Genomic DNA, 223,060 nt, shown 5'->3' on the forward strand with positions numbered 1-223,060 from the left:
CCTGATATTCGTGGATGTTCATGGGAAGACCGCCGCGATCGCTGGGAGAAGTTGGTCGCGCTTATAGGCGTGGCCCCTTCGCAGGTGCAACCATGCGCCGCGTTTGCCCACGACCGTCAGCCCGGACAGTACGACATCATGACGTTGCCGTGGCGCAAATCACCGATTGCGCCGCGATGGCTCGCCGAAAGACCGGTCGAAATCGGCGGGACCGGGCCGGCTGTGACGCTGGCGGCCCGCGCGGGACTCAATCCACCCAGTCGCGCTTCAGCGTCCGCGACGCGCCGATCAGCAGGAAGGCCGCCAGCAGATAGAAGCCCATGCCCGTATAGATGGCCCAGCGCAGGCTCTCGTCTCCGAAACGGGGCGCCAGAAGATCGCTCATCCAGCCGAAATAGAAGAAGCCGACGGCGATCCCGAGCAGATTGTTGAACAGGAGAAAGATGGCCGAGGCGGTCGACCGCATCGGAGCCGGGGCGATATGCTGGATCGACGCCGTAATGGGTCCCAGCCACGCCAGATTCAGCCCTGTCGGAACCAGGAAGATCAGGAAGGCCAGGATCAGCTGCTGGGCGTTCGACCCACCGCCCGGCAGGAACAGGCCGATCAGCCAGGGCGAGTTCATCGCCAGGATGAAGCAGGGTGCCGATATCAGGAACGCGATCGCCGGCGTCAGGGGATAGGCCCCCTTGCCACGCTTGCCCAGCTTGTCTGCGATCATTCCCCCGCCCCAGATGCCGAGGATGCCGCCGATCAGGGCGATCCCCGCATAGTACCAGCTGGTCTGGGTCAGGGTGAGGCCGAAGCTGCGCATGAAGAACAGCGGCAGCCAGCCGGCCACGCCGTAGCCGCACACGGAGGACGAGGCCGCGCCCAGGGCCAGCAGCCAGAAACTGGGCTTGCGCAGCACCACCGACGCGGTCGCGCGCGCGATCCAGAACGAGATGCCGATGACCCCGGCCAGGAGGCCTCCGAAGGCCAGAATGAGGGGGTTGCCGATGGCGACGCCGCCGAACCGGTCGAGGGCCGCCAGTGCGAGGCAGCCCGCGCCGAGCCCGAGCAGGATCAGCGAAGCGGTCTTGCCCACACCCTCCGACGCGATGACCGCAGGCGCGGCCAGCTCGGCCTCGGTGGGCGCTGCACGCGCCGCATCGGTGCCTCCGCGAACGGGGTCCTTGATCGTCAGGCGCAGGATCGGTGCGATCAGCAGACCCAGCAGGCCGACGACGATGAACGCCGTGCGCCAGCCGTAGCTCGCGGCCAGAAGTCCGCCGACCAGTGTTCCCGCCGCCGTGCCCAGGGGAATACCGAAGGCAAATCCGGCCAGGGCCCGGGCCCGCTGATGGGGTGGGAAATAATCTGCGACCAGGGAATAGGCTGGTGCCACGCCGCCCGCCTCGCCCACGCCGACGCCCATCCGGAACAGGAACAGCTGTCCGAAAGACCCCGCCACGCCACACAGGGCGGTAAATCCGGACCAGACTGCCAGGGCACCGGTCATGATCCATACCCGGCTGGTCCTGTCAGCGAGCGCGGCGAGCGGAATGGCCAGGGTCGAATACACGGACGCGAAGGCGATGCCGCCCAGAAGGCCGAATTGGCTGTCCGACAGGCCGAACTCCGCTTTCAGCGGCGCAGCGAGGATGCCGATGATCTGCCGATCCAGGAAGTTCAGCATGTAAACAAGGACAAGGATGGCCAGCACATAGTAGCGGTAGCCGGCCTTCGCCGGGACGGCAGCGGTTGCGTCGGTCATGGGTTTCCTCGTGGACTCGTCGTTCCTTGATCCGGACCGTAGTCGTCCGGATCAGGGCTGCAAAGAAAAAGGGCGGCGGCCCGTCAGAACCGCCGCCCCATCTCACCTCAGCCGATCAGGCTCTAGTACCGGACCGTGATCTGTGCCGAATAGGTCCGCGGCGGGCCGTAGAAGGCCGTGATCGAGTTGTTGAAGGTGGCTCCGGCGAAGTTGTAGCCGCCGACCTTGTACTGCTCGTCCGTCAGGTTCTTGCCGTATACGCCGACCTGATAGTGGCCGCTGGGCGCGGTCCAGATCGCCGCCACATCCACCAGCGTATAGGCGTCCTGGTCCAGGATGGGATCGGGCGCATCGAACAGATGGTAGTCCGAACGGTAGGACAGCGACGGCGTGACACTGAGCTCGCCTCCCGCCAGCTGGCCCGACCAGGTCACGCCCCAGAAGGCCGACCATTCGGGCGAGTTCTGGGGCTCGCGGGTGTTCGAGATGTCGACCGGCGTGCCCGTGACGAGGGTGATGAACTCGTCGAACTCGTTCTTCAGATAGCCGATCGAAACGTTCGAGGTGATGTTGTCGGTCAGAATGGCCCGACCTTCGAACTCGAAGCCATAGATGGTCGAGGCACCGGCGTTGTCGACCACCGAGGCGACGCCGACGGCGGGCAGGGTCGCGACCTGCTGGGTCGTGATCTGCTGGTCCTGGAAGTCGGAGTAGAAGGCCGCCGAGGAGAAGGACAGGCGACGGTCGAAGGCGCTGCCCTTCAGGCCGATTTCATAGGTGGTGACGGTTTCGGGATCGTAGCCATTGACGGTCTGGGGAACCAGGGCCGCGTCGCCCCGCATGTCCCAGCCACCGGACTTGAAGCCCTGGCCCACCGACGCATAGCCGGTCACGGCCTCGGAGAAGTCGTAGGACAGGCTGGCGCGAGGCGTGAACTTCTCGAACGTTTCTTCCGCCACATAGTTGGTTCGCGTGGCGAAGATGGCGCGCGGTGTGCCTCCGGTCAGGGGCGAGCGGGCGGCCCCCAGATAGAAGAAGCGCTGAACGCCCGCATCCTTGTCGTCGCGCGTGTAGCGCCCGCCGATCGAGGCGTGCAGACGGTCGGAGATGTCGTAGCTGAAATCCGCGAAGGCCGAGAAGGACTTGGTGTTCACATAACCCGAGGCGGCGATCACCAGGCCGAGGTTGCCCGCGATCGTGTCGAACGTGCCCGAGGACTCCCCGTCCAGGTAGTACAGCCCGGCGACGCCGGACCAGTTGTCGCCCTGGAACAGGGCCTGCAGTTCCTGGGTGAACTGGTTGTCGGCATAGATGGCCGGAACGTCCAGGAACGGCTGGGGCGTTCCATCGAAGTCGATGACGGTGGCGGTATCGCCGCTGCGCCAGGCGCTGATCGACTTCAGGGTCAGCATGTCGTTGACGACATATTCGGCCGTCAGCGAGGTGCCTTCGGTCTCGACCGACTGGTCGCCGCGGATGCCGGCGTTGGTGTCGTAGATGCTGGCCGGGGGCGTGAAGCCTCCCGTTGTGGAGTTGACCTCGCGGTGGCCGTGACGCGGGTTGGAATCGTCGACCACCCGGTCATAGGCCAGGCGCACGAACAGCTGGTCGCTGGGCGTCCATTCCGCGCTGGCGCGGAAGGCGGTGACGTCCTTGTCGTACTGGTCCTCGCCGGTGAACAGGTTGGTTCCGTAGCCGTCGCGATCGTATTTGGCGAAGGCGAAACCGGCCGCCAGGGTCTCGCCCAGCGGGCTCGAGGCCTGGATCAGGGCGTCGCGCTGGTTGTAGCTGCCGACCGTCCCGCGCGCCATCAGGGTGGGCTCGTCGCCAAGGCGCCGTGTCACATATTTGATCGCCCCGCCGATGGTGTTCCGGCCATAGAGGGTGCCCTGGGGTCCGCGGAGGACCTCGATCCGGTCGATGTCGAAGATGTCGAGCACGGCACCCTGCGGCCGCGCGACATAGACGTCGTCGACATACAGGCCGACGCCGGGCTCGAAGCCCCAGAGCGGATCCTGCTGGCCGACGCCACGGATGAAGCTGATCAGGGTGGAGTTCGAGCCGCGTGCGATCTGCACCGTGGCATTGGGCGTCTGCTGCTGCAGCGCCGTGATGTCGGTCGCCCCCGTGCGCTCCAGCTGCTCGGACGTCAGTGCAGTGACCGCGACCGGCACGTCCTTGAGCTGTTCGTCACGACGTCGCGCGGTGACGACGATGTCGTCCAGCGTCGCCTGTTCATCCTGCGGCGCGGCGTCCTGCGCCATGGCCATCGACGACGCGGCGCTCCAAGCCGCCCCGGCCAGCAGCACGCTCTTCATGAGTCTGTTCATGTGAAACCCCATCCTGTTGTTCGTTTCCAGCCGTCCGACGCCTTTATTCAGCGTTCGATGATTTTCGTGAACGTGACGACCTTTCCCCCCGGTGTCAAACGGCGGCGCCTGGCCAGGAGAAAGTCGGAGGGCGGCTGTGGCGCCGTTGCACCGGGGCCGCGTGCGTGGCTAGCTTGCGTCGATGACCAAGCTGGACCTTCCTGACCCGTCGCCCGCCGCGCCAGCCCGGCGAGGACGACCGCCCAAGATCAGGGCCCAGGCGGAGGGCGGCGATACACGCGAAGCCATTCTGGACGCGGCCGAGGACCTGTTTTCCAAGCACGGTTTCTACGGTGTCACCATCCGGGAGGTCGCGCGCGAAGCGGGGGTGGATACCGCCCTCGTCCACTACTATTTCGGGGCGAAACGCGGCCTGTTCGACGCGGTCTTTCTGCGCAGGGCGGAGGTCTGGAACGACGAGCGCGTGGCGGCGATCAACCGCTACGCCCTCGCGAACGCCGGGTCGATGACGCTGGAAGGTCTGCTGCGGGCCTTCCTCGACCCGCCGTTTCAGTGGTCGCTGAAGGGTGGGCCGGGCTGGAAACACTATGCGGCCCTGGTGGCCCAGACCAATGCCAATCCGACCTTCGGCGGCGAGACGATGGCGCGGTATTTCGATCCCGCGATCCGCCGGTTGATCGAGCTGATCCGCACCCTGCTGCCCGAGGCACGCGAGGTCGATCTCTACTGGGCCTGGCACAATCTGTCGGGGGCCCTGACCCTGACCCTGGGCGAGACGGGGCGGCTGGACCGTCTGTCGGACGGACTGTGCCGCTCCGGCGATCTGGACACCGCCTGCGACTATATGGTGCGGTTCGGGGCGGCAGGCTTCCGGGCGGTTTGCCAGAAGGTCTAGAGCGCTGTCGGCCGGTGCTGTTTTCAGCCCAGGAAGACCCGCCACATCAGCCGGCCCGGGAAGAAGGTGAACATGCCCGCGATCAGCAGGGCCCCGACGAACAGCCCGGTCATCCGACTGCGATGCGCGGCGATATTGTGGGACCGCGCGGCCTGGAGCGCCATCGGCAGGATGATGAGGGTCCAGCCGGTCAACAGATGGATCCACGAAAATCCGCCGTGATTGATGTCGCGGATGAAGATCGAACTGATCGCCACGGTCGCCATGGCGATGGCCCAGGTCCAGCCCAGCGTCCGGTGCAGGGTGTTGCCTTTGACGCCCGCCAGCAGAACGACCCCGATCACCAGGGCCGCCGTCGCCGCCGCAATATGAACCTGCAGCACCGGGGCCTGATCGGCCAGCAGGGCCCAGTCGGGCGCATGAAGCCGCACCGGCAGGCCCCAGCCCGGCGCGAGCACGAACAGGAACCCGCCCAGCACGGCCGCAGCGATCAGGGGCGGGACGACCGTCAGGCTTCTGCGAAGCGGGCCCTGGGTCGGGATCAGGTGGGTCATGGCGAGGTCCTTGCGGGTTCGAGCCACCGTTCAGCATCACCGCCGAACGGGCCAGCGCCGCTTCGCGGCCGACCACGCCGCCTTCGCCAACGGACGCGCCCTATCGCAGGGTGAAGGCCGTCCGCGCACCCCGGGCTGGTACGTCGATCGCGGCGGCGTCGAACGGCGGTGGGCCAAATCTGCCCCGCGCGTCGTTGGAGAAACCATAGGCCTCCCTCGGCACCCCGATGGGCCACAGGGTCAGGTCGCCGTTGCCGTCCGTGTCGTGAAAGGCCGCCACCGCATAGCGGCCCGGCGCCAGCCCCGGAATGACGACCGGGGTCACGGCCCCCGTCCGCGGCACGGTCCGAGTCGCGACCGGTCCCTCGCCCCGTCGGAATGAGGCAGCGTCGCGATAGACGGCCACGGCGATCGAGCCGCCCGAGCCGCGCGAGGCGATCTCCAGCGTCAGGTCGGACGCCAGGGCCAGAGTCGCCAGGGCAGGGGTCGCCAGGGCCGTGACGATCCCCGCGATTGCCAACTTCATCGAAACGCCTTTTGGTGATCTGCGAACGCCCCGACCCCAGATGCCATTCGCCGGAGCCGCCCGTCCAGTCATGACCGCCACCTTGCCACAGCCTGCGGCCCGTCCCGGCCGTTCGCCGACCGTGACCCTGGCGCGGGGTCTGGGCCTGGCGGCGGCCGCGGGCGTCGTTCTGGCCCTGACCGGTGCTTTCGGCACGGTGGAGGCGCCGTTGTGGCTGCGGCTCGTCTACTGGGTGCCTGTGATGCTGGCGGGTGCGAGCTGGGGGCATGTCTGTTCGCGGCTGATCGAGCGCTGGATCGACATGGACGAGCGGCCGTGGCTGACCGTCGTGGGTCTGACCGCGCTGATCAGCGGGCCGGTCACCCTGATGGTCTGGTCGGCGACGGGCCTGATCTTCGAGCAGCGTCTTTATGCGCTGGCCGCCTTGCCGCTGTCGTTCGGACCTGTCGTTACGATCACGGCGGTGATGAGCGCCCTCAACGTCTTCCTCGGCAGGGCCCAGCCGGTCCAGACCCATGCGGCCCCGACCGGCACCGCGCCTGCCCGCTTCCCCGACCGGCTGCCGATCAAGCTGCGCGGAGCCGCAATCCGTGCAGTCCAGGCCGAGGACCACTATCTGCGGATCCACACCGACCGGGGTTCCGACCTGATCCTGATGCGGCTGTCGGATGCGCTGGAGGAGCTGGAGGGGCTGGAGGGGGCCCAGACCCACCGCAGCTGGTGGGTCGCCCGGGACGCCGTGCGCGACATCTCCAGGGGCGACGGCCGCGCAACCCTGACGCTGGAAGGCGGCCTGATCGCACCGGTCAGCCGTCGCTATGCAAGGGCCCTGAGGGAAGCGGGCTGGTACTGACCTTGCGGGTGATCCCTGCGCCGCGGTGGCGCGCGGCCTGGCCCGTCACCCCCGCCACGCCCCGTGAAAGCCGGCCGGAAGGGCCACGTCGGCCCGCCAGGTCGCGACCGGGCCATCCTCGACGCGGGCGACATCGAACACATGCAGCTCGGTCACGCCTTCCGCCAGATTGATCGAGGGCGCGACCAGCCAGGCATCGCGCTCGGCCGTGGTGCCGGGTTTGGGCACGAAGACGGCCTCTTCCATGATCTGGGTGTCGTCAAAGTTGAAGCCGTGGCTTCGGCCGGTCCTCCAGTCCTGGATCGCCAATCCGTTCGGCAGGGGTCGGCCTCCGCGTTCGCCCGCCACATGGACGGTCAGGTCCCGGGCCAGACCGGCCCGGCGCGGATCGCCCCTGGGGAACTCCGCCGCCTGCCCGGATGACGCCATCCCGGCCCGGCCGTCAGCATGCAGGGTCACCAGTTTCAGGATGCTGGGCTGGCCGGGAACCGTGCCGCGCCCGGCGACCAGGACCCGCGCGCCCTCGACCGCGAAGGTATTGTCGACATTGGCCGCGACGTCGAAGCGGATCGTCCCGTCCGCCTCTTCCCAGCCGTCGCCCAGGTGGAAGAACGAAAAGGTCTCCAGTTCGAACAGACGGGTCCGGCTCAGGTCCGCCTTGTCGACGACCAGGACCTGGGTGCCGAGCTCGGGCTTCCAGGCGAACTGGGTCAGGAACGGCATGCCCCGGTGGTCGAACACCCAGGGCTGCAGCACGAAGATCAGCGACCGCTCCGTCGCGGTGAAGTCGTGCAGATAGCTGGCCCGCGGCAGGGTCACGACCTGGGCGTCGATCAGGCTGCCGTCGCGGTTCAGGTGCCAGACGATGGCCTGTTCGCCATGGGTGCCGACGTTCCAGATGGTGCCGTCGGGGGCGAAACGGGGGTGGGCCTGGAAGGGCATGCTCTTCAGGTCGGGCCGCAGGGTGACGAAGTTTTCGGTGGCCAGGGTCGAGGCATCCATCGCCAGGGGCGCGCCTCCCTCCCACAGAGCCCAGACCTTGTCGCCCGTGACCATCACGGCAGTGTTGGCGGCGTTGGCGTCGTCGTTGGAGCCGACGCGGGCGCGCGCATCGCCGGGGGTGCCGAAGCCCGGGGTGACGACCGCATCCAGTTCGGTCTCCGTCCGGCGCTTGGGCGTATCGGCGAATCGGGCCGCCAGGGTCACGCCACCGTGGCTGAGGGTGAACGACCGCATCAGGCCGTCGCCGTCGAACCAGTGGGTGGCCGACCCGCCGGGCCTGCGGAACTTGCCCGGACCGTTGCGGAACAGGGTCCCCTCCAGCCCCGCCGGTGCCCGGCCGTGGACCAGCCGCATGGCGCGGGGCGTGACGTCGGCCTCCAGATCAGCCGTGGCCAGGGCCCAGGGCGCGGCGACGTCCCGGGCGATTGCGGCACGGACCATTTCGGGCGTGGCGACAGCGGCTGACAGGGCGGCAGCACCCATCAGGACGTGGCGGCGGGAGGGGGTCATGGCGGGTCTCATGTGAATGCGTTGGAACAATCCGGGCTCAGGCAGCGAGCCACCGCGTGGCGAGCGGTAGCCCGCAAACAAGGTCTTGGCTCAGGCAGCGAGCCACCGCGTGGCGAGCGGTAGCCCGCAAACCTTCTCAGCGAATGCTGATCGTCTGGGCGGTCTCGCCCGCCACGGCGAAGTGCGCGCGGTCCCAGCTGGCGGGGCCCATGTTGCCGACGGCGTTGTTGGAGAAGGCGAAGGGTTCGGTGGGCATGCCAAAGGGATTGGTGTCCATCCGGCCGTTGCCGTTCACATCGTGGAAGGCCTTCACCCCATAGTCGCCGTCGGCCAAACCCTCGAAGGTCACCGAGCGCTCGCCGCCGGCCACGTCGATGCGGGCGGCGCGGACGGGCTGGCCGCCGCCATAGGTCGCCTCGTCGTAGAGGGCAACCATCACTGCGCCGGTGTCTGACCCGGTTTCGAAGGTCAGGCTGACCGACGCGTCCGTGCCGGGTTCGACGGCGAAGGCAGGGGCTGCGGACAGGGTCAGGACGGCGATCAGGGTAGCGGTGCGGACCATGGTGCGTGCTTTCGTGTACTGGAAGGTCCGACCACCGGGCCTTCGATACCCGGACCGTCGGCGACCCGATCGCCTGTGGCTATCGGGTTTGCACCGTTGGCCGCCGCGCCTTCGCCAGTGGCCGCGCGTGGTCGTCCGCGATGCGCGAATGGACAGGTTCGGGGGGGGCGTCGCCAACGAACACTTTCCGCATCGGGATCCGGGGCGCATGATCGAGCGATCATGCCAGGAGATTGATCCCATGACCCGGTCTGCGCAGAAAATTGGTCTCGCCCTCTCCCTGACCCTGGCGGCCTCGGCCTGTGCCAGTGCGGACGGACACCCCAACCGGTACGATAGCGATCTCGCCCGGCTGGAGGCTGACTGCAGGGCGCGCGGCGGCATCCTGACACCGAGCGAGTTCGGCGGTCAGACCGGCCGTCCGCAGACGGACTACGTCTGCAAGATCATTGACGCCGGCACACGGCTGCGGAACTGAACGTCGGACCGGCCTCCTGTTTGACCGCGTTGCCGCACCGGTTCAGAACCCGCCTGTCCAGCGGGAGGATGCGTGACCAAACCCATCGACAGCGTGGCCATTGTCGGTGGGGGCTTTTCCGGTGCCATGCTGGCGGCCCGGCTTGCCGAGCGTGGAACGGCCTCGACCCTGATCAACCGCACAGCCGATTTCGGACTGGGCGTCGCCTATTCGACCCCCTTCGACGGCCACCTGTTGAACGTGCGGTCGGGACGGATGAGCGCCATCGCCGACCGACCGGACGATTTCGTCGTCTGGCTGAAGGCGACCCACCCCGCGCTGGCCGATCCGGACGGATTCGCGCCGCGCCGGATTTACGGCCTCTATGTTCAGGCGCGACTGGCGGCGGTCGAGGCCGCCCATCCTGACCTGATCCGACGCCTCGTCGGTCAGGTGATTGCGGTGGAGACGGCCGGCGTGCGCCTGGGGGACGGATCTCTCATCCCGGCTCGTGCCGTGGTGCTGGCGACGGGCAATCCCGCGCCCCGCACGGCCGGGTCCGGCTCTTCCCGGCGCATCCTCTCTGACCCATGGGCCCCGGCCGCGCTGGAGCGGATCGACGTCGACGACGATGTCATCATCGTCGGAACAGGTCTGACGATGGTCGACATGCTGCTGATGCTGGAAGGGCGCGGCTGGCACGGCCGGGCCATGGCGCTGTCCCGACGCGGCCTGATGCCCCGGGCGCACGGGGAGCGTCCCGACCCGCCGCTCCAGCCGACACGGACCCTGCTGACCGCGCCCCTGTCGGAACGCCTGAAGGCCGCCCGCGCCCTCGCTCGCGATCACGGCTGGCGCGAACTGATGGAGGGTCTGCGTCCCATCACCGCCGATCTGTGGGTTCTGGCCGACGTCGCGACCCGCCGACGCATCGTTCGACACCTGCGTCCCTTCTGGGACGTGCATCGCCATCGGCTGGCGACCGTGATCGGCCAGGCTATGGAGCGGATGCGGTCCGAAGGCCGGCTTTCGCTCTTCACCGGCCGGGTTCACGCGATCACCGCAGACGATCAGGGCGTCCGGCTGGAGTGGCGCCACCGGCGCGGCGAGGCTGCCCCGCTCAGCGCATCCTGGCTGATTGACTGCACCGGCCCCGGTCACGCCGCCGACGCTGATCCCTTGACGGCCCCGCTGATCGCCAGCGGACGGGCGCGACTGGATCCGTTACGGCTGGGCCTCGACCTCGATCCGCTCGGCCGTGTGCTTGATCGTGAAGGCCAGCCTGATCCTTCCCTGTTCGTGCTCGGCCCGCCCGCGCGCGCCGCCTTCTGGGAGACGATCGCTGTGCCGGATATCCGAAAGCGGATCGATCAGGTGACGGGCGCGCTGATATCCCAGAGTCTGATCGGCTGAAGCGGACACGCTTCGCCATTACGCCAATGCCGTGACTCAGCCTCCGATCATGCCCGGGCGCCCAAGGCGCTTCAGAATCTGCTCGCGGTAGGACCGGCTGACAATGACGTCCGCGCCGCTGATCATCGTCAGCCGCCAGGCGCCGTCCGCCAGCGGAAGGACCTCTCTGGCCCTTGCCAGATTGACGATGGTCGACCGGTGACAGCGGGCGAAGACGTTGGGATCCAGCCGCTCCTCGAGCGCGCTCAGGGTTTCACGGATCAAGCCTTCCCGATCCGACCAGTGCACAACCACATAGTTGGCCGCAGAGGCGAAGCGCTCGACGTCGTTTGGGTCGAGCGTGAAGCGCCGCCGCCCAACGGCAACGAGCAACCGCACCGGCTCTGGCCCCGTGCCTGCTTTCGACGCGACCTTCGCGGCCGCGAGCGCGGACCGAAGATGTTCGATCTCTCGGCGCGCCCTGAATGAGCGGTCACGATGCGTGGCCGCCAGACCGACAAGCGTGACGGCGGTCGACAGAAGCAGGGCGACCGGCGCATGAGCGATCGCGCGGGCGCCCCAGTCATCGAAGGCCAGTGACCGGTCTGCAAACTGCAAGCCGACCGCTGATGACCAGAGGGAGCCGCTGGCTGCCGCCAGCAGGGTCGACACGGACAAGGCCAGAAGGCCCCTCGGCCCGGGCCCGAGGGTGCGCAGGATGAACCAGACGAGCAAACCGGTCGGCAGCCAGACGAAAAAGGATGCGCCGCTCCAGAGCAGCGACCGGATCAGGCCCACCGGATCGTCGGATGGCGGGTCCTGGCGAATGAACCACGCCGCCGACACGATCGTCGCGAAATAGGCGTAGATCACAAACCCCAACGTCCAGACCCGCGTCGGAACAGATGCAAGCCTGTTCGTCAGGCCCTGGAAGCAGGAGCCCGATGCTTGACGACGAGGGTGATGATCCATGCGATCGCCAGGGGTTGAAATACGAGGGTCGGCCAGAGCTGACTCCATGGCGGCGCAAGGGCAGTCAGAAAATTCCCGGAGAAGGCGCTCAGCACCGCGCCGTAGGCGCTGAGCATCTTGGCCAGATGCTCATACAGCCACAGGTTCGTCGAGAATGGCCAGTCTGTCGGGCGCAGGAAGCGCCAGAGATCCCAACCGCCATAGGCCAGAGCGGCGTAAACCAGAGCCCACGAGACGGCCGGTGGTCCATCCGCATGTCCCCTCAGGAGCCGGACGAGGACCGAGAGTCCAATCAGAAGCACACCGGCGGTGACGAGCCAGTCCAGCCATCCGGCGCGATCTTCCGGGCGAAGGTCCGGGCGCTTGCGGCCGAGAACCCGCAGGCCCGAGAACAGGGTGATCGTCGCGGTGGCTGAAAGGGCGGCGAAGTAGGTCCGAAAGTGCAGGGCGGTCATGACCCATGCGCAGGCAAGCAGCGCCGCCATGAAAAAAGCAAAGAGCTTGCCGCCCAGACGATGAAGGCGACTACCCTTTCGGGTCAGCAGCGGAAGCAATCCCACCGCCACAGCGACCAGTCCGGTCCCGATATGAATGAACAGAGTTGTCTTGAAGAGCTCGGTCATGAACCGGTTGATCCCCGATTTCGGCTCGGGGCGTCACGCACAAGGGGACGAAGTCCAGCCTCGCGTGACGAGTTGCAGCCAGGCTATCCCGCCGCCTTCACCGCCGCTGCCACGTCGGCGACCACGCGCCGGACCAAGGCCCCGTCGTCGCCCTCGGCCATCACGCGAATCAGTTTTTCGGTGCCCGACGGCCGGACCAGCAGCCGTCCGACCCCGGTCAGGGCCGCCTCGCCCTCGGCGATCGCCGCCTTCACGCCTGCGGTCTCGAGTGGCTTGCCCCCCGTGAAACGCACATTCTGAAGCAGCTGGGGCACCGGCTCGAACTGGCGGGCCAGTTCGCTCATCGGCTTGCCGCTCTCGACCAGCACGGCCAGGACCTGCAGCGCCGCCATCAGCCCGTCACCGGTCGTGGCATGGTCGTGCAGGATCAGATGGCCGGACTGCTCGCCGCCCAGGTTGAACCCGCCCGCCCGCATCCGTTCCATCACATAGCGGTCGCCCACGCTGGTGCGTTCCAGTGTCAGGCCATCGGCCTTCAGCGCGCGCTCCAGACCCAGGTTGGACATGACGGTCGCCACAACGCCGCCGCCTTTCAGAACGCCGCGCCGCGCCCAGTCGCGGCCGATCAGGGCCATGATCTGGTCCCCGTCCACCACCTTGCCGTTCTCGTCGCAGATGATCAGCCGGTCGGCGTCACCGTCCAGCGCGATGCCGATGTCGGCGCGGTACTGTTTGACCGCCGCCGCCAGGGTCTCGGGGTGGGTCGAGCCGCACTCCGCATTGATGTTGGTCCCGTTGGGCGACACGCCGACGGCGCAGACCTCGGCCCCGAGTTCGAACAGGGTCGTGGGCGCGACACGGTATCCGGCCCCATTGGCGCAATCGACGGCGATGCGCAGGCCCGACAGCGACAGGTGGCGGGGAAAGGCGGCCTTGGCGATCTCGATATAGCGCGGCGGGGCGTCGTCGATCCGCTTGACCCGACCCAGTCGACTGGACGGTGCCAGGCCTTCGTCCAGACCGGCATCCATCATCGCCTCGATCTTCAGCTCGATCTCGTCCGACAGCTTGTAGCCGTCCGGGCCGAACAGCTTGATTCCGTTGTCGGCGTAATCGTTGTGCGAGGCAGAGATCATGACGCCCAGATCGGCCCGCATCGACCGGGTCATCATGGCCACGCCCGGCGTCGGTATGGGGCCGAAGGTCCGTACATCCATCCCGACCGAGGCGAATCCGGCGACCAGGGCGGGCTCGATCATATAGCCGGACAGACGCGTGTCCTTGCCGATCACGACCAGATGCCGACGGTCGTCGCCCGACATGAACAGCTTGCCCGCCGCCAGGCCGACGCGCAGCGCGATCTCGGCCGTCATCGGGCTGGTGTTGGCGCGCCCGCGAATGCCGTCGGTGCCGAAATATTTGCGCTCGCCCATCGTCAGCTCCCGGCCGAAATCATCCGAAACGCCTTTTTAGGTGATGACGTCCCAAGCCCGTCCTAGAGCAGGATATCGACGCCGTCATCCTTGGGCGGGGCGGACCACGGAGACCCCCTATGTGCGGCATCATCGGCGTAACCGGCACAGGCCCGGCCGTTCCCCGTCTGATCGACAGCCTGAAGCGGCTGGAATACCGCGGCTACGACTCGGCCGGGATCGCGGCCATGGTCGACGGGCGGATCGAACGCCGCCGCGCCAGGGGCAAGATCCGTGAGCTGGAAGCGGTTCTGGCCGCCGAACCGCTGAACGCCACCATCGGCATCGGCCACACCCGCTGGGCCACCCACGGCGCGCCGACCACGCCCAATGCCCACCCGCACAAGGCTGGCCGCGTCGCCCTGGTCCATAACGGCATCATCGAGAATTTCGCCGAACTGAAGGCCGAGCTGACCGCGGGGGGCCGCGTCTTCGAGAGCCAGACCGACACCGAGGTCGTCGCCCACCTGCTGGATCACGAACTGGAGACCGGCAAGTCGCCGCTGGACGCCTTCAAGGCCACGCTGGACCGGCTGACGGGTGCCTATGCCCTGGCCGTTCTGATTGAGGGCGAGGACGCGCTGATCCTGGGCGCGCGCAAGGGCAGTCCCCTGGTGGTCGGCTGGGGCGAGGGCGAGATGTATCTGGGCTCCGACGCCCTGGCGGTCGGGCCGTTCACCCAGAAGATCAGCTATCTGGAAGAGGGCGATTTCGTCGCCGTGACGCGCGCGGGCGCGACCATGTTCGACGCATCCGGAACGCCCGTGGACCGGCCGGTGGTTCAGGTCTCCGCCTCCTCGGCCATGGTCGAGAAGGGCGCCTATCGCCACTTCATGGAAAAGGAGATCCATGAACAGCCCGACAGCGTCCAGCACACCCTGTCCCACTATCTCGACCTGGTGACCGGCAAGGCCAGGGTTCAGACGCTGGAGGCCGGGGCGATCGACTTCGCCCGGATCGACCGGATCCAGATCGTCGCCTGCGGCACCGCCTTCTATGCCGGGCAGATCGGTCGCTATGCCTTCGAGAAGATCGCGGGCCTGCCCTGCGACGTCGAGATCGCGTCGGAGTTTCGCTATCGTTCGCCAGCCATCACGCCGGGGACGCTCGCCGTCGCGGTCAGCCAGTCGGGCGAGACCGCAGACACCCTGGCCTCCCTGACCTGGTGCAAGGCGCAGGGGCTCAAGACCGCCGCCGTGGTCAATGTCCATTCCTCGTCCATGGCCCGCGAGGCCGATGTTCTCTGGCCGACCCATGCGGGTCCGGAGATCGGCGTCGCCTCGACCAAGGCCTTCACTGCCCAGGTCTCGGCCCTGCTGGCGCTTGCGGTGGCCGCCGGCGTCGCCCGCGGCAGGGTCGACGGACAATCCGAAGGCGAGCTGGTCAAGGCCCTGTTCGAGGCCCCCCGGCTGATTGCCGAGGCGCTGCAGATGGATGCCGACATCCGCGCCGTCGCCCACGACCTGTCCAGGGCGACCGACGTCCTGTTCCTCGGCCGGGGGGCGATGTTCCCCCTGGCCATGGAAGGCGCGCTGAAGCTGAAGGAGATCAGCTACATCCACGCGGAGGGCTATGCCGCCGGGGAGCTGAAGCACGGCCCGATCGCCCTGATCGACGAGGAAACCCCCACCATCGCCCTGGCCCCGCTGGACGATGTGTTCGAAAAGACCGCATCGAACCTGCAGGAGGTCGCCGCGCGCGGGGGTCCGGTCATCATGATCGCGCCGCGCACCGCGCCCGATCCGCACGGCGCCGGCATTCGTCGCATCCATGCGCCCGACTGCCACCCGCTGATCGCGCCGCTGGTCTATGCCGTGCCGGTGCAGCTGCTGGCCTACTACACCGCTGTCCACAAGGGCACCGACGTCGACCAGCCCCGCAACCTGGCCAAGTCGGTGACGGTGGAATGACCCCAAACGGGGAGGAGACGAACGCGCGCGACATGCGTTAGGCTGCCCTGTGCCGTCAGGGGAGTCCCATGAGTTCATCGTCGTCCCGCGTCCGCAAGGCCGTCCTGCCCGTCGCCGGTCTGGGCACCCGCGTCCTGCCCGCCGCCAAGACGACGCCCAAGAACATGCTGAATGTGTTCGACCGGCCGATCCTGTCGCACATCGTCGAGGAAGCGCGCGCCTCCGGCATCGAGCACATCATCTTCGTCGTCGGGCGCGGCCAGGGTTCGATCGAGGACTATTTCGACCATGCCTACGAGATGGAGGCGATCCTGAAGGCCAAGGGCAAGGCCGACATCCTGGCCCAGGTGGTCGCCGACCTGCCGAAGCCCGGAGAGATGAGCTTCGTGCGCCAGATGGCCCCCCTCGGTCTCGGCCACGCCGTCTTCTGTGCCCGGGACCTGATCGGCGACGAGCCGTTCGCGGTCATGCTGCCCGACATGCTGATGATGGCCGACACGCCCGCCCTCAAACAGGCCATCGACGCCCATGAGACGACCGGCGGCAATGTCGTCGTCGTCGAGCAGGCCCCCGAAGGCGAGACCCACAAATACGGCATCGTGGCGCTGGACGGTCAGCAGGGCCGCCTGAATCGCATGACCGGCATGGTCGAGAAGCCGCCGCTCGGCACCGAGCCGTCGAACCTGTTCATCTCGGGTCGCTACGTCCTGACGCCCGACATCTTCCCGCTGCTGGCCGACCAGCAGACAGGGGCTGGCGGCGAAATCCAGCTGACCGACGCCATGGCGCGGCTGATGAAGGTCAGGGATTTCCACGCCCTGGAGTATGAGGGCGCGACCTATGATTGCGGCGATCCCGTCGGACTGCTGCGGGCGAACGTCGCCTATGGCCTGAAGCATGGCTCGCTCGGCGAGGCCGCGCGGGCAGCGGTGGCGTCGCTGCTGCAGGGTTCCGCCTCCCCGTAAAGGGCCGGGAGAGACAGTCGCGCTTTGCCAGCCCCTGCGCATCGGCTACGCATAGCCCAACGAACACAAGGGGAAGCGGGCGGATGAAGGTTCTGGTTCTGGGCGGGGATGGATTCTGCGGCTGGCCGACGGCGCTGCATCTGTCGGCGCGGGGCTGGGACGTGGTCATCGTCGACAACCTGAGCCGCCGCGACATCGACGTGGAACTGGGGGTCCAGTCCCTGACCCCGATCGGCACGATCCAGGACCGGATCACCGCGTGGAAAGAGGTTTCCGGCCGCGAGATCGGGTTCGCGAACCTGACCGTCGGCAAGGATTTCGACGGCCTTGTGTCCCTGATTCGTGCCGAGAAGCCCGACAGCGTCGTCCATTTCGCCGAGCAGCGCGCCGCCCCCTATTCGATGAAGTCGGCGCGTCACAAGCTCTACACCGTCGACAACAATATCAACGCCACCAACCACCTGCTGGCCGCTATCGTCGAGAGCGGGCTGGACGTGCATCTGGCGCATCTCGGGACCATGGGGGTCTATGGCTATACGACCGCCGGCCTGCGCATTCCCGAGGGCTATCTGACCGTCACCGTCCAGACGGATTTCGGCCCGACCGAGCAGGAGATCCTGTTCCCGCCCAATCCGGGCAGCATCTATCACATGACCAAGACCCAGGACGCCCTGCTGTTCCAGTTCTACGCTAGGAACGACGCCCTGCGGATCACCGACCTTCATCAGGGCATCGTCTGGGGGGCGCAGACCGAAGAGACCCGGCTGGACGAGCGGCTGATCAACCGGTTCGACTATGACGGCGACTACGGCACCGTCCTGAACCGGTTCCTGATGCAGGGGGCGCTCGGCTATCCGCTGACGGTCCACGGCACGGGGGGCCAGACGCGGGCCTTCATCCACATTCAGGACACGGTGCGCTGCGTCGAGCTGGCGCTGAACAACCCGCCGAAGTCGGGCGAACGGGTCAAGATTCTGAACCAGATGACCGAGAGCCGCCGCGTGCGCGACCTGGCCGTCCTGGTCGCCGACATGACCGGGGCCGAGATCCACAACGTCGCCAATCCCCGTCAGGAGGCCGACGAGAACGAGCTGGTGGTGGCCAACGACCAGTTCCGCGACCTGGGCCTGAAGCCCATCACCCTGGCCGAGGGGCTGATGGCGGATGTGACCGACATCGCCCGCCGCTATGCCGACCGGGCCGACCGTTCGAAGATTCCCTGCGTCTCCGCCTGGAACGGCGCACGGGCCGAAGCGATCAGGGCAGTGCCCGCCGATCCCGGCGCGGCAGCGAAGGCCGCGTTCCGGCCTGACCCCATCCGGACCCGGGTCGTCGGCTGACCCGGTCCATGACGACGCCGTCCCTGCTCATCTTCGGTGCGGGCTATCTCGGCGTCGCTGCCGCGCGCGAGGCCGGGCGGCGCGGGATGACGGCCCTTGCCACCTCGCGCGATGCCGACCGCCGCGCCGCGCTGGAAACGGGGGGCCTGCAGGCGGTCGATCCGCAGGACGGGGCGGCGATGCAGGCGGCCGTGGCGCAGGCGTCTGCCATCCTCATCACCGCGCCGCCGGATGGGCGCGGCTGTCCCGGCCTGCGGGCCCTGTCGCCCGCCCTCGGTGCCAGCGGGGCCTATCCGGACTGGATCGGCTATGTCTCGTCCACCGCCGTCTATGGCGACCGCGCGGGCGGCTGGGTGTTCGAGGACGACGCCCTGAATGCCGCCAGTCTGGAGGGTGCCCGCCGCGTCCGGGCCGAGGCCGACTGGCTGGACGCGGGGCGGGGCATGGGGCTGACGGTGCAGATCTTCCGCCTGCCGGGCATCTATGGGCCGGGACGTTCAGTGGTGGACCGGCTGCGCGACGGCTCTGCCCGGATCGTCAGAAAGCCCGGCCAGATCTTCAACCGGATCCATGTCGACGACGCCGTGGCGGGAATGTTCGCCTCCATCGCCCGCCCGCGCCCGGGGGCCGCCTACAATCTGTGTGACGACGAACCCTCGCCCGCCGACGAGGTCATGAGCTGGGCCGCCGAGCGCATGGGCCTGCCCGGTCCGCTCGAGGTCGACTGGACCGATCCCTCGGTGTCGGACGCGATGCGGCGGTTTTACCTCGACAGCAAACGCATCTCGAACGCCCGGGCCAAGGCGGAACTGGGCTGGCGACCGCTGTATCCGACGTGGCGCGAGGGGCTGGAGGCTCAGCTCGCACCCACCGCGCCCCAGACCTTGGTGCGCTAGGAGAGGCGACCGTACTTTTCGATCTGCGCGTCTACATGGTCGTAAAGGTCCGGATGCATCTTGTAGATGGACTCGGTAACTCGACCGATCTCCGCCACAGCCATTCCCATTTGCGACTTTAGCGTGCTGGCTTCGTCTTCAGGCGCGTGGGCTTCGACCATTGTCGCGACCTCCCCGAGTTCCCGGGAAGCCCGAAAACAGGCATTGAGGACGAGAACCGCAAATCCCTTATCCATAGACCCTCATCCTGGCCTAGAACGGCAGCAGGTTCCGCTGCCGCGAATAGGCCATGGTCCCCACATTCGCACCCAGCCGCAGGCCGACGCCGGTGCGGACCGGAGCCAGGACGATGCCGTCGGCGCGCTGGTAGTTCACACCCACGCCGCCCACCAGATAGGCCGAGCCCTCGACCCCCGGATAGCGGCGGTAGATCGCGTCGGGTGCATAGAGGCCATAGACCAGGGTGAAGACCCGGGAGGCATTGCCGCCGATGTCCCAGCCGATCGAGATGCCCTGCCAGAACACCTCCTGGGAAGCGGACAGGTCCTTCATGTGCAGGGCGCCCCGGCCATAACGCAGGCCGACGCCGGCGGCCCCGGCCCCTTCCTCGCCCGCGATATAGGCGGTCGGGCGGTCGCCCTGATCGGCGAAGATCTTCTCGATGGCGGCCCCCATGGCCTCGGCCGCGATGCCCAGTTCGCGCGAGCCGGCCGCGACCAGTTCGTCGGCGGTATAGGCCGGAGCATTGGCGTCAGAGGCGATGGGGTACTGGGGCTCGGCCGGGGTATTGGCCTGGGGCGCGGTGGCGCAGGCGCCCAGTCCAAGGGGGAGCGCGGTCATGGCCGTCGCGGCGAAACCGGTCTGGATCAATTGGCGGCGGTGCATGGTGGTGTCCCCGAAAGCTGTTCGCCCGCGACGCGGGCGAGGCCCGCAGGGTCGCTGGGTTTTGCGGCAGACTTGCGGCCTCAAGGTTAACCAGACCTTACCTCAGTGCCGGTCGGTTTTCGCCGTCAGCCAGTCCATCAGGGCCAGCAGAACGCCCGAGACCACGAAGGTCAGGTGGATGATGACGCCCCACATCATGGCCGTCTCGTCCATCGCATGGCCGGGCTTGCCGATATTCATGAAGGTCTTCAGCAACTGGATGCCCGAGATCGCCACGATGGAGGCGATCAGCTTCATCTTCAGCCCCGAGAAGTCGACCGTGCCCATCCACGGCGGGCGATCCGCCTCACCGTCCAGATCCAGCTTGGAGACGAAGTTCTCGTAACCAGAGAACATCACGATCAGCAGCAGATTTCCGGCCAGCGACATGTCCACCAGCGTCAGGACGGCCAGGATGGCGTCGTTCGAATCCATCCGCTCGCCGATCACGAAGGCCTTCGGCACATAGTAGAACAGCTCGGTCATGAAGACCGCCAGAAGCATGGCCAGCGCCAGCACCAGCCCGACGTAGAAGGGGGCCATCAGCCAGCGCGACTGGAACAGAAGGCGCTCGAACGCCGTCTCTATGCGTGGCTTCAGCCCCATGTCCTATCCCCTCAGACGCGCGCCGATCTTTTCGGCCGCCGTCACGATCCGGGTCGAGAGTGCCTCGATATCCGCGTCGGTCAAGGTGGCCTCGCGCGGCTGGATGACGACCTCCAGGCCAACGGACTTCGACCCGTCCGCCACGCCCGGTCCACGATAGACGTCGAACACCCGCACCTCGGCGATCAGCGTCTTGTCCGCGCCCTGGACCGCCCGCACCAGATCGCCCGCTGCCCGATCGTCGGCGACGACGAAGGCGAAGTCGCGGGTGAGCGGCATCAGATTGGGCAGGTCGGCATTGCCGCGCGCCTTGGTCGGCTTCGCCTTGGGCTCGGGGATCGCGTCCAGAACGATCTCGAACGCCAGCATCGGGCCCTCGGCGTCCAGCGCCTTGAGCACGCGGGGGTGCACCGCGCCGAACTCGGCAATCACGGTCTTGGGCCCCAGTTGCAGCCGCGCCGACCGGCCCGGATGCCACCAGTCCCGGTTGGAGCCCTGGACCAGCTGGAGCGATCCGACCGGCGCACCGATGGCTTCGAGCACGCCCGTCAGGTCGCCCTTGAGCCCGAACAGGGTCTCCTCGCCCGGACCGGCCCAGTGACGGGCGGCGCGGGCAGAGACCAGGCCTGCGATGACGGTCCGCTGATCGCCCGGCTGATCTCCGGGATAGATCGGCCCGATCTCGAACAGGGTGACGTCGGCATGGCCCCGCGCGGCATTGCGCGCCGCCGCCTGGATCAGGTTCGGCAGGACCGAGGGCCGCATGCAGTCCAGATCGGACGCGATGGGGTTGTCGACGACCAGCCGCTCGTCGCCGCCACCGAACAGGGCGGCGATGTCCCGGCGCGTGAACGACCAGGTGACGGCCTCGGCATAGCCCAGCGCCGCCAGCGCACGCCGGGCGATCCGGACGCGGGTCTGGCGCGGGTTCAGAACGCCCTTCGACGGCGAGCCCTGATCGGGCAGGGGCGTGGAGGGCAGGTGCTGGAAGCCGTGGATGCGGGTGACCTCCTCGACCAGATCGGCCTTGCCCCCCACGTCGCGCCGCCACGACGGCGGGGTCACGATCCAGGGCCCGGCCGCACCGTCGGGGGCGGCCTGAACGAGGAAGCCGAGCTGACCCAGGATGGTGCCGATCCGGTCCTCGGACAGATCCATGCCCGACAGCTGTTTCACATAGGCGGGGTCGAAGGCGAAGGGGGTCGGGCTGGCAGGGGGCTCGCCGACGAAGACGATCCCGGACGGCTCGCCGCCGCACAGGTCCAGGATCAGCCGCGTCGCCAGCTCCAGTCCCGGCGTGACCGAGACCGGATCGACGCCGCGCGCGAAACGGTACTGGGCATCGGAGTTGATCGTCAGGCTGCGCCCCGTCTGGGCCGTGATCAGAGGATCGAACCAGGCGCTTTCCAGGAAGACGTCGGTGGTCTCGTCCGAGCATCCGGTCGATTCGCCGCCCATGACGCCACCCAGGCCGATGATGCGTTGTCCATCCGTATCAGCGACGACGCACATCTCGCTCGTGGCCCGATAAGTCATGCCATTCAGAGCAAGAAAAGATTCTTTGTGCCGCGTCGCGCCACCAGTCTCGCCTGCTTCGTTCACGAACGGCATTGGCTCAGTCATTCTGCCAGCCCGCACGACAATCTCGGTGCCCACAAGCTTCGCCACATCATAGACGTGCAGCGGCCGGGCGCGGTCGTAGGCGATCAGATTGGTGACATCGACCAGCCGGTTGATCGAGCGCAGGCCGATGGCCTGAAGCCGGGTCTGCAGCCAGGCCGGGGACGGCCCGTTCGATACGCCCCGGATCACGCGACCGGCAAACACCGGGCACATCTCCGGCGCGTCCAGCCGCACCGAGATGGGGCAGGGGAAGGCCCCGCGCACCACGGCGATGTCGAAATGCTTCAGGGTGCCCAGACCTGTCGCCGCCAGATCGCGTGCGATGCCCGTGACCCCCAGCCAGTCCGGCCGGTTGGGAGTGACCTCGAAGTCGATGACCGGCTCGGCCCCGAACAGCCTCGCCACCGGCGTGCCAACCGGGATCTCCGGGGGCAGTTCCTGGATGCCATCGCTCTCGTCGGCCAGCTGAAGCTCGGAGGCCGAACACAGCATGCCGTTCGACACCACGCCGCGTACCGGCTTCTCGACCAGGGTGACGCCCAGACCGGGGACGTAGGCCCCGATCGGCGCATAGATGGTGGTCAGGCCCGCGCGCGCGTTCGGGGCACCGCAGACGATTTCCTTGATCCCGTCGACGGTCTCGACCTGGCAGACCTGTAGACGATCGGCGTTCGGGTGGCGCTCGGCCGACACGATCCTGGCCACGGTGAACGGGGCGAGGGCGACGGTCGGATCGGCGACGTGCTCGACCTCCAGCCCGGCCATGGTCATGGCCTCGGCCACCTCGGCAGCGGAGGCGGTCGTGTCGAGATGATCCTTCAGCCAGGAGAGGGTGAACTTCATCGGGCGGCCAGTTCCGCCAGACCGGGCTCACCGAGACCTTTCAGAAAAACGTCCATGAACTCGTCACTGCCGGTGAAGCCGATGGCGTGAAAGCGGCACTCGATGAAGCGGCTGTTGCGGACCGGAATCACGCCGATCACCTGTTTGGGGCCGACGGGTTTGAGCAGCAGGTTGCGGACGTCTCCGCCATGAGGCCCCATGTTGCACCCCTGAAACTCCACCCCGCCGGCAGCAAGCAGAACCGCCGGGCCGGCAATGTCGCAACGCGTGAAGGTCTTGCCTTCGATCACCGACTTGCCGGCTTCGGAAACATGCTGGAACAGCACCGACAGCGGCAGGTGCATGTCGGTGTAAATCGCGAGCATCGCGAGGTTCGCGGGATGTGGGATCGGCGTCAGCATATCGAGGATCTCAGCTCAGGCCAGAAGCGGGGTTGGGGGCCGAAAAGGCGGAAAATCCATAGTGGGCCAGCCAGCGGACATCGGCCTCGAACATGGGGCGCAGGTCCGGCACGCCGTATTTGAGCATGGCCATCCGGTCCACACCCATGCCGAAGGCAAAGCCCTGCCACTGGTCCGGGTCGATGCCGCAGCTTTGCAGCACATGGGGATGCACCATCCCGCAGCCGAGAATCTCCAGCCAGTCGTTGCCCTCGTTCAGCACCAGCCTGCCGCCCGACCGGTCGCAGCGGATGTCCATCTCGGCCGACGGCTCGGTGAAGGGGAAATGGTGCGGGCGGAAGCGCGCATGGATACCGTCCAGTTCGAAGAAGCGCGCGACAAAGGTCTCCAGCGTCGTCTTCAGGTGACCCATATGGATGTCCTTGCCGATCACCAGACCCTCGATCTGGTGGAACATGGGCGTATGGGTCGCGTCGGAATCCTTCCGGAAAGTCCGGCCCGGCGCGACGATGCGGATCGGCGGCGACTGGCTCATCATGGTCCGGACCTGCACCGGGCTGGTGTGGGTGCGCAGCACCTTGCGCTCGCCCGTTTCCGGGTCGGGCCTGAGGAAGAAGGTGTCGTGGGTCTCGCGTGCCGGGTGTTTGGGCGGAAAGTTCAGGGCGGTGAAATTGTGGAAGTCGTCCTCGATGTCGGGCCCTTCGGCCACCGCGAACCCCATCTCGGCGAACAGGGCGATCATCTCGTCCATCACCTGCATGGTCGGATGGACCCCACCCTTGCGGCGCGGGCGGGCGGGCAGGGTCAGGTCGATGCGTTCGGCCGACAGACGCGCATCCAGCTCTGCGGCCTCAAGTTCGGCCTTCCTGGCCGCGATGGCCGAGGTCACCCGGTCGCGCAGGCCGTTGATCACGGGCCCCTGTTCGCGCCGCTCGTCGGGGCTCATCGCGCCCATGCCCTTCAGCAGGACGGAGATCGTCCCCGTCTTGCCGAGCGCCGCGACACGCACGGCCTCGACCTCGGCGACGGTGCTCGCGCCGCCGATGGCATTGTTCAGGTCGAGTTCGAGGCTGGCGAGGTCGGTCATCGTTCGGATCGTCTAGCGGCTGCGGCCCGAAGGGGAAAGTGGGCCGCCCGGATGCAGCCGGTCACGCAACGAAAAAGGGCCGGCGCAGTGCGCCGACCCTTCCGAATCTGTCGCCAGATCATCCGTGAGGACTATTCGGCGGCCTTCAGTTGACCCGCCGATTCCTTGCCGGTGCGGCGATCTTTTTCGACTTCGTACGAGACCTTCTGGCCTTCGTTCAGGCCGTTCATGCCCGCGCCTTCAACGGCGGAAACGTGAACGAACACGTCCTTGCCGCCGTCCGAGGGCTCGATGAAGCCGTAGCCCTTGGTGGAGTTGTACCATTTGACAGTGCCGGTAGCCATTTTAAGGACCTCCGTTAGCAGTTTGCATCAGGCAAGAGCGCCTGAAGCCTGTCGGGTCTGAATGGGATCGGCCAGAAACTCGGTGCGTTCGCAAAGAGAGAGGGGCGTTACGCAGAGAGATCGACGGCCCTCCTATGGACCGAAACGCCCCTGTGCACAACCTGAGTCTCGACCACACCGGAATCAGGCCGGGACCGGACCCTCCTCGTCCGGGTCTTCCAGGCTCGCGTCGGTGGGACCCGAGGCGGCGTCATCGCCCTCCGGCGCGACATAGTGGGCCACGCACAGCTTGCGCAGCGCCGACGTCAGGGAGCCACCGTAAAGCCGGTCCTGAACCCGCTCGTGCCCTTCCTGCTGCAGCCGGGTCTTGATGTCCCCCACGGTGCGGCACTCCCCGCTGCGGGCCAGTTCGTAGGCGCGTTCGAGGGTCGTCGGTCGAAAGTTGTTGCTCATCAACCCTAGATAGGGACGTCCGGCCCGATAAGCGAGGCGCTCAGCCTCGCGGCGACTTTCGACGCAGGACACGCCCTGCCGTCGCCATCTGCCGACGGGTGAAGGCGACGACCTCGCGGCTGGCCTGGGGCGCACCGACCGTGTCGGCCATGGTGGCACCCCGCGCGCCGATGTCCGCGCCGCCGTGGATGGTCGTGTCGATTGCGGTCTGGTGCTCGATCTCGGCGTTCAGCTTGGCCCCCATCAGGACCACCTGGACCGACAGCCAGACCCACAGCAGGAAGCCCATGGCGGTCGCCAGCGGGCCATAGGAGTCCATCCGGACGAAGGTCGTCAGATACCAGCTGAAGGCAAAGGAGATGAAGACGCTGACGCTGGCGGCAAACACCGCGCCCGGCACAAGCCAGCGGATGCGTGCCCGGGTCCGGCTCGGCCCGAACCGGTACATGGCCACCAGCGTCAGCACATAGAGGGCGAACAGCAGCGGCCAGCGCAGCGGGGTCAGTCGCTCCCAGTCGTCGGCCAGACCGAAAAGACCCAGAAAGATCGGCACCCCCACGACCAGGGCGGCACTGAGAAGAACCGCCGCCAGCCCGGACAGGGTGAAGGCGAAGCACAGCAGATTATACTGGATGAAGTCGCGCTTCTCGACCTCGTGGTAGGCGACGTTGATGCCGTGGAACAGCGTCTTGATGCCGTTGTTCGCCGTCCACAGCGACAGGGCGAGGGTCCAGATCAGGGTAAAGGTCAGCGATCCGGTCGACCCGGCCGCCAGCCGCGTCATCTCCTGACCCAGGAAGCCCGCGACGTTGGCGGGCAGGAAGGAATACAGAAAGGCGATGCGCGCCGGGGCGTCGGCGGGGTCTGCGAACAGGCCGTAGACGGTGACGAAGGCCGCAAGGGTCGGGAACAGCGACAACAGCATCAGGAAGGTCACCCCGCCCGCCACGAAGCCGACCTGATCGCTGAAATAGCCATTGGCGACCCGCCAGCCGATGTCGATCCATCCCTTGCGGGGAATATGGGCCGGGCGGCGCGCCAGGCGACCGCGCCCGGGGTGGATGGCGTCCAGGGCCTCCGGCGTCGGCGCTTCCGGCAGGGCCGGTACCGGTCGCTGCGGACGCAGTTCCAGACCGAACCTGTGGCTCTGGGTATAGATCAGATGCGCGGCGCCGGCGCCGGCCACGAGCCCGCCTGCGACAGCCCCGACGAACTTCCAGACAGGCGACAGAGAACGGCGGGGCGAAGGGATCATCGGTGCGGTCAACGGTTCAGGGCCCGGGGACGTTCCGGCCGGGCCACCTTGCCTGAAATCATCGGCTGGGGCACTGACCGGGCGTGGCCTCTCCTGATTTCGCGACCATCGCCGCCCTGTACCGCCACCCGGTCAAGGGCTTCACGCCCGAACCGCTGGGAGAGGCGTCGCTGGGCGCGGGCCGGGCCTTTCCCGGCGACCGGTTGCGCGCCGTCGAGATCGGTCCCTCGGGGTTCGATCCCGCTTCGCCGGACCACATTTCGAAGATGCGGTTCACGGTCCTGGCGCGCCTGCCCGGGATCGCCCGGGTGCGGACGCGGTGGGACGAGGCGACCGACACCCTGACCGTGTCGGCCCCGGATGCGACCGACCTGACCGTGCGGCTGGGTCTGGCCGGGGACGACCGCAGACTGGAGGCCTGGCTGACCGATTTTCTGGGCGAGCAGGCGACGGCACCCTTGCGTCTGCTGGACGGAGCCGGACACAGGTTCATGGACGATCCGGCCGGGGCGGTGTCGGTGCTGAATCTGGCCAGCGTGCGAGATCTGTCCCGGCGGCTGGGGGAAGAGGTCGATCCCCTGCGGTTCCGGGCCAATGTCTGGGTCGAGGGCTGGCCCGCCTGGGTCGAGAACGACTGGACCGGCCGCGATCTGGTGTTGGGCGAGGCGCGGCTGAGGGTGGTCAAGCCGATCGTCCGCTGCGTCGCGGCCCACGCGAACCCCGACACCGGAATCCGCGACATCGACGTGGTTTCCGCACTGCACGACCTTTATGGCCACCGCTGGTGTGGCCTCTATCTCTCGGTCGAGGCGGGCGGCGTATTGCGCCCCGGTGACCGCGCGGAGCTGATCTGAATGACCGATACCCCGACCCTCGTCTCCGCCTGGAAGGCCGCGCAGGGCGAGCTGAAGACCGCCCGCATCGACAGTCCGGCCATCGACGCCCGTCTGTTGCTGGAGGCCGCATCGGGTGCGTCGCGTCTCGAGATCCTGACCGACCCGCACCGGCCGCTGACGCCCGACCAGCAGACGACCCTGGCGGGCTATCTCGAGCGTCGCCTGAGACGCGAGCCCGTGTCCCGCATCCTGGGGCGCAAGGGCTTCTGGAAGATCATGCTGAACGTCACGCCGGACGTCCTCAGCCCCAGACCGGACACCGAGACCATTCTGGACGTCGCCATGCTGGCCTTCGAGCCGGCCCAGGCGTTCAATGCGATCGACCTTGGCACCGGCTCCGGCGCGATCCTGCTGGCGGTCCTGTCCGAGCGCCCCGGCGCCCGGGGGGTCGGCACCGACATTTCGTCGGAGGCCCTGGCCGTGGCCCGCGAGAACGCGGCCAACCTGGGCCTCGACGGTCGCGCCACGTTTCTGCGCACCGAATGGGCCGCCGGCTTCGGCGACGCCAGTTTCGACCTGGTCGTGTCCAATCCGCCCTACATCCCGTCCGGCGACATCCCCGGCCTGGATCCCGAGGTCCGCGACCACGATCCGCTTCTGGCCCTGGATGGCGGTCCTGACGGGCTGCAGGCCTATCGCGACCTGGCCCCCGAGATTGCCCGCATCCTCAAGCCCGGCGGCCTGTTCGCCGTCGAGATTGGCTGGGATCAGGGACCGCAGGTCAAGGCCCTGTTCGAGGCGGCGGGCCTGACGAACGTGAAGGTGGTCAAGGATCTGGGCGACCGCCACCGGGTCGTCACCAATGGCCCGGACCCCCGCACGACTCCGATCCGGACGTCTTGAGCCAGTTCGCACAAAACCCCTTCCAAACCCTCGCGTGCCGCGCTAAGTCCTGTATCGTCTCCCTCTCAACCGCATCTCGCCGGGCCGTCTTTCAAGGTCCTGTGACGCTCGGCCGGGAAGCGCGTGAAGGTCGTCGGTTTACAGCCGTCTGCGGACCACGACGGGCGACGAAAGTCCTTCCGATTACATCGCTGCCGGGATTGGCCCCCAGCGAACCGGAACCACGAACCCCGGCCTGAATCCCTCGCCTTTTGCGCAGGGCCACGCCGAACCAGCACGGTAAGCCTCTATGCGAGATTTCAAGGGCATGAAGCGCCAGCGCGGCCGCAACCGGAAACCCGGTGGCGGCGGTGGCAATGCCAATGCGGCCAACCCGAACCGCTCCTGGGACTCGCAAGGCCCCGAGAACATCAAGGTCCGTGGCAATGCCCAGACCGTCTACGAACGCTACCAGCAGCTGGCGCGCGACGCGGGATCGTCGGGCGACCGGGTTCTGGCCGAAAACTACCTGCAGCACGCCGAGCATTATTTCCGCGTCCTGCGCGCCCTTCAGCCCCAGCGGCCCGTCAGCGAGATCGCGGCGCGTGAGCTGTCCAACCAGGGCTATGACATCGATTTCGAGGACGAGACCGGGGCCCAGGCAGCGGCCTTCCTCGCCGCCCAGCAGGCGGCCGATCGCATCCAGCAGCAGAGCGACGCCCGCGACGCCGAGGCCGCGCAGGGTTCCCAGCAGCCGCGCGAACCGCGCGAATGGACGCCGCGCCCGCCGCGCGACAACACGGGCCGTGACGGTCAGGACCGCGAACAGAATCAGAACCGCGAGTGGACGCCGCGTCCCCCTCGCGAGACCCGTGACAATCAGGACGGCGGACAACCCCGTGCCGAGGGCGAACAGGGCGAGGGCGGACGCCGCGAGACCCGCCGCGAGCGCTGGGAGCGTCGCCGCGAGGAACGCAACCGTCGCTACGAAGCCGAAGGCGGGACGCCCGACACCCGGACCTATGAGGAGGCCGAGGGCCATCGCAGCGACAATGGTCGGGACAACGGCGACCGCACCGAAAGCGTTCGCGAAAGCGGCTCGGATGCGATCGCCTCGACCGCCCCGATCGCCTACACCCCGCCGGCCGAATCCGCGCCTGTCGCCGCCGAGCGTCCCGCCCGTCGCACGCGGACGCCGCGCGCCGAGGCGGATACGGACACCGCCGGGGCCCTGCCCGGCTTCCTGACCCGGCCCTCCGCGCCCGCGCCTGCTGCGGCCGACGAGGCGGCTCCGAAGCGCCGCGCGCCCCGCAAGAAACCCGACGGTCCCGCCGACACCGAATAGGGTCGGAAAAACCCTCACCCCTGACGCGGAGGCGGGCTTCACGCCCCGTCCCCGACGCCAGGACGGCCGCGTCCATACAGATCGGTCCACCGATTGCCGGGCGGGATCGAAAGACCCGTTGATGCCGCAGCGCGTGGCTAACCGACCCGCTGGAGCCCGGCGACGAAGAAGCCGTCCAGCCCGCCCTGTTCCGGCCAGAAGGACGGCAGGATCCGCAGCCATCCTTCGGGCGTCAGCGCCTCGTCCGGCGCGCCGACGGCGGCGGGATCGGCCGGGACGGTGCGGAACGCCGGGTTGCGGCGCAGGAAGGCGATGATCTGCGTCTCGCCTTCCTCACGTTCCAGCGAGCAGACGCAATAGACCAGACGACCGCCCGGTCTGAGCCGCAGGGCGGCGGCATCCAGCAGTCGATGCTGTACATCGGCCAGTTTGGCGACCTCGGCGGGCCGGGTGGCCCGAAGCACTTCCGGATTGCGCCGCAGGGTGCCGGTCGCCGTGCAGGGCGCATCCAGCAGAACGGCGTCGAAGGTGCGGATGTCGTCCCAGGCCTCGGCGGCCGTGACGACGATCTCGGCCGACAGCCCGGTCCGTTCCAGATTCTGTCGCAGACGACGCAGACGGGCCTCGGAGCGGTCCAGCGCCACTACCGCCGCGCCGGAGGCGGCCAGTTGCAGGGTCTTGCCGCCCGGGGCCGCGCACATGTCCAGCGCCGTCTCGCCGGCTCTGGTGGCCAGGAGCCGGGCGGGAATCGCCGCTGCCGCGTCCTGGATCCACCAGCCGCCGGCTTCATATCCGGGCCAGGTCGAGACATCGCCGCGAACGCCGGACCGGACCGTGCCGCCCGGCAGGACCGTGGCCGCCAGGGCCCCGGCCAGCGCCCCCGCGTCCTCGCCGGGCTTCAGGCTCAGGTCAGTCGGCGGTTCTTCGCGCGCGGCCAGGGCGATCGCGGCCAGCGTTGCGGGCCCATAGGCCTGACGCCAGCGCGCGGCGATCCAGTCGGGCAGGTTGGATTCGGCTGTCGTCATGCCGGGGCCCTCGCGCTCGACGCCGCGCAGCACAGCGTTGACCAGGGCCTTGTAGGGCCGGGTCCTGGCATCGCGCTCAGCCAGCTTCACGGCCGTGGAGACCGCCGCGAAGGCGGGCGTGCCCAGAACCAGCGTCTGGGCCAGCGACACCCGCAGCAGGGTCCGTACGGCCTCGGGCGGCGACTTCTTCAGGCGATGGTTCAGGATGTGATCGATCTCTCCCAGCCGGCGCAATGCCGCCATGGCGACCGCACGCGCGAAGGCCCGGTCGGGTCCCGGCAGGGCCGCGACGGCCGGCAGGGACATGGCCTCGTCGAGGCCGTTTCGCCGTTCCAGCGCCGCGTTCAGCAGGATGCCGGCGGCGATCCGCGCCTCGACGCCGATGTCGGCGGCACCGTCCGGTTCGGCCGGTCGCTGGATCGGTTCTCGCCTTGGCCCGCGCGCCTTGTCGGCCATGCGCCGACCCCGTGCCCCGGAATCCTTGCCCCGCGGCGAGCCCCCGCTCAAACCGACACCGTCATACGGAGACCTGCGCGCCCAGTTCGACCACGCGGCCGGGCGGGATGTGGAAGAAATCGGTCGGATTGGCCGCGTTGCGCATCAGGAAGATGTAGAGCTTGTCCTGCCACAGCGGCATGCCCTGCGACGCCGACGGCACCACCGAGCGACGGCCCAGGAAGAAGCTGGTCGACATGATGTCGAACTTCAGCCCCTGCTTGCGACACAGGCCGAGAGCGCGGGGCACCTGCGGGCTTTCCATGAAGCCGAAGCTCAGGGTGATCTTCTTGAAGTCGTCGTTGATGGGTTCCATCGTGACGCGCTCCTTGTCGGGCACACGCGGCCGGTCGGTGGTCCGCACCGTCAGGATGATGTTCTTCTCGTGCAGCACCTTGTTGTGCTTGAGGTTGTGCATCAGGGCGACGGGGGCGACATCCGGGTCGCTGGTCAGGAAGATGGCCGTGCCCGGCGCGCGGTGGGGCGGACGGGCCCGGAGCATCTCGATCAGATCGACCAGCGGCAGACTGTCCTTCTTGGCCTTGGCCGACAGGATCTGCGATCCCCGCGTCCAGGTCCACATGATCAGCACCAGGATCGCGCCCAGGACCAGGGGCAGCCAGGCCCCGTCCGGAATCTTCAGCAGGTTGGAGGTCAGGAATACCGTATCGATGAAGCCGAACGGGATCAGGGCCGCAAGGGTGGCCCAGATCGACCAGCCCCATTTCCGCGTGATGACGGAATAGGCCATCAGGGTATTGATCAGCATCACGCCGGTGACCGCCACGCCATAGGCGGCCGTCAGGTTGTGCGAGCTCTGGAACACGAACAGCAGGGACAGGACCCCGAGCATCAGGAAGGTGTTGACGGCCGGAACGAAGATCTGGCCGGCCTGGGTCTCCGAGGTGAAGCGAATATCGATCCGGGGCAGCAGGCCCAGCTGCACGGCCTGTTGCGTCACCGAGAAGGCCCCCGTGATCACCGCTTGCGAGGCGATCACGGTCGCGGCCGTGGCCAGCCCCAGCATGGGCCAGTAGGCAAAGTGGGGCACCATGGACCAGAACGGATTCTCGGCCGCGCCCGGATTGTCGAGGATGAGCGCGCCCTGGCCGAGGTAGTTCAGCGTGAGGCAGGGCAGGACGAAGCACAGCCATCCGGTCCGGATCGGCGCCTTCCCGAAATGACCCATGTCGGCATACAGCGCCTCGGCTCCCGTGACGGCCAGAAAGACGCTGCCGAGGATGATGAAGCCCAGGAAACCGTCGTTCAGCAGCAGCATCATCCCGTAGTGCGGCGAGAGGGCCCGCAGGATCGAGATGTCGTCGAAGATGTGGTAAAGGCCCAGGGCCCCGAGCGCGAGGAACCACACGGCCGTGATCGGCCCGAAATACCTGGCCAGGCCCGCCGTGCCCCGCGACTGGGCCAGGAACAGGCCAATCAGAATGGCGGCCGAGATCGGCACGATGAACGCATCCAGCCGCGTCCCGACGCCCGGCGCATCCTTGACCCCCTCGATCGCCGACAGGACCGAAATGGCCGGCGTGATGATGCCGTCGCCATAGAACAGGGCTGCGCCGCAGACACCGAGCGCGAAGATCCATGCGCTACGCCGCCCCACGGCGTGGGTCGCCAGCGCCATCAGGGCCAGCGTTCCCCCTTCGCCCTTGTTGTCCGCGCGCATCAGGAACAGGACGTATTTGAACGTCACCACGATCATCAGCGCCCAGAAGGCCAGCGACACCACGCCGATGATGGCCAGTTCGCCGCCGACGCCGGACCGGGCATGCGCGATCGCCTCCCGCAGGGCGTAGAGCGGGCTGGTGCCGATGTCGCCAAAGACCACGCCGATCGCGCCGATGGTCAGGGCCCAGAACCCGGCCTTGCCGTGCGCCGAGCCGACCGCGGGCGCGGGTGTGCCGTCGATGGATGTGGTGAGCGAGGCGGGGGAAGCGCCGTCGCCGGGGGATGCGTCCCCTGCCATGAAAATCCTCCGGGCACCGCATCTGGCGGACCCATCAAAGCGGAGCGCCTTTAGGCTCATTGCGCGGGGGTTTCAATCGCGCGGCTGCGGTTTCGGTTGAACCGTGTTCGCGCGGGCCGAAAGCGACATTTGTGATTCGCGGCCCGGGTGCCTACCTTCCGGGCTGGAACACACATAAATGTCAGACAGCCAACGCTTCCCCGTCGCCGCCCACGCCCTGGCCTATCTGGCCCACAAGGGCGCGTACGACCCCGCGCACGCGGCACCCAGTGCGGTCCTGGCCGCCTCGGTCCCGACGAATCCCGTGGTCATTCGCCGCGTCACGGCGCTTCTGGCCAAGGCCGGCCTGATCGCGACCCGCCCGGGTGCGTCCGGCGGTTCGTGGCTGCTGCTGCGCCCCGAGGACATCCGGCTGGATGTGGTTCTGAAGGCTGTCAACGGATGCGCCCACCTTGGTTCGGCGCCGGCCGGAGCGAAGGGCTGTCCTGTGGGCGAACACATTCCCCGTCAGGTCGGCAAGGTGCTGACCCTGGCCGATCAGGCGGCATCGGAGGCGCTCAGCCGCATCACCATTGCCGATCTGCTGGCCGAGAACGCGCCGGCGCTCGACGGCGTCGCCGTCCACGGTGCCTGTGCCGGGGCGGTCCGCGCCGGCTCCCGGGTGACGGCCTGAACCCGACGGTGCGACGCCGCATCCTCATCACCGGCGCCTCCGCCGGGATCGGTGCCGCCCTGGCCCGCGTCTATGCGGAGACGGGCTGGGACCTGATCCTGACCGCGCGCCGGGAAGCGGTCCTGTCGACACTCGCCGACCAGATCAGAGCCGACCACGGGATCGATGTCGTCGTCATCCCGGACGATCTGGCCGATCCGGAGGCGCCCCGGCGGTTGGTCCGGGCCATTGCGGCCCGCGGCCTCACGGTCGATGGCCTGATCAACAATGCCGGCTTTTCGCGCACGACCGGGTTTCTGGCGACCGACCCTGCCCGGCACGCGGCCATGGTGCAGGTCATGCTGTCGGCACCGGTCGCCCTGTCGCGGCTCCTCCTGCCGGGCATGGTCGAGCGCGGGTTCGGGCGGATCATCAACGTCGCCTCCCTGGCCGGTCAGATGCCCGCGACCGGGGGCGATACCCTGTACGGTCCGATCAAGAGCTTTCTGATCAAGGCCTCCCAGGGGCTGTGGCTGGAGACGCGGGGCACCGGCGTCCACGTCACCGCCCTGTGCCCCGGCTACACCCTGACCGAGTTCCACGACGTCAATGGCTCGCGGGAACAGGTGTCGTCGGCCTATCCGGCCTGGATGTGGCAGACGGCGGACCACGTCGCCCGGGTCGCCCATGCGGCCTGCGAGGCCGACCGACCGCGCGTGACGCCGGGCCTGATGAACAATGTCCTCGCGGCCCTGGGCAAGCTGCTGCCGGACGGTCTGGCGCTGCGGATGGTCGCCGGGCACGCGCGGCGGCTGAAGCGGATTTGACCCGCGTCGCTTGAGCCCGACCGCAAATCAGGCGCTAGGATAGACCGATGTCGAGCCCTGAACGCACGTTCGGACTGATCGGAACCGGCGGGTTCGCGCGCGAGGTCATGCCGGTGGCCCGCGGCTTCCTCAGGCACCACCCGGACCTGGGCATCGAGCCCGGCCGGATCGTCTTCGTTGATCGTGAGGGCGGCGCGCCGGTCGACGGTATCCCGGTGCTGTCCGAGGCCGAGTTCCTGGCCCTGGATGGTGACCGTCACTTCACCCTCGCCGTCGGCGACGGCGCGGTGCGCCAGGCGATTGCGGAGCGGCTGGAGGCCTTTGGCTGCCATCCCCTGTCGATCCGCGCGGACAATGTCCTGCTGCCCGACGACCTGGACTGCGGCCCCGGCGCGGTGTTCCAGCCCTTCAGCATGGTCACGGCCGATGCGCGGATCGGGCGTCAGTTCCAGTGCAACCTCTACAGCTATGTCGCTCATGACTGCGTGGTCGGCGACTATGTCACCCTCGCGCCGCGCGTCAGTCTGAACGGCAATGTGGTGGTCGAGGACTTCGTCTATATCGGCACCGGGGCCGTGATCCGTCAGGGCACGCCGGAGCGGCCTCTGGTGCTGGGGCGTGGCTGTGTCATCGGCATGGGGGCGGTGGTGACGAAGGATGTGGCGCCGGGTGTCACGGTCGTCGGCAGCCCCGCCCGTCCACTGGAGGCGAAATGAACGAGAGAGTCTTCTTCATCGCCGAGGCGGGGGTGAACCACAACGGCGACCTCGATCTGGCCCTGCGCCTTGTCGAGATCGCCCACCGGGCCGGGGCCGACGCGGTCAAGTTCCAGACCTTCACGACGGACAAGGTAATCGCCGTCGACGCGCCCCTGGCCGACTATCAGAAGGCCAATGCCGGTGCACCCACGGCGGTCGAGATGCTGAAGGGGTTCGAACTGCCGCATGCCGACTTCGCGCGCATTGCCGACCACTGCCGCGCTGTCGGCATCGAATTCATGTCCTCGCCCTTCGATCTCGACAGCGCCGCCTTTCTGGCCGGGATCGGCATGACGAAGTTCAAGCTGGCCTCCGGCGAGATCACCAACGCCCCGTTCGTGCGCGGCGTGGCCCGGCTGGCGGCCGAGGCGGGCGGGTCGGTCATTCTGTCGACCGGCATGAGCACCCTGGACGAGGTGGCGGAGGCGGTGGGCTGGATCGAGGGCGAGGGGTGCCGCGACCTGACCATCCTGCACTGCGTCTCCAACTACCCGGCTCCGGCCAGGGACGCCAACCTGCGGGCCATGGACACCCTGGCCCAGGCCTTCGGTCATCCGGTCGGCTGGTCCGACCATACCCTGGGCGATGCCGTGTCGCTGGCCGCCGTCGCGCGCGGGGCGCGGGTGGTCGAGAAGCATTTCACCCTCGACAACGCCCTGGCCGGCCCCGACCACGCCATGTCGATGGACCCGGACGGCCTGGCCCGTCTGATCGCCGGCATCCGCGCGGTAGAGGCCTCACTGGGCGACGGCATCAAGCGGCCGGTGGAGGCCGAGCGCGAGATCATGACCGTGGCCCGCCGCAGCCTGTTCGCCGCGCGCGACATCGCGGCGGGGGCCGTAGTGACCGAAGCCGACCTGATCGCGCTCAGGCCCGGTGACGGGATTTCCCCTGCGCGCAGGGGCGAGGTCCTCGGGCGCAAGGCGACAACAGCGATCTCCGGCGGAACCCGGATCGCCCTGACCGACCTGGGTTAGCCCTTCGACCTAATGCCCGCCGGTCGGATACGGGGCCGTCACCCCCGTGGCGAACATGCCGGGCAGGGCCTCGCCCAGACCCGCCAGGATGAACTGGATCGCCAGGGCGCACAGGATCAGGCCCAGAACGCGCACGATGATGGCCATGCCGACATCGCCCAGGACCCGGCTGATCGGCGCCGTGGCCGAGAAGGTCACGAAGGTCGCAAAGGCCGCCGCCCCGATCGCCAGCATGCCCGCGACCGTTCCGGCATAACCCAGCTTCTGCGCCTCGCCCGCCTGGATGATGATGGTGGAGATCGCTCCCGGCCCGATCAGCAGCGGCATGGCGAAGGGCACGATCAACCGCTTGAACCGCCGCTGCGCATAGCCGCGCACATCCTTGGCGTCGGCGGCCGCGTCGGCGTCCGCGAACATGGTCAGGAAGTCGCCGCGCGTCATGTCCAGGCCCAGCAACAGCAACAGGATCCCGCCCGCGATCCGGAACGCCGCCAGCGATATGCCGAAGAACTGCAGCAGCCACAGGCCGGTGAAGAAGAAGAAGGCGAGGAAGACGGCGATGAAGACGCAGATCAGGGCCGAGACCGACAGTCGCTGGCGCGCGCTTGCCCCCGTCGTCGCGGCGGCGAAGATCGGGATGTTGCCGATCGGATCGACCAGGGCGAACAGGGCCACGAACAGGTTGACCCCCAGATCGAGCGCGTTCATTCCCTGTCCCTCAGCCCATCAAGAATCGCCGGTCGCCCGACGCGAACCCTCGCGCCCCGTCTAGCCGGTCATGTGGAGCCCGTCGATGACCTCGCCTCTCCTGTCCGACCCGCGCCTGATCGTCGGGCTTGATCTGCCCTCGGTCGAGGCGGCCGGCGCCCTGGTCGATCAGCTCGGCGACGGCGTGAGTTTCTACAAGGTCGGGCTGACCCTGCTGGCGCGCCCCGGCGGCGTCGCATTTGCCCACGGCCTGCGGGCCAGGGGCAAACAGGTGTTCCAGGACTGGAAGCTGCACGACATCGGCGCCCAGGTGGAAGGCGCTGCGCGCTCGGTGGCCGAGGGCGGCTGCGACCTGCTGACCGTCCACGCCGAGCCGCAGGTGATGCGGGCCGCCGTCAAGGGACGCGGCGGACTGGCGACGAAGATCCTGGCCGTCACCGTCATGACCAGCCTTTCGGACGAGGACCTGAAGGAGATCGGCTATTCCGCCTGCGCCCGAGATCTGGTCGAGGCCCGCGTCCGTCAGGCTCTTGATTGCGGCGTCGACGGTGTCGTCTCCAGCCCTCTGGAAGCTGACCGGGTGCGCCAGATCGCGACCGGGGCGGGCCGTCCCGACTTCCTGATCGTCACGCCGGGCGTTCGCCCCGCCGGAGCCGACGTCGGTGACCAGCAGCGCGTGGCCACACCCGCTACCGCCCTGCGCGCCGGGGCCACCCATCTGGTGGTCGCCCGGCCCGTCATCGCGGCCTCCGACCCCGTCAGGGCCGCTGCCGCCATCGTCGCCGAGATGGCCGGAGTGGCCTAACCCCGCTCGCCCGGTTCCTGCCGATAGGGCAGGCTGACCCCGTCGTCGCCGGGGGGCAGGTCGCCGGAGTATCCCGCAGGTGCCTGAATATAGACGGGGGCCTGATCGATCACCCGGGGTGCCTGGACCGGGGCTTCATGGCCGCTGCCATAGGTTTGACCGTCGTAGCGTTCGTAGCCCCCGGACGAATAGCCCTGCTGCACATAACCCCGGCCTTCCACGCCGGCCTGATAGTCGTGATTGCGATACTCGACCGACTCCTGCGGGACGGCGTAATAGGGCTGGGCCACATAGCGCGGGCCCCCGCAGCGGCAGTCGCTCCGGCCATGCGGATCGCGATCCGAATACCGGTTCCCGCGATCGTAGCCGCCGATGTGGCTGTCGCAGCTGACGTAGCACGACGGCGGAGGCGGAGGCGGCGCGCCGCACGATCCGCACTGGTCCGTGGTCACATAGCGCCGTCCGAACCCGCGCACGGCATAGCCGAACGGACGACTGGGGCCATAGCCGGGACCATGAACGACCACCGCGCCGACGCTGCCGCCATAGCCCAGCGAATCCCAGCCGCCATAGCCGCTGCCCGAAACGAACGCGCCACCATATCCGCCGCCGCCCCGGATCGCGCCGACATCATAGCCGCGCGCATTGATGACCGCCCCCGTGCCGGCGTACGAACCGGCATAGGCCCCGGCGTTGGCGTTCACATTGACGTTGACGTTGGTGTTGACGTTCCCGCCACCGTATCCCGGGTGGTGACCGCCATAGCCCCCGCCGGGGTGACCCCCGCCGCCGCAGCCGCTCATGCAGCCGCCGCCCCCCGGGTAGCCGCCGCCGGGTGGTCCGCCGTGTTCACCCGCCGCGGCGGACCCGGCCAGCAGCGTAACGGCGGCGAATGTCGAGATCAGAAAGGGTTTCACTGGGCGAGACTCCACGCATGACGTGCAGCCTAGAGCGACAGATCGCGCTTCGGTTCCGGATGCGCCTGAGGCGGGAGGTATGCTTTCCAAACGTGGTAAAACTCCCCTCCCCGGCGTGAAGCCGATACCGGGTCCCGCCGGAGGAGCGCTCGACGGTTGTCGGCGGCACCCCCCGTCGCTACGACAGTCCGGCTCCTTTCAGAGGCTTGCTGATCCATGCCCGACCAGACCGACAAACAGACCTTTTCCGATCAGGAGGCCCTGGATTTCCACCGGCTGCCCCTGCCGGGCAAGGTCTCCATGGCTCCGATCAAGCCGATGGCGACCCAGCGCGACCTGTCGCTGGCCTATTCGCCGGGCGTCGCGGTGCCGGTGCGCGCCATCGCCGACAATCCGGACCTGGCCTACGACTATACGTCCAAGGGCAATCTGGTCGCCGTGATCTCGAACGGCACCGCCATCCTGGGCCTGGGCAATCTGGGCCATATGGCGTCCAAGCCGGTGATGGAGGGCAAGGCCGTCCTGTTCAAGCGGTTCGCCGACGTCGACAGCTTCGATGTCGAGGTCAAGACCACCGACCCGGACGAGTTCATCACCGTGGTCAAGAACATCGGCGACACCTGGGGCGGCATCAATCTGGAGGATATCAAATCCCCCGAATGTTTCGTGATCGAGAGCGAGCTTCAGGACCTGCTGGACATTCCGGTCTTTCACGACGACCAGCACGGCACGGCCATCATCTCGACCGCGGGCCTGATCAACGCCTGTCACATCACCGGGCGCCGGTTCGAGGATGTGAAGATGGTCCTGGTGGGTGCCGGCGCTGCCGGCCTGTCGTCCCTGAGCCTGATGAAATCCCTGGGCGTCAGGCCCGAGAACGCCACGGTCGTCGATCTGCACGGCGTGATCTACCGCGGGCGGACCGAGGGCATGGACCAGTGGAAGTCGGTCCACGCGATCGACACCGAAAAGCGCACCCTGGCCGAGGCCATGGTCGGTGCCGATGTGGTGCTGGGTCTGTCGGCCAAGGGGGCGATCACGCCCGCGATGGTCGCCTCCATGGCACCCCGGCCGATCATCTTCGCCATGGCCAATCCGGATCCCGAGATCACTCCGGAACAGGTCCTGGCCGTGCGCAGGGACGCCATCATCGCCACCGGCCGCTCGGACTATGTGAACCAGGTCAATAACGTCCTGGCCTTCCCCTATCTGTTCCGCGGCGCACTCGACGTGCGCGCCCGACGGATCAATCACGAGATGAAGATCGCCTGCGCCCACGCCCTGGCCCAGCTGGCGCGCGAGGACGTGCCGGACGAGGTCGCGGTGGCCTATCGGGGGCGCAAGCTGAAGTTCGGGCCGGACTACATCATCCCGACGCCCTTCGATCCGCGTCTGATCTGGTACATCCCTCCGTTCGTCGCCCAGGCCGCCATGGACACAGGGGTTTCCCGCGTCCCGATCGACGACATGGACGAGTACCGCGCCCGGCTGCGCGAACGGGTCGATCCCTCCGCCGCCCTGATGCAGAAGATTTCGTCGGCCGTGCGCGCTGCCCCGAACAAGAGGGTCGTGTTCGCGGAAGGCGAGGAATCGACCGTCATCCGCGCCGCCTGGGCCTTCAAGCAGGCCGAGCTCGGCACACCGATCCTGCTGGGCCGCGAGGACCTGATCCGCAAGAACGCCGCCGAGGCCGGGCTCGACTTCGACGCCATGGGGATCGAGATCGTCAATGCCCGCGTGTCGGAGATGAACGACGCCTACACCGACTGGCTGTATGAAAAGCTGCAGCGCCGGGGCTATCTGCGGCGCGACGTGCAGCGGATGATCAATCAGGACCGCAACTATTTCGCCGCCGCCATGGTCGCGCGGGGGCAGGCGGACGCAGTGGTCACGGGCACGACCCGCAACTTCAACATGGTGCTGAAGGAGATTCGTCGCGTCCTCGACGTGAAGGACAGCCTGATCGGACTGTCCATCGTCCTGGCCAAGGGGCGAACCATCTTCGTGGCCGACACCTCGATCCACGAGCTGCCGGACGCCCACGAACTGGCCGACATCGCCATCCAGGCGGCGGCGACGGTCCGCAAGCTGGGCCGCACGCCGCGTGTAGCCTTCCTGTCCTATTCCACCTTCGGCAACCCCCCCGGAGAACGCGGCGACAACGTCCGCGCCGCCATCCGCATTCTGGACGCCAAGGGGGTGGACTTTGAATATGAGGGCGAAATGCCGCCCGACCTGGCCCTGGATCCGGGCCAGCGGGCCAACTATCCGTTCATGCGGCTGAGCCGGGACGCCAATGTGCTGGTCATGCCGGCGCTCCATTCCGCCGCCATCTCGACCCAGCTGGTCCAGGCCCTGGGTGGTGCGACCGTGATCGGGCCGCTGCTGGTCGGGCTGGAGAAGTCGGTTCAGATCGTCTCGCTGGGAGCTTCGGTCTCGGAGATCATCACCGCCGCGACCTTCGCGGCCTATGAGGAGGCCGTCAGCGTCGCCTTCGAACCCGACGACACGGTCGAGGCCCCGCATCCCAGCAAGGCGGCCGAACGCTCGATGGCCGCCACCGCAGTGCCGCCGACGGTCTGACCGATCAGGCGGGGTGACGCGTCAGGCGGTCGCCGGGTCGGCCGGATCCCTGGTCTTGCGGTGGTGATTGAGCAGCAGCCAGCACAGCAGCACGGCCGGGATGCCGACCGCCGCCGTGCCCGCAAAGAACAGGGCGTAGGCCTCCATCAGGGACCGTCCGGGTTCCAGGCTTTCCACCACCACGCCCGAGAACCCCTTCAGGAACTTTCCGAGCAGGGCATAGAAGGAGCTGAGCAGGGCGTACTGGGTGGCCGTGTAGCCGATGCTGGTCAGACTGGCCATGTAGGCGACCAGGGCCGCGCCTGCGAAGCCTTCCGAGAAGTTCTCGACGAACAGGACGCCTCCGAAGACAGGCGTCGACAGGCCGACCACCGCCATGAGGGTGTAGCCGAGGTTGGACAGCGGGCCGATCAGGGCACCCAGCAGCAAGGTCTTGCCGAAGCCGAACCGCACCGCGAACAGCCCGCCCGCCGCAATGCCGAGGAAGGCCGCGATCAGGCCGACGCTCAACCGCATCGCGCCGATCGTCGGCTTGTCCAGACCGAGGTCGGTATAGAAGGGTCCGACCATCGGCCCCATGACGAAGTCGGGCAGTCGATACAGGCTGATCGCCGCCAGCATAAGAAAGGCCACGGCGCCGTGTGTCTTCAGGAAGGTCAGGAAGGGGCCGACGATGGCGTCGAACAGTCCGCGTGGACTCAGCAGGGAGACCTGACCGGTGACCTCGGCCAGGGTGCGGCGGTCCACGGGTTCCTTGGCGAACAGCGTGGCAATGATGGCCAGACTCATCGCCGCGCCCCACACTGCATAGGCCCCGTTCCATCCCAGCCAGGCCGCGAAGAACAGGATCAGGGCATTGCCTGCGAGGATCGCGAAACGATAACCGAGCTGGAAGGCCGATGTCAGCAGGGCCTGATCCTCGTCGCCGTCGGCGCTTTCGATGCGCCAGGCGTCCACGACGATGTCCTGCGTGGCGGAGGCGAAGGCCGTGACGAGGGCCGCGATGCCCAGTGCGGTCAGTCCACCCTCGGGGCCGATGATCGCCATGCCGATCAGGGACAGGCCGACGACGATCTGTGAGAGCAGCATCCAGCCCCGCCGCCGTCCGAACCGGCCGAGGAACGGCACGTCGAACCGGTCGATCACCGGGGCCCACAGGAACTTCATCGAATAGGCCAGCCCGACCCATGAGATGAAGCCAATGGCGGCCAGTTCGGCTCCGCCTTCGCGCAGCCACAGGCTGAGCGTTGCGCCCGTCAGCAGAAAGGGAAGGCCGGAACCGAAGCCGATCACCAGGGCGATGAGCACCCGGCCGCGGCCCAGGGCCTTGAACACCTCCATCGCGCCGGCCGCCGTCTTCGGCGCGGGCGTATCGTTCGCTGGCGTGTCTTGCGTCATGAGGATCGGCGTCTCCGGCGGACGCCCCCCCGGCGTCGCTATCCAGCCGCGACCTTGGCGCGGAAGTCTCCGGTCGTCCAGCGCACCAAAGCTGACCGCAACGCCTCGAGCTCCAACGGCTTGACGAGGTGGTCGTCCATCCCGGCCTCCAGACAGACCTTGCGGTCCTCGGCGAAGGCGTTGGCGGTCAGGGCGACGATGGGCGTGCGGTCGCCCGAGGCGCGGATTTCGCGGGTGGCGGCGGGGCCGTCCATGACCGGCATCCGCATGTCCATGAAGACGAGATCGTACCGGGCACGTTTCATCGCCGCGACGGCTTCGCTGCCCGTGGCGGCGGTCTCGACGACACAGCCCTCGCGCCGCAGCAAGGTTCTGGCCAGAAGCGCGCCAACCGGATTGTCCTCCGCCAGCAGCACCCGGGTTCCGGCGAACCGGACGGGCAGGACCCGGTCGTCCTCTGGGGCCGCGAGGCGCGGGGCACCGGGCAGGGCCTCCGCCTGATGCGCGGCCAGGACCCGTTCGACGAGCGATGCACGGCGCAGGGGCTTGATCAGGTAGCCGGCGAAACCCATCCCGCGATAGCGGACGATCAGCTCGCGCTCGGATGGTTTCAGCAGGATGATGCCGCGCCCGCCCTCGGGCAGGGCCGCCAGCGCCTGGCCGGTCTTCAGGGTCTCGGCATGATCGACCAGGGTCACGGGCGCCAGGTCGCCGGTCGGCCAGGGCGAGCCGCCGCTGGCCACGATCTGGGCCTCTGCGGCCTCACGGACGAATGCGTCGGGACTGCGCACCGCGACCAGGAGTCCGTCCAGCGGCCGGGCGCGAGGCTCGGCATCGGGGGCCGCCTCGAAGGCCGCCTCGAACCGGAAGCGCGAGCCCGGCACCGCGCCGGCGTCGGGCCGATCCTCGACGGTGACGGTCCCGCCCATGGCCCGCGCCAGTTTCTGCACCACCGCCAGACCCAGCCCGGCCCCGCCATGGCGCGTGGCATCGGAGGCATCGACGTGGCCGAATTCCTCGAAGATGCGCGCCCGGGCCTCGGCCGGAATGCCCGGCCCCGTGTCGTCGACGATGAAGGCCAGCACCGGCCGGGCGTCGGTCCCCCCCGCCCGTTCGACGGCGATGCGGACACCGCCGGCGTCGCTGAACTTGACCGCGTTTCCGGCCAGGTTGAACAGGACCTGACGCAGTCGACCCTCGTCGGCCAGGACGTCGGTCGCGTCGGTGCCGACCGACCACACGATTTCCAGCCCCTTTTCGTGGGCGCGAGGGCTCAGCAGTTCCGCGACCCCGCGCACCAGGCCTTCGGGATCGACGGGCGCGAGATCGAATTCCAGCTTGCCGGCTTCCAGCCGGGCATAGTCCAGCAGGTCGTTGACGAGGCCCAGCAGGTGCTCGGCCGAATCCCGGGCGGCCTCGGCATAGGCGCGCTGTGCGCCGTCCAGTCGGGTGCGTGTCAGCAGGCCCAGCATGCCGATGACGCCGTTCAGCGGCGTGCGCATCTCGTGGCTCATCAGTCGCAGGAAGGGATCCGCCCCACCCAGATTCGTCACCGGGGTCGTGTCCGCTGCCGTGCTCGCCCTGGTTCGCCGCGCCATGCCCGCCTCCGCTGGGTCGGAGAGTGGGCGAAAGGGGTTAACGACGGCCTATCAGCTACCAGGCGGGAATTGCGGCCTGTCCGCCCCCCTGCCGCTCGAAGTCGCCCTGGGCGCCGACGGTGGATCGGCGATAGATCAGGGCTTCGGCGATGTGGCGACGGAGGACTCCGGTCGCGCCTTCCAGATCGGCGATGGTCCGGGCCAGCCGCAGGGTCCGGGTCCAGCCGCGCGCGGTCAGCCCCCCGGCCTCGCCCGCCCGCATCAGCAGGGCGCGACCGGCCGCGTCCGGCGTGGCGAATCGCTCCAGCACCTCGCCCGAGGACCGGGCGTTCAGGGCCTGCATCGGGTCCAGTCCCGCCTCCCGCACCCGATCCTCCTGCATGGCGCGGGCGACGGCGACGCGGGCCGCTGCCTCGGCGGTACCCTCCGCCGGGCTGGGCAGGGCCATGTCGGCGGCGGTTACGGGCGGAGTCTCGATCGTCAGGTCGATGCGGTCGAACATCGGGCCCGAGATGCGGTTCTGATAGTCGCGCTGGCACCGGGGGGCCTTGCCGCACGCCCCCTTGCCCGCGCCGCCGAGGCCACAGCGGCAGGGATTCATGGCCGCCACCAGCTGGAACCGCGCCGGATAGCGGACATGGGCATTGGCGCGGGCCACGACGATCTCGCCGGTTTCCAGCGGCGCGCGCAGACTGTCGAGCGCCTGGGCCGAATATTCGGGCAGTTCATCCAGGAACAGCACGCCATTGTGCGCCAGCGACGCCTCGCCCGGCTTGGCGCGCAGGCCTCCGCCGGTCAGGGCGGCCATGGAGGCGGAATGGTGGGGGCTGCGGAACGGCCGCTCGCGCGTCAGGGCTCCGCGCTCGATCAGCCCGGCGACCGACCAGACCATGGAGGTTTCCAGCAGTTCCGTCGGCGTCAGCGGCGGCAGCAGGCCGGGCAGGCGCTGGGCCATCATCGACTTGCCCGATCCGGGCGGCCCGACGAACAGCAGATTGTGGCCCCCGGCGGCGGCGACTTCCAGAGCCCGCTTGGCGCTTTCCTGACCCTTGACCTCGCGCAGGTCCGGTATCGCGGTTCCCGACCGCACCGGCCCCGGCTCGGGGGCCCGCAGGATGGTCGTGCCCTTGAAATGGTTGATCAGACCGATCAGCGAACGGGGGGCCAGGATCGAGACGTCGCCCGCCCATGCCGCCTCCGACCCGTTCGCCTCGGGGCAGATCAGGCCCAGCCCCATGGCCGAGGCGGCGACCGCGGCCGGCAATGTGCCGCCCACCGGCTGGATCCGTCCGTCGAGGCCCAGCTCCCCCAGGGCCGCCCAGCCCTGCAGCGCATCGGGCTGGATCACGCCGAGCGCGGCCAGCAGGGCCAGGGCGATCGGCAGGTCGAAATGACTGCCTTCCTTGGGCAGGTCGGCGGGGGCCAGATTGGCGATGATCCGCTTCGCCGGCAGCGCCAGGCCGATGCCGGCGAACGCCCCGCGCACCCGCTCGCGGCTTTCGGCCACCGCCTTGTCCGGCAGGCCGACGATGGAGAAGACGGTCGGACCGTCCGAGCCGACCAGCTGCACCTCCGCGCTGACACGCCGCGCCTCGACCCCCTCGAACGCCACCGTCGCGATACTCGCCAGCATGTCCCGCCCCATGGTTCACGGGGAACAAAACACAAACAAACTCAGGTTGCAAAATCGGCGACATGCCCGTCTGACGCGCGTCAGCCGTGCGGGATACGCTTTGCCTCGATCACGTCCCACAGGATCGCCGCCGCATCGATGCCGGTGAAGTCCTTCAGCTGCACCGCACCGGTCGGCGAGGTCACATTGATCTCGGTCAGATAGTCGCCGATCACGTCGATGCCGACGAACAGCAGGCCCTTTTCCTTCAGCACCGGCCCGACGATGGCGCAGATTTCCAGATCGCGCGGCGTCAGCTCGACCGGCGCGGCCGTGCCCCCGACCCGCAGGTTGGAGCGCACCTGGCCGTCGGCGGGCACGCGGTTGATCGCCCCGACCGGCTCGCCGTCGATCAGGATGATCCGCTTGTCGCCCTTTGACACAGCGGGGATGAATTTCTGGATCACCAGGGGATCCCGCGATCCGGCCATGTGGATCTCGACAAGGGCCTCGAGATTCGGATCATCCGCCTTCAGCCGCACCACGCCCGACCCGGCCGCGCCGTGCAGGGGCTTCAGAACCACGTCGCCGTGGCGTTCGTGGAAGTCGACCAGGGCGACCGGGTCCGCGCTGATCAGCGTCGGCGGCTGGACGCCGTCGAAATGGGTGGCGAACAGTTTTTCGGGTGCGGAGCGGACCTCGGCCGGGTCGTTGACCACCAGGGTGCGCGGGTGGACCGTTTCCAGCAGATAGGTGGCGGTGACATAGGCCATGTCGAACGGCGGGTCCTGACGCATCAGGATCACATCGACGTCGCGGCCCAGGTCCAGCTTCACCTCCGGTCCGAACGAAACGTGATCCCCGTGGACCTGGCGGATCGTCACCGGCCGGGCGCGGCACGACAGGCTGCCGTCCTCCAGCGCCAGGGTGCGGAAGTCATGGACCCACAGCGCATGGCCACGCTGCTGCGCCTCCATCATCAGAAAGAAGGTGGTGTCCGAGGCGATGTTGACCCCTTCGATGGGGTCCATCTGAACAGCGACGCGCAGCATGTGAATGTCCTTCGTCGATCAGTCGACGGCCGGCATGGTGCCGGCGTTGATGGCGATGCGGCCGATCAGGCCCTTGACGATCAGGTCCAGCGGCTGGCCCTCGCGATAGTCGGCGGCGGCCACGAAATTCACCCGGTCCTCGGAAATCAGGCTGTAGATCTTCTTCTGGTCCTTCTCGGAATTCCGGGGATCATAGACCGCGATCGAATAGCCGCCCTTGGTATGCATCATCTTCATGGTCGGGACATCGGTGTCCCCGTCGCCCAGGAAGATCATCCGCTCGAACGGCACGGCCCGGTCGTCGTCGGGCACGAACTTGTTGATCCGCTCGTGGTCCCAGTGGTTCAGCACCCCCTTGTTTATGCGGAACAGATACTGGGTCTTGGTCGTGTAGTTGACGCCGACGGCCGGCCAGATCGCCACCCCGTGGTCGTCATAGGCGAATTTGGACGCGAACACGTGGTGGAAGGCGTCGCGGATCGGACAGCCCTCGATCATCTCCTCCAGCCCGGCCGAGATGATGTAGTGGTCGATATCCAGGCCGTATCTGGCGCCCACCGCATCGATCCGCTCGAACCAGCCGGGGCCGGTCAGGTCGGATTTCAGCCCGTCGAACAGTTTCACGTCCTCGCCGTGCTCGCGCAGGGTCTTTCTGGTGATCGGCGTGCCGTTCTCGCGGGCCCGCTGCAGCATCAGCTGCATGTACATCAGGATGTTGTCGCCATCGGCCGACCGGGTCAGCCGGTCCGCCTCGACCCAGAAATCGCCGATCCCCATGCCCACCGAGGGGATGAAGGTCACCTCCTGCATATTCCCACGCGCCAGAGTGCCGTCGAAATCGTAGATCAGGGCGGTCTTGAGCAGGTCGGCCATGATGGCCTCCGAATGGCAACAGGCAGCAGGCAGTAGGCAAGAGCGTCGTCGGGCTCAAGCCCCGATGCATCGGCCGTGGCCTCTACGGCCTGTTGTCTCAACCCAGGGCCAGCTCCGGCACCACCGCCGTCCCCGTCGCCTCCAGCGGCAGGTGCAGGATGAAGGCGGCGCCCTTGCCGGGTTCGGACTCCACCTCGGCCCAGCCGCCGTGCAGTTCGACCAGGGCCTTGACCAGGGCCAGGCCGACACCGGGACCGCCGCGCTCGCGCTTGACGAACCGGTCGAAGACCAGGGCCTGGAGGTGATAGGGGATGCCCCGCCCGGTGTCCTCGACCCTAAGGCGGACCTCGGTGCCGTTCAGTTCGGCCTTCAGCATGACCGTCCCGCCCTCGGACACGGATCGCGTCGCGTTTTCGAGCAGGTGATCCACGGCCTGCATCAGACGCCGCGCGTCCGCCCGCACCGGCGGCAGATCGTTCGGGACCATGGCCCTCAGCGTCGCGCCGCGCCCCTCGATCCGCGGGCGGTGGCGTTCCACGGCCTCGGCGAACAGGTCGCGGATGCGCACGTCACCGAGCGACAGCTCCATCTCCCCGGCGTCGATCTGGGCCATGTCCAGCACGTCGTCGATCGAGCGGGCCAGTTGCCCGGCCGCGATGCGGATGGCTCCCGCATGCTGGCGGCTGCGTTCGGGCAGGTCGCCCAGGCTTTCCAGCAGTTCGGAATAGCCGACGATGGTCGTCAGGGGGGTCCGCAGCTCATAGCTGACCGAGCCGACGAACTCGCGCTTCAGCGCCTGACTTTCCTTCAGGGCCGCCTCGCGCTGGGCCAGGGCCTGTTCCAGCTCGCGCCGGGCGGTGACGTCGGAAAAGGCCACCAAAGTCGCGCCGTCGGGAAGGGGCCGGGTCTGCCAGGCGGCGATCCGGCCATCGGTGGTGCGGCCCTCGCCCTGCACCGCCACGCGGCTTTCCGGATCGGGATCGGCGACCCGCGCCTTCAGCCCCAGCCACAGGGCGGCGTCGGGCAGGGCGACCTTGCACAGTTCGGCGACGGCGTCGAAATCGCCCGCCGCCTCCAGCCGCTCGGCGGACACGGACCAGAAGGTCTCGAACGCCTCGTTGTGCAGGCGCAGGCGGCCGTCGGACCCGAACACGGCCACGGCGTCGTTCAGCTTGTCCAGCGTCGCGGTCTGGACCTGCAGCTGGGCATTGAAGCGGCTGCGCAGGGACAGCTCGCCGGTGATGTCGGAGAAGATCAGCAGGATGCCGCCCAGCGGGTGCGGCTGTCGCACCACGCGCAGGGTCCGTCCGTCCGGCAGGGACCAGCTGTCGTCCGGGGCCGCTTCGGCCGCGCCATAGAATTCCAGCTCCCGGGCCTTCCATCCGGCGTAGTCGATGACCTCGGGCAGCATGCGGCGCTGGCGCAACCGGTCCAGCAGTTCGCCGTGCGTCGGCCGCTCGTTCAGCCAGGCGGGGTCGAGGTTGAACAGGGTCTGGAAGGCGGTGTTGTGAAAGGCGAGCTTCCGCGATGGGCCAAAGATGGCCACCGCATCGGCCAGGTGGTTCAGCGTCTCGTCATGCGCCGTGACGTGGCGGCGCAGGGTGTCGCGTGTCTCCTCGGCCTCGGTCATGTCGATGGCGAAGACCAGCACGGGCCCGCCCACGCCGCCCAGTGGCTCGGCCATGATCTTCCAGGCGCGCCTGCGGCTGTCGCCCGCGGTCCAGCGAAAGCCTTCCTGACGCGCGCCCACGCGGGATGCCTCGGCCGCCAGCTGGTCGGCCCCCCGGTCGAACACGGCGCCCGCCTCGCGGGCCTCCTCCAGGGACGGCGCGCGGACCTCGGTCAGCCAGGCGCGATTGGCCCAGACCAGCTGCCCCTGACCGTCCACCACCCAGGTCGGGGACGGCGAGGCGTCGGCGATCAGACCGGCCCCGAGCCCGCCCGGAGCCTCGCCGGACGTCAGGTCGGACCGATCGGACGCGGGCAGCTGCGACAGACCGATCCAGGCCTCGCCACCGAACGGCCGTCCCTCGATGCGCCAGTCCCCGTCGCGCAGGTCAAAGGGCTGACCCTCGTCCAGCAGCAGGCGAACGGCGTCCGTATGACGTGCGTTCAGGCTTTCGGCCAGGTCCACGGCCGGATCGCCGGTCTCCGCTGCGGCCAGGGCGGTGCGCGCCGACTGGATGTGCGCTGCGTCGCCCACCACGACCGGCATGGCATCGTGCACCAGGCTCAGACGCACATCGCCGAACGCGGCCAGGGCCGCGTCCCGCGTGACGGCGCCGGTCTCGGCCGACCGCAGGCCATGTTCAATGATGGATTGCCTGCGCGTCAGGACGCGTTTCAGCCGCCAGGCCCAGGCGATGAGGGCCAACGCCAGTCCCGCCGCTCCGGCCGTCGCCACAAAGGCGATCTCGGCTCCGTCCATGCCCGTTCACCCGCCGATTCGATTCGCCAGCATAGCCTGATTTCCCCGATTGCGCGGAAGGTCTGCCGGACCGATATCCGCAGCATGCCACAGACCACTGCATCTGCCGAATGGACCGACCGCCTGGCCCCGTCGCTGGACGATTTCGCTGCCCTGGCGCGAGCCGCCTTCGACGCCCTGCCCGAGCCGTTCCGGTCGGCAGCGGGCGAGGTGGTGCTGCGGATCGACGATTTCGCGGACGAGGAGACCCTGGCCTCGGTCGGGGTCGAGGATCCCTTCGAACTGACTGGCCTGTACCACGGCGTCGATATCGGTCGGCGCGAAGGGCTGGGACCGGCGGTGGAGCCGTCGCGGGTGTTCCTGTACCGCCGCCACATCCTGGACGAGTGGTGCGAGCGGGGCGACATCGGTCTGTCGGACCTGATCGCCCACGTCCTGATCCACGAAATCGGTCACCATTTCGGACTGTCCGACGACGACATCCACGCCATCGAAGACGACGACTAGGCGTTCAGGCAGGGGCCCCGGGCCCCGGGCGAAGCGCCTATTCGATCGATCGTACCTCGACCGGCAGGCCGAGGCTGTCCAGCTGCGGCCGCACCACCGACGCGTCGCCCACCACGACCCAGACGAAGTGGTCGGGCTGGATGACCGCGCGAGCGGCTTCGTCCATCCGGGCGGCCGTCAGCGCGCGGGTGCGGCTGGCCAGGGTCGCCTGATAGTCGTCCGGACGGCCGTACAGGGCGTTGGAGCGCAGGGCGCCCAGAATCTGGGCCGAGGTCTCGAATCCACCGGCCAGCGATCGGGTGTTGCCGTTGATGGTCCGCTCCAGTTCGTTCGGCTGGACGCCCTCTGTCTCCAGGAACCGGTCGTACTGGGCGATCAGGGCCGCGATCGACTCCCCGGTCCGGTTGGCCTGAACCGGAGCGTTGACGATGTAGGGCACGCGGTGTTCCAGCGCATTGACACTTCCGCGTACGCCATAGGACCAGCCCTTGGTCTCGCGCAGGTCGAAGTTGATCCGTGACAGGAAGTCCGACCCCAGCGTCACATTCGCCGCGTTCAGGGCCAGCAGGTCATCCGTACCGGACACGGGCAGGACCGCCCCGCCATAGATCAGCGACTGCGGTGACTGCGGCCGGTCGATCAGGACGATGCGGTTCGTGGGCGTCGGAACGGCGGCGTCGGCGAAGGCCTTGGTCCCCCTGGGAGTCGAGGGCGCGCGCCAGTCGCCGAAGGCGGCCTCCAGCTGCGGCGTCACCTGCGACAGCGGCAGGTCCGACACGACAAAGAGGGTCGCATTGTCCGGTCTGACCCAGGCCGCGTGCGTCGCCACCAGGTCCGCACGGGTCAGGGCGGTGATCGTCGCGACGTCGCCCGTGCCGGTGAAGGACCGGCCATAGGGGCTGGTCTCCCCGTAGATCAGCGGCGGCAGGGCGCGGGCGGCGATTGCGTTCGGATTGGTCTTTTCGCTCGCGAGGCCCGCCAGACGCGACGCGCGGATGCGCTCGATCTCCGACGCCGTGAAGGCCGGATTCCGGACCACATCGGCCAGCAGAGTCAGCGACGGCGTCAGGTTGGCGGTCACGACCGACAGGTCGGCGCTCGTCCGGTCCATCGAGGCCCCGACGTTGATCGAGGCACCCAGACGCTCCTCTTCCTCGGCCAGCTGGTTGGAGCTGCGGGTCGTCGTGCCCTCGTCCAGCAGATCCAGCATCATGGCCTGGGCACCCAGGCGATCGGCGGGGTCGGCGGCATAGCCGGCGTCGAACTCCACGGCGACGCGGGTCACGGGAACGGTGTCGACCCGGGCGTAGACGACCTTGACGCCGTTCGACAGGGTCGCGCGCTCGACGGCCGGAAACTCCAGGTCGGGCACCTGGCCGATGGCCGGCATCGGATCGCGGGCGACGCGCTGGAGTTCGGCGGCCGGGACCGGGGTCGCGTCCGACGGGGCGGCGGCCTCCTCATAGGCCTCGCGCTCGCCGGGAGCGATGGTCATGTCGAAGACCGGACGGGTCAGCCAGCGCTGCATGGCGGCAGTGACCTGGGCCGGGGTGACGGAGGCGTATTCGGCCAGCTCCTTCTTGTAGTCGTCCGGATCGCCCGCATACAGCTGGCCCTCGGCGAGCACATTGGCCTTTCCGTTGACCTGTTCCAGGCTCTGGATCCGCTGGGAGACATAGCGGGTGGCGACGCGCGCCACTTCTTCCTCGGTCGGCCCCTGGGCGATGAAGTCGGCGACGATGGCGTCCAGGCGCCGGCTCACCTCGGTGGCGTCCTGGCCCGGCTTCACGTCGACCGAGATGTCGAAGATGCCAATGCGGTGGAAGTCCGACAGGGACGAGGACACCGCTACGGCCGTCTGCTCCTGGCGGACCAGAAGGTTGTCGAGGCGCGAGGACGCGAGGCCGCCCAGCACCTGGGCGCCGACCGACAGCGGCACGGCGTCGTCGCTCAGCAGACCGGGTACGGCCCAGCTGCGCGTCAGGCGGGTGTTGGCGACCCGGTCATGCATGACCTCGACGATCGGCGCGGCCAGGGTCGGCACGTCGGCCTCGGCCGGGGTGTTCACCGGGCCCCGCGGGATGGCGCCGAAATATTTCTCCATCAGGGGACGGGCGGTCGCTTCGGTGATGTCGCCCGACAGGACGACGATGGCATTGTTCGGGCCATAGTTCTCGCGGAACCAGTTCCGCACCGTCTCAAGGCTGGCGGCGTCCAGGTCGGCCATCGAGCCGATGGTCGAGTGGCGATAGGGATGGCCTTCGGGGAAGAGGGCTTCCAGCTGGGCGTATTCGAACAGGCCATAGGGCTGGTTATCGCCCTGACGCTTCTCGTTCTGCACCACACCGCGCTGCAGATCGAGCACCTCCTGACCGACCTCGCCGAGCAGATAGCCCATGCGGTCACTCTCAAGGAACAGGGCCTGCTCCAGCGCCGGCGTCGGCACGGTCTGGAAATAGTTGGTCCGGTCGAACCAGGTCGTGCCGTTGAGGTTCGACGGGCCAAGGTTACGCATCCGGCCCAGATAGGAGCCCGGGGCGTTTTCCGATCCACCGAACATCAGGTGCTCGAACAGATGGGCGAAGCCGGTCGAGCCGGCCGGCTCGTCCTTGGAGCCCACGTTGTACCAGACCGACACGGCCACCACCGGGGCCTTGTGATCTTCGTGCACGATGACCGTCAGGCCATTGTCGAGCGTGAACCGTGTCCATGGAATATCGACCTCTGACACCAGTTCAGCCACGGGCGCGGCCTGCAGCGGTGCCGCCTGGACCGATCCCGCGACTGCCGAAGCCGTGGCAGAACCTTCCGATCCGGCAGCGACCGCAGGTACGGCCGGGGCGATCACAGCCATGATGGCAGCCAGCGAGACGAGGCGAAGACGCATGGAAACAGTCCTGTTTTACGGGTGGGCCAGACCTTAGCGACGGCGCGCGGTCTGGCAATCGCGGCCGGCCAAACATGGACAAAGAGTCACAAAGGTCCGGGTGGCCGCCGCCCGACGCGCGGGTGATCGAATCCGGCCGACGCGCGTTGCCGGATTGGCGGTGGGACGGGACGGACGATGAAGGTCGGCTAAAGGAAGCTGTAGGGGTCCACATCGACCGTGACCCGGACCGACCCCGGCACCTTCACCCGCGCCAGCCAGGCCCGCAGGAAGCCCTGCAGGTCGACGTCCCGGTCCGCCCGCACCAGCAGCCGCTTTCTCCGCCGCCCGCGGATCAGGCCCAGCGGCGCATCGGCCGGGCCATAGACTTCCAGCCGCTCGGCATTGGGGATGGCGGCGGCCAGATCGGCGGCGACCTTCTCGACCGCCATCGCATCGACCCCGGACAGGATCAGCGCCGCCAGACGCCCGTGCGGCGGCAGGGTCGCGGCCTCCCGTTCGGCCATTTCTGCCTCGACGAAGGCGTCCCGGTCGCCTGCCGCCAGGGCCATCAGGACCGGATGCTCCGGCGTCCAGGTCTGCAGGATGGCGCGGCCGGGCCTGTCCGCCCGCCCGGCCCGGCCGGTGGCCTGGGTCAACAGTTGATAGGTTCGCTCCGCCGCCCTGAGATCCCCGCCGCGCAGGCCCAGATCCGCATCCACGACCCCTACGAGCGTCAGCCGCGGAAAATTGTGCCCCTTGGCCGCCGCCTGGGTCGCCACCAGGATGTCGATCTCGCCGTCCGTCATCCGCTGGATCAGGGCGCGGGCGGATCTGGCGTCCGGAACGGTGTCGGAGCTGAAGACGGCTGTTCGCGCCTCGGGGAACAGCTGGCGAACCTCTTCCTCGACCCGTTCGACGCCCGGTCCGACCGACACCAGTGTGTCCTCGGCCCCGCAGGACGGGCAGAACCGGGGTCGGGCCATGGTGAAGCCGGTCAGGTGGCAGACCAGCCGCCCGGTATAGCGATGCTCGACCAGCCAGCTGTCGGTATCGGGCGAGGTCATCCGGTGCCCGCATGCCCGGCACAGAACGACCGGCGCATAGCCCCGCCGGTTCAGGAAGAGCAGGGTCTGCTCCCCCGCCATGAGGGTCCGGGCGATCGCCTCGCGAAGGGGCTGGGACAGCCAGGTCCGGGGGTCGGGCGGGCACTGGCGCAGGTCCAGCAGCTGGATGTCCGGCAGCACCGCCGCCCCGTGCCGGCTGGACAGCTTCAGCCAGCCATAGCGGCCGGCCTGCGCGTTCCACAGGGTCTCCAGCGACGGCGTGGCCGAGGCCAGGACCACCACCGCCCCCTCGATCCGCGCCCGCGCCACCGCCAGGTCGCGCCCGTGATAGACCAGACCGTCCTCCTGCTTGAAGGACCCGTCGTGCTCCTCGTCGACGACGACCAGGCTGAGGTTGGGGAAGGGCAGGAACAGCGCCGACCGGGCCCCGACGACGATGCTGCATCGGCCCGACACCACCGCCTCCCACACCCGTCGGCGACGCGGCGGGGCGACGCCCGAATGCCATTCGGCCGGGGTCGCGCCGAACCGGGCCGTGATCCGGGCGATCAGGTCCTGGGTCAGGGCGATCTCGGGCAGCAGGATCAACACCTGGGCCGACGGATCCGCGGCCAGGGTCCGGGCCACGGCCTCCAGATAGGCCTCGGTCTTGCCCGAACCCGTGACCCCGTCCAGCAGGAAGGGCCGGAATCCGCCGGCCCGGGTCGCGGCCGCGATCGCATCCGCCGCCGCCGCCTGATCCGCGTTCAGCCTCGCCGGGGCATGGGCCGGGTCGGGCGGGTCGAAGGCGGCATCGGCTGCGATCTCGATGATCTCCAGCACGCCCTCGTCGATCAGCCCCTTGACCACGGCCGACGACACGCCTGCCAGCCGCGCCAGATCCGGGCCCGGCATCGCAGCCTCGCCCAGGGCCTCCAGCACCGCCGTCCGCCCGGCCGTCGGTCGGGCGGGCCGTCGGTCCCCCACACGCCGCACGCGCCGCTCGGGCCGGGGACGCGGCGCGCGCAGCCCCTTCAGCGCCGTCGCCGCCATCTCGCCTGGCGGGCTCAGCGTCCAGCGCGCGGCCCATTCGACGAAATCCAGCGTGCCGGCCGGCAGGGGCGGATCGTCCAGCCGGGTCTCGACTGCCTTCAGCCGTCGGTTCGACCCGGTCGTCTCGCGCACCTCGGTGACGATGCCCCGCATCAGGCGCGGCCCCAGAGGCACCGCGACCTGGTCGCCCCGCGACAGCGTCATCGCCCCGGGCACCTCATAGTCGAAGGCCTCGTGCACCGGCAGGGGAATGAGGACGGAGGCGACTTTCACAGGCCGGTCCTGTCGGCTAGAACCCGCCGCATGAAACTCTTTCTCGACACCGCCGACGTTGCCGTCATCAAGGACCTGCTGCCCACCGGCATGGTGGACGGGGTCACCACCAATCCCTCGCTGATCGCCCGATCCGGTCGCAACATCGCCGAGGTCATCGCCGAGATCTGCGCCCTCGTCGAGGGGCCGATCAGCGCCGAGGCGGTCGCCACCGATTTCGAGACCATGGTCAAGGAAGGCGACCGGCTGGCCGCCATCGCGCCCAACGTCGTCGTCAAACTGCCCCTGACGTGGGACGGCCTGCGCGCCGCGCGCAACTTCGCCGACAAGGGCATCCGGACCAATGTCACCCTGTGTTTCTCCGTCGCCCAGGCCCTGCTGGCGGCCAAGGCCGGCGCGACCTTCGTCTCGCCCTTCGTCGGACGGCTGGACGACCACGGGTCGAATGGAATCGAACTGCTGGAAGACATCCGCGTCCTTTACGACACTCACGGCTTCGAGACGGAAATTCTCGCCGCCTCCCTGCGTCATCCGGGTCACGTTTCGGCCGCCGCCATCGCCGGGGCCGATGCCGCGACCCTGCCGGCAGACACTTTCAAGGCCCTGGTCAAGCACCCGTTAACCGACAAGGGGCTTGATGCCTTCCTCGCCGACTGGGGCAAGACGGGACAGTCGATCCTGTGAACGCGTCCGGTGCCCCGGACAGGAGTGCCGAGTGACGTCCGAGGACAAGACCGCCGACCTGTTCGCACAGCCTGAGGGCCTCCACTGGCCGGAGGTCCGCGCCTGGCTGCAGGCCAACCCCCAGACCCTGGCCGACGACCGCTCCCTGCTGGAAGAGATCGGGCTGAAGCCCCATGGCCGGAATGTCGTGGAATTCGGCCGCGCGGCCCTGACCAGGCTGGAAGCAGCCGCCGAGCGCGAGGCGGATGCCAGGAAACGCATCGAATCCATCGCCCGGGCCAATTTCGCCGCCCAGACCCAGACCCATGTCGCGGCCCTGGACCTGCTGGAATCCCGCAATCATTCCGACCTCGCCCGCCGCCTGGATGCGGCCGCCCAGGGCCGGTTCGGCCTGTCGGGTGCCGCGATCGCGGTCGAAAAGCCCGGCAGCGCCCCGTTTGGCTGGAAACTGCTGGAGGTCGGCGGCGTCGACAGTCTGCTGGGCGACCACGGCCTGACCTGGCTGGGGCCGATGTTCGAGGGGCTGGACCTGTTCGGACCATCGTCCGCCGACATTCGCTCGGTCGCCCTGATCCGCATGGCCCCGCATCTGGGCGGCGAGCGCAACGATCAGGCCCGCCACGCGATCTGTGCCTTCGGATCGCCCGAGGACGAGGGCTTCACCCCCGGCATGGGTTGCGAACTGGTCGCCTTCATCGCCCGGGTCGTCGAACGCACGGCCGAGCGATGGCCGATCCTGAACTGACCGCCTCCGAAGCGCTCGCCGCCTGGCTGGAGCATCTGGCGCACGAGCGGCGGCTCTCGCCCCGCACCCTGGAAGCCTATGGTCACATCGCCCGCCAGTATCTGGCCTTCCTCGAACGCCACCGGGGCGAAGCCCAGCGCCTGTCCGACCTCGGCACCGTCACGGCCGCCGAGCTCCGCGCCCATCTGGCCGAGCGCCGGTCCGGCAATCACCCCTTGAACGCCCGCTCGCTCAGCCAGACCCTGTCGGCGATCCGCACCTTCCATGTCTTCCTAGACCGCCGTTGCGACACGCCGGCCCCGCAACTGGCCCTGGTGCGCGGCCCCCGGGTCAAGGCGAGCCTGCCGCGTCCGGTGAGTGCCGATCAGGCACGCGGCATGCTGGCCGAACCCGGCCTCGATCCCGATGCGGAGCCGTGGGAGGCCTTGCGCGACACGGCCGTCCTGTCGCTGCTCTACGGCTGCGGCCTGCGGATTTCGGAGGCGCTAAGCCTGACCCGGGCCGATGCGCCCCTGCCCGAAACGCTTCGCATCACCGGCAAGGGCGGAAAGACCCGGCTGGTCCCGGTCCTGCCTGCCGTGCGGTCGGCCGTCGATGCGGCCCTGGCTGCCCAGCCCTTCCCGCTGGAGCCTTCGGACGCCCTGTTCCGCGCCCGTCGCGGCGGTCCGCTCAGCGCCCGCCATGTCCAGGCGACGGTCCAGACGCTGCGCGGCCGCCTCGGCCTGCCGGCGTCCGCGACCCCGCACGCCCTGCGCCACAGCTTCGCCACCCATCTGCTGGGGGCCGGGGCCGACCTTCGCTCGATCCAGGAACTGCTGGGCCACGCCAGCCTGTCGACGACCCAGAAATACACCGCCGTCGACGCCGCCCACCTGCTGGGGGCCTATGCGGCAGCGCATCCGAGGGCCTAGGGGCGGGGCGTGAGCCTCTGAAGCGGCGCAGGATCGCGGCCCGACTCTCGGCCCACAGCGTTCGCGCCGCCGATGCGGTAGTTCACGATGATCGGCGCGGGACAGCCGTCAATATATCGATCCAGTAGACGATAGAGGCCGACGCGTGGGCTCCCGTCGCGCCATCTCAGATCCTGACCGGGCACGATCGGGTCATTGGTTCGCAAGACCGACGATTCACAGGCTGACTGGGTCAAGCCGATCATCGGCATAGCAGCCGAGCCTCGGGGAGCGGCGGGCGCTGGCGGAGCCGTGGGAACCGCCAGCTGCGGCGCGGTGGCGAAAAGGAGAAGCATCGAAAGCATCGGAACCTCCATCCAGAAGGTCACTCTACACTGATCGACTGCAATCCGAAACTCACCCCTACGCCTGCATTGTCCAGCCCTCGACGCCCATGGCCGCCTGTTTGACGGCTTCGGAGCGGGTCGGGTGGGCGTGGCTGGTGCGGGCGAGGTCTTCGGAGGCCCCGCCGAAGGCCATGGCGACACAGGCCTCGCCGATCATCTCGCCGGCCTGCGGTCCCATGATGTGGACCCCCAGGATGCGGTCGGTCGCGGCGTCGGCCAGGACCTTGGCATAGCCGTCGGTTTCGTGATTGATCTTGGCGCGACTGTTGGCGGTGAACGGGAATTTGCCAGACTTGTAGGCGACGCCGTCGGCCTTCAGCTGGTCCTCGGTCCTGCCGACCCAGGCCACCTCGGGGAAGGTATAGACCACGCTCGGCACCAGATTGTAGTCCACGTGGCCTGCCTTGCCCGCGATCAGTTCGATGGCGGCGACGGCGTCTTCTTCCGCCTTGTGGGCCAGCATCGGGCCGGTGGTGACGTCGCCGATCACCCAGACTCCCTCGGCCACCTTGAAGTGGTCGCCGACGATGACGCCGCGCTTGTCGGTCTCGACGCCGACCGTCTCCAGCCCCAGCCCCGCCGTGTAGGGGCGACGGCCAATGGCGACCAGGACGACGTCGCCGGTCAGGGTCTCGGCCGCGCCGCCGGCGGCCGGCTCGACGGTCAGTTCCACGCCGGTGTCGGTCACCTTCGATCCGGTGACCTTCGACCCCAGCTTGAAGGTCATGCCCTGTTTCGTCAGGGCGCGCTGGAAGGCGGTGGCCAGGTCGGAGTCCATGCCCGGGGTGATGCGCGGCAGGTATTCGACGACGGTGACCTCGGCCCCCAGGCGACGCCAGACCGATCCCAGCTCCAGGCCGATGATCCCCGCCCCGACCACGATCAGCTTCTTCGGCACGGCGGGAAGGGACAGGGCCCCGGTGGAATCCACGACCTTGCCCTCGACGAAGTCGACGCCGGGCAGGGGCGTGGGCTCCGAGCCCGTGGCGATGACGATGTCCCTGGCCTTCAGGATCGTCTTCGTCCCGTCGGCGGCCTCGACCTCGACCGTGCCGGGTCCGGCGATCCGGCCCTTGCCCTTGATCCAGTTGGCCTTGTTCTTCTTGAACAGGAATTCGATGCCCTTGGTCAGGGCGGTCACGCTCTCGCTTTTCTGCTTCATCATCACCGGCAGGTTCAGCGTCGGCGTCACCTCGATGCCGATGCCCGCGAAATCCTTCGACGCCGACTCGAACAGTTCCGAGGCATGCAGCAGGGCCTTGGACGGCATGCAGCCGACGTTCAGGCAGGTCCCGCCCAGCGTCTCGCGCATTTCGACGCAGGCCACCTTCATCCCCAGCTGCCCGGCCCGGATCGCGGCGTTGTAGCCCCCGGGGCCACCCCCGATGATCACGACGTCATAGGATGCAGGAGCGGATGGGGCGGGGGCGGCGTCGGTCATGGAAACCTCTGGGTCGTGCGCGGTCGGGGAAAGCGCCGCTGTCGTAGCGGCTGGCCCGTCAGAATCAACAGACGTATCGGTTGAGGATCCCGATATGGGGACGGTCCGTCCCGGCCGCGAGGCCCGTTCAGGCGGCGAGCTGTCCCGGACCCCGGCGTCGTACCCTCCGGCGCGAGAGGACAACGATCATGACCCCGACCACCAGCAGGGTGCCCAGGATCAGCCAGGTCGGATCGACCGGCAGACCGGTGGGGGCCACGGCCTCGGCCGAGCGCTGCGCCATCTCGCTCCCGGCCGAATAGCTGTCGGCCGGGAGCGAGGCGTTCTGCGATCTGCCCGACCGGTCGATGGCCAGCCTCAGCACCGCATCGGCGACAAAGCCCAGGAAATAGGCCAGGGCGGCACGCGGGTTGCCCGAACCGAGCAGCAGCGCCGCGACGACATAGAGCAGGACGGCCCCGATCCACAGGGCCGCCTGGGGAATGCCGCCACCTCCCTCGACCATGGCGCCCGCGCGCTCTATGGCGACGGCGATGGGCGCGCCCTCGAGAAAAGGCGACAGGAAGGGCCAGGCCAGCCAGCCGGCATAGCCGATCACGGCCAGCATCAGAGCGAAGCGAAAGACCTTCATGGGGACCTGCCGTCCGTGAAAGGAAAGGGGGACCCCGGTGCGATCAGGCCCAGACGGGCGGCCGGGTCCAGATGTGGGTCAGGGCCGCGCCCTTTTGGCCGCGCCACACGCCCATGGCCAGGATGCAGAGGCCGACGGCGAGGAGCGCCGCCAGGACCAGAGGCGTGGTTTCGACCAGCACGCCGAACGGCCGCAGGGTCACATCGGCACGGGCCGCAATGTCCAGGGCGGACGGCAGAGGCTGTCCCGCACCTGTCCCCGCGAGCCGAAGCGTGATCTCTCCGAGGAACCCTGCAAAGTACAGGCCTGGTGCCCAGTTCAGGCGCGCCGCCGTCGCGATCCCGCCGAGGCCATACAGCAGGATGGTCGCCATAAACAGGCCGGCGAAGGTCAGTCCCATTGGCGACTCGCCCTGCGCCAGGTTGGCCCAGACCTTCATCGGTGGAGTCCCCGCCGACAGGGCCTCGACCAGCGGCAGCCCCAGCCAGGCCGCATAGGCCAGCACAAGCGCACCCAGACAAATCCTCAGTCCCCAAACCATAAAGCGCCCCCGCTACAGATCAGGGTTAACGCCTTAGCACGAACAGCGGTGTCTGGGCGACTCGATCAGGCAGCGGAATCTTCGACCCGTTGCACGCCGACCACGCCGGGCAGCGTCAGCACGGCCTCCGCCCCCTCACCGTCAACCCCGGTCAGGCTGAGCGTGCCGCCCCACTGGCGGGCGAAGGCATGGGCCTGGGCGAGGCCAAGGCCCTGCGCCCCCACGCGGGTGGTGAAGAAGGGCTCCAGCGCGCGCTGGGCGGTCGCCGCGGTCAGCCCCGGCCCGGTATCGCGCACCGACAGGCGCACTTCGCCGTCCAGGGACTCCAGCCGCACCGCGATCGATCCCGCCCCGTCCATGGCCTCGACCGCATTGCGGACCAGCCCCGCCAGCGTCGCATCGAAGGCGACCGGGTCCAGCAGAACGGGTGTTTCCACCCCGGGGGACTCGATCATCAGGTCGATTCCGGGGCCCACGAGTGTCCGCAGCCGGGTCTCGAGCCCGCGCACCAGGACACAGACATCCAGCACCCGCCCCTGGGCGTACTCGCCCGCCGAGAAGGCCGACAGGCGGCGGGTCAGGGCCTCGCCCCTCTGTCCCGCGATCAGCGCGGCCTTGCCCAGGCGACGCACCCGGGCGGGATCGTCTGCGGTCTTCAGCATCATGTCGAGCGCGCTGGTCATCACGGCCAGCAGTGCATTGAAGTCCTGGGCCACGCCGCCGGTCAGGCGACCGACGCTCTCCAGCCGATGCGCCGCCTCGTTACGGTCGGCGATCTCGGCCCGGGCCCGCGCCTCGGCGGCGACGGCCTCCTCGCGCGCGGCCTGCAAGTCCGCCTGAACCTGTTCCAACATGCGGGCCAGCTCCGCCTCCCGCGCGACCGCGGCGGCCTCGGCCGCCCGGGCCAGGGCCACGCCATCGACCTCATCCCCGGCAGGCGGCGTTTCCGCCGCGATGACCGGCACCTCCACCTCGGGGGCGGGGATCGGCGTGCCCGCCAGCAGCAGGGCGTCTGTCGACCCGCCCGTCTCGGACAGCGGCAGGATTTGCCACGACACGCCATGCGCGCCGCCCAGCCGCGATTCGATCGGATCGGCCTCGCCGGGCGTGGTGGCCAGTGCGGCCCGCAGGGTCTGGCGACCTTCCACCCGCTCGGTCTCGTCCAGGAAATGATCGGCGAAGTCCTTGCCGATCACGCCGGCGTCCCGGCCGAACAGGGACAGGGCCATGGGGTTCGCCTCGCGGATCACGCCGTTGGCGGCCACGACCACCAGGGCGCTGGACGCCGCCTCGAACACGCGCCGGGTCAGGTCGTCGGCGTCACGGGCGACGGGCGCGGCCTCGGCCGGCAGGGCCTCGGGCGTCGTCAGCCCTTCGGTCTCGACGATGGCGGCGGTGGAGCCGATGATCTGCCCCAGCGCATCCTCGATCGGCATGGCGGTGACCGAGACCAGCATCTTCCGCCGCGTCGCCGGATTGGCCAGGATGTGCTGGAACCCCTTGACCGTCTGGCCCCGCAGCGCCCGCGCGCTGGGCAGCAGATCCGGCGGCACCGGACGGCCGTCGGGATAGGTGATGCCCCAGGTCGCCGAATGGAACCGCAGCCCGATCAGCTCGGCGTCACGGCGTCCCATCAACTGGTGCGCGGCGCGGTTGGCGAAGACGAACTTGCCCCCGCGATCGGTCTGGACGAGGGCCACGGGGATGGCGTTCAGGGTCTCGTACAGGCGGGTCTCGGCCGCCTCGCGGGCCTTCGAAACGGCATCCAGCTCGTCGGCGGTCGAGACGTGTCGGGTCCTGTGGGTGAAGGCAAAGATCAGGGACGTCACGGCCAGGACGGAGGTCACGGCCGCCAGCAGGCCCAGCACCAATATCCAGTTGACCTCGCCTTCCAGAAACATCCCGCGTCATCCCATTCTGGCACTGAAAAAGCGCCTGTGACGCGAACCTCGCAAGGCCCGGGCCGAACCTGCGGTTAGGCCGGACCCGGCTCCTGGTCCAGTCGCAACTGCGCGATCAATCCCGCAAGCATGCACGAAAAAGGGGACCGATGTCGCCACCGGTCCCCCCGTTTCGTCAGCCTCCGGATCAGAAGCTGAAGCGGACGCCTGCGTCGAAGCGGCGGCCGAACCGCTCCCACTCGATCGTGTACTGGCTTTCGCGCGAATAGCGGCGGCCCGGGGTGTTGGTCAGGTTGGAGGCGTCGAAATAGACCTCCAGATTGTCGTTGACCGCATAGCGGACCGAGGCGTCCATCTCGTCGTCGGTGGCCCAGAAAGTGTTCCCGCCGTCGACGGGGTCGCCGATGGCATCAAGCCACTCTGTGCGCTCGCGATAGTTCACCCGCGCCGACAGGCCGTACTTCTCATAGTATAGACCGATGTTGTAGATCAGGTCCGACGTGTTGGGCAGCGACACCTTGCTGCCGTCAGGTTTTTCGGCTTCGGACTCGTTCAGCGTGACGTTGGTGTTGATCCCGAACCCGCCCATCCAGTCGGGCAGGCCCAGCTGTTCGGTATAGGGTTCCAACTGGAGCTGCAGCGCGCCCTCGATGCCGTAAATATAGCCTTCGCCGCCGTTGATCAGCGTGGTGATGTTGTAGTCGGAGCGGACCTGGCCGCCGAAGTCCAGGGTGTCGGTCCCGACCTGGCGCGTGAAGGAGAACAGGACGTCGTCGACCTTCTTGTAGAAGGCACCCAGCGATACGAAGCCCTGAGGCTGGATGTACCATTCGTAGTAGGCGTCCACGCCGTAGGCACGCTCCGGCGTGGCGTCGGGGTTGCCGCCCGAGATGGTCCTGTTCTGGTCGTTGATCGTCAGGTTGGGCCGCAGCTGGTCGTAGTCGGGGCGCGCCGCTCCCGTCGTGAACGACAGGCGCAGCTTCTGGTCTTCGGTCAGGTCGTAGTTGATGTGCAGGCTGGGATAGACCAGCGTCTGCTCCGTCTGCGTCTCGACCGGCGTGAGGACGGCCGCCCCACCTGTTGGGGGTGTGATCGAGGCGTTGGCACGCCCGGTATTGGTGATCCGCTCCACGCGGGCACCAGCCAGGATCGAGCCCCAGTCATAGCCCAGGCGGACCATGCCATAGGCGGCCGCGACCTCTTCCTCGACGTTGTAGAAGTTGGTGCGGACGGGTTCGTAAGTGGCACCGGCAGCCACCACCCGGTTGATCTGGTCGCGCATCGCCTGGATGTCGAAATAGCGGAAGGTGTAGCCCAGCGGGATCTTGCCCTTGAAGGGGAGGTCCAGCGAGACCGGGACGTAGGTGCGCGAGACGTTGGCCGCCGTGAGGATGGCATTCTCACCCGTGTTCGAGGTGCGCAGCAACAGCTGGCTCTCGTTGGATTCCTTGGTGCGCTGATCGTACTGGCCGCCGAAGGTGAAGGTGGCCTCGGCCCCCATCAGGCTGAACTCGCGGCGGGCGTCGAAGCGGGCGGTATAGGCCTCGGTCTCGTCGATGGCCTTCAACGAGGTCAGCTGCGTCAGGTCGTGCACGAAGTCGTCGATGTTGGTGACGCGGTCGCCCCTGGAATAGAGCGTCGCCGCCCCTGTGCCGGTCACCAGGGTACGATAAAGCTGGATGTTGTGCAGGTCGACGTCGGTGAAGTTGTAGCCGATCGTGACGCGCTGGGCGCGGGCCGACGGGCTCTCATAGCGCGCCTCGCCGACCACCGACCGGTCATCAACAGAACGGGTGAAGTTGGCGCGCCAGTCCAGGTTCCAGCCGCCCAGTTCGTGTTCGCCGCCCAGGGTGGTGGTGAAGATCGACTGTTCATAGGCCCGCAGGGTGGCGCGCTGGTTCAGGTCGATGCCATAGACCGTGCCGACCAGCGAGGTATTGCCGATGCAGGTGTCGGCATAGCCGGTGTTGCTGACGCTGCCGGTCGGCGTCACCGTGCAGGGCGCGGCGGCCGAGCGCGGCGGCACTGAGGCATCCGACTGGCGGTCGTCGGTGTCGAACAGGAAGTTGTCGCGGGCCTCGTCATCCTGGAAGGTCGTAAAGATGGACTCCAGGAAGAGGCGGTTGGTGTCGTTCGGAGCCCAGTCGATCCGGCCGGTGCGCGAATAGTTGGTGCGCGTCAGGCGGTACAGCTTGTTCTCGGTCTCGCGGGCCCACAGCCGGTTTCCGGGCGCAGGCGTGTAGCCGGCACCGCCGGGCTGGACGTCCTGACCGACGGTCTCCCAGTCGATCTCGTAGTTGTCGGTGACCATGTTGCGCTCGTAGTACGAACCCGAGGCCAGGATGCCGATCTCGCCGATGCCGGTGTCGTACCGGTTCGACACGACCAGCTGACCTTCGTATTCGTTGCGATCGCCCAGCTGAACGATGCCCGCGCCCGCCTTGCCCGCCACGCGGAAGCCGGAATAGTCGAAGGCCGAGCGGGTGATGATGTTGATGTTGCCGGCGATGGTCTCGCCGTTCAGGTCCGGCGTCACCGCCTTGTTGACGACGATCTGCGAGGCGATGGCCGAGGGCAGGCTGTCATAGCGGGTGTCGCGGCCCTCGGGGCTGACGATGCCGATCCCGTTGATCGACAGGGTGGTCCAGTTCTTGGGCGCGCCGCGCAGCGAGATGTAGCGGGGCTGGCCCTGGTCGCTCTCGACCGCCGCGCCCGGCACCCGGGCGATGGCCTGGGCCACGTTCTGGTCGGGCAGACGACCGACGGCGTCCGACGCCACCACACTGACCAGGCTGTCGGAGTTGCGCTGGACACTCAGCGCGGCGGCTTCGGATTCCGCGATCGGGCGGCGACCGACGACGACGATCTCGTCGACCTGGTCCGACGGCGCATCCTGTGCGGCGGCCACGCCGGCGAACATGAACGGTGAAACGGCTGCTCCCAGCAGCAGGAAGGATTTGCGCATGATGATATCCCCATGGCGTCCGCATTCCCGGTCCGCCTTGCAAAAGCCGTTAAACGCCGACGGCAAAGCCGGCTTGACGGTTTTGCGACGGGGAAACCGCAGGTTTGCATGGGTTTTCCGAAGATCCATCCTGACCCGGATAAATCCGGATAACGCGGGTTGGCGATCGGCTTGACGCGCCCCGGCAAGGCATGGTCTCGACGTGCGCCGTCCTGTCCGGAGCCTCCCGATGTCCCGTTCGCTGTTCCGCCTGACCTGCCTTCTGGTGCCCCTGGCGCTGTCGGGCTGCGCGACGCACGAGGTCGATTATCGCGGCGAGGGTGACGGTGTCGTCGGCGCGGGTGCCACAGTCCATGCCGTCGTCGAGACGCCGTCCGTCGGCGAACCCGGTCAGGATGCCGCCGATGATCCGGTCATCTGGGCCGGCCCCCGCCCGGTCACAATCATGGGAACCCCGACGCCGGGTATCGTCGTCGGAACGGACAAGAAGGCGGGCCTCTATGCCTACGGTCTCGACGGCGCGATCCTGCAGTTTCTGCCCGAGGGCCTGCTGAACAACGTCGACGCGGTCGAGGGGCTGAGCATCGACGGTCGCCCGCAGCTGTTGCTGGGGGCCAGCGACCGGACACCGGGCAGGACCGGCGTATCGCTGTATCTGTTCGACCCGGCCGGAACGGGCCAGAACGGCATCCGCCCCTGGGGGGCCATCGCCACCGATGTGGTCGAACCCTACGGCTTCTGTTTCGCGCGCATCGGCACCGAGGTCCACGCCATCCTGGTCGGCCACGAGGGCGAGGTGCGCCAGTTCGTGGTGACCGCCGACGCCCGGGGACGCCCGGTCTCGCGCGAGGTGCGCCGGTTCGAAATCGGCTCGATCTCCGAAGGCTGCGCGGCCGACCCCGCCACCGACTCCCTGTATCTGGCCGAGGAAAATGTCGGCGTGTGGCGTTACGGCCTCGGTGCGACCTCGGGCGATGCCCGCACCCTTATCCAGCCGATCGCGCCCGGCATTCTGGTCGCCGACGCCGAGGGCCTGACCACGATCACCGATGGCGACGCACGCTATCTGATCGGGTCCAGTCAGGGGGATTCGACCTTCCCCGTCTGGCGCATCGACGGCGCCGCCCCGGCCTGGGTCGGGCGGTTCGTGGTCCGGGACGGCACGATCGACGGCGTCACCGGCACGGACGGTCTGGCGGCCTGGAGTGGAGCCATCGGTCCCTTCCCCCATGGCCTCGTCGTGGTCCAGGACGACGTCAATGACGTCGGCAACCAGAACTTCAAATATATCGACTGGCGCGACATCAAGGCGGCGCTCGCCATCGATTGATCCGGCGCGCCCGGCCGCTAGTCTGCCCGGATGCAGGATCAGAACGGCCCCGGCGATTCGGACGATGACGGCGGCGGTTTCGACGCCGACGACTGGTCGCGCCTGGTGCCCTTCACCGGCCGCGTCGCCACGCTGGACGATGTCCAGACCCGGCGCGCGGTCTTCGCGCTGGGCGACAGCCAGGACCCTTCGGTCCTCGACATGGACCTGCCCCAGCCGGTGATCTGGTGGGACGAAGACGGCGAACAGGGCGCGGTCGCGGTCCAGGCCGAGGTCCACGCCGGGGCCTTCGGCGAACCGATGGAAGTCCTCGGCCTGATCCTGCCCGACGGCGACGCCGTGGTCGCCCTGCTGGACGACGTCGACCTCGTCGATGACACCGACCCGCACTGGCGCCGACTGGTGGACGAGGCGATCGATCCGGACGCGGCAGGAGAGGACTGAACGTTCCCTTGTGCGCCCTTGTCATCCCGGAAATCGCGCCAGCGATGATCCGGGACGACACAATGCCTTTTCGACGCTCCCGGAAGACGCGGAGCGGCTATCCGGGATGTTCAATCTCTGCGATCCAGCGTCCCGGCGCTCCGCTTCGCTTCGGCCGGGATGACAAGAACCAGGCCCAGAAATGAAAAAACCCGGTCTCGCGACCGGGCCTCTTCAATCGACTGGAGCGGGCGAAGAGATTCGAACTCTCGACCCCAACCTTGGCAAGGTTGTGCTCTACCACTGAGCTACGCCCGCACTTCAGCCGGAGGCGGGCCTATAGCGGAGAGGCCGGACCTCTCGCAAGACCCAACCCGCACAATTCCTCGCGCTCAAGCAGCGAGCGACCGTGTCGCGAGCGTAGCGCGGCGCGAAGCGCATCCGCGCGTCAGCGCGGCGCCATGCGAATTGCTCCATCAAGCCTTACGCATTCGCCGTTGATGTAGACGTTGCGGGCCAGCTCCAGCACCAGCGACGCATAGTCCGACGGCTTGCCGAGGCGGCTGGGGAAGGGGATCTGGGCGGCCAGGGCGTCCTGGATCTTCTGGTCCATGCCGGCCATCATCGGCGTCCACATGATGCCGGGCAGGATGGTGTTCACCCGGATGCCTTCCTGCGCCAGGTCGCGGGCGATCGGCAGGGTCATGGCATAGACGCCGCCCTTGGACGCCGAATAGGCCGCCTGGCCGACCTGTCCGTCCTGGGCCGCGACCGAGGCGGTGTTGACGATCAGGCCGCGCTCGCCGTCCTCCATCTTGTCCAGGGTGACCATGCCCAGGGCCGACTGGCTCAGCACCCGGAAGGTGCCGAACAGATTGACCCGCACGGTGCGCTCGAAGCTGGCCATGTCGTGGGCGCGGACTTCGCCCGTGTCCTTCTTGCGCGACACCGTCTTCTGGCCGGTGGCGATGCCGGCGCAGTTGACCAGCAGCCGCTCCTGACCGTTCGCGGCCCGAGCCTTGTCGAAGGCGGCCGCCACAGAGGCGTCGTCGGTCACGTCTACCGCGCAGAAGACGCCACCGATCTCGGCGGCGATGGCTTCGCCCCGCTCGGCATTCAGGTCGAACAGGGCGACCCTGGCCCCCGTCGCCGCGATGGCCCGCGCCGTGCCCTCGCCCAGGCCGCTGGCCCCACCGGTGACCACCGCGGCGATGCTGCTGTCGAGTTTCATGGCGTTCGTCCCTATATTCCGTTGAACTCTGGAAAATCGGGGGGATTTAGCCGCCATGACCACAAACGCCAAACCGGCATCGGGCCCGATCTCGCCCGAAGACGCCATCGATCCCTCCAGGGCCCTGCTGCCGGCCGTGCAGCGCGTCAACGAGGTGCGGGTCAGGGCGGGTTTCTGGCCCAAGGTCGGGCGCGTCGCCGCCCGCATCCCCTTCGCCAACCAGATGATCAGCGTCTATTACGCCGCCCGCGACCCGGAGACGCCGCTGGCCGCCAAGGGCGTGATGATGGGGGCGCTGGCCTATTTCGTCCTGCCGCTGGACGCCATTCCCGACATTCTGGCGGGGATCGGCTTCACCGACGATGCCGCCGTCATCACCGCCGTGATCGCCACCCTGGGGGCCAATATCCGCAAACGCCACCGCGAGGCCGCCGAGCGGGCCCTGGAGCGGCTGCGGCGTTGATCCTCCCCCGCCGGGGCAGGATCAGTAACGCCGGTCACCCTCCCGCGACTGCGGCCCCAGCGCGGTGTTGGACCTCAGCCACCCGACGATCGACAACCGGTCCCTGGCGGCGAAAGACGCCACCTGCGTCACCGCATGGCGGGTGGGCACGACGAACAGGTTCAGCGCATTGAACGCCGGCACCCAGCCATGCTCGATATGGCCGTCCTCGCCATAGAAGACCAGGTTCCCGCCCCAGTCGGCCCGCCAGTCGCGGCTGAAGTTCAGCACATAGCCGTACAGCCGGTTCTTGCCCGGCGAGACGTCGTTGTGACTGGTCAGGACATGGCCGGGCCGATAGCGCGAGGCCTGGGCGTCGGCCAGATCGATCCGGTCGTCTCCGGTGACGGTGCGGACGAAGGCGATGAAGGTCTCGCTGTTCAGCCAGTCCAGAACCGCATCGGCCGCGTCGCCCCGGGTCACCTCCAGCTCGCGCTCGGCGGTCAGGCGACGGGTGTCGAAGATGTATTGCGTCAGGGGGCTGGAGCCGTCCACGGCCGCCTCGTCCAGCCAGGCCTGCTTGGCGGGGTCCTCTGCGACGCGCCCGTCCAGCGGCAGTTCGAGATAGGTGCCGCCCGCCGCCACCGTCGTCTTCCAGCGTCGTTCGGCCGCCAGCACCGCCTCGATCGCATCGGCGGCCTCTGTCACCAGGATGCCGGGGATATGCAGCCTCTGCCCGCCCGCCTGAAAGGCCCGGGCCAGTGCGGTGGCGTCCAGTCCGGGCGACAGGCGCAGCGACGTCATCGGTCGTCCCCCGGCGGCGGGGTCGTCCGCCACCAGCCGGTGATCGAATAGCGCGGCAGGCCCGCGAACGGGGCCACCATCGACACCGCATGGCTCTGCGGCACCCTGAACACGTTCAGCGTCCCCGCACCGGGCAGGAAGGTCTCGCTGACCTCGCCATTCTCCAGGAACATCAGCAGCCCGCCCCACTCCGCCCGCCAGTCCGGCGACAGGTTCAGCACATAGGCATACAGCCGCCCGGCATCGACATGCTCGTCGGTGTGCCGGTTCAGGAAATGGCCGGGCAGATACCGCGTCGCCTGGGCGTCGACATAGGCGATCCGGTCGTCTCCGGTCAGCGTCCGCGCGAACTCCAGAAACGGCCCGGTGTTGAACCAGGCATGCAGGTCATACAGTGCCTGCGGGATCGCCAGACCCAGGCTTCGCGCCTGACCCAGTCTCAGCCGGTCGAACAGGAACTGGAAGCCCTCCGTAGCCTCTTCGTGCGCCAGGGCGATCAGCCGGGCCTGTTCGTGCAGGGGCTCGGCCTCGAACATCGCGACGGGGACGTCGGCGTTGTAGGGATTGTGCATGGCCCGCATCCAGACCATCGCCGGATCGGTCACCGCCTCATGGAGGCCCCCGACGCCGGCCTGAAACAGGCCGGGAAGGCGCACGCGCGAGCGCGCGGCCAGTCGCTCCCGCGCCGCGGCCATATCCAGACGGGGCGACAGCACGGTCACGATTCCACGGTCACCACGATCTTGCCCATGGCAGTGCGGTCCGACAGCGCCTGGATCGCCTCGTGCGCGCGCTCCAGCGGGAAGGTGCGCGACACCCGCGGCTTGATCCTGCCTTCGGACCAGAACCGCATCAGGTCGGCCATATTGGCCGCGTGCCCGGCCGGATCGCGCGCGACGGCCGCGCCCCAGAACACCCCGATCACCGACACCGATTTCAACAGGGTCAGGTTCAGCGGAAACGACGGGATCCCTGCCGGAAAGCCGACGACCAGATAGCGCCCGTTCCAGTCCATCGACCGCAATGCCGGTTCGGCATAGTCGCCGCCGACCGCGTCATAGACGACGTCGGGCCCGTCGCGGCCCGAGGCCAGCTTCAGCTCGCCCGACAGTTCCTTCTGCGCGGCCTTGTCCATCGCTCCTGACGGATAGATCAGCCCGTTGTCGGCCCCCAGGTCGAGGGCGAACTGGACCTTGTCGTTGGTCGAGGCGGCGGCCGTCACCAGGGCCCCCATGGCCTTGCCCAGCTCGACCGCGGCGGCCCCCACGCCCCCGGCCGCGCCCAGCACCAGCAGACGCTCGCCCGGCTGCAGCTTCGCCCGGTCCTTCAGCGCGTAATAGGAGGTGCCATAGGTCAGGACCAGGCCCGCCGCCTCCTCGAACGACATGGTGTCCGGCATCCGGATCAGGCTGTCGGCCCGGACAGCGATCCGCTCGACCAGGCCGCCCCAGCCCGGCACGGCGATGACCCGGTCGCCCTTGAACACGCCCTTGACGCCCTCGCCGACGGCCTCGACCACACCCGCGACCTCGCCGCCGGGCGAGAAGGGACGTTCGGGACGGAACTGGTATTTGTCCTCGATGATCAGTGTGTCGGGGAAGTTGATGCCGACCGCCTTGACCTCGATCACCACCTCGCCCGCCTTGGGCGTGGGATCGAGAACCTCCTCCACGACGAGGGACGAAGGACCACCGACGGTCTTGGACAGGACTGCGCGCATTCTTGGGTCTCGTTTGGCTTGGCGGGACCGATGCGCGTTCGCGCGACTTCGGGCCCGCCTGTCAGGATGGTTCTTGGCGTCGCGTGAGGCTAAAGAGCGCCACGCCCGATTGAAAGAGGCGACCGTATCAGGAGACGCCCATGCCCGGACCCGCCCTCATCCTGCACGGTGGTGCCGGGGCCCGTCAGGGACGCGACTACGGTGCCGAGACCGCCCATATGCGACAGGTCGTCCAGGCCATGGCCGTTCGGCTGGCGGCCGGCGCGGCGGCGCTGGACGTCGTGGTCGAGGCGATCGTGAGGCTGGAGGATTCGGGCCTTTACGTCGCCGGCCGCGGGGCCTCGCCCAACCTGGCAGGGGAATACGAGCTGGACGCCAGCCTGATGGACGGCCCGACCCGCCGCGCCGGGGCCGTCGCCGCCTTTCAGGGCTATCGCAACCCGGTCCGGGCCGCGCGCGCGGTCATGGACCACAGCCCCCACGTCCTGCTGGCCGGGTCGGGAGCCTCTGCCTTCGCCGCCGAACAGGGGCTGGACCCCATCGACGACCCCGACACCTGGTTCACCCGGGCCGGACAGGGCGAGGACAACCATCCTCCCGGCCAGGGTCGGACCGGCGCCCTGGCCCACGGCACGGTCGGCTGCTGCGTGCTGGACAGCGAGGGTCGTCTGGCGGCGGGCACCTCGACCGGCGGCGTGTTCGGCAAGCTGCCGGGACGGGTCGGAGACACGCCCATCCCCGGCGCGGGCGTCTGGGCGACCGACCGGGTCGCGGTCTCCTGCACGGGCCAGGGCGAGTATTTCATCCGCACCAACGCTGCCGCCGGCGTCGACTGGCGCGTCGCATCGGGCCAGTCCCTGGCCGAGGCCACGGCTGCGACCATCGCCGAAATCGGCACCCTGGGCGGCGACGGCGGACTGATCGCGCTGGACGCCGAAGGCCACCGCGCCGACCCCTTCAACAGCCAGGGCATGAAGCGCGCCTGGCTGACGCCGGACGGCGAGGTGGGCGTGGATGTGTTCGGCAAATAGCGCGCGATCTGCCCTCCCCTGGGGGGTGAGGAGACGGCTTGTGTCCGCTCCGCCGCCCCGAGTTGTCCGCGCTCGCCCCGAATTCCCCAACCCATTCAGCACCCATCGTGATTAATGGGCCCGCGAGCGCGCCTGCATCCCGAACCCGTCTATCCTTCTTGCGTCCCGTCGCGAGGGGAAGGCGTCCTGGGCCCAGGACCCGGACGCGCGGCGGGGCGCGATCGAGCGGGACTGTCCATGGGCGCAAAACCGTGGAGCCCGGAGGGCCCTGTCACCCTCCGCCCGTCGCGGGCTTAGTCCGGAAAGGGTCTAACGGCGCAAAGCGCAGGGGACTGAAGACCCCCGGCAGGCCGAGGATGCCCGTCCCCGGACGCTCGCGTGAACCGGTCGCGGCGGAGCCCCGGGCGCAAGCCGAAAACACACACACGCTCCCTACGGCGAAAGCACGGGGGCACATCGGTTCCGGGCGACCGCTCGGGCTCCACCGTCTTCCCCGACCCGTTCACAGCGGAAGAGCGATGACGCATGGGCGATGATCCGCCCACATTACACCGCTGTAACTTACACGGCTCGCCAGCCCTGATACGGTCGTTCCGCATTCCTCCGGAGCCCGCTCATGAAGTCCCGCCTGCTGTCGGCCGTCGCCGCCCTCGCCCTGCTGTCCGCCGCGCCCGTGATGGCCCAGGCGCCCGCCGCCCCGCCCGCCAGTGTCGAGGTGCCGCCGCTGGGCTTCGTCAAGCGCACCCTGCCCAACGGCATGGACGTCTATACCGCGCGCGACACCTCGACCTCGAACGTGACGGTCCAGGTCTGGTACCGCGTCGGCTCCAAGGACGACCCCCAGGCCCGCTCCGGCTTCGCCCACCTGTTCGAACACCTGATGTTCAAGGCGACCAAGGATTTTCCCGACGAGACCTTCGACCGCCTGACCGAGGACGTGGGCGGCAATAACAACGCCTTCACCTCGGACGACGTCACCGCCTATCACGAGACCATTCCCGCCAATCACCTCGAGCGCCTGATCTTCGCCGAGGCCAGCCGTCTGGGCTCGCTGGTGGTCAATGAGGATGTGTTCGAGAGCGAGCGCGACGTCGTCAAGGAGGAGTACCGTCAGGGTGTCCTGGCCCAGCCCTACGGTCGCCTGTTCAGCCTGTTCGTGCCGGCCACCATCTATCAGGACAGCCCCTATCGCCGCTCGACCATCGGCTCGATCGAGGATCTGGATGCCGCGACGATCGAGGACGTGCGCCGCTTCCACGCCACCTACTACCGGCCGGACAACGCCTTCCTGATCGTGGCCGGAAACTTCGACCAGGCACAGCTGGACGGCTGGATCGACCGGTATCTGGCCCCCATCCCCAACCCGAACCGCCCGCTGCCGGCCAACAATGTGGTGGAGCCCGAGCCGACCGGCCCGCGCGAGGTCACCTTCCACGCCCCGAACGTGGCCCTGCCGGCCGTGGTCCTGGCCTGGCCGACCGTGGCCTACCGCGACGCCGACCGCATTCCCCTGACCGTGCTGGACGGTATCCTGTCCACGGGCGAAAGCTCGCGCCTGTACCGCTCGCTGGTCTATGAGCAGCAGCTGGCCGCCCAGGCCTCCTCCAGTCCCGACTTCGCCCAGCAGGCCGGCTATCTGGCCGCCTTTGCCATCATGGCCGGGGGCAAGACGCCCGACGAAGGCATCGCCGCCCTGCGCGCCGAGGTCGCCCGTTTCCGCGACGAACCGGTCACCGACGCCGAGCTGGCCGAGGCCAAGAACGAGCTGGTGGCCGATGCGCTCCGCAGCCGCGAGACCATCGACGACCGCGCCAACGTCCTCGGCTTCGCCCTGATCCAGACCAATGACGCCACCGTCGCCGACCGCGAGATCGCCGAGATCCAGGCCGTCACCGCCGCCGACATCCAGCGCGTCGCCCGCCGCTACCTGACCGACCAGCGCGGCGTCACGATCCGCTATCTGAACGCCGACGACGCCAATCCGGTCACGGAACAGGTCACCGACGTCACCGCCCCGGTCCAGATCGCCGACCTCGCCCCCGTCGGCGAGGTTCTGACCCTGCTGCCGGAAGCCGAGCGCGCGCCCCTGCCGGAGATCGCGGCCGCGGTCTCGCCGACCACCCCGCCGGTCGCCGACTTCCGCCTCGACAACGGCCTGCGCGTGCTGGTGGTCGAAAAGGAAGGCCTGCCGCTGGTCTCGGCACGTCTCGGCTTCGACGCCGGTCAGGCGGACGAGGCGCCGGGCAAGGCGGGTGTCGCCTCCATGACCGCCGCCCTGCTGACCCAGGGCACCACGACCCGCACCGCTCCGGAAATCGCCACCGAGATCGAACAGCTGGGAGCCTCGGTCGGCGCGGGCGCGGGTGCGGACTTCTCGAACGTCTATGCCAATGCGCCCGCCAACGTCTTCCCCCGGGCCGTCGCCCTGATGGCCGACCTGGTCCGCAATCCGACCTTCGCCGAGGAGGAACTGGACCGTCAGCGGACCCAGACGCTCGACGCCCTGCGCATCGCCCTGACCACGCCCGGACAGGTCGCGGCCCAGGCCGCCGCCCGCGTCGTCTACGGCGAGGCACCCTATGGCGCGCCGGCCTCGGGCACCCTGACGACCCTGCCCGCCATCACCCGAGCCGACGTCGCCGCCTTCCACGCCGCCCGCTATCGTCCGTCCGGGGCGACCCTGGTCCTCTCCGGCGATATCGACGAGGCCGAGGCCCGCGCCCTCGCCCAGTCGGCCTTCGGTGACTGGACCGCGCCTGCGACGGTGGCACCGGCCGCGACCGCCCCGGCCGGTGAGCCCCGCCCCACCCGCATCGTGGTCATCGACCAGCCCGGGGCCGGTCAGGCCGCCGTCACCGTGGCCCTGCGCGGGGTGTCGCGCACCGACGCCGACTATTTCCCCCTGACGCTGGGCAACACCCTGCTGGGTGGCAGCTTCACCTCGCGCCTGAATCAGGAAATCCGCATCAAGCGCGGCCTGAGCTACGGCACGCGGTCCGGGCTGGGCGTGCGTCGCGACGACGGCCTGTTCACCGCCAGCGCCCAGACCCGCAATGACGCCGCCGCCGAGGTCGCCGACCTGATCCTGGCCGAGGTCACCCGCCTGTCCACGACCCGGCCGACCGCTTCGGAGATCACCACCCGTCAGGCCATCCTGACCGGGGCCTTCGGCAGTTCGCTGGAAACCGTGGACGGCCTGGGCGGACTGGTCGCGAACCTGGCCCTCTACGACCTGCCGATGAGCGAGCTGGCCGCCTATGTCGGCAACGTCGAGGCCGTGGACGGGGCGGCGGTTCAGGCCGCCTTCGCCGAACACCTGCCCGTCGACCGGGCCAGTCTGGTGATCGTCGGCGATGCGGCTCAGTTCATCGACGCCCTGCGTGCCAGACACCCCGACGTCGAGGTCATCCCCCTGTCCGACCTCAATCTGGACAGCGCCGCGCTGAAATAGCCCCGGCCACGCGACAACCGGATCACCGTCCCGATCTGGTTGTCGCGGCCGTTCTGGCCTAAACGGGCGGGCTGATCCTCCTTGAACAAGAGCCCCGACATGGCCGACGGCAGCCCGATCTCGACGCAGACCTTCCGCTGGGACGACCCGTTCGACATGGCGTCGCGCCTGACGGACGACGAACGCGCCATCCAGGACGCGGCCCGGTCCTATGCCCGCGAGAAACTGCTGCCCCGCGTCGTCGCCGCCTTCCGCGACGAGACCTTCGACCGCGCCATCATGACCGAGATGGGCGAGATGGGGTTCCTCGGGGCCATGCTGCCCGAACAGTACGGCGGTTCCGGCGTCAGCCATGTCGCCTATGGCCTGATCGCCCGCGAGATCGAGGCGGTCGACTCAGGCTACCGCTCGGCCATGTCGGTGCAGTCGTCGCTGGCCATGTATCCGATCTACGCCTTCGGCAACGAGGAACAGAAGATGCGCTTCCTGCCCCGGATGGCGGCGGGCGAGCTGATCGGCTGTTTCGGCCTGACGGAGGCCGACGGCGGCTCCGACCCGGCCTCGATGAAGACGAAGGCCGTCGCGGTCGAGGGCGGCTATCGCCTGAACGGCGGCAAATACTGGATCACCAACTCGCCCATCGCCGACCTGGCCATCGTCTGGGCGAAACTGGATGACGTCATCCGCGGCTTCATCGTCGAGCGCGGCTTTGAGGGCTTCACCACCGGCAAGATCGGCGACAAGCTGTCCTTGCGCGCCTCCATCACCGGCGACATCGGCCTGAACGACGTCTTTGTGCCCGAAGCCAACCTGCTGCCCGGCGTGAAGGGTTTGCGCGGGCCGTTCTCCTGCCTGAACAAGGCCCGCTACGGCATCGCCTGGGGGGCCATGGGCGCCGCCGAGTTCTGCTTCCACGCCACCCGCGACTATGTCGGCTCGCGATCGCTCTTCGGCCGCCCGCTGTCGTCGCGCCAGCTGGTGCAGAAGAAGCTGGCCGACATGCAGACCGAGATCTTCCTGGGCTTCGAGGGGGCCTATGCGCTCGGCCGCCTGCTCGACACCGGAGCCTTCGTGCCCGAAGCCATTTCGCTGATGAAGCGCAACAACTGCGGCAAGGCCCTCGCCATCGCCCGCGAGGCCCGTGACATGCACGGCGGCGCCGGCATCACCGGCGAGCTCCACGTGATGCGCCACGCGATGAACCTCGAGACGGTCAACACCTACGAAGGGGCGCATGACGTGCATGCCCTGATCCTGGGGCGGGCGATCACGGGGGAGAGCGCGTTTTAGGAATGCAGAGGATCGCGGTTTTCAGGCGGAGAATATCTCGATGCCGATCAGGCGTCCTTCGACGTCAAAGTCGAGGTTGACGTCGAGACCATCGTAGCCTTTCACAACCTGATAGAGAGGAACGGTTTTCGCTACGCATCCGAACGAACCTGATCCTGGATGATCGGGCAGATAGACGTAAGACATATTGGAGGCCATGTCCGCCTCAAGCTTAACTAATCCCATCCCAACCAGTCCTCTGTCAGCTGCCGATCGCGCTCTACCCCTCGCACCCCGTCGTGCGCTGGTTCCAGGTGATACCGGCGATCTTCCAGACGCCGTCGCGGCGGATCAGGTCGAAATGGTCGGAGCCGCAGTGGACGACCCGGCCGTCGAGCTTGAAGACATAGGGGCCCCAGACCATGGCGATGTCGCCGTCGATGGCGATGATCGGATCGGTCAGGATTTCCTCGAACCGCTCAGGGCCCGGCTGAAGCCCTTCGGCAAAGGCCTCGGCGGCGAGGGTCTGAATTACAGAGGTGCCGTCCGGGCGCTCGACCGCCACGATCATCCGTGCCTCCGGGGCCAGATGCGGGGCCAGCAGACTTCCGTCGCGAGCGGCGAGCGCGGCGAAGATGCCGTCGATCGGCACCATGACCGCCGCCGCCTCGGGCGAGGCCGGATCGACCTGGGTCGGCGTCTGGACCGCGAGTGCGGCCAACAGGGCGAGCATGGACATGAGAAAGCCTCCCGATCGGCGCGGGGCCTCGCGCCGGACCTGACGCTATCACGCCGCCCGATGGCGACAAGCCGGGTCGCCCGGCGCGACGCCGTCAGGGCTGTGGCCGGTCCCGGGTCGGGGACGAGCCGGTATTGACCTGGGGCACATACAGGCCGGTCACCGCGCGGGTGACGAAACCGACCGGCTGGGTCCGGGGCCCGAACGACAGGCAGGGGTCCGGCGATGGAATGTCCCGCACGGCCCGGTCGGGCTGCGAGATGGTGTCGCCGATCTCGTCGCCCAGCGGCTCGGCCATCTGCAGGGCATCGCCGATGCGCGACAGGGACGGGGCGTCGGTGCCGACCGTATTGGCGTTGCGGGCCCAGGCCAGGGCCGCGACCTGGGTCCCGTCCGGCCCGATCAACTCGCTCTCGACCGCCAGCCCGCCCGTCGTGCCCGGAACCCGGAACGTGCCCGGCCCGGGGATCAGCAGATTGGCCACGGCCGCGACGCCCGAACCGACCGTCCCCGTCGGGCGCACATCCACCACCCCGGTCCTCAGCCGCGCCACGCCCTGGGCCCCGGGGGTCAGGGTGAACCGCTCGCTGACCTCATAGCAGATCTGGCGATCGACCTCCCGCAGCAGCTGGACGCGTTCCTCGTCGGTCAGGGCGCTGCCGGCCGTGCCCACGAACCGGCTGGGCTCCAGATGCACCCGGTCGATCGCCGCGACCGCCGCATCGTCCCGCCGCTGGCGGATCGAGGCGCGGATCGTATCCTCGCGGGTGACCAGCCCGTCATAGCCGCCCAGGAACCCGGCATCGGCGACCGGGGCGGTCTGGCAGGCGGCGAGGCCGAGACCGGCGAGGAGGAGAAGGGCGGCCTGGCGCATATGGAACCTCTGCAATGGTCTCTCCCAACGCGGACACGACCCGGGCGTTGCGGTCAGGAACGATCATTCCATGCGCCGTTGTGATTCCGCATCAGACTTCTATCCTGAAAGCCGGCATGGGGGACGGACAGATGACCACGGTCGGGATCGACACAATGGCAGAGGCGGATCCGTTCGCCGCCCTGGCCGAGGTCTTCGCCGGTCGTCGCGCCCTGCTGCTGGAAGACGACCCGGCGCTGGCCGACCACGTCGCCGACCGCCTGCTGAAGGCCGGGTTCGAGATCGTTGATCGCGTCGATGCGGGCGAGGCGGCCTTGCAGATGGCAGGGACGCATCCCTACGACGTCCTGATCCTGGATCGGATGACCAATGGCCTGGACGGGCTGGAGACGCTGAAACGCCTGCGGACCGGGGCCGGTCCGTCCAGCGATGCGCCCGCCCTGATGCTCACGGCCCTGACGGGCGAGCGCCAGCGGGTCGAGGGTCTGCTGGGCGGTGCCGACGACTATCTGTCCAAGCCCATCGGCGACGAGGAGCTTCTGGCCCGCGTGGCATCCCAGCTGCGCCGCGTCGCGCGCCGGGCCAAACCCGCCAACACCGACCTCATCAACGGGCCATTCCGCCTGTCGCCCGGCGCCCGGACGTTGAAGCTGACGGTCGAGGGGACCGAGCGGCTGATCGATCTGTCGCCGCTGGAGTTCGCCATCGTGTCCGAACTGATGACCGCGCGCGGCCAGCCGGTGACCAAGACCATGCTGTGGGACCGGTGCTGGATCGAATGGACCTTCCTGCCCGACAATTTCGTCAACATCATCGACGCGCGGATCAGTGCCCTGCGTCGCCGGTTGAAGGAACAGGCCCCCGAACTGGGCGAGGACCTGCATCCCCTGATCGTCTCGGCCCGCAGCCAGAGTCTGATCTTCCGCGACCTCGACGCGGGTTGAGGGGCTTGAGCCCACCGGCCGTTCCATGGACGCTTCCGGCCGGTTGGCGGCGCTGGCTGGCCGAACGCACCTCGACCCAGCTGGCGGCCACCCTGGCCATCATGGCGGTCGTCGCCCTGACCGGGTCCCTGCTGATCACCGGGCAGGCCGCGCGGCTGGACCAGCGCCAGCAGGCGGCCCTGGCGGCCCTGGCCGACTTTGCCGCCATCGCCGTGAAACTGCCGCCGGACGCCGGCGCGGAAGAGATGACGGAATCGGACGCCGCCTACTGGTCCGCCTTCCTCAGCGCCTTTCAGGACGGGCCCAGCCGCGAATCCATCACCCTGGAGGAAACCTGTCGCACGGGCCGGGGCGGTGCGGGGGTGCGCTTCATCCGCGCGCCCGTCGGCAAGCCGGCCGGTCTGGCGGCGCTGGAGACCGCCCGCACCTATCGCCTGTCGCGGCTCGGGCCCGGCGTCTATCGGGTGCGGCTGGCCCCGGGTCAGCTCTGCCCGGCCCGCGCCATCGAGGCGGTGATCGTCAAGCGGCCCGTCGGCGCGCTGCAGGTCATCGTCGGCCGGGTGGTGGATCCGGCGGGTGTCGCCTGGCGCTGGGCCGTCCTGTCGGTCGCCCTGACCGGAGCGCTGATCCTGGTGTCGGGGCTCGCGGCCGCGACCTTTGCCCGGCGGCGACTGACCAGCGCGATCGCCCAGGTCAGCCTGGCCCTGGACCGGGCCGCGGTGGGCGATTTCTCGCGGCGGGCCCCCGATGTGGCGGTCGCGCCCGAGATGACCGCCCTGTCGACCCAGGTGAACCGGACGCTTGACCGGCTGGAGGAACTGCTGACCTGGCTGCGGGATTCGGCCGACCAGCTGGCGCATGACTTCCGCACGCCGCTCGCCCGCGCCTCGCTGCGCCTCGATCGGCTGATGGAGGCCGACGATCCGGCCGAGCGCGCCCGGCTGGGCGAGGAGGCCAAGCAGGATCTGGCCGACATCACCCGCGCCATGAACGAGGCCATGGCCCTGCGCGACGGCGAGGCCTGGCTGTTCGAGGACGTCCGGCTGGACGTGCTGGCCGAGGCCTGCGTGGAGCTTTACCAGCCCATCGCCGATATCCGCGGCATCCATATCGTGGCCGGGGGTGAGCCGGTCTCCGTCCTGGGCGTCCGCTCCCTGTTGCAGCGGGCTGTGGCCAATCTGGTCGATAACGCGGTCAAATTCTCGCCCGAGGGCGGCACCGTCACCCTGCGGGCCTATGCGGACGAGGCGGAGGTGGCCATCTCCATCGCCGACCAGGGCCCGGGCATGTCCGGTCCCGAGCCGGCACGGGTCGAGGGGACCGACAGCCACGGCATGGGCCTTGCCTTCGTGCGCGCCATCCTGCGCCGCCACGGCGGCAGGATGACGATTGATGACGCCGCGCCGGGGGCCATCGTCACCGCGCATTTCCCGCGCTAGTCTGTCCGGGACATCAGGGGATGAACCAATGAAACGTGCGGCATTTCTGGCGGGAACGGCGATCGCTCTCACCCTGTTCGGCGCAGGCGCGGCCTCGGCCCAGAGCGGGCCGTCCAGCCTGCCTTTCGACGCCCGGCGTGGCGTCTTCACCTTTGCGGCGGGGCTTGAGCGTTCGCTGCCCGCCGTGGTGCAGGTCACCACGCTTGGCGTCTCCGCCGGTCCGACGACCGGCGAGACCGAGCCCACACCGACCGGCAGTGGATCGGGCGTCATCATCGACGCGGCGGCCGGCATCATCGTTACCAACAACCATGTCATCGAGGGGGGGCAGAAGTTCCGCGTCGACATGACCGACGGCCGGCTGGTCGACGCGGTCCTGCTGGGGGCCGACAAGGCGACGGACGTGGCCGTGCTGCAGATCCAGGCCACCGGCCTTTCGCAGGTCGAGACGGTCGATTCCGACACCCTGCGCACCGGCGACCTGGCCTTTGCCGTCGGCTATCCGCTGGGCCTTGACCAGACCCTGACCATGGGCGTGATCTCGGGGCTCGGGCGTTCGGGCATGGGCGATGCGGTCGAGGACTATATCCAGACCGACGCGGCGGTGAACTCGGGCAACTCGGGCGGGCCGCTGCTGGACAGCCGGGGCCGACTGATCGGCATCAACACCTCGATCCTTTCGGGCGACATGGGTGGCGGCAACGACGGCATCGCCTTCGCCGTGCCGACCCGTATCCTGATGTTCGTGGTCGACCAGATCCGCGCCAACGGATCGGTCACGCGCGGCGTGATCGGCGCGACGCTCGGCTCCCTGACGGCCGAGCGCGCAGTCGAACGGGGTCTGGGCTTCGTGCGCGGGGCCATTGTCGAGGATGTGGTCCCCGGATCGCCCGCCGACCGCGCCGGTCTGCGGACCGGCGACGTCATCACCCGCATCCAGAACCGCCCGGTCGCCAATGCCGGCTCGGTCCAGGCGACGGTCGGCATCGCGCCTCCGGGCACGGCGCTGACCCTGGTCTATCTGCGCGACGGCCAGAGCACGACGGCCCAGATGACCGTCGAGACCGAGTCCACCGCCGCCGTGCAACTGGGCTCCAGCGCGCTGCAGGCCTATGGCGCCAACATCCGGGCGCTGACGGCTGCTGATGGCAAGGGCGACGAGCCCGGCCTGATCGTCGTGGCGGTTGAGGGTGGATCGCCTGCCGCCCAGCAGGACCTGCGCGCAGGCGATGTGATCACGGCGGTCGCGGGCGAGAGCGTCACATCCCTGGCCGATCTGGCCGCAGCCCTGGGCAACAGCGGGGCTCTGACCGTTCGCCGCGATGGCGAGGTCGTGGAGCTGTCGATCACGCCCGGCAGCTGATCCTTCGGTCTGCCGATACGGAAACGCCGGGGTCGTCGCCCCGGCGTCTTTCGTTTCTGGCCGGGCTCCGGGCAGCAAAACGCCCGCCGTGCCATTCGGGGGGAGGGGCGGCAGGGCGGGCGTCTCGCTCTGGAGGAAGCGTCGGCCCGTCGGAGCCCATAAACTGGAGTCATCCAGGGGGGCTGGGGGGGCTGTTCAGGATCCGGGACGCTTCCGAACTCCGTCAGGCCGACGGTCTGTATCTCGCGGCCTGATCTGTCCACTGATGGACCGAAACGGGGCCATTTCGTGTCGGGCGATCTTTTCCGGCCTGCGGTCCGCTGGCGTTCGTCGGGCGTGCGCCTAGATTGATCCTCATGAGCGCCGATGTCACCCCTTTCGATCCGTCCCCGTCCGGATCCGTCTTCTTCGAGCGGCGCGAGCTGGACCTGATCCTGCGGGTCTACGGCCGCATGGTCGCCCAGGCCGAATGGCGCGACTATGCCATGGTCGGCGGCAGGGAGGCGGCCGAGTTCGCCGTCTTCCGCCGCTCGGGCGACGCCCCCGCCTATCGCATCGAGAAACGCCCGTCGTTGCAGACGCGACAGGGCCAGTGGTCGGTCATCGGCGAGGGCGGCGTGGTGCTGAAGCGCGGCCGCGAGCTGGCCCAGGTGCTGCGCGTCTTCGACAGCCGCAAGTTTCAGGTGGTCGAATAGAAAAGGCCCCGCCGTTTCCAGCGGGGCCTCCTGTCATCTGTGCCGGAGCGATGCGATCAGCGACGGCCGCCAAACAGGGCGAGCATGAACTGGAACATGTTGATGAAGTCCAGATACAGGCTGAGCGCGCCGTAGCTGGTGGCGACGCTCATCCGGGTGCGGTCGCCGCCCAGGGCGTAGTAGGTCATCTTCAGCCGCTGCGTGTCATAGGCCGTCAAGCCCGCGAACAGCAGGACCCCGACGGCCGAAATGATCATCTGCATTGGCCCGCTGTTCAGGAACATGTTCACGACAGAGGCGATGATCAGGCCGATCACGCCGATGATCAGGAAGCTGCCGATGCCCGACAGGTCCCGCTTGGTCGTATAGCCCCAGAGGCTCAGGGCCCCAAAGGCCGCGGCGGTGACCAGGAAGGTCGAGACGATCGACGTGGACGTGTACAGCAGCACCACGCTGCCCATCGAGGCACCGATCAAGGCCACGACGAGCCAGTAGATGGCGCTGGCCGCGCCCGACGTCGGATTCCGCATGACGAAGCCCGAGACCAGCAAGACGGCCAGGGGCGAGAAGGCCACGATCATCCCCAGTATGGTAAAGCCTGTGACCCGCGTCACGCCGTCGGGGAACAGCTGCGTGGCGTACAGCAGGTCGCGCACCGGCGGGAACGATCCGGTCACATAGGCCAGGGCCGCCGATACCAGCAGCCCCAGGGCAACCTTGTTATAGACCCCCAGCATGAAGCTGCGCAGGCCGGTATCCACGGCCATGTCGGCCGGGGCATTCACCGGGGTCGAAAAACCGTTTCTGAAGTCGCTCATCGCGAGATCAATCTCCAATGGGCCGGAGGAAAAGTCTCCGGCGACTGCAGAGAATATCGGGTGTCCTCCGCTTTCTTGCAAGCGGCTCGCAGCAGGATCGGTTCCGACCTTTCGCCGCAGGGCCGACGCCGATAGGCTGGCCCCATGCTGCGCCTGTTCACCGCCCTGCCCATCCCCTTCGACGTGGCCGAAACCCTGGGCCGCCGACAGGCTGGCCTGCCGGGCGCCCGATGGCGCAGCGCCGAACAGCTCCACATCACCCTGGCCTTCTATGGCGAGGTCGAGGAACGCCGCGCCGACGACCTGGCCGCCGAACTGGCCCGTATCCCGCCGGGGGCGTTCGAGATCGAACTGAAGGGCGTGGGAGCGTTCGGCGATGCGCACCGCAGCCATACCCTGTGGGCCGGGGTGGAGCCATGCGAGCGGCTGACCGTCCTGGCCGGGCGCTGCAAGGCGGCGGCCGAGCGGGCGGGGGTCAGGATGGAGCCCCGGCTTTATCGCCCCCACCTGACCCTGGCCTATCTGAAGACACAGACCAATCCCGACCGGATCGGGGCCTGGATCACTGGCCACAACCTGCTGCATTCGCCGCCGATCCGGATCGACCGCTTCGGCCTTTATTCCAGTCTTCTGTCCGATGGCGGCAGCCACTATGAGCTGGAACGGGAGTATCCGCTGTGACTGCCCGCGACATCGGCCCCGTGATCGAGACCGGACGCCTGATCCTGCGACCGCCGATCGTCGAGGATTTTCCGCGCTGGGCCGAATTCCAGGCCGACCCCGAGACCAACCGGTTCCTGGGCGGGGTCCAGCCGCCGCCCCAGACCTGGCGCACCCTGATGGCCGTCATCGGCCAGTGGGCCGCGACGGGCGAGGCCATGTTTTCGGTGATCGAGAAGGACAGTGGCCTGTGGATGGGCCGGATCGGACCGCTGCACCCCTATGGCTGGCCTGGCACCGAGGTGGGCTGGAGCCTGCATCCCGATGCGCGGGGGCGTGGCTATGCGGTGGAGGCGGCGGTGGCGAGCATGGACTATGCGATCGATGTTCTTGGCTGGACGGACGTGATCCACTGTATAGCACCCGAGAACCTGGCCTCGGTGCGGGTGGCCCGGACGCTGGGGTCCGTCAATCGAGGGCCGGGTCGACTGCCCGAGCCGATGCAGGACGAACCCGTCGACCTTTGGGGTCAGAGCGCCGACGAATGGCGCGCGAACCGCAAGCGCTTCCGGGTCTGAGCAACTATCGTCCATCGCCATCGTATCTTCGCGGACAATGCCGATCACCGGAGAGCCCATGACCGCCGCCCGACCGCTCGCCCTCGCCGCCGCCGCCCTGCTGGCCAGCGCCCTGCCAGCCGCAGCCCAGGCCACGAATGTGGACCTGGACCGGTTCGACGGCCGCTGGTTCGAGATCGCGCGCAATGACAACGGACTGCAGCGCGACTGCAGTCGCGCCCAGATCGACTTCGACCCCGCGACCCGGGCCAGCCGCTATTCCATCCTGGTCATCTGCACGCGGCGCGGGACGGGCCGCGTCGAGACCCTGCGGGCCCATGCCTCGGTGACCGATCCGGCCACCAATGCCAGGTTCCGGTTCAGTCTGACGGGTCTGCTGAGCTTCGGTGGGCTGGCGTCGCAGCACTACTGGATCTGGGATCACGCACCCGACTACAGCTGGGCCATCATGGGCCTGCCGAACAAGTCCAGCTGGTGGATCTGGCACCGGACCCAGACGCCCTCCGCCTCCGTCCGGACCGCGACCCTGGCCCGTGCCCGGGCGCTCGGCTTCGACACCTCGGGCGTCGTGCAGACCGGGGTCTGACGCCCGGCGGCGTCTCCAGCGCCGGGGCGAAGCCATGGTTTTCGACCCGCCCGGGCGGATTTGAACCGGTCCTTGCCGCGCTTGCGGACGGAACTTAACCGGAACATAGTGCGGCCATGCCCGCAGCCGCTCATCTGGAACTCGTATTCAGCCGTCCCGAAACGACGCTGGGCGTGACGCGCGGAGCCGGCCGGCTGCTGGCGGACCTTGGCTATGCGCCGCTTCTGGAAGTCTGTCTGCCCAACGGGCGGCGTGCCGACGTCATGGCCCTGGGCCGCAAGGGCGACATCGTGATCGTCGAGGTGAAATCCGGGCTCGACGACTATCGCGTCGACCGCAAATGGCCCGAATACGCGCCCTTCTGCGACGCCTTCTATTTCGCTGTCGCGCCGGAGTTTCCCGACGGTGTCCTGCCGGACGCGCCGGGCCTGATCGTGGCCGACGGCTTCGGCGGGGCGGTGGTGCGCGAGGCACCCGTCAGTGCCCTGGCTCCGGCCCGGCGCAAGGCCCTGACCATCGCCTTCGGCCGTCTGGCCGCGATGCGGACCCTGAAGCCCTAACGCGGTGCGCGCTTGGCCAGGATGCGCTGAAGGGTGCGGCGATGCATGCCCAGGCGACGCGCGGTCTCCGAGACATTGTGGTCGCACAGCTCATAGACCCGCTGGATATGCTCCCAGCGCACCCGGTCGGCGCTCATGGGATTGTCCGGCGGCTCAGGCGCATCGCCGGTGGCCAGCAATGCCTTGACCACGTCGTCGGCGTCGGCCGGCTTCGACAGATAGTCGACGGCCCCGGCCTTGACGGCTGCGACCGCCGTGGCGATCGCGCCATAGCCGGTCAGCATGACGATGCGGGAATCGGCGCGGCGATCGCGGATGGCCTCGACCACCTTCAGCCCGTTGCCGTCCTCCAGCCTCATGTCCAGCACGGCGAAGGCCGGCTGGGTCGTCTTCAGCGCCTCGGTGGCTTCCGAGACCGAGCCGACGGTCGTCACCTCGAAGCCGCGCGACTCCAGCGCCCTGCCAAGGCGCGTGCGCAAGGCCTGATCGTCGTCCAGCAGCATCAGCGAGCGATCCGCCAGACCGGCGATGCGCTCCTCGATATTGGGTGTGGTGGCGGTGGCTGTGGTCGGCATGACGGCGGTCTCCCTGCTGTCGAGATCGGTTGCCGCACCGCTTGCGTCAAGCGGTGCGGCGTTGGGTCGCTTGTCGGGGTCGGGTCTCAGGTCGGCACGGCCTCCAGCGCCTTGCGCGGCCACCGCACGGTGACCCGCGCGCCCCGGTTCGCGCCCGGCCCCCCGTCGCCATGGCTGACCACGACCTGGCCGCCCGTCCGCTCCAGCAGGGTCCGGGCAATGAAGAAGCCCAGCCCCATGCCGCCCTGGCTGGGAATGGCGTCCAGAACCGTCGCTGCCGTCCGGCCCTTCTTGCCCGGCCGCGTGGCTCCGGCCGCGGCGGCCAGCTGGGTCGCCAGCACCTGGCGCGCCTTGCCGTGCGGACGGCTGGTGACATACGGCTCCCCCAGCCGGGGCAGGATGTCGGCGGCGAAGCCCGGCCCGTCGTCCAGCACCTCGATCGTGATCCACTGCACATCGGCCGTGCCCAGCACCCGCACCCGGGTGGCGGCGAAGTCGGCGGCGTTCTCGACGATGGCCGAAAGCCCGTGGATGACTTCGGCCAGGCGGCGGACGTGGGGTGCGGCCATGCCCGTGGGCGTGCGGACCTCGACCGAGATGTCCAGGTCGAAGCCCAGGTGCGGCTCCACCACCTCGGACAGCAGGGCCTTGAGCCCCACTTCGGTGTAGAGCTCGTCCCCGTCCTCGGGCCGTTGCGACAGGCGTTTCAGGATCTCGCGACACCGGTCGGCCTGCAGCAGCATCAGTCGCGCATCTTCCGCGATGGGACCGTCGGGGGCCGCCGCGCGCAGCAGCTCCTTGGCCACGATCTGGATGGTCGCCAGCGGCGTGCCCAGTTCGTGGGCGGCCGCGGCGGCCAGTCCGCCCAGCGCCGCCAGCCTCTGCTCGCGCTGCAGAACGTCCTGGGTCGTGGCCAGGGCCAGTTCCAGCTTCTCGGCCTCGGCGGCGACCCGCCAGGCATAGGCGGCCGTAAAGACCACGCCCGTGATGAGGGCCAGCCCGACCCCGAACCGATACAGCGGGGGCAGGTCCAGTTCGGTCCCCGATACCCAGGGCAGGGGCATGGACCAGAAGAACAGGGCGGTGGTCGAGACGAACACCATCAGACCCAGCAAGAGCGCCTGCCGCCCCGGCAGGGACGCCGCCGCCACGGTCACGGGCGCCACCAGCAGCAGGCAGAACGGATTCTCCAGCCCGCCGGTGAAGGCCAGCAGCGCCGTCAGCTGCAGGATGTCGAACCCCAGATGGATCGCGGTCTGGCGACCGTCGGGCAGGCGGCTGTCGGTCTGGCGCAGGCGCGACATGGCCGACAGATTCACCAGGGCGCTGATCCCGATGACGCTCAGCACCTGCCAGACCGGCAGGGGGAAATGCAGCATCATGACCAGGACGATGACCGTCGCGGTCTGACCCGCGATGGCCAGCCAGCGCAGGATGATCAGGGTGCGAAGGCTCAGGCCGCGCGCACGGCGGGGCAGGTCGCGCCAGCCCGGCACGACCGCGCCCTGCGACGTGTTGGCGGCAAAGGACGGGCTGGCTTCGCTCTGGTTCACGACGGGTCTATAGACCGTCTCCACCCCGATGTCGGCCCCGTCCCATGGAGACACGATGCCACGCCGTTCCGTCCTGCTGTTCGCCGGTGCCTGTATCGCCATTGCCGTGGCGCTCGCGGCCGTGACCGTGGTCGTCGTGACCGGCCGCGAACAGGCGGCGGCGGTCGCGGAAGGGACCGGCACCGGACAGGCCAGCGTCGGTGGTCCGTTCCAGCTGGTGAACCAGGACGGCCAGAGCGTCGATCAGACCCTGCTGGACGGACGGTGGAGCCTGGTTTTCTTCGGCTTCACCTACTGCCCCGACTTCTGCCCCACCACGCTCCAGGCCCTGGCGGCGACCAAGGCCCGGCTGGGCGCGGCCGCCGACGATGTTCAGATCGTCTTCATCTCCGTCGATCCGGCGCGCGATACGCCCGCGGCCCTGAAAGCGTATCTGGCCACCGACGGCTTTCCGAAGGGCGTCATCGGTCTGACCGGCAGCGAAGCCCAGGTCAAATCCGCCGCCGACGCCTACCGCGCCTATTTCCAGAGGGTCGGGACGGGGCCTGACTATACGATGAACCACTCCCTGACCGTGTATCTGATCGGCCCGGACGGCCAATACCGATCCGCCCTGGCCCATGACCTGGGACCCGAGCGTTCGGCACAGCTGATCCAGCGGGTCATGGCGCGGGGGTGAACGCCCCCCGCTTCCTTCAGGGCGGACTGTAAATCCTTTTGCAGTGCAGCGCGTTCTATGGTGCGATGCCCGTCTCGGCGGGGGCCGATCACAGGATTCCATGCTCTACGCACTTCACGAGCTCGCCTATTCCTCGGCGCAGCCTTTCCGCATCGGGGCGCAGATGGCGCGCCGGTTCTGGACCTCACCACTGAATCCGGCCGCCGACACCGCCATCGGCCGCACGGCCTATGCCTCGGCCGAGCTGTTCGAAAGCGTCACGCGCCGCTACGGCAAGCCCGCCTGGGGTCTGGAGGTCGTCACCATCAACAACCGGCCCGTGCGCACGACGGAACAGGTCGTCTGGAAAAGCCCCTGGGTCCGGCTGTTGCGTTTCGCGCGCAACATCGGCGATCTCAAGCGGGCGGGAAAGCCGTCTGCGGCCCCCAGCGTCCTGATCGTCGCGCCCCTGTCCGGTCACTACGCGACCCTTCTGCGCGGCACAGTCGAGACCTTCCTTCAGGACCACGACGTCTATGTCACCGACTGGGTCAATGCCCGTCAGGTGCCGATGCTGGAGGGCCGGTTCGACTTCCACGACTACATCGACCACGTCCGGACCATGCTGGCCGAGATCGGCCCGCGCGCCCATGTCGTGGGTGTCTGTCAGCCCGGACCGCCGGTGCTGGCCGCCGCCGCCATCATGGCGGCCGAGGACGATCCCAACCGCCCCGCCTCCATGACCTTCATGGGGTCCCCGATCGATGCAAGGCTGTCGCCGACGGCGACGAACCAGCTGGCGGAGGCGAGGCCCTTCGCCTGGTTCCAGTCCAACATGATCCACACCGTGCCCTGGCCCTATCCGGGCTTCGGGCGCGAGGTCTATCCGGGCTTCGTCCAGCTCTACAGCTTCATGTCGATGAACGAGGCGCGCCACACCGACGCCCACTGGGAGTATTTCCGCGACCTGGTCGCCGGCGATGGCGACGGCGTCGAGAAGCACGAGCAATTCTACGACGAATATCTGTCGGTGCTGGATCTGACCGAGGAGTTCTATCTCCAGACCATCGACATCGTCTTCCAGTCGCACCTCCTGCCGCGCGGCCTGCTGGAGCATCGCGGCGTGCCGGTCGACCTGACCCGGATCACCGACATCGGCCTGATGACGGTCGAGGGCGAGAAGGACGACATCTCGGGCGTCGGCCAGACCCAGGCCGCCCATACCCTGTGTACCGGCATCCCCGACGAGCGCCGGGTGCTTTACGTCCAGCCGGGTGTGGGTCACTACGGCGTCTTCAACGGGCGTCGATTCCGCGAGGAAATCTACACCCGCACCCGGGACTTCATCGCCGCCAATGAAAAGCTTTCAGCCGTACCGGGCCGGTCAGAGGCTGCCGCTTGAGGCCGGGGTCGCGCTCAGGCTGAGCGTCAATCCCCGCGCCCGGCGTATCTCGATCCGCATCGATGCCCGGGCCGGTGAGGCGGTCGCCGTGGCCCCCTCCGAGCGCCGCCTGCCCGACGCGGTCGCCTTCGCCCGTTCCAGGTCTGACTGGATCGCCGAACGCCTTGCGGCTCGCTCGGCGGGGACGGCTCTGGTCCCTGGCGCCACCATTCCGTTTCGCGGCGGCACGGCCGTGCTGGAGGCCACGGGCGGCGCCGGGGCTGCGCGTCTGATCGAAGGCCCGGACGGCGTTCGCATCGCGTCGGGCGGCGAAGGCGAGGCCTTCGCCCGCCGCGTGGTGAATCTGTTGAAGCGGCTGGCTCGTGACGCCCTGACCGTGCGGACGCAGGTCCACCTGAATGCTCTCGGCCAACGCCCGGTCACGCTGGGCATCAACGACCCGACGTCACGATGGGGCTCATGCAGTCCGATGACGCGCTCGATCCGCTATTCCTGGCGCGTGGTCATGGCCCCGCCTGCGGTGCTGGACTATCTGGCCGCCCACGAGGTCGCCCATCTGGTCCACGCCGACCACAGCCCGGCCTACTGGGCCGTTGTGCACCGGCTGGTCGGCGACCACCGCCCGTTCCGCGCCTGGCTGCGTCAGCACGGGGCCGACCTGCACGCGGTGGGGCGGTAGAGCGTTAGAAGAACAGCGGGTTGTCCGGCTTCTCCGGCGGCAGTTCCGGTTCCGGTCGCTGGTCCGGCGGGTCGTCGCGGCGGGGCTCGGACCGGGTGTCGCGCCGGTCTTCGGTCGGTTTCTCGGGTTGATAGGGCTCGCCCTGGTTCGGGTCGACGGGATCAATGGCGGTGCCGTCGCCGAACGGATCCTCGACCGCACCCATCAGGTCGCCGATCGGATCCGGCGCGACCCAGCCTTCGGGCATCGGCGGACCGTTGGGGATCGGCTGCACTTTCAGGCGGGGCAGGGCGGCCTCCATGAAGGCCTTCCAGATGGCGGCGGGCGCGGCCCCGCCGGTGACGCCGCGCATCGCCGTATTGTCGTCCTTGCCGACCCAGACGGCGGCCACGAAGCCGCCAGTATAGCCGACGAACCAGGCGTCCTTGTAGTCGGACGTGGTGCCCGTCTTGCCGGCCAGGTCGCGGCCGGAAATCTGCACCGCGCGCGCCGTGCCGCCCGTGACCACGCCGCGCATCATCTGGTTCATATAGTAGAGCGACGGGTTGTTGATGGCCTGACCGGCGGCGGCATCGCGGGCCGCGCGCTGATAGATGACCCGGCCCTGGGGCGTGCGGATGCGGCTGATGCCATAGGCTTCCACCCGGCGTCCCCCGTTGGCGAAGGCGTCATAGGCCGTGGCCATGTCGATGGGCGAGACCTCGACCGCCCCCAGCGCCATGGCCGGTTCCAGCCCGATGCGCGAGCTGATGCCCAGCCGGCGCGCCGCACGGGCCACGCTGTCGCGCCCGATCTGGTCGGCGACATAGGCGGCCACGGTGTTGATCGACTGGGCCATGGCATTGGCCATGGTCGTGTCGCCGATGAAGGTGCCGGAATAGTTGCGCGGGCTCCAGTTGCCGATGCGCACGGGCTCGTCGACCACCGGCGTCTGGGGCGTATATCCGGCCTCCATCGCCGCCAGATAGACGAAGGGCTTGAAGGCCGAACCGGCCTGGCGGCGGGCGTCGACCGCGCGGTTGAACTGGCTGTCGGCATAGGAGGCCCCGCCGATCATGGCGCGGACGCGTCCGTCGCCGTCCAGCGCCACCAGGGCGGCCTGCTGCACCCCGCGCGAGGCGTCCCGCTCCAGGATGCGATGCACGGCCCGCTCGGCCGAGGTCTGCAGCGTCAGGTCCAGGGTGGTCTCGACCACCATGTCCTCGGTCGGTTCACCGACCAGGCCGCGGATCTCCTTGTCCAGCCAGTCGATGAAATACTGGGCGTGCTGGCTGGCGAGGGTGCGGGACACGCGCACAGGCTCCAGCACCGCCAACGCCCGTTGTTCGGGCGTGATGACGCCGGTCGCTTCCATCTGGTCCAGCACCACGGTCGCCCGCACCGCGGCCCGCTCCTTCTCCGACACCGGCGAATAGCGGGACGGGGCCTTCAGCAGCCCGGCCAGCAATGCCGCCTCGCCGACGGTCAGGTCCTTGGCCGACTTGTCGAAATACCGCTGCGATGCCGCCTCGATGCCATAGGCCCCCGCGCCGAAATAGACCCTGTTCAGATAGAGGGCGAGGATCTCCTTCTTGGTGAACTTCAGCTCCAGCCAGACCGCCAGCATCAGCTCCTGCACCTTGCGGCGCATGTTCTGGTCGGGCGTCAGGAACAGGTTCTTGGCCAGCTGCTGGGTCAGGGTCGAGCCACCCTGGACGACCCGCCCGGCCCGCATGTTGCGCGCCATGGCCCGCATCATGCCGATGGGATCGAAACCGGGGTGGTAATAGAAGCGCCGGTCCTCGATGGCGATGAAGGCGGCGGGGACGTAGTCGGGCAGGGCCTCCAGGTCCGCGGGCGGTGCCTGCTGCGATCCACGCGTGGCGATCAGGGCACCGTTGCGGTCCAGATAGGTGATCGAGGGCTGGCGATCGACATCGTACAGGGCCGAGGTGTCGGGCAGGCCGCGCGCGAAGACGGCGAAGAAGACGACCAGGAAGATCAGCCCCCAGACCGCCAGGACCGAAGTCCAGTAGAAAAAGCGCTGCAACGGCGTGCGCTGTGCCCCGCCGCCGCTCGTGTTTCTCGCCCCGAAACCCGGACCCGCCATCAATTTCCTCGAGCTGATCCCGCTGTCATAGCCGGTCGCGCGGCCTACGGGAACGCCGTTCGCGTGAACGACGCATGAAGGCCTCACGCCACCGTGATCGCGCTTTCGGTTGAAACGATGGCGAGGAGGTTAACGGCCCGTCAGGTCACTCCGCGACGAAGGCATCCAGCTCGGCATAGAAGGCTGTGGCCTGGTCCAGCATGATGAAGTGGGCACTGTCGTCGATGCGCTTGAGCTCCACGCCCTGCAGGCTGGCGAAGGCCCCCTGATAGATGGCGTCGGTGAACTCGGTCGTCATGCGGGCGTCGTTGAACTTCACATACAGGACCTCGGTCGGAACCGTGATCCGGGCCAGTTCGGGCGTCAGGTCGGTCACGATCAGCTCGCGGTAGGCGGCCGAGGACACCTTCTGGTCGCTGGCGGCCGTGTCGGCCAGCACGGCCGGGCGCGCCTGTTCATTGTTCACCATGCCGGTGACCATGGTCGCGGCCGCGGCCTGGTAGGCGTCCGGGGGGCTGTTGGCCATGCCGGCATAGACCTGATCCGCGATCGGCGTGACGCTTTCGACCGTTGCGCCCGGCCCGCCGAACATCGCGCCCATGAAGGGCACCATGTCCACGACCATCAGCTTTCCCACGGCGTCGGGATGGCGCGCGGCCAGCATCATGCCGATCGTGCCGCCCATGGAGTGTCCGACGACGACGGGATGGTCCAGGTCGTTCTCGGCGATATAGCGGGCGATCTCCTCGGCGACGGGCGCGGCCACCGGGCCCTCGGCATTGCCTTCGGCCGGAGCGCCGGCGAAGCCCTGGATGTGGATGCGATGGATGCGCCAGCCCTCGCCCTGCGGGGCCTGGGCCAGATGATCCACGGTGCCCTGCCAGATTTCGGGCGAGGAGCTGAGGCCGGGGATCAGGATGATCTCGCGCACGCCCGGCCCGGGCTCGCCGTCGACGCGGACATGCAGGCGGTCGGATTCGAACGCCGCGTGGTGGTGGCCGTGGTCAGCGGCGTGTTCCCCGTGTCCGTCCTGGGCCCGGACGTCGCCGACGAGCCCGAAATTGGCCATCAGACCGAGGGCGGCGATGACGCCGGTGAGGATCTGGCTGTTCATGATGCGTGTTTTCCCGAGCCGGACCATCCGGCCATCTGGTCCCTGCGCGTAACAGGTCGTGCGATTGGATGCGGATGGCAAGAGCGATCCTCGTTCCTGTCGCGATGGGCCGGTCCTTTCGCACGACGTCGCTGGAGGATGACGAAAGGATGAGGGGGCTCTAGGATCGCTCCCATGCCCGCAGACAGCGCCCCGATCCCGTCCCCCGAGGCCAAGGCCCCGCCCGCCGCCTTCGGCAAGGGGTTCGTGCTCGATACCTGGTATTTCGTCGCCCTGTCGCGCGATGTCGCCGTGGCCTCGCTGAAGCGGTATGAGCTGCTGGGCGAGCCGGTGCTGGTGGGTCGCCGTCGCGACGGCGCGGTCTATGCGATGCGCGACATCTGCCCCCACCGGGCCGCGCCCCTTTCCGCCGGCCGGCTGGTCCAGAAGGCCGGAGAGCCCGAGACCGTCGAATGCCCCTATCACGGCTGGCGGTTCGGTACCGACGGGGTCTGCGCGGCGATCCCGTCGCTGGTGGACGATCAGCCCTATGAGGCCGGGCGCATCCGGGTCCGGTCCTATCCGGTGGCCGAGAGCCAGGGGATGGTGTTCGTCTATGTTCGATCCGACCCGCGCTCGGACGCCGCGCCCGACCACGCCCCGCCGGTCTTCCCCGGCGTGGTCGGCGGCGAGGCGAAACTGGTCGAGTGGATGGATTTCGACAGCCATATCGACCACGCGGTCGTCGGCCTGATGGACCCCGCCCACGGCCCCTATGTGCATCAGCAGTGGTGGTGGCGGTCCAAGCATTCGATGCACGAGAAGGCCAAGGCCTTCGAGCCGCGCGATCTGGGCTTTGCCATGGTGCGTCACGCCCCGTCGTCGAACTCGCGGGCCTACAGGATCCTGGGCGGCGCGCCGGCGACCGAGATCACCTTCCGCCTGCCCGGCTATCGCTGGGAGCATATCCAGGTGGGCGAAAAGCAGGTCCTGGCCCTGACCTGTCTGACGCCGGTGACGGAGACCAGGACCCGGATCACCCAGATCTTCTGGTCCGACCACTGGGTGTTCAGCCTGGCCAAACCCTTCCTGCGCATGGGCGTCGTCGCCTTCCTGAAACAGGACGGCGGCATGGTGAACCTGCAGAACGAGGGCCTGCGCTACGATCCGGCCCTGATCTGGATCGATGACGCCGACCGGCAGGCGAAATGGTACCAGCAGCTCAAGCGCGAATGGCAGAAAAGCCGCGCCGAGGGGCGCGACTTTTCAAACCCGGTCCAGCCGGCGGTGCTGAGGTGGAAGAGTTGATCCAAGGCGTGGCGAGTGGCGAGTGGTCAGTGATGAGAGGCCGAAGCCATGGCATGGTTCACCCGGAAGTTTGGGGTCTTGGACGCCTCACGAGATGCGCCATCGCTCGCCACTCGCCACTCGTGACTTCTACTTGGTGCTGACGCCGGCCAGCAGGGTGTCGACCTGGCGGCCGATGTGGTCGGCCAGCTGCTCGACCGACCAGCCGTCGTAGGCCGCGCGGCGATAGTTCGACAGATAGGCGTCCCAGGTCAGCTCGGTCAGCAGGGCGACGTCCGCATCCTGCTTAAGTTCGCCCGCGCCGATGCCCGCGCGCAGGATGTCGCTGATGACCGCGGTCAGCCCCCCGGTCGCCGCGCGCTGGCGCGTCTCGGCTGCGATCGGCTGGAACCAGGACCGGGCCACGATGGCCTGGAACAGCGGCAGCTGGTCGATGGAGCCGTGGTAGCCGGCCGACAGGGCGTTCACCAGACGGTTGCGCGTCGTCCCGTCCCCGGCGCCGTTCTTCATCACCTCGGCCAGACCGGCCATGTCCTCGGTCAGGACGGCCTCGAACAGTTCGGCCTTGTCCTGGAAGTTGGCAAAGACGGCACCCGTCGACATCCCGGCTCCCCGGGCGATGTCGCGGATGGTGGCGGGCTCATAGCCGCGCTCTGCGAACAGGCCGCGGGCGGCGTCCAGCACCTTCTGGCGGGTTCGCACCTTGGCGGCCTGGCGGCGGTTGATCCGGGGCTGGCCTTGGGTTTCGGCGGCGGGGGACAGGGCTGTCGACGCGGACTCACGCATGAACACGGTTACTCTGAATGACGCCCGCGATTGCGGTGCGGAACAAGGGACGGAAGGGCTGCAACCGGGTCTGCACGGCCCGACAACGGACGCAGCACGAAGACCCAGCCAAGGCTGAGCCCTGGAGGGGAGCGGCCGTTTTCATCACGGAACGATGACCAAATTGGGTCGTGTTTTGGGTTAAGGGCGCAGGCTGGCGCGCAGGGCCCGCGTCGGACGGTCGCGCCGGTCCTTGGGCGCGGCGGCCTGGAAGATGGCACGGAAGGCGTCGCGCCGCTCGTGGATCGAGGCCAGGACCAGCCCCATCGGCACACCCAGATCGACCAGCAGGTTCTCGGCCAGCTGCAGGCTGGCCTCGGTCGTCTCGGGCACGGCGTCCGTGACGCCGAGCGCATAGAGCCTGGCCGCATGGCGATCGTCACGGGCGCGGGCGATGATGATCAGATCGTCGCGCAGGCCTCGGGCCGCCATGACGACCTCGTCGACCTTGCCCGGCGCGTCCATGGTCACGACCAGGGCGCGCGCCGTGTCGATCCCGCACAGTGACAGCATTTCGGGCCGCCCCGCATCGCCATAGGAGACATCGAAGCCATCCCTGCGCCCGGCGGCGACCGCGGTGGGATCCGTATCGAGCGCAATGAACGTCTGGTCGTGCCGGCCCAGCATTTCGGCCACCAGACGCCCGACCCGTCCGAATCCGACGATCAGCACGTCGCCCGACCGTGCCTCCGGCTCCGGCAGGGGGGGCACGGGGCCGGGCACGGCGACGCGCGCCAGCCTCTGGCCCAACATGGCCATCAGCGGCACGGTGAACATGGACAGGGTGGCCGAGACCAGGACCCCTTGCGTGAACGCGCGCGCCGCGATCCCCTCCACCATGCCGGTGGTCAGGATGACGAAGGCGAACTCGCCCGCCGGACCCAGCACCAGCGCCGTCTCGATCGCGGCGCGCATCGACAGGCCCCAGGCTCTTGCCAGGCCGAAGATCAGCCCCGCCTTGATCGTGGTCAGCGCCAGGGCCAGACCGAACACGCCCAGCGGATCGGCCGCCACGGCATCGAGATCCAGCCCGATGCCGACCCCGACGAAGAAGACCCCCAGCAGCAGGCCCTTGAACGGCTCGATATTGATCTCGATCTCGCGGCGGTACTCGGTCTCGGCCAGCAGGATTCCGGCGATCAGGGCCCCCAGACTCATCGACAGGCCCGCAGCCTGGGCCGCCACGCCCGCGCCGATGACGACCAGCAGGCACAGGGCGACGAACAGCTCCTGGCCCCCGCCCTTGGTCTTCCGGCGGCTCTTTGCGACCGACCGGAACAGCGGGCGCAGACCCAGCCGGCCGATCACGACGATCAGGGCCAGACCGATGGCGGCGGGGGCCAGGGTCAGCAGGGCGGGCCCCAGGACCGACAGCGTCATCTCGCCGCCACCGGCCGCCAGGGCCGCGAGGACCGTCACGGTGATCAGGATCGGTGCCACGGCCAGGTCCTGCGCCAGCAGGGCCGAAAAGGTGGCACGCCCGACGACACCCTTCATCCGCCCCCGCTCGGCCATGACCGGCAGGACGACGGCCGTCGATGACAGCGCCAGCCCCATGCCCAGCACGGCCGCCGAGGCCAGCGACTGGCCCATCGCCATGAAGGTGGCACCCAGCACGACGGTGCAGACCCCGACCTGCATCAGGCCGAAACCGAAGACGAGCCGTCGCATCGCCTTCAGCCGTTCCCACGAAAGCTCCAGCCCGATCATGAACAGCAGGAAGGCGACGCCCAGTTCGGACAGCTGCGACAACTGATCGGCGTCGTCGATGGTCAGCCAGGCCAGCCAGGGGATCAGGGGTGCCAGCCGCCCCAGCCCGTCTGGCCCCAGCAACACACCGGCGGCCAGGAATCCCAGCACCGGGCTGATCTTCCAGCGGCTGAACAGGGGCACGACGATGCCCGCCGCCGCCAGGAAGACGACCAGATCCTTGTATTCGCCGCCGCCGTGTCCGCCCGTCATCCGCACTCCTCGCCGATAGGGACGAGTCTAGACCAGCCGCAGCCTCCACGGGCACGACTTTCATTAACTTTTTTTAAGACGACAGGTTGCGGCCCGGGCGTAGGGTCCTGCCCAGTCGCCGTCCACGGCGCTTGTCCGCCGACGGAAAATCCAGGAAATCCCATGAACAGACTTCTGATCGGTGCCGCTGTCGGCGCACTGCTTCTTCCCGCGTCCACCGTGCTGGCACAGGAGCACACCTGCGTGGATGAAAGCTGCACCGTCATGTCCCTGTTCCAGGACGTCCCGGCTGTCGAGGGTGCGACGGGCTATCAGGGCATCGCGGCACCGAAATACGGCACCTGGGGCTTCGACACGGCGGGCATGGACACCTCGATCGCGCCCGGCGACAGCTTCATGCGCTATGCCAATGGCGCGGCGCTGGATCGTCTGGTCATTCCGTCGGACCGCACCAGCTACGGCTCCTTCGCCCTGCTGCGCGAGCTGTCGGACAACCGCCTGAAGGTGATGATCGAGGGCCTGGCCGCCCGCACGGATCTGGTCACCGGCTCCGACGAACAGAAGATCGCCGACGCCTACCGCTCCTATATGGACACCGACCGGATCGAGCAGCTGGATGCCCAGCCGCTGCAACCCTATCTGGCCGCGATCCGTGCCGCCGACACGCGCGAGAAGCTGGCCGCCTACATGGGCGGTACCAACGGCCGACTGGGGGCCTCGATCTTCGGCACCGGCATCACCACCGACCAGAAGGCGCCCGACCGCTACGTTGTCTCGACGGGACAGGCGGGCCTCGGCCTGCCGAACCGCGACTACTATCTGTCGCCGCTCTATGCGGACAAGAAAGAGAAGTATCAGGTCTATGTGGCCCGGATGCTGGAAATGGTTGGCTGGGAAAACCCGACCGACGCCGCCGCTGCCATCGTCGCGATGGAGACCCGGATTGCCGAGGCCCACTGGACCCCGATCGAAAACCGCAACCGCGACCGGACCTACAACGAATACACCATTCAGCGGCTGGTCGACGAAGCCCCCGGTTTCGACTGGGTCGGCTACTACACCGCTGCCCGGCTGGGCGACGTGCCACGCCTCATCGTCCGCCAGAACACGGCCCTGCCCAGGATCGCCGCCATCTATGCCGAAACGCCGGTCGAGACCCTGCAGGCCTGGGAAGCCTTCCATACTGTCGACGAGGCCGCGCCGCGCCTGTCGCGCCGGTTCTCGGATGCCCAGTGGGAGTTCCGCTCCCGTGACCTGTCGGGTCAGCCGGAACAGCGCAGCCGCGAGAAACGCGGCATCAGCTTCGCCGAGGGGGCGCTGGGCGAGGCCGTCGGCCGCCAGTATGTCGCCGACTACTTCCCGGCCGAATCCAAGGCCAAGATGGAGCAGCTGGTCGCCAACCTGCGGCTGGCCCTGGGCCAACGGATCGACAACCTGACCTGGATGAGCGACGCCACCAAGGCCCAGGCGCACGACAAGCTGGACAAGTTCACCGTCAAGATCGGCTATCCCGACCGCTGGCGCGACTATTCCGACCTCGAAATCCGCGCCGACGACCTGTTCGGCAATGGCGAGCGGGCCGGGCTGTTCCAGTGGAATTACCAGCTGAACCGCCTGAATCAGCCGGTCGACAAGGCCGAATGGGGCATGACGCCCCAGACGGTGAACGCCTATTACAACTCCACCAACAATGAGATCGTCTTCCCCGCTGCGATCCTGCAGCCGCCGTTCTTCGATCCCGATGCGGACCCGGCCGTGAACTATGGCGGCATCGGCGGTGTCATCGGCCACGAGATCGGCCACGGTTTTGACGACCAGGGCTCCAAGTCCGACGGCAACGGCGTGCTGCGCAGCTGGTGGACGGCCGAGGACCGGGCTAATTTCGATGCCCTGACCACGCGGCTGGGGGCCCAGTACGACCAGTTCGAACCGTTGCCGGGCTATCATGTCCAGGGCGGCCTCACGATGGGCGAGAACATCGGCGATGCCGCCGGCACGGCCGTGGGGCTCGAGGCCTATCACCTGTCGCTGGCCGGGGCCGAGGCTCCCGTCATCGACGGCTTCACCGGCGATCAGCGCTTCTTCCTGGGGTGGGCGCAGGTCTGGCAGTCCAAATCGCGCGAGGACGCCCTGAAGCAGCAGGTCGCCACCGACCCGCACAGCCCGGCCGAGTTCCGGGTCATCGGCCCGCTGCGGAACGTCGATGCCTGGTACACGGCCTTCGACGTCCAGCCCGGCACCCGCTACTATCTGACGCCCGCCGAGCGCGTTCACCTCTGGTAGGCTGAAAAAACGGCTTGTCGTCCCATCGCCACCCGGCGGTGGGGCGCCAAGGCCCGCTGGAGACCCTGTTTCCGAAACCCCGTCTTAAGACGACTGTGCCAACATGGGACTATGCCAGAGGTCTCTGAAGGCGTCGTTCGTCGCCGCATCAGCCAGCAGGAACTCGACGCGATCTGCGCCCGGCACGACCGGCTGTGGCAGGCGCGGCCCGGCGGGGCGCGCGCGGTCTTCGCCTGGATGGACCTGTCGGGACTGAACCTGAAGGGCCGCAATCTCGCCGACGCCGACTTCTCCGCCGCCTGCCTGATCGGGGCCGACCTGACCGGCGCGCGGCTGGACAACGGAACCTTTTTCGGCGCGGACATGCAGGACGCGATCTTCGTCGACGCCTCGCTGCGCCGGGCGGATCTGCGCGGGGCCTGTCTGCGCGGGGCCAACCTCTCCGGCGCGGACCTGTTCGAGGCCGACCTGCGCGAGGGGGCCATCGCCTCGGCCAGCAAGACCGACGGCTTCCGCATCGTGGAGGCGCAAGGGCGCAATATCACCCAGGCCCAGGGTGTCAGCCTGGTGGGTGCCAACCTGCAGCGATCCCGGCTGTCCGGCATCGCGGCCCAGTCGGCTGACTTTTCCGACGCCATCATGAAGGACTGCAAGCTGGTCCGCGCCAACCTGAAACAGGCCTGCTTCCGGGGGGCCGATCTGGCGGGTGCCGACATGTCGGGTGCGGACCTGACCGGTGCGGACATGCGCGACGCGGTGCTGGTGGGTGTGAACTCGTCGATGTGGCGGACCGACCGGGCCAATCTGGAAGGGGCCCTGACCGACAACCGCTCCGCCGGAGAACCGGTCGCACAGCTGCCTGCGGCCGAGATGCTGCATGAACACGCCATCTGGTGCGAGAGCGGTGGCGTCGAGGGTCAGCCTTCGGTCTTCGACCATGTCGATCTGCGAGGCCTCGGCTCGATCACAGGCCTGAACCTGACGGCCCTCTCGGCGCGGGGCGCGGTCTTCTACGGACTGAACATGGAGGGTGTGCAGCTTCAGGGCGCGCATCTGGAAGGGGCCGATCTGCGCTCCACCAATCTGAAGCGCGCCGATCTGCGCGGGGCCCGCCTGAGCGGCGCGCGTCTGAACGGGGCGGACCTGCGCGAGGCACAGCTGGGGCCCCTGATGATCGGGCCGGACCGCCTGCTGCCCGCAGACCTGACCGGGGCGACCCTGCGCTCTGCCGATCTGACGGGCGCGGACCTGCGGCGTGCCGTCCTGGTCGGGGCCGATCTGACGCGGGCCAGCCTGCACGGAGCCCAGACCCGCCATGCGGTCCTGACCGACGCCGTGCTGGCGGGGGTCAGGGGTTATGAACGCCAGGCCGAAACGACATAGGCATCATGCGCACACGTCCTGGCCGCCGATACGTCGCCCGGATCGCCGCAACGCTGGACAGGGCGGCCCCGTAAAGGACCGCCCCATCGCCTGCGAAAGCCGAAACCGTCAGGCCGTCTTGCTCTCGATCAGTCCCGTCGAATCCTTCGTCGCGATCTCGATGCGCCGGGGCTTCAGCGCCTCGGGGAGTTCGCGCTTCAGTCCGATGGACAAAAGGCCGTTGTCGAGCCCCGCCTCTGTCACGACGACATAGTCTGCCAGCTGGAAACGGCGCTCGAAGTCACGCTCGGCCAGGCCGCGATGCAGATACGTCCGCTCGGTCGTATCGTCGTTGGCCGTCTTGCGACCGGCGACGGTCAGCAGGTTTTCCTTGACCTCGATGTTCAGCTCGTCGGGCTTGAAGCCGGCGACGGCGATCTCGATCCGATAGGCGTTCTCGCCCGTCGTCTCGATGTTGTAGGGCGGCCAGCCGGTTTCCTGACTGGTGCGCGCGGCGCTTTCCAGCAGGCCCGCCAGACGGTCGAAGCCCACGGCGGAACGATAGAGGGGGGTGAAGTCGATGGTACGCATGTCGATCTCCTGATCATCAGCAAGATGGAACCGGCCCGCGTTTTGCCCGGGTCGGCGGTGGGGATCAGTCCGTCCGGCCCCCGTGGGGCACCGAATGGCCTGCGAGAGCCCGGTGACCGGCACTCTCGAAAAGGAAGGTTGGGATCGCGTCCTGCGACGTCAAGGGGCGGGTGATGGCGCGATCGTCACTTGTTCGACCCCTGCCTCAAACTATGGTGCCGCCTGAAATCCATGCCCACCCGGAGACGCCCATGCGCCGCCTGACGCTGTCCCTCGCAGCCCTCGTCCTGATGACGGGCTCCGCAGCCGCCCAGACCCTGCCGACGCCGGGTGAGACGGCAGCCCAGCGCGTGGCGCGGCGCGAGGCCATGCAGCCCCCCGTGCTCCGGGAGGATGAACAGCTTCAGGCCGCGATCGGATCCGACACCCGCCCCGCCGCGGACGTGGCCCGCGACGCCTTTCGGCATCCCTACGAGACCCTGACCTTCTGGGGCCTGACGCCCGGCATGAGCATCGTCGAGATCGAGCCGGGTCGCGGCGGCTGGTGGAGCGCCATCCTGCGGCCCTATGCGGCGGCGACCGGTGGCACCTACACGGCGGTCAATCGGCCGCTGGAGGGCATGGGCGTGGCCGACGGCACGGCCGACCTGATCGTGGTGGCGCGCGCCTTCCACAACTGGCAGCGCTCGACCCCCGCGCGGACCGGCCCCTATCTGGAGGCCTTCTTCAGGGCGCTGAAGCCCGGCGGCATCCTCGCCGTCGAGCAGCACCGCGCCGACGAGGGCCTGAATGCCGCCGTCACCGCTCCCACCGGCTATGTCTCCGAAAGCTACGTCATCCAGGCCGCGCAGGCGGCCGGCTTCGTGCTGGAGGCCCGCAGCGAGCTGAACGCCAATCCGAGGGACAATCACGATCATCCCTATGGCGTCTGGAGCCTGCCGCCGACCCGCGTCAGCGCCCCGCGCGAGGGGGTCGCGACGGATCGCGCCACGCCCCTGACCGAGGCGGAACGTGCGGCGCTCGATGCCATCGGCGAGAGCGATCGCATGACCCTGCGGTTCCGCAAGCCGGGCTGATCGGGCCGGGTTTCGCCAGCGACGCTCAAGGCTTTGACGCGCCTGACGAAGCCCTCTAATCCAGCGGCTTCCGGGACGTTTCGTACCCGGGGGGGCGGCAGGACGCGGATAGTTGATGCAGGATCGGAGGACGCCTCGATCATCGGCCGTATCGCGTCGCGCGATGCTGTCCGGCGTGGGTGTCGTCGCCGTCCTGGGTATGGCCGCCTGCGGCCGGAAGACGGAAACCAAAGCCGATCCCGAAGCCCCGTCCGGCCCACCCGAAGGGTCGCTGGAATGGGCCATCGCCGGGCCCTGGCGCGCAGCCGACCGGTCCCGCGACCCCTGGCGCCATCCGCTGGAGACCCTGCGCTTCTTCGGCCTGCAGCCGGACATGACGGTGGTCGAGTTCTGGCCCGGCAGTGGCTGGTACACCGAGATCCTTGCCCCTTATCTGCACAAGGGGAAGGGTGAATACTATGCCGCCGGCTTCGCGACCGGGCCGGGGGCCGATCCGGCGCAGATCGCCCTGAACGCCAATTTCGAGCGCCGCTTCAGTGCCGACGAGCGTCTGTACGGGGAGATAAAGTTCAGCCAGTTCGGCGCGACGACCGGACCGGTCTGCCCGACGGGCGAGGCGGACATGGTCCTGTTCATGCGCAACATCCACGCCTGGATGGCCGCCGGCATTGCGGAAAAGGCCTTCGCCGACGCCCATGCCGCCCTGCGACCGGGCGGCACGCTGGGCGTCGAACAGCACCGCCTGGCCCCGGACCAGGATCAGGACCCGGCCGCCGCCAACGGCTATGTCCAGGAAGCCTTCGTCAAGCAGCTGGCCGCCGAGGCCGGGTTCATCTTCGTGGCTTCGTCAGAGATCAACGCCAATGACGACGACACCAAGGATCATCCCTTCGGCGTCGAGACCCTGCCGCCCCGTCTGGCGACCTCCCCCCCCCGGCACCCCGCCCGATCCGACGTTCGACAGCGCCCGATATCGCGAGATCGGCGAAAGCGATCGCATGACCTTGAAGTTCAGGAAGCCAGAGTGAACCGCGCCGCCGCCTTTGCCGCCAATGCCCCGCTCATGGGGGTTCCGGGTGCCGCCGCCCCGCCCGGGGGCGAGGGCGACTGGTTCCGCGGGGCCGGGGGTCTGCGCCTGCGCGCCGCCTTCTGGATCCCGTCCGCCCTCGTCGCCCCCCGACCGCGTGGCACGGTCATCCTCAGCCCCGGCCGGACCGAGCCGATCGAGAAATATTTCGAGGTCATCGGCAATTTTCTGGCGCGCGGCTGGTGCGTTCTGGCTCACGACTGGCGGGGCCAGGGTCTGTCTGCCCGCCTGCTGCCGGATCGCCTGAAAGGCCACGCCCGGGCGGTCGAGGAATTCCTCGACGACTATTCGCGCCTGCTGGACGCGTTCGAGACGCGGGCCCCCAAGCCATGGATCGCCGTCGGCCATTCGATGGGTGGCACGCTGAACCTGCTGAGCCTGCAGGCGGGCGAGAACCGCTGCGCCGGCGCGATTCTGTCCAGCCCCATGCTGCGCATCAAGACCGGCAAGCGGTCGATGTGGTCGGTCAAGCTGGCGGTGCGCTGGAACGTGCGTCACGGCAAGGCCGGCGACTTCGTGCTGGACGACCCGGACGATCCCTTCGACCACACCTTCGAAAAGGACGCCCTGACCTCCGACGAGGGCCGATACGAGATGTGGCGACAGCAGCTCTATGCCTGCCCGCACCTGGCCGTCGGGGGCCCCACCTGGGGCTGGCTGGCTTTCGGCATCGACGCGGGCGAACGCGCGCTGAAGCCCAAGGCGCTGAAATCGGTGACAATTCCCTGCACCATCGTCCAGTCGGGCGAGGACGACCGGGTCTGGAAACAGACCAACCGCTGGGCCGCCAAGCGTCTGGGTCGCGGGCGCTATGTCGAGGTGGCCGGGGCGAAGCACGAGGTCATCATGGAGACCGACGACCACCGCGCCATCTTCCTGCGCGAGTTCGACGCCATGGCGGATTATGTGTCGCCCGTGAACGACCTGGCCCCCGTGCCGACGGACTGATCGCTACTGCGCGCCCCGGCGGAATGCGACCAGGGCCTGATCGCGCACGCGCGGGTCGCCGACGGCGATGATCCGGCCGTCGCCGCTGACCGGCTCGCCCGCCCAGTTGGTGACCTCGCCGCCCGCCGCCTCGACCACGGGGATCAGGGCCGACCAGTCCCAGACCTTCAGGCCCGTCTCGGCCACCATGTCGATCCGCCCCATGGCCAGCATCGCATAGGCATAGGCGTCGCAGCCGTAGCGGGCCAGGCGCGCGGCCGCCATCACCTGGGTCCAGGCCCCCAGTTCGGGCGCGGTGAAGATTTCCGGCGCGGTCGTGGCGATCACCGCATCGGTCAGCCGCTCGCAGGGCCGCACGCGGATCGGCCGGGTCTGGCCCCGGCTCATCAGCACGGCGCCCGAGGGTCCCCCCAGAAACAATTCGCCGATGTACGGCTGGGAGATGGCGCCGACCTTCGGTCGTCCACCGACCCGGAGTGCAATCAGGGTCGTCCACATCGGCAGGCCCGCGATGAAGGCCCGCGTGCCGTCGATGGGGTCCAGGATCCAGACGTGTTCCGCGTCCGGTCGGTCCTCGCCGTATTCCTCGCCGATGACCCCATGGTCGGGGTACCGGGCTGCGATCATCGTGCGGATCGCGGCTTCCGCCTCCCTGTCCGCCTGGGTGACCGGATCGAAGGCACCCGGGCCCGCCTTGTTCTCCTCGGCATAGTCGCCGCGAAAGTAGGGCAGGGTCACACGGGCGGCCCCGGCGGCCAGCTCGACGGCAAAGGATTCAAACTCGGTCATGGGAAGTGGCGAGTGGCGAGTGGTGAGTGGTGAGTCAAGCTCGACCCTTCACCGTTCGTTGCCCATCTCGTCACTGACCACTCGCCACTCGCCACTCGTCAGGACGCGACCGCGTCCCCTTCCGAGTGCAGCGACTTGGCCAGGTCCAGCAGCCGACGGCGCGGGCGTTCGCCCAGCTGATAGTAGGCCTGGATCAGGTCGAGGGTCTCCTTGCGTGAAAACATCTCCCCGCCATTGGCGCTGGCGGTCTCCCTGCGCTCCATGGCCTCGGCCAGACCGTCGTAGAAATAGCTGATCGGCGTCTCCAGCGCCTCGGACAGCTGCCACAGGCGCGCGGCCGAGATACGGTTCGCCCCGCATTCGTATTTCTGGATCTGCTGGAAGCGGATGCCGACCTGGATGGCCAGCTGTTGCTGGGTCAACCCCAGCAGGCGACGACGGCGGCGCAGACGGCGCCCCAGGTGAAGATCGATATCGGTGGCCATTGCCCAGTCCCCTTCTTCTCGCGGGCTGTGCCAAAGCGGCACGGCTCGTCCGGGATGCCGCAATCACCATGCCGCCTTCGCGTGACGGGCGAGCGACCGTTCAGAGCCGGAAGGCCGACATTCGGCAGTGCGACGCAACCAGCGATGTCGCAGCGCATTATCAGCCCACCTCTGCTTTGGAAGGATATGGAACATGGGTCTCGGAATCATCGGCTGGATCGTCATCGGCATCGTGGCCGGCTGGCTGGCCGAAAAAGTCATGGGTCGTAATCACGGCCTCGTCACCAACCTGATCGTCGGCGTGGTCGGGGCGCTGCTCGGCGGCTGGATTGCCGGCAACCTGCTGGGCATCCCGGTCGGCGGCTTCAATCTGGTGACCCTGCTGGTCGCGTTCGGCGGCGCCGTCCTGCTGCTGTTCCTGCTGGGTCTGGTCAAGCGTCGCGCCTGATCCCCTCCGCTACGATCATCGACGAAAGGGCGGCCCGCGCGGGCCGCCCTTTTTCGTGCTCGTTGCGCCCCTGTAGCGAACCCTCGTGGGGCGGACCTTCCCGCCCGACAGGGGCCCGGGCCTACAGCATCGCCGGAATGACGCGGTCCGGCGGTCGGTGGCCGTTCTGGAAGGTCATCACGTTCAGGATCACGCGGTCGCCCATGTCCTGACGCGCCTCCAGCGTCGCCGATCCCAGATGGGGCAACAGCACGACATCGGGCCGTCCGATCAGGCCCGGGTGGATCGCCGGTTCGTTCTCATAGACGTCCAGTCCGACGCCGGAGAGGGCGCGCCGCGCCACCGCCTCGGCCAGGGCCGCCTCGTCGATCAGTTCGCCCCGCGCCGTATTCACCAGGATGGCATGCGGCTGCAGCAGGCCCAGTCGCCGGCCCGACAGCAGGTGATGGGTGTCTTTCGTCGCCGGGCAGTTCAGCGAAATCACATCCATGCGCGACAGCATCTGGTCCAGATCGTCCCAGTAGGTCGCGCCCAGTTCCTCCTCGATCCGGGGGCTGACGGGCTTGCGGTTGTGATAGTGGACCTGCAGTCCGAACGCCCGCGCGCGCCGGGCCAGGGCCTGGCCGATCCGGCCCATGCCGACGATTCCCAGCCGCTTGCCCCACAGCTTGCGCCCGCACATCCAGGTCGGGGTCCAACCCTCGAACCGCCCTTCGGCCACCACCTGGGCACCCTCGACGATGCGGCGGCTGACGGCCAGGATCAGACTCATGGCCAGATCGGCGGTATCCTCCGTCAGGACGCCGGGCGTGTTGGTGACGATGATCTGGCGGGCGACGGCCGCGTCGATGTCGATGTGATCCACGCCCGCGCCGAAGTTGGCGATCATCTTCAGCCGGTCGCCCGCCCCGGCGATCAGGCCGGCGTCGATCTCGTCGGTGATGGTGGGCACCAGGACATCGGCGCGCTGCACCGCCGCTTCCAGCGCCGCGCGGTCGAAGGGAATGTCCTTCAGGTTCAGCTCGGCGTCGAACAGCTCGCGCATGCGGGTCTCGACCGCGTCCGGCAATCTTCTGGTTAAGACGACCTTAAGCCGGGCGTTGGACATAGGAGCCTTGGGTTTTCAATGGGCGACCGCGCCGGTCTGCCCGCCTGCGACGGGTCTCCACCGGTGTCTAGCAAGTCTCGCGGCCACGTCCAAAGCCTCTCGCGCCGGATCGGAGGCCTCGTGGCCGTCGTCGCCTGTGCCGTTCTGGCCGGCGCGGGCGCGACCATGCCGGACGGACGCCCCACGCCCACGGGGCTGGAGGTCCCGCGCTGGGTCTCGCTGAAGTCCACTCACGTCCGCGCCCGCCAGGGTCCGGGGCTCGACTACCGCATCCTGTGGGAATACCGCGCCGCGGGCCTGCCGGTCCAGGTGATCGCCGAAACGCGCGAGTGGCGAAAGATATGCGATCCCGAACACGGCGTCGCCTGGATCAACCGCAGCGTCGCCTCCGGCCGACGCGGGGCCTTCAATGGCAGCGATGTCGAGGTGGCGGTGCATGCCGCTCGCAACGCCCGGTCGCCCGTACGCGCCCGTTTCAGCCCCCGCTCTGTCGTCGCCCTGGACGAGTGCCGGGATGGCTGGTGCCGCGTCCGGGCGCACAAGCTCAAGGGCTGGCTGCCCCAGGGGTCCGTCTTCGGCACCCAGCCGACGGCCCAGTGCGACGCGCGCCGTGGGGCGGGCGAGGCAGGGTAGCGCCCCGAACTTTCTCCGCCCCGCGAAGGGCAGGGAGAGTGCCGTAGTGGTTGAGCCCTCCATCGTGCTCGTGTAACCCCGGCGCAACACACCGGAGCGGCCACGCCTTGAACACTTCGCAATACCCGTCGTCCTTCGACCACGCCGCCCTGCTGGCTTCGGGCCGGGGGGAGCTGTTCGGGCCGGGCAATGCCCAGCTGCCGGCCCCGCCCATGCTGATGTTCGACCGGATCACCGAGATCAACGGCGATGGCGGCGAGCATGGCAAGGGCTATGTCGAGGCCGAGCTGGATATCCATCCCGACCTCTGGTTCTTCGCCTGCCACTTCATCAATGACCCGGTCATGCCCGGTTGCCTGGGTCTGGACGCCATGTGGCAGCTGGTCGGCTTCTATCTCGGCTGGATCGGCGGACCGGGCCGGGGCCGGGCGCTGGGCGTGGGCGAGGTCAAGTTCACCGGCCAGGTCACGCCGGACATCCGGAAGGTGACCTACAAGATCACGCTCAAACGGGTCATCAACCGTCGTCTGGTCATGGGAATCGCCGACGGGGTGATGGAAGCCGACGGCGTGCCTATCTATACGGCGACCGACATGCGCGTCGGTCTGTTCCAGGCGGGCGAAAAGCCCGTCGACGCCTGAAACCAAACCAATACCGCGGTCAACGCGGAGCCTTAGGTCAGAGAAGGAAACTGCATGCGGCGTGTCGTCGTCACGGGTCTGGGTATCGTCTCCTCCATCGGCACGGGCCGGGATGAGGTCACGGCGTCGCTGCGCACAGCACGATCGGGTGTGGTCGCTGCCCCGGATCATATCCAGCACGGCTTCCGCTCCCAGGTCTGGGCCCCGCCGTCGCTGGGCGCCACCGCCGAGGACTGGGCACCGCTGGTGGACCGTCGCGCCGCGCGCTTCCTCGCCAACGGCACGGCCTGGGGTCACATCGCCTTCGAGGAGGCGCTCAGGGACTCCGGCATGACGCCGGAAGAGATCCGGGACGACCGCATCGGCCTGATCGTGGGCGAAGGCGGGCCCTCGACCCAGGTCATTCTTCAGGCCGCCCAGACCACGATCGAAAAGGGCGCGCCCAAGCGGATCGGACCCTTCGCCGTGCCCAAGGCCATGGCGTCCGGCCCCTCGGCGGTCCTGTCGACCTGGTTCCAGATGCGCGGCGTCAACTATTCGATCTCCTCGGCCTGCGCGACCTCGGCCCACTGCATCGGCGCGGGGGCCGAACAGATCCAGTGGGGCAAGCAGGACGTGGTCTTCGCCGGTGGTGTCGAGGACATCGACTGGTCCATGTCCAACATGTTCGACGCCATGGGTGCCATGTCGTCCGACTTCAATGCGACGCCCTCGGTGGCCTCCAGGGCCTATGACGTCGCCCGCGACGGCTTCGTCATCGCCGGCGGTGCCGGGATCGTGGTGCTGGAAGAGTACGAGCGGGCCGTCGCCCGCGGTGCCCGGATCTATGCCGAGGTCGTCGGCTATGGCGCCAATGCCGATGGCTACGACATGGTCGCGCCCTCGGGCGAGGGGGCCGAGCGCTGCATGAAGATCGCCATGGCCCAGGCCGGAGGCCGCAGGATCGACTATCTGAACCCCCACGGCACCTCGACGCCGGTCGGGGACAGCAAGGAGATGGGCGCCGTCCGCAACGTCTTCGGCACCGACATGCCGCTGATCTCCTCGACCAAGTCCCTGACGGGCCACAGCCTCGGCGCGGCGGGCGCTCAGGAAGCGATCTATTCGCTGCTGATGCTCGACAACGGCTTCGCCGCCGAAAGCGCCCACATCGAAAACCTCGATCCGGAGTTCGAGGGGATGCCGATCCTGCGCGAACGCAAGGACGTCGAACTGACCACCGTCATGTCCAACAGCTTCGGCTTCGGCGGCACCAACGGGACGGTGATCTTCTCCAAGGTGTGAGCCGGTGAGGGCATAATCCCTCACCCTTTCGCGCAAGTCTGATCGCCTGGGGCTCTCAGGCGCTCAAGCCCTCTCCCTGCGGGAGAGGGTTCTCGTTGATCGGCCCCCCTGCTAGGTGGGCCAAAGAGGAGACACACGATGGCCACCGAATCCGCCTGGAACATGCCCGCGGGCGAACTCATGAAGGGCAAGAAGGGCCTGATCATGGGGGTGGCCAACGCCAACTCCATCGCCTGGGGTATTGCCTCCCAGCTGGCGGCCCAGGGGGCGGAGCTGGCCTTCACCTATATGGGCGAGGGGCTGGAGCGTCGCGTGCGACCCCTGGCGGAAAGCGTGGGCGCCAAACTGCTGATCCAGGCCGACGTCACCGACGACGCCTCGATGGACGCGGCCTTCGCGGCCCTGGAGGCCGAATTCGGCACGATCGACTTCGTCGTCCACTCCGTCGCCTTCGCCAACAAGGACGAGCTGAAGGGCTCCTTCATCGACAATACCAGCCGCGACAGCTTCCTGCTGGCCATGAACATCAGCTGCTTCAGCTTCGTCGATGTGGCGCGTCGGGCGTCGAAGATCATGCCCAACGGCGGGTCGATGGTCACCATGACCTATCTCGGTTCGGAACGGGCCATCCCGAACTACAACACCATGGGCGTGGCCAAGGCGGCGTTGGAGGCCGCGACCCGCTACATCGCCCGCGACCTGGGTCCCCGGGGCATCCGCGTCAACGCCATCTCGGCCGGGGCCATGCGGACGCTTTCTCTGGCCGGAATCTCGGGCGGCCGGGGCATGATTGCCCAGGGCCGCGCGATGTCGGCCATGAAGGAGGACACCTCGATGGAGGGCGTCGCCGGCGCCGCCCTGTGGCTGTGCTCGGACCTCGGCTTCTCGACCACCGGCGAGGTCGTCCACGTCGACGCCGGCTTCCACATGATGGGGCTGGCGGGGGACGAGGAGGGGTGATGCGCGACACTTGCGAGATCAAGGCGTTCAAGCAATGGCACTCGATCACCCTTGAAGCGGCGCTGACGACCTACGCTCGACGAGAATTCCGCTGTCCTGAGTGCCAAGGTCAGATTCGCGCTCACAAGGAGGGGTCGTCTGGCGTCCCCCGCGCACATTTCGAACACCTGGTCGCAAATCCGGGGTGTTCTCTGGGTAACTGCTTTAGCGGCACCCCGGCGAGACATCTTCGCCCGCTGGCTTGAGACCTGATGATCCAGGACAGGGTGGGGATCGTCGGTCCCCGGACCACCATCCATGTCATGCGCCGACCTGACGGCCGCAAGAGCAGGGACTCTTGCCGGCTGCTGTGAGCCGTCAGACTTCGTCGGCTTGCCCGACCTGCACAAGCGGGGCCATATCGGGCGTCAGCAACGCGGAGGTGCCGGATGGCCCACAAGTTCGAAATCTACAAGGACAAGGCCGGCGAGTTCCGCGTCCGGTTCAAGTACAATTCCGAGGTGATCTTCTCGACCGAGGGCTATTCCGACAAATCGGGTGCCAAACGCGCGATCGAGTCGATCAAGAAGCACGTCGGCGACGCAGAGACCGAAGAGGTCTAGTCCGGCTCGCGCTCGCCGACCTCGTTCGGGCGGATGGCCAGCAGCCAGCCGTCCGACAGGTGCAGTTCCGGCGTTGCGGCCCGGGTGAACGGCAGGAACCAGGTCGGCCCGCCCGCAGCGGGTGCGATCTCCAGCATGTCGTCGGCCCCGAAATTCTGTACTGCCTTCACCGTGCCCAGAACGACGCCGTCGGGATCGCGGGCCTCCACCCCGATCAGGTCTGCCAGATAGAATTCGTCCTCGTCCGGGGCCGGAAACCGCTCGCGCGGGACGTGGAGCTTGAGGTTCCGCAGCGCATCGGCCTCCTCCCTGGTGGCGACCTCCTTCACCCGGCCGACGATGCCGTCCTTCGTCGGCCGGGCCGACAGGACGGTCAGGGCGTGCGACCCGTCGGCGCGCAGCAGGGGACCATAGGCCGTCAGAGCCAGAGGGTCGGCCGTATAGGCCGTGATCTTGACCTCGCCCTTCACGCCGAAGCCGCCCGCGACATGGCCGACAAGGATGAGTTTGGCCGTCATCGTCCCCTCTCCCGGAGGGAGAGGGCTTGAGCGCCCCAGAGCGCAGCGATCGGACTCGCGCGAAAGGGTGAGGGGTTAAGGTGGGGGCCGGTCAGACCGTAACCCCTCACCCGACCGCGCAAGGACGACGGGCTGAGCCTGCCGTGCGCGGTCTCCCTCTCCCGCCGGGAGAGGGAGATCACGCTTAAGCCTCGGTCTTTTCTTCCTCGGCAGCGCCTTCGGCCGGAGCCTCTTCAGTGGCCGGGGCCTCCTCAGCCGGAGCGGCTTCGGCCGCAGCCTCGGCGGGAGCCTCTTCAGCGGCGGCTTCCTCGGCAGGGGCCTCTTCGACCGGCGGTGCGTTCCTGGCGGCTTCGGCGGCCGCGGCCGCTTCTTCCCGGGCGCGTTCGGCGGCTTCGGCAGCCTCGATCTTGGCGGCGGCTTCGGCCTCGGCGCGGTCGGCTTCGCGCTGGGCGCGTTCGGCCGAGCGTTCCTGGGCCTTCTTGCCCGGGGTGCCCTTGTTCGGGTTGTTGCCCTGGGTCCACTTGACCTTGCCGGCCAGGGCTTCGTCCTGGCTCAGGAAGCGGGCAACGCGGTCGGTCGGCTGGGCACCCTTGCCGAGCCATTCCGAGATGCGCTCCGCCTTGAGCGTCACGCGGGGCTTGTCGCCATCCTTGGGCAGCATCGGGTTGTAGGTGCCGACGCGCTCCAGGAACTTGCCGTCGCGCGGCGAATGCGAGTCCGCGACGACGATATAGTAGTAGGGGCGCTTCTTGGTGCCGCCACGGGCCAGACGAATCTTCAGCATGTCAGTCTTCTTTCAGGGAGATCAGTTGGGTTTCTTGGGAAGGCCGGGCAGGCCCGGAAGGCCCCCCGGCAGTGATCCGCCGCCCAGGCCGGAAAGCCGGTCCTGAAGGGCCTTGATTTCGTCCTCGGACGGCTCGGGCATCCGCCCGCCGCCGAGGGATTTGAGGCGCGAGATGTCGGGACCGCCGATGCCGCCCATACCCCCGCCCCCGCCGGGCATTCCGGGCATACCGCCCATCATCGCCGCCATCTTCTGCAGATTGCCGCGCCCGCCCCTCGACAGGGACTTGACCATATCGGCCATCTGGCGGTGCTGCTTGAGCAACCGGTTGATGTCCTGGACCTCGACACCGGCGCCGGCCGCGACGCGCTTCTTGCGGCTGGCGTTCAGCAGGTCGGGCTTCCTGCGCTCGGCCTTGGTCATCGAAGAGATGATGGCTTCCTGGCGCAGGATCATCCGGTCGTCGATGTTCTGCTCGGCCATCTGGGCCTTCATCTTCGCCACGCCGGGCAGCATGCCCATGATGCCCTGAAGGCCGCCCATCTTCTTCATCTGCTGCAGCTGGGCCGCCAGGTCGTTCAGGTCGAACTGTCCCTTGGCCAGCTTTTTGGCCATGGCCTCGGCCTTGGCCTGGTCCAGTTCCGTCGCGGCCTTCTCGACCAGGGCGACGATGTCCCCCTGACCCAGGATCCGGCCAGCGACGCGGCGGGCGTCGAACACCTCCAGCGCGTCGACCTTCTCGCCCGACCCCATGTATTTGATCGGCAGGCCGGTGACCGCCCGCATCGACAGCATGGCCCCGCCGCGCCCGTCGCCGTCGGCCCGGGTCAGGATCAGGCCGGTCAGGGGCAGGCGTTCATGGAAGGCCCTGGCGGTGCGGACCGCATCCTGGCCGGTCAGGCTGTCGGCGACCAGAAGGGTCTCGACCGGACTGGCGATGGCGGCGACCTCGGCCACCTCGTTCATCAGGCCTTCGTCGAGGGTGATGCGGCCTGCGGTGTCGAGGATCAGGACGTCGAAGCCCTGAAGCTTCGCCGAGGTCAGGGCCCGCCGCGCGATCTGGACCGCGCTCTCGCCCGCCACGATCGGCAGGACCGCGACCTCGATCTGTTTGCCCAGCTGCGCCAGCTGTTCCATGGCCGCCGGACGCCGCGTGTCCAGCGAGGCCATCATGACCTTCTTGCGATCGAACTTCGTCAGCCGCAGCGCCAGCTTGGCGGAGGTGGTGGTCTTGCCCGACCCCTGCAGGCCGGCCATCAGCAGGACGGCGGGCGGGGTGGCGTTCAGGTTGAGCGGGGTCGGCTCCTCGCCGCCCAGCATCTCGACCAGGCCGTCATAGACGATCTTGATGACCTGGTCGGCGGGGCGGACCGAACGGATGACCTCTTCGCCCGTGGCCTTTTCCGTAGCGAAGGCGATGAAGTCCTTGACGACCGGCAGGGCGACGTCGGCCTCCAGCAGGGCCACGCGCACTTCGCGCATTGCCTCTGAGACGTCCTTTTCGGACAGGGCACCGCGGCCGGTGATCCGGTCGAAAACGCCTGTCAGCCGCTCGTTCAGAGCCTCGAACATAAACACCTCATTGGGGCGGGTGACGCGGCTCCATACGACAACGGCCCCTGGCGACGATCACGTCGGCAGGGGGTTCTCGCCATCCTCGTCCGGTCGAAACCGGGGTCGTGATGGTGGAGACGCGAGGTTCACTTGCGCCGGAAGCGCGGGCTTATGCACGATGTTCCTCCTGTGGGCAACACGCAGCTTTGGCTTGAGGTCTCGGTGAATTTGACGGGTGACGCCTGCCGCACGGATGCCTAATGATTAACGGGAACGAATGGGGGGCAAAATGTCACTACAGGACGCATGGTTAGCGGCGCTGGATAACCTGATTGCCGCCGCTCACCACCTGAAGGAGCAGCGTGGGAAGCCCGGCGAACCTGCTGCTCTCCACGAAATGAAAGAGGCCCAAAACGTCTTCGACGAAATATCGGGACTGCTGTGATGCTCATAGCCGTTGTTATCATAGGTTTTAGTGTTCTGATTTTTCAGCTAGAGGCCCTACGTGTACTACTAGTTGATGTCGTAAAAAATCTTAGAATGATAAATATTCGTGATGAGGGTGCTGATTACCATATTTCGACAGAAGAGCTCGCTGAAATGAGCATTAAACAAGATGCAGGTCTATATTAGACGGCCTCGTGTTTACCTAACGACGCTCGATCCAGTAGTTCGGCTACAAACCCGTTCAGACTCTTGCCTTCCCGCGCCGCCGCGGCGGCCGCCCTCCGATGCACCTCCGGCGCGACCCGGACCGAGAAGGTGCCCGAGAAGGGCTTGTCCGGCGTCTTGCCACGCTCGCGGCACCAGTCGAGGTAGTCGGCGATCGTATCGGCGAAGGCTGTCTTCAGCTCGTCCGGCGTCCGCCCCTGGAAGGTCAGAACATCGCGGGTATTGATCACCTCGCCGTGGAACAGACCGGCAGCCTCGTCCAGTTCGACGGTCGCCAGATAGCCGTCATGGGTCATGGTCGTCATCGTTTGGCATCGGGCGCATGGCCCGCCTCCGTCAGAAACCGGCGCACGGATTTCAATGCGCCCTTGTCCGTCTCCTTCTGCGGATGCGGACGGTGAAAGACGGCATCGACGGCGTTCAGGCTGACCCGAACCCGGGAGCCCCGGCCCTCGCTGATCGTGCCGCCCGCCGCCGAGAACAAAGCCTCCACGTCCGACCACGCGACATTGGCCCGCACCGGATCGGCGAAGATAGCGTCCAGCGTTCTGGCATGTTTGCCTTTCACGGAAACATGATACCGAATTTTGATACCAGATCAAATCACGCTTCATGGCTCGCCTGAAGGTCGGTGTTCCATCAGTGTGGGTCCAGCCTCCCCGCTGCCCGAGATGACCATGCCCGTGTCCAACGTCCCCGTCGCTGACGATCGCCTGCGCGAGGAGGTTCGCCTGCTCGGCGGACTGCTGGGCGAGGTGATCCGCGACGAGGGGGGACAGGACCTCTACGACCGGATCGAGGCGGTGCGTGTGGCTTCCGTCGGCTATCACCGGCACGCGGGCGCGCGCGGCTCGGCGGAGCTGGAGCGGCTGCTGTCGGACCTGTCGCTGGACGATGCGGTGGGGCTGGCCCACGGGTTCGCGGTCTTCTCCCTGCTGGCCAATGTGGCCGAGGACCGGGCCGGCAAGCGCCGCGCCCGCAGCCAGACGGCCGAGGGGGCGCGGCCCGATACGCCCGAGGGGGCGCTGGCCCGGCTGGCGGAGGCTGGGCGGTCCGTCGAGGACGCGCGGGCCCTGCTGTCGGAGGCCCTGATCTCCCCGGTCCTGACCGCCCACCCGTCGGAGGTGCGAAGGAAAAGCGTCATCGACCGGATCGCCACCGTGTCTGACCTGCTGGATGCCTGCGACCGCGATGACCTGTCGTGCGCGCCCGATGTCCTGATCTCGGGTCTGCGTCGACAGACGGTGATCCTGTGGGCGACCCGGCTGGTGCGCACGACCGGCCTGGTGGTGCAGGACGAGATCGACACGGTGGTGTCTTTCCTCGAACGCGTCTTCCTGAAGGTCGCGCCGGAACAGCTGATCGACTGGCGCAGGCGTCTGAAGGCGCCGGACCTCAAGCCCTTCATCCGCATCGGGGCCTGGGTCGGCGGGGACCGGGACGGCAATCCCAATGTCGACGCCGCCGCCCTGCGCGCCGCCTTCGCCACGCCGGCCAAGGCGGTGCTGCGCCACTATCTGGAGGCGGTGAACGCCCTGGGGGCCGAGCTCAGCCTGTCCGGTTCGCTCGCCACCATCAGTCCGGCGCTGCAGGCGTTGGCGGCCGGGTCCGGGGACGCCTCTCCCCACCGCGCCGACGAACCCTATCGCCGCGCCCTCAGTCAGATCTATGCCCGGCTGTCGGCGACCCATCCGATCCTGACCGGAGAGACCGCGCCGCGCCCCGCTCTGTTCAACGCGCCCCCCTATGATGGACCAGAGGCCTTCCGCGCCGATCTGGCGGTCCTGCAGGACAGTCTGGTGGCCAGCCACGGCGCGGTCTTCGCCGACGACGGCCTGTCGCGCCTGATCGCCACGGTCGATGTTTTCGGATTTCACATGGCGACGCTCGATCTGCGCCAGAATTCAGACGTCCATGCGCGAGTCGTTTCCCATCTTCTGCGCGTGGCCGGTGTCTGCCCCGACTATGCCGCGCTGGATGAGGAGAGCCGCATCGCCCTGCTGTCGGCCGAGCTGGCCGCGCCGCGCCTGCTGTTCAGTCCCTATGAGGCCTACGACCCCGAGGTGCTGAAGGAACGCGCCATCCTGCAGGCGGCGGCGGAGGCGATTGGCACCTTCGGACCCCAGGCGATCCGCACCCATATCGTGTCCAAGACCGACGCGGCCTCCGACCTGCTGGAGGTCTATCTGCTGCTGAAGGAAGTCGGCCTGTATCGCCACGACGACCCGGCCGCCTGCCCGATCCAGGCCGCGCCCCTGTTCGAGACCATCGACGACCTGCGCGCCGCCCGGCCGACCCTGACCCGCCTGCTGCAGGAACCTTCGGCCCTCGCCGTGGCCCGTGCGCGGGGCGTGCAGGAGGTGATGATCGGCTATTCGGATTCCAACAAGGACGGGTCCTATCTGACCTCGACCTGGGAACTGCACGAGGCGTCGCGGGCGCTGCTCGGCGTGACCCGGACGGTCGGCGTGCGGTTACAGCTGTTCCACGGGCGCGGCGGGGCCGTGGGCCGGGGCGGCGGGTCCAGCTTCGCGGGCGTCATCTCGCAGCCCACGGGCACGGTCGCGGGCCGGATCCGCATCACCGAACAGGGCGAGGTGATCGCCAACAAATACGGCGAGCCCGACGTGGCGCGGCGAAACCTGGATGCCCTGACGGCCGGGACCCTGATCGCCTCACTCGCCCCGCCGCCGGACGAGGCGATGACCGCGAAACACGGGGCGACGGCCTCGGCCCTCTCGATCGCCTCAATGGCGGCCTACCGGGCCCTGGTCTATGAGACGCCGGGCTTCGTCGACTATTTCCGCGCCGCCACCCCGATCAACGAGATCGCCGGGCTGAAGATCGGTTCGCGGCCCACGTCGCGGACCGCCTCCACCGCCATCGAGGATCTGCGCGCCATTCCCTGGGTGCTGAGCTGGAGCCAGAGCCGCGTCATGCTGCCCGGCTGGTTCGGCTTCGGCTCGGCCGTGCAGGGCCAGGACATGGAAGAGCTGCGCGCCATGGCGACCGACTGGCCCTTCTTCCGCACCCTGCTCCAGAACATGGAGATGATCATGGCCAAGTCCGACATAACCATCGCCCGCCGCTATGCCGGACTGGTTCCGGACCCGGCGCTGGCGGCTTCGATCTTCGGGGCCCTGAAGGCCGAATGGGACCGGACGCGTGATGCGGTCCTGGCCATCAGCGGACAGACGGAGCTTCTGGGCGGACAGCCCGAGCTCGACCGTCTGATCCGTCTGCGGATGCCCTATGTCGAGCCGTTGAACCACGTCCAGATCGAGCTGATCCGCCGGCGGCGCTCGGGCGACGACGACCCCCGCGTGCGTGAAGGCATCCTGCTGACCATCAACGGCGTGGCCGCGGGCCTGCGGAACAGCGGTTAGGCCGGTCGCCGCGCCCGCAGCGCCTGGACGATCGTGCCGTCATCCAGCCAGTCGAGGTCGCCACCGACGGGCACGCCGCGGGCCAGGGACGTGACTTCGACCCCGTCGCCCGCGACCCGCTCGGCCAGATAGTGGGCGGTGGTCTGCCCATCGACCGTGGCGGGCAGGGCCAGCACGACCTCGCGCACCTCGCCGCCCTTCACCCGCCCGACCAGTTCGGCGACCCGGAGCGCATCGGGGCCGACGCCGTCCAGCGCCGACAGCAGCCCGCCCAGCACATGGTATTTGCCGCGGAAGGCGCCCGACCGCTCCATGGCCCACAGCGACCCCGCCTCCTCGACCACGCAGATCAGCCCGTTGTCGCGCGATCCGTCCGAACAGATCGAGCAGGGGTCGCGGGTGTCGGGCGTACCGCAGATGGAGCAGGACACGACCTTGGCCGCCGTCTCGGCCAGGGATGCGGCCAGGGGCTCCAGCAGCTGTTCGCGCTTCTTCAGCAGGGCCAGGGCGGCGCGGCGGGCCGAGCGGGGACCCAGCCCCGGCAGCCTGGCCAGGAGCGCGATCAGCCGCTCGATCTCGGGTCCCGCCGATGCCGCCAAGTCAGAACAGCTTGGGCATGCCGGGAATGTTCATGCCCGCCATGGGGCCGGCCGCCTCGCGCATCAGGTCGGTATTGACGGTGTCCAGCCTGCGCCTGGCGTCGGCATGGGCGGCGACGATCAGGTCGGCGAGGATTTCGGTCTCGCCCGGTACCATCAGACTGTCGTCGATCTTCACGCCGGTGAGCTCGCCCGCGCCTTTCAGCGCGATCGTCACCAGACCGCCGCCGGAGCTGCCCTCGGCGGTGGTTTCGGCCATCTTCGCCTGGGCGTCCTGCAGCTTCTGCTGCATCGCCTGGGCCTGCTGCATCAGTTGGTTAAGGTCTTTCATGGCCACAGGATAGGCCGGGACGCGACGTCGCGACAGGGGGGAAGGACCCCGATGCTGTGATTTGCCCGCTTGCACCGACGAACGGGGTGCCTATTTTCGCAACTGCAATCGTTGCTATTTGCCCCGGGACCCATCTTGATGACCTACGATCCTTCCACCCGCGATGTGGCGCTGGACGATACCGCCCTGGCCCAGCTGTTCACCGAAGCCCGGACGCGCAACGACTTCAGCGACCGGCCGGTCCCGGAGGCGCTGCTGCGCCGCCTGTACGATCTGACCCGGTTCGGACCGACCGCCGTCAACTCCACCCCGGCGCGGTTCCTGTTCCTGACGTCGGTCGAGGCGCGTCAGCGGCTCGCGCCCTTCATGAGCGGCAACAACCGCGAGAAGACCCTGAAGGCGCCGGTCAACGTCATCATCGGCATGGACACCCGGTTCCATGAGACACTGCCCAGACTGTTTCCCCATGCGCCCGGTGCCAGGGACTGGTTCGCCGATGAGGCGGCGCGCAGGGAATCGGCCTTCCGCAATTCGTCGCTTCAGGGCGGCTATTTCATGATCGCCGCGCGCGCCCTCGGTCTGGACGTCGGTCCGATGTCGGGCTTTGACGCAGCGGAGGTCAAGGCCGCGTTTTTCGCCGGCACCAGCGTGGAGCCGAACTTCATTCTCAACCTGGGCTATGGCACCGACGAGAACCTGTTCCCCCGCTCGCCGCGCCTGGACTTCGAGGAGGCGGCGCAGATCCTGTAGGGCCCTATTCGTCTTCGTCCGCGTCGTCGGGAATGCTGGGCATCTCGACGGCGGGAGCCAGGGTCTTGATTTCGCCGACGACGGCGCCGGGGAAGGCCTCCATCACCGCGCGGACGAAGGGATCGGCCTCGACCTCGGCGCGCAGGGCGACGGTGGCCTTCCTTTCCTGTTCGATCAGGGTCTCGCCGCCGCCCTGACCGTTGGCGACCACGAACCACTGGCGGCCGGTCCAGTCCTTCAGCCGCGACGACAGGCGGGTGGCGAGGTTGGCCGGGGCCCCGTCGACGGGCTCGTAGGTCAGGGCACCCGGCTTGAACGACACGGGACGCACATAGCGCTGCACATCCATCTGCAGGGCGATCTCGCGCTTCTCGCCGATCAGCGCGACCACGGCCTCGAAGGTCTGCGGGTCCGGCAGGGCGGGCTGGGCCGCCGCTCTCGGGGCCATCCGGGCCGACGCACCGCCGCCGCCGCGCGGTCCACCGGCGCCGGTGCCGCCACCTGGCCCGCCGGACAGCGGCTCGCCCGACTGCAGGCGCTTCAGCGCCTCCTCCGGCCCGGGCAGGTCGGCGGCATAGGCCAGCCGCACGATGGCCATCTCGACCGCATCGGCGGGGCTGGGCGCGCGGCGAACCTCGTCCAGCGCCTTGAGCAGCATCGACCAGGTCCGCGACAGCGTCCCGGCCGAGACCTGGGAGCCCATGGCCGCCAGTCGCTGGGCCTGATCGTTGGGCAGGCGGGTCGCGTTCGGCCCCAGCATCTTGGCGACCGCGGCTGCGTGGCAGTGTTCCAGCAGGTCGTTGGTCACCTGCACGGGGTCCGCCCCGAAGCCGTAGAGCGTGCGGAAGGTCTCCAGCGCCTCGGGTGTCCGCCCGGCCATGATCTGTTCGAACAGGGCGATGGTCTGGCTGCGGTCGGCCAGCCCCAGCATGTCGCGGACCGTGTCGGTGGCGACGGTCTCGCCGCGCTCGCCCTGAACCAGCGCCTGATCCAGCAGGGACAGGCCGTCGCGGACCGAACCCTCGGCGGCGCGGGCGATCAGGGCCAGGGCGTCGTCCTCGACCTTCATACCCTCCCGGGTGGCGATCCGGCCGAGGTGCTCGACGAGGATTTCCGGCTCGACGCGACGCAGGTCGAACCGCTGGCAGCGGGACAGGATGGTCACCGGCACCTTGCGGATCTCGGTGGTGGCAAAGATGAATTTGGCGTGGGGCGGCGGCTCTTCGAGCGTCTTCAGCAGGGCGTTGAAGGCCTGGTTCGACAGCATGTGCACTTCGTCGAGCACATAGACCTTGTAGCGGGCCTCGACCGGCGCATAGCGGACGGACTCCAGGATGTCGCGGATGTCGTTGACGCCCGTGTGGCTGGCGGCGTCCAGCTCCATCACGTCCATGTGCTGGCCGGCCATGATCGCCGCGTCGTGGCGGCCGTGGGCGGTCAGCTCCAGCGAAGGCCGGTCGATGACCTCGGTCTCGTTGTTCAGGGCCCGGGCCAGCAGGCGGGCGGTGGTCGTCTTGCCGACGCCCCGGACGCCAGTCAGCATGAAGGCGTGGGCGATCCGGCCGGTGGCGAAGGCATTGGTCAGGGTGCGCACCATCGCCTCCTGACCGATCAGGTCCTCGAAGGTGCGCGGCCGGTATTTGCGGGCCAGGACGGTGTAGGCCTCACCATCGTTCCGGTGCGCGTCGTCGGCGACCCCAACGGGCGGGACGGCGGCGGGTGCGACAGTCGGCCCGGCCGCCGGCGCACCGAACATGTCGTCGGTGTTCTCGTCGCGCTCATGCTTTTCGGATTCCGGGGCGTCGTCCTCCGCCCAGGGCGGATCGCCGGAATCAAGGTCGACGTCGGTCATCCGGCGACGTTACCGCGACTACGCCCCTTGATGCGACTCCGATCGAAAGAACATTCACAGAGCCGCGGCCAGGCCGACCCGCTTCATCGGATTCACGATGGAGGTCCTCCGGTGGATCGAGCCACAGGCGCGACCGGGGCCGGTGGAGGGGCCCTGTGGTCAGCTGTTGCCCTCTGGGCCGGGCTGGGAGGCGGGGGCCATCTCGGGGGCCGGCGTCTCGTCGTCGGTGCGCGCGGCCAGGGCCTTCAGGGCGGGGCTGATCCAGGCGACGGCAACGGCCCCGGCAAGCAGCAGCGCATTGCCGGCGAACGGGGCGAACTCCCGCCATTCGTACAGCGCGACGCCGGCCACGGGGGGCCCGAGGAAACTGAGGCCCGCCAGCGACATCATCAGCCCCGCCACCGCGCCCTGCTCATGGGGTCCCACGGCCAGCGACGATCCGGCGGTGAAGCCCGGGCGCGCGAAGCCGACGCCCATCGAAACGACCGCATAGCCGACAACCACCCCGAAATAGCCCGGCGAGGCGATGCTCAGCAGATTGCCGCCCAGCGCCAGGGCCGCGCCCCAGCGCATCAGTTCGGGTGGACGCAGCTTCAGCAGCGGGATCAGACCCCACTGGACCATGAGGGTGGCCGTCGCTCCGGCGAACATAGCCAGGGCGATGAAGGGCTGGGCCGCGCGCGCGTCCAGCCCGGTCGTCGCCATCTCGTCGATGATGTGGAACCCCAGCACGGAGATATTGACCGCCTGCGCGCCCGTCACCAGCAGGCCGAACAGCAGGAAGTCGCGCACCCGCGGATCGCGCCACAGGCCCTTGCCGACATCGCTTCGCTGGCCGCTCGGCGACGGGATGCGGACGACGTCTCCGGACGGCAGGAACCGCATGACGATCACCAACACGATCAGGCCGAACAGGGCGAAGACGTACATCGGCCCGGCCAGTCCGACGAGCGGCAGGATGAACAGGGGTGACAGGACCGGCCCCAGCACCGTGCCCAGTCCCTGGGCCGAGGCCAGCAGGGACATCGCCTGGGTCCGCTCCGCCGGTCCGGTCCGGTCGGCGACATAGGCCTGGGACGCGATCGGCGCGGCCGATCCGAACACGCCATAGACGGTGCGCGCGGTGGCCATCAGGGCAAAGGCGATGATCGGCCCCAGCCACCCCTCGATGCCGGAGGTGGCGGCCAGACCGAAGCCGGTCATCGACACCACGAAGCCGCTCATGCCGATGACGATGACCCGCTTGCGTCCCAGCGTATCCGACAGCCGCGCCCAGAACGGCGAGGTGAAGGTCCACATCAGGGCCGAGATGGCGAAGGCCCCGGCGACCAGGGTGTCCGACAGGTGAAACTGCCGTCCGATCGCGGGAAGGACCGACTGCAGCCCCATGTTCCCCGCCGCAGCGATCAGGCTGACGATGAACAGGATCATGAAGGCGGGGGATCTGGGGGACATCGGATCGGCATAGCGCCGACCCGGCCCAAGGTCACGGCCCTGGCGATCCGGTCCGAAAGCCGCGAGACACGGACGGCCCGGCGATGCAGTGTCGGCTGGACGGAACCCCGGGAGACGACATGGCCACCCTCCACATCGAACGAACCCTTCATGCCCCGGCGGACAAGGTCTGGGACGCCCTTCGGGATTTCGGTGCCCTGCATACGAAGACAGCGCCGGGCTTCATTCTGGACACGGTCGTGGAGGGCGACGTGCGGACCGTGACGTTCAACGGTGGGCTGGTCCTGCGCGAACGGCTGATCGCCATCGACGATGAGCACCGCAGGATCGTCTACAGCATCCTTGCCGACACGTTCGAACACCACAGCGCGTCCAACACCGTCGTGCCCGAGGGCGAGGACCGGTGCCGCTTCATCTGGGTCGTGGACTTCCTGCCGGACGGTCCGAAGGAGCGTATAACCGCCATGATGAACGCCGGAATCGACGCCATACAGGCCTCGATGGAACGAGACCCGGCCGCCTGATCGGCTCAGTCGTCGCCGACGACCGTCAGCGTCGGCTTCAGCCGTCGCCCGTCATCCAGACCCAGCCGCGCCTTGACCTCGAACAGGTCCGCCCCGGCCGGCACGATCAACAGGGCCTTGGGGTTGGCGGCGTTGATGGCCACGACGGCATTCCGGGGACAGATGTCGAAACAGCCGGTCTGGATCACGGCCAGTTCGGCCTTGCGTCCCTTGCCGTCGCCGGGCCGGAGGTATTTCTTCAGCGCCTTTTTCAGGGTCTTGTCGCCGTCGGGGCCAAAGCCGCCGTCCAGCTTCTTCTGGCATTTCTTGCAGACCAGGACGACGTCACGCCATTTCGTCTTTGCGGTCTTGATGGCCATGGGCGCTACATCGGTCGCGGGGTAGCCGAACGCAAGGCGCTTGCGTCGTCGCGATCCCTGACCCCATCATCTGCCGGCCCTTTCCGGAGACCGCCGATGATCCGCCCCGCCCTTCTGGCCGCCGCCCTGACGCTGGCTGCCTCGCCCGCCCTGGCCCAGTCCGGCCCCGTCAGCGCCGCAGAGGTCGCCACGGCGGCCGAGGGTGTCCGGGCCGAGGTCGTCGCCTGGCGTCGCGACCTGCACCAGCATCCGGAACTGGGCCTCGCCGAGACGCGCACAGCCGCCTTCGTCGCCGAACGCCTGCGCGCCATGGGCATCGAGGTCCGCGAGGGCGTCGGCCGCACGGGCGTCGTCGGCGTGCTTCGCGGCACCGGGACCGGGCCACAGCATGTCGTTGCCCTGCGCGCCGACATGGACGCCCTGCCGGTGCTGGAGGCGACGGGTCTTCCGTTCGCCTCGACCGCGACCGGCACCTATCAGGGCGCGACCGTGCCGGTGGCCCATGCCTGCGGCCACGACGCCCACGTCGCCATGCTGCTGGGGGCCGCCGAGGTTCTGAGCGGGATGAAGGACCGGTTCAGCGGCACCGTCGTCTTCCTGTTCCAGCCGGCGGAAGAAGGCGTGCCGCCGGGCGAGCCCCTGGGCGGGGCGCGGCTGATGATCGAGGCGGGCGCGCTGGCGGATCCGAAAGTCGAGGCGATCTTCGGCCTGCACGTCGTGCCCGGTGTCCCGGGGACGATCTTCTATCGGCCGCAGGGCTTCATGGCGGCCTCGGACCGGGTCGACATCGTCCTGCACGGTCGCCAGACGCACGGGGCCTGGCCCTGGCGTGGCGTCGACGTGATCGCGGTCACGGCGAATGTGATCCAGACCATCAACACCCTGACGGCCCGCACCATCGACCCGACCACCACCCCGACGGTCTTCACCATCGCCACGATCGACGCCGGCGTCCGCTACAACATCATCCCCGAGGAGGCGACGATGGCGGGCACGCTGCGCACCTTCAACATCGCCCAGAGGGACGCCCTGGTCGCCCGCGCCGAGGCCGCGGTCGATCACATCGCCGAAGCCTATGGTGCAACGGCCGATTTCTCGGTGCGCCAGAACGCGGCCCTGGTGTTCAACGACGAGGCCCTGTCGGCCTGGCTGGCCCCGGTCCTGACCGAGGCGGCGGGCGAGGGCAAGGTCAATCCGGCCTCTCCGCCCACGACGGTGGCCGAGGATTTCTCGTATTTCCAGGGCGAGGTGCCAGGGGTCTTCTACCACCTGGGGGCCACGCCGGACGGCGTCGACCCGGCCACCGCCGCGCCCAATCACTCACCCCAGTTCGACGTCAACGAGGCCGTCCTGCCGGTCGGGGTCCGCGCCCACGTCCTCAGCGCGCTGCGGTTCCTGGAACGGCCCTGAGGAATGAGGCGTCAGGCGCGCTCGAACACGGTCTCGATGACCCGGCGATAGGCGGCCGTCAGGGCCACCAACTCGGCGACCGGCACCCGCTCGTCGATCTGGTGCATGGTCTGGCCGACCAGTCCCAGCTCCAGCACCGGGCACATCGCCCGGATGAAGCGCGCGTCGGACGTTCCCCCCGTCGTCGAGGCCTCGGGCCGGAGGCCGGTCGAGGCCTCGACCGCGTCCTGCACCGCCGTCACGAACGGGCCATGCGGCGTCAGGAAGGCCTCGCCCGAACACATATGTTCCAGGGTGATCTGAAGCCCCGTTTCAGCCTGGACCCGCCCCGCCTCCCGGTTCAGCCAGTCGATCAGGCCGTCGCCGGTCTGGGCGGGGTTGAAGCGGATGTTCAGCCGGGCCTTCGCTTCGGCCGGGATCACGTTCGTCGCCGGATTGCCGATGTCGATGGTGGTGATCTCGAGGTTCGACGGCTGGAAGGCCTCGTAACCCTCATCGAGGACGTGCGCGTCCAGCGCCGCCAGAAGCCGCACCAGCACGGGGGCCGGATTGGCCGCGCGGGCGGGGTAGGCGACGTGGCCCTGTTTGCCGTGGACCGTGATCCAGCTGTTCAGGGAGCCGCGCCGTCCGATCTTGATCATGTCGCCCAGCAGCATCTGCGAGGACGGCTCGCCGACCACGCAGGCGTCGATGACCTCTCCTTCGGCCATCAGCGCCTCGACGACCCTTTTGGTCCCGTGAAGCGCCGGGCCTTCCTCGTCGCCGGTGATCAGGAAGGACAGGGACCCGGCCGGTTCGCCCCCGTCTTCGGCCCTGGCGGCCAGGATCTGGGACACCGCCGCGACCCAGGCGGCGATCCCGCCCTTCATGTCCACCGCGCCCCGGCCGTAGAGCAGGCCGTCCCTGACCTCGGCCTCGAACGGACCGGACGACCAGGCCGTTGCCTCGCCCGTGGGGACGACGTCGGTGTGGCCGGCGAAACAGAGGTTCGGCGAGGCCGTGCCCCGGCGGGCATACAGGTTCTCGATCCGGGCATCGGTCGCGGCCCCGGTCGAACCTTCGAACGCCATGCGCCGGCAGGTGAAGCCCAGATCGGTCAGCACCCGCTCCAGCGTGTCCATCGCGCCCGCATCGACCGGCGTCACCGACGGCCGCCGGATCAGACGCTGCGTCAGTTCGACAGGATCGATCACGGGAGTTGATGCGCCGCTCATGCGGTCATGCTTTAGGGGGACTTCGCCGCCACGAGAAGTGCATGCCCAGGATCGACATCGACGCAGCCCCCGAACGCAACGGGACCGCCTATCCGCCGCCTTTCGACGCGCCGTGCCGGGATCGCCGACGCCGGCGGCTGGGCAATGCCGTCGGCCTGACACAGTTCGGCGTCAACCGGCTGGTTCTGGCCCCGGGCTGCTGGTCGTCCCAGCGGCATTGGCACACGGCCGAGGACGAGTTCGTCTGGGTCGTATCGGGCGAGGTCGTGCTGATCGAGAATGGGGGCGAGGTCGTCCTGAAGGCGGGCGACTGCGCGGGCTTTGCCAAGGGCGTGGCCAACGGGCATCACCTGGTCAATCGCTCCGACGAACCCGCCGTGGTCCTTGAGGTGGGCGGCCGGAACCCCGAACAGGATGCGGTCGACTATCCCGATATCGACCTGATGATCGCAGGAGATGGCGACACCGCCTATCGCCACAAGGATGGAACGCCCTATGAAACTCCGTCCGGACGCGTGAAGTGACCGACGCACCCGAGGCTCACGGCACCAATCCGTGGGCGATCAACGATTTCCGGCTGATCTGGCTGGGGCGGATCGCCGCCGTCCTGGCCATCCAGATCCAGTCCTCCGCCCTGTTGTGGCAGGTCTATGAGATCGCACGCCGGGACCATCCGATCGCGGAGGCCAGCCTGTATCTGGGTCTCGTCGGTCTGGCCCAGTTCATACCGCTGCTGGCCCTGACCCTGCCGGCGGGCGAGATGGCCGACCGGCGCGATCGCAAGCGCACCGTCGTCCTTGCCATCGTCGCCGAAGGGGTCTGCGCCCTGTCCTTCCTGGCCATGGCGATCCACGGCAGCCCGCCGCTGTGGGGCCTGTTGCTGGTGGCCTTCGGGTTCGGGGCCTCGCGGGCGTTTCTGGCCCCGGCCAGCCAGGCCTTCCTGCCCATGGTCGTCGGCCGGGCCGCCCTGCCGCGCGCCATCGCCGCCCAGTCCATCGCCTTCCAGACCGGGGCCATCGCCGGTCCGGCCCTGGGCGGGGTCATCGTCGGCCTGTCGGTGCCCCTGGCCTACGCGTCTTCGCTGACCCTGTTCTTCCTGGGGCTCGCCTGCTTTGTAATGATCCGCACCAGCGGCAAGCCCTCGCCGATCGAGGGGGGCGTGGGGCGGTGGCAGGCGGTCAAGGACGGCCTGAGATACGTCTGGGACACCAAGATCGTGCTGGGGGCCATCTCGCTGGACCTGATCGTGGTCCTGTTCGCTGGCGTGGCCCTGCTGACCCCCATCTTCGCACGCGACATCCTGCATGTCGGCCCCGAGGGGTTCGGCCTGCTGCGGGCCTCGTTCGGCGGCGGCGCCTTCCTGATGGCGCTGGTGCTGGCCCGCTATCCCCTTCCGGGCAAGGGCGGGGTGCTGATGTTCGCCTCCGTTGCCGTGTTCGGCCTGTGCACCGTCGTGTTCGGCCTGTCGAAGATCGTCTGGATCAGCGCGGCGGCCCTGTTTATCGGCGGCGCGGCCGACATGATCAGCGTCAACATCCGCCAGACCCTGATCCAGCTGTCGACGCCCGATCACATGCGCGGGCGGGTGTCGTCGGTGTCGATGCTGTTCATCGGTGCCTCGAACGAACTGGGCGAGGCCTATTCCGGGCTGATGGTGCGCGTCCTCGGACCCATCGGTGCGGCGGTCTTCGGCGGCGTCGGGGCCCTGACCGCGACCGGGCTTTGGGCGAGGCTGTTCCCGGACCTCAGGAAGGCCGACAAGCTGGTGTGAAGAGAGGCAGTAGGCAGTAGGCAGTAGGGAATAGGGATTAGGGACTGGTGGGCTGCGGCTCAGGCAAACTTCCACTGCCTACTGCCTACTGCCTGCCGTCCCCAATCATCCCCACACCCTGAAGTGCTTCGACAGCTTCAGACCCTGCCTTTGATAGTGGCTGCCGCCCTCGCCATACAGCCGGGTCGGCCGTTCGGTCAGGGGCTCATAGACCAGGCGGGCGACGATCTGGCCGTGTTCCAGCAGGAAGGGGGTGTCGTGGGTGCGGACCTCCAGCACCCCCTTGGACCCCGCCCCGTGCGCCTCGTCGGTGCCGAAGCCGGGGTCGAAGAAGCCGGCGTAGTGGACGCGGAACTCGCCCACGCTGGGGTCGATCGGCGTCATCTCGGCCGCCTGCGTGACCGGGATCTCCACCGCCTCGTTGGAGGCGAGGATGTAGAACTCGCCCGGATCCAGCAGCAGTTCGCCCCGGCGCAGGGTCAGGGGCTCCCAGAAGTCCTTCGGGTCATGACCGTCGATCCGGTCCAGATCGACGACGCCCGCGTGGCGACGGCCCCGGAAGCCGACGATGTCGCCGCCCTGCAGATCGACGCCGACGCTGCGGGTTTCCAGCTTCGGGGGCTCGCCGGCCTTCAGCCGCAGCTGGTTCAGCCGCGTGCCGGGGCGGACCAGGATGGAGAAGGTCTGGGGCGCGATCTCGAGATACAGAGGCCCTTCGTAGCCCTCGTCCACATCGTCGAACGAGCCGCCGCGATCGGTCAGCAGCCGCACGAAGACATCGACCCGGCCGGTCGAGGACTTCGGATTGGCGCGGGCGATCAGACCACGGGGCAGGCTGAGCCGTTCCTGCAGCTCGGCGATGTAGACGCAGCCCTTTTCCAGAACATAGCCCCCCGACAGGTCGATCGAATGCATCGACACGTCCGCGATCCGGTCAGCGACCAGCCTTTGTCCAGGCAGGAAGGAGGCCCGAACCCGCCAGGCCCGCGCGGACAGGCGCAGGTCCAGACTGGCGGGCTGGACCTGATCGGCGTCGAACGGGGTCGCCGAGGTGATCGCGCCCGTGGCGATCAGGGTCTCGATGGACTGGCAGGGCAGGATGCCGGGAACGGAAGATTCGAAGGTCATGCTGAACGCCATACACAGGGATGGTGCCGGACGCACCTCCGGCCGGGCGCGCTGACGCCCGCGCCGTGGTCGCTTGCCGCTTGAGCGTGCTTGAATCGGCCGCAGGGCCGGGCGACGATGCGCTCATGTACGATACCCGACCCTATGAAGCCGAAACCGATGGCGTGATCGTGCGGGTCCGACCCAGCTATCTGGCCGGACAGTCCGATCCTGACGAGGGACGCTGGGTCTGGGCCTATCAGGTCGAGATCGAGAACCGGGGCCCCGAGGCCGTGCAGCTGATGGCCCGGCGCTGGATCATCACCGATGCGACAGGCCATGTGGAAACCGTCCGCGGTCCCGGCGTGGTGGGCGAGCAGCCGCTGATCGGCCCGGGCGACAGCTATTCCTACGCCTCGGGTTGCCCCTTGCCGACGCCGTCGGGAACGATGGAGGGGGCCTATGTGATGACCGACGCGACGGGCCGTGAGTTCGAGGCCACCATCCCCGCCTTCAGCCTGGACGTGCCGGGCGGCCGGGTGCTGAACTAGAAAATCCTCACCCGGAGCGAAGCGAACGGGGGAGGGGGACCGCGAAGCGGTGGAGGGGGCCACCTCAGACACGCTGCGTGGTCCGCCCCCTCCACCCCCGCGCAAGGGCGCGGCGGTCCCCCTCCCCCGCTGCGCGGTTGAGGATCAAGAGGTGTGGGGCTGCGTCAACCCGGATAACCGCAGCCCCGTCCCCGCCTTCGCGGGGATGACAATCGACCGGTCGCGCTCAAGCAGCGAAGCGCCGCGCGCGTAGCGGTAGCGCCCTTTAGATGTAACGCCGCAGACTGCGGGCCAGCTCTTCCTTGCCGCCGCGCTTCATCTGCGGCTGATAGGCGACGCGGGCGTGTTCCTGGCAATAGACGCCTTCCGAGGCGCGACGGCCGCAGAAGCTGAACTCGGTCGAGGACGGATCGCCGATCGGCCATTTGCACATGTGCGCCCCCAGGGTCATCACCGTGGCGGTGCCGGGCATCTCGGCGACGGCGGGCAGGCTGGGCGCCGTCGCGACGGGACGCGGGGCCGGCTGGGCGGCCTCGATCCGGCCCGCCTCGAGGCGTCGGGGTGCCGACGGCTGTGCGGGCGGCGTGGTCCGCGTGCGGGCGGGGCGGAAGGTCGTGGTGCGGGCGGGCTGGGACGGTGTCGCGCGACCCGACAGACCCAGGCGGTGCACCTTGCCGATCACGGCGTTGCGGGTGACGCCGCCGCCCAGCTGCTTGGCGATCTGCGAGGCCGACTGGCCTTCCAGCCACAGCTTCTTCAGTGCGCCGACGCGATCTTCGGTCCAGCCTGCGGTCATGACACCCTCCGGGTCGAGCGATTCAAGATGTGGCGCCTGAAGCCCCCCTCGGGTTTCGACAGCCACAACTAATCGTAAACGACCCGTTAACGGACGCAAGATGTGCGAATCACTCCGTCCACAGAAACCACATCTTGAATCGGCGTTCGGCGAAAGGGTCGATCAGAGGCGACCGCCGGAGATGTGACCCTGACGTCTTCCGATCGCCGGGGCGCGTCGGCTGGATGGCGACGTCAGTTCCGGCTTGTGCCGGGTTTAGCGGGCCGAGATGCGGATCAGCTGGCCGTTGTCCTCGTCGGTGATGGCCCAGACGGCACCGTCCGCCGCTACGGCCAGGTCGCGGATGCGCTTGCCGAAGTCCGCGATCAGCCGCTCCTCGCCCACCACCCGGTCGCCGTCCAGCACCAGACGGGTGATGGACTTGCCGCCCAGGCCCGCGATCAGAAGATCGCCGTCCCAGCCGGGGAACATCGCCCCGGAATAGAAGGTCTGGCCCCCCGGCGCGATGACGGGATCCCAGTAATAGACCGGCTGCTCCAGCCCCTGCCGCGCCGTGATGCCGTCGTTGATGGGGCCGCCCGCATATTCGATCCCATAGGCGATGACCGGCCAGCCATAGTTCCTGCCCGCCTCCGGCCGGTTCAGCTCATCGCCGCCGCGCGTGCCGTGTTCGATGGTCCAGACGTGGCCGGTGCCGGGCTGGACCGCCACGCCCTGGACGTTGCGGTGACCCAGGGACCAGATTTCGGGCCGCGCCCCGGCCGTGTTCACAAAGGGATTGTCGGCCGGCACCGAGCCGTCGGCATTGATGCGGATGACCTTGCCCATGTGCGAACCCAGGTCCTGGGCCTGGGGGCGCATCGGTCTGTCCGAGCGCTCGCCCAGGGTGACGAACAGGTGGCCGGCCGGATCGAAGGCCAGGGAGGATCCGAAATGCTTGTCGCCGTCATAGGTGGGCAGCGCCCGGAAGATGACACGGACATCGCCCACCGAGGTGCCGTCGTCCGACAGCCGCCCGCGCGCGACCGAGGTCGCATTGCCGCCCTCGCGCGGCTCCGCATAGCTCCAGAAGATGGTCCGGTCGGTCGTGAACGACGGCGACAGGACGACGTCCAGCAGGCCGCCCTGGCCGCGCGCATCGACGACGGGCAGGCCGGTGATCGGTGCCCCGACCTCGCCCCCGGCGGTGATGATCCGCAAGCGGCCCGGCCGCTCTGTGACCAGCCAGCGGCCGTCCGGCAGCAGGGCCAGGCCCCAGGGATGGGACAGGCCGGAGGCCACGACCGTGGTCGTCAGGGCCTGTTCGGTGCGCACGCCGGCCGCGCGGGTCTGGCCCTCGAAGGCCGGAGTCTGGCTCGCGCCGTTGGCAGGGCGGGTCTCCACCGGGGCTCCGGCGGCCGGGGTCCGGGACTGGCCGCTGGCCTGACAGGCGGCGGTGAGCACGAGGATGGACGTCGAGGCGGCGAGCAGAAGCGGGCGCATGGTGATCTCCGGGTCGGTCTATGCGGTCAGTCTCTGCCCCGAACGGCGCGCAAGCTCCAGCGTTCCGACCGCCTGCCGTGCCGCGTCGCGCTGTCGCGGCGGCGACGGACGGAATGGCGACTTGAACCGCGCGGGCCTGAACGATATAGGCACGCCTCTCGCGCGCGGCCCCGGCCGCCCGCGCTCTGCCCCACGGGCCAGAGGCTGGGTAGCTCAGATGGTTAGAGCGGTGGATTCATAACCCACAGGTCGGCGGTTCGATCCCGCCTCCAGCCACCATTTTTTATTATCAATAACAACAAGTTAAAGAGCTGCGGCCGTATACCAAGCTCGAACCGGCCCCCAACATTTGGAGCCGCCGGGCGTTGTTGAAGTCAGCACGCGCGTCCCGACGGGCCATCGCTTCGATGATGCGTAGAAGGGCGGGTTCCAGGTCATCGGTGAGGGGTTCAGAGAGGACTGCATCGAAGGCCATGGCCGAGGTCTAGACCGGCGGGGTGAATAGACCGTGCGCGCGACGATTTCGCATAACACGCGATGTGCGAGGCATGATTCACGGAAAATACCGGCTTTCCGGTGCTCTGTGGACTCTGAGTTGAAAGCCTGTTTGGTTTCCGCCGGAGTGGGGAAACATTACTTATGGCGGCATCAGCCTCAGAGCGGCGCGTATATCAGTGGCACATTGCCTTATCGACGAAACCTAGCGAGGCCGCAGTCAAGGTTACGCAGAGCATGGATGACGTGATCGGCATCCTGGAGTCAGAGTGGACCGCTAGGCGGGCGCGAGTCCTGGTCGCCAAGGGATCAAACCGGTTCGTTGAAGCCGATGACCAAGAGGCCGACCCGAAAAATCAGATCTACATTGCCGACATGGGCCGTGACCCAACGACCGGAACGGCGACGCTTCTTATCAACCGAGGAGATCCCGACGCCCTCGGGCCGGCGTATATCGAGATCGCGCCAAATGCCGTTGCCGGGAAAATTCGATCCACCACGGCGACGGCCAACGAAACGCCAGGATGGTCTGCTCACCTGGTTTTGTCACTAACGCCTAAAGGCGGTGTCTACCGAGCGTGCTTCGAGCAGATGCCGAAAGTCTCCAGCTCGCTCGTCGAGACCGCCCTTAACCGCATCATCGCCCAAGCGATCAAGGGCAATCCCCACTACGCTTTTGAACACGTCACGAAAGCGAAAGGGCGATCCAAGCTTTCGCGAAAGCCATACGCGCCGATCTTGTCAGCGGAGCGGGTGCCGACTGAGAATGCGTCAGATGACCTAAAAAATGCTGAGCTGTCTCAAGTCACCTTCACCCGCAAGTTGACACAATACAGCGGCGTCGGGTCGGCCGAGATCATCGAGTATATGGAAGAGAAACTCGTCATTCACACCAAGCCAGTCGGTGAAGATCAGATGATCCGGGGCCTGAAAAACCTTTTAAATCAGGCGAAAGATGAGGGTTTTAGTAAAGTCACATTTGGTATTCATAAACTGCCGGGCGGCGCGACCAGCAACCCGACGCTCGACCTTGATATGGAAGATGCACTAGAGAAGCTTTATGTACGTGCGAAGCGTCTTAGTGAATTCGGAGAAGTGCTTCTTTCTTGCTATCCGAAGATAAATTTCGCGATCCAGTCTAAGATGATTGAAGTTGTTGCCTCTCCGGGTAACTGGTAGATCATTCAAATGATGATATGGGCATTCAGGCAACTTGCAACGCCGTGCAACTATCTCCGGATACGTCACGGCGAAGATGTGTTTCGATCGAAGCTCGTTTACGACCTAATACTGCCCGGCCTTCTAGCCGGCGGCACGCTCGCCGTGGCGTTGATTTGCGACATGCCGCTTTCGGTTCTTGAGGATAAGGAACTCTTTGGGGCGATGTCCGGCCTCTTGGCAATTCTAATCGGCTTTTACATGGCCGCTCTAGCGGCCGTATCAACGTTTGATCGCGCCGGTATCGACAACAAGCTGGAAGGGCACGACGCCCTGCTGTCGGTGAGGCGGACAGACGGAAGGGGGCGAGTCGATAAGAAGCTGTCCTATCGCCAGTTCATATCCTACCTGTTTGGCTACGCTTCGTTCCTATCGTTCATCATCTATGTGGCGCTGTTTCTTGGGAAAAGCGTCTGGTCTAAAATGGAAGCGGCGGTGCGCCAAATTCGTTTCGGCCCGGAAGTGATGGTCTACGGAATCGAGCCGCTGAGCTTCTATCTGACGGCGTTTTTCATGTGGCAGCTGTTCCTTGTGTCGTTGCTCGGGATCTATTTTCTCGCCGAGCGTATCCAAGAGTTACACGAAACCTAGTTACCCGGAGGCCGGGCAGCCGCCCGTGCGCATGGGCGGTAAACGTTACGACGCTAGGATGAAGTGGAGCGCCGGTTCGGAAAGGTCAGTCCCTGACATTAGGCACTGATCTTCATGATCGGGTCTACATTGGGGACCCGTTCGATCCCGCCTCCAGCCACCACCGTTTCCCCATCCCGACCGTCCCGCAACCTTCGCCATGAGAGGGCGTTCGGGTTGAAGGTTCCAGGATCATCCCAAAGGGGTTCGCCATGTCCATTCGTCTGTCCGCCCTGTTCGTCGTCCCCGCCGCCATCCTGGCGCTAGGTGCCGCCGCCTGCTCGCCCGCCGAACAGGAACAGACCGAAGCCCGGGACGATGCGGCCGGGGACAGGGCCGGGGCCACGGCCGGGAAGGCGGGATCGGCGCTGAAGGAAGAGGCGTCCCAGGTCGGGTCGGCCATCGCGGCCGGTGCCTCCGAAGCCGCCCAGGAGGTCGACGAGGCCACCGATTCGCTGGCCCGAAAGGCCGACGCGCAGAAGGCCGAGACCGCCCGCGATACCCAAGGCAACGCGACGCCGAACTAGTTGGAGTCAGCAATCGGCGGCTCAAGCAGCGAGCCGCCGCGCGGCGAGCGTTAGCCGCCCTCCTGCAGCACCGCGTCGATCAGGGCCCGCGCTTCCGGGCTCGACCAGTCCGCCTCGCCCGCGAAGGCCGCGCGGATCCGCCCCTGACGGTCCAGCAGGATCGTCTGGGGCATCTTGCCCCTGCCCGGAAACTCGAACGGCAGCTGGAATTTCGGGTCGCTGTAGAAGGGCAGGGGGTCGTGGACGTCGATGAAACTCTTCGCATCGGCCAGGGCATCCGCCCCGACGTCGACATTGATCGGCAGAACGACAAGATCGCGGTCCGGATAGGCCGAGGCCAAGGTCGCCAGGGTCGGCATCTCGGTCCGGCACGGCGCGCACCACATGGCCCACAGATTGACCAGCACCACCTTGCCCCGGAAGTCGGCGAAACGGGCATCGGTGCCATCGCGGGTCTGGAAGACATAGTCGGGCGCCGTTTCGAGCGTCGCGGGCGTCTCCAGCGCGGTCAGCGGTCCGGTCGCGAACCGGGCCAGTTCGCTCTTTTCTGCGACGACCGGCCCGGACGCTTTGAAAGGACCGGCCTTCATCGCATATAGGGTGCCGATCGTCCCGCCCGCGAGGACGCCCGCGATCGCAGCCGCGATCAAAACGACCTTCAACGAGCCGCCCATGCCTCAGTCCCCTGCGCCGACGCCCGATGCGGGCGAGACGGCCACGCCGCAATCCGGCCAGACCCTATGGGGTGGACGCTTTTCCGCCAAGCCCGCCGACATCATGCAGGCGATCAACGTCTCCATCGGCGTCGATCAGCGCCTGTGGGCACAGGATCTCGCAGGATCGCGGGCGCATTGCCGCATGCTGATCGCCCGGGGGATCGTCACGGCCGGCGACGGCGCGGCCATCCTGTCCGGCCTCGACACCATCCAGGCCGAGATCGAGGCCGGGACCTTTCCCTTCCGCGACGAATACGAGGACATCCACCTGAACGTGGAGGCCCGGCTGTCCGAGTTGATCGGCGAACCGTCGGGGCGGCTGCATACCGCCCGCAGCCGCAATGACCAGGTCGCGCTGGATTTCCGCCTGTGGGTCCGCGATGCCTGCGACCGCACCGTCACGCAACTGACCGCGCTGCAGCAGGCCCTGCTGGAGCGGGCTGAACAACATGCGGGCGACCTGATGCCCGGCTTCACCCATCTGCAGACCGCACAGCCGGTGACCCTGGGTCATCACCTGATGGCCTATGTCGAGATGTTCGGACGCGACGCGGGCCGGTTCGCCGACGCGCGCGTCCGGATGAACGAAAGCCCGCTGGGGGCCGCCGCCCTGGCCGGTTCACCCTTCCCCATCGACCGCCATGCGACGGCGTCCGCGCTCGGCTTCGACCGGCCGATGGGCAATTCGCTCGACGCCGTGTCCGACCGGGATTTCGCACTGGAGACGTTGGCGGCCGCCTCAATCACGGCCGGCCACCTGTCGCGGTTCGCCGAGGAGATCGTGGTCTGGATGACGCCGATGTTCGGCTTTGCGTCCCTGCCCGACGACCTGACGACCGGCTCCTCGATCATGCCGCAGAAGCGCAACCCCGACGCCGCCGAACTGGTGCGCGCCAAGACCGGCCGCATCCTGGGATCGTTCGTCGCCCTGTCGACCGTGATGAAAGGCCTGCCGCTGGCCTATTCGAAGGATATGCAGGAGGACAAGCCGCCGGTGTTTGAGGCCATGGACGCGCTGGACCTGGCCCTGACGGCCATGACGGCGATGGTGACGGCGTTCCGGCCGAATGCCGTCCGGATGGCCGAGGCGGCGGGCTGGGGCTTTTCGACCGCCACCGACCTGGCCGACTGGCTGGTGCGCGAGGCCGACCTGCCGTTCCGCCAGGCGCACCATGTCACCGGTGCGGCGGTCAAGCGGGCGGAGGCTCTGGGCGTGGGTCTGGCGCAACTGCCGCTGAAAGAACTGCAGACCCTGCATCCCTCCATCACCGAAGAGGTTTACAAGGTGCTGACCCCTGAGGCTTCCTGCGCCAGTCGCCAGAGTTTCGGGGGCACCGCGCCGGAACAGGTCCGTGCGCGCATCGCCGAGTGGAAAGAGCGTCTCGCATGAAAAAGCTGATCGTCGCGGGCGCGCTCGCCCTGACCGCCCTCGCCGCCGCGGGCTGCGGCCGGATGGCGGACCTGCAAACGCCCGCGCCACGCGAGACCGAACGCGCGCCGCGCGACGCCCGGGCCCCCGACCTGCCCGATCCCGCGACCGTCAACCGCCCCTCCAGCCAGATCCCGATCGACGGCGGACCGTCGAACCCGTTCGGCTCGCCCGCCGCCGGGCGCGACCCGCAGTAGGCCGGCCGGCACCTTGGATCATTTCCAGCCGCGGGACGGCACCCTTCACGCCGAAGACGTGCCGCTCGACGCCCTCGCGGCCGAGGTCGGGACGCCCGCCTATGTCTATTCGACCGCGACCCTGAGCCGGCACTATGGCGTGCTGAGGGATGCCGTCGCCGCCCATCCGGCCGCGTTCGGCGACGCCCTGATCGCCTTTGCGGTCAAGGCCAACGCCAATCTGTCGGTGCTGGCGACCCTGGCGAGGCTGGGCTCGGGGGCGGATACGGTGTCGGAGGGCGAGATCCGCCGCGCCCTGCGGGCAGGCATTCCGGCCGGAAAGATCATCTTCTCCGGCGTCGGCAAGACCGATGCCGAACTGGCCTTTGCGCTGGACGTCGGGGTGCGCCAGATCAATGTCGAGAGCCCGGCCGAGCTGGATCGCCTGATTGCAGTGGCGGCCGAGAAGGGGCGCGTTCCCGACATCGCCATCCGCGTGAACCCCAAGATCGGGGCGGGCGGTCATGCCAAGATCACCACCGGCGGCGAGGGCGACAAGTTCGGCATTCCGGCCGACGAGGCCCTGGCCCTGTATGCCCGCGCCGCCGCCAGCCCGCATGTGACCCCCGTCGGTCTGGCCTGCCACATCGGCAGCCAGATCATCGACCTGTCTCCGCTGGAGGCCGCCTTTCGCCTGCTGCGCGACATGACCCTGACCCTGCGCGGACAGGGCCTGTCGGTCACCCGGCTGGACCTCGGCGGCGGTCTGGGCGTGCCCTATTCCGGTGGGGCTGTGACGGCGTCCGTCGCCGACTATGCGGCCATGGCGGCGGGGGTGCTGGACGGGCTGGAGGTCGAGGCGGCCTTCGAGCCGGGCCGTCTGCTGGCCGCCAATGCCGGGGTGCTGCTGGCCCGGGTCATCCAGGTGACCGAACGGGCGGACGGGCGACGGTTCCTGGTGCTGGACGCCGCGATGAACGACCTGGTCCGGCCCGCCATGTACGACGCCTTCCACGAGGTGAAGCCCGTCACGCCGCGCGACGGCGACATCATTGCCTACGACATCGTCGGCCCCGTCTGCGAGACCGGCGACACCTTCGCGCGGGGCCGCGACCTGCCTCCGCTCCAGGCCGGCGACCTGGTCGTATTCACCGGGGCCGGGGCCTATGGGGCGGTCATGTCCAGCGAATACAACAGCCGCCCTCTGGTGCCGGAGGTGCTGGTCGACGAGGCTCGCTGGGCGGTGGTGCGCGGACGGCCGACCTATGATGAGATGTTGACGCGGGAAACGGTGGCAGGCTGGCTGTAGCCCGCCTCTTTCGTCATTCCGGGCGCAGCGCAGCGGAGACCCGGAACCCGGCGGCGCGCGATAGCGCGAACCTGTCACGCACACGGCTCGCTGAACCCTTTCGCCTGCGCTGCGCTACGGCGCCGCCGTGTTCCGGGTCTGCGGGTCGCTGCGCTCGCCTTCGCCCGGAATGACGACGTTGGAGTTACCCCAAAAACCTTGTCACCGCGGCCAGGAACCGGCCCGGCTGGTCGATCATGACCATGTGCTCGGCCCCCTCGATGCGCTCGAAGCGGGCGGGGCGGGGCAGGTTGCGGTAGCCGGCCTGGAACAGGCCGTCCAGATGCGACCGGGGTGAACGGTCGTCGGGGCTCCAGCCGTAGACGACGGTGACGGGGGCCATGATGTCGGGCAGGCGGTTCCTCAGATCGGTGGTCATGACCTCGTACAGGCCTTGGGCCAGGACCTGGCGGTCGCCGCCCTGCCAGCCGACGGCGGAGAAGACACTGTCCGACGCCCCGCCCAACTGGTCGCCCAGCGCCGTGCCCTGGGCGCGCAGGGCCTCGTCGCCGAGGAACAGCAGGGCCTGATAGGCGATCCGCGCGATCGGCTCGACGTCGCCGACGGTGGCTCCGGGGCTGATCAGGGAGGGGAAGAAGGGCGTGGCGTCCACCACCATGACCCGGCCGACGGCCCCGCCTCGCCGGTCCCGCCCGGCATCGGCCGCGGCCCGCAGCGCCACCAGGCCGCCCATGGAGTGGCCGATGATGGCCGGTCGGTCCAGCCGCGCCTCGGCGATATAGCGGCGCAACTCGGACGCGACCGGCCCGACCAGGGCCCCAGTGGTGTTGGCCCCGGACGGCACGTCGCCGAAGCCCCGGATCGACACGATATGGACGCGGTGGTTGTCGTCCAGCCGGTCCGCCGTGCGCCTCCAGACCGCGCCGGTCGAGGCCAGCCCGGGAATCAGGATCACGTCGGGGCCTCTGCCCTGAACGGTCACCACGATCCGGTCGGAGGTGAACGGCCGGGATGGTGCCTGGGCCTGGGCCGCCGCCAGACCGGGCAGGGTCAGCAGGGCGAGGATCAGCAGGAGGAAACGGCGCATGTCGAACCCCTGAACGGCCATCGCGGCATTTGGTTGGCACCCTTGAAATCCGCGTCGCACAGGCGTGAAGTGCCCGCAAAGATCTCGGGAGAGGATGCGATGAGAACGCTCGATCGTTTCAGGATTCTGGCCGCCATGGGCGGCATGGTGGTTATGGCGGGGTCTGCCGCCGCGCAGGACGCACCGGCTCCGCAGGCGGAGACGGTTGAAGCCCCGCCCGCGCCTGCGCCCACGGGTCCCGACTGGTGGATATTCTCGCGGTCCGACCAGCGTGGCTATCTGATTGACGTGAACAGCATCGTCCGGACCGGCGACGAACTGACCGTCAGGATCGCGCGGGTCCCGCGCCAGGGTGATCCGTCCGACTACAGCCACACCGAGGATGTGTTCGGCATCCGGTGCACCGCGCGCGAGACGCATGTCGATACGTCGATGGATGTGTTCGAGGACGGCGCGCCGACCGAGCCCTATGCCACGGGCGAGCCGTGGGAGGCCGTTCGGCCGGACTCGCTGGACGAAGGGGCCCTGACGATCGCCTGCGATGACCGTCGCCCGCCCGGTCCGTCCTACCCCGACATCAAGGCCTGGATCGACGCCGGTCGACCCTGAGGCCTGACGAAAGACGGCCCCGGACTCGCGTCCGGGGCCGTCTTCGTCTCAGGCGTGGAGCGGGATCAGGCGGCGGCCTTCGCCCCGGCGAACCTGCCGTAGAAGGTCTCACCCTTCGCAGCCATGTCGCGCAGCAGCTGGGGGACGCGGAACCGGTCGCCGTAGCGCTCGGCATAGACGTCGGCCTGGGCCACAAAGGCCTTCAGCCCGATCTGGTCGATCATGGTGATGGGGCCGCCGGTCCAGGGCGCGAAGCCCCAGGCCAGGATGGCGCCGACGTCGGCCTCGCGCGGGTCGTCGATGACGCCCTCGGCCCAGCATTTGGCGACCTCGACGGCCTGGCGGTACAGCAGGCGGCGCTTCTGGTCCTCGATCAGCTCGGGCGTCGAGTCGTTGATGGTGACGGTCGCCAGATCCGAAAGGCCCGACCACAGTTTCTTGGGCTTCACGTCATAGTCGTAGAAGCCCTTGCCGTTCTTGCGGCCATAGCGACCCAGGTCCTCGACCATCTTGCGGACGATCTCGTGGCCCTCGATCGGCACATAGGCGTCGCCGAGGTCCAGCGCCGTCTGCTTGGCGATCTTGACCGACAGGTCCAGCGCGACGTCGTCGTGCATCTCCAGCGGGCCGCGCGGCATGCCGGTCATCCGGCCCAGGTTGTCGATCAGGGCAGGGGCGTAGCCCTCCTCCAGCATCGCCAGCCCCTCGGCCACATAGGTGCCAAAGCAGCGCGAGGTGTAGAAGCCGCGGCCGTCGTTGACGACGATCGGCGTCTTCTTGATCTTGATGATGTAGTCCAGCGCCTTGGCGATCGCGGCCGGGCCGGTCTTTTCGCCCAGGATGATCTCGACCAGCATCATCTTGTCGACGGGCGAGAAGAAGTGAATGCCGATGAAGTCCTCGGGCCGCACGCTGGCCTCAGCCAGACCGGTGATCGGCAGGGTCGAGGTGTTCGATCCGAAGACCGCGCCGGGGGCCAGCTGGGCCTCGGCCCGCTTCGTCACATCGGCCTTGATCTCGCGGTTCTCGAACACCGCCTCGATGACCAGGTCCGAGCCCTTGATCTGGTCGTAATCGGTGGTGGCGACGACGGAGGCCAGCAGGGCATCATACTTGTCCTGGGTCAGCTGACCGCGCGACAGGCGCTTCTTCAGCAGGTCCTCGACATGGGCCTTGCCCTTGTCGGCGCTCTCCTGATCGCGGTCGATCAGGATGGTCTGGATGCCCGCGAGCGCCTGCACATAGGCGATGCCCGCACCCATCATGCCGGCCCCGATGACGGTGACCTTCTTCGGGTCGGAGGCGGGGATGCCGGCGGGACGCACGGCCCCCTTGTCCAGCTCCTGCTTGGACAGGAACAGCGACCGGATCATGCCCTGTGCCTGGGGCGTCATCAGGGTCTTGATGAAATAGCGGGTCTCGATCCGCAGGGCCGCGTCCATCGGCACCTGGATGCCTTCATAGACCGCCTTCATCAGATTGGTGACGGCCGGATAGTTGCCGTACGACTGCTTCCTGATCATCGCATTGCCGACCAGGAAGTTCTGGATGCCGGCCGGGTGATAGGGGCCGCCGCCGGGCTGTTTGAACGACTTGTCGTCCCACGGCTGGACGGCCTTTCCGCCCCCCTTGATCCAGGCCTTGGCGGCCTCGACCTCGGTACCTGCCGGGACTACCTCATGCACGACGCCTGCGCCCTTTGCGTCGTTCGGACGCCAGGACGAGCCCGAGCTCATCGCCGTCATCGCCGCCTGGACGCCGATCAGGCGGGTCAGGCGCTGGGTGCCGCCGCCACCGGGGAACAGGCCGACCTTGATCTCAGGCAGGCCCAGCTGGATCTTCGGACTGTCACCGACCACGCGGTAGTGGCAGGCCAGGGCGACCTCCAGCCCGCCGCCCAGCGCCAGGCCGTTGATCGCGGCCGCCACCGGCTTGCCGCAGGTCTCCAGCGCACGCAGCGAACTGTTCATCTTCCAGCCGGCGTCGAAGGCGGCCTGCAGATCGCCCGAGCCGGACAGCATGCCCGACGCCATGTCGCCCAGGTCCGCCCCGGCGCAGAAGCCCGAGGCCTTGCCCGAGGTGATGACCGCGCCCTTGATGGCGTCATCGGTCCTGATGCGCTCGACCAGGGCCGGCAGCTCATCCATGACCTTGCCGGTCAGGGTGTTCATCGACCGCCCCGGCACGTCGAAGGTGATCAGGGCGATGCCGTCGGCGTCGACGTCGATCTTGAAGTTTTCCATGCTCAGTTCCCTCAGACGCGTTCGATGACGGTGGCGGTGCCCATGCCGCCGCCGATGCACAGGGTGATCAGGGCGGTCTCCTTGCCGGAGCGTTCCAGCTCGTCCAGCGCGATGCCCGTGATCATGGCGCCGGTCGCGCCCAGGGGGTGGCCCATGGAGATGCCGCCGCCGTTCACGTTCATCTTGTCGTGCGGGATGTCCAGCGCCTGCATGTAGCGCAGGACGACGGCGGCGAAGGCCTCGTTCAGCTCCCACACGTCGATGTCGGCGACGGTCATGCCCAGCTTGCCCAGCAGCTTCTTGGTCACGAACTCGGGACCGGTCAGCATGATCGAGGGTTCGGAGCCGATCGAGGCGGCACCCTTGATGCGGGCGCGGGGCTTCAGGCCCAGGGCCTTGCCGGCCTCCAGCGACCCGATGAGCACCCCGGCCGACCCGTCGACGATGCCGGACGAATTGCCCGGCGTGTGGACGTGGTTGACGCGCTCGACCTCGGGGTAGCGCTGGTTGATCACGGCGTCGAAGGCCATCTCGCCCATCATGGCGAAGGAGGGGTTCAGCCCGCCCAGCGACTGCATGTCGGTGTTCGGACGGATGGTCTCGTCGCGGTCCAGCTGGACCAGACCCAGCTGATTCTTCACCGGCACGACCGATTTCGAGAAGTTTCCGGCGGCCCAGGCGGCGGCGGCACGCTTGTGGCTTTCCATCGAATAGGCGTCAACGTCGTCGCGGCTGAAGCCGTATTTCGAGGCGATCATGTCGGCCGAGACGCCCTGGGGCACGAAATAGGTCGGGAAGGCGCTGGACGGATCGACCGGCCAGGCCCCGCCGTCCGAGCCCATCGGCACGCGGCTCATGGCCTCGACGCCGCCGCCGACGGCGAAATCGGCCTCGCCGGACTTCACCTTGGCGGCCGCCATGTTCACGGCTTCCAGCCCCGAGGCGCAGAAGCGGTTGATCTGGACACCGGCCACCGTCTGGGCCCAGCCCGCCGACAGGACCGCCGTGCGGGCGATGTCCGCGCCCTGTTCGCCCACCGGCGAGACGCAGCCCAGGATGACGTCGTCGACCTTCGACGTGTCCAGCCCGTTCCTGTCGCGCAGGGCTTCCAGCACCTGGGTCGCCAGGCTGAGGCCGGTGATCTCGTGCAGAGACCCGTCCTTCTTGCCCTTGCCGCGCGGGGTCCGCACGGCGTCGTAGATATAGGCCTCAGTCATCGGGAGGTTTCCTTTTCAAGTCCCTGTCGTCTGGCGCGCGGCGCTTCGCGACCTGAGGGACGGAGGACGGTTTCGACGCTGGGCGTCACAAACCCTACGTTTACGTCAACGTCAAGATAAGAGTTGGTAAAGCGGGCCGGGAACGGCGACGCTTCGGAGGGATTTTACCGCCATGAAACGACGAGCCCTGACCGCCTGCATCGGGGCGCTGATCCTGCCCGCCATGGCGGCCTGCGCCCCGTCCGGTCCATCCTCGGGGCCGCTCTGGATCCAGCCGGCCTCGGAGCAGGCGCGGGTGCTGACCCCGACGCCTCCGGTCGACGATTCGGTGCCGTCGGACGAGATCGAGCGCCGGTTGCTGGCCGCGCAGAATGCCGAGCGCGCCCGGGTCGGTGCGCCGCCCCTGATCTGGAGCGAGACTCTGGAAGCCGAGGCGGACGACTGGGCCAGGACTCTGATCGAGACGGGTCGGTTCGCGCACGACCCGCGACCTCATGGCCACGGCGAGAACCTGTGGACGGGCTGGGGCGGTCGGGTCTTCACGCCCGAGGACATGGTCGGTGACTGGATCAGGGAGCGCGCGGACTATCGCCCGGGCGTCTTTCCGGACGTCAGCCGGACCGGGGACTGGGTCGCCGTCGGTCATTACACCCAGCTGATCTGGAGCGGCACGACCCATGTCGGCTGTGCGGTCGAGACGCGGGCTGACCAGTCCCTCCTGGCCTGCCGCTACGCTCCGCCCGGAAACGTCGACGGCCTGAGGCCCTGAGCGCGGACCAAACACGCAAAAAGGCCGACGGACCTCGCGGTCCGTCGGCCTGATGCTATGGGGGCGACGATCAGGCGGCCGAGGCCTGCATCGCCTCGGCATTGACGGCGGCGTCGGCGATCGCGGTCAGATCCTCGTCGGTCTGCGACTCTTCCTGCAGGGTCTCGTCCAGCAGGGCGGCTGCATCGTCGAGGCCGAGCACCAGGGCCCAGCGCTTCAGCGTGCCGTAGCGGGTGATCTCATAGTGTTCGACCGCCTGGGCCGCTGCCAGCAGGCCGGCGTCGAGGGCGGGCGTGTCCTTGTACTCCTCCGCAATCTCGTCGCCCTCGGCCAGAATGCCCTCAATGGCGTCGCAGGTCTTGCCGCGCGCCGGCTTGCCGATGATGTCGAACACCTGCTGCAGGCGTTCGATCTGGCCTTCCGTCTGGCCGATGTGCTTCTCGAACGCCGCCTTCAGCTCGGGCGACCGGGCCGCGCGCTGCATCTTGGGCAGGGCCTTCAGGATCTTGCGCTCGGCGTAATAGATGTCCTTGAGCGTGTCGTGGAAAAGGGTGTCGAGGGTCTTGTTGGCCATCAGGAGGCTCCGTTGCTGCGAGCCACTAGAAGCCGCGCCGGGCACGGCGGTTCCTGTGTCGGCCAGGCGACTCCGTCAGGCACCCTGCTTTTCGTAGAGCGCATCCAGGCGGGGTTTCAGCATCCGGTAGCATTCGCAGGCCGCCGCCTCGAGGCCGGGCCGGTCGATGATGCGGATGATGCCCCGGTTGTAGGAGACGAGCTTTCGCCGCTTCAGCTGCGAGGCCGCCTCGCTGACGGTCGAGCGGCGGGCCCCGATCAGCCGGGCCAGCTCCTCCTGACGAAAGGTCATGACGTCGCGGGGCGACAGGTCGTCGGCCGTCAGGAACCAGCGGGCGATGCGGTCGGGCACGGCGTGCCCGGCGTTGCAGGCCGCGGCGTGGGCGGCCTGGGCCTGATAGAGGTCGGTCAGGGCCAGCAGCCGCGCCATGAGGCTGGGTCGCACGGCGGCGAGCGCGCGGAACGCCGGGGCGCTGGCCACCCAGGCCTCGCCCGAGGCGCGGCAGACGATCTCCCACCCGCAGGTCAGATTGGCCATGAAGGGGGCCAGACCCGTCAGGCCCTCGCTGCCGATCACGGCGGTCTCGATCGCGCTGCCGTCCGAAAACCGGACCAGATTGGCGAACTGGGCGTCGATCGGGAAATGGACCTGATCGACCGGCGCGCCCTGGTCCACGACGATCTGGTCCACCGCGACCGACACGCGGCGCAGAAGGGGGTGAAGGGCAGTGGCATCCCCGGCGGCAAGGCCGGCGATGAAACGGTTTTCGACAGGGTCTGACATCGCACCGCAACGCTTGAACCGCCGCTGCGATCCCTGTGTGCGCCACCGGGCACAGTCTGGCCGAACACCGTGCTAGTTCACGGTCTGTTCAGGAGCCCGCCATTGCCGACCTATTTCTGTTTCATCGAGCGCGACATCATCGGCACGACGCACATGGAGGCGCTCGATGCCGACAGCGAGGACGAGGCGCGGGCCGAGGCCGAGGCCCTGCTGCAGACCCATGCCAGCGGCATCGCGGCCCACATCCTGCTCGACGACGTCCGCATCGCCACCCTCCGCCGACTGGCGCCGGACCGTGGCTGACTAGCGGAGATCGGGCGGCGTCGCTTCCCCGGTCAGGATGCGGATGGCGTCCTCGATCGATACGACCGTCTGGGCCTGCGACCCCAGCCGTCGGATGGCGACCTCGCCCTTTTCGGCCTCGTTCCGGCCGACCACGGCGATGACCGGCACCTTGCCGACCGAGTGCTCGCGCACCTTGTAGCCGACCTTCTCGTTGCGCAGGTCGGTCTCGACGCGAAGCCCCGCCGCCTTGAACTTCGCGGCGACCTCATGGGCATAGTCGTCGGCGTCCGAGGTGATGGTCGCCACCACCGCCTGCACCGGCGCGAGCCACAGCGGGAAGGCCCCGGCGTAGTTCTCGATCATGATGCCGATGAACCGTTCGAACGAGCCCAGGATCGCCCGGTGCAGCATGACCGGCCGGTGCTTCTGGCCATCCTCGCCGACGTACTCCGCATTCAGCCGTTCGGGCAGGACGTAGTCGAGCTGCAGGGTGCCGCAGGTCCATTCCCGGCCGATGGCGTCCTTGACCACGAAATCCAGCTTGGGCGCATAGAAGGCCCCGTCGCCCTCGGCGATGACCGGATCGACCCCGGCCAGGCGCGCGGCCTCGCCCAGCATGCCCTCGGCCTTGTCCCAGAATTCATCGGACCCGGCGCGGACTTCGGGTCGGGTGGCCAGGTTGATGTAGGCCGTCTGCATGCCGAGGTCGGCATGGACGATCCGGGTCAGCTCGATGAACCGGCGCGTCTCTTCCACGATCTGGTCCTCGCGGCAGAAGATGTGGGCGTCGTCCTGGGTGAAGCCGCGCACCCGCATCAGCCCGTGCAGGGCCCCCGACGGCTCATAGCGGTGACAGGCCCCGAACTCGGCCATGCGCAGCGGCAGTTCGCGGTAGGACCGCTGGCCGATGCCGAAGATCTGGACGTGGCCTGGACAGTTCATCGGCTTCAGGCTGAGGGTCTCGCCCTCCACCGTCTCGCAGACGAACATATTGGGCCGGTATTTCTCCCAGTGGCCCGAGGCCTCCCAGAATTTGCGGTCCAGCACCTGGGGCGTCTTGACCTCGACATAGCCGGCGGCATCCAGACGGCGGCGCATATAGGCCTCGATGACCTGCCACAGCACCCAGCCCTTGGGGTGCCAGAAGACCATGCCCCGGCCCTCTTCCTGCATGTGGAAGAGCTCCATCTGGCGCCCGATCTTCCGGTGATCCCGTTTTTCGGCCTCCTCGATGCGCAGCAGATAGGCGTCCAGGTCCTCCTTCGTGGCCCAGGCGGTGCCATAGATGCGCTGCAGTTGCTCGCGGCTGGAATCGCCCCGCCAATAGGCCCCTGCCAGCTTGGTCAGCCTGAAGGCCTTGCCCACCGACCGGGTCGAGGGGAAGTGCGGGCCCCGGCACAGGTCGATCCAGTCGCCCTGCCTGTACAGGGTGATGGTCTGGTCGTCCGGCAGGTCGCGGATCAGCTCGGCCTTGAACTTCTCGCCCCGGGCCTCGAAAAAAAGGATCGCCTCGTCCCGGTCCCAGACCTCGCGCTCGAACCGGGCGTCGCGGTCCACGATCTTTGACATCTCCTTTTCGATGGCGGCGAAGTCGTCGGTCGAGAAGGGCGTCTCGCGGTAGAAGTCGTAATAGAATCCGTCCTCGATCGCCGGGCCGATCGTAACCTGGGTGCCGGGGAACAGCGTCTGCACCGCCTCGGCCAGGACGTGTGCCGTGTCGTGGCGGATGGTGTAGAGCGCCTCCGGGTCGTCGCGCATGATCAGGCGGAACGATCCGCCCGTTTCCAGAACCCGGTTCAGGTCGCGCTGCTCGCCGTTCAGCTCGGCCAGAACGGCCTTTTTGGCCAGTGAAGGCGAGATGGCGTGGGCCACGTCGCGCGCGGTCGATCCGGCCGGATACTCACGCGTCGCGCCGTCGGGAAAGGTCAGCTGGATCATCGGTCTTCAGTCTCAAGGGGCGGAACCGGGTCATATCCCGAACCGCCGAAGGGGTGGCATTTACAGAGCCGACGCAGGGTCAGCCACCCCCCCTTTCGCAGGCCGTGCTGGATCAGGGCGTCCCGGCCATAGTCCGAACAGGTGGGCAGGAACCGGCACGACTGGCCAAAGAAGGGGCTGAGCGTCAGCTTGTAGCCGCGATGGGCCGCGCGCACGCCGCGTTCGTAGAGGGTCGTCTGCGTCATCCGGTCAGGCCGCGCCTGCCAGCCCGGCGCGGGCGGCGAGCGCCTGGTTCACCGCATCGAGCGTCGCCTCGAGCGCGACCATCGTGGAGGCGTGGCGCGCGGGATAGTCGGCCACCTGCCTGAGGACGCGCAGCCCGTCGAACCGGCCTTCGGGCCCGTCGCCGCCGGATTTCAGCATGGACAGCATGGCGTCCCGGGCCGATCGCAGGTCGTCGGTCGTGGCTCCCAGAACGACCTCACCGACCACACCCGCCGCCGCCTGGCCCAGGGCGCAGGCCTTTACGTCCTGGGCGAAATCCGCAACCCGGCCGTCGGCGTCAAGAACGACATCGACCGTCGCCCTTGACCCGCAAAGCCTCGCCACCCGCTCGCCCGTGCCTTCCGGCGCTGCAAGCCTTCCGGCGTGCGGCAGGTTCGCCGCCAGCGTCAGGATGCGCGCGCTGTAGAGATCGTCGATCATGGGTCCAAGATAGGCGGCGGGCGGTTCCGGGAGAAGTCGCTCATTCGGCCCGGCGTCAGAAACCGTGCATTTGTCACAGAGGGGATTGCCGGTTAGCGTTCATCCTTCCCCGTCACTTCTGTCTTCAAACCGCCAAGGAATATCCATGCGACTGTCCCTGCTCGCCGCCGTTTCCGCCCTTGCCCTGACGGCGGTGGCGCCCGACGCGTTCGCCGCGCCGATGGCGGTGGTCCAGACCGCCCAGTATTCCGACGCGCAGCTTCAGGCCTTCGGTACGGCCATGACCGCCGTCCGCGCCGCGGCACCGACCGACGGCAGCGCCCCCAATGCCGAACAGCAGGCCGCCATGGCCGCGGCCGTGTCGTCGTCCGGCATGGACATCACCGCCTTCAACGCCCTGGCCACGGCGGTGTCGACCGACGAGGTGCTGCAGGCCCGTCTGGCCGTCCTGGCCACCCCTGAATCGCCCGCCGGCTCCGTCGCCGCCTCCGTGACGGACGCCGAGGTGGCCCAGTTCGGTGCGGCGATGGTTCAGGTTCGCGCCGCGGCCCCGACCGACGGTTCCGCTCCCACGCCCGAGCAGCAGGCGGCGATGGCTTCGGCGGTTTCGGCTTCGGGGCTGGCCCTGGATCGCTTCAACGCCATCGCCCAGGCGGTCTCGTCCGACGAGCGTCTGCGCGCCCGTCTGGAACTGGCGGCCGTTCAGGCCGACTGACGCCTACCGGGCCTGCAACGAGGACCAGGTCCGGGCCAGAGCCGGCGAGGCGTCGTCCGTCGCCCGGCCCGGCTGGGGACGGCTCTGGTTCTGCAGCCATCGCAGGTTCCGCTCGGCGGCTTCCGGAGGAAGCTCGCGCCGGATGATCTGCTCGGCCTCGCCGGTCTTGCCCTGCAGGCCCAGCACCATGGCCAGATTCAGCCGCATCTTCTGGGTGGCGGCCGGCTGGGCCACGGCGCGGCGCAACAGCGGCTCCGCCCCCGGCGCGTCACCGTTCGTGGCCAGGGCCATGGCGGCATTGGTCAGGACTTCCGGATTGTCGGGCGACAGGGCCAGGGCTGCATTCCAGGCCTCCTGCGCATCGGCCGTGCGGCTGACCTGCTGATAGGCCACCCCCAGCAGCGACAGCGGCCGCCAGTCGCCGGGTGCCTCGGTCCGGGCCCGTTCCAGGGGGGCGATACCGTAGAAGGCCTGGCCTCGCGCGATCTGGGCCCGACCGATCTCCAGCATCGCCTCCAGGTTCCGGGGCTGGGTGACGAGCACCTGTTCGCCGATCGCGGCCGCCTGTTCGAACTGTCCCAGCTGCCGCAGCGCCTCGGCCAGACGCACGCCGGCCACCGGATCGGCCGGATTGACCTCCATCTCGCGCGACCAGAAGACCGAACGGGCCAGCGGATCGAGACGGGCATAGGCGGCACGCTCTTCGGCCGACGCGGGCCGGGGCGGGGTGGCCGTGGTCTCGGCACCGGAGGCCTGCGCGGCAGCGCGGGTGGCGACCGATCCCCCGCCGATGCAGGTCAGGATGACGAAAGCGGCAGACGCTATGGCCCGGTGGCGTGACATGAGGCGATCCTATCGGACGTCGACACACCCAGAATCGCCCCTTCCTCTCAAGCATTGGTTAACGTTCGGGTCCGGTCGAGGCCTGCGGGCCGGGCCTGACTTTTCGGGCCCGCGCTCTGGTGCTGCGGGATGCATCCGCTAGCATCGCGGCATGTCCCCAAATGCCACTGATCCCATCGTGTCCCCTCAGGCACCCGAGGCTGCCGGCGCAACGCCCGTGCGTTTCGTCGGTCCGTCCGGGACGGTCGCTCCGGAGGCGCGCGCCTGGGCAGAGCGACTGGGCTTCAAGGGCAAGCCGGGACAGGTCGTCGTCGTGCCCGGTGCCGATGGCGAGGTGGATCATATCATCGTCGGCGCGGGCAAGACCTTCGATCCCGTGAGCGCCCGCGCCCTGTCGGCCAGACTGCCGGCGGGACTGTATCGGCTGGAGGGCGAGCCGGAGGACCAGAAGGTCGCGGCGCTGGCCTTCCTGCTCGGCCTCTACCGGTTCGATCGGTACAGGTCGCGCAAGGACGAGGATCCCGTGCGGCTGGTCGCCCCCGACGGGTTCGATGTGGAGGATGCGACCCGGATCGCCGCCGCCTGCGCCCTGACCCGCGAGATGGTCGATACCCCCGCGGCCGACATGGGTCCGCTGCAGATGGAGACCATCGCCCGCGAGATCGCAGAGGCGCACGGGGCCTCGATCTCGGTCGTGACCGGCGATGCCCTGCTGGAGGAAAACTACCCCGCCATTCACGCGGTGGGCCGGGCCGCCGCCCCGCATCGCGCGCCCCGCATCATCGAGATCGGCTGGAATCTGGACCGCACCGACCGACCGCTGGTCGCCCTGGTCGGAAAGGGCGTCGCCTTCGATTCGGGCGGGCTGGACATCAAGTCCGCCACGGGGATGCGCAATATGAAGAAGGACATGGGCGGGGCGGCCCACGTCCTGGCGCTCGCAAGGCTGGTCATGCAGGCGGGGCTGGACGTGCGGCTGGTCGTGCTGGTGGCGGCGGTCGAGAACGCCATATCCGCCGACGCCTTTCGGCCGGGGGACGTGCTGAACAGCCGCAAGGGTCTGACCATCGAGATCGGCAATACCGATGCGGAGGGGCGTCTGATCCTGGCCGATGCCCTGACCCGGGCCGGCGAGCATCAGCCGGACCTGACGCTGGACTTCGCCACCCTGACCGGGGCCGCGCGCGTGGCCCTGGGGCCGGAACTGCCGCCCCTCTACACCGATGACGAGGCCCTGGCCGCCGACCTGCTCGCGGCCGCCAGCACTGTGCGCGACCCCCTCTGGCGGATGCCGCTATGGCCCGGCTACCGCGCGGCGATCGACAGCGACATCGCCGATGTCCGGAACGATTCGGCCAGCTGGGCCCAGGGCGGTTCGATCACCGCCGCCCTGTTCCTGCAGAAATTCGCCCCCACCACCGGAGCCTGGGCCCATCTGGACGTCTTTGCCTGGAACAGCCGTAATCGCCCCGGCCACCCCGAAGGCGGCGAGGCGCAGGGTCTGCGCGCCGCCTATGCGATGCTGAAGGCGCGATACGCCGGTTGAACCGACCCCGCCGGGTCGTCGATCAGCCAGCGATTCCGAACGCCATTAACGGGACTTTCGCCTTCGTCCGGCAGAAGGGGGGACCAATGTCAGGGCCTTCGCGTTTGACCGACCCCGTTTTTCCCTTCGATCCGGCGACGACGCTGGCCCGGTCCGATCTGGCTGCGCTGGCGCTGGAAGGCCGCGTCCGGGCCGAGGCCTATCGTGCGACCGAGCCGATGCGCTGCATTCAGGCCGTCGCCGATATCCAGGCCGATGCCTCTCCCGCATCCGCGCGGATCGACCAGCTGCTGTTCGGCGAGATCTTCGATGCCCTGGAGCGCCGGGGAGGGCGCGTCTGGGGTCAGGCGCGCAGGGACGGGACTGTCGGCTGGATCGACGGTGCGGCCCTGGTCGCCCATGTCGGCCTGCCGACCCGCCGCATCGCCTCGGTGCAGGCCAGCCTGCCGCTGAATGCCCTGGGAAACGACGACGTCCTGCCCTGTGAAGACAGTGTCCAGATCGGCGCGTTCGACAGCGAGCCCGTTGACGTTGCCGAACAGCTGATCGGCGTGCCCCACAGCCTGGGGGCCCGTTCGTCGATGTCGACCGACTGCTCGGGGCTGGTGCAACAGGCCCTGCTCGCCTGTGGCCTGGCAGGGCCGCGCCGCGCGCACGAACAGGCCGGGCTTGGTCGTGACGTATCGCGGAGAGAGGCCCGGCGCGGCGATATTGTCGTGTGGCTGAACCCGCAGCCGGGCCAGAGCTGGACCGGGCATTCCGCCTTCATGCTGGACGGCGCCCGGGTGCTTCATGCGACCGGCTACCATGGCGCGGTGGTGGTTGAGGCGTTCGACGACGCCGATGCCCGCTACCTGGGAGACGGCTTCCAGCCGGCCATCTTCCGTCGGCTGAACCCCTGATACGCAAACAGGCGGCCCGAAGGCCGCCTGCCGAGGTCGTCGGACCGTCCTTGCGTCAGGCGGCCGGTGCGGCCTCTGCGACGGGCGCGGTTGCATCCGCGGCCGGAGCCGCCGCTGCGTCGGCCGGAGCGGCACCCTCGACGGGCGCGACCCCTTCGGCCGGAGCCGCAGCACCCGGCTGACGGGTGGGATCGGGTGCCGGAATGGCATAGCCGGGCGAGCCCTGGCTGCGCAGATAGGCGATCAGGTTCACGCGGGCGGCGGTATCACGCAGACCGGCGAAGGACATCTTGGTGCCGGGCACATATTTGGCCGGTGCCGTGATGAAGTGATCCAGGGCGTCCAGCGACCAGGTCGCGTCCACCGAGGTGTGGCCCTTCATCGCGTCGGAATAGGCAAAGCCCGCATGGCTGGCGACGGGCCGGCCCACGACGCCCCACAGGTTCGGACCGGTGCCGTTCGCTCCGCCCGAGGCCACGTTGTGACAGCCCTGACAGCGCGCGAAGGCAGCCTCGCCGGCGGCCAGATCGGCGACCGGCAGCAGGGTGCCCCAATCCGGCGGCAGCTCGGCCTCCTCGGCGGCACCGCCTTCGACCTCTTCCGGCGCATTGACGGCGTAGCCGGCCTTTTCCGGGGCCTTGGTGGTGTAGACCGCCTGCGAGACCTGCTGGACCATCAGGATGGCCAGCGCCGTCCCCAGGCCCGCACCGAAAATCTTGTTCAACTTCAGATCGCCGCTCATCGCGTCGTCGCATCCCGTCTTCTAGAGGCCCTGTGCCGTGCGGCAGCGGGCGAATTTCTTGCGTGGGGGTCTCTGACACGCTAGCGCCGCCTTCGCAACCGGCCCGGACCCTGTTCGCGGGTGTCGGTGCGTCGCAGTCAGGAAATGCTTCGATGACGCCTCTGATCCTCATTCCCACGCGGATGGCCGCCACGCGCCTGCCGGGCAAGCCTCTGGCGGACATCGGCGGCAAGGCGATGATCGTGCGGGCCTGGGAGAAGGCGATGGAGTCCGGCCTGCCCGTCGCCGTGGCCGCGGGCGACCCGGAGATCGTCGCCGCGATCGAGGCCGTCGGCGGTCGCGCGGTCCTGACCGATCCTGAACTGCCCAGCGGTTCGGACCGGGTGCTGGCGGCGCTGGAGACGCTGGATCCGGAGGGCCAGCATGATGCGGTCATCAACCTGCAGGGCGACATGCCCTTTGCCGATCCGGGGATCGCCATGGCCTGTGCGGCCCTGCTGCACGGCGAGCCGTCCTGCGACATCGCGACCCTGGTCGCGCCCGAAAGCGATCCGTCGGACCGGACCAATGTCGATGTGGTCAAGGCCGTCCTGGCGATCAAGGAGGGGGAGCGGCACGGGCGGGCGCTCTATTTCACCCGCTCCATCCTGTACGGCGACGCGCCCGTGTGGCGTCACATCGGCGTCTATGGCTATCGCCGCGAGGCGCTGAAGCGGTTCTGCGCCGCCCCGCCCTCGCCGCTGGAGACGCGCGAGAAACTGGAACAGCTCCGGGCGCTGGAGATGGGGCTGTCGATCTGGGCGGCCGTGATCGGGGAGGCACCCATCTCGGTCGACAATCCGGCGGACCTGGAGGCGGCGCGGCGGTTGATTTGAGGCCATGCATTCTCCCTCCCCCTCGGGGGAGGGTCGTCGATGCGAAGCAGCGACGGGGTGGGGGCGGCCGGCGATCCAGACGCGGACGCGTGCAGCCTTGGCTTGCCGCCCCCACCCGGCCTCGCTGCGCTCAGCCACCCTCCCCCAAGTGGGAGGGAGACGCCTGTTCCCCCTCCACCCAGTGCTCCAGAAGCGTCCGGGCAATCGCGAACCTGGGTGGCGCCTTCACTTCATGGGCACCCGCCAGAATCGCCCTCGCCTCATCCCGCGTGAACCACCGCACCTCTTCCAGCTCGGTCTGGTCCGGCGTGGCGTCGTCGTCACTGACGTCCGCGATCAGGCCGATCATCAGCTGCGACGGAAACGGCCAGGGCTGGCTGGAGTGATAGCGGACGGCCGTCACCGTCAGGCCCGCCTCCTCCTGGATCTCGCGCGCACAGGCCTCCTCGATCGTCTCGCCCGGCTCCAGGAAGCCCGCCAGGGCCGACATCCGCCCCGTGGGCCAGGTCGCCTGGCGGCCCAGCAGGCAGCGATCGCCGAACACCGGCAGCATGATCGTCACCGGATCGACGCGGGGGAAATGCTCGGCGGTGCAGGCCGGGCAGATGCGCTTCCAGCCCCCGCAGGCCGTCCGTGTCTCATGCCCGCAGTTGGCGCAGAAGCCATGCCTGCGATGCCAGTCGAACAGCGACTTGGCCCCGCCCGCGATGGCGGCATCGCTGGCCGACAGTACCGCCGCCGCCTCGCGCATCTCTGTAAAGCTGCCCAGGCCCCGCACCGGTCCCGTCGCCGGATCGGCCGCGCCGCCGAACTCGATCGCGAAACAGGGCGCGCCCCTCCACAGGCCCAGGAACAGCTCGCGGTCCCCGTCGCGGATCATGTCGCGCGCATGGGTCAGAGCCAGCCAGGCCAGGCGCGGGCCGTCGGCATGATCCTCCAGCAGCGGCTGTCCGTTCCAGAAGATGCAGGCCAGGGACTCGGGGCTCGCCGCCTGTTCGGCCAGCCAGTCGGGGCTGTTCCTCTGGTCGCCCGCGCGATCCAGCGGGTTTCCGGCGAAGGTGTTCAGGACGGGGAGGACCATGGCTGCTTCCTAGCCGGGATCGCCCGGCCTTGGGAGGGGTGGCTTGATCTCCGTGCGATGAGTCGCGATATAGGCCTCGGAGATCGCGGGCGAAGGCTTCGCCAACCTGGTCAGGGCCGGAAGGCAGCAGCCACAACGAATTCCCCTTCGGGTCGCGGTCTCCACCTCTCCCTCTTTGGTGCGCTAACGCTCGCAACGCGGTCGCTCGCTGCTTGAGCGCGGGCTTGTGCGCTACCGGTCGACCCGCGGAGCCTCGCTGCCTGACCGCGCGGTCGTGCGTCGAACGGCCCGGCTTGCGTTCGGGCCGGTCGCTTGCGACATCGGAGCCATGAACTTCAAGGTCGAAAAACGCGTCGGCGTCCGCGCCACGTCGGAGCGCCTCTGGGACGTCATCGCCGATTTCCCGGGCTGGAACGCCTGGAACCCGGTCGAGACGGATGTGTCCGGCACCTTGGCCTTTGGCGGCTCCATCGCCCTCAGCGAGGCCATCCCCGGCCTGCCGCCCCGCCAGTATGCGGCCCGCATCGGCGACTGGCAGCCCAACGGCCGGCTGGTCTGGACGGAGCGGCGTGGCTTCCTGTTCAACGTGCTGCGCTATTACGAGATCGAGCAGCTGGAGCCCGGCAGTTGCATCCTGTCCAACGGCTTCATCTTCTCCGGCTTCCGGGGCGAGGGCTTTTACGAAAAGCATCGCAAGACCCTGCGCGCCGTCTGCGAGACGATCAGCGAGGCCCTGAGGGTCACGGCCGAGTCCTGACGCCTGATCGTTCGCGACGGACCCGCTGAATGGGCCGGCCGAACGCATGAATCCTGCGTTTGCCTGTCTGTGGCCTCGCGATCGGGCGGCGTTTACTTGGCGGCCGGTGCGGTTGCGCTGGCGGCGCTCTTGTTGGCCTTCATCGTGTCCGAGATGTTGATGAACGCAGGCCCCAGGATCACGACGAACAGCACCGGCAGGAAGAAGACGATCATCGGTACGGTCAGCTGGGCGGGCAGGGCCGCCGCCTTCTTCTCCGCCGCCGACATACGCAGATCCCGGTTTTCCTTGGCCATGGTGCGCAGGGCCGTGCCCAGCGGGGTGCCGTATTGCTCGGCCTGGATCATGGCGGTGGAGACGGATCGCACGCCCGGGTGGTTGGTCCTCTTGGACAGCCCCTCATAGGCCATGCGCCGGTCGGGCAGATAGCTCAGCTCGGCCGACAGCAGGGCCAGTTCCTCCGCCAGTTCCACCGAGGTGGTGCCGATTTCGTGGCTGACCTTGATGATGGCGGCCTCGATCGACATCCCGGCCTCGACGCAGATCAGCAGCAGGTCGAGCGCATCGGGAAAGGCCTGCATGATCGACTGCTGGCGCTTGGCGATGCGGTTCTTCAGGAAGATGTTGGGACCGTAGAAGCCCGCCACGGTCGCGAACATGACGATGCCCAGACGGACGGTCACCGACAGGCCGAAGTCGTCCAGCACGAAGACATAGAGAATGGCCGCAAACATGAAGACGAACGGCGCGGCGAAACGGAAGAAGTAGAAGGTCGTCAGGGGCCGCGGTCCGCGAAGCCCCGCCTGAATCATCTGCTCGGCGACCTGGGGGTCTTCCAGAAGCTTGACCAGGTTCAGACGGTCGACGACCCGCTTCTTGAACCCGTCGTCGGTGTGCCGCAGGCCGCTCTGGCCGCTGGCGATGGCCTGGCGTGAGCGCCGCTTCAGCTCGTCGCGCCGCGCCGAGACCGCCTGCATCCGCTTGTTCAGATCGACGCCGCCGCCCAGCGAGCTGAGCAGGGTCAGAATGGTGGCGAAGACAAGCACGCCGACGACGATGCTGATCAGCGTCCGGGGCTCGACGATCGCGCGCAGGAATTCCTCCATGTCGCCCTCCGCCTAGAACTTGAACGAGATCATTTGCTTCATCACCAGTATCCCCAACCCCATCCACATGCCCGCACCCAGCAGCATCACGTGGCCACGGAAATCGGTGAACATCAGCCCCATGTAGGCGGGTGACGTCAGACCGACGAGGATCATGATCACCGGGGGCAGGGAGCCGATGATGCCGGCCGAGGCGATCGCTTCGGACGACAGGGCCTTGATCTTCTCGCCCATCATCCGGCGCGCGCGCAACACGGTAGTCAGGTTGGACAGGGCCTCGCCCAGGTTGCCGCCGGTCTTCTGCTGGATGGCGATGACGATCGAGAAGAACCGTAGCTCCGGGGTGGGAACCCGGTCGTACATCTTGTCCAGCGCCTGACCCAGGGTCAGGCCGACCCCCAGGCCCTCGACCAGAATCTTGAACTCCGGTCCCACGGGCGACGGGCTCTCGCGCGCGATGATCTTGAAGCAGTCGTGAACAGGCAGGCCCGACTGGATGCCGCGCACGATGATGTCCACGGCGTTGGCGAATTCCATGGAGAATTTCTTCAGCCGACTCTTGCCGATGAAGCCCACGACCCAGCGCGGAAAGCCGAGGCCAACGACTACGGCGATGCCCAGGGCGACCAGAACGTTCAGGCCCAGGAACAGGGGGACCAGGAAGGCGACGGCAGCCAGGCACCCGCTGATGATCCAGAAGGTCCGGATACTCAGGCTCATGCCGGCGTGCTTCAGCTTCGCCTTCATTGTCATGCGCGCCTTGCGCTCCCTGCGCTCGGCCTCCTTGAGCTGAAGCTCGATGACCTTGCGTCGGGCTTCCGGCGTGCTTGCCTCCGCCTTCGCCGCCTTGGCACGGGCGGTCTGGTTGCCGCCGGACGTGAATCCTTCCGCGCGCTTGATGGCCTTGTCACTGGAGTTGTCTTCACCGACAAACACCCAGCCCAGACCGCCGATGGTGACGAAGGCGAGAACCGCCGCGAGGATCGCCAGCATCGTCCCTACTCCGCCGCGTCGAGGGCTTCGGCCAGCTCGCGTTCCAGTCCGTAATAGCGGGCGCGGTCCCAGAAGCGGGGGCGGGCGATGCCGGTCGAGCGATGGCGGCCGACGATCTTGCCGTTCTCGTCCTCGCCGGTGATGTCGTAGATGAACAGGTCCTGGGTCACGATCACATCGCCTTCCAGACCCACTACCTCGGTGATGTGGGTGATCCGGCGCGAGCCGTCGCGCAGACGGGCAGCCTGAATGATCACATCGACCGAGCCGACGATCATTTCGCGGATCGTCCGCGAGGGCAGGCCGTAGCCGCCCATGGTGATCATCGACTCCATCCGGCTGATGGCTTCGCGCGGGCTGTTGGCGTGCAGGGTGCCCATAGAGCCGTCGTGGCCGGTATTCATGGCCTGCAGCAGGTCGAAGGCCTCGGGTCCGCGGACTTCGCCGACGATGATCCGTTCGGGGCGCATCCGCAGGCAGTTCTTCACCAGATCCCGCATGGTGATCGTGCCCTGGCCTTCCAGGTTGGGCGGGCGGGTTTCCAGGCGCACCACGTGCGGCTGCTGCAGCTGCAGTTCAGCCGCGTCCTCGCAGGTAATGACGCGCTCGGTCGGGTCGATGAAGGCGGTCAGGGTGTTCAGCAGGGTCGTCTTGCCGGAGCCGGTACCGCCCGAGATGACGATATTGCAGCGGCAGGCACCGATGACGCCCAGGACGCGGGCCCCTTCCGGGCTGATGGAGGCGTACTCCACCAGGTTCTTCATCGTCAGCTTGTCTTTCTTGAACTTCCGGATCGTCAGGGTCGCGCCGTCGATGGCCAGGGGCGGGGCGATGACGTTGACGCGGCTGCCGTCGGGCAGGCGGGCGTCGCAGATCGGGGAGCTTTCGTCCACGCGGCGGCCGACCTGGCTCACGATCCGCTGGCAGATGTTCATGAGCTGGGCGTTGTCGCGGAAGCGAACGTTGGTCAGCTGGACCTTTCCGTTCACCTCGATGAAGACCCGGCCCGCGCCGTTGACCATGATGTCGGCGATGTCGTCGCGGCTCAGCAGGGGCTCCAGGGGGCCGTAGCCGAGGACGTCGTTGACGATGTCCTGAACCAGGTGCTCCTGCTCGGCCACCGACATGGAGACGTTCTTGATCGCCACCAGTTCGGCGACGATGTCGCGAATTTCTTCCGACGCCGCCCTGGTGTCCAGCTGCGCCAGCTGGGCCAGGTCGATGGTGTTCATCAGCGCGTTGAAGATCGTCGTCTTCGTGGCGTGGTAGTAGTCGCTCTGTTCACGGACGATCTCTGTGATCGCCTGAGCCTTCTTCAACTGCTCGAAGCCGGGGGTGGCCTTGGGACCGGGTCCGGTGTTCGGCGGCGGTGCGGCGGCGGCCTTGGGGCGCTGGGCCAGCGCATCCAGCCGGTCAGCACCCGGCGTCGGGGCATCGGCCGGCTGCCCGCTGGCGTGAGCGAAGCCTCCCGCGGGGGCCGCGTTCTCGGTGGAATAGGCAAATGCCTGGGTCTGTTGCCCCTGGGCGGGCTGTGGCGGTGTGCCGGCGTCAACGGCCGGTGCAGGTGCGGAAGCCGGGCGCGGGGCCGCCTCCACGCCGCCGGGTTGTCCTGTACGCTTGCCGAACACGCTTCAGGTCTTCTTCTTGAACAGGCCGGAGAACATCGACTTGCCTTCGCCCCTGCCCTTGCCGGGCGCGGCCAGCATGGGCAGTTCGCGACGCGAGACGATCTGGGCCAGGGTCTGGAAGGCCTCGGCGGACTTCGACTTGGCTCCGGCGTCCAGGACCATCTGACCGTTGTTGGCGGCCGCGCCGAACAGCTTGGGGTCGAACGGGATCGACAGGCAGGGATGGATGCCCAGGGCGGCCCCGAAATCCTTGGCGGGAATCTCCGGGCGGCCCGGCACGCCGACCTGGTTCAGCACCAGGCGAGGGGGCGCATCGTTCGGACGGCCCGAACGGATCAGATCGATCATGTTCTTGGCATTGCGCAGGGACGCCAGATCGGGCGTGGCGACCACCACGACCTCGTCGGCCGAGATCAGGGTCTTGCGCATCCAGCCGGACCACAGGTGGGGCAGGTCCAGCACGACGAACGGCGCTGTCCCCCGGATCTGGGTCGTGACCTCCTCGAAGGCGTCGGCGGCGATTTCCCAGTCGGTGTCCAGGGTCGCCGGGGCGGCGAAAAGGCTCAGCTTGTCGGTGCAGCGGACCATCATCCGGTCCAGCAGGACGGGATCCAGCCGGTCGGGTTGTCCGAGGGCGTCGGCCACCCCGCTCAGCGGGTCCTGATTGAAGTCGAGCCCTGCCGTGCCGAAGGGCAGGTCGTAGTCGACGATGACGGTGTTGGCCCCGATCTTTTCGGACATCGCATAGGCGGTGTTGTGGGCGACCGAGGACGATCCCGCCCCGCCGCGCGCGCCGACGAAGGCGATGGAACGGCCGACGAAGGGCTGGGCCGGATCGGAAAACAGTCCGCCGATGGCCGCGATCAGCTGCAGTGGCTGAATCGGGGCGACCATGTATTCGCTGACGCCGCGCTTCATCAGCTCGCGGAACAGGATGATGTCGTTGGTGGCCCCGATGACGACGACCTTGGTGCCGGCATCGCAGCACTCGGCCAGGCGATCGACCTGCCAGAGCAGGGTCTGCGGATCCTGCAGGCATTCGACGATGATCAGCGGCGGCGTCGGCTCCTGGCCGTAGGCCTCGACAGCGGCGGGAATGCCGCCGATGCGGATCTGCGTCGTGGCGCGCGACATGCGCCGGTCCTGGCCGGCGCGCGCCGCGGCGGCCAGCGTGTCCTGGCGTTCCCCGAACACATGGATGGCGATGCGCGGAACGTTGACTTCGGCGGCCATGGCAGCGGGCCCGGGGGCCATCGCCGCAGAGGCTCCTGCCACGAGGTCGCCCACCGGATTGTAGCTTGTCGTCGGCATGCCGGCATGACCGGCGGCCATCGGAGCGCCCGGGTGCGCCACCACCATGCCGGTGGCCGGTTTCGGCACCATGCCGGGGGGCATTGCAAACTGATGCTGCTGCCTCGGATCGCCGCTCATGGCAGGGTTCCCCGCGACGAAGTCCAGGTCGGCATCGAAGTCTTCCTCGATTCCGTCGAAAGCGCGTGGAGCGAAGGCGTTACTCATGATCGCTCAGTCCACCGCGGTCGAGATTTGGGCCTGGGTCAGGAGCGTTTCGCGCTCGGCGGCGGTCGGTGCGCCTTGACGATAGTGATCGAGTACCACCGCCCGGCGCCCCGCATCGGCCGGCGTCATGGCGCGTGGCTGAACGATATCGCGCGGATTGGCGATCTGGGCGGCCAGATTGGCGTTCACCGCACATCCGAAATTGCCGTAGCCCGCGTTCGACCCGGTCCGCGTCAGGTTGGTCCAGTTGGTCCCGCACCGCGGCACGACGGCCCGGACCGCATCGAAGCCGACAAGAACGGGCGCGCGCGGGTCGGGGGCGACATAGGTCACGACCTGGACCTGATATGAAGACACACCGGTTGCTTCCAGCGCGCCCTTGATCCGCCAGGCCATCTCGCCGGCGACCGGATCATCGCCAGAGGGGGCTTCTATCCGAAGGACCGGGGCACCCTCGGCATGGAAGCGACCGGCGATGTCCTGCAGGGCCAAGGTCTGATTGGCCGAAAGCCCGGTCTCGTGCACGGCCAGCGCGATGCGCTCGATTCCCGGCTCGACCTGCAGGCTGTAGCGCGAGGTCGGGGTCAGGGGTGCCGCGTCGAGACCCTCGGCGGGCAGGCCGACACAGCCAGTCAGGATCAGGGCGCCGGCAGCGACGATAACGGAACGGATCATGGGCGCGCTCACTCGATCACATAGCCGACGGGGCCCTGCCATCCGGCCGAGGCGGCGTCGGTCGGGGAGGGAGAGCCATAGGCCTGGTTCAACTGGCCAAAGAAGATGGTCTGGGCGTCGGTCGCGATCCGCAGGCCGTCCGCAGGCGTCTGCATCCGGTCCGGCGAGGTCGGGCTGACGATGTAGGGCTCCACGATCACGACGAGTTCGGTCTCGCCCGACAGATAGTCGCGCGAACGGAACAGCTGGCCCAGCACCGGCAGCCCCCCCAGGCCGGGCAGGGAATCGATCGCCTGGCGCGTCGACTCCTGCAGAAGACCGGCGATCATCATGGATCCGCCCGAGGGGATCTCGACCGTGTTCTGGACCCGGCGGACGTTCAGCCCCGCGATGTTCAGCGCCGACGGCGTGCCAGCCGCCAGCGTGATGCCGCCAGTCTGTGTGAGTTCGGAAACCTCGGCAGAGATCTGCAAGCTGATGCGGCCCTCGGACAGGACGACGGGGCGAAAGGCGAGGCTGACGCCATAGGGCTTGAACTCGATGGTGACGTTGCCGTCGCGGTCGCGGCCCGTCGGGACCGGATACTCGCCGCCGGCCAGGAAGCTGGCGCTCTCGCCATTGACGGAGGTCAGGTTGGGCTCGGCCAGGGTGCGGATCAGGCCGACCCGCTCGAACGCCTTGATCATCGCATTGCCGCGGTTCAGCTCGTTGGAACCCGGACCCGTTCCAGGCTGGGCCGTATCCCAGTTCACCGCATCCTCGGGGCCGTTGACGACGTACGGGCAAAGCGAATCGGCTGGATAGCCGGGGCCGCAGGGCATCTGGAGCTGGAAATTCCGGGTTGTGTCGCGTGACACGCCCGCGCTGATGCCGCCGAGCAGGCTGCCGTTGACGCCGAAGCTGGGGACCTGGCTCAGCAGGAACTGGGTATCGCCGACCTGGCCGAGCGCGGCCGCGGTATCGAAGCCCAGCTGTTTGATGGCATTGCGCTGCACCTCGATGACACGGACCTTCAGCGTGACCTGATCGGATCCGGCGATGGCCAGCATGTTCAGCACCTTCTCCGGCGAGGAGACGAAGGCGCGCGCGACCTGGGCGACCTGGTCGGACTGGGCCGTGCTGGTCACCAGACCGGTCAGGACGATGCTGTCGTTGACGGCTTCGGCGTGGACCTGGGCCCCCGGCGCAACACGGCTGAGGGTGTCCTGAAGGGCCATGACCCCGGCATCCACGCGGACCCGCAGGGTCAGGATGGAGCGCCCGGCGGCATCAAGGAAGACGGCGTCCGTCTCGCCCGGCGCGATGCCGATGATGGTGATGCGGCGCGGAGAATGCACATTGGCCTCGGCCACGGCCGGGTTGGACACGATCACGTCCCGCGCATCGGCGGGCAGATCAACGGCAAAGGACGTCCCGCGCGGCAGGGTGACCAGGCGCGGACCGGATCCGGCGGCGACGGTCTGGGTGCTCCCATGGTCCTGGGCCAGCACGCCCGAGGGCAGGGTCGCAGGTGCCGCGGCCATCAGGGCAGCGGTGGCCAGGGCGACGACGCGGTTCAGGGTCGAGATCATCGGGCGCGCGCTCATGGGACGTTGACCACCTGGGGCTCTCCGCCGCGGAAGACGCGGATCGCTCTCGATCGTTCGGGGCCGCCGGGTGGCGGGCCGACACGCCCGGACGGCCCGGATGTGTCCGCATAGGAGCGGAGTACCAGCGACAGGGTCCCGGCCGCCTTGGCCAAGGCCACGACCTCGGCGTCCTGGGGGGCGACCTCGAGGGTGGCGGTCGCGCCGACGACGGCCTGCTGATCGTCGCCCGCCCGTGTGGACTGGTCGATGGCCAGGACCTTGACGTTCTGCATCACGATGCGGCTGGCGAATTTGGCGCGGCCCTCGTCTTCGTTTCCGCCCTGTTGTTCGACGGTGACGATCACGTCGACCCGATCGCCAGGCAGGATGAAACCGCCCGCCGCGCTCTCGACCGAGACGCCGATGGCCATGGCGCGCATGCCGGGTTCCAGATAGGCCGCCATGTAGCCGCTGTCGCCGGCGCGCACGATCTTGCGTCCGACGATGGGTTCTCCGGCCAGAATGGGTTCACGTACGACCGAGCCGAAATAGTCGGCCTTGGCCCCGCCGGTCGCCAGATCGTTGGCTGCGCGCGAGACCCGGGCCACGGCGCTTTCGGCCGTCGTGCCGGTCGGTGCCGTCGTTGCCGCATCGCCTTCAGCAGCGGCGGCGGCCGCTGGAACCGGTACGGAGCCGTCGGTGATGAAGGCGGGGTTGACCTCGTCGACCGGCCAGTCCTTCCACTCCAGATCGGCCTCGACCAGACGCTGTCCTGGCGCGAGATCCCGCGCAGCGACCAGGACCTTGGCCATGGGGCGGGATGGTGCCGGCGCGGCGGTCGCCATGGCGGTCGGAGCGCCGGAAGGAGAGCCCATGGCACGCACCACGAACGCCAGACCGATGGCGGACACGGCAGCGATACAGATGACGGCGATGCGGGCGGGTTTCATCCAGGGTCTCCGGCGCGGACCCCGAACGCGATCCGAAACGCGGGAGGCCTGCCGTTAACGACCATGCCCGGCTGAGGTTAACGCGGAGCTAAGCCCGGGGACGGGCTAGCCTGCCGCGAACATCAGCAGCAGGGGGCTGGACGGGAAGGCCGCCAGCGCGCCGGCGCAGATGGCGACGCCATAGGGCAGGTCACCTTTCGGTGCCATCAGGGTCGCCACCCAGCCCGGGGTTGCGCCCGCGGGAAGGATGAGTGACTTGCGCGCGGCGATCAGGACCATGCACAGCAGTCCGCCGAACAATCCCGTATACAGCAGGAACATGCCGGCTCCGCCCAGGCCCAGCCAGAGGCATGTCGCCGCCATCAATTTGGCGTCGCCACCGCCGATGATCCGGCCGGCGAACAGACCCATCCCGGCGAGCAGGGCACCGACCGCCACGGCGACGTTCACGCCCACCTCGGTCGGTGACAGGCCCACGGCGAAGGCCGACGGGAAGAACCCCAGAATCAGCAGACCCGAAATCCAGTTCGGAATCTTCATGGTCGTCAGATCCGACAGACCCGCGACGATCACGAGGGCGGGCAGGACGCTGAGCAGCAGGAGGGTGAGATTGTCCATGACCGTCACACTAGCGACGTCGGGTTAAGCCACGGTTTCCGGCGCGGCGAGCGAAACCCGAAAAGACGAAGGGCCGGAGCGGTTTCCCGCTCCGGCCCCAGGCTACAAGACCGTTTTGATCCGGTCTTACTTCGGCATCGCGTTGGAGACCTTGGTGAAGGTCCCGGTGATCCGGGTGCCGAGCGCAGTGACCGCGCCGATGATGGCGACGGCGATCAGAGCAGCGATCAGGCCGTATTCGATGGCCGTGGCGCCCGATTCGTCTTGAGCGAACTTGGTGATGAACTTGGTCATGATAGTCTTTCCTTTTGCAAAATCTGTTAAGCGAGCGGTACTGGCTGGAGGCTCCGGTCGCCCGCTTAACCCCCAAACACAGGAGCATAATGCCCCCCACCGGTTAAGGGCTGGTCAGAAGGCGTGGTTACGCGAATGTTTACTGTAAAAAATACGCCGGGAGACATCAGGAGCCGGTTTCTGGCGTTTTCTACTATATAGTATCGGTCTCGATGCCTTTGAGTTCTTTACGTATGTTAACCAATATGACTCAAGTCCTGACAAAGAAGATCGGTTTCAGACTTTCTTGAGATTTTCAGGCCATCGTGCGTCCGCGACGCCCCTGCTCGCGTCGATCTTCGGAGTGCCGTCCATGGCAGGTCGTCCAGTTTTCCCCGCCCTACGCCCGGCTGCTGTGGTCGCCGGCGTCATGTGCCTGTTCGCTGCGGGTGTTGCCCACGCGCAGTCCCTGAATGTCGAGATCGACCGATCGGCGCGCGTGGCGCTGCGCGGGTCGGCGTCCTCTGTCATCGTCGGCAACCCCGAGATCGCAGATGTGACGGTGGTCGACGCCAACACCCTGTTCGTGACGGGCAAGGGCTATGGCGTGACCGAGGTCGTCGCCGTCGATGGGCTGGGCCGCACGATCTATCAGGGCGAGGTCGTGGTCACGGGCGGCTCGACCGGATCGATTCGCGTCTGGCGCGGGGCACAGGCGACGGAGATGGCCTGCGCCGCCTCCTGTTCGGCCAGCATTCGCAACGCCGCCGCCCCGGCCACCGGCGCTTCGGCCAACACGGCTGCGCCTGCCGTTCCCCCGATCACCCCCTGACGGCCATGCGGCTCTGCTCGCTGACATCTGTGCGAAGGACCGACGGTCGGCGCCCTCCGCGTTCGGGGGCAGCGGCGGTCGAGTTCGCCATGGTTGCCCTGCCGTTCTTCTTCCTGATCTTTGCCGTGATGCAACTGGGTCTGCTGTTCGTCATTGATGCCATGCTCGAAAACGCGACGCTTCAGGCCGGCCGTCTGATCCGGACGGGACAGGCCACGACCCGAAATCTCAGCCCTGCACAGTTCAAGACCGAGCTGTGTTCGAAGATGAGCGTGTTCTCGAGCGACTGTGCGGACAACGCCACGGTCGAGGTCCGGGAAATCGCCCAATTCCGCAACCAGACGCTGCCCGACCCGGTCGTCAACGGCCAACTGCCCTCGGCACCGCCCTATACCAACGGCAGGACCAGCAGCCTGATCCTGATCCGCGTCTGGTACAAACAGCCCCTGATCGCGCCCACGATGTTCCAGGCCATGTCGAGGCTGTCGTCCGGCGAGACCATACTGTCGGCCACCACGGCCTTCCGCAGCGAGCCCTACTGATGCCCGCATTGAAGATGTTTATCGGCAGGTTCTGGCACGACCAGAGGGGCGTGTCGGCGGTCGAGTTCGCCCTGATCGCGCCGGTCATGATCACCCTCTATTTCGGCAGCGCGGAGTTCTGTCAGGGCTATATGGCGCAGCGGCGCATGGACCATGCGACCTCCCAGGTGGCCGACATCACCTCCCAGGGCGGCGTGATCACCCGGGACGAACTCGACGACACCTTTGCCCTCGCTCATCTGATCATGTCACCCTTTCCGACGGCACCGCTGAAGATGCGGGTGTCCGGCGTGACCCGAAATTCCAACGGGGTGGCCAAGGTCGACTGGAGCCGGGGGTCCGGCATGGGCGCTCGGGGCACAGGCGCGGTCGTCACCGTCCCGGCCGGTATGATCGCCAATGGTGAAAGCGTGATCCTGAGCGAGGCGACCTACGACTATGCATCGCCGCTCGGCTATCTGCTGCCCGACGCGGTCCGGTTCCGCCGGACCTTCTACCTGCGGCCCCGTCTGGTGGACACGGTAACCTGCAGCAACTGCTGATCGGTCAGGGGCCGATCAGAGCGCGTCGGATCGCCAGGATCTTGGTGTCCGTTTCGGCACATTCCGCATCGGGATCGCTGTCCGCGACGATCCCGGCACCGGCCAGGGTCCGGAACCGCCAACCCTCCGCGTCCCGCCAGAACGATGCGGTCCGGATCAGCACCGAGGCCGTCATCCGGGCCCGGTCGTCGAGCAGGAACAGGGATCCGCACCAGGGACCGCGAGGCGGTTCGTGGTCGGCGATAACCTTCATCGCCTGATGTTTCGGTGCGCCCGTGATCGACCCGGGGGGGAAGGTGGCCTCCAGAATGTTGGCCGGGCCGACGCCGTCGGAGGCCGTCGACACGACGGTCGAGACGAGGTGGTGCACGGTCGCGAAGCTCTCCAGCATCAGCAATCGCTCCACGACGACCGAGCCGGGCTCGGAGACCCGCGCCAGATCGTTGCGCATCAGATCGACGATCATCAGGTTCTCGGCCCGGTCCTTGGCGCTGGCCACCAGGTCGGCCGCGTTGGTGGCATCCTGATCGGGATCAACGTCCCGCGCCCGTGTTCCCTTGATGGGTCGGGTTTCGAGGCGACGGTCTGCGGGATCGAAGGTCAGGAACAGCTCCGGCGAGTTGGAGACCAGGACCCGATCCCCCAGCCGCCAGAAGGCCCCGTACGGTGCGGCCCCTTGCGCCAGCCGCAGGAAGACGTCGAAGGGATCGGCGTCGTCACGCAAACGGCCGCCCCAGGCGCGCGCGATATTGGCCTGGAACATTTCTCCGGCCGCGATCCGGGCCACGACGTCGGTGACGGCAGACGTATAGGCTGCCTCCGACGTCTCGCCGTTGAATTGCACGGCCGGCGCTGAAGGTCGCGTGGCGGCCTTGCTCCGGGCGATCCACCCGGCCGCGCGCCTTGCCTGGGCTTCCGCGTCGGGGCCCGTGCCGATGGCCTGGATGGTCAGGCTGGGATGATGAAACCGGAGCAGGGCCGGATAGCGGGCCAGCATCAGGTCGGGCCAGTCTCCGGCCGCTGCCGCCCGGGGGCCTGTCGCAGGCCGGGCACCGGCATCGTAGGCGGCCAGGCCAACGACCTGGCGTTCAAGGCCGGCCTGCCGAAGCGCGATAAACGGGTCGCGGGGGTCGACCGGGCCGACCTGGATGACATCGGGGTCCGCACCTACCCACGATACGCGCCCGTTCGGCCCGCCGTCCGACAGCAGACACAGGGCCCCCTCCTGCCCGGCGATCCCGGCCGCGACCTCCAGCGGGGGTGTCCACGGCAGGGCCAGGGTGACGCGGTCCGGGCTCACGCCGCCAGCCGTTCCTGAATCCGGGCCCGCAAACTGTCGTCCACGCCCAGCGCCTGTTCGAGATAGGCGTCGATCGAGCCATGACGCGCCTTGATCGACCCGATCGCAGCATCCAGATAGGCCTCTTCCACCCCCATGAAGGCTACCACGGCGTCGTGCGAGGCCGTGCGGCCGGTGAAGCCCTTCAGCTGTTCCGCGATGGCCGGGGCGCGACCGGCAAGGTCCACGGCCACATTGGTCAGCAGATAGTCCTCGATCAGGTCGTCGCGGCTGACGCCCAGCAGGTGGTGGGTCAGGGCGGCCAGCATGCCCGTCCGATCCTTGCCGGCGGCACAGTGGATCAGGACCGGCCGATCCGACTCGCCCAGAGCGCGGAAATAGCGGGCGAACAGGTCGATGTGGGCGGGAGCGAAGGGCAGTTCGCGATAGGTCTCCGTCATGAACCGACGGCCCGACTCGGGCGTCAGGTCGGCGGTCTTCAGGAAGGTGATGTGCGGTGCCTCCCCCGCCTCGTCCAGATCGCTCTCGAACACCTGACCCGAGAAGCCCGCCGGGCGTCTGGAGGGCTGGCGCCGCCGTTCGACCGGCCGGCGCAGATCCACCACCGTGCCGATGTCCAGAGCCGCGAGCCGCGCCAGATCCGCCTCCGAGACCGAGGCCTGGTGCGCCGAGCGAAACAATTGCCCGGTCTTCAGTGTCCGGCCCGCGGCGGTGTCATAGCCGCCGTAGTCGCGGAAGTTGTCGAGCGCGTCAAAGACATGAATGCGGGAGGTCATGGCCTCCCTATAGAACGGGCGCGGGCGCGTGCGACAGGGGGCCTAACCGCGCGGTGTCACCAGGCCGGCCATGGCATCCAGATAGGCGACGAAGGCCTTTCGCCCGTCCTCGGTCATCGCGGCTTCGGTCAGGGGCTTTCGTCCAACGAACCGCTTTGTCACCAGGACGAAGCCGGCTTCCTCGAGCTTGCGCAAATGGACCGACAGATTGCCGTCCGTGGTCTGGAGGCGGGCCTTGAGCGTGCCGAAGTCGGCGCTCTCGACACCGGACAGGGCCGCCATGATGCCGAGGCGGACCCGTCCGTGGATAACGTCGTCGATCCGGCCGATGTCGAAATCGTCCGCCATGCTCAGGACCGGTTCGCGGCGCGCATCAGGATGAAGCCGGGCAGGGCCATCAGGCCGAACAGGCAGGCAGAATAGGCGAGGTATTGTGCCGACATTCCGGCCATGAGCGCCAGAACGGGAGCGGCGACAAAGCAGGCGATGGTCAGGACCATCAGCGGACGGGACTTCTGCAGTGTTGCCGTCACCGCCCAGCCCAGGCCGTAGAAGGCCATGATGGCAGACGGAATGATGCTCAGCAGCATGTCGATCCCGCCGTTCTCCATGCGCGACCCTATGACGGCCAGAGATGTGAACAGGGCGAAGATGCCCCAGCCCACGGCGCTCCAGACAGCATTGGCACCCCGGCTGGCCGTCGTGCGGACCCCCCCGATACCGCGTAACCGAAGGGAAACGACCGTGACGACAATCAGGAACAGCGCCGTGGCACCCAGCCAGAGGACATTGAAGATCGTCGGCGCGACACTCAAAAGGCCGCTGGCGACGGACCAGTGCAGCAGGCTGGCGGTGCCATAGATCAGGCCTGCCGCCATCAGGATCGCAGCGCCCTTCATGGGGCCACGTCCACCCTCTTCGGCCAGCTGGCGCATCCAGGCGATATCGGCGGTGTCGTCGCGTGTGTCGGTCATCGGTCGGCTCCAATCTGTGGAGATACCAATGCCTCATAGACTTTGCAATGTAAAGTGCTTTTCCAGAAGCGACTTCACACGGGCTGCGGGATGGCTAAACCGGAAGGATGATCCCGACCTATCATCGCATCGCCTACGAGGGTTTCGCGGTCGCAAACCCGGTCGAGCTGGACCGCGTCCTGGCCCTTCTGGCGCAGGCCAGGCTGCCGTCGGGGGCCGTAGCGCTCGATATCGGCGCGGGTGCGGGCGGGGTCTCGGTGGCCATGGCGACCGCCCATGATCTGACGGTTCATGCCATCGAGCGTGATCCGGCCATGGCGCGCATGATCGCGGACCGCGTCGCGGCCGCCAGTCTGGCGGACCGGGTGCAGGTCGTCGTCGAGAATTCCGCGACCTCTCTGGACCGACTGTCGCCGGTCGATCTGATCGTCGCGCTGGGCACGACCGAGGCCGCGGGCCAGGGCGTGCGCGATCCCCGGGGAATTCTCTCCGGTCTGACCCGCCATCTGCGCACGCCGGGATACATCCTGTGGGGCGACCTGTTCTGGAAGGGCGACCCGCCTGCGCCCTTGCGTCAGATCATCGGCCTGATCGGCGACTATGCCACCGACGAGGGATGGCGCGCGGCGGGCCGGGACGCCGGCCTGGACTGTGTCGCCAGCGAGGTCTCGTCAGACGCGGCCTGGGACGCCTTCTTTGGCGGAGCGGATTCGAAGGTCCGCGCCTGGTTGGCGGCGCATCCTGAGGCCCCGGAAGTGGAAGGCATCCGCGCCCGCGCCGATCAGATACGGACGACCTTCGACTTCGGACGTCCGTATCTGGGCTTTGGCCTGTATCTGTTTCGCAAGGGTGACTGACAGGCTCACCGGCACCGAGGGCGCGACGGGCCGATCGCCAGCGCCGCCTTAACGGAAGGGCGGCTCGTCAAAGGCGCGAAGCTTGCGGGAATGCAGGCTGGAGCCTTCCTTGCGCAGCAGGTCGATGGCCTGAATGCCGATCTGCAGGTGCTCGGAGATCGACCCTTCATAGAACCGGTTCGCCTGACCCGGCAGCTTGATCTCGCCGTGCAGGGGCTTGTCGGAGACGCACAGCAGCGTGCCGTAGGGAACGCGGAACCGGTACCCCTGGGCGGCGATCGTGGCGCTTTCCATATCGATGGCCACAGCGCGCGACTGGTTGAAGCGCCGCGCGGACTTGGAATAGCGCAATTCCCAGTTCCGGTCGTCGGTGGTCACCACCGTGCCCGTCCGCAGGCGGCGCTTGACCTCTTCGCCCGGCGCGCCCGAGACCAGCTTGGCGGCGTCATACAGGGCGCGCTGGACCTCGGCGATCGAGGGGATCGGAATGTCCGGCGGCAGCACCGCGTCCAGCACATGGTCGTCCCGCAGATAGGCGTGGGCCAGGACATAGTCGCCGATGGTCTGCGAGGGTCGCAGGCCGCCGCAGTGTCCGATCATCATCCAGGCATGGGGTCGGGTGACGGCCAGGTGATCGCAGATCGTCTTGGCGTTGGATGGGCCGACCCCGATGTTGACCAGGGTGATTCCCTCGTGGCCCGGCGCGGTCAGGTGATAGGCGGGCATCTGGTGCTTCTTCCAGGCCGCGTCCATCACCGCCTCGGCGTCCGCCGTTTCGCGCGTGACCACCACGCCGCCGGCGCAGGACAGGGTCTCATAGATACTGCCGGGGTCCTTCAGCTGGTCGCAGGCCCAGCGGACGAAATCGTCGACATAGCGATTGTAGTTGGTGAACAGCACATAGGACTGGACATGCTCGACCGGCGTGCCGGTGTAGTGCCTCAACCGCGCCAGCGAGAAGTCGGTCCGCAGTCCGTCGAACTGCGACAGGGGAAAGTCCTGGTCCAGGGCAAACAGGCCGTCGGAAATCTCATCACCGATATGGGCGAGATCGGTGGTCGGGAAGTAGCGCGCGATCGCCGCCGTCTGCGACGGGTCCAGCACGACGTCCGAGCCGTCCAGCACATAGGGGAAGGGGATTTCCTGCTCCGACGGACCGACCTCGAACGTGGCCTCATAGTCCTCCTGCAGCAGGGTCAGCTGCTCCATCAGATAGGGGCGGAACAGGTCCGGCCGGGTGACGGTGGTGGAATAGATGCCCTGTCGCGACATCCGGGCATAGGACCGGATCGGCAGATGGCTCGGGCGGTCGCCGAACCAGCTGACCTTCAGCGAAGGATAGGAAAACAGGCCCCTGGCGCGGGCTTCGGGGTCCGCGCGCTCGCCCGTGGCGAGGAAAGTCCGCACGGCCTCGCGCAGCGCAGTGACGGATCGGGAGTAGAGGGTTTCGAGGCGATCCAGCGCCTCGGGCGCCGAAAGCGCCCCGGTCATATGTTCTGTCATGACCTCCTCTAGCGGACGATCGTGGCGTTGGCGAGACAGCTGAGCTTGAAGGGGGCTACCGCTCGCGACGCGGTCGCTCGCTGCTTGAGCCCGGCCTGTGGGGGGCTACCGCTCGGCTCACGGAGCCTCGCTGCTTGAGCCCGGCTTGCGACCGGATCAGCCGAGCTCGCGATGGAAGAACGCGCTGACGTCGGCCAGGACAGGGGCCTTCCTGCGAAACAGCGGTGCGAAGGTCGCGATCAGGTCGGCGTGGTTCAGGCCGGGATAGAGTTTCGCCTCGCTGCGTCCGCCCAGCTGGCGCATCCTCGCATCCAGCAGGATGGTGTCCTCGTCATGCACGACGACGTCGGCCGTCCCGTGACCCAGCCAGAGCGGCGGCGCGTCCGCGCGGGCATAGGTCAGGGGCTGGGTCTGACGCGGGTCGGGCCACTGGCCGAAGGCGTTGATCGATGCGGGCACGTCGAACGGCAGGAAGTCATAGGGCCCCGCCAGCCCGGCCGCGGCCTTGATCAGATCCGGCCGGCCGATTTCCGCCAGATAGCGGGCATCCAGCGTGATCATCATCGCCAGATGCGCCCCCGCCGAATGGCCCAGCACGCCCAGGCGGGCCGGGTCGCCGCCCCAGGTCGCCGCCACGTCCGCGACTTTCGCGGTCGCGGCGGCCGCGTCCTCGACGAAGGTCGGAAAATGGACCTGGGGCACCAGTCTGTAGTCGGGCAGGGCCACGACAAAACCTTGGGCCGCCAGGGCCTGGGCCGCCCAGCCATAGACCTCCTTCGATCCCGAATCCCATCCGCCACCATAGAACAGGACCAGGACGGGCAGCCGCTCGCCGGTCGAAGCCGTCGGCGCAAAGACGTCGAACGTCTGGCGCGGGTCCTCTCCATAGGCGACATCGCGGGCGACGCGACGCACGCCGGGATCGCGGGGGGCCACCGCGTTCAATACCGCCAGCGGGCTGCAGGCCGCGGCCACGGAGGCAAGGAGTGCACCGAGCGCGGGAACGAGAAGGCCTCTGCGGGTCATGGGTCTCTGCGGTTCGGGAAAGCGTTGCCTTCAGATACGCGCAAACGCGGGATTTGGCTCATTGAAGCGGCTACAACCGGATCAGCGTGCGTTGGCGATCAGGGAGCCCCAGTTCGCGTCCCCTGCCAGACCAGGATCGACGAAGGCGAACAGGGCCTCTACCAGAGCCACGACCGCGCCCGGCAGCGCCGTCGTCGGGTTCGTCCGTTTCAGGATCCCGGCTCCGGCGGCCGTCTTCGGTCGCGCCATTGCCCGATTCGCACGCCGGCCGGCGGCAGCGCGCGCACGCGGACGTCCTGCCAGATTGCCGGCAAATTCAGGGGTCTGGTCAAAACGGGCGCTCCACGCTCGTGCTCAACGCACACATGCGCGAGAGGGCCCCAACCTATCCCTGGGCGCTCCGGATGGCCGCGGCCCCGGCGGGCGGCGCGATCACCACGGCGAACAGGACATAGGCGGTCAGAAGCGCGAGCGCCGCCATCGGGCTGACGCCCGCCGCCGCCCGGTCCAGCGCACCGGACCCGAATACGACCGGCGGGATGAAAAGCGGCAGGACGACGACCGCGATCAGCAACCCTCCCCGTCTGGCCCCAAGCGCGAGGGCGGCCCCGAGCGCGCCGGTGAAGGCGAATCCCAGACCCCCGATCAGAGCCGACACGGCCGTCAGCGGTGCCAGTTCGATCGACTGGCCCAGGGCCAGGGCGGCGATGGGCGCGGTCAGGGCCAGCGGCAGCCCCGTGGCCAGCCACTGGCTGAGCGCCTTGACCGCGAATACGACCTCCAGCGGCACCGGCCCGGTCGCCAGGAGGTCCAGCGCCCCGTCATCCAGATCGCGCTCGAACAGCCGTTCGAGCGACAGCAGGCTCGAGAGGGCCAATGCCAGCCAGGCGATGCCCGCCGCGACCGGCCTCAGCACCGCCGGATCGCCGCCCGCCGCGAGGGGGACGACCGTCGTCAGACAGGCGAAGAAGCCACAGGCCAGCAAGGGCCCGCCGCCACCGCCCCAGGCCAGGGCGAGCTCGCGCCGGAACAGGACGCCGACGGCCTTCACGCCCGAGCCCCCAGATCGAAGCCCCGCGTCGGGATCGGCAGGGGGTCGTGCACCGCCGCGACGATCAGACCGCCGCCCGCCAGATGCCGGGCCATCATCGCACCGACGACCTCGCGCCATCCGGCATCCAGCGGCGACAGCGGCTCGTCCAGAAGCCAGAGCGCTCGGGGCGATCCGATCAGGCGGGCCAGAGCCAGCCGGCGCCGCTGGCCTGCAGACAGCTTGCGCACCTCCAGATCCAGCAGGGGCTTCAGCCTCAGGGTTTCGATGGCGTCGTCGATGCCGTCGTGGCTGCGACCCAGCCATCGAGACTGGAACATCAGTTCATCGCGAGCGACGCGGCCGCTCTTCAGCCCGTCGAGGTGGCCCAGCATGTGGACCTCGTGCGCCCGGGCCTCGGAGGCTTCGATCGCGTTGGCATCGGCATCGGAAAAGGCGATCGTGCCCGCTTCCGGTCTTATGAATCCCGCGATGGCCCGCAGCAGGCTCGTCTTGCCCGCCCCGTTCGCACCCGTGAGGGCGATCGCGTCGCCTGCCTTCAGGCCCAGGTCCAGGCCCCTGAACAGGGTCCGTTCGCCGCGCGTCAGGGTCAGGCCGGAAATTGTCAGGCCCGCGATCATTGGGCAGCTCTCTTGCGATCCGTTCTCAATGTCCCTTCGGCCATCGTGGATACATGGACGAGTTCGCCGGCCACGTTTATAGCCAGCGTCGCCGCAGCAGGCTGTCGCCGCGCGCGCCGGGGACCTGTGCGCCCCGTCGTTTGCCGCGAGACGGCGCGACCGAATCTTCGGGCGGCTTTGACCAGAGGAAAACTCCCATGCCGTCAGTCGACAGCCTTTCCACCCGCCGGGACCTTACCGTCGGGCGCAAGAAATACGCCTATTACAGCCTTCCGGCCGCGCAGGAAGCCGGTCTGTCTGGCATCGACCGCCTGCCGCGTTCGATGAAGGTGCTGCTGGAGAACCTGCTGCGCAACGAGGACGGGGTTTCCGTCACCGAGGCCGACCTGAAGGCCGTCGCCGCCTGGATCGAGAACAAGGGCTCGGTCGAGCACGAGATCGCCTTCCGCCCGGCGCGCGTCCTGATGCAGGATTTCACCGGCGTGCCCGCGGTGGTCGATCTGGCCGCCATGCGCGACGCGATGGCAAAGCTCGGGGCCGATGCCGCCAAGATCAATCCGCTGGTGCCTGTCGACCTGGTGATCGACCACTCGGTCATGGTCGATAATTTCGGGACCCCGAAGGCGTTCGGCCAGAACGTCGAGCGTGAGTACGAGCGCAATATCGAGCGCTACAAATTCCTGCGCTGGGGCTCGTCGGCCTTCAACAACTTCCGCGTCGTGCCCCCCGGCACCGGCATCTGCCACCAGGTGAACCTCGAGAACCTGGCCCAGACCGTCTGGACCGCGCCCGAAGGCAAGGCGACCGTCGCCTACCCGGACACCGTGGTCGGCACCGATTCGCACACCACCATGATCAACGGCCTGGCCGTTCTGGGCTGGGGCGTCGGCGGCATCGAGGCGGAGGCGGCCATGCTGGGTCAGCCGATCCCGATGCTGATCCCCGAGGTCATCGGCTTCAGGCTGTCGGGCGCCATGCCGGAAGGCACGACGGCGACCGACCTGGTGCTGACCGTCACCCAGATGCTGCGCAAGAAGGGTGTCGTCGGCAAGTTCGTGGAGTTCTTCGGTCCGGCCCTGCCGAACATGACGATCGAGGATCAGGCGACCATCGCCAACATGGCCCCCGAATACGGCGCCACCTGCGGCTTCTTCCCCGTCTCGGCCGCCACGATCGGCTATCTGACCGCCACGGGCCGCGACAAGGCGCGCGTCGCCCTGGTCGAGGCCTATGCCAAGGCCCAGGGGCTGTGGATCGACGAGACGAGCGAAGACCCCGTCTTCTCCGATGTTCTGGAACTGGACATCTCGACCGTCGTCCCGTCGCTGGCCGGACCCAAGCGTCCCCAGGACAAGGTCGAACTGACCGCCGCCGCGCCGTCGTTCGAAACGGCGCTCGGTGACGTCTTCAACCGCGCCACCGATGCCGCGCGCTTCCCGGTCGCGGGGCAGTCGTTCGACATCGGCGACGGCGATGTCGTCATCGCCGCGATCACCTCGTGCACCAACACCTCCAACCCGTCGGTGCTGATCGCCGCCGGCCTGGTGGCGCAGAAGGCCAACAAGCTGGGTCTGAAGACCAAGCCGTGGGTCAAGACCTCGCTGGCGCCGGGCTCCCAGGTCGTCACCGACTATCTGACCGCTGCCGGCCTGCAGAAGGAACTGGATGCGCTCGGCTTCAACCTGGTCGGCTACGGCTGCACCACCTGCATCGGTAACTCGGGCCCGCTGGACCCGGCGATCAGCCAGACCATCAACGACAATGCGATCGTCGCCACCTCGGTCCTGTCGGGCAACCGGAACTTCGAAGGTCGCGTGAACCCCGACGTCCAGGCCAACTACCTGGCCTCGCCGCCCTTGGTCGTGGCCTATGCCCTGGCCGGCTCGATGCGGATCGACATCACCACCCAGCCGATCGGTCAGGACAAGAAGGGCAAGGACGTCTTCCTGAAGGACGTCTGGCCGACGACCGCCGAAATCGCCGCCATCCAGAAGAAGGCCGTCACCTCGGCCATGTTCGCCAAACGCTATGCCGACGTCTTCAAGGGCGACGCGCACTGGCAGGGGATCGCCGTCGAGGGCGGCCAGACCTATGAGTGGGACGCCGCTTCCACCTATGTCGCCAACCCGCCCTATTTCGAGGGCCTGTCGATGGAGCCCGCGCCTGTCACCGACATCGTCGAGGGTCGCGTACTGGCGATCTTCGGCGACTCGATCACGACCGACCACATCTCCCCGGCCGGTTCGATCAAGAAGACCTCTCCCGCCGGCCAGTATCTGACCAACCGGGGCGTCGAAGCCGAGGAGTTCAACTCCTACGGCGCGCGTCGCGGCCACCACGAGGTGATGATGCGCGGCACCTTCGCCAACATCCGCATCAGGAACCGCATCACCCCGGATATCGAAGGCGGGGTGACCAAACACTTCCCGTCAGGGGACACCATGTCGATCTATGACGCCGCCATGCGGTATCAGTCGGAAGGTCGCCCGCTGGTCGTCTTCGCCGGCAAGGAATACGGCACGGGCTCGTCGCGCGACTGGGCGGCCAAGGGCACCCGCCTGCTGGGCGTCCGCGCTGTCATCGCCGAGAGCTACGAGCGCATCCACCGCTCGAACCTGGTCGGAATGGGCGTCGTGCCGCTGCAGTTCAAGGCGGACGGCTGGTCCAAGCTGGGCCTGACCGGCGAGGAGATCGTCACCATTCGCGGCCTGTCCGACGTCAACGTCGGTCGCCTGCGTCCGCGTCAGGACTTGTGGGTCGAGCTGTTCCGTCCGTCGGACGGCAAGATGGCCCGCTTCCCGGTCCGCTGCCGCATCGATAACCAGACCGAGCTGGACTACTTCAGGGCCGGCGGCGTGATGCCGTACGTGCTGCGGAACCTGGCGGGCTGATCTCCCGACAACCGGAACAAGGGTCGGCTGCGCAAGCGCCGGCCCCTTTTTCTTGTCCTCAGGCCAGCCGCATGGCCTCGGCCAGCAACCGCGCCTCTGCGGCACGACTGGACCCCGAGCGCCAGGCCACGACGATCTCGCGCCGGGGGGCCTCGGCGGCGAAGTGACGGGTCACGACCCCCTTATCGTCCGCAAGCCCCGCCCGCACGGCCATGGCCGGCAGGAAGGACACCCCAAGTCCCGACGACACCATCTGTACCAGGGTATGAAGCGAGGTCGCGGCGAAGACGTCCTCGCCTCTGGGAGCCTCCATATCGATTCCGGCCAAGGCCTGGTCGCGCAGGCAATGTCCGTCCTCCAGCAGGATCAGATCTTCCGACCTCAGCGCCCCGGGCTCGATGTCCCCGGGCCGGGCGAGCGGATGCCCGACCGGTGCGACGGCCAGGATTTCGTCATCGCCGATCCGGGCGTGCTCGATGCCGGGCGCGTCATAGGGCAGGGCGATGACAGCGCAATCCAGCTGCCCCGCCTTCAGCCCCGCGATCAATCGTGGCGTCAGATCCTCGCGGATGAACAGGCGCAAGCCCGGATAGTCGGCCTTCAGACCGGGCAGGGTGGCCGGCAGCAGGAAGGGCGCGACGGTGGGAATGATTCCCATGCGTAGCCGGCCCGACAGGGGACGTCCGGCATTGCGCGCGGCCTCGACCAGGTCTTCGGTGCGGGCCAGGACGTCTTCGGCCCGCCGACAGGCCTCGGCCCCGACCGCCGTCAGCTGGACATTGCCCCGGGTCCGTTCGACGACCGGCGCGCCGAGCACTCGTTCCAGCTCCTGCACGCCGGACGACAGGGCCGGCTGGCTGACGCGGGCCGCCTCCGCCGCGCGACTGAACGATCCGTGCTCGGACAGGAGCTTCAGATACTGCAGCTGGCGCAGGGTAGGGAGCATAGGCGCGACCTCTCTGTGTCATAGATATTATCTATGATCAGTCGGCCTTCTATCCATTGACTTTGTGCAGCGCAACAGCCATTTCGCACCTGCGGTCAGTCCTCCCCGGCGACCGCCTCACGACATTCGATTTCATCCGGAAGGGATACAACCATGCTCGGCGTCGGCGAACATCTGCCTGAATTCAAGGTCATCGGCGTAAAGCCCGGCTTCAACAGCCATGAAGAAAACGGCGTCTCGGCCTTCGAGCCCGTCACCAACGCCTCGTTCGAGGGCAAGTGGAAGGTCATCTTCTTCTATCCGAAGGACTTCACCTTCGTCTGCCCGACGGAAATCGCCGAGTTCGCCTCGCTGGCGCGCGACTTCGAGGATCGCGACACCGTCGTCCTCGGTGGCTCGACCGACAATGAATTCGTCAAGCTGGCCTGGCGCCGTGACCACGCCGACCTGTCGAAGCTGCCGATCTGGCAGTTCGCCGACAATGGCGGCAAGCTGGCGCGCGCCCTGGGCATCCTGGACGAGGTCGAGGGCGTCGCGCTGCGCGCCACCTTCGTGGTCGATCCGCACAATGTGATCCAGCACGTCTATGTCACCAACCTGAACGTGGGCCGCGCGCCGGCCGACACCCTGCGGGTCGTCGATGCGCTGCAGACCGACGAGCTGTGCGCCTGCAACCGCCCCGTCGGCGGCGAGACGCTCGCGGCGTAAGCTGTCGCGGCCGAGACGCAACCAAGGGCGGCGGCGGTGATCCGCCGCCGCCCTTTTCTTTCCGCTTTCCGTGATCCGGCTCAAGCAGCGAGCGCCCGCGGCGCGAGCGATAGCCGTCGCTTTCCGAAGGAAAAACACAATGTCGATCGACGCCCTGCGCGACCTGATGCCCGCCTATGCCAGGGACATCTCGCTGAACCTTTCGTCGCTGGCCTCCGAAACCGTGCTGAACGACCAGCAGAAGTGGGGCTGCTTCCTGGCCTCGGCCCATGCGGTGGGCGTCGCTCCGGTCGTCCGCGCCATCGAGGCCGCCGCCGCCGAAAAGCTGTCGCCCGAAGCCATCAGCGCGGCCAAGGCGGCCGCCGCCATCATGGGCATGAACAACATCTACTACCGTTCGCTGCACCTGATGAAGAACCAGGAGTACACGACGCTGCCGGCCCGGCTGCGGATGAACATCCTGGCCAATCCAGGCGTGGAGAAGATGGATTTCGAACTGTGGTCGACGGCCGTCAGCGCCATCAACGGCTGCGGGGCCTGCCTGGACGCCCATGAGAGCGAACTGCGCAAGCATGGTGTGCCGGCCCAACAGGTCCAGACGGCGCTCCGCATCGGCGCGGTCGTCCATGCCGCCAGCCGGATCGCGGCTTCGGAGACCGCGCTTCAGGGCTGAGGCGGCGCGCCGTATTCGATCTGATGGATCAGGCGGGCGAACGCCTGGTCCATCACGGCGTTCACGTCATCGGCCATCGCGCCGAGGCCGGGTCCCTCGACCACGAAGTCGATGCTGACCTGGCGGCCGCTGTTTCCGGGCTCCGAGCCAAAGGTCAGCTCGGCCTTCGTCGCTTTCCCGTGCAGGGGACCGAGCGGGGCGTTCATGACGACCCTTTCGGCCGCGATGTCCGTCACGACGGCATGCTGGAACACCGTGCCGTCAGCCAGTTGCTCGCACCAGCAGCCGCCATCCTTGAACGTCAAGGACAGGTTGGTGCCCTGCCCGCTGTAGGTGTGCGCCGGGTCCCACCACGCCGGCAGGTTCGAGACGGCGATCACCACCTCCTCCGGTGTTGTCTCCACGCCGACGGCGAAGCGCAGGGTAAAGGAATCAGCGGAGCGTGAGATCACCTCGGCGGAGGCTGGCGTGGCCAGGGCCATGGCAACCGAGGCCATAAGGGCGGTCATGCGGATCATCGGGCGTCCTCCCGATCCCATCCGGCGACGGGAACGCCGATCCGTCAAGTCAGGCCGCCTCGAAACTCAGCGGTGCACCCCAGAACTGGCTGACGCGGTCCGACTGCGGGCCGGTCTTGCCGGTGGTCAGGAAGGTGCGTCGCCCGCCGTCGCCGAGGGCGTATTCGGGGTGGCGATCAAAATACCGCTCCAGCGCATCGGCGACCGCACTGGGCTGGTGGATCAATGTCGTGGTGTCGGGCAGGGCGGCGGCAAACAGGTCGGCCACGATCTCGTAGTGGGTACACCCCAGGATGGCCGTATCGGGGTGGCGACCGATCCGGCGACGCAGGGCGTCGACATGGTCGGCCACCACGACGCGCAGCTCCTCGGTCGGGGCCCCCAGTTCGATCAGCCCGGCCAGGCCGGGGCAGGGTTCGGAGAAGACGGCCAGGTCCTCGCGCCGCTTGTCGATCTCGATCTCGTAGACACGGCTGATAGCGGTGGCGGCCGTGCAGAAGACGCCGGTGATGTCGATGGCCTCGACCTTGTCCCCGAGACGTTCCGCCTCATAGGTCCAGGGCAGGCCGGTCGCCGCCTCGATCGTGGGTACGATGATGCCCAGCACATTGACCGGACGCCGGTGCCGTCTGGCGGCCTCGCCCACCCAGGTCTGCTGCAGGCGACGCAGGGCGACGGCCGATGCCGTATTGCAGGCCAGGACGACGACGCTGGCCCCGGCCTCGAACAGGCGCTCGCAGCCGCTGCGGGTGATCTCGACGATCTCCTCGCCGCTTCTGGATCCGATCGGCGCATTGGCCTGATCCGCCAGATAGACGAGGTCGCGCCCGGGAAAACGCCGGGTCAGTTCCCTGTGGACGGTCAGACCGCCCACACCGCTGTCGAATACGCCTATAGCCATGGGAGCGGCGTTTAAACCGCGCTTGCCTTGTCGTCCAACGCGATTACAGCCTGTTCAGGTGACGGTCAGGTGGCCAGAGCCTAGACTGTGATCCACGCCGGCAACGATGAACAGGAAATCCGCATGCACAGACGCCAGGTACTTATCGGAGGCGCGAGCCTGATGGCCCTTTCCGGATGCGCCACCGCAGGGTCGGGCGCGGGCGAAGCCGGCGCCATGACCCCCGCGCAGGAGGCCGAGATCGCCCGCGCCATCCTGCCCGCCCAGACTCCGCGCGCCGAACTGTTGCAGCCGTGGACGGGCCGCTATGACGGCACACCGCCGTGGGACAAGGTCACGCCCGCCGGGCTGCGCGAGGCGATCCTTGAGGGCATCGAGCTTCAGCGCGCCGATATCGCGGCGATCGCGAACAATTCCGATCCGGCCGGCTTCTACAATGTGATCGTTCCCTTGGAACTGACGGGCGAACCGCTGGACCGGGCGACCAACCTCTATGGCGTGATGACCTCCAATATCGGCGGCGAGGCGTGGGATGCGCTCGACACCGAGATCTCGCCGATGCTGTCGGCCGCCTATGACGAGATCACCTTCAACGACGCCCTGTTCCAGCGGATCAAGGCCGTCGCCGACAATCCCGAAGGTCTGAGCCCGCAGCAGCGCCGGCTCGCCGAACGCCGCCGCGATGCCTTCATCCGCTCCGGAGCCAATCTGGACGCGGCCGGCAAGGCCGAACTGGGCCGGATCAACACCGCCCTGTCCGGGGCCTTCACCCGCTTTGGCCAGAAGGTCGTGGCCGACGAGAATGCCTGGACGGTGATCCCGACCGCAGCCGGGGTCGCGGGCCTGCCCGAATCGAACAAGGCCGCCGCCGCCTCGGCGGCCCGCGCCCGGAACATCGACGGCTGGATCATCATGAACACGCGGTCCAGCGTGGACCCGTTCCTGACCTTCGCCGACGACCGGGCCGCGCGCGAGCAGGTCTGGAAGAGGTTCGTCAATCGCGGCGACAACGGCGACGCCAACGACACCAATGCCACGATCGCCGAGATCGTTCGCCTGCGCGACCAGCGGGCCAGGCTCCTGGGCTACCGCAACCACGCGGAATGGCGGATGCAGGACACCATGGCCCGGACCCCGGCCGCCGCCAAGAACCTGATGGACCGTGTCTGGGCCCCGGCCAGGGCACGGGTGGCCGAAGAGGTCGCCGACATGCGCGCCATCGCGGGCTTCGACATCGAGCCGTGGGACTATCTGTATTTCGCCGAGAAGGTGCGGAAGGCCAAATACGATCTCGATCAGAACGAGCTGAAGCCTTATTTCGAACTGAACGCGGTCCGCGCCGGATCCTTTTACATGGCCGAGCGCCTCTATGGCTTCACCTTCACCAGACTGCCCAAGGGCCCGGTGCCGATCTTCGAGCCGGACGTCGTCACCTACGAGGTGCACGACAAGGCCTCGGGCCGTCTGATCGGCCTGTACTACACCGACGACTATGCCCGCGCGGGCAAGCGGTCGGGGGCCTGGATGACGACCTATCGGTCGTTCTCGCAGCTCACGGGATCGAAGGTCATCCTGGCCTCGAACAACAACAACTTCACCAAACCCGAGCCGGGCGAGCCGGTGCTGCTGTCGCTCGACGACGCGGAGACGATGTTCCACGAGTTCGGCCATGCCCTGCACTATCTGTCGTCGGTGGTGACCTATCCGTCCTACGGCGAGACGCCCCGCGACTTCGTCGAGTATCCGTCACAGGTGCACGAGCACTGGGTGCTCAGCCGACCGATCCTGGACGGCTATCTGAAGCACTACCAGACGGGCGCGGCCATGCCCCAGGCCCTGGTCGACAAGATCCAGGCCGCGGCCACCTTCAACCAGGGCTATGCCACCGTCAGCTATCTGTCGTCGGCCATCGTCGACATGGACCTGCATACGCAGGCGACGCCGCCGACCGACATCGATGCGTTCGAAAAGGCCTCGCTGGCCCGGATCGGCATGCCGAAGGAGATCGTGATGCGGCACCGCCTGCCGCAGTTCAATCACCTGTTCACGTCGGATGCCTATTCGGCCGGCTACTACAGCTACCTGTGGTCCGAGACGATGGACGCCGACACCTGGGCCTATTTCGAGGACTCCGGCGACGTGTTCAACCCGGATATCGCCGGACGCTTCAAGTCGATCATGCTGGCGCCCGGCAACACGAGCGACCGCGCCGACGCCTATCGCCAGTTCCGCGGCCGCGACGTCGATGTGACCGCCCTGCTGAAGGTGCGGGGCTTCCCGGTCAGCTGAAGCATGATCGCGTGAGCCGGAACCGCGAGCCGGTTCCGGCCCGATGCCGGCCGGCGCGGTTCAGGCCGCGTCGGCCGCTTCGGTGGCGACGGTGCAGGGACGTGCGTGCTCGACCAGGGCCGCCATCAGGGCTCGGGGATCGACAGGTTTTGCAACGTGGCCCTGCATGCCGGCGTCCCGGCATTGCCGGATCTGTTCGGGCAGGACGTTGGCGGTCAGGGCGACGATCGGCGTATCGTGCCCCGCCCGCCCGGAGGCGCGGATGGCGCGGCTCGCGGTGGGGCCGTCCATGACGGGCATCTGCATGTCCATCAGGATCAGATCGTAGGGGCGGGCCGCCGCGGCCGCCACGGCTTCCTCGCCGTTTTCCACCATGTCCAGCGACACGTCGAAGGACGACAGAAGCGCCTTGATCAGGGTGCGGTTGGCGGCATTGTCCTCGGCCAGAAGAATTCGCAGCGGGCGGTCAAGGTCGCCCTCATCCGCCTCGGTCATGGCTGTCATCCCGGCTGAAGCGAAGGGGAAAGCCGCTCGGAACCAGAAGGTCGAGCCCGTCTTCCCGTCGCTGCGCGCGCCGATTTCACCGCCCATGATCTCCATCAGGCGACGCGAGATCGCCAGGCCCAGACCCGTACCGCCGAACCGGCGCGACACCGACCCGTCCGCCTGGGTGAAGCGCTCGAACATCTGCTCGATCTGGTCCGGTGCCAGACCCAGCCCGGTGTCCGCCACCGAGGCCGACAGCACGGCCGTGCCCTCGTCATCCGTCTCGATGGACAGGATCAGCCGGACGCTGCCCTTTTCCGTGAACTTCACGGCGTTGCTCAGAAGGTTCAGCAGAACCTGCCGCAATCGGGTCACATCGCCCACCAGCCGGGCGTCCCCCGCCACACCGTCGCACAGGGTTTCGCAGGTCAGGACCAGTCCCTTGGCCTCGGCCTGGCCGCGCAGCAGGGCCGTCGCGCCTTCCGCAAGGGCCGCCGCCGAGAACGGCGCCAGATCCAGCGTCAGCGCACCGGCTTCCAGCTTGGAGAAATCCAGAATGTCGTTCACGACCGTCAGCAGGGTCTCGCCCGCACTGCGGATCAGATCCAGATAGCCCCGATCGCTCGCCGACAGATCGCCGCTCGCGCCGATGAGGCGCGAGAACCCCAGGATGCTGGTCAGGGGCGTGCGCAGTTCGTGGCTCATGTTGGCCAGGAACTCGCTTTTCGCCTGGGAGGCGGCTTCGGCCTCGGCCTGCGCCGCCCGCAGCGCGGCCTCGGTTTCCTTGCGTGCCCCGATGTCGCGAACGACGTCGACGATCTCGGTCAGTTCGCCCGCACCGTTCAGAACCAGACGGGGGTTGGCCTCGAGCCAGACCAGACGGCCGTCCTTGTGGCGAGCCTGGTATTCATAGCCTTCCGGGCTGATCAGTTCCTGACGCCGTATCCGGTCCTGCAGCAGGCTGCGGATTCGCACGACATGGTCCCTCGGCACGAGGTCCGAAGGGGCCATGCCGACCATTTCCGCCGGTGAGTAGCCCAGAACGGCGCGGGATGCAGGCGAGGCATAGGTGATGCCGGACTTCAGTCCGGTGCGGACCACCATGTCCGATGTGTGCTCGGCCACGAAGCGGAAGGCCCGCTCGGCATCGAACAGCGCCGCGTCGTCGACCTGATCGGTGATGTCGGTGACCATGCCGACCACCCAGCGTTGACCGGCCTCGTCGGGCGGCTGGCGTTGGGCCCAGTTGACGACGTGCCTGCATTCACCGGTCGGCCGGATGATGCGATAGCGCATGCGGAACGGCTCATCCGAGCTGAACATCTTGGGCCAGCTGCGGGCCACGATATTCGTGTCGTCGGGATGATAGCGGTGGAAGATTTCCTGGGGCTTGGGCACCCCGAGGGCGGGGTCCAGACCGAAGATGTCGAACATCGACGGGGACCACCAGGTCGTTCTGGCGTCCAGCACCCGCCACCAGCCGACACCCGACCGCTTCAGCGCCGTCAGCCCGATCGCGTTTGCCTCGATGTCCGGATCGTCGTGCATCAATGTTTACCGTAGCCAAGGTGTTCACCATACCCACGAAGGCCTTCCAATGGATGAACGGCGGTCGACGGGCGCGTTTGACAGGTCATTCGTCGGCAGGCTTTTCCGGACTGGCGACTCCGGCTAGGAACGGAGCATGAACATGCTTGCTCTCGGACTGACGACCCTTTGTGTCGTGCTCGCCGCCGGAATGATGTGGGCCTGGCTTGGCTGGCAGAAGGCGAAGGGCGCGCTGACAATGGCGGTCGAGCGGGCGGAGCTGATCGACAAGAGCCGCGAGACGATGGGCGATCTGCTACGCGCCCAGGCGGCGCAGTCGGCCCAGACGATCGCGGACCAGATGGTGACCCGCGCCACCGAAACCTTTCAGGCCCAGGACCGGGTCGCCCGGGAACGGATGGAGGCGCAGCTCAAGCCGGTGGCCGAGACCCTGGCCAAATTCGAGACCCAGGTCGCCGCGTTGGAAAAGGCCCGGGCCGAGGAGACCGGCACGCTGAAGGAACAGCTTTCGGCCCTGATGATCGCCTCTACCGCCACCCGCGACGAGGCGAAACGCCTGACCGAGGTTCTGCGCGGCAACACCGGCCGTCGCGGCCGATGGGGCGAACAGACCTGCCGCAATGTGCTGGAAGCGGCGGGCATGGCGGGTCGCTTCGACTTCGACGAACAGTCGTCCAGCGCCAATGACGAGGGTCGCCAGATGCGGCCGGACTTCCTTGTGCGACTGCCCGGCGGGGGATTGTTCGTCATCGACGCCAAGGTCCCCCTGGCCTTTCCCGATGCGTCCGAGCCGGACGACGAGGCGCGCGACGCGGCCATGTCGGCGCGCAATGCGGCCAGCATCAAGAGCCATGTGCGCGATCTGGCGGCCAAGGCCTATCAGGACCAGTTCAAACCCAGCCCCGACTTCGTCGCCCTGTTCGTGCCGTCCGACGCCTTCCTGTCGGCGGCCCTGGACCGGGAGCCCGAGCTGATGACCGATGCGATGGCGCGCCGCGTCATCATCGTCACGCCCTCGACCCTGTTCGCCCTGTGCAAGGCCGTCGCCTATGGCTGGCGGGCCGAGGAACAGTCGAAGAACGCCGACGAGGTCGCGAAACTGGGCAAGGACCTCTACAAGCGGCTGTCGGTCATGGGCGGCCACGTCTTCGGGATGGGGCGGGCGCTTGAGCAGGCGGTCGGCAAATACAACCAGTTCGTCGGCTCGCTGGAGAGCCAGGTCATGGTCTCGGCCAAGCGGTTCGAGGACCTGCAGGTCGACCACGAGGGCAAGGACCTGCCCGCTCTGACCGCGATCGATCATTCGCCGCGCCCGGTGACCCGGCCCGAACTGGTCCATGAAAGGTCCAGCCCGGACTGATTGACGCGCCGCCGGCTTGCTGACAAGGTCGCTTGACAACACCGGATGATGGTGTAAAACACCCTTGTCAAAAAGACGGGGTTGATTGTCATGTCAATGGAGATGCGGGTGTCGGAACATCCCTTGCGCCGGTACGGCGCGCTCATGGCCACCTGCATGGTCGCTGGCGGGATCGCGGGCGGCGTATCCGCCGTGTTCGGCGATCGGTCGAGTGCGGGGCCCGTCATCGTGGCTGCCTCGGTCGGCCTGGCGATGGCCGCCGTGCTCTGGATCTGCGCCCGGTGGTGGCGTGGTCTGGATGAGGCGGCCCAGGAAGCGCACAAATGGGCCTGGTGGTGGGGCTCCACCTTCGGTCTGGCCATCGGCACGGTGGCGTTGTTCACCCTGGCCTACGGGACGCCGGATGCGCTGACGGCGGCACCCGACGACCTGCTGCTCGGCGGGGCGGCCCTGATCGGCCTCACCCAGACGCTCGGCTACGGCATCGCCTGGGCCGTCTGGTGGCTTCGGCGGCGGTGATCCGATGAACAATCGTCTCAAGGTTCTGCGCGCCGAGCGAAACTGGAGCCAGGCCGATCTGGCCGCGGCCCTCGGTGTCTCGCGCCAGACCGTCAATGCGCTGGAGACCGGTCGCTATGACCCCTCCCTGCCGCTCGCCTTCAGGATCGCCCGGGTTTTTGAACAACCCATTGAATCCATCTTTTCGGACGCAGGAGCCTCGACATGATGTCCCGTTCTGAAGCCACCAATCAGCCGATGGTCGTCAGGATCCTCGGCATCCTGGCCCTCGGTGCCATCGGCGCCCTGACCGGGTTCGGTTTTGCCAGTATCGTCGAGGTCGAGCAGGGGGCGTCCTGGGCCGACAGCCTGGCGCTGGCCATGGCCGTCGCCCTGCTGGCCATCGCCGTCCTGAGCTCCCTGACCCTGATACTGCGGCCATCGACCGTCCCCAAGGGCTGCGGCATCCTTCAGATCATCGTCTTCCTGCTGGCCGGTGTGATGTTCCTTGCGCCCATCTATGGGCCGACCTGGATGAAGGCCGATGTCGTCTTCGGGGGTATCGTCGTGCTCCTGGTGGTCCAGAGCGTCGCCAATCTGATGCTGTGGCGTGCGGCCGACGAGATGCTGCGTCAGATCATGGCCGAAACCAGCGCCATGGCCTTCTGGGCCCTGCAGACCGCCCTGTTCCTCTATGCGGCCGCCGAGCGTCTCGGTCTGGTGGATACCATCAGCGGCTGGGGCCTGACCGGCATCCTGATGGCGGTCTATCTGGTCGCCTCGATCGTGGCCGCTGCCCGTCGCGGCATCCACTGAGCCGCACGCCCGCCTTCGCTGCCTTCCCCTGTCTCCACCCTGATCGAAAGGATCGGACCATGACGCTCGCCTCCCACATCAAGACCGCCATCGGCCGGATCGCCCGCCTGGCGACCGGCACGGCCCTGGGCCTCGGCCTGACCGCCAGCCTGCTCGGATCGCCCGGCCAGGCGTTTGCGCAAGCCGCGGCCCCCGCCGCCCAAGCCACCGTTGCTCCAGCCTCCGGACAGGGTCCGGCGCTGTGGGTGGTCCGCGACGCGGATTCCACCCTCTATCTGTTCGGCACGGTCCACGTCCTGCGGCCGGAAACCCCGTGGGGCACAGCGAGGGTCGACGCGGCCTTCGACAGCGCCGATCGCGTCATTCTTGAGATCTCCAATCCCGACGACCAGACGGCGATCCAGCCCCTGATCCAGCAGTATGGCCTCTCGCCCGCCCGGCCCCTGTCCAGCCTGCTGACCCCCGCCGAGATCGCCCAACTGGATGCGGCGGCCGGGACCATCGGGGCGACGGCGGCCCAGCTCGACCCCCTGCGGCCCTGGCTGGTCGGTCTCACCCTGTCGGTGGCCCCCTTGGTCAAGGCCGGCTACGATCCCCAGTCGGGCGTCGAGCTGATCCTGAAGGCGCGCGCCGAGGCCGCGGGCAAGCCGGTGTCCGGCTTCGAGACCATCGACAGGCAGATCTCCATCCTGGCCGGCCTGTCGGAGGAGACCCAGCTGGCCTTCCTGCGCGCCACTCTGGAGGAAGTCGAGAACGCCACGGCCGAGCTGGACGCCCTGGTCGGTGCCTGGTCGGTCGGGGACGTGGCCTCGATCGAGCGCCTGGGTGTCACCGAGATGCGCGACCAGTCCGAGGAAATCTACCAGGCCCTGCTGGTGCAGCGGAACACCGACTGGGCCGGTCAGATCCAGACCCTGCTCGAAGGGTCCGGCACGGTCTTCATCGCGGTCGGCAGCGCCCACCTGGCGGGCGACGACAGCGTCCAGTCCATCCTGGAACAGCGCGGCGTGGAAGTGACCCGCGAATAGGTCGCATCCATCCAGCCCACATCGACGAAGGCCCGGCCACCGCGCCGGGCCTTTTCGTGCGGGTTGCGTTCAACGGTTGAGCCCACCACCCATTGCTGACATTCAGCCTGAACCCTATCGTCGCCCCACAGTGCAGGCGAGGCTGGAATGACTGAGGGCGGACCATTTACCGGCAGGCTTCTCCCCGGCGAGCACATCGTGTGGTCGGGCCGTCCGGCAACTGGACTTCTGTTTACGCCGCGAGATGCGTTTCTGGTCCCGTTCAGCCTGCTCTGGTGCGGGTTCGTGATTTTTTGGATCATCGGTGTGCTGGCCAGCGGAGGAGGCCCATTCGCGCTCGTCGGGGTGGCGTTCCTTGCGTTCGGGCTGTTCTTCTCCGCGGGTCGTTTCGCGCTCGACGCGACCTTAAGAGGCAACACCACATATGCCCTGACCGACAGGCGCATTCTGATCTCGCGCACAGGTCCATTTTCCAGTTTCAAGGCCCTCACCCTGGACCGTCTTCCCGAAGCGGAAATCAGTGAACGCTCCGATGGACGTGGCACTGTGAGATTTGGCCAGCAACAAAGCTTGATGGGTTTTGGGCAGCCGGGCCTTTCGATCTGGACACCCGCACTGGATCCAACACCGCAGTTCCTTGCCATTGCCGATGCGAGGAAGGTTTTCGATCTTGTCCAGCAGGCCGTGGGGCGCGACCGCTAACCATCCAAAGGCAGTTGGCCGTTCTGGACCCGCAGCCATCGTTGATGCTTCAAGCTGTCGTGAACGTAGCCTCGTCGCAAAAGATGCGGACCACCAGGCCGTTGACGAAGCGGACGTCCAAACCCAGCGGCTTCTGCACCCGGGCCAGCTCCGCCGACAAAATGCACAGCCAATCACACTCCTCATCGAAGTAGGCGATTTCGATGCCCTCGTCGTTGAGAGGTGCAGCGATGGCGTTGAGGTCATTGAAAGCGAGCTTCACGTTGCCCGTGCAGGCGAGCATCACTCTTGACGGCAGGGTGTCGGGGCGGATCGCGTGTTTGTTCTGGGTGAAAGTCAGCTTGACCTCCTTCCCGCCAGGATCAGTACCAAAGTTTTCGAGACTCCAGTCCAAGCAAACCAGCCTGGATAAGCCCAACGTCCTGGAAAACAGATCAGGTGGAGCGGGCGGCGGGAATCGAACCCGCACGAAAAGCTTGGGAAGCTTTCAGGCTACCACTACATCACGCCCGCGGAAGCCGGGGCAAACTAGCGCAATACGTCCGGCGCTCAAGCCGAAAGGCGATCGCTGTGTCCTGGCCAGCCCGCCTGAATGACAAAAGGACCGCTCCCTTTCGGAAGCGGCCCTCTCGTTTCAGCGAAAGGTACCGGACCTAGAAGCGCAGCGAAGCCTCGATGCCGAAGGTGCGCGGCGCGTTGAAGTTGCCGTAGTCGCCCATGACATTGCCGATGTTGCCGTTGGTCAGGCTGGTGGTCGGCGCCGCAGGCAGGCTGTTCGAAGGATCGCGGCGGTACACGTACTGTTCGTTGAACAGGTTGCGACCCCACAGAGCGACCGTCAGGCCCTCGGTTTCACCGACCTGGATGTCGGCGAGGGCGATGCGGCCGTTGAAGATCAGCGATTCATCGGCCTTGGTGCCGAACTGGTCGAACGCCTGGGTGGCCTCCGCGTAGTTGCCGTCGAAGTGAAGACGCAGGTTCGCGGCACCGTTGAACACCGGCTTTTCGTAGTCGATCGAGGCGCTGCCGGCGTTGCGCGGCGTGAACACGATGTAGAACTGTTGATTGACCGGCGCGGCGCAGGTGGTCACGGGCGGCGTGCCCGCGGTGACGCAGTTGGTGATCGGAACCAGCGGGATCTCCGTGTCCGTATAGGCATAGGAGGCGTTGAGCGTCAGACCGTCGATCGGGCGCAGGGTGAACTCTGCTTCCAGACCGCGAATGGTCGTGGTTCCGGGCGCGTTGATCGTGACCAGGTTGTTGAAGCTGCCGGTCGCGGTGAACTGGATCGACGAAATGTCGACCTGGCTGTCCTCGCGGTCCATGGCGTAGGCCGCCACGTTCAGGCGGGCGCGGTGATCCAGGAAGTCGCCCTTGAAGCCGGCTTCGTAGGAAACCACGTCCTCGGGGCCGAAGGCCTGGTAGTTGGCCGTCCGCGAGCTGGCACCGCCCGAGCGATAGCCGGTGGCGTATTTGGCGTAGACGTGGACGTCTTCGCTCAGGTCATAGGCGACGGTCGCGGTGGGGTTGAAGCGCTCCCAGGTCTCGTCCAGCGGCTTGTAGCCATTGGCCGTCGCGGCTGCCGTGTTGGTGGCGTAGTTGATGTTGCGCGAGAACGTCAGCGCGCCTTCCTTGGTGTCCCGGGTAAAGCGTCCGCCGGCGGTCAGGTGCAGGGCGTCCGACACGTTCCAGGTGACCTGGCCGTAGGCGGCGTAGCTGGTCGATTCGACTTCCGAGGCGCGGTCGATCGAGCGGCAGCCGGGCTGCGAGCCGAAACCACCCGAGCCGATGCACGAGTCCAGAACGACGTAGGAGTAGCCCGAGGTCTGACCCGCCGTGGTGTAGCCGGTGATGGCCATGGAGTTCGGCGTCGCCGCATCGTCGTTGACGTTTTCCTTGAAGTAGAACAGGCCGGCCACGAAATCGAACGAACCGGCGCTGCCGACGGCCTGGAACTCCTGGCTGAACTGGGTCTGGTGCAGGTTGGCCAGGCTGTAGCGGCTGAAGTTACAACCCGTGCCCGTGCAGCCGGGCACGACGACAGGCGGACGGTGCGCACCGCCAGCGTTGTCCCACTGGGTCGCATCGACGCCACGGTAGGCCGTGATCGAACGCAGCTGGACTTCGTCGGTGATGTCGAAGCGCAGGGTGTTGGTATAGCCGAACGTCACATCCCTGCTGGGCTGCTGCGGCACACCGATATCCGCGATCTTCATGCGGCTGTTGCCGTTGACGATGACGCCTGGCAGCAGCGGACGGACGGTGCCCGTCAGCGTGGTGTAGGCCGTGCCCGGCAGAGAACAGGCGGGTTGCGAGGCCTGGGTGCCGGCGACGCAGCCGTTCGGATTGTAGTTGAGCAGCTGGCTGTAGAACGGCGTGTTCTCGTCGGTCGCGGTGTCATAGGCGAAGATGTTGGTCACCCGGTCGGTCGGGGTCCACCGCAGGGCGGCGCGGAGGCCCTGACGATTGAACTGACCCCATCCAGCCTGCCCGGCGAGCGGGTTTCTGGTGACCGCGTCCTGGTTCTGGACGATGCCGTCGATCTTGAAGGCCAGGTTGTTGTATTCCGGCAGGTCCAGATGGATTTCCTGGCTGTAGGAGCCGTAGTTGCCCACGCCGCCGCCGATGCGGCCCTCGAACTCGCCCGACGGTTCGCGCGTCACGATGTTCAGGGCGCCGCCCTCGGTGTTGCGGCCGAACAGGGTGCCCTGGGGTCCGCGCAGGACCTCGATCCGCTCGACGTCGAACAGGCCGGCGTTCAGGCCATGCTGGCGGGCCAGATAGACGCCATCGATATAGATGCCGACGCCCTGTTCACGGGCGGGCTGGTTGGCGTCCAGCGGAACGATGCCGCGGATGCCGACGGTCAGCGCCGACTGGCGGGCTTCGAAGGTGGCGACGCGCAGCGAGGGGACGGCACCGTCAGCCAGGTCGTACAGGCTCTGGACGTGGCGCTGCTCCAGCGCCTCTGCATTGACGACGTTGATCGAGATCGGCGTGTCCTGCAGGTTGGTTTCGCGGCGGGTCGCGGTCACGACGATATCGCCGAGCTGGGACGTGTCTTCCTGCGGCTGCTCGAGCGGCGCGGGGGCCGTCTGGGCCAGGGCCGGCGTGGAGATGGCGAGCGCGGCACAGCCGAGCAGCAGGCGGGTACGCGTCGTACGGAAGTCGATCATTGGATCCCCCATGAATGGTGGGGCGGTCCGTAGGACATCACGATTGCAGTGGCGCGACGGAACCAAGACGGTGCGCGTCACCGACCTGTTCCCCAACTGTCATACCGTCCACGGACGAAAGTATTTGCAACTGACGCCCCGTCGTCAGGGTCGCTGGTAGACCACGCTTCCGTCAACGACCGTCAGGGTCGCGTGACCGTGCGGGATGTCCGCTTCCGGCACCGTCATGAGATCGATGTCGAAGGCGGTGAAGTCCGCGCGCTTGCCCACCTCGATCGTGCCGAGCTCGTTTTCCCGGAAACTGGCGTAGGCGGGCCACAGGGTGAACATCTTCAGCGCCGTGGCGCGATCCACCGCCTCGGCCGGCCGCCAGTCCGGGCCCTGCACGCCGTCCAGATCGCGCCGGGCGACGGCGGCGTAGAATTCGATCAGCGGATCGCCCCGCTCGACCGGCGCGTCCGAACCGCCGACGACGATGACGCCCAGATCGACCAGACTGTGCCAGGCATAGGCCCCGTCCAGCCGGGCGTCGCCCAGCCGCGCAGGGGCGAAATGGAAGTCTCCGATTGCGTGGCTGGGCTGCATCGAGGCGATGATCGGCAGATCCCTGAACCAGTGATAGTCGGAGGGCCGGACGATCTGTGCGTGCTCGATCCGCAGCCGCACGTCGGCGCCGTTCGGACGCTCGGCGGCCGGTACGGCCTCCAGCGCGGTCGCATACCATTCCGCCACCGAGGCATTGCCGCGATCACCGATGGCGTGGGTCGCGAGCTGGATGCCGGAGCGCAGCGCCTGTTCATAAAGCGGTACGATCTGGTCCGTCGTGATCTGCATCAGGCCCGTCGTCTCCGGTGCGTCCGAATAGGGGGCGAACAGGGCGGCCCCGCGCGACCCCAGCGCCCCGTCGGCATAATACTTGACCGCCCGGGTGATGATCCGGCCGTCCGGCGTCTGGCGCGGGCCAGAGGCGAACAGGGCCTGGGCCCCGTCGGGCGTGACGCTGTTGTAGATCCGCAAGGGGGCCTCGCCCGCCTCGGCCATGGCTTCCAGCAGGGGGATGTCGCGCCAGGGGGCGCTCATGAAATGCACGCCGGTCCAGCCATAGGCGGCCTCGACGCGGAATCCGGCGCGATAGGCCCGGCGCGTCTGCTCCGGATCGGCCTGGGGCATCAGCGGGGCCAGCAGCTGCTCGGCCGCATCGACAAACAGGCCGGTCGGCTTGCCATCCGGACCTTTCAGAATCTCGCCGCCAAAGGGCGCCGCGGTCCGGGCCGTGATGCCCAGCCGCTCCAGGGCGGGGGTGGAGGCGACCGAGGCATGACCGTCGGCCCTCTGCAGCAGGACGATGCGGCCGGGGGCGGCCGCATCGAGATCGGCGGCGGTCAGGAAGCGGGCTCCGTTGGCGCTTTCGGGCCAGCGTGTCTCGATCCAGCCGCGCCCGACGATGACGCCCTCCGGATGGGCTTCCGCCCAGGCCGTCAGGCGCGCCATGGCGTCCACGACCGAGGTGGAGCCTTCCAGATTCAGAGTCAGCTCGCGCCAGCCGATGCCGTCCAGATGGGCGTGGCCGTCGGTGAAGCCGGGGAACAGGGTCGCGCCCTTCAGGTCGATGACCGGCAGGCCGTCGGTCGAGGGCGCGCCGGCCGCCGGTCCGGCATAGACGATGCGGCCGGCCCGCGCGATGACGACCTCCGCCGTGGGCGAGGCCTCCACGCCGGTGTGGATCGTGCCGCCCCGGATGACCAGATCCTGGGCGCTGGCCGGCAGGGCGAGGGCGGCGAAGGCGGCGGCGGTCAGGATCGGTCGAAGCATGGGGCACCGGATGCGGGTGGAATGATATTCTGCCTCCCCGTTATGGGGCGGCAGACAGCACTCAGCCAGCCGGAACGCCGACCACATCATCCACCGATCCGGTCGTGACCGGGTGATAGCCCGGCCGGGCCTCGGCATAGATGCGGGTGGCGATGGGGCGGCCCCAGTCGCCTTCGGCCCACAGGGCGGTGAACAGGGGCAGGACGAATTTGCGGCGTCCCTGCGAGGTCAGGAACCGCTCCAGAGTGGGGACGGCGGGCTGATAGCGGTGGGCTACCGCAATCTGAAGCCAGCTGAACAGCACCTCGGCATTGCCCTCGCTGCGCAGGTTCAGGGTCGATTCCATGGCGGCCAGCTGGGCGGGGGTCAGCCAGTCCCGACCGGCGGCCAGGCCCTCCGGCCGCCAGTTCAGGAAATGCTGGCGCTCCTGCGTCGACCACCTGGCCCACGGGATGGCCGAGGCCGGACCCTTGTCGGCGAAGAAGGCCTTGGCCGCGCCATCCACGGCCGTAAGGGCGGTCGAGACCGGGGCCTGGGCATTCGACGGCAGGCCGGGCTGATAGACCCAGGCGTCCAGCTGCAGCTGCTGTTCCAGACCGGCGTCTCCCTTGACCAGATTGGCGCGGATGTCGGCGAGGAATCCCGCCGCGGTCATCGGCTGGAAGGCGTGACGTTCGAAATAGCCCTTCAGCCAGGCGTCGAAGGTCTCGCGGCCCACGATACGCTCGATGGTGCGCAGGAAGGCGGCTCCCTTCTCGTAGGGAATGTCATTGAGCCCGGCGTCCGGATCGCGGCCGGTCAGATCGACGTGCAGCCGGGTGTCGGCGGCGGGCATCTCCGCCAGCGCCGCCTGCAGGTCCGCCCAGCCCAGCACCTGAAGCATCAGGGCGCGGTCGCGGCCGTAGATCGCCTCCATGATGCGGTTCTCGAAATAGGTGGTCGTGCCCTCGTTCAGCCAGATGTCGGCCCAGGTGGCATTGGTCACCAGATTGCCCGACCAGCTGTGCGCCAGCTCGTGCGCCACCAGGCTGACCAGAGACTTGTCGCCGGCCACGACGGTGGGGGTGGCGAAGGTCAGGCGCGGGTTCTCCATCCCGCCGAAGGGGAAGGAGGGCGGCAGGATCAGCAGGTCGTAGCGACCCCAGCGATAGGGGCCGTACAGGGCCTCGGCCGCATCGACGAACTGGCCCATCTCGGCGAACTCGGCCCTGGCGGCGTCCAGACGGCCAGGCTCGGTCCAGACCCCGACGCGGTCGCCTTCGCCGGCGAAGCCCAGGTCCCCGACCGCCAGGGCGATCAGATAGGGCGGGACCGGATTGGTCATGCGGAAGCGCCAGCTGTGCGACCCCGCCGGTGCGCCGTCGCCCGCCTTCTCGCCCTCGGGGGTCAGCAATTCGGCCGACATCACCGCCTTCAGCGCCTCGGGCACGGTGATGCGGGCGGACCAGGTCTGGCGGATGCCGGGGCTGTCCTGGGTCGGCACCCAGGTGCGGGTCAGGATCGCCTGGCCCTGCGAAAACAGGAAGGGTTGTTGCCCGCCCGCCGTCTGGGCCGGGGTCAGCCATTGCAGGGCGGCCGCGTCGGGGCGGGTGGTATAGCCGACGACGATCTTCTGGACCTTGCCGTCCTCGAAGGCGGGCACGGTGACGGTCAGGGACTGGCCCAGGATGGGGTCTTCGGCCCCGATCGTGAACTGCAGCGGCGTGCCCTTGTCGTCCGCGACCGAGCGGATCTCCAGGTTGCGGATGTCGAGGATGACCTGGGTCGCGCCCGTCTGGCCGGTGACGTCCAGGGTGGCCGTGCCGCTCAGCGTCTTCGTCTCGAAGTCGGCGGTCAGGTCCAGGGCGACATGCTTGACCCGCGCGATCCGGGGCTGGGCATAGGAATGGATGTCTTGCTCATAGGTCACGGGCGCGGTCGCTGTGGCGGGCAGGGGCGGCATGTCCGACTTCGGGTCGTTTCCGGCGCAGGCGGAAAGGGCGGTGGCGACGGCGAGCATGGAAACCATGCCGATCAGGCGGGCGCGGGACATCAGGCGAACTCCGGGACTTGGGGTGGCGAAGGGAGCCCCCAAAGCCGGGAAAGATCAAGAGGCTGCGGGGACCGGCACCGGGTTGCGTGCGACGAACAGTCGGCCCCGCTCGGCATAGAGCACGCACAGCAGGGCGGCGATCCCGCAGGTCGTGATGCCGACCGTCATCGGCACGACGCTGCCGTCGAACTGCTGACCGATCAGGAACCCCGTCAGGGAGCCGATGATGGTCGAGATGAAGCCCTGGGCCGAGGAGGCGGTGCCCGCGATATGGCCCATCGCTTCCATGGCCATCGCCCCGAAGTTTCCCGCCAGCAGCCCGAAGCAGAACATGGTGCAGGCCTGCAGGATGCCGAAGGTCCAGATCGTCTCGTGGCCGCTCAGCGTCACCGCCATGTGGAGGGCGCCGAAGGTGATGAAGCCCAGCAGCGCCGTATGGCCGATCATGCGCGACCCCAGCCGCTCGACCAGTTTCGCATTGACGAGGGAGGCGATGGCGATGCCGCCGGCGATACAGGCGAAGACGGTGGTGAACAGGCCCGGCGCGTGGAAGACGTCGAAGAAGATCTGCTGGGACGAGTTGATGAAGCCGAACAGCGCCCCGGTGATCGCCGTCATGGCCAGGGTGTAGCCGATGGAGATGCGATTGGTCAGCGCCTCCCGGAACGCGCCCGCAATGCGCGCTGCCTCGATCGGCTGGCGATCGGCGGGGTGCAGGGTCTCGGGCAGGCGCAGACCCGTCCACAGCATCAGGGCGATGCCGGCGAAGGCGAGGACGCCGAAGATCGCCTCCCACGGCGCGACCAGCAGGATCGCCTGACCCAGCGACGGCGCGATGATCGGCACGCCCAGGAAGACGAGCAGGCTCAGGCTCATGACCCGCGCCATGGTCCGGCCGGAATAGCGATCCCGCACGATGGAGACGGCCAGCACCCGCGTCGCGGCCGACCCCAGACCCTGACCGATGCGGGCCAGGATCAGGGTCTCGAAGGTCGGGGCCAGCATGGCCACCACGCTGAACAGGACGTAGATGCCCACGCCCACCATGATGATCGGCTTGCGGCCATAGCGGTCGGCCAGGGGTCCGTAGACGATCTGCAGGGCACCGAAGCCGAGCAGATAGGCGGTGATGACCCACTGGCGGGTGTTGGCATCGGCGACGCCGAGCGCATCGCCGATCTGGGGCAAGGCGGGCAGCATGGAATCGATCGCCAGCGCGTTGAGCGCCATCATCAGGGCGATCATGCAGACGAACTCGGGAAAACCCGGCCCCTTCGCGGGCGATACGGCATCAGGCTGGGTCATCGGCCACCAGATGCGGCCGGGATGAGACCGTCGCAACCCTCGACGCGCTCACTTTTCGCAACTGCGAAATGATGCCCCGGGTATCAGGGGGTGAACTGGATCGTGCGGGCGAACTGCAGGTCGCGGGGGCCGGGGGCCACTTCGCTGCCGTTCATCAGGGCGACGGCCGCCGCCCCGAACCCGAGACCGGGATGGGTCTCGCCCAGCACCATACAGCCATCGACCCGGCCGTTGGTGTGGGCCGTGCATTCGACCGTCACGGCGACACCCTCCAGCACCGGCGCGGGCTCGACCACCCTCGACACCGGCTGGACGCGCGGATGGATCAGGGCGTCGCCGGGTCTGGCGACGCCGGGGTTGGCGGACAAGGTAAGGGCGATGACGAGGGCGATCATGGGACGAACCTTTTCACTGGCTCATCAATGTTTCGGAAAGGACTGCGTTCCCCGACCCGCGTCGTCGTCGCCGTTCGATCGCGTGGTGCCCCCGGTCGGACTCGAACCGACACTCCTCTCGGAACCGGATTTTGAGTCCGGCGCGTCTACCAATTCCACCACAGGGGCCTGAGCCACATTCCATAAAGGGCGGCAGCGCGCTGCGCTACGTGGACGGCGAAATTTTGTGCCGCCCTTGCGTTCCAGCGTGGTGTAACGCATCTGGCCGTGCATGAGTGATACGCTTCCCGACCTGGCCATCGTCTATGAGCATCCGGAGTGGTTCGAGCCGCTGTTCGCGGCGCTGGATCGCCACGGCGTGACCTATGTGAAGGTGCCGCTGGCGGGCCACACCTTTGATCCGGCCGCCAGCCCCGCGCCCGCGACCGTGGTGTTCAGCCGTGTGGCGATGTCGTCTTTCCTGCGCGATCCGGAGCACCCGATCTTCTATGCCCAGAGCCTGTTCGAGCATTGGCAGGGGCAGGGGACGCGGGTGGTCAATGCCTCGGCGCTGAACATCGACACCTCCAAGGCGCGGCAGATGTCGCTGATCGCGCGGCTGGGTCTGAAGGGTCCGGCGACGCGGGTGGCCCACCGTCAGGCGGACATTCCGGCGGCCGCCGAGGGGCTGCGGTTCCCGGTGCTGGTCAAGGCCGACATCGGCGGGGCCGGGGCGGGGATCACCCGCTACGAGACGCCGGAGACACTCGCCGAGGCCGCGGGCGAGGCATGGTGTCCGGCGGGCGTCAACGGCCTCTCCCTGATCCAGGAATATGCGCCGCGCCGGGATGGCAGGATCACCCGCGTCGAGACGTTGAACGGCAGATACCTCTATGCCATCGACATCGAGAGCCCCGGCGACGCCTTCGACCTGTGCCCGGCCGACGCCTGTCTGGTAAGGCCCGGTGCCCCGACCCTGACGATGACGAAGACCACTCCGCCGGACGAGATCATCGCGGCGGTCGAGCGACTGGCCGTCGCGGCCGGGCTGGAGGTCGGGGGCATCGAATATCTGATCGACGACCGCGACGGCAGCGTCCGCATTTACGACATCAACGGGCTGTCGAATTTTGTGGCCAAACCGGTCGAGGTTCTGGGCTTCGACCCGCACGACGATCTGGTCGACTGGCTCAAGGGTATCGTGGCCGAGGAGAAGGGCAGGCGGGCATGAGGTACGGCTACTGGGCTCCGGTCTTCGGCGGCTGGCTGCGGAACGTCGAGGACGAACGCGAGGCCTCGTGGGAGAACGCCTCGCGGCTGGTCAGGCGATCGGAGGCCCTGGGCTACGACCTGACCCTGATCGCAGAGCTGAACCTGAACGACATCAAGGGGATCGAGGCCCCGGCCCTGGACGCCTGGTCGACCGCGGCGGCCCTGGCGGCGGTCACCGCGACGATCGAGCTGATGGTGGCGGTGCGGCCGAACTTCCACCAGCCGGCCTTGTTCGCCAAGAAGGCCGCCAACATCGACCGGATCTCGAACGGGCGGCTGGCCCTGAACGTCGTCTCGTCCTGGTGGGCGAAGGAGGCCGAGAGCTATGGCCTGCAGTTCGACCAGCACGACGACCGCTATGCGCGCACGACCGAATGGCTGCAGGTTCTGGACCGGCTGTGGCGCGAAAAGCGCGTCGATTTTGAGGGCCGCTACTACACGCTGCGGGATGCCATCGTGGAGCCCAAGCCGACCTCGACGCCCGAACGCCCGCGGCCGGTCATCTATGCGGGCGGCGAATCCGAAGCGGCCAAGACCCTTATCGCCCGGCACTGCGACGCCTATGTCATGCACGGCGACGAGCCGGAGCATATCGCCGCCAGGATCGCCGACATGAAGGCTCGGCGCGAGGCCTTCGGTCTGCCGCCCATGCGGTACGGCATGGCCGGCTATGCGATCGTCAGGGACAGCCAGGCCGAAGCCGACCGCGAGCTGGAGCGGATCACGACCATCCCGGGCCTTGCCGAGGGATCACCGCCCGCCGGTTTCGCCAATTTCGACCAGTGGCTGAGCGGCACCGAGCTGGAGCGGGAGCTGAAGATCCGCGAATACAGCGTCTCCAACCGCGGCCTTCGCCCCGGCTTCGTCGGCACGCCCGAGACCGTCCGGGAACGGATGGAGGAATTCGAGGCCGCCGGACTGGACCTGGTCCTGCTGCAAATGTCGCCGCAGGAGGAGGAGATGGAGCGGTTCTCGGCCCAGGTGATGCGGGCGAACTGAGCACCCCGGCTTTGCCGTCGCGGCCTATCGGTGGTCGGCCATCTGGAAATTCGTGCGGAAAACGATCCTGCGAACCGGCAGGGAGCGACTACGCATGCACTTGCTCTTTGCGTCCAGACGACAATCAGACCGCGGGTGCCGCTTCCACATGGTCGTCGGGTCTTCCGGCCTGGATGCGGCGGGCGCGGATGAACATCTCGACGCGCTGCACGATGACCATGGCCGCTGCGAACACCAGGAAGGCATCCTGGATGGCCAGGGCGTTCAGATGCCAGTCGCTGGCGTGAGTCTCCAGCCAGGGCCGCAGCATTGACCGGGTGGCGATCAGGGCGAGGATCAGGATGATCCCGAGCCGCGAGGCCTGGGCCAGAAGGGTGCCGTCGGGCGCGCGCTCGATCGTCGTCATTCGCCCGCGCTGATAACCCGCCGCCGCTCCCAGGATCAGGCCCCCGGCCAGGATGGCCCAGGCGTCGATGCCGAAGGGGGCGTGGCTGGCTCCCGGCGCCATCGACATGCCCCAGAGACCGAAACCGATGCCGAGCGCGACCAGCAACGGGACGATCCACATGGACTGGACGCGCAGGGGGCGGGGCTTCTGGTTGCGCAGAAGAATGACGACCAGGGCGATGCCGATCCCGATCAGGGGGCCGTATTGTTGCGGTGTCATCGAAGGCCTCCCGTTACCCTACCGACGCTAGCACGACCGCAGCGTGCGGCAAGCGTCGCCGGAGACACTCAGACCGGTTCGACGACCTGCTCGATGGCCCCGAAGATCGAATGGTGGCGCGCATCCAGCATCTCGATCCGGACCGTGTCGCCATGTTTCAGAAAGGGCGTGACCGGGGCACCGGTGGCGATCGTCTCGACGGTGCGGACCTCGGCGATGCAGGAATAGCCCAGCCCGCCCTGTGACACCGGCTGGCCGGGGCCGCCGTTGGCCCCCCGGTTGGACACGGTGCCCGAGCCGATGAGGGTGCCCGCGACCAGCGAGCGGGTCTTCGCCAGGTGGGCGATCAGGACGCCGAAATCGAAGGTCATGTCGATGCCGGCGTCGGCGCGGCCGAATTCGGCTCCGTTCAACTGGACCGACAGGGCGCCATGCAGCTTGCCGTCCTGCCAGCGGTCGCCGAGGGCGTCGGGCGTGACGAAGACGGGCGACAGGGCGCTGGCGGGCTTGGACTGGACGAAGCCGAACCCCTTGGCCAGTTCGCCGGGGATCAGGTTGCGCAGGGAGATATCGTTGACCAGGCCGACCAGTCGGATGAGATCGCGGGCCTGATCGGGCGTCGTCCCTTGCGGTACGTCGCCGGTGACGACCACGATCTCGGCCTCCAGATCGCAGCCCCAGCTTTCGTCGGCCAGGGGGATGGGATCGCGCGCGCCCAGAAAGCCATCGGAGCCGCCCTGATACATCAGCGGGTCGGTCCAGAAGCTGGCGGGCATCTCGGCCCCGCGCGCCCTGCGCACCAGTTCGACATGGTTCACATAGGCCGAACCGTCCGCCCATTGATAGGCGCGGGGCAGGGGGGCAGCGGCGTCGCGTTCGTGGAACCGGCCGCGCGGCACGGCGCCGTGCTCCAGGCTTTCGGCCAGGGCCCTCAGCAGGGGCTCGCAGCGCGCCCAGTTGTCCAGCGCCGCCTGCAGCGTCGGGGCGATCAGGAAGGCATCGGTGAACCAGGCGAGATCGTTGGAGACGATGACCAGGCGACCGTCGCGGCCATGCTTCAGGGATGCGAGTTTCATGGACACCGGTCTAGGGGGTTTTCACCCTGGGCGAAACCGCCGACGTCACCGGCGGGGGGCCGACAGCTCCCGGTGGGCGGCCTCGATCTCGGCGATACGAGCCTCCTTCAACCGCCAGTGATCGTTCAGGTCGGACACGGCCTGGCGGATGGCATGGCGGCGTTCGGCCTCGGTGGGAGCGGGTCTGGGCTTGTCGTGACCGGGCTTGGGCGTGGCTGCCGGCGTCGGCGCATGGATGACCACATGCCGGGCCCGCTCGATCACGACGGTCGAGCCCGAGGCATCCACATCATGCCCATCGTGGTCGTCGTCATGGCCGCCGCCGTGGTCAGGGGCATGATGCTGGTCGTGGGCCCCGGCGTGAGCGTCGTCCTGCGGAGCCTCGTCGAGGGCCGCGTCGAGCGCTTCCAGGCCCGTCAGCCCGCCGGTCAGTGTCAGCGTCCGTCCCAGGCGGGTCTCGATCGTCCGGGTCAGGTCGCGGGCCTTGTCGCGCAGGGAATCGGAATGGGCCGTCATGGCCGCGCGGATGGCCTCGTCGATGTCCTTCCAGATGGCCGCGGCGGCGCTGGCCGAGGTCGGCTGACGGCGCTGCGCCAGCCACCAGCCCGCGTATCCGGCCAGAAGAAGCAGCAGCAGGCCGATCCCCAGGACCAGCGGTGGCACGTCCAGGATCAGGCCGCCGGACGACGGGGCATAGACGGCGTCGGCGGGTGGGAAGTCCTGCGAATAGCTCATCTGGCCCTCCGTGCGGTGTCGTGGCCGATCATGGATCAGCGACCGACCTCCCGCCAGTGAAAGGTTAATGGCAAAGGCAGATGCCCTGGCTCAGCCCGGCGCGTGCAGGATGGCACGGGCTTCGACGCCGGTTTTGGCCGAGGCGTCGCGCACCTCGACCTCGACCACAATGGCCCCGGCCGGATCGACCGCCCACAGATAGCGACGCTCGACCTCGACCGTGCGGCCGGACGGCGCGAAGCCTTCGAAACTGTCGCCCCAGGGCGTGATCCGCTTCAGCTCGGGCCAGGTCATCGAACAGGCGGCGTTCAGCTCCTCGGTCGCCATGGCGGTCAGCTCATCGCTGGAATCCCGGGCGGCGTCCGTCATTGTTCGTCGGCATAGATGGCCACGGCCGCGGGGCTGTCGGGACCGATCCGGCCGCGATACATGCCCGAAGTGGTCATGGCGAAGGCGGGGATCCCTTGCGCATCCATGACGATGACGCCGCCATAGCCGCCCAGCGACAGGGCGTCCTCGACCTCGGCCCGGGCCGCAGCCTGCCCGCTCGCACCGTCCGCGATGCGGGCGCAGATGTCCCGGGCGACCGAGGCGCGGATGTAGTATTCGCCGTCGCCCGTCGCCGAGACCGCGCAGCCGTCGCGGTTGGATGCATAGGTGCCCGCGCCCAGCACCGGCACGTCGCCGACCCGGCCCCAGCGCTTGCCGGTCGTGCCGCCGGTCGAGGTCCCCGCCGCCAGATGGCCCGCGCTGTCGAGGGCGACGGCACCGACGGTGCCGAACTTGCGCTCGTTCAGTGGCGGCATGCCGGGATCGGTGGCCGCCAGAACGCCGACCGGCGCGGCGGGCGCACCCGCGGGCCTGTCGGGAATCGGCAGATTGTTCTGACGCAGATAGCTCTCCAGCCCCTGCCAGCGCCGCTCGGTGAAGAAGAAGGACGGATCGACCTGTTCCAGCCCGACCGAGGCGGCGAAGGTGTCCGCCCCCTCGCCGATCAGCATGACGTGAGGGCTCTGTTCCATCACCGCGCGGGCCGCCGCGATCGGGTGGCGGGTGGTGGTCAGGCCTGCGACCGCCCCGGCCGTCAGGTCCGCGCCGTTCATGACTGCGGCGTCCAGCTCGTTCCTGCCCGCGGCCGTGAATACCGCGCCGCGCCCGGCGTTGAACAGGGGATCGTCCTCCATCCGCTGGATCGCGGCCTCGACCGCATCCAGCGCCGCGCCGCCATTGCGCAGAACCTCGGCGCCTGCCTCCAGCGCCCGGGCCAGCGACGCGCGGTAGGCGGCGTCCTGCTCGGGCGACAGATTGGCCCGTTCGATCACACCGGCCCCGCCGTGAATGGCGAAGGACCAGACTGGCCGATCCTGGGCGGCGGCCGAAGTGCCGAGGGCGAGGGCTGCCAGGAATGCGGCAAGGGCGCGGGTGATCATGAGGGCGATCCTGACTTGAGGGCTGGCGTCATCCTGCGGCACGGTGGCCGACCGGTCCAGCCGACGCACCGTCTGAAAAACACCGTCCGACCCGTCCGACCCGTCCGACCCGTTCGGGCGGATCGGCCCGGGAACCCACGTTCTGGCATCGGCCCACGTCAGTTCCGGTCGCAGGCTCAGGGCTCGCGCCTGTGGTGCGACCATTTCCAGACGCGGTAGCCGACGATCGGCGCGAAGCCGCCGACCAGGGCGCAGCCCAGGACCATCCAGAATCCCCCGCCCAGGCCGAATTCGCCCACCAGCCCGCCCACGACCGCCGCCGCGACGGGGCCGAGGAAGGGCATCCAATGAGGCGGGGCGACCTTAATGAGCGTCGACCTTGATGACGCCGCGGCGGATCTGGTCCAGCTCGATGGAATCGAACAGGGCCTGGAAGTTGCCGTTGCCGAAGCCCTCGTTGCCCTTCCTCTGGATGATCTCGAAGAAGATCGGGCCGAAGGTGTCCTGGGTGAAGATCTGCAGCAGCAGGCCCTCCTCGTCCGACCCGTCGATCAGGATGCGATTCCGGCGCATGCGTTCCACGTCGTGCCCGTGGTTCGGCAGGCGTTTGTCGATCAGCTCGAAATAGGTCTCGATCGTATCCTGGAACCGGACGCCGCGCTCGCGCATCGCCTCGACGGTGGCGAAGATGTCGTCGGTCGCCAGGGCGATGTGCTGGATGCCTTCGCCGTTGTAGCGCTTCAGGAACTCCTCGATCTGGGAGTTGTCGTCCTGGCTCTCGTTCAGGGGGATGCGGATGGCACGGTCGGGCGCGATCATGGCCTGCGAGAACAGGCCTGTCGCCTTGCCCTTGATGTCGAAATATTTCTGCTCCTCGAAGGCGAAAACGTCGCCGTAGAAGCCGGACCAGGTCCGCATCTGGCCGCGTTTCACATTGTGGGTCAGATGGTCGAGCAGGTGCAGGCCGACGTTGTTCCGGCGTTCCGCCTCTTCCCAGCCCTCGATCTCGTCCCAGCTGTCATAGAGGGAGCCGCCCTCGCCATAGGCGTCGATGATGTACAGCAGGGACCCGCCGATGCCGCGCAGGACATAGGCACCCTCGCCGAGGGCACCGCCATTCTGGGCGTCGGCCGGGTGAGCCCCGCGCGACACCGCCGCGTCATAGGCGGCCCGGGCATCGTTGACACGGAAGGCCATACCGTTGGCGGACGGGCCGTGGTCGCGGGCAAACTCGCCGGCGTGCCCCTCCGGTTTCGTGTGGACCAGGAAGGTGATGTCGCCCTGCTTCATGCGGACGACGCCGTTCCTCGGGTTCACATGGGTCTGGACGAAGCCCATGATCTCGATCTGCCGGATCATGGCCTGCGGGTCGGGGCCGGTGAACTCCACGAACTCGAAGCCGTCCACGCCCAGCGGATTCTCGAGAGCGGGAATCGTGGCGTCCGGCGTCGCGGTATGCGCGGTCAGGTCGTCCATCGTGCGTCTCCTGATATCGTTTATTGGCCGGGCACCCCGGCCTGTTGGCGCGGAACCTAGTGTCGCAAGCGCCACAAGCCAAGCCGGGCCGTTCGCACCGCGTCGTGCGTCACATCTTCAGGTCGCGGCAGGCCCCGTCGCCTGCTAGAGCGGAGGCCATGCTGAGAAAGATGTACGACTGGGTCTTCACCCTGGCCCGCAGCCCCCATGCCGAAAAGGCGCTGGCCGCCGTGTCGGTCGCCGAGGCGTCGATCTTTCCCATTCCCATCGAGGTCATGCTGGCTCCGATGATCCTGTCGCGGCCGGAGCGGGCCTACCGGTTCGCGGCGATCGCCTCGATCGGCTCGGTGATCGGCGGCGTGCTGGGCTATCTGATCGGCTTCTACCTGACCGACCTGGGACAGGGACTGATGCGGCTGCTGGGTCACGCCGACGGCCTGGCGGAGTTCCAGCACTGGTACGACCGGTTCGGCGTCTGGGTCATTCTGATCAAGGGTCTGACGCCCATCCCCTACAAGCTGGTGACCATCGCCTCGGGCCTCGCCCATTTCAACTTCGGCATCTTCGTTCTGGCCTCGGTCGTGACGCGAAGCGCGCGATTCTTCATGGAGGCCTGGGTGCTGAAAACCTGGGGGCCAGCCATGCTGGAGGTCGTCGAGCGTCGCCTGGCGCTGTGGAGCGTGGTCGGCCTGGTCGTCTTCATCGGCGGTTTTGCGGCGCTGAAGCTGCTCTGAAGGCCCGCTGCCAGCGACCCGGCAGTGCAGACCCCAGGGACGCATCTCACGGCACGGGCTGAGCCTCCTCTGGCATCGATGCCCAAAGGCCGGTAAGCACCGCGAGTCTGACTGAAGTGGGTCCCATGAAACGCTCCGTGCTTGCCGTGCTGATTCTCGCCACCCTGGGCGGATGCTCCACCGTGCCGCGCGACGGTCCGTCGGGACGGGCCATCGAGCGCGGCGCAGAGGCCGGCGCCAACGGAGCCTCCTATGCCATCGTGCCACTGGACTATGCCGTGGCCGAAAGGATCAAGGCGACGGCCGCCCCCTATGGGGGTTCCCTCGCCGCTGCCGCCAGCACCCGGCCGATCGACGTCATTGGCGAGGGCGATCAGCTGATCGTTTCGGTCTTCGAGCCAGGCGGAGCCCTGTTCGGCGGCGGTTCGTCCAGCACCAATGTTCGTTCGGGAGGGCAGGCCCTGCCTGCGGCGACGGTCGATCGGGCCGGTGCGGTCAGTGTCCCCTATGCCGGCTCGGTTCATGTGGCCGGACTGACCACCACCGAGGCGGCCGCGGCCATCCGGCGCGCGCTCGTCGGCAAGGTCGGCAACCCCCAGGTCAGTGTCGCGCTGGCCGAGAACGCCTCCAACACCGTGACGGTCCTGGGCGAGGTCCGCTCGCCGGGTCGCAAGCCGCTGTCTGTCAACTCCAACACCATTCTGGATGTCATCGCCGCGGCCGGCGGTTCGGCGCGTCCGACGCAGGACGTCCGGGTCGATGTCCGACGCGGTGACCAGACCTATTCGGCACCCCTGACCTCCGTCTCTTCCGAATTCGCCGAGAACATCCGGCTCCAGGCCGGCGATCTGGTCAGCCTGTCCTACGTCCCCCGCCGCTACAGCACCTTCGGTGCCCTGGGCGCGATCACCCAGGTGGACATGCCTGCGGGCGAGACCACCCTGGCCGGGGCGCTCAGCCGGGTCGGCGGTCTGAACGACGGTGCCGCCAATGCGCGTTCGGTCATGGTGTTCCGGTTCGAGCGCCCCGAGGTGGCCCAGGCCCTGGGGATCACCCAGCCCGCGACGATCCGGGGTGTACCGGTCATCTATCGCCTGAATCTGGAAGAGGGCGAAGGCCTGTTCACGGCCGGGAGCTTCCTGATCCAGCCGGAGGACATCATCTATGCGCCGCGCGCCCTGTCGGCCGAGGTCAGCAAGTTCTTCGGCCTGATCCAGCAGGTGACCCGCGTCGTCTACGACCTGTCGGTGACGAGCACCCTGACCAACAACTAGGACCACAGGCATGTGGCGCGACCTGCTCGGCCGCCTGGGTGCCCGCCACGGTCGCGATCGGTCCGGGATCGACGCGCCGGCCGGGATCGACCCGTGGGAGGCGGTGGTGCGGGTTCAGCCGCCGGGGTCCGAACTGCTGGACGGGATCGAACGGACCGCGCTGGAGATCTATGCCCGCCACGGTCTGCCGACGGCTCCGGGGCATTATCGCCAGGGATCCGGCGCGCGTTCCTGGTCGTTTCTGGGCGAGCATCTGACGCCGGAAGCCCGCTGGACCCTGATGATGGAGCGGCCGCCGGAAAAGGGCTGGCGCTACGGCACCCTGGCGGACATCGGCCGTTCGGGTCCCCCCGAGGTCAGAGCCGCGTCCGCCCTGCTCGCCGAATGTGTCCGGCTGCGAAACGGCGCAGGGGCCGCGGGCGGCCAGGATTTGCTGGACATCGTCGATGCCGCGATTCGTCTGGGGGCAGACTGGCGGGTGCTGGAAAGCGGTCGCCTGAAGGCGGGTGGCACCCGGCTTCGCCTGACGGCCCCGGACGACGTCATCGCCATGGAAGCCACAGCCACGATCGTGCCGCCGAAGCCCGGCCCCGCCCGCGCCTCTCGCCGAAAGGCTCCGCGCCAGGGCTAACCTGCGACGGGGACGTCCCGGGCTTCAGTCCCGCAGCAGGTCGTTGATCGCCGTCTTGGCGCGGGTCTGTGCGTCCACGCGCTTGACGATCACGGCGCAGTAAAGCGACGGCCCGCCGTTGGGGTCGGGCAGGGCGCCCGGCACCACGACCGAATAGGCCGGAACCTCGCCGCGCAGGACCTCTCCGGTCGCCCGGTCCACGATCCTGGTCGAGGACGAGATATAGACGCCCATGGCCAGGACCGCGCCTTCGCGCACGATCACGCCCTCGACGACCTCGGAGCGCGCGCCGATGAAGCAGTTGTCCTCGATGATGGTCGGATTGGCCTGGAGCGGCTCCAGCACCCCGCCGATCCCGACGCCACCCGACAGGTGCACATTCTTGCCGATCTGGGCGCAGGACCCGACCGTGGCCCAGCCGTCGACCATCGACCCGTCGTCGACATAGGCCCCGATGTTCACGAAGCTGGGCATCAGGACGACGTTCCTGCCGATGAAGGCACCCTTCCTCACGATGGAGCCCGGCACGGCGCGGAAACCCGCTTCCCTGAAGTCATTGCCGGTCCAGTCGCCGAACTTGTTGGGCACCTTGTCATACCAGGGACCGACGCCCGGCGCGGGCGAGGACAGACCGCGGTCGCCGCCGCGCATGATCTCGTTGTCGTTCAGCCGGAAGGACAGCAGCACCGCCTTCTTCAGCCACTGATGCGTCGTCCAGACGCCGTCCTCGCCACGCGAGGCCACGCGGGCCTGCCCCGAGTCCAGCAGGGCGATGGCGGTCTCGACCGCCTTGCGGGTCTCGCCGCCGGTCGCGGGCGTCAGCTCGGCCCGCGCGTCCCAGGCGGATTCGATCACGGCTTCCAGAGCGGTGTGGTCGGTCATGCGGCGTCCTTCATCGACAGGGGGTGCAGGAAGTCGAGCAGATCGGGCGCGCGGGCATCGACCCAGTCGCCGATCTCGTGGCCATGGCCGTCGCCGATCAGGACGGTGGCCATGCCCAGTGCCTTGGCGGGGGCCAGATTGCGCGGCGTGTCCTCGAAGAAGACGGCGCGGTGCGGCGTGATCCGGAACCGCTCCACGAAATGGCGATAGGTCGATGGCGCGGGCTTGGGGGTCAGGTCCATGTCCTCGATGGCGAAGACGCCGTCGAACCGGTCGGTGATCCCGATCCGCTCCAGCACGCGCGCCGCATGGAATCGCGCGCCGTTGGTCAGGACGTATTTCCGGCCCGGCAGACCGTCCAGGACCGCGTCCAGCCGGGGGTTCGGCTCCAGCGTGTCCAGCGGCACGTCGTGGACCTCGCGCAGGAATTTTTCCGGATCGATCGCATAGTTGGCCATCAGCCCGGCCAGGGTCGTGCCGTGTTCGTTCAGGAACTGCTTCTGAAGCACCTTCGCCTCGTCGGCGGGCAGGCCCACGGCATCGACCATGAAGGCGTTGATCCGCCCCTGGACCAGACCCATCACCCCCTGCTCGCGCGGATACAGGGTGTCGTCCAGGTCGAAGACCCAGGTGTCGACATGGCTTAGATCGACACTCACGCCTTCACCAGCGTCCCCGCGCCGTATTCGGTGAACAGTTCGACCAGCATGGCGTGGGGCCGCCGCCCGTCCAGGATGACCACAGCCTCCACGCCGGCCCGCACCGCGTCCATGGCGGTCTGCAGCTTGGGGATCATGCCGCCGGACGCCGTGCCGTCGTCGATCAGACCCTGTGCCTCGGCCAGGGTCATCTGGCGGATGATGTCGCCCTTCTTGTCCAGCACGCCCTTGACGTCCGTCAGCAGCAGCATCCGCTTGGCGTTCAGCGACCCGGCCACGGCACCGGCCACAGTGTCCGCATTGACGTTGTAGGTCTGGCCGTCCTCAGCCACGCCGATCGGCGCGATCACGGGCACCCAGTCGTCGGTCTCCGAGGCGATCAGTCCAGCGATCAGCTTGGGATCGACTTTCGTGGGTTCGCCCACGAAGCCCAGGTCGACCTCGTGCTCGATCAGGCTGTCGGGGTCGCGTTTGGTGCGGGTGGTCTTCTCGACCGTCAGCAGGCCGGCATCCTTGCCCGACAGGCCGATGCCGCGCACGTCGGCCTCCCTGCCGGCGACACTGATCCAGTGAGCGATCTCCTTGTTGACCGCGCCCGACAGGACCATTTCCGCGACCGCCATGGTGTCGCGATCGGTGACCCGCAGGCCGTCGACGAAGTTCGACTTCACCCCCGCCTTGTCCAGCATGGCGCTGATCTGCGGCCCGCCGCCGTGCACTACGACCGGATTCACGCCCATCAGCTTCAGCAGCACGACGTCAGCTGCGAACTGCCGGGCGACGGCCGTCTCGCCCATGGCATGGCCGCCGTATTTGATGACCACGGTCTCGCGGTCATAGATCTGGATATAGGGCAGAGCCTCGGCCAGCGTCTTCGCCGTGGCCCAGCCCCGCTCCTCGGATTGGCGTTCGAGTTCGTCCATGGGCGCGAGATAGCGGGGGGCGAAGGCGGTGTCACGGATTAAGGCATCGGCGACGACGCGCTACGATCCTTCCGGTGATCTTGAGGAGATCTGCGCCGTCCTGCGGGATAATCGCTCCGGGAGCCCCGATGTCGGTGATCAGAATGCGGCGCTGAAGACCGACGTCTGGGTCATCGGGTGACCCACGCCCACGCAAATCCCTCCGCCCCGGCAGCCCTTGTCAGCGTTCGCACCCCCGGCCGATATCCAGGCGAAGCTCCATGGTGATCCGTGGTTTTGCAACCTCTTCAAAGGCCGGGAACGGCAGACGCGCCCTGCCGCGCCGGCGGGCCAGCGAAATCGGCTCCGGCGTTTCGGATGATCATCCCGATGCTGGTCGCCGTGAATTGGTACAGTCCGATTTTCAGATGTGGAGGCGCGTGCGGCGGATAATCGATGTGGGCGTCGCGCTCGCCATTGGCCCCGGGCCAGAAGTTCCAGTCGCTCACGCTGTGTCCCAGGCCGACGAGATCCCGCGTCAGGGCCTCGAGGTCCGTCTTTCGAAAGATGCACGTGGGCCAGCCATCAATGGTGGCCGTGTTTGAGGACAGGTTGAACTCGGTCGTATGCACTGCAATGCCGCCCGGTTTCAGCATCCGCATGGCATTTTTGACGAAGTCGCCGGCGATTTCGATGCCGCCCAGATGTTCGATGGAACAGGACGACCACAAAAAGTCGAAGCCGCCTATGTCGTCAGGCAGGTCCAGCATGTCGATGGTTCGCGTTTCGACATGGCACCTCATGTCGTCGAGCGAGCAGATGCCCGGCTTGTAGAGCGCCTCGACGGTGTCCGAATGCTCGCCAGCGGAGGCCCACATGTCCTTGGCGTCCTGCGGCCCGTCAGACGCCAGGATATCGCAACCCCGCGCGACGAACATGGCGGGCAGAGGCTCGGTCCCGACGGCGAAAACAAGGCCACGCGCACCCCTTCCGAACAATCCCGCGTCCTCGATGACGCGATAGATGAAACTCCACTCCCAGTATTTGCGGTGCAGCTCATCAGGCGGAAATCCGGCTGTTTCGCAGAACCTGCGATAGTGCTCCTCGTCGGCCTGGCTGGCCGTGCACATCTGGGAAGAGGGTGACTCGAGGGTCGGTTCGAAGATTTCTATCCGCCCGTCGATCGCTTCCGGAATGAGAAAGATCGGAATGGCATAGGGTTGGGCGTGGAGCGTGGTGAACTCCCCGGTATTGGTCAGGGATCGCCTCAAGGCATCCATGTCGGGATTGGTTCGCTGAAGGTCGATCGTGCTCTGCGATTCCGGTTCGCGCGACAGCAGGACACGATAGGCCCAGCGGACATCTTCCGCGGACAGCCCCGTGAAAGAGGCGAGGCATCCTGCCCGGTGACCGGGGGCAGGGCGTCAGCAGACCCGGCCTCCCCGTCCGTCACCACGGCCTCCCTGGCAGAGATGGAATGCAGAGGATCTGGCATATTGGCCTGACGGGTGCCGGAGGCTCACGAGGCGAAAGCCAGGGCCGACACTCTGGACGACCTGTTCGCCCGCCCTCTTCCGGAGCGCACCCGACCGCCTTCGGTTGCATGTCCCGCTTGGGCGCTGCTGAAGTTCCCCTGCCCCTCGTCGAGGGAGAGACGTCTACGAAGGGCCGCTCAGCTCTGACGGCTCATCCGGACATAGACCTCGTTCGGGACGATGGTGTCCCAGAGCCTGTAGCCGCGCTCCACCATATAGTCCCGATAAGCGGGGTCATCGAACAGATTCTCGAGAATCACGACGCGGGGGGCAAAGCGCTCCAGATCGAAGCCGCGCATGACATCCAGCTCCCAGCCTTCCACGTCGATCGCGAGCAGATCGATGCCGGTCACGTCCGGTGCGAACTCTGCCATCAGGCGATCCAGGCGACGGACCAGAACCGGGATCTGGAATGTCCGGGTTTCGACCGTCCCGTGCAGCTCGGCGAACTTGTCCCGCAGGCCCAGAGACGAAAACGATTCAAACGTTACGTTGACGCCATGGTAGATCGAGTCCCGGCTCTCGACGACGGTGAAGCTCGCATCATCGCTATCGTGGTCGCTGCAGGCAAACTGCAGCACGTCATAGCCCCTTTTGCGATGTTCCTCGCAGAAGACCGGGTTGGGCTCGACCGCCACGATCCGCCAGCCCATGTCGCGAAAACGGCGGCTGATGGACAGGTCGTCCGGATGCGCAGCTCCGATCTCGACCATGACGCCGGGTGCCGACCCGATCGGAAAATGTGCTTCCTGGACGATCCGGTCGATATCCCCCTCGGCGGACATGGCAGGTCTCCAAGGCTGTCAGCGGCCGGAATCAGACAACCCCTTCTAGTCGGCGCAGAGGAGGAAGCAAGCTGCCGCAGCGGGCCGACAGCGCGTGACATCCTCTCTTTTTGGTGTAGTGAGGCCCCCATCTCGGCTGAACGTAGGGTGGACCTTGTCTTTTGATCTGAGCCCCGTTCTGCACGCTGGCAGGACGGCCAACCTGGCCCGTACGCGCGCAGATGGAAAAGTCCTGGTCAGTATAGGTGCTGCCGGTCAATGGTATTTCGACTGGATCGATGCAACCTGTGGCGCGCCGGCGCGTCATATTGGTGTCGAATACTATTCGGCACCTCCCGCGGTCCTGCCGGATAACGTGGAGTGGGTCGCCAATACCGCTGGATCGATGCCTGACGTCGAGAGCGGCGTCGCCGATCTGCTGGTGTCGGGCCAGAATATCGAACACCTGTGGCAGGAGGAGGTCGCCGGCTTCCTGGCCGAGGCGCACCGGGTGCTCCGCCCCGGCGGCCGCATGATCATCGATAGCCCGAACCGGGCGATCACACAGATCTACGGCGGCGCCCATCCCGAGCACATGGTCGAACTGACGGTCGACGAGGCCGAGGCGCTGGTGACGGCGGCCGGTTTCGACGTGCAGCGGGTCGCCGGCATCCTGCTGTGTCGCGACGGGGCGACGGGCGAGGTTTTGCCGATCGATGGCCTGGCGGACATCTCCCCGCCCACCCTGGTCTTCCGATCCGTCGCGGCCATCGACGATGCCGAAAACTCCTATCTCTGGTGGATCGAGGCGGTCCGGGCCGACCGGGAGCCCGACATGGCCAGGGTGCAGGAGATCATCGCCCGGTACTGGGCGACCGGCTGGCCGGAACGGATGGACCGACTGGTGACCACGATCGGAAAGCCGGAGACCCTGGCCGATGGACGGTTGGCGTGGCAGTCCGGGATTGGCGATAACGGCCCGTTGTCCTTCGGGCCGTATGCGCCGATCAAGGCGGGGCGGTATCGCACCACATTGAATGTGATGCGCACCACCGACATCAAGCCCGGCCAGATCCTGGGCCATGTCGATGTAATTTTCGACGACGGCTCCATCATTGAGTGCCGCACGGAACTGACCGGCAAGATGCTGCCGAAAGGTGAATGGAAACCGATCACGCTCGAGTTCGAACTCGCGGACATGCGGTTCGGTTTCCAGAACAGGCTCTTCAGCTACGGCGTCGCGGGTCTTCGGGTGGAGCGGCGTCTGACGTTCACGGCGCCTTGATGATGCGGGCCGCGGCCCGTCGGGGAGCCGTAGACCCCGCCTTGTCCTTGACGGGGCCCACCGGTTCCAGCCAACGCTCCATCAGCGCGATGCCGCGGACCGCCACATTGCTGGCGGAGTCAGTGATCACCCTGAACTCGGCATTGGTAATGGGCTCGTCCAGGTCGAATTGAAGGACGATCGGTCGGGGCTCGGCCGAGCGTTTCGGCAAGGTCGTCACGGCCACTGTCTCCTCGACGACCGTCCTTGCCCCGAAGTTTTCAATGACCGCGCATTCGAGCGTGCCTCTGGCCCTGTCCAGCACAAAGACATCGATCTCGACGCGATAGCGACCGCGCGGCAAGCTGATATAGGGTCCGTAGCAGAGGACGCCCTTGCGACCGCCCGATATCATGACGGGGTCGGCGTCCTGGCCGATCACCGTGCTGATCGCAGGACCCGCCCATCGACCCGCCTCGACCCAGGAGAAGCCCTTGTAGCCCGCGTCGCGGAGCCGGGCGGCCAGGTCCCCGCTGGCAGGCCCGTTCAGGACGCCGTCGAGGATCTGCTGCAAGGCGGCCCGCCTCTGGTCATAGGCGCTCATCGTGGCATTGGCGGCCGACAGTTGTTTGATTTCCGCGTTCTTGCGGCCGACCTCGTCGTCGTCACGGCCGTAGGCATCTTTCCACATGTGAATCTGGCGGGAGAGCGCGCCGGATGCGGCGATCGCCTGCTGCTCGACCGCTTTCGAGAACCGCGCGCTGATCGGTGCGGTCCGGGACTTCGGCGTCGCGGCGGCGAGGGGTTTGCGAAGGGCCAGGTGTATCGGGCAGAACAGAAATCCCTCGTGGAAGATGACGAGGTTGGGAAAGACGTTTTTCTTCTGGTCGACGGTCCGGGGTGAACGGACGGTGGATCCGAAATCCTTCAGGACAGCCCGGGCGTCATAGGTCTGGCGAGACAGTTCGAACGTCGGCGCGTCCAGCAACTCCAGTCCGGATGGCTCCACGATGTATCGCTGGATCATGTCGGGCGTGAGAAGCAGGAAGTCCTCATCAAAGCCGGTCGCCCCGTTCGGGCCTTCCAGCAGGAACTCTGCGACGACAGAGGCAACCCCGCCTGGCTTCAGCACACGCCCGATCTCTTCCATCGCGGCGGTCAGGCTGCCGGCCGAGCCCAGTCGGCTGACCTCGGAGCTGGCGAACACGCCGTCGAAATGGCTGTCGGGTAGCCCGAGGGCGCGGGGGTCCGAGTGAACCGGGATGACGCTGCCACGGGCGAGGGCTCGACGCGTATACTGCTGCGGCCGCACCATCATGGCCGCCGGCGTCACGTCGGACCGCGGCGTGACCTCGAGATACCGGTCCGCAGCGAACACCATACATCCGCGCTCGGCGACGGCGAAGGTGGTCGGGCCCGCGCCTGCACCCACACCGCAGATCATGCTGCCGGTCTTCAGAAGACCAGCACCATCGAGCGTCCGGAGCGCCATGGCGGTTTCCCAGAGCTTGCAGTCCGGGGTTACGGCTTCGGCGTCGAAGCCGAACTCTAGAGTGTCCTCGAAGGCTGCGGCTTCCAGGTAAGGGCTGAGCTCAGCGTTCGCAAAATCCTCGATACCGATAATCTTGCTGCGGGGAAGCGTGTCCATGGCCTCTTCTTTTTCAGTATGCGTTGCAGGCTGCGATCGCCTCTATGGTGTCTCTGGTACTGGGCGTAGGATATGCGCCGCAGCTCGGCAGCGATGTCACGATTGCAGATCGTCTGCAGGACGCCCTGCAGGCCGACCTCGAGCGACCTGTCCTGAACGACAAGTCGGGGATCGTAGGCATAGCCGCTGTCCTCGTTCACGATCACTGGCCGTCCCATCGACAGGGCGCGGACGAAGATGTGCGACAGCTGCCCCCTGATCTGCTTGCGGAAGCAGAAGACCGCGTCGCACATGGCGATCTCGGCATCGAAGTCATCCTCCAGCACGGGATTGGAGTGAATCAGGCGCGATGCAATGCCCAGTCGAGCGAACTGGGCCCTCGCGTCGTCGAACAACTTCTGGTCGATAATCTTGCCCGAAAGGACGAAGAAAAGTCTGCGCGCCTCGCCTTCGGCCTTTTTCCGGGCGATGAATCGGGCCGTGACGTCGATGATCTCGGCCAGGCGCTTGATGTCATTCAGGATCAATCCAAAATGTCCCAGCACGATGTCGTCCGCCTGGACGCCGTGGCGACGCCGCGCGGCCTGCGCAGCCCTGGCTACGGCCGGCCCTCCGCGGGGATCAATCCCCAGCGGCACGAAGGCGAACGATCCCTCGAGTTCGTCCAGGTCGTTCTGAAGTTCGCTGTCGGCCTGTCGGGCCTCATGCATCTTTGCCAGGACAGGCTTGGGCAGGTGCGAGACCATGGTGATGGGCCTGGCGACCAACCAGTCCGGCGAAAGCGCGGGCCGGCTCTTCTCGGCCGTCTCCCGCTTGTTGACCAGGTGCGACAGGGCCAGATCGGTCGCCGCAGCCGAGGTGGCCCGCTCAGAGCTGCGGGGCAAGCTGAGCGCCAGGTCGTCGAGCTCGCCCTTCTGCGCCTTGAAGTGCCAGAGCCCGGGCACATAGGCCCGCTCGTGAATCAGCAGGACGTCGCTCGCCTGGGCATGGGCTTGCAGTAGCTCGATGCCCGGATAGAGGGCCTGGGAGAAGGCCAGGTTGAACAGTCCCGGCACGCCGGGATGCCGTTTCTGGAAATTCTCGTATTCGCCGTGCGCCGCCAGCCTGACGTTCGGTGTATGCGAAACCGTCTTCTGGTCTCCCTCGGAGAAAAACAGGACGACGTTGGAGGGTGTGCTGCGGACATAGCAGAGTGAGTAGTCGGCCACGCCGCAGAAGCTGCCCGGGATCGAGGAAAAGATCTTGAACTGAACATCCGAGAACCAGCGGGCGCTGGCATCGACTGCCGACTGAAGGGCACGATCCGCCACGGTGGCGGAGTCCCGCCAATGCCCGAGATAGTAGGACCGCACGTCGTCGAAATAGCCGGGATCGGGGTCCATCTGCAGGAACGCCGAGAACGTCTCGATCGGCAGCACCTGGTTGTCGGCGTCCAGCCAGAACACCGCACCGGCGTCGCTCCGGTCGCTCTTGCCAAGGATCTCCCGGTTCATCGGAATATCGAGCACGATGACCTTGCGCCGCAGGAAGATGGCCTCGAGCAGCGGAATACCGAATCCTTCCTCCAGCGACAGGTGAGAGATGACGTGCGCGCGGGACTGGAGTTCCAGCTTCTCGACCTCGGTGACCGAATAGGTCGCCTCGATGCCCTTCAGCAGCCCGGCATCCTTGAGGTGTTCGAACTGGTCCTTCGTCGGCGCGTTCACCCGGACAGCGGCCACGCCGGCATCGACGATGTCGCGATACATGCGAATGGCGACGTCGGGGTTCTTGGACCTGTGCCCCCCCACCATTCCGAACAGATAGGGCGCATCTTCCTCCCCGTCGTTCGTATCGGTCCACGTCTCGTAGATCGAATCCAGGCGGGGAGAAATGACGCTGATGGCCTCCGGGGCCAGCCCCAGGAACTGCGCAGCCTCGAGGGCCACTGTTTCCGAGATCGAGATGACGTGGTCCGCCTTCAGAACCCGCGACAGGCCGTTGTAGTAGATTTCAACGACGACCTCGTTGGTGATGTAGTCGTGGAGCAGCTTCAGCGGAATGAAGTCGTAACAGATCGTGACGACCGGACAGGCCAGCAGGTCGAACCGCATCGGTGACAGAAAGGGAGTGGCATCGACGTAGAGGTCGAAGCCGTCGAGGGCGACCAGCTTCGAAAGGAAGGTGGTGAAGTTGTGGGCGTCGCGGTATCGCAGGTCCGTCGTCGGCGCCAGGGTTTCCACATTGTAGTTGGCATACCTGATGCCGCAGGCCTGCAGCAGGGGCGACGATCGTTCCAGATGGCAGTCCTGAAACAGAAGCACGCAGACCTCATGGCCCTTGCTCTGCAGCAGATCGATGACGTGATCGACATAGCGGCCCATACCGCGATCATAGGCGCCCGAAGAATAGACGCGGCCGTCGACCAGAACCTTCATGGCCGGGGCCCCGCCGTCGTATCGCCCTTACCCAGGTCCGGCGGGCCGAGGGTTTCCGACAAACGTTCGAAAGCGGATTGCGCGATACCGAGCGCCTCGGTCCGGATCAGGTCCATCTGACTGCGCTGGAGCGTGATCAGGTCGTTCTGATGATGGAAGGCGCCCGTCAGTTCGTCGATCCGCATCTGCAGGGCGACGACGGCGCACGGCGTGAAATTATCGAACAGGCAGGGTGGCAGGGCGAATGCCGCCAGTCGGTCGGCATCCTCGTCGCGGACGTAGTAGCGGTTCAGTCCGTCGAAATAGGCAAACAGATAGTCGGCCGCGAGGATGAGCGGCTCCA

Annotated in this window: 214 protein-coding genes, 4 tRNA genes, 1 other RNA gene and 1 pseudogene (2 of these 220 running past the window's edge); 94 read left to right on the forward strand and 126 right to left on the reverse strand. The window is 67.9% G+C overall.

All coding sequences use genetic code 11. The features are described from left to right. The 3 genes from sucC to O3139_RS02010 form a co-directional block, all read right to left on the reverse strand. Window positions 1-22, reverse strand: partial view of an ADP-forming succinate--CoA ligase subunit beta gene (sucC, locus tag O3139_RS02000; RefSeq protein WP_269515230.1) — the 5' end (the start) only. It extends 1,169 nt beyond the left edge of the window; the window shows 22 of its 1,191 coding nt (coding positions 1-22); its start codon is at window positions 20-22; its stop codon lies off the left edge, out of view. A 225-nt stretch (window positions 23-247) separates the two neighbouring features. Further along, complete coding sequence (locus tag O3139_RS02005) at window positions 248-1,756, reverse strand: spinster family MFS transporter (protein ID WP_269515231.1); 1,509 nt, start codon at window positions 1,754-1,756, stop codon at window positions 248-250. Window positions 1,757-1,878: 122 nt separating this feature from the next. Then, window positions 1,879-4,086 carry a TonB-dependent receptor gene (locus O3139_RS02010; protein ID WP_269515232.1) on the reverse strand — a complete coding sequence of 736 codons (2,208 nt, stop codon included), beginning with the start codon at window positions 4,084-4,086 and terminating at the stop codon, window positions 1,879-1,881. 181 nt (window positions 4,087-4,267) lie between these two features. On the opposite strand from O3139_RS02010, the gene O3139_RS02015 reads away from it, so the two are divergent. Continuing rightward, entirely contained in the window at window positions 4,268-4,981 is a 714-nt protein-coding gene (locus O3139_RS02015) for a TetR/AcrR family transcriptional regulator (protein ID WP_269515233.1), read from the forward strand. Between the two features lie 23 nt (window positions 4,982-5,004). Here the strand turns inward: O3139_RS02015 and O3139_RS02020 are convergent, their stop codons facing one another. Both O3139_RS02020 and O3139_RS02025 read right to left on the reverse strand, forming a co-directional pair. Then, window positions 5,005-5,535, reverse strand: coding sequence for a DUF2306 domain-containing protein (locus O3139_RS02020; protein ID WP_269515235.1), 531 nt, complete (start codon window positions 5,533-5,535; stop codon window positions 5,005-5,007). A gap of 100 nt (window positions 5,536-5,635) precedes the next feature. Then, entirely contained in the window at window positions 5,636-6,061 is a 426-nt protein-coding gene (locus tag O3139_RS02025; RefSeq protein ID WP_269515236.1) for a DUF2141 domain-containing protein, read from the reverse strand. A gap of 70 nt (window positions 6,062-6,131) precedes the next feature. On the opposite strand from O3139_RS02025, the gene O3139_RS02030 reads away from it, so the two are divergent. Next, the gene (locus O3139_RS02030) at window positions 6,132-6,914 is read left to right on the forward strand and encodes a LytTR family DNA-binding domain-containing protein (protein WP_269515237.1); all 783 of its coding nucleotides are present in this window, start codon (window positions 6,132-6,134) and stop codon (window positions 6,912-6,914) included. Window positions 6,915-6,959: 45 nt separating this feature from the next. Here O3139_RS02030 and O3139_RS02035 read toward each other — a convergent pair whose 3' ends face one another. Next, window positions 6,960-8,426 (reverse strand): carotenoid oxygenase family protein, encoded by a 1,467-nt coding sequence (locus O3139_RS02035; RefSeq protein WP_269515239.1) that lies wholly within the window; start codon window positions 8,424-8,426, stop codon window positions 6,960-6,962. Window positions 8,427-8,562: 136 nt separating this feature from the next. Next, window positions 8,563-8,988, reverse strand: a complete 426-nt coding sequence (locus tag O3139_RS02040; RefSeq protein ID WP_269515240.1) for a DUF2141 domain-containing protein — start codon at window positions 8,986-8,988, stop codon at window positions 8,563-8,565. A 241-nt stretch (window positions 8,989-9,229) separates the two neighbouring features. Between O3139_RS02040 and O3139_RS02045 the strand changes: the two genes are divergently transcribed. Then, window positions 9,230-9,466 (forward strand): hypothetical protein, encoded by a 237-nt coding sequence (locus O3139_RS02045; RefSeq protein WP_269515241.1) that lies wholly within the window; start codon window positions 9,230-9,232, stop codon window positions 9,464-9,466. Between the two features lie 72 nt (window positions 9,467-9,538). After that, a complete protein-coding gene (locus O3139_RS02050) occupies window positions 9,539-10,858 on the forward strand; it encodes an FAD/NAD(P)-binding protein (RefSeq protein WP_269515242.1) in 1,320 nt (439 codons plus the stop codon). Window positions 10,859-10,894: 36 nt separating this feature from the next. Here the strand turns inward: O3139_RS02050 and O3139_RS02055 are convergent, their stop codons facing one another. From O3139_RS02055 to glmM, 3 genes are all read right to left on the reverse strand, one after another. Continuing rightward, window positions 10,895-11,710: a LytTR family DNA-binding domain-containing protein gene (locus tag O3139_RS02055; RefSeq protein WP_269515243.1), complete on the reverse strand. Its 816-nt coding sequence runs from the start codon at window positions 11,708-11,710 to the stop codon at window positions 10,895-10,897. A 47-nt stretch (window positions 11,711-11,757) separates the two neighbouring features. Then, window positions 11,758-12,432 carry a hypothetical protein gene (locus O3139_RS02060; RefSeq protein ID WP_269515244.1) on the reverse strand — a complete coding sequence of 225 codons (675 nt, stop codon included), beginning with the start codon at window positions 12,430-12,432 and terminating at the stop codon, window positions 11,758-11,760. Window positions 12,433-12,515: 83 nt separating this feature from the next. After that, on the reverse strand, window positions 12,516-13,865 hold the full coding sequence (gene glmM, locus O3139_RS02065) for a phosphoglucosamine mutase (RefSeq protein ID WP_269515245.1): 1,350 nt from the start codon (window positions 13,863-13,865) through the stop codon (window positions 12,516-12,518). Window positions 13,866-13,984: 119 nt separating this feature from the next. On the opposite strand from glmM, the gene glmS reads away from it, so the two are divergent. From glmS to O3139_RS02085, 4 genes are all read left to right on the forward strand, one after another. Then, window positions 13,985-15,814: a glutamine--fructose-6-phosphate transaminase (isomerizing) gene (glmS, locus tag O3139_RS02070; protein ID WP_269515247.1), complete on the forward strand. Its 1,830-nt coding sequence runs from the start codon at window positions 13,985-13,987 to the stop codon at window positions 15,812-15,814. 68 nt (window positions 15,815-15,882) lie between these two features. Continuing rightward, window positions 15,883-16,779 carry a UTP--glucose-1-phosphate uridylyltransferase gene (locus O3139_RS02075; protein WP_269515248.1) on the forward strand — a complete coding sequence of 299 codons (897 nt, stop codon included), beginning with the start codon at window positions 15,883-15,885 and terminating at the stop codon, window positions 16,777-16,779. A gap of 83 nt (window positions 16,780-16,862) precedes the next feature. Beyond that, a complete protein-coding gene (locus tag O3139_RS02080; protein ID WP_269515249.1) occupies window positions 16,863-18,119 on the forward strand; it encodes an NAD-dependent epimerase/dehydratase family protein in 1,257 nt (418 codons plus the stop codon). Between the two features lie 8 nt (window positions 18,120-18,127). Further along, complete coding sequence (locus O3139_RS02085) at window positions 18,128-19,015, forward strand: SDR family oxidoreductase (RefSeq protein ID WP_269515250.1); 888 nt, start codon at window positions 18,128-18,130, stop codon at window positions 19,013-19,015. Here O3139_RS02085 and O3139_RS02090 read toward each other — a convergent pair. The 9 genes from O3139_RS02090 to O3139_RS02130 all read right to left on the reverse strand — a co-directional run bounded on the left by O3139_RS02090 (window position 19,012) and on the right by O3139_RS02130 (window position 26,482). Further along, complete coding sequence (locus O3139_RS02090; protein ID WP_269515251.1) at window positions 19,012-19,176, reverse strand: hypothetical protein; 165 nt, start codon at window positions 19,174-19,176, stop codon at window positions 19,012-19,014. The two genes, O3139_RS02085 and O3139_RS02090, sit on opposite strands and share 4 nt — an antisense overlap. A gap of 91 nt (window positions 19,177-19,267) precedes the next feature. After that, complete coding sequence (locus tag O3139_RS02095) at window positions 19,268-19,900, reverse strand: DUF1134 domain-containing protein (protein ID WP_269515252.1); 633 nt, start codon at window positions 19,898-19,900, stop codon at window positions 19,268-19,270. A gap of 102 nt (window positions 19,901-20,002) precedes the next feature. Next, the gene (locus tag O3139_RS02100) at window positions 20,003-20,545 is read right to left on the reverse strand and encodes a TIGR00645 family protein (RefSeq protein WP_269515253.1); all 543 of its coding nucleotides are present in this window, start codon (window positions 20,543-20,545) and stop codon (window positions 20,003-20,005) included. A 3-nt stretch (window positions 20,546-20,548) separates the two neighbouring features. Beyond that, window positions 20,549-23,011: a phenylalanine--tRNA ligase subunit beta gene (gene pheT / locus O3139_RS02105; RefSeq protein WP_269515254.1), complete on the reverse strand. Its 2,463-nt coding sequence runs from the start codon at window positions 23,009-23,011 to the stop codon at window positions 20,549-20,551. Then, window positions 23,008-23,412 carry a hypothetical protein gene (locus O3139_RS02110; protein WP_269515255.1) on the reverse strand — a complete coding sequence of 135 codons (405 nt, stop codon included), beginning with the start codon at window positions 23,410-23,412 and terminating at the stop codon, window positions 23,008-23,010. Before O3139_RS02110 ends, pheT begins: the two co-directional genes overlap by 4 nt. A 10-nt stretch (window positions 23,413-23,422) precedes the next feature. After that, on the reverse strand, window positions 23,423-24,499 hold the full coding sequence (gene pheS, locus O3139_RS02115) for a phenylalanine--tRNA ligase subunit alpha (RefSeq protein ID WP_269515256.1): 1,077 nt from the start codon (window positions 24,497-24,499) through the stop codon (window positions 23,423-23,425). Between the two features lie 131 nt (window positions 24,500-24,630). After that, complete coding sequence (locus tag O3139_RS02120; protein WP_013267912.1) at window positions 24,631-24,843, reverse strand: cold-shock protein; 213 nt, start codon at window positions 24,841-24,843, stop codon at window positions 24,631-24,633. A 183-nt stretch (window positions 24,844-25,026) separates the two neighbouring features. Beyond that, window positions 25,027-25,296 carry a hypothetical protein gene (locus tag O3139_RS02125; protein ID WP_269515258.1) on the reverse strand — a complete coding sequence of 90 codons (270 nt, stop codon included), beginning with the start codon at window positions 25,294-25,296 and terminating at the stop codon, window positions 25,027-25,029. A 40-nt stretch (window positions 25,297-25,336) separates the two neighbouring features. Further along, window positions 25,337-26,482: a YihY/virulence factor BrkB family protein gene (locus tag O3139_RS02130; protein ID WP_269515259.1), complete on the reverse strand. Its 1,146-nt coding sequence runs from the start codon at window positions 26,480-26,482 to the stop codon at window positions 25,337-25,339. 152 nt (window positions 26,483-26,634) lie between these two features. Between O3139_RS02130 and O3139_RS02135 the strand changes: the two genes are divergently transcribed. The 3 genes from O3139_RS02135 to O3139_RS02145 all read left to right on the forward strand — a co-directional run bounded on the left by O3139_RS02135 (window position 26,635) and on the right by O3139_RS02145 (window position 29,614). Beyond that, a complete protein-coding gene (locus O3139_RS02135) occupies window positions 26,635-27,405 on the forward strand; it encodes an MOSC domain-containing protein (protein ID WP_269515260.1) in 771 nt (256 codons plus the stop codon). Further along, window positions 27,406-28,290, forward strand: coding sequence for a peptide chain release factor N(5)-glutamine methyltransferase (gene prmC / locus O3139_RS02140; RefSeq protein ID WP_269515261.1), 885 nt, complete (start codon window positions 27,406-27,408; stop codon window positions 28,288-28,290). Window positions 28,291-28,579: 289 nt separating this feature from the next. Beyond that, the gene (locus O3139_RS02145) at window positions 28,580-29,614 is read left to right on the forward strand and encodes a DUF4167 domain-containing protein (RefSeq protein WP_269515263.1); all 1,035 of its coding nucleotides are present in this window, start codon (window positions 28,580-28,582) and stop codon (window positions 29,612-29,614) included. Window positions 29,615-29,751: 137 nt separating this feature from the next. On the opposite strand, the gene O3139_RS02150 is transcribed toward O3139_RS02145, so the two are convergent. Next, entirely contained in the window at window positions 29,752-31,095 is a 1,344-nt protein-coding gene (locus O3139_RS02150; protein ID WP_269515264.1) for an RsmB/NOP family class I SAM-dependent RNA methyltransferase, read from the reverse strand. 61 nt (window positions 31,096-31,156) lie between these two features. Next, window positions 31,157-33,115 carry a potassium transporter Kup gene (locus tag O3139_RS02155; RefSeq protein WP_269515265.1) on the reverse strand — a complete coding sequence of 653 codons (1,959 nt, stop codon included), beginning with the start codon at window positions 33,113-33,115 and terminating at the stop codon, window positions 31,157-31,159. Window positions 33,116-33,293: 178 nt separating this feature from the next. Here O3139_RS02155 and O3139_RS02160 point away from each other — a divergent pair, with 178 nt between their 5' ends. The 4 genes from O3139_RS02160 to neuB are packed head-to-tail and all read left to right on the forward strand — an operon-like array spanning window position 33,294 to window position 36,329. Continuing rightward, window positions 33,294-33,788: an Rrf2 family transcriptional regulator gene (locus O3139_RS02160; RefSeq protein ID WP_269515266.1), complete on the forward strand. Its 495-nt coding sequence runs from the start codon at window positions 33,294-33,296 to the stop codon at window positions 33,786-33,788. A gap of 8 nt (window positions 33,789-33,796) precedes the next feature. Continuing rightward, window positions 33,797-34,594, forward strand: coding sequence for an SDR family NAD(P)-dependent oxidoreductase (locus O3139_RS02165; RefSeq protein WP_269515267.1), 798 nt, complete (start codon window positions 33,797-33,799; stop codon window positions 34,592-34,594). 47 nt (window positions 34,595-34,641) lie between these two features. After that, complete coding sequence (locus tag O3139_RS02170) at window positions 34,642-35,310, forward strand: acetyltransferase (protein WP_269515268.1); 669 nt, start codon at window positions 34,642-34,644, stop codon at window positions 35,308-35,310. After that, a complete protein-coding gene (gene neuB / locus O3139_RS02175) occupies window positions 35,307-36,329 on the forward strand; it encodes an N-acetylneuraminate synthase (protein WP_269515269.1) in 1,023 nt (340 codons plus the stop codon). The genes O3139_RS02170 and neuB overlap by 4 nt, the downstream gene beginning before the upstream one ends. A gap of 9 nt (window positions 36,330-36,338) precedes the next feature. On the opposite strand, the gene O3139_RS02180 is transcribed toward neuB, so the two are convergent. Further along, window positions 36,339-37,037 carry a MarC family protein gene (locus O3139_RS02180; RefSeq protein WP_269515270.1) on the reverse strand — a complete coding sequence of 233 codons (699 nt, stop codon included), beginning with the start codon at window positions 37,035-37,037 and terminating at the stop codon, window positions 36,339-36,341. An 85-nt stretch (window positions 37,038-37,122) separates the two neighbouring features. Between O3139_RS02180 and pyrF the strand changes: the two genes are divergently transcribed. Beyond that, window positions 37,123-37,842: an orotidine-5'-phosphate decarboxylase gene (gene pyrF, locus O3139_RS02185; protein WP_269515271.1), complete on the forward strand. Its 720-nt coding sequence runs from the start codon at window positions 37,123-37,125 to the stop codon at window positions 37,840-37,842. Here the strand turns inward: pyrF and O3139_RS02190 are convergent. Continuing rightward, complete coding sequence (locus O3139_RS02190; protein WP_269515272.1) at window positions 37,839-38,759, reverse strand: hypothetical protein; 921 nt, start codon at window positions 38,757-38,759, stop codon at window positions 37,839-37,841. The genes pyrF and O3139_RS02190 overlap by 4 nt on opposite strands. 216 nt (window positions 38,760-38,975) lie before the next feature. Between O3139_RS02190 and O3139_RS02195 the strand changes: the two genes are divergently transcribed. Further along, window positions 38,976-41,342: an NADP-dependent malic enzyme gene (locus O3139_RS02195; protein ID WP_269515273.1), complete on the forward strand. Its 2,367-nt coding sequence runs from the start codon at window positions 38,976-38,978 to the stop codon at window positions 41,340-41,342. 21 nt (window positions 41,343-41,363) lie between these two features. Here O3139_RS02195 and O3139_RS02200 read toward each other — a convergent pair whose 3' ends face one another. The 6 genes from O3139_RS02200 to O3139_RS02225 form a co-directional block, all read right to left on the reverse strand. Then, complete coding sequence (locus O3139_RS02200; RefSeq protein ID WP_269515274.1) at window positions 41,364-42,740, reverse strand: AmpG family muropeptide MFS transporter; 1,377 nt, start codon at window positions 42,738-42,740, stop codon at window positions 41,364-41,366. Window positions 42,741-42,778: 38 nt separating this feature from the next. Beyond that, window positions 42,779-44,338: a response regulator gene (locus O3139_RS02205; protein WP_269515275.1), complete on the reverse strand. Its 1,560-nt coding sequence runs from the start codon at window positions 44,336-44,338 to the stop codon at window positions 42,779-42,781. A 55-nt stretch (window positions 44,339-44,393) separates the two neighbouring features. Then, window positions 44,394-45,971 (reverse strand): YifB family Mg chelatase-like AAA ATPase, encoded by a 1,578-nt coding sequence (locus tag O3139_RS02210; RefSeq protein WP_269515276.1) that lies wholly within the window; start codon window positions 45,969-45,971, stop codon window positions 44,394-44,396. 80 nt (window positions 45,972-46,051) lie between these two features. Continuing rightward, on the reverse strand, window positions 46,052-47,002 hold the full coding sequence (gene gshB / locus O3139_RS02215) for a glutathione synthase (RefSeq protein WP_269515277.1): 951 nt from the start codon (window positions 47,000-47,002) through the stop codon (window positions 46,052-46,054). Window positions 47,003-47,020: 18 nt separating this feature from the next. Next, window positions 47,021-47,875 (reverse strand): HAD family hydrolase, encoded by an 855-nt coding sequence (locus O3139_RS02220; RefSeq protein ID WP_269515278.1) that lies wholly within the window; start codon window positions 47,873-47,875, stop codon window positions 47,021-47,023. A 97-nt stretch (window positions 47,876-47,972) separates the two neighbouring features. Further along, the gene (locus O3139_RS02225; protein WP_269515279.1) at window positions 47,973-50,303 is read right to left on the reverse strand and encodes a sensor histidine kinase; all 2,331 of its coding nucleotides are present in this window, start codon (window positions 50,301-50,303) and stop codon (window positions 47,973-47,975) included. Window positions 50,304-50,387: 84 nt separating this feature from the next. Between O3139_RS02225 and O3139_RS02230 the strand changes: the two genes are divergently transcribed. Continuing rightward, window positions 50,388-50,810 (forward strand): metallopeptidase family protein, encoded by a 423-nt coding sequence (locus tag O3139_RS02230; protein ID WP_269515280.1) that lies wholly within the window; start codon window positions 50,388-50,390, stop codon window positions 50,808-50,810. 37 nt (window positions 50,811-50,847) lie between these two features. On the opposite strand, the gene O3139_RS02235 is transcribed toward O3139_RS02230, so the two are convergent. Beyond that, window positions 50,848-53,697, reverse strand: a complete 2,850-nt coding sequence (locus tag O3139_RS02235) for a M16 family metallopeptidase (RefSeq protein ID WP_269515281.1) — start codon at window positions 53,695-53,697, stop codon at window positions 50,848-50,850. Window positions 53,698-53,885: 188 nt separating this feature from the next. Continuing rightward, on the reverse strand, window positions 53,886-56,048 hold the full coding sequence (locus O3139_RS02240) for a primosomal protein N' (RefSeq protein WP_269515282.1): 2,163 nt from the start codon (window positions 56,046-56,048) through the stop codon (window positions 53,886-53,888). 30 nt (window positions 56,049-56,078) lie between these two features. Here O3139_RS02240 and fsa point away from each other — a divergent pair, with 30 nt between their 5' ends. From fsa to O3139_RS02255, 3 genes are read left to right on the forward strand one after another with little or no spacing between them, the layout of a single operon-like run. Next, window positions 56,079-56,732, forward strand: a complete 654-nt coding sequence (gene fsa, locus O3139_RS02245) for a fructose-6-phosphate aldolase (protein ID WP_209322167.1) — start codon at window positions 56,079-56,081, stop codon at window positions 56,730-56,732. Between the two features lie 31 nt (window positions 56,733-56,763). Beyond that, entirely contained in the window at window positions 56,764-57,477 is a 714-nt protein-coding gene (locus O3139_RS02250; protein ID WP_269515283.1) for a DUF484 family protein, read from the forward strand. Continuing rightward, window positions 57,459-58,388, forward strand: a complete 930-nt coding sequence (locus O3139_RS02255; RefSeq protein WP_269515284.1) for a tyrosine recombinase XerC — start codon at window positions 57,459-57,461, stop codon at window positions 58,386-58,388. The genes O3139_RS02250 and O3139_RS02255 overlap by 19 nt, the downstream gene beginning before the upstream one ends. A 402-nt stretch (window positions 58,389-58,790) precedes the next feature. Here O3139_RS02255 and lpdA read toward each other — a convergent pair whose 3' ends face one another. From lpdA to O3139_RS02280, 5 genes are all read right to left on the reverse strand, one after another. Then, window positions 58,791-60,215: a dihydrolipoyl dehydrogenase gene (gene lpdA / locus O3139_RS02260; protein WP_269515285.1), complete on the reverse strand. Its 1,425-nt coding sequence runs from the start codon at window positions 60,213-60,215 to the stop codon at window positions 58,791-58,793. A gap of 127 nt (window positions 60,216-60,342) precedes the next feature. Next, window positions 60,343-60,846, reverse strand: a complete 504-nt coding sequence (locus O3139_RS02265; protein WP_269515286.1) for a hypothetical protein — start codon at window positions 60,844-60,846, stop codon at window positions 60,343-60,345. Window positions 60,847-60,889: 43 nt separating this feature from the next. Next, window positions 60,890-61,387 (reverse strand): hypothetical protein, encoded by a 498-nt coding sequence (locus O3139_RS02270; protein WP_269515287.1) that lies wholly within the window; start codon window positions 61,385-61,387, stop codon window positions 60,890-60,892. A gap of 65 nt (window positions 61,388-61,452) precedes the next feature. Beyond that, window positions 61,453-63,288: a PAS domain-containing sensor histidine kinase gene (locus tag O3139_RS02275; protein ID WP_269515289.1), complete on the reverse strand. Its 1,836-nt coding sequence runs from the start codon at window positions 63,286-63,288 to the stop codon at window positions 61,453-61,455. A 187-nt stretch (window positions 63,289-63,475) separates the two neighbouring features. Then, window positions 63,476-66,253, reverse strand: a complete 2,778-nt coding sequence (locus tag O3139_RS02280) for a TonB-dependent receptor (RefSeq protein ID WP_269515290.1) — start codon at window positions 66,251-66,253, stop codon at window positions 63,476-63,478. Window positions 66,254-66,482: 229 nt separating this feature from the next. Here O3139_RS02280 and O3139_RS02285 point away from each other — a divergent pair, with 229 nt between their 5' ends. Further along, window positions 66,483-67,583 carry a phytase gene (locus O3139_RS02285; RefSeq protein ID WP_269515291.1) on the forward strand — a complete coding sequence of 367 codons (1,101 nt, stop codon included), beginning with the start codon at window positions 66,483-66,485 and terminating at the stop codon, window positions 67,581-67,583. 30 nt (window positions 67,584-67,613) lie between these two features. Continuing rightward, window positions 67,614-68,027 carry a hypothetical protein gene (locus tag O3139_RS02290; RefSeq protein WP_269515292.1) on the forward strand — a complete coding sequence of 138 codons (414 nt, stop codon included), beginning with the start codon at window positions 67,614-67,616 and terminating at the stop codon, window positions 68,025-68,027. Between the two features lie 222 nt (window positions 68,028-68,249). Here O3139_RS02290 and O3139_RS02295 read toward each other — a convergent pair. Beyond that, window positions 68,250-68,324, reverse strand: a tRNA-Gly gene (locus O3139_RS02295). Window positions 68,325-68,454: 130 nt separating this feature from the next. Beyond that, window positions 68,455-69,237, reverse strand: coding sequence for an SDR family NAD(P)-dependent oxidoreductase (locus tag O3139_RS02300; RefSeq protein ID WP_269515293.1), 783 nt, complete (start codon window positions 69,235-69,237; stop codon window positions 68,455-68,457). 55 nt (window positions 69,238-69,292) lie between these two features. Here O3139_RS02300 and O3139_RS02305 point away from each other — a divergent pair, with 55 nt between their 5' ends. Continuing rightward, a complete protein-coding gene (locus O3139_RS02305) occupies window positions 69,293-69,700 on the forward strand; it encodes a YkvA family protein (protein ID WP_269515294.1) in 408 nt (135 codons plus the stop codon). Window positions 69,701-69,721: 21 nt separating this feature from the next. On the opposite strand, the gene O3139_RS02310 is transcribed toward O3139_RS02305, so the two are convergent. Genes O3139_RS02310 through O3139_RS02320 form a run of 3 tightly spaced genes read right to left on the reverse strand, consistent with a single transcriptional unit; the run spans window position 69,722 to window position 72,203 of the window. Next, complete coding sequence (locus tag O3139_RS02310; RefSeq protein ID WP_269515295.1) at window positions 69,722-70,483, reverse strand: 2OG-Fe(II) oxygenase; 762 nt, start codon at window positions 70,481-70,483, stop codon at window positions 69,722-69,724. Beyond that, complete coding sequence (locus O3139_RS02315; RefSeq protein ID WP_269515296.1) at window positions 70,480-71,205, reverse strand: 2OG-Fe(II) oxygenase; 726 nt, start codon at window positions 71,203-71,205, stop codon at window positions 70,480-70,482. The genes O3139_RS02310 and O3139_RS02315 overlap by 4 nt, the downstream gene beginning before the upstream one ends. Then, window positions 71,202-72,203, reverse strand: a complete 1,002-nt coding sequence (locus tag O3139_RS02320; protein WP_269515297.1) for an NADPH:quinone oxidoreductase family protein — start codon at window positions 72,201-72,203, stop codon at window positions 71,202-71,204. Before O3139_RS02320 ends, O3139_RS02315 begins: the two co-directional genes overlap by 4 nt. Before the next feature lie 140 nt (window positions 72,204-72,343). On the opposite strand from O3139_RS02320, the gene O3139_RS02325 reads away from it, so the two are divergent. From O3139_RS02325 to O3139_RS02335, 3 genes are all read left to right on the forward strand, one after another. Continuing rightward, window positions 72,344-73,234 (forward strand): isoaspartyl peptidase/L-asparaginase family protein, encoded by an 891-nt coding sequence (locus O3139_RS02325; RefSeq protein WP_269515298.1) that lies wholly within the window; start codon window positions 72,344-72,346, stop codon window positions 73,232-73,234. 616 nt (window positions 73,235-73,850) lie between these two features. Further along, window positions 73,851-76,685: a M16 family metallopeptidase gene (locus O3139_RS02330; RefSeq protein ID WP_269515299.1), complete on the forward strand. Its 2,835-nt coding sequence runs from the start codon at window positions 73,851-73,853 to the stop codon at window positions 76,683-76,685. Window positions 76,686-76,784: 99 nt separating this feature from the next. Then, window positions 76,785-77,975 (forward strand): acyl-CoA dehydrogenase, encoded by a 1,191-nt coding sequence (locus O3139_RS02335; RefSeq protein ID WP_269515300.1) that lies wholly within the window; start codon window positions 76,785-76,787, stop codon window positions 77,973-77,975. Between the two features lie 21 nt (window positions 77,976-77,996). Here the strand turns inward: O3139_RS02335 and O3139_RS02340 are convergent, their stop codons facing one another. The 3 genes from O3139_RS02340 to O3139_RS02350 all read right to left on the reverse strand — a co-directional run bounded on the left by O3139_RS02340 (window position 77,997) and on the right by O3139_RS02350 (window position 79,567). Then, a complete protein-coding gene (locus O3139_RS02340) occupies window positions 77,997-78,173 on the reverse strand; it encodes a DUF2283 domain-containing protein (RefSeq protein ID WP_269515301.1) in 177 nt (58 codons plus the stop codon). A 61-nt stretch (window positions 78,174-78,234) separates the two neighbouring features. Further along, a complete protein-coding gene (locus tag O3139_RS02345; protein ID WP_269515302.1) occupies window positions 78,235-78,693 on the reverse strand; it encodes a nuclear transport factor 2 family protein in 459 nt (152 codons plus the stop codon). Window positions 78,694-78,787: 94 nt separating this feature from the next. Beyond that, window positions 78,788-79,567 (reverse strand): DUF3313 family protein, encoded by a 780-nt coding sequence (locus O3139_RS02350; protein ID WP_269515303.1) that lies wholly within the window; start codon window positions 79,565-79,567, stop codon window positions 78,788-78,790. A 131-nt stretch (window positions 79,568-79,698) separates the two neighbouring features. On the opposite strand from O3139_RS02350, the gene O3139_RS02355 reads away from it, so the two are divergent. From O3139_RS02355 to O3139_RS02370, 4 genes are all read left to right on the forward strand, one after another. Next, entirely contained in the window at window positions 79,699-80,511 is an 813-nt protein-coding gene (locus O3139_RS02355; protein ID WP_269515304.1) for a response regulator transcription factor, read from the forward strand. A gap of 5 nt (window positions 80,512-80,516) precedes the next feature. After that, on the forward strand, window positions 80,517-81,950 hold the full coding sequence (locus O3139_RS02360) for a sensor histidine kinase (RefSeq protein WP_269515305.1): 1,434 nt from the start codon (window positions 80,517-80,519) through the stop codon (window positions 81,948-81,950). Window positions 81,951-81,978: 28 nt separating this feature from the next. Then, a complete protein-coding gene (locus O3139_RS02365; protein WP_269515306.1) occupies window positions 81,979-83,313 on the forward strand; it encodes a trypsin-like peptidase domain-containing protein in 1,335 nt (444 codons plus the stop codon). Window positions 83,314-83,669: 356 nt separating this feature from the next. Then, window positions 83,670-84,008, forward strand: coding sequence for a DUF2794 domain-containing protein (locus O3139_RS02370; RefSeq protein WP_269515307.1), 339 nt, complete (start codon window positions 83,670-83,672; stop codon window positions 84,006-84,008). A 56-nt stretch (window positions 84,009-84,064) separates the two neighbouring features. Here the strand turns inward: O3139_RS02370 and O3139_RS02375 are convergent, their stop codons facing one another. Continuing rightward, window positions 84,065-84,826 carry a Bax inhibitor-1/YccA family protein gene (locus O3139_RS02375; protein ID WP_269515308.1) on the reverse strand — a complete coding sequence of 254 codons (762 nt, stop codon included), beginning with the start codon at window positions 84,824-84,826 and terminating at the stop codon, window positions 84,065-84,067. A gap of 144 nt (window positions 84,827-84,970) precedes the next feature. Here O3139_RS02375 and thpR point away from each other — a divergent pair, with 144 nt between their 5' ends. The 4 genes from thpR (at window position 84,971) to mmcB (ending at window position 87,210) form a co-directional block, all read left to right on the forward strand. Next, window positions 84,971-85,507 (forward strand): RNA 2',3'-cyclic phosphodiesterase, encoded by a 537-nt coding sequence (thpR, locus tag O3139_RS02380; RefSeq protein ID WP_269515309.1) that lies wholly within the window; start codon window positions 84,971-84,973, stop codon window positions 85,505-85,507. Beyond that, window positions 85,504-86,064, forward strand: coding sequence for a GNAT family N-acetyltransferase (locus tag O3139_RS02385; protein ID WP_269515310.1), 561 nt, complete (start codon window positions 85,504-85,506; stop codon window positions 86,062-86,064). Before thpR ends, O3139_RS02385 begins: the two co-directional genes overlap by 4 nt. A gap of 58 nt (window positions 86,065-86,122) precedes the next feature. Then, window positions 86,123-86,650: a lipocalin family protein gene (locus O3139_RS02390; protein ID WP_269515311.1), complete on the forward strand. Its 528-nt coding sequence runs from the start codon at window positions 86,123-86,125 to the stop codon at window positions 86,648-86,650. A gap of 116 nt (window positions 86,651-86,766) precedes the next feature. Next, a complete protein-coding gene (mmcB, locus tag O3139_RS02395; protein WP_269515312.1) occupies window positions 86,767-87,210 on the forward strand; it encodes a DNA repair putative endonuclease MmcB in 444 nt (147 codons plus the stop codon). Here the strand turns inward: mmcB and O3139_RS02400 are convergent. Both O3139_RS02400 and O3139_RS02405 read right to left on the reverse strand, forming a co-directional pair. Further along, on the reverse strand, window positions 87,207-87,785 hold the full coding sequence (locus O3139_RS02400; RefSeq protein WP_269515313.1) for an ActR/PrrA/RegA family redox response regulator transcription factor: 579 nt from the start codon (window positions 87,783-87,785) through the stop codon (window positions 87,207-87,209). The genes mmcB and O3139_RS02400 overlap by 4 nt on opposite strands. 86 nt (window positions 87,786-87,871) lie before the next feature. After that, window positions 87,872-89,392: an ActS/PrrB/RegB family redox-sensitive histidine kinase gene (locus O3139_RS02405; protein WP_269515314.1), complete on the reverse strand. Its 1,521-nt coding sequence runs from the start codon at window positions 89,390-89,392 to the stop codon at window positions 87,872-87,874. Between the two features lies 1 nt (window position 89,393). On the opposite strand from O3139_RS02405, the gene O3139_RS02410 reads away from it, so the two are divergent. The 3 genes from O3139_RS02410 to O3139_RS02420 all read left to right on the forward strand — a co-directional run bounded on the left by O3139_RS02410 (window position 89,394) and on the right by O3139_RS02420 (window position 92,077). Continuing rightward, a complete protein-coding gene (locus O3139_RS02410) occupies window positions 89,394-90,017 on the forward strand; it encodes an SCO family protein (protein WP_269515315.1) in 624 nt (207 codons plus the stop codon). Window positions 90,018-90,117: 100 nt separating this feature from the next. Then, window positions 90,118-91,398, forward strand: coding sequence for a polyhydroxyalkanoate depolymerase (locus O3139_RS02415; RefSeq protein WP_269515316.1), 1,281 nt, complete (start codon window positions 90,118-90,120; stop codon window positions 91,396-91,398). Next, window positions 91,352-92,077 carry a M48 family metallopeptidase gene (locus tag O3139_RS02420; protein ID WP_269515317.1) on the forward strand — a complete coding sequence of 242 codons (726 nt, stop codon included), beginning with the start codon at window positions 91,352-91,354 and terminating at the stop codon, window positions 92,075-92,077. Before O3139_RS02415 ends, O3139_RS02420 begins: the two co-directional genes overlap by 47 nt. Window positions 92,078-92,081: 4 nt before the next feature. Here the strand turns inward: O3139_RS02420 and O3139_RS02425 are convergent, their stop codons facing one another. Beyond that, on the reverse strand, window positions 92,082-94,166 hold the full coding sequence (locus tag O3139_RS02425; protein WP_269515318.1) for a transglycosylase domain-containing protein: 2,085 nt from the start codon (window positions 94,164-94,166) through the stop codon (window positions 92,082-92,084). A gap of 145 nt (window positions 94,167-94,311) precedes the next feature. Beyond that, entirely contained in the window at window positions 94,312-95,280 is a 969-nt protein-coding gene (locus O3139_RS02430) for an alpha/beta fold hydrolase (protein ID WP_269515319.1), read from the reverse strand. A gap of 174 nt (window positions 95,281-95,454) precedes the next feature. On the opposite strand from O3139_RS02430, the gene O3139_RS02435 reads away from it, so the two are divergent. After that, the gene (locus O3139_RS02435; protein ID WP_269515320.1) at window positions 95,455-96,567 is read left to right on the forward strand and encodes an aromatic ring-hydroxylating oxygenase subunit alpha; all 1,113 of its coding nucleotides are present in this window, start codon (window positions 95,455-95,457) and stop codon (window positions 96,565-96,567) included. A 129-nt stretch (window positions 96,568-96,696) separates the two neighbouring features. On the opposite strand, the gene O3139_RS02440 is transcribed toward O3139_RS02435, so the two are convergent. Together O3139_RS02440 and O3139_RS02445 are read right to left on the reverse strand one after the other, a co-directional pair. Further along, complete coding sequence (locus O3139_RS02440) at window positions 96,697-97,353, reverse strand: TetR/AcrR family transcriptional regulator (protein WP_269515321.1); 657 nt, start codon at window positions 97,351-97,353, stop codon at window positions 96,697-96,699. A 180-nt stretch (window positions 97,354-97,533) separates the two neighbouring features. After that, window positions 97,534-99,354 (reverse strand): cation:proton antiporter, encoded by a 1,821-nt coding sequence (locus tag O3139_RS02445; protein WP_269515322.1) that lies wholly within the window; start codon window positions 99,352-99,354, stop codon window positions 97,534-97,536. A 162-nt stretch (window positions 99,355-99,516) separates the two neighbouring features. Here O3139_RS02445 and O3139_RS02450 point away from each other — a divergent pair, with 162 nt between their 5' ends. Together O3139_RS02450 and O3139_RS02455 are read left to right on the forward strand one after the other, a co-directional pair. Further along, a complete protein-coding gene (locus O3139_RS02450; protein WP_269515323.1) occupies window positions 99,517-101,637 on the forward strand; it encodes a M13 family metallopeptidase in 2,121 nt (706 codons plus the stop codon). Between the two features lie 111 nt (window positions 101,638-101,748). Further along, window positions 101,749-103,020, forward strand: coding sequence for a pentapeptide repeat-containing protein (locus O3139_RS02455; protein WP_269515324.1), 1,272 nt, complete (start codon window positions 101,749-101,751; stop codon window positions 103,018-103,020). A 108-nt stretch (window positions 103,021-103,128) separates the two neighbouring features. Here the strand turns inward: O3139_RS02455 and O3139_RS02460 are convergent, their stop codons facing one another. Next, window positions 103,129-103,590 (reverse strand): Hsp20 family protein, encoded by a 462-nt coding sequence (locus O3139_RS02460; RefSeq protein WP_269515325.1) that lies wholly within the window; start codon window positions 103,588-103,590, stop codon window positions 103,129-103,131. A gap of 251 nt (window positions 103,591-103,841) precedes the next feature. On the opposite strand from O3139_RS02460, the gene O3139_RS02465 reads away from it, so the two are divergent. The 3 genes and pseudogenes from O3139_RS02465 to O3139_RS02475 all read left to right on the forward strand — a co-directional run bounded on the left by O3139_RS02465 (window position 103,842) and on the right by O3139_RS02475 (window position 106,701). Further along, window positions 103,842-104,666, forward strand: coding sequence for a class I SAM-dependent methyltransferase (locus O3139_RS02465; RefSeq protein WP_269515326.1), 825 nt, complete (start codon window positions 103,842-103,844; stop codon window positions 104,664-104,666). Window positions 104,667-104,829: 163 nt separating this feature from the next. Then, window positions 104,830-105,694, forward strand: a pseudogene (locus O3139_RS02470) (class I SAM-dependent methyltransferase). A 35-nt stretch (window positions 105,695-105,729) separates the two neighbouring features. Beyond that, a complete protein-coding gene (locus tag O3139_RS02475) occupies window positions 105,730-106,701 on the forward strand; it encodes an alpha/beta fold hydrolase (RefSeq protein ID WP_269516515.1) in 972 nt (323 codons plus the stop codon). A 3-nt stretch (window positions 106,702-106,704) separates the two neighbouring features. On the opposite strand, the gene hisN is transcribed toward O3139_RS02475, so the two are convergent. Together hisN and O3139_RS02485 are read right to left on the reverse strand one after the other, a co-directional pair. Further along, complete coding sequence (gene hisN, locus O3139_RS02480; RefSeq protein ID WP_269515327.1) at window positions 106,705-107,490, reverse strand: histidinol-phosphatase; 786 nt, start codon at window positions 107,488-107,490, stop codon at window positions 106,705-106,707. Between the two features lie 98 nt (window positions 107,491-107,588). Continuing rightward, window positions 107,589-107,975, reverse strand: coding sequence for a helix-turn-helix domain-containing protein (locus O3139_RS02485; RefSeq protein WP_013267992.1), 387 nt, complete (start codon window positions 107,973-107,975; stop codon window positions 107,589-107,591). Window positions 107,976-108,168: 193 nt separating this feature from the next. On the opposite strand from O3139_RS02485, the gene O3139_RS02490 reads away from it, so the two are divergent. Next, window positions 108,169-108,423 (forward strand): GlsB/YeaQ/YmgE family stress response membrane protein, encoded by a 255-nt coding sequence (locus O3139_RS02490; RefSeq protein WP_269515328.1) that lies wholly within the window; start codon window positions 108,169-108,171, stop codon window positions 108,421-108,423. Window positions 108,424-108,544: 121 nt separating this feature from the next. On the opposite strand, the gene O3139_RS02495 is transcribed toward O3139_RS02490, so the two are convergent. Next, window positions 108,545-109,531, reverse strand: coding sequence for a 2-hydroxyacid dehydrogenase (locus O3139_RS02495; RefSeq protein ID WP_269515329.1), 987 nt, complete (start codon window positions 109,529-109,531; stop codon window positions 108,545-108,547). A gap of 120 nt (window positions 109,532-109,651) precedes the next feature. Between O3139_RS02495 and O3139_RS02500 the strand changes: the two genes are divergently transcribed. From O3139_RS02500 to O3139_RS02520, 5 genes are all read left to right on the forward strand, one after another. Continuing rightward, on the forward strand, window positions 109,652-110,164 hold the full coding sequence (locus O3139_RS02500) for an SH3 domain-containing protein (protein WP_269515330.1): 513 nt from the start codon (window positions 109,652-109,654) through the stop codon (window positions 110,162-110,164). A 107-nt stretch (window positions 110,165-110,271) separates the two neighbouring features. Next, window positions 110,272-110,805: a 3-hydroxyacyl-[acyl-carrier-protein] dehydratase FabA gene (gene fabA, locus O3139_RS02505; protein WP_269515331.1), complete on the forward strand. Its 534-nt coding sequence runs from the start codon at window positions 110,272-110,274 to the stop codon at window positions 110,803-110,805. Window positions 110,806-110,859: 54 nt separating this feature from the next. After that, window positions 110,860-112,089: a beta-ketoacyl-ACP synthase I gene (fabB, locus tag O3139_RS02510; protein WP_269515332.1), complete on the forward strand. Its 1,230-nt coding sequence runs from the start codon at window positions 110,860-110,862 to the stop codon at window positions 112,087-112,089. Window positions 112,090-112,251: 162 nt separating this feature from the next. Continuing rightward, the gene (locus O3139_RS02515; RefSeq protein ID WP_371812996.1) at window positions 112,252-113,049 is read left to right on the forward strand and encodes an enoyl-ACP reductase FabI; all 798 of its coding nucleotides are present in this window, start codon (window positions 112,252-112,254) and stop codon (window positions 113,047-113,049) included. A gap of 428 nt (window positions 113,050-113,477) precedes the next feature. Then, window positions 113,478-113,651 carry a YegP family protein gene (locus O3139_RS02520; protein WP_209322281.1) on the forward strand — a complete coding sequence of 58 codons (174 nt, stop codon included), beginning with the start codon at window positions 113,478-113,480 and terminating at the stop codon, window positions 113,649-113,651. Here O3139_RS02520 and rimM read toward each other — a convergent pair. The 3 genes from rimM to ffh form a co-directional block, all read right to left on the reverse strand. Continuing rightward, window positions 113,648-114,169, reverse strand: coding sequence for a ribosome maturation factor RimM (gene rimM / locus O3139_RS02525; protein ID WP_269515333.1), 522 nt, complete (start codon window positions 114,167-114,169; stop codon window positions 113,648-113,650). The genes O3139_RS02520 and rimM overlap by 4 nt on opposite strands. 184 nt (window positions 114,170-114,353) lie before the next feature. After that, the gene (rpsP, locus tag O3139_RS02530) at window positions 114,354-114,953 is read right to left on the reverse strand and encodes a 30S ribosomal protein S16 (protein WP_269515334.1); all 600 of its coding nucleotides are present in this window, start codon (window positions 114,951-114,953) and stop codon (window positions 114,354-114,356) included. Between the two features lie 21 nt (window positions 114,954-114,974). Beyond that, window positions 114,975-116,525, reverse strand: coding sequence for a signal recognition particle protein (gene ffh / locus O3139_RS02535; RefSeq protein ID WP_269515335.1), 1,551 nt, complete (start codon window positions 116,523-116,525; stop codon window positions 114,975-114,977). A gap of 271 nt (window positions 116,526-116,796) precedes the next feature. On the opposite strand from ffh, the gene O3139_RS02540 reads away from it, so the two are divergent. Continuing rightward, window positions 116,797-116,952, forward strand: coding sequence for a hypothetical protein (locus O3139_RS02540; RefSeq protein WP_269515336.1), 156 nt, complete (start codon window positions 116,797-116,799; stop codon window positions 116,950-116,952). 184 nt (window positions 116,953-117,136) lie between these two features. On the opposite strand, the gene O3139_RS02545 is transcribed toward O3139_RS02540, so the two are convergent. After that, window positions 117,137-117,484: a type II toxin-antitoxin system HicB family antitoxin gene (locus tag O3139_RS02545; protein ID WP_269515337.1), complete on the reverse strand. Its 348-nt coding sequence runs from the start codon at window positions 117,482-117,484 to the stop codon at window positions 117,137-117,139. After that, window positions 117,481-117,747 (reverse strand): type II toxin-antitoxin system HicA family toxin, encoded by a 267-nt coding sequence (locus tag O3139_RS02550; RefSeq protein ID WP_269515338.1) that lies wholly within the window; start codon window positions 117,745-117,747, stop codon window positions 117,481-117,483. The genes O3139_RS02545 and O3139_RS02550 overlap by 4 nt, the downstream gene beginning before the upstream one ends. Window positions 117,748-117,856: 109 nt before the next feature. Between O3139_RS02550 and ppc the strand changes: the two genes are divergently transcribed. Further along, a complete protein-coding gene (gene ppc, locus O3139_RS02555) occupies window positions 117,857-120,565 on the forward strand; it encodes a phosphoenolpyruvate carboxylase (protein WP_269515339.1) in 2,709 nt (902 codons plus the stop codon). Here ppc and recR read toward each other — a convergent pair. Then, window positions 120,562-121,164: a recombination mediator RecR gene (gene recR / locus O3139_RS02560; protein WP_269515340.1), complete on the reverse strand. Its 603-nt coding sequence runs from the start codon at window positions 121,162-121,164 to the stop codon at window positions 120,562-120,564. The genes ppc and recR overlap by 4 nt on opposite strands. A 1-nt stretch (window position 121,165) precedes the next feature. Further along, window positions 121,166-121,495, reverse strand: coding sequence for a YbaB/EbfC family nucleoid-associated protein (locus O3139_RS02565; protein ID WP_269515341.1), 330 nt, complete (start codon window positions 121,493-121,495; stop codon window positions 121,166-121,168). 138 nt (window positions 121,496-121,633) lie between these two features. Here O3139_RS02565 and O3139_RS02570 point away from each other — a divergent pair, with 138 nt between their 5' ends. Further along, complete coding sequence (locus tag O3139_RS02570) at window positions 121,634-122,245, forward strand: malonic semialdehyde reductase (protein ID WP_269515342.1); 612 nt, start codon at window positions 121,634-121,636, stop codon at window positions 122,243-122,245. Window positions 122,246-122,249: 4 nt separating this feature from the next. On the opposite strand, the gene O3139_RS02575 is transcribed toward O3139_RS02570, so the two are convergent. Both O3139_RS02575 and O3139_RS02580 read right to left on the reverse strand, forming a co-directional pair. Next, a complete protein-coding gene (locus tag O3139_RS02575; protein ID WP_269515343.1) occupies window positions 122,250-124,097 on the reverse strand; it encodes a DNA polymerase III subunit gamma/tau in 1,848 nt (615 codons plus the stop codon). A gap of 159 nt (window positions 124,098-124,256) precedes the next feature. Then, complete coding sequence (locus O3139_RS02580) at window positions 124,257-125,552, reverse strand: MFS transporter (protein ID WP_269515344.1); 1,296 nt, start codon at window positions 125,550-125,552, stop codon at window positions 124,257-124,259. Window positions 125,553-125,671: 119 nt separating this feature from the next. Between O3139_RS02580 and O3139_RS02585 the strand changes: the two genes are divergently transcribed. Beyond that, window positions 125,672-126,076, forward strand: a complete 405-nt coding sequence (locus tag O3139_RS02585) for an SRPBCC family protein (RefSeq protein WP_269515345.1) — start codon at window positions 125,672-125,674, stop codon at window positions 126,074-126,076. Between the two features lie 5 nt (window positions 126,077-126,081). Here O3139_RS02585 and O3139_RS02590 read toward each other — a convergent pair whose 3' ends face one another. After that, window positions 126,082-126,435: a hypothetical protein gene (locus O3139_RS02590; protein ID WP_209321829.1), complete on the reverse strand. Its 354-nt coding sequence runs from the start codon at window positions 126,433-126,435 to the stop codon at window positions 126,082-126,084. A 96-nt stretch (window positions 126,436-126,531) separates the two neighbouring features. On the opposite strand from O3139_RS02590, the gene O3139_RS02595 reads away from it, so the two are divergent. Beyond that, window positions 126,532-127,845 (forward strand): amidohydrolase, encoded by a 1,314-nt coding sequence (locus tag O3139_RS02595; RefSeq protein WP_269515346.1) that lies wholly within the window; start codon window positions 126,532-126,534, stop codon window positions 127,843-127,845. Window positions 127,846-127,856: 11 nt separating this feature from the next. Here O3139_RS02595 and dapE read toward each other — a convergent pair whose 3' ends face one another. After that, window positions 127,857-129,059: a succinyl-diaminopimelate desuccinylase gene (gene dapE / locus O3139_RS02600; RefSeq protein ID WP_269515347.1), complete on the reverse strand. Its 1,203-nt coding sequence runs from the start codon at window positions 129,057-129,059 to the stop codon at window positions 127,857-127,859. A 41-nt stretch (window positions 129,060-129,100) separates the two neighbouring features. On the opposite strand from dapE, the gene O3139_RS02605 reads away from it, so the two are divergent. Continuing rightward, a complete protein-coding gene (locus O3139_RS02605) occupies window positions 129,101-129,583 on the forward strand; it encodes a cupin domain-containing protein (RefSeq protein WP_269515348.1) in 483 nt (160 codons plus the stop codon). Further along, entirely contained in the window at window positions 129,580-130,830 is a 1,251-nt protein-coding gene (locus O3139_RS02610) for an MFS transporter (RefSeq protein ID WP_269515349.1), read from the forward strand. Before O3139_RS02605 ends, O3139_RS02610 begins: the two co-directional genes overlap by 4 nt. Window positions 130,831-130,935: 105 nt before the next feature. Here O3139_RS02610 and O3139_RS02615 read toward each other — a convergent pair whose 3' ends face one another. Continuing rightward, window positions 130,936-131,958 carry a 2'-deoxycytidine 5'-triphosphate deaminase gene (locus tag O3139_RS02615; RefSeq protein ID WP_269515350.1) on the reverse strand — a complete coding sequence of 341 codons (1,023 nt, stop codon included), beginning with the start codon at window positions 131,956-131,958 and terminating at the stop codon, window positions 130,936-130,938. An 86-nt stretch (window positions 131,959-132,044) separates the two neighbouring features. Here O3139_RS02615 and apaG point away from each other — a divergent pair, with 86 nt between their 5' ends. Beyond that, a complete protein-coding gene (gene apaG / locus O3139_RS02620; protein ID WP_269516516.1) occupies window positions 132,045-132,488 on the forward strand; it encodes a Co2+/Mg2+ efflux protein ApaG in 444 nt (147 codons plus the stop codon). 265 nt (window positions 132,489-132,753) lie between these two features. Here the strand turns inward: apaG and O3139_RS02625 are convergent, their stop codons facing one another. Continuing rightward, on the reverse strand, window positions 132,754-133,284 hold the full coding sequence (locus O3139_RS02625) for a GcrA family cell cycle regulator (RefSeq protein WP_269515352.1): 531 nt from the start codon (window positions 133,282-133,284) through the stop codon (window positions 132,754-132,756). Window positions 133,285-133,539: 255 nt separating this feature from the next. Further along, window positions 133,540-134,766, reverse strand: a complete 1,227-nt coding sequence (locus O3139_RS02630; protein ID WP_269515353.1) for a PQQ-dependent sugar dehydrogenase — start codon at window positions 134,764-134,766, stop codon at window positions 133,540-133,542. Between the two features lie 202 nt (window positions 134,767-134,968). Here O3139_RS02630 and O3139_RS02635 point away from each other — a divergent pair. From O3139_RS02635 to O3139_RS02650, 4 genes are all read left to right on the forward strand, one after another. Further along, window positions 134,969-135,045, forward strand: a tRNA-Met gene (locus O3139_RS02635). 453 nt (window positions 135,046-135,498) lie between these two features. Then, on the forward strand, window positions 135,499-136,440 hold the full coding sequence (locus tag O3139_RS02640; protein ID WP_269515354.1) for a hypothetical protein: 942 nt from the start codon (window positions 135,499-135,501) through the stop codon (window positions 136,438-136,440). 9 nt (window positions 136,441-136,449) lie between these two features. Further along, window positions 136,450-137,070, forward strand: coding sequence for a hypothetical protein (locus O3139_RS02645; protein ID WP_269515355.1), 621 nt, complete (start codon window positions 136,450-136,452; stop codon window positions 137,068-137,070). Window positions 137,071-137,321: 251 nt separating this feature from the next. Further along, a complete protein-coding gene (locus O3139_RS02650) occupies window positions 137,322-137,636 on the forward strand; it encodes a hypothetical protein (protein ID WP_269515356.1) in 315 nt (104 codons plus the stop codon). A 50-nt stretch (window positions 137,637-137,686) separates the two neighbouring features. Here the strand turns inward: O3139_RS02650 and O3139_RS02655 are convergent, their stop codons facing one another. Further along, window positions 137,687-138,310, reverse strand: a complete 624-nt coding sequence (locus O3139_RS02655) for a TlpA family protein disulfide reductase (RefSeq protein WP_269515357.1) — start codon at window positions 138,308-138,310, stop codon at window positions 137,687-137,689. Here O3139_RS02655 and argH point away from each other — a divergent pair. From argH to lysA, 3 genes are read left to right on the forward strand one after another with little or no spacing between them, the layout of a single operon-like run. Continuing rightward, window positions 138,309-139,742 (forward strand): argininosuccinate lyase, encoded by a 1,434-nt coding sequence (gene argH, locus O3139_RS02660; RefSeq protein WP_269515358.1) that lies wholly within the window; start codon window positions 138,309-138,311, stop codon window positions 139,740-139,742. The genes O3139_RS02655 and argH overlap by 2 nt on opposite strands. After that, window positions 139,739-139,978: a hypothetical protein gene (locus tag O3139_RS02665; protein WP_269515359.1), complete on the forward strand. Its 240-nt coding sequence runs from the start codon at window positions 139,739-139,741 to the stop codon at window positions 139,976-139,978. The genes argH and O3139_RS02665 overlap by 4 nt, the downstream gene beginning before the upstream one ends. A 13-nt stretch (window positions 139,979-139,991) precedes the next feature. Beyond that, window positions 139,992-141,266 carry a diaminopimelate decarboxylase gene (gene lysA / locus O3139_RS02670; protein WP_269515360.1) on the forward strand — a complete coding sequence of 425 codons (1,275 nt, stop codon included), beginning with the start codon at window positions 139,992-139,994 and terminating at the stop codon, window positions 141,264-141,266. 184 nt (window positions 141,267-141,450) lie between these two features. Here lysA and O3139_RS02675 read toward each other — a convergent pair whose 3' ends face one another. Then, window positions 141,451-142,353: an alpha/beta fold hydrolase gene (locus tag O3139_RS02675; RefSeq protein ID WP_269515361.1), complete on the reverse strand. Its 903-nt coding sequence runs from the start codon at window positions 142,351-142,353 to the stop codon at window positions 141,451-141,453. Window positions 142,354-142,452: 99 nt separating this feature from the next. On the opposite strand from O3139_RS02675, the gene O3139_RS02680 reads away from it, so the two are divergent. Continuing rightward, window positions 142,453-142,962 (forward strand): hypothetical protein, encoded by a 510-nt coding sequence (locus O3139_RS02680; protein WP_269515362.1) that lies wholly within the window; start codon window positions 142,453-142,455, stop codon window positions 142,960-142,962. A gap of 65 nt (window positions 142,963-143,027) precedes the next feature. Here O3139_RS02680 and O3139_RS02685 read toward each other — a convergent pair whose 3' ends face one another. Both O3139_RS02685 and O3139_RS02690 read right to left on the reverse strand, forming a co-directional pair. Then, a complete protein-coding gene (locus O3139_RS02685; protein WP_269515363.1) occupies window positions 143,028-145,205 on the reverse strand; it encodes a 3-hydroxyacyl-CoA dehydrogenase NAD-binding domain-containing protein in 2,178 nt (725 codons plus the stop codon). A gap of 11 nt (window positions 145,206-145,216) precedes the next feature. Next, window positions 145,217-146,422 carry an acetyl-CoA C-acetyltransferase gene (locus tag O3139_RS02690; RefSeq protein ID WP_209321810.1) on the reverse strand — a complete coding sequence of 402 codons (1,206 nt, stop codon included), beginning with the start codon at window positions 146,420-146,422 and terminating at the stop codon, window positions 145,217-145,219. Between the two features lie 172 nt (window positions 146,423-146,594). Here O3139_RS02690 and O3139_RS02695 point away from each other — a divergent pair, with 172 nt between their 5' ends. After that, window positions 146,595-147,191 (forward strand): CAP domain-containing protein, encoded by a 597-nt coding sequence (locus O3139_RS02695; protein ID WP_269515364.1) that lies wholly within the window; start codon window positions 146,595-146,597, stop codon window positions 147,189-147,191. A 70-nt stretch (window positions 147,192-147,261) separates the two neighbouring features. On the opposite strand, the gene O3139_RS02700 is transcribed toward O3139_RS02695, so the two are convergent. Beyond that, window positions 147,262-147,765 carry a ferritin-like domain-containing protein gene (locus tag O3139_RS02700; RefSeq protein ID WP_269515365.1) on the reverse strand — a complete coding sequence of 168 codons (504 nt, stop codon included), beginning with the start codon at window positions 147,763-147,765 and terminating at the stop codon, window positions 147,262-147,264. A 75-nt stretch (window positions 147,766-147,840) separates the two neighbouring features. Further along, complete coding sequence (locus tag O3139_RS02705) at window positions 147,841-148,548, reverse strand: Crp/Fnr family transcriptional regulator (RefSeq protein ID WP_269515366.1); 708 nt, start codon at window positions 148,546-148,548, stop codon at window positions 147,841-147,843. Between the two features lie 102 nt (window positions 148,549-148,650). On the opposite strand from O3139_RS02705, the gene O3139_RS02710 reads away from it, so the two are divergent. Beyond that, window positions 148,651-148,851, forward strand: a complete 201-nt coding sequence (locus tag O3139_RS02710) for a hypothetical protein (RefSeq protein ID WP_269515367.1) — start codon at window positions 148,651-148,653, stop codon at window positions 148,849-148,851. Here the strand turns inward: O3139_RS02710 and thrS are convergent, their stop codons facing one another. The 3 genes from thrS to O3139_RS02725 are packed head-to-tail and all read right to left on the reverse strand — an operon-like array spanning window position 148,852 to window position 151,476. Next, complete coding sequence (gene thrS, locus O3139_RS02715; protein ID WP_269515368.1) at window positions 148,852-150,771, reverse strand: threonine--tRNA ligase; 1,920 nt, start codon at window positions 150,769-150,771, stop codon at window positions 148,852-148,854. After that, on the reverse strand, window positions 150,768-151,016 hold the full coding sequence (gene yidD / locus O3139_RS02720) for a membrane protein insertion efficiency factor YidD (protein WP_269515369.1): 249 nt from the start codon (window positions 151,014-151,016) through the stop codon (window positions 150,768-150,770). The genes thrS and yidD overlap by 4 nt, the downstream gene beginning before the upstream one ends. A gap of 4 nt (window positions 151,017-151,020) precedes the next feature. Then, window positions 151,021-151,476: an iron-sulfur cluster assembly scaffold protein gene (locus tag O3139_RS02725; protein WP_269515370.1), complete on the reverse strand. Its 456-nt coding sequence runs from the start codon at window positions 151,474-151,476 to the stop codon at window positions 151,021-151,023. 145 nt (window positions 151,477-151,621) lie between these two features. Here O3139_RS02725 and O3139_RS02730 point away from each other — a divergent pair, with 145 nt between their 5' ends. Next, on the forward strand, window positions 151,622-152,191 hold the full coding sequence (locus tag O3139_RS02730; protein ID WP_269515371.1) for a DUF4168 domain-containing protein: 570 nt from the start codon (window positions 151,622-151,624) through the stop codon (window positions 152,189-152,191). A 3-nt stretch (window positions 152,192-152,194) separates the two neighbouring features. On the opposite strand, the gene O3139_RS02735 is transcribed toward O3139_RS02730, so the two are convergent. Further along, on the reverse strand, window positions 152,195-153,034 hold the full coding sequence (locus O3139_RS02735) for a tetratricopeptide repeat protein (protein ID WP_269515372.1): 840 nt from the start codon (window positions 153,032-153,034) through the stop codon (window positions 152,195-152,197). Between the two features lie 151 nt (window positions 153,035-153,185). Here O3139_RS02735 and O3139_RS02740 point away from each other — a divergent pair, with 151 nt between their 5' ends. Together O3139_RS02740 and O3139_RS02745 are read left to right on the forward strand one after the other, a co-directional pair. After that, a complete protein-coding gene (locus O3139_RS02740) occupies window positions 153,186-154,580 on the forward strand; it encodes a leucyl aminopeptidase family protein (protein ID WP_269515373.1) in 1,395 nt (464 codons plus the stop codon). 104 nt (window positions 154,581-154,684) lie between these two features. Next, the gene (locus O3139_RS02745; RefSeq protein WP_269515374.1) at window positions 154,685-155,482 is read left to right on the forward strand and encodes an NlpC/P60 family protein; all 798 of its coding nucleotides are present in this window, start codon (window positions 154,685-154,687) and stop codon (window positions 155,480-155,482) included. A gap of 55 nt (window positions 155,483-155,537) precedes the next feature. Here O3139_RS02745 and O3139_RS02750 read toward each other — a convergent pair whose 3' ends face one another. Continuing rightward, entirely contained in the window at window positions 155,538-156,206 is a 669-nt protein-coding gene (locus tag O3139_RS02750; RefSeq protein WP_269515375.1) for a c-type cytochrome, read from the reverse strand. A gap of 170 nt (window positions 156,207-156,376) precedes the next feature. On the opposite strand from O3139_RS02750, the gene O3139_RS02755 reads away from it, so the two are divergent. Beyond that, on the forward strand, window positions 156,377-157,099 hold the full coding sequence (locus tag O3139_RS02755) for a 3-deoxy-manno-octulosonate cytidylyltransferase (RefSeq protein WP_269515376.1): 723 nt from the start codon (window positions 156,377-156,379) through the stop codon (window positions 157,097-157,099). A gap of 130 nt (window positions 157,100-157,229) precedes the next feature. Here the strand turns inward: O3139_RS02755 and nudC are convergent, their stop codons facing one another. Further along, complete coding sequence (gene nudC / locus O3139_RS02760; RefSeq protein WP_269515377.1) at window positions 157,230-158,180, reverse strand: NAD(+) diphosphatase; 951 nt, start codon at window positions 158,178-158,180, stop codon at window positions 157,230-157,232. A 75-nt stretch (window positions 158,181-158,255) separates the two neighbouring features. On the opposite strand from nudC, the gene ffs reads away from it, so the two are divergent. Together ffs and O3139_RS02770 are read left to right on the forward strand one after the other, a co-directional pair. After that, an RNA gene (gene ffs / locus O3139_RS02765) (signal recognition particle sRNA small type) lies at window positions 158,256-158,349 on the forward strand. Window positions 158,350-158,508: 159 nt separating this feature from the next. Further along, the gene (locus tag O3139_RS02770) at window positions 158,509-158,937 is read left to right on the forward strand and encodes an SRPBCC domain-containing protein (RefSeq protein WP_269515378.1); all 429 of its coding nucleotides are present in this window, start codon (window positions 158,509-158,511) and stop codon (window positions 158,935-158,937) included. 92 nt (window positions 158,938-159,029) lie between these two features. On the opposite strand, the gene O3139_RS02775 is transcribed toward O3139_RS02770, so the two are convergent. The 9 genes from O3139_RS02775 to O3139_RS02815 all read right to left on the reverse strand — a co-directional run bounded on the left by O3139_RS02775 (window position 159,030) and on the right by O3139_RS02815 (window position 168,287). Then, complete coding sequence (locus O3139_RS02775; RefSeq protein WP_269515379.1) at window positions 159,030-160,043, reverse strand: type II secretion system F family protein; 1,014 nt, start codon at window positions 160,041-160,043, stop codon at window positions 159,030-159,032. 12 nt (window positions 160,044-160,055) lie between these two features. Further along, window positions 160,056-161,036: a type II secretion system F family protein gene (locus O3139_RS02780; RefSeq protein WP_269515380.1), complete on the reverse strand. Its 981-nt coding sequence runs from the start codon at window positions 161,034-161,036 to the stop codon at window positions 160,056-160,058. Between the two features lie 5 nt (window positions 161,037-161,041). After that, window positions 161,042-162,664 carry a CpaF family protein gene (locus O3139_RS02785; protein WP_269515381.1) on the reverse strand — a complete coding sequence of 541 codons (1,623 nt, stop codon included), beginning with the start codon at window positions 162,662-162,664 and terminating at the stop codon, window positions 161,042-161,044. Between the two features lie 3 nt (window positions 162,665-162,667). Continuing rightward, window positions 162,668-164,182 (reverse strand): AAA family ATPase, encoded by a 1,515-nt coding sequence (locus O3139_RS02790; RefSeq protein ID WP_269515382.1) that lies wholly within the window; start codon window positions 164,180-164,182, stop codon window positions 162,668-162,670. A 6-nt stretch (window positions 164,183-164,188) separates the two neighbouring features. Then, window positions 164,189-164,857 carry a CpaD family pilus assembly protein gene (locus O3139_RS02795; protein WP_269515383.1) on the reverse strand — a complete coding sequence of 223 codons (669 nt, stop codon included), beginning with the start codon at window positions 164,855-164,857 and terminating at the stop codon, window positions 164,189-164,191. An 8-nt stretch (window positions 164,858-164,865) separates the two neighbouring features. Beyond that, on the reverse strand, window positions 164,866-166,443 hold the full coding sequence (locus tag O3139_RS02800) for a type II and III secretion system protein family protein (protein WP_269515384.1): 1,578 nt from the start codon (window positions 166,441-166,443) through the stop codon (window positions 164,866-164,868). Beyond that, on the reverse strand, window positions 166,440-167,375 hold the full coding sequence (cpaB, locus tag O3139_RS02805; RefSeq protein ID WP_269515385.1) for a Flp pilus assembly protein CpaB: 936 nt from the start codon (window positions 167,373-167,375) through the stop codon (window positions 166,440-166,442). The genes O3139_RS02800 and cpaB overlap by 4 nt, the downstream gene beginning before the upstream one ends. A 105-nt stretch (window positions 167,376-167,480) precedes the next feature. Then, window positions 167,481-167,993, reverse strand: coding sequence for an A24 family peptidase (locus O3139_RS02810; protein WP_269515386.1), 513 nt, complete (start codon window positions 167,991-167,993; stop codon window positions 167,481-167,483). A gap of 126 nt (window positions 167,994-168,119) precedes the next feature. Then, window positions 168,120-168,287, reverse strand: coding sequence for a Flp family type IVb pilin (locus O3139_RS02815; protein WP_269515387.1), 168 nt, complete (start codon window positions 168,285-168,287; stop codon window positions 168,120-168,122). A 352-nt stretch (window positions 168,288-168,639) separates the two neighbouring features. Here O3139_RS02815 and O3139_RS02820 point away from each other — a divergent pair, with 352 nt between their 5' ends. From O3139_RS02820 to O3139_RS02830, 3 genes are read left to right on the forward strand one after another with little or no spacing between them, the layout of a single operon-like run. Then, window positions 168,640-169,098, forward strand: a complete 459-nt coding sequence (locus O3139_RS02820) for a pilus assembly protein N-terminal domain-containing protein (protein WP_269515388.1) — start codon at window positions 168,640-168,642, stop codon at window positions 169,096-169,098. A 5-nt stretch (window positions 169,099-169,103) separates the two neighbouring features. Further along, window positions 169,104-169,640, forward strand: coding sequence for a TadE/TadG family type IV pilus assembly protein (locus O3139_RS02825; RefSeq protein WP_269515389.1), 537 nt, complete (start codon window positions 169,104-169,106; stop codon window positions 169,638-169,640). Further along, complete coding sequence (locus tag O3139_RS02830; protein WP_269515390.1) at window positions 169,640-170,182, forward strand: TadE/TadG family type IV pilus assembly protein; 543 nt, start codon at window positions 169,640-169,642, stop codon at window positions 170,180-170,182. The genes O3139_RS02825 and O3139_RS02830 overlap by 1 nt, the downstream gene beginning before the upstream one ends. Before the next feature lie 4 nt (window positions 170,183-170,186). On the opposite strand, the gene O3139_RS02835 is transcribed toward O3139_RS02830, so the two are convergent. From O3139_RS02835 to O3139_RS02850, 4 genes are read right to left on the reverse strand one after another with little or no spacing between them, the layout of a single operon-like run. After that, a complete protein-coding gene (locus O3139_RS02835) occupies window positions 170,187-171,482 on the reverse strand; it encodes an anthranilate synthase component I family protein (RefSeq protein WP_269515391.1) in 1,296 nt (431 codons plus the stop codon). Next, window positions 171,479-172,258 carry a tyrosine-protein phosphatase gene (locus O3139_RS02840; RefSeq protein WP_269515392.1) on the reverse strand — a complete coding sequence of 260 codons (780 nt, stop codon included), beginning with the start codon at window positions 172,256-172,258 and terminating at the stop codon, window positions 171,479-171,481. The genes O3139_RS02835 and O3139_RS02840 overlap by 4 nt, the downstream gene beginning before the upstream one ends. 42 nt (window positions 172,259-172,300) lie before the next feature. Next, window positions 172,301-172,606 carry a winged helix-turn-helix domain-containing protein gene (locus O3139_RS02845; protein ID WP_269515393.1) on the reverse strand — a complete coding sequence of 102 codons (306 nt, stop codon included), beginning with the start codon at window positions 172,604-172,606 and terminating at the stop codon, window positions 172,301-172,303. A 2-nt stretch (window positions 172,607-172,608) separates the two neighbouring features. Continuing rightward, window positions 172,609-173,232, reverse strand: a complete 624-nt coding sequence (locus tag O3139_RS02850) for a hypothetical protein (RefSeq protein WP_269515394.1) — start codon at window positions 173,230-173,232, stop codon at window positions 172,609-172,611. A 107-nt stretch (window positions 173,233-173,339) separates the two neighbouring features. Here O3139_RS02850 and O3139_RS02855 point away from each other — a divergent pair, with 107 nt between their 5' ends. Then, complete coding sequence (locus O3139_RS02855; protein ID WP_269515395.1) at window positions 173,340-174,089, forward strand: SAM-dependent methyltransferase; 750 nt, start codon at window positions 173,340-173,342, stop codon at window positions 174,087-174,089. 48 nt (window positions 174,090-174,137) lie between these two features. Here the strand turns inward: O3139_RS02855 and O3139_RS02860 are convergent, their stop codons facing one another. The 5 genes from O3139_RS02860 to ccmA all read right to left on the reverse strand — a co-directional run bounded on the left by O3139_RS02860 (window position 174,138) and on the right by ccmA (window position 178,289). Continuing rightward, a complete protein-coding gene (locus tag O3139_RS02860; protein WP_420022343.1) occupies window positions 174,138-175,580 on the reverse strand; it encodes an AMP nucleosidase in 1,443 nt (480 codons plus the stop codon). A gap of 168 nt (window positions 175,581-175,748) precedes the next feature. Next, window positions 175,749-176,618 carry an alpha/beta hydrolase gene (locus tag O3139_RS02865; protein ID WP_269515397.1) on the reverse strand — a complete coding sequence of 290 codons (870 nt, stop codon included), beginning with the start codon at window positions 176,616-176,618 and terminating at the stop codon, window positions 175,749-175,751. Window positions 176,619-176,699: 81 nt separating this feature from the next. Next, complete coding sequence (locus O3139_RS02870; protein ID WP_269515398.1) at window positions 176,700-176,867, reverse strand: hypothetical protein; 168 nt, start codon at window positions 176,865-176,867, stop codon at window positions 176,700-176,702. Window positions 176,868-177,003: 136 nt separating this feature from the next. Beyond that, complete coding sequence (gene ccmB / locus O3139_RS02875) at window positions 177,004-177,669, reverse strand: heme exporter protein CcmB (RefSeq protein ID WP_269515399.1); 666 nt, start codon at window positions 177,667-177,669, stop codon at window positions 177,004-177,006. Next, window positions 177,666-178,289, reverse strand: coding sequence for a heme ABC exporter ATP-binding protein CcmA (ccmA, locus tag O3139_RS02880; RefSeq protein ID WP_269515400.1), 624 nt, complete (start codon window positions 178,287-178,289; stop codon window positions 177,666-177,668). Before ccmA ends, ccmB begins: the two co-directional genes overlap by 4 nt. Before the next feature lie 197 nt (window positions 178,290-178,486). Here ccmA and acnA point away from each other — a divergent pair, with 197 nt between their 5' ends. Continuing rightward, complete coding sequence (gene acnA, locus O3139_RS02885; protein ID WP_269515401.1) at window positions 178,487-181,180, forward strand: aconitate hydratase AcnA; 2,694 nt, start codon at window positions 178,487-178,489, stop codon at window positions 181,178-181,180. A gap of 58 nt (window positions 181,181-181,238) precedes the next feature. On the opposite strand, the gene O3139_RS02890 is transcribed toward acnA, so the two are convergent. Beyond that, on the reverse strand, window positions 181,239-182,126 hold the full coding sequence (locus O3139_RS02890) for a hydrogen peroxide-inducible genes activator (protein ID WP_269515402.1): 888 nt from the start codon (window positions 182,124-182,126) through the stop codon (window positions 181,239-181,241). 153 nt (window positions 182,127-182,279) lie between these two features. Here O3139_RS02890 and O3139_RS02895 point away from each other — a divergent pair, with 153 nt between their 5' ends. Both O3139_RS02895 and O3139_RS02900 read left to right on the forward strand, forming a co-directional pair. Beyond that, window positions 182,280-182,834: a peroxiredoxin gene (locus O3139_RS02895; protein ID WP_269515403.1), complete on the forward strand. Its 555-nt coding sequence runs from the start codon at window positions 182,280-182,282 to the stop codon at window positions 182,832-182,834. Window positions 182,835-182,973: 139 nt separating this feature from the next. Next, the gene (locus O3139_RS02900; RefSeq protein WP_269515404.1) at window positions 182,974-183,507 is read left to right on the forward strand and encodes a carboxymuconolactone decarboxylase family protein; all 534 of its coding nucleotides are present in this window, start codon (window positions 182,974-182,976) and stop codon (window positions 183,505-183,507) included. Here the strand turns inward: O3139_RS02900 and O3139_RS02905 are convergent. Further along, window positions 183,498-184,025 carry a hypothetical protein gene (locus O3139_RS02905; protein WP_269515405.1) on the reverse strand — a complete coding sequence of 176 codons (528 nt, stop codon included), beginning with the start codon at window positions 184,023-184,025 and terminating at the stop codon, window positions 183,498-183,500. The two genes, O3139_RS02900 and O3139_RS02905, sit on opposite strands and share 10 nt — an antisense overlap. Before the next feature lie 49 nt (window positions 184,026-184,074). Continuing rightward, window positions 184,075-184,926 carry a glutamate racemase gene (locus O3139_RS02910; protein ID WP_269515406.1) on the reverse strand — a complete coding sequence of 284 codons (852 nt, stop codon included), beginning with the start codon at window positions 184,924-184,926 and terminating at the stop codon, window positions 184,075-184,077. Between the two features lie 123 nt (window positions 184,927-185,049). On the opposite strand from O3139_RS02910, the gene O3139_RS02915 reads away from it, so the two are divergent. After that, window positions 185,050-187,215 (forward strand): M3 family metallopeptidase, encoded by a 2,166-nt coding sequence (locus tag O3139_RS02915; protein WP_269515407.1) that lies wholly within the window; start codon window positions 185,050-185,052, stop codon window positions 187,213-187,215. 60 nt (window positions 187,216-187,275) lie between these two features. Here the strand turns inward: O3139_RS02915 and O3139_RS02920 are convergent, their stop codons facing one another. Continuing rightward, window positions 187,276-189,249 carry a hybrid sensor histidine kinase/response regulator gene (locus tag O3139_RS02920; protein ID WP_269515408.1) on the reverse strand — a complete coding sequence of 658 codons (1,974 nt, stop codon included), beginning with the start codon at window positions 189,247-189,249 and terminating at the stop codon, window positions 187,276-187,278. A 136-nt stretch (window positions 189,250-189,385) separates the two neighbouring features. Here O3139_RS02920 and O3139_RS02925 point away from each other — a divergent pair, with 136 nt between their 5' ends. The 6 genes from O3139_RS02925 (at window position 189,386) to O3139_RS02950 (ending at window position 193,653) form a co-directional block, all read left to right on the forward strand. Then, window positions 189,386-190,609, forward strand: a complete 1,224-nt coding sequence (locus tag O3139_RS02925; RefSeq protein WP_269515409.1) for a DNA recombination protein RmuC — start codon at window positions 189,386-189,388, stop codon at window positions 190,607-190,609. 108 nt (window positions 190,610-190,717) lie between these two features. Beyond that, window positions 190,718-191,128 carry a hypothetical protein gene (locus O3139_RS02930; RefSeq protein WP_269515410.1) on the forward strand — a complete coding sequence of 137 codons (411 nt, stop codon included), beginning with the start codon at window positions 190,718-190,720 and terminating at the stop codon, window positions 191,126-191,128. 4 nt (window positions 191,129-191,132) lie between these two features. Beyond that, entirely contained in the window at window positions 191,133-191,336 is a 204-nt protein-coding gene (locus O3139_RS02935; protein WP_269515411.1) for a helix-turn-helix transcriptional regulator, read from the forward strand. Then, window positions 191,333-191,923: a hypothetical protein gene (locus O3139_RS02940; RefSeq protein ID WP_269515412.1), complete on the forward strand. Its 591-nt coding sequence runs from the start codon at window positions 191,333-191,335 to the stop codon at window positions 191,921-191,923. The genes O3139_RS02935 and O3139_RS02940 overlap by 4 nt, the downstream gene beginning before the upstream one ends. 59 nt (window positions 191,924-191,982) lie before the next feature. Further along, a complete protein-coding gene (locus O3139_RS02945; protein ID WP_269515413.1) occupies window positions 191,983-192,951 on the forward strand; it encodes a TraB/GumN family protein in 969 nt (322 codons plus the stop codon). 147 nt (window positions 192,952-193,098) lie between these two features. Further along, window positions 193,099-193,653 carry a hypothetical protein gene (locus O3139_RS02950; RefSeq protein ID WP_269515414.1) on the forward strand — a complete coding sequence of 185 codons (555 nt, stop codon included), beginning with the start codon at window positions 193,099-193,101 and terminating at the stop codon, window positions 193,651-193,653. A gap of 49 nt (window positions 193,654-193,702) precedes the next feature. On the opposite strand, the gene O3139_RS02955 is transcribed toward O3139_RS02950, so the two are convergent. The 8 genes from O3139_RS02955 to O3139_RS02990 all read right to left on the reverse strand — a co-directional run bounded on the left by O3139_RS02955 (window position 193,703) and on the right by O3139_RS02990 (window position 202,541). Further along, window positions 193,703-194,047 carry a hypothetical protein gene (locus O3139_RS02955; protein WP_269515415.1) on the reverse strand — a complete coding sequence of 115 codons (345 nt, stop codon included), beginning with the start codon at window positions 194,045-194,047 and terminating at the stop codon, window positions 193,703-193,705. Window positions 194,048-194,092: 45 nt separating this feature from the next. Continuing rightward, window positions 194,093-194,166, reverse strand: a tRNA-Gly gene (locus tag O3139_RS02960). A 140-nt stretch (window positions 194,167-194,306) separates the two neighbouring features. Next, a complete protein-coding gene (locus O3139_RS02965; RefSeq protein WP_269515416.1) occupies window positions 194,307-196,829 on the reverse strand; it encodes a TonB-dependent receptor in 2,523 nt (840 codons plus the stop codon). A 144-nt stretch (window positions 196,830-196,973) separates the two neighbouring features. Further along, on the reverse strand, window positions 196,974-198,641 hold the full coding sequence (locus O3139_RS02970) for an amidohydrolase (RefSeq protein WP_269515418.1): 1,668 nt from the start codon (window positions 198,639-198,641) through the stop codon (window positions 196,974-196,976). A 61-nt stretch (window positions 198,642-198,702) separates the two neighbouring features. Beyond that, window positions 198,703-200,673 (reverse strand): M1 family metallopeptidase, encoded by a 1,971-nt coding sequence (locus tag O3139_RS02975; RefSeq protein ID WP_269515419.1) that lies wholly within the window; start codon window positions 200,671-200,673, stop codon window positions 198,703-198,705. Between the two features lie 54 nt (window positions 200,674-200,727). Then, the gene (locus tag O3139_RS02980) at window positions 200,728-201,978 is read right to left on the reverse strand and encodes a multidrug effflux MFS transporter (protein ID WP_269515420.1); all 1,251 of its coding nucleotides are present in this window, start codon (window positions 201,976-201,978) and stop codon (window positions 200,728-200,730) included. Between the two features lie 83 nt (window positions 201,979-202,061). Further along, window positions 202,062-202,373, reverse strand: coding sequence for a hypothetical protein (locus O3139_RS02985; protein WP_269515421.1), 312 nt, complete (start codon window positions 202,371-202,373; stop codon window positions 202,062-202,064). A gap of 83 nt (window positions 202,374-202,456) precedes the next feature. Beyond that, window positions 202,457-202,541: transfer RNA gene (locus O3139_RS02990), tRNA-Leu, on the reverse strand. A gap of 103 nt (window positions 202,542-202,644) precedes the next feature. Here O3139_RS02990 and O3139_RS02995 point away from each other — a divergent pair. Continuing rightward, window positions 202,645-203,583: an ATP-grasp domain-containing protein gene (locus O3139_RS02995; RefSeq protein ID WP_269515422.1), complete on the forward strand. Its 939-nt coding sequence runs from the start codon at window positions 202,645-202,647 to the stop codon at window positions 203,581-203,583. Beyond that, a complete protein-coding gene (locus O3139_RS03000; protein ID WP_269515423.1) occupies window positions 203,580-204,623 on the forward strand; it encodes an LLM class flavin-dependent oxidoreductase in 1,044 nt (347 codons plus the stop codon). Before O3139_RS02995 ends, O3139_RS03000 begins: the two co-directional genes overlap by 4 nt. 124 nt (window positions 204,624-204,747) lie before the next feature. On the opposite strand, the gene O3139_RS03005 is transcribed toward O3139_RS03000, so the two are convergent. The 7 genes from O3139_RS03005 to hppD form a co-directional block, all read right to left on the reverse strand. Next, entirely contained in the window at window positions 204,748-205,290 is a 543-nt protein-coding gene (locus O3139_RS03005; RefSeq protein ID WP_269515424.1) for a CcdC protein domain-containing protein, read from the reverse strand. A 68-nt stretch (window positions 205,291-205,358) separates the two neighbouring features. Continuing rightward, window positions 205,359-206,366, reverse strand: coding sequence for a fumarylacetoacetate hydrolase family protein (locus O3139_RS03010; protein ID WP_269515425.1), 1,008 nt, complete (start codon window positions 206,364-206,366; stop codon window positions 205,359-205,361). Between the two features lie 45 nt (window positions 206,367-206,411). Next, window positions 206,412-207,101, reverse strand: a complete 690-nt coding sequence (locus O3139_RS03015) for a hypothetical protein (RefSeq protein WP_269515426.1) — start codon at window positions 207,099-207,101, stop codon at window positions 206,412-206,414. Window positions 207,102-207,191: 90 nt separating this feature from the next. Beyond that, window positions 207,192-207,470 (reverse strand): hypothetical protein, encoded by a 279-nt coding sequence (locus tag O3139_RS03020; protein WP_269515427.1) that lies wholly within the window; start codon window positions 207,468-207,470, stop codon window positions 207,192-207,194. Beyond that, window positions 207,467-208,531 (reverse strand): isoaspartyl peptidase/L-asparaginase family protein, encoded by a 1,065-nt coding sequence (locus tag O3139_RS03025; RefSeq protein WP_269515429.1) that lies wholly within the window; start codon window positions 208,529-208,531, stop codon window positions 207,467-207,469. The genes O3139_RS03020 and O3139_RS03025 overlap by 4 nt, the downstream gene beginning before the upstream one ends. A 176-nt stretch (window positions 208,532-208,707) precedes the next feature. Further along, the gene (locus O3139_RS03030; protein ID WP_269515430.1) at window positions 208,708-208,875 is read right to left on the reverse strand and encodes a hypothetical protein; all 168 of its coding nucleotides are present in this window, start codon (window positions 208,873-208,875) and stop codon (window positions 208,708-208,710) included. Window positions 208,876-208,894: 19 nt separating this feature from the next. Next, window positions 208,895-210,007 (reverse strand): 4-hydroxyphenylpyruvate dioxygenase, encoded by a 1,113-nt coding sequence (gene hppD, locus O3139_RS03035; RefSeq protein WP_269515431.1) that lies wholly within the window; start codon window positions 210,005-210,007, stop codon window positions 208,895-208,897. Between the two features lie 158 nt (window positions 210,008-210,165). On the opposite strand from hppD, the gene O3139_RS03040 reads away from it, so the two are divergent. The 3 genes from O3139_RS03040 to O3139_RS03050 all read left to right on the forward strand — a co-directional run bounded on the left by O3139_RS03040 (window position 210,166) and on the right by O3139_RS03050 (window position 212,646). Continuing rightward, window positions 210,166-210,741 (forward strand): YqaA family protein, encoded by a 576-nt coding sequence (locus tag O3139_RS03040; RefSeq protein WP_269515432.1) that lies wholly within the window; start codon window positions 210,166-210,168, stop codon window positions 210,739-210,741. Window positions 210,742-210,866: 125 nt separating this feature from the next. Then, a complete protein-coding gene (locus O3139_RS03045) occupies window positions 210,867-212,015 on the forward strand; it encodes a polysaccharide biosynthesis/export family protein (protein WP_269515434.1) in 1,149 nt (382 codons plus the stop codon). 10 nt (window positions 212,016-212,025) lie between these two features. Then, window positions 212,026-212,646, forward strand: a complete 621-nt coding sequence (locus O3139_RS03050; RefSeq protein ID WP_269515435.1) for a hypothetical protein — start codon at window positions 212,026-212,028, stop codon at window positions 212,644-212,646. A gap of 24 nt (window positions 212,647-212,670) precedes the next feature. Here O3139_RS03050 and dapD read toward each other — a convergent pair whose 3' ends face one another. The 5 genes from dapD to O3139_RS03075 form a co-directional block, all read right to left on the reverse strand. Further along, the gene (dapD, locus tag O3139_RS03055) at window positions 212,671-213,528 is read right to left on the reverse strand and encodes a 2,3,4,5-tetrahydropyridine-2,6-dicarboxylate N-succinyltransferase (RefSeq protein WP_269515436.1); all 858 of its coding nucleotides are present in this window, start codon (window positions 213,526-213,528) and stop codon (window positions 212,671-212,673) included. Further along, window positions 213,525-214,187 (reverse strand): pyrimidine 5'-nucleotidase, encoded by a 663-nt coding sequence (locus O3139_RS03060; protein ID WP_269515437.1) that lies wholly within the window; start codon window positions 214,185-214,187, stop codon window positions 213,525-213,527. The genes dapD and O3139_RS03060 overlap by 4 nt, the downstream gene beginning before the upstream one ends. Next, window positions 214,184-215,110 (reverse strand): acetylglutamate kinase, encoded by a 927-nt coding sequence (argB, locus tag O3139_RS03065; protein WP_269515438.1) that lies wholly within the window; start codon window positions 215,108-215,110, stop codon window positions 214,184-214,186. The genes O3139_RS03060 and argB overlap by 4 nt, the downstream gene beginning before the upstream one ends. Window positions 215,111-215,397: 287 nt before the next feature. After that, window positions 215,398-216,360 carry a class I SAM-dependent methyltransferase gene (locus tag O3139_RS03070; protein WP_269515439.1) on the reverse strand — a complete coding sequence of 321 codons (963 nt, stop codon included), beginning with the start codon at window positions 216,358-216,360 and terminating at the stop codon, window positions 215,398-215,400. A gap of 401 nt (window positions 216,361-216,761) precedes the next feature. Beyond that, window positions 216,762-217,409: an FkbM family methyltransferase gene (locus O3139_RS03075; RefSeq protein WP_269515441.1), complete on the reverse strand. Its 648-nt coding sequence runs from the start codon at window positions 217,407-217,409 to the stop codon at window positions 216,762-216,764. A gap of 154 nt (window positions 217,410-217,563) precedes the next feature. Between O3139_RS03075 and O3139_RS03080 the strand changes: the two genes are divergently transcribed. Continuing rightward, entirely contained in the window at window positions 217,564-218,673 is a 1,110-nt protein-coding gene (locus O3139_RS03080; protein WP_269515442.1) for a methyltransferase domain-containing protein, read from the forward strand. On the opposite strand, the gene O3139_RS03085 is transcribed toward O3139_RS03080, so the two are convergent. The 3 genes in view from O3139_RS03085 to O3139_RS03095 are tightly spaced (each overlapping or abutting the next) and all read right to left on the reverse strand, a layout consistent with a single transcriptional unit that may run on beyond the window. Beyond that, on the reverse strand, window positions 218,660-220,300 hold the full coding sequence (locus O3139_RS03085) for a class I SAM-dependent methyltransferase (protein ID WP_269515443.1): 1,641 nt from the start codon (window positions 220,298-220,300) through the stop codon (window positions 218,660-218,662). The two genes, O3139_RS03080 and O3139_RS03085, sit on opposite strands and share 14 nt — an antisense overlap. After that, window positions 220,201-222,717, reverse strand: coding sequence for a glycosyltransferase (locus O3139_RS03090; protein ID WP_269515445.1), 2,517 nt, complete (start codon window positions 222,715-222,717; stop codon window positions 220,201-220,203). The genes O3139_RS03085 and O3139_RS03090 overlap by 100 nt, the downstream gene beginning before the upstream one ends. Next, window positions 222,714-223,060: the 3' end of an FkbM family methyltransferase gene (locus tag O3139_RS03095; RefSeq protein ID WP_269515446.1), read on the reverse strand. The gene runs 535 nt beyond the window's last position; 347 of the gene's 882 nt are visible here — the last part of the coding sequence; the start codon falls outside the window, past its right edge — the gene reads right to left on this strand; it ends in the stop codon at window positions 222,714-222,716. Before O3139_RS03095 ends, O3139_RS03090 begins: the two co-directional genes overlap by 4 nt.

This window comes from Brevundimonas subvibrioides, assembly GCF_027271155.1.
In the GTDB taxonomy this organism is placed as follows: domain Bacteria; phylum Pseudomonadota; class Alphaproteobacteria; order Caulobacterales; family Caulobacteraceae; genus Brevundimonas; species Brevundimonas subvibrioides_D.

What these genes read in the sequence shown, in the direction of transcription:
- thpR (WP_269515309.1), top strand. Translation starts at nt 84,971, where the DNA reads ATGCTGCGCCTGTTCACCGCCCTGCCCATCCCCTTCGACGTGGCCGAA.
- O3139_RS02725 (WP_269515370.1), bottom strand. Translation starts at nt 151,476, where the DNA reads ATGATCGACGATCTCTACAGCGCGCGCATCCTGACGCTGGCGGCGAAC.
- hisN (WP_269515327.1), bottom strand. Translation starts at nt 107,490, where the DNA reads ATGACCGAGTTTGAATCCTTTGCCGTCGAGCTGGCCGCCGGGGCCGCC.
- O3139_RS02160 (WP_269515266.1), top strand. Translation starts at nt 33,294, where the DNA reads ATGTCAGACAGCCAACGCTTCCCCGTCGCCGCCCACGCCCTGGCCTAT.
- O3139_RS02565 (WP_269515341.1), bottom strand. Translation starts at nt 121,495, where the DNA reads ATGAAAGACCTTAACCAACTGATGCAGCAGGCCCAGGCGATGCAGCAG.
- O3139_RS02770 (WP_269515378.1), top strand. Translation starts at nt 158,509, where the DNA reads ATGAACTTCAAGGTCGAAAAACGCGTCGGCGTCCGCGCCACGTCGGAG.
- O3139_RS02790 (WP_269515382.1), bottom strand. Translation starts at nt 164,182, where the DNA reads ATGAGTAACGCCTTCGCTCCACGCGCTTTCGACGGAATCGAGGAAGAC.
- O3139_RS02540 (WP_269515336.1), top strand. Translation starts at nt 116,797, where the DNA reads ATGTCACTACAGGACGCATGGTTAGCGGCGCTGGATAACCTGATTGCC.
- O3139_RS02630 (WP_269515353.1), bottom strand. Translation starts at nt 134,766, where the DNA reads ATGCGCCCGCTTCTGCTCGCCGCCTCGACGTCCATCCTCGTGCTCACC.
- O3139_RS02080 (WP_269515249.1), top strand. Translation starts at nt 16,863, where the DNA reads ATGAAGGTTCTGGTTCTGGGCGGGGATGGATTCTGCGGCTGGCCGACG.
- O3139_RS02850 (WP_269515394.1), bottom strand. Translation starts at nt 173,232, where the DNA reads ATGACCGACACACGCGACGACACCGCCGATATCGCCTGGATGCGCCAG.
- O3139_RS02995 (WP_269515422.1), top strand. Translation starts at nt 202,645, where the DNA reads ATGAGTGATACGCTTCCCGACCTGGCCATCGTCTATGAGCATCCGGAG.
- O3139_RS02435 (WP_269515320.1), top strand. Translation starts at nt 95,455, where the DNA reads ATGCCCGCAGACAGCGCCCCGATCCCGTCCCCCGAGGCCAAGGCCCCG.
- O3139_RS02195 (WP_269515273.1), top strand. Translation starts at nt 38,976, where the DNA reads ATGCCCGACCAGACCGACAAACAGACCTTTTCCGATCAGGAGGCCCTG.
- rimM (WP_269515333.1), bottom strand. Translation starts at nt 114,169, where the DNA reads ATGACGGCCAAACTCATCCTTGTCGGCCATGTCGCGGGCGGCTTCGGC.
- O3139_RS02090 (WP_269515251.1), bottom strand. Translation starts at nt 19,176, where the DNA reads ATGGTCGAAGCCCACGCGCCTGAAGACGAAGCCAGCACGCTAAAGTCG.
- O3139_RS02420 (WP_269515317.1), top strand. Translation starts at nt 91,352, where the DNA reads ATGAAAAGCTTTCAGCCGTACCGGGCCGGTCAGAGGCTGCCGCTTGAG.
- O3139_RS02445 (WP_269515322.1), bottom strand. Translation starts at nt 99,354, where the DNA reads ATGACGGGCGGACACGGCGGCGGCGAATACAAGGATCTGGTCGTCTTC.
- prmC (WP_269515261.1), top strand. Translation starts at nt 27,406, where the DNA reads ATGACCGATACCCCGACCCTCGTCTCCGCCTGGAAGGCCGCGCAGGGC.
- O3139_RS02860 (WP_420022343.1), bottom strand. Translation starts at nt 175,580, where the DNA reads ATGACCGGGGCGCTTTCGGCGCCCGAGGCGCTGGATCGCCTCGAAACC.
- O3139_RS02450 (WP_269515323.1), top strand. Translation starts at nt 99,517, where the DNA reads ATGAACAGACTTCTGATCGGTGCCGCTGTCGGCGCACTGCTTCTTCCC.
- O3139_RS02255 (WP_269515284.1), top strand. Translation starts at nt 57,459, where the DNA reads ATGGCCGATCCTGAACTGACCGCCTCCGAAGCGCTCGCCGCCTGGCTG.
- O3139_RS02155 (WP_269515265.1), bottom strand. Translation starts at nt 33,115, where the DNA reads ATGGCAGGGGACGCATCCCCCGGCGACGGCGCTTCCCCCGCCTCGCTC.
- O3139_RS02025 (WP_269515236.1), bottom strand. Translation starts at nt 6,061, where the DNA reads ATGAAGTTGGCAATCGCGGGGATCGTCACGGCCCTGGCGACCCCTGCC.
- dapD (WP_269515436.1), bottom strand. Translation starts at nt 213,528, where the DNA reads ATGACCGACCACACCGCTCTGGAAGCCGTGATCGAATCCGCCTGGGAC.
- O3139_RS02865 (WP_269515397.1), bottom strand. Translation starts at nt 176,618, where the DNA reads ATGACCCGCAGAGGCCTTCTCGTTCCCGCGCTCGGTGCACTCCTTGCC.
- O3139_RS02365 (WP_269515306.1), top strand. Translation starts at nt 81,979, where the DNA reads ATGAAACGTGCGGCATTTCTGGCGGGAACGGCGATCGCTCTCACCCTG.
- O3139_RS02375 (WP_269515308.1), bottom strand. Translation starts at nt 84,826, where the DNA reads ATGAGCGACTTCAGAAACGGTTTTTCGACCCCGGTGAATGCCCCGGCC.
- O3139_RS02425 (WP_269515318.1), bottom strand. Translation starts at nt 94,166, where the DNA reads ATGGCGGGTCCGGGTTTCGGGGCGAGAAACACGAGCGGCGGCGGGGCA.
- O3139_RS02520 (WP_209322281.1), top strand. Translation starts at nt 113,478, where the DNA reads ATGGCCCACAAGTTCGAAATCTACAAGGACAAGGCCGGCGAGTTCCGC.
- ccmA (WP_269515400.1), bottom strand. Translation starts at nt 178,289, where the DNA reads ATGATCGCGGGCCTGACAATTTCCGGCCTGACCCTGACGCGCGGCGAA.
- O3139_RS02595 (WP_269515346.1), top strand. Translation starts at nt 126,532, where the DNA reads ATGATCCGCCCCGCCCTTCTGGCCGCCGCCCTGACGCTGGCTGCCTCG.
- O3139_RS02205 (WP_269515275.1), bottom strand. Translation starts at nt 44,338, where the DNA reads ATGGCGCGGCGAACCAGGGCGAGCACGGCAGCGGACACGACCCCGGTG.
- O3139_RS02575 (WP_269515343.1), bottom strand. Translation starts at nt 124,097, where the DNA reads ATGACCGACGTCGACCTTGATTCCGGCGATCCGCCCTGGGCGGAGGAC.
- O3139_RS02890 (WP_269515402.1), bottom strand. Translation starts at nt 182,126, where the DNA reads ATGCTCCCTACCCTGCGCCAGCTGCAGTATCTGAAGCTCCTGTCCGAG.
- O3139_RS02795 (WP_269515383.1), bottom strand. Translation starts at nt 164,857, where the DNA reads ATGATCCGTTCCGTTATCGTCGCTGCCGGCGCCCTGATCCTGACTGGC.
- O3139_RS02150 (WP_269515264.1), bottom strand. Translation starts at nt 31,095, where the DNA reads ATGGCCGACAAGGCGCGCGGGCCAAGGCGAGAACCGATCCAGCGACCG.
- O3139_RS02005 (WP_269515231.1), bottom strand. Translation starts at nt 1,756, where the DNA reads ATGACCGACGCAACCGCTGCCGTCCCGGCGAAGGCCGGCTACCGCTAC.
- O3139_RS02815 (WP_269515387.1), bottom strand. Translation starts at nt 168,287, where the DNA reads ATGACCAAGTTCATCACCAAGTTCGCTCAAGACGAATCGGGCGCCACG.
- O3139_RS02490 (WP_269515328.1), top strand. Translation starts at nt 108,169, where the DNA reads ATGGGTCTCGGAATCATCGGCTGGATCGTCATCGGCATCGTGGCCGGC.
- O3139_RS02465 (WP_269515326.1), top strand. Translation starts at nt 103,842, where the DNA reads ATGCGCCGCCTGACGCTGTCCCTCGCAGCCCTCGTCCTGATGACGGGC.
- O3139_RS02075 (WP_269515248.1), top strand. Translation starts at nt 15,883, where the DNA reads ATGAGTTCATCGTCGTCCCGCGTCCGCAAGGCCGTCCTGCCCGTCGCC.
- O3139_RS02030 (WP_269515237.1), top strand. Translation starts at nt 6,132, where the DNA reads ATGACCGCCACCTTGCCACAGCCTGCGGCCCGTCCCGGCCGTTCGCCG.
- gshB (WP_269515277.1), bottom strand. Translation starts at nt 47,002, where the DNA reads ATGCTGCGCGTCGCTGTTCAGATGGACCCCATCGAAGGGGTCAACATC.
- acnA (WP_269515401.1), top strand. Translation starts at nt 178,487, where the DNA reads ATGCCGTCAGTCGACAGCCTTTCCACCCGCCGGGACCTTACCGTCGGG.
- O3139_RS02040 (WP_269515240.1), bottom strand. Translation starts at nt 8,988, where the DNA reads ATGGTCCGCACCGCTACCCTGATCGCCGTCCTGACCCTGTCCGCAGCC.
- fabB (WP_269515332.1), top strand. Translation starts at nt 110,860, where the DNA reads ATGCGGCGTGTCGTCGTCACGGGTCTGGGTATCGTCTCCTCCATCGGC.
- O3139_RS02950 (WP_269515414.1), top strand. Translation starts at nt 193,099, where the DNA reads ATGACTGAGGGCGGACCATTTACCGGCAGGCTTCTCCCCGGCGAGCAC.
- O3139_RS02110 (WP_269515255.1), bottom strand. Translation starts at nt 23,412, where the DNA reads ATGCTGACGCCGATCCCACATCCCGCGAACCTCGCGATGCTCGCGATT.
- O3139_RS02125 (WP_269515258.1), bottom strand. Translation starts at nt 25,296, where the DNA reads ATGAGCAACAACTTTCGACCGACGACCCTCGAACGCGCCTACGAACTG.
- O3139_RS03040 (WP_269515432.1), top strand. Translation starts at nt 210,166, where the DNA reads ATGCTGAGAAAGATGTACGACTGGGTCTTCACCCTGGCCCGCAGCCCC.
- pheS (WP_269515256.1), bottom strand. Translation starts at nt 24,499, where the DNA reads ATGACCGACCTCGCCAGCCTCGAACTCGACCTGAACAATGCCATCGGC.
- O3139_RS02410 (WP_269515315.1), top strand. Translation starts at nt 89,394, where the DNA reads ATGCCACGCCGTTCCGTCCTGCTGTTCGCCGGTGCCTGTATCGCCATT.
- O3139_RS02270 (WP_269515287.1), bottom strand. Translation starts at nt 61,387, where the DNA reads ATGGTTTGGGGACTGAGGATTTGTCTGGGTGCGCTTGTGCTGGCCTAT.
- O3139_RS02625 (WP_269515352.1), bottom strand. Translation starts at nt 133,284, where the DNA reads ATGACCGCAGGCTGGACCGAAGATCGCGTCGGCGCACTGAAGAAGCTG.
- O3139_RS02980 (WP_269515420.1), bottom strand. Translation starts at nt 201,978, where the DNA reads ATGACCCAGCCTGATGCCGTATCGCCCGCGAAGGGGCCGGGTTTTCCC.
- O3139_RS02180 (WP_269515270.1), bottom strand. Translation starts at nt 37,037, where the DNA reads ATGAACGCGCTCGATCTGGGGGTCAACCTGTTCGTGGCCCTGTTCGCC.
- O3139_RS02400 (WP_269515313.1), bottom strand. Translation starts at nt 87,785, where the DNA reads ATGCCGACCACAGCCACCGCCACCACACCCAATATCGAGGAGCGCATC.
- O3139_RS02390 (WP_269515311.1), top strand. Translation starts at nt 86,123, where the DNA reads ATGACCGCCGCCCGACCGCTCGCCCTCGCCGCCGCCGCCCTGCTGGCC.
- argB (WP_269515438.1), bottom strand. Translation starts at nt 215,110, where the DNA reads ATGGACGAACTCGAACGCCAATCCGAGGAGCGGGGCTGGGCCACGGCG.
- O3139_RS02920 (WP_269515408.1), bottom strand. Translation starts at nt 189,249, where the DNA reads ATGCACGACGATCCGGACATCGAGGCAAACGCGATCGGGCTGACGGCG.
- O3139_RS02280 (WP_269515290.1), bottom strand. Translation starts at nt 66,253, where the DNA reads ATGCGCAAATCCTTCCTGCTGCTGGGAGCAGCCGTTTCACCGTTCATG.
- mmcB (WP_269515312.1), top strand. Translation starts at nt 86,767, where the DNA reads ATGCCCGCAGCCGCTCATCTGGAACTCGTATTCAGCCGTCCCGAAACG.
- O3139_RS02655 (WP_269515357.1), bottom strand. Translation starts at nt 138,310, where the DNA reads ATGGGCGGCTCGTTGAAGGTCGTTTTGATCGCGGCTGCGATCGCGGGC.
- O3139_RS02800 (WP_269515384.1), bottom strand. Translation starts at nt 166,443, where the DNA reads ATGAGCGCGCGCCCGATGATCTCGACCCTGAACCGCGTCGTCGCCCTG.
- O3139_RS02855 (WP_269515395.1), top strand. Translation starts at nt 173,340, where the DNA reads ATGATCCCGACCTATCATCGCATCGCCTACGAGGGTTTCGCGGTCGCA.
- O3139_RS02095 (WP_269515252.1), bottom strand. Translation starts at nt 19,900, where the DNA reads ATGCACCGCCGCCAATTGATCCAGACCGGTTTCGCCGCGACGGCCATG.
- O3139_RS02970 (WP_269515418.1), bottom strand. Translation starts at nt 198,641, where the DNA reads ATGCTTCGACCGATCCTGACCGCCGCCGCCTTCGCCGCCCTCGCCCTG.
- O3139_RS02905 (WP_269515405.1), bottom strand. Translation starts at nt 184,025, where the DNA reads ATGATCCGCATGACCGCCCTTATGGCCTCGGTTGCCATGGCCCTGGCC.
- O3139_RS02675 (WP_269515361.1), bottom strand. Translation starts at nt 142,353, where the DNA reads ATGCGCCGTTTCCTCCTGCTGATCCTCGCCCTGCTGACCCTGCCCGGT.
- O3139_RS02020 (WP_269515235.1), bottom strand. Translation starts at nt 5,535, where the DNA reads ATGACCCACCTGATCCCGACCCAGGGCCCGCTTCGCAGAAGCCTGACG.
- O3139_RS02870 (WP_269515398.1), bottom strand. Translation starts at nt 176,867, where the DNA reads ATGGCGCGACCGAAGACGGCCGCCGGAGCCGGGATCCTGAAACGGACG.
- O3139_RS03010 (WP_269515425.1), bottom strand. Translation starts at nt 206,366, where the DNA reads ATGAAACTCGCATCCCTGAAGCATGGCCGCGACGGTCGCCTGGTCATC.
- O3139_RS02580 (WP_269515344.1), bottom strand. Translation starts at nt 125,552, where the DNA reads ATGTCCCCCAGATCCCCCGCCTTCATGATCCTGTTCATCGTCAGCCTG.
- O3139_RS02605 (WP_269515348.1), top strand. Translation starts at nt 129,101, where the DNA reads ATGCCCAGGATCGACATCGACGCAGCCCCCGAACGCAACGGGACCGCC.
- O3139_RS02840 (WP_269515392.1), bottom strand. Translation starts at nt 172,258, where the DNA reads ATGACCTCCCGCATTCATGTCTTTGACGCGCTCGACAACTTCCGCGAC.
- O3139_RS02940 (WP_269515412.1), top strand. Translation starts at nt 191,333, where the DNA reads ATGATGTCCCGTTCTGAAGCCACCAATCAGCCGATGGTCGTCAGGATC.
- glmM (WP_269515245.1), bottom strand. Translation starts at nt 13,865, where the DNA reads ATGGGCGAGCGCAAATATTTCGGCACCGACGGCATTCGCGGGCGCGCC.
- O3139_RS02975 (WP_269515419.1), bottom strand. Translation starts at nt 200,673, where the DNA reads ATGTCCCGCGCCCGCCTGATCGGCATGGTTTCCATGCTCGCCGTCGCC.
- O3139_RS02370 (WP_269515307.1), top strand. Translation starts at nt 83,670, where the DNA reads ATGAGCGCCGATGTCACCCCTTTCGATCCGTCCCCGTCCGGATCCGTC.
- O3139_RS02145 (WP_269515263.1), top strand. Translation starts at nt 28,580, where the DNA reads ATGCGAGATTTCAAGGGCATGAAGCGCCAGCGCGGCCGCAACCGGAAA.
- nudC (WP_269515377.1), bottom strand. Translation starts at nt 158,180, where the DNA reads ATGGTCCTCCCCGTCCTGAACACCTTCGCCGGAAACCCGCTGGATCGC.
- O3139_RS02945 (WP_269515413.1), top strand. Translation starts at nt 191,983, where the DNA reads ATGACGCTCGCCTCCCACATCAAGACCGCCATCGGCCGGATCGCCCGC.
- O3139_RS02350 (WP_269515303.1), bottom strand. Translation starts at nt 79,567, where the DNA reads ATGCGCCAGGCCGCCCTTCTCCTCCTCGCCGGTCTCGGCCTCGCCGCC.
- O3139_RS03005 (WP_269515424.1), bottom strand. Translation starts at nt 205,290, where the DNA reads ATGACACCGCAACAATACGGCCCCCTGATCGGGATCGGCATCGCCCTG.
- pheT (WP_269515254.1), bottom strand. Translation starts at nt 23,011, where the DNA reads ATGAAGTTCACCCTCTCCTGGCTGAAGGATCATCTCGACACGACCGCC.
- O3139_RS02690 (WP_209321810.1), bottom strand. Translation starts at nt 146,422, where the DNA reads ATGACTGAGGCCTATATCTACGACGCCGTGCGGACCCCGCGCGGCAAG.
- O3139_RS02830 (WP_269515390.1), top strand. Translation starts at nt 169,640, where the DNA reads ATGCCCGCATTGAAGATGTTTATCGGCAGGTTCTGGCACGACCAGAGG.
- O3139_RS03025 (WP_269515429.1), bottom strand. Translation starts at nt 208,531, where the DNA reads ATGATCACCCGCGCCCTTGCCGCATTCCTGGCAGCCCTCGCCCTCGGC.
- O3139_RS02305 (WP_269515294.1), top strand. Translation starts at nt 69,293, where the DNA reads ATGACCACAAACGCCAAACCGGCATCGGGCCCGATCTCGCCCGAAGAC.
- O3139_RS02645 (WP_269515355.1), top strand. Translation starts at nt 136,450, where the DNA reads ATGATGATATGGGCATTCAGGCAACTTGCAACGCCGTGCAACTATCTC.
- O3139_RS02485 (WP_013267992.1), bottom strand. Translation starts at nt 107,975, where the DNA reads ATGGCCACCGATATCGATCTTCACCTGGGGCGCCGTCTGCGCCGCCGT.
- O3139_RS02120 (WP_013267912.1), bottom strand. Translation starts at nt 24,843, where the DNA reads ATGGCTACCGGCACTGTCAAATGGTACAACTCCACCAAGGGCTACGGC.
- O3139_RS02230 (WP_269515280.1), top strand. Translation starts at nt 50,388, where the DNA reads ATGCCACAGACCACTGCATCTGCCGAATGGACCGACCGCCTGGCCCCG.
- O3139_RS02010 (WP_269515232.1), bottom strand. Translation starts at nt 4,086, where the DNA reads ATGAACAGACTCATGAAGAGCGTGCTGCTGGCCGGGGCGGCTTGGAGC.
- O3139_RS02775 (WP_269515379.1), bottom strand. Translation starts at nt 160,043, where the DNA reads ATGGAGGAATTCCTGCGCGCGATCGTCGAGCCCCGGACGCTGATCAGC.
- O3139_RS02100 (WP_269515253.1), bottom strand. Translation starts at nt 20,545, where the DNA reads ATGGGGCTGAAGCCACGCATAGAGACGGCGTTCGAGCGCCTTCTGTTC.
- O3139_RS02915 (WP_269515407.1), top strand. Translation starts at nt 185,050, where the DNA reads ATGCACAGACGCCAGGTACTTATCGGAGGCGCGAGCCTGATGGCCCTT.
- lpdA (WP_269515285.1), bottom strand. Translation starts at nt 60,215, where the DNA reads ATGACCGACGCCGCCCCCGCCCCATCCGCTCCTGCATCCTATGACGTC.
- O3139_RS02415 (WP_269515316.1), top strand. Translation starts at nt 90,118, where the DNA reads ATGCTCTACGCACTTCACGAGCTCGCCTATTCCTCGGCGCAGCCTTTC.
- O3139_RS02285 (WP_269515291.1), top strand. Translation starts at nt 66,483, where the DNA reads ATGTCCCGTTCGCTGTTCCGCCTGACCTGCCTTCTGGTGCCCCTGGCG.
- O3139_RS02615 (WP_269515350.1), bottom strand. Translation starts at nt 131,958, where the DNA reads ATGACCTTCGAATCTTCCGTTCCCGGCATCCTGCCCTGCCAGTCCATC.
- O3139_RS02200 (WP_269515274.1), bottom strand. Translation starts at nt 42,740, where the DNA reads ATGACGCAAGACACGCCAGCGAACGATACGCCCGCGCCGAAGACGGCG.
- glmS (WP_269515247.1), top strand. Translation starts at nt 13,985, where the DNA reads ATGTGCGGCATCATCGGCGTAACCGGCACAGGCCCGGCCGTTCCCCGT.
- O3139_RS02220 (WP_269515278.1), bottom strand. Translation starts at nt 47,875, where the DNA reads ATGGCCGACCTGCTCAAGACCGCCCTGATCTACGATTTCGACGGCACT.
- O3139_RS02845 (WP_269515393.1), bottom strand. Translation starts at nt 172,606, where the DNA reads ATGGCGGACGATTTCGACATCGGCCGGATCGACGACGTTATCCACGGA.
- O3139_RS02570 (WP_269515342.1), top strand. Translation starts at nt 121,634, where the DNA reads ATGACCTACGATCCTTCCACCCGCGATGTGGCGCTGGACGATACCGCC.
- O3139_RS02045 (WP_269515241.1), top strand. Translation starts at nt 9,230, where the DNA reads ATGACCCGGTCTGCGCAGAAAATTGGTCTCGCCCTCTCCCTGACCCTG.
- O3139_RS02355 (WP_269515304.1), top strand. Translation starts at nt 79,699, where the DNA reads ATGACCACGGTCGGGATCGACACAATGGCAGAGGCGGATCCGTTCGCC.
- O3139_RS03075 (WP_269515441.1), bottom strand. Translation starts at nt 217,409, where the DNA reads ATGTCCGCCGAGGGGGATATCGACCGGATCGTCCAGGAAGCACATTTT.
- O3139_RS02320 (WP_269515297.1), bottom strand. Translation starts at nt 72,203, where the DNA reads ATGCGCGCAGTCCTGTCCAAGACCGTCGGTGGTCCTTCGTCCCTCGTC.
- O3139_RS02935 (WP_269515411.1), top strand. Translation starts at nt 191,133, where the DNA reads ATGAACAATCGTCTCAAGGTTCTGCGCGCCGAGCGAAACTGGAGCCAG.
- O3139_RS02820 (WP_269515388.1), top strand. Translation starts at nt 168,640, where the DNA reads ATGGCAGGTCGTCCAGTTTTCCCCGCCCTACGCCCGGCTGCTGTGGTC.
- O3139_RS02910 (WP_269515406.1), bottom strand. Translation starts at nt 184,926, where the DNA reads ATGGCTATAGGCGTATTCGACAGCGGTGTGGGCGGTCTGACCGTCCAC.
- O3139_RS02290 (WP_269515292.1), top strand. Translation starts at nt 67,614, where the DNA reads ATGCAGGATCAGAACGGCCCCGGCGATTCGGACGATGACGGCGGCGGT.
- O3139_RS02440 (WP_269515321.1), bottom strand. Translation starts at nt 97,353, where the DNA reads ATGCGTGAGTCCGCGTCGACAGCCCTGTCCCCCGCCGCCGAAACCCAA.
- thrS (WP_269515368.1), bottom strand. Translation starts at nt 150,771, where the DNA reads ATGATCCAGCTGACCTTTCCCGACGGCGCGACGCGTGAGTATCCGGCC.
- O3139_RS02170 (WP_269515268.1), top strand. Translation starts at nt 34,642, where the DNA reads ATGTCGAGCCCTGAACGCACGTTCGGACTGATCGGAACCGGCGGGTTC.
- O3139_RS02225 (WP_269515279.1), bottom strand. Translation starts at nt 50,303, where the DNA reads ATGGACGGAGCCGAGATCGCCTTTGTGGCGACGGCCGGAGCGGCGGGA.
- O3139_RS02495 (WP_269515329.1), bottom strand. Translation starts at nt 109,531, where the DNA reads ATGTCCAACGCCCGGCTTAAGGTCGTCTTAACCAGAAGATTGCCGGAC.
- O3139_RS02895 (WP_269515403.1), top strand. Translation starts at nt 182,280, where the DNA reads ATGCTCGGCGTCGGCGAACATCTGCCTGAATTCAAGGTCATCGGCGTA.
- pyrF (WP_269515271.1), top strand. Translation starts at nt 37,123, where the DNA reads ATGACCTCGCCTCTCCTGTCCGACCCGCGCCTGATCGTCGGGCTTGAT.
- O3139_RS02515 (WP_371812996.1), top strand. Translation starts at nt 112,252, where the DNA reads ATGCCCGCGGGCGAACTCATGAAGGGCAAGAAGGGCCTGATCATGGGG.
- O3139_RS02780 (WP_269515380.1), bottom strand. Translation starts at nt 161,036, where the DNA reads ATGCTGGCGATCCTCGCGGCGGTTCTCGCCTTCGTCACCATCGGCGGT.
- O3139_RS02085 (WP_269515250.1), top strand. Translation starts at nt 18,128, where the DNA reads ATGACGACGCCGTCCCTGCTCATCTTCGGTGCGGGCTATCTCGGCGTC.
- O3139_RS02460 (WP_269515325.1), bottom strand. Translation starts at nt 103,590, where the DNA reads ATGCGTACCATCGACTTCACCCCCCTCTATCGTTCCGCCGTGGGCTTC.
- O3139_RS02680 (WP_269515362.1), top strand. Translation starts at nt 142,453, where the DNA reads ATGAGAACGCTCGATCGTTTCAGGATTCTGGCCGCCATGGGCGGCATG.
- O3139_RS02335 (WP_269515300.1), top strand. Translation starts at nt 76,785, where the DNA reads ATGGCCGACGGCAGCCCGATCTCGACGCAGACCTTCCGCTGGGACGAC.
- O3139_RS02325 (WP_269515298.1), top strand. Translation starts at nt 72,344, where the DNA reads ATGCCCGGACCCGCCCTCATCCTGCACGGTGGTGCCGGGGCCCGTCAG.
- O3139_RS02825 (WP_269515389.1), top strand. Translation starts at nt 169,104, where the DNA reads ATGCGGCTCTGCTCGCTGACATCTGTGCGAAGGACCGACGGTCGGCGC.
- O3139_RS02685 (WP_269515363.1), bottom strand. Translation starts at nt 145,205, where the DNA reads ATGGAAAACTTCAAGATCGACGTCGACGCCGACGGCATCGCCCTGATC.
- O3139_RS02310 (WP_269515295.1), bottom strand. Translation starts at nt 70,483, where the DNA reads ATGACGTCGCTGCGCCTGTCGCCCGGACTGGACGCCACCGCACTGGCC.
- O3139_RS02235 (WP_269515281.1), bottom strand. Translation starts at nt 53,697, where the DNA reads ATGCGTCTTCGCCTCGTCTCGCTGGCTGCCATCATGGCTGTGATCGCC.
- O3139_RS03015 (WP_269515426.1), bottom strand. Translation starts at nt 207,101, where the DNA reads ATGAGCTATTCGCAGGACTTCCCACCCGCCGACGCCGTCTATGCCCCG.
- rpsP (WP_269515334.1), bottom strand. Translation starts at nt 114,953, where the DNA reads ATGCTGAAGATTCGTCTGGCCCGTGGCGGCACCAAGAAGCGCCCCTAC.
- O3139_RS02060 (WP_269515244.1), bottom strand. Translation starts at nt 12,432, where the DNA reads ATGACCGAGCTCTTCAAGACAACTCTGTTCATTCATATCGGGACCGGA.
- O3139_RS02755 (WP_269515376.1), top strand. Translation starts at nt 156,377, where the DNA reads ATGACGCCTCTGATCCTCATTCCCACGCGGATGGCCGCCACGCGCCTG.
- O3139_RS02265 (WP_269515286.1), bottom strand. Translation starts at nt 60,846, where the DNA reads ATGAAGGTCTTTCGCTTCGCTCTGATGCTGGCCGTGATCGGCTATGCC.
- O3139_RS02430 (WP_269515319.1), bottom strand. Translation starts at nt 95,280, where the DNA reads ATGAACAGCCAGATCCTCACCGGCGTCATCGCCGCCCTCGGTCTGATG.
- O3139_RS02640 (WP_269515354.1), top strand. Translation starts at nt 135,499, where the DNA reads ATGGATGACGTGATCGGCATCCTGGAGTCAGAGTGGACCGCTAGGCGG.
- O3139_RS02735 (WP_269515372.1), bottom strand. Translation starts at nt 153,034, where the DNA reads ATGTCACGCCACCGGGCCATAGCGTCTGCCGCTTTCGTCATCCTGACC.
- ffh (WP_269515335.1), bottom strand. Translation starts at nt 116,525, where the DNA reads ATGTTCGAGGCTCTGAACGAGCGGCTGACAGGCGTTTTCGACCGGATC.
- O3139_RS02695 (WP_269515364.1), top strand. Translation starts at nt 146,595, where the DNA reads ATGAAACGACGAGCCCTGACCGCCTGCATCGGGGCGCTGATCCTGCCC.
- O3139_RS02590 (WP_209321829.1), bottom strand. Translation starts at nt 126,435, where the DNA reads ATGGCCATCAAGACCGCAAAGACGAAATGGCGTGACGTCGTCCTGGTC.
- dapE (WP_269515347.1), bottom strand. Translation starts at nt 129,059, where the DNA reads ATGAGCGGCGCATCAACTCCCGTGATCGATCCTGTCGAACTGACGCAG.
- O3139_RS03045 (WP_269515434.1), top strand. Translation starts at nt 210,867, where the DNA reads ATGAAACGCTCCGTGCTTGCCGTGCTGATTCTCGCCACCCTGGGCGGA.
- hppD (WP_269515431.1), bottom strand. Translation starts at nt 210,007, where the DNA reads ATGGACGACCTGACCGCGCATACCGCGACGCCGGACGCCACGATTCCC.
- O3139_RS02015 (WP_269515233.1), top strand. Translation starts at nt 4,268, where the DNA reads ATGACCAAGCTGGACCTTCCTGACCCGTCGCCCGCCGCGCCAGCCCGG.
- O3139_RS02275 (WP_269515289.1), bottom strand. Translation starts at nt 63,288, where the DNA reads ATGTTTCTGGAAGGCGAGGTCAACTGGATATTGGTGCTGGGCCTGCTG.
- O3139_RS02740 (WP_269515373.1), top strand. Translation starts at nt 153,186, where the DNA reads ATGTCCCCAAATGCCACTGATCCCATCGTGTCCCCTCAGGCACCCGAG.
- O3139_RS02035 (WP_269515239.1), bottom strand. Translation starts at nt 8,426, where the DNA reads ATGACCCCCTCCCGCCGCCACGTCCTGATGGGTGCTGCCGCCCTGTCA.
- O3139_RS03020 (WP_269515427.1), bottom strand. Translation starts at nt 207,470, where the DNA reads ATGACGGACGCCGCCCGGGATTCCAGCGATGAGCTGACCGCCATGGCG.
- O3139_RS02330 (WP_269515299.1), top strand. Translation starts at nt 73,851, where the DNA reads ATGAAGTCCCGCCTGCTGTCGGCCGTCGCCGCCCTCGCCCTGCTGTCC.
- O3139_RS02345 (WP_269515302.1), bottom strand. Translation starts at nt 78,693, where the DNA reads ATGTCCATGCTCGCCCTGTTGGCCGCACTCGCGGTCCAGACGCCGACC.
- O3139_RS02900 (WP_269515404.1), top strand. Translation starts at nt 182,974, where the DNA reads ATGTCGATCGACGCCCTGCGCGACCTGATGCCCGCCTATGCCAGGGAC.
- O3139_RS02475 (WP_269516515.1), top strand. Translation starts at nt 105,730, where the DNA reads ATGGGGGTTCCGGGTGCCGCCGCCCCGCCCGGGGGCGAGGGCGACTGG.
- O3139_RS02665 (WP_269515359.1), top strand. Translation starts at nt 139,739, where the DNA reads ATGAAAAAGCTGATCGTCGCGGGCGCGCTCGCCCTGACCGCCCTCGCC.
- neuB (WP_269515269.1), top strand. Translation starts at nt 35,307, where the DNA reads ATGAACGAGAGAGTCTTCTTCATCGCCGAGGCGGGGGTGAACCACAAC.
- O3139_RS02455 (WP_269515324.1), top strand. Translation starts at nt 101,749, where the DNA reads ATGCCAGAGGTCTCTGAAGGCGTCGTTCGTCGCCGCATCAGCCAGCAG.
- O3139_RS02705 (WP_269515366.1), bottom strand. Translation starts at nt 148,548, where the DNA reads ATGTCAGACCCTGTCGAAAACCGTTTCATCGCCGGCCTTGCCGCCGGG.
- O3139_RS03000 (WP_269515423.1), top strand. Translation starts at nt 203,580, where the DNA reads ATGAGGTACGGCTACTGGGCTCCGGTCTTCGGCGGCTGGCTGCGGAAC.
- ppc (WP_269515339.1), top strand. Translation starts at nt 117,857, where the DNA reads ATGCCCGTGTCCAACGTCCCCGTCGCTGACGATCGCCTGCGCGAGGAG.
- O3139_RS02300 (WP_269515293.1), bottom strand. Translation starts at nt 69,237, where the DNA reads ATGAAACTCGACAGCAGCATCGCCGCGGTGGTCACCGGTGGGGCCAGC.
- O3139_RS02925 (WP_269515409.1), top strand. Translation starts at nt 189,386, where the DNA reads ATGAACATGCTTGCTCTCGGACTGACGACCCTTTGTGTCGTGCTCGCC.
- O3139_RS02965 (WP_269515416.1), bottom strand. Translation starts at nt 196,829, where the DNA reads ATGATCGACTTCCGTACGACGCGTACCCGCCTGCTGCTCGGCTGTGCC.
- O3139_RS03085 (WP_269515443.1), bottom strand. Translation starts at nt 220,300, where the DNA reads ATGGACACGCTTCCCCGCAGCAAGATTATCGGTATCGAGGATTTTGCG.
- O3139_RS02985 (WP_269515421.1), bottom strand. Translation starts at nt 202,373, where the DNA reads ATGATCGCCCTCGTCATCGCCCTTACCTTGTCCGCCAACCCCGGCGTC.
- O3139_RS02585 (WP_269515345.1), top strand. Translation starts at nt 125,672, where the DNA reads ATGGCCACCCTCCACATCGAACGAACCCTTCATGCCCCGGCGGACAAG.
- O3139_RS02700 (WP_269515365.1), bottom strand. Translation starts at nt 147,765, where the DNA reads ATGGCCAACAAGACCCTCGACACCCTTTTCCACGACACGCTCAAGGAC.
- O3139_RS02810 (WP_269515386.1), bottom strand. Translation starts at nt 167,993, where the DNA reads ATGGACAATCTCACCCTCCTGCTGCTCAGCGTCCTGCCCGCCCTCGTG.
- yidD (WP_269515369.1), bottom strand. Translation starts at nt 151,016, where the DNA reads ATGACGCAGACGACCCTCTACGAACGCGGCGTGCGCGCGGCCCATCGC.
- argH (WP_269515358.1), top strand. Translation starts at nt 138,309, where the DNA reads ATGCCTCAGTCCCCTGCGCCGACGCCCGATGCGGGCGAGACGGCCACG.
- O3139_RS03030 (WP_269515430.1), bottom strand. Translation starts at nt 208,875, where the DNA reads ATGCCCTTCCTCGGCCCCGTCGCGGCGGCGGTCGTGGGCGGGCTGGTG.
- O3139_RS02730 (WP_269515371.1), top strand. Translation starts at nt 151,622, where the DNA reads ATGCGACTGTCCCTGCTCGCCGCCGTTTCCGCCCTTGCCCTGACGGCG.
- O3139_RS02340 (WP_269515301.1), bottom strand. Translation starts at nt 78,173, where the DNA reads ATGGCCTCCAATATGTCTTACGTCTATCTGCCCGATCATCCAGGATCA.
- O3139_RS02545 (WP_269515337.1), bottom strand. Translation starts at nt 117,484, where the DNA reads ATGACGACCATGACCCATGACGGCTATCTGGCGACCGTCGAACTGGAC.
- O3139_RS02650 (WP_269515356.1), top strand. Translation starts at nt 137,322, where the DNA reads ATGTCCATTCGTCTGTCCGCCCTGTTCGTCGTCCCCGCCGCCATCCTG.
- cpaB (WP_269515385.1), bottom strand. Translation starts at nt 167,375, where the DNA reads ATGAAACCCGCCCGCATCGCCGTCATCTGTATCGCTGCCGTGTCCGCC.
- O3139_RS03090 (WP_269515445.1), bottom strand. Translation starts at nt 222,717, where the DNA reads ATGAAGGTTCTGGTCGACGGCCGCGTCTATTCTTCGGGCGCCTATGAT.
- fsa (WP_209322167.1), top strand. Translation starts at nt 56,079, where the DNA reads ATGAAACTCTTTCTCGACACCGCCGACGTTGCCGTCATCAAGGACCTG.
- O3139_RS03050 (WP_269515435.1), top strand. Translation starts at nt 212,026, where the DNA reads ATGTGGCGCGACCTGCTCGGCCGCCTGGGTGCCCGCCACGGTCGCGAT.
- O3139_RS02210 (WP_269515276.1), bottom strand. Translation starts at nt 45,971, where the DNA reads ATGCTGGCGAGTATCGCGACGGTGGCGTTCGAGGGGGTCGAGGCGCGG.